Raw genomic sequence first — 230,686 nt, 5'->3', positions numbered from 1 at the left:
GTCGCGGATATGCACGGTCGGCATCAGAAAGCCCAGATCCTGCGAGAGCTTCTTGCGCACACCCTTGATCCGCGCGAGCAATTGCCCACCCTGATTGCGGTCCACCAGCGGAATCAGGCGATAGCCGACTTCCAGGCCGATCATGTCGATCGGCGTCACGTCGTCCCAGCCCAGCTCTTTGGTTTCCATGGCGCGGGCCGGCGACGGCAGCAGTTCCTGCTGACGCTTGACCTCTTCCAGCGCCACGACCTTGGCGACGTTCTGCTTCTTCCAGAACAGGTACGCGCCGCCTGCGGCCAGCGCGGCCATGCTCAGGAAGGAGAAGTGCGGCATGCCCGGCACCAGACCCATCACCGCCATCAAACCAGCGGCCACGGCCAGTGCTTTCGGCGAGGCGAACATCTGGCGGTTGATCTGCTTGCCCATGTCTTCCGAGCCGGAAGCACGGGTCACCATGATCGCCGCCGCTGTAGATAACAACAGTGATGGCAATTGCGCCACTAAACCGTCACCGATAGTCAGCAAGGCGTAAACCTTGCCCGCATCGCCGAAGCTCATGCCGTGCTGGAAGATACCCACGGCCATGCCGCCGATAAGGTTGATGAACAGAATCAGCAGGCCGGCGATGGCGTCACCACGGACGAACTTGCTGGCACCGTCCATCGAACCGTAGAACTCCGCCTCCTGGGCAACTTCCTGACGGCGCGATTTGGCCTGGTTCTGGTCAATCAAACCGGCGTTGAGGTCGGCGTCGATCGCCATTTGTTTGCCGGGCATCGCATCGAGGGTGAAGCGCGCGCTCACCTCGGAAATCCGCCCGGCACCCTTGGTCACCACGACGAAGTTGATGATCATGAGGATCGCGAAGACCACGATACCGACCACGTAGTTACCGCCGATCACCACCTCACCGAACGCCTGAATCACCTTACCAGCCGCGGCATGGCCGTCCTGACCGTGGAGCATTACCACCCGCGTCGAGGCCACGTTCAGCGCCAGTCGCAGCAACGTCGCCACCAGCAGAATCGTCGGGAACACGGCGAAATCCAGCGGCCGCAGCGCGTACACGCAGACCAGCAGGACGACGATCGACAGGGCAATGTTGAAGGTAAAGAAGACGTCGAGCAGGAACGGCGGTACCGGCAACATCATCATCGCCAGCATGACCAGCAGCAACAACGGCACGCCCAGATTGCCTCGACTGAGGTCGGCAACGTTGGTGCGTGCTGTATTGAATAACTGAGTGCGATCCACCGGTTTTCCCCGTTCCTTTAAAGCAAACTTTTGACGCCCCGAACGGGCGCAGGGCGGCTATTGCAAGAAGCTTTCCAACTTTTGCCGGGGAATGAAATAGAGCGGTTTTACTTGGGATTTATCGGCTGATTGGGCTGGCCCCTTCGCGAGCAGGCTCGCTCCCACAGTTTGACATGCATTCCCAATCGGACATTTGGAATACGGCCCCTGTGGGAGCGAGCCTGCTCGCGAAGAGGCCTTCGAATGCGGCGCATTTTTTTCGATTTAAACGAAGCTGTTTACAAGACACCAGCAGACACGGTCTCAAGGCTACAAATCCTTGCGCCATTGCCTACAGCCAAGCCAGAATCCGCCGGCTTGTGCACCTGGGGGTCGGATTCTATTGTGGTCCGGTCGCTGACGAATCAGCGATCGGGTTTAGCGACCCGGATCTTGAATAGGTGCATCAGCGTTCCATGCTTTGTCGCGGGTTCAGTATCTGCGACTGCGCCATGGTGGCTGTATGTGGGAGACCTTCGGGTCTGCCGGGTGCCTATAACCGGTTCGCTAACCTGCGTACAGCCGCCACCTTACTGTTTAGCGACAGTGCCTGACGGCTCCACTTATATAGGAGCTTCACCATGATCAAACCAACACCCAACCCGCCCGAATCCGACCCCACCTCCCCCTACGAATCCCTCGACTCAAAAAACTCCACCAAGCCGCCGACCGCGCCCTCGACCACTACCTCTGCCCACCCGGCTCGACCCCACCGCCGTTCAGCCCCCGCGCCATGTACGCCGTCACCGCCGACACCAAAAACGAAGACCTGCTGGCCAACGCCTGCGAAACCCTCGCCTCGGCCAAAACCATCGCCCAGGAATTCGCCGGGCTGGTCAAACCATCGCAGCGCCGAACGCTGATGGGGATTGCGCAACTGATCATGCTCGGGGAACTGGCGGTAAATCGGGTGCTGGATAATCTGGAGTTGCCTGGATGATGCGGTTCGGCTGAGTGATTCGAGTGAGAGAGCCGGCCTTTTGGCGAGCAAGCGCGCTCCCACATTTTGATCTTCTTGGATGCAAATCTTGCAGCGGCTGAAGATCCTGTCGAGTGCAGCTTGCGCGAGCTAGGCCTCTCGGCGGCGCAGGAGCGCCCACTCCTTCAGCGATACCATTGGTCGGAAAACCGTCCCCACCTGTCAGATCTGACAGGTGACGGGCGCCTCGTTCTGCGTTGTGATGAACCTTGCCTGCCATTGTTCCTGGAGAACAGAATGAGCGTTCAAGTCCATTCAACCGAAGCCAACGCTGCCCTGGCCTTGTATCCCGTGTACCCCCCGCAATGGATAACACCGGTGCTGCCTCCAGGTACTGCCGATGGTGGCCTTCCTCTCTCGGCATTCACTCCATCTGGGGTAGAACTTGTCATCGACCCCATAACCGGCTTGCGGAATTGGGTCATGGCGGCTTATGACGTCGTGACTATTTTTGTCAACGGAGTCAACACCGGCATCAGCAAAACCATCTATCCCGGTGAGGAGCAGGAACGCATTCTTTTGCACGTGCCGGCGAGCTGGTTCACAAACGGTGTCAACGATGTCCGCTACAGAGTGACCCGAGCCAGCGGTAACGACGCTGACTCACCCACACTTAAGCTGCTCTACAACAACCCGGCGCCTACCGTCACCGTCAGCCATCCACCCAGCGTCGCACCGGGGCAGACGGCAGTCATCACGATCACCGTCGGTTACTCACGGCCTCACGACACGGTCACGCTCACCATAGGCACCTGGAGCATCACATTTCCCAACCCCACAAGCCCGATCAACCATACCCTGACGGCTGCCGAATTGCAGTTGATTGGCGACGGCACCCATTCGGTCTTCGCCAGGGTGCGCGATCAATTGACCAACAACAATGAGTCGGCGACGACCCCGATCACTATCACCGCCAATCAGAAGGTGTACAACTCGCCGATAATCGCTGAGGCCGTGGACGGCATGCTCGACGTGGCCGCACTGAGGGGCCAGGACGCCACGCTGCGAGCACGCGACTGGACGGGAATCCAGGTCGGTCAGCAGGTGTGGTTGAAGCTCACCGGCCAGAAACCTGACGGCTCGGCGCACGTCCTGCAATTCTGGAATGGTGACACCCACAAGGTGAATGCGACCTGGGTCAGTCAGGGGTTCTGGGATAAACCGCTGCTCATAGCTTTTCTGAAAGAATTGAAAGAAGGATCGCTGTTGAAACTGGAATTCTGGGTATCGGAGGACAAGAGCAATGACTTCGCTAGCGCCACGCAGTTTCCGTATCAGGTGTATACCGTCATTGGCCTGCAACTTGTCCTGCCACCCCCAACCTTGAACCCGCCCACAGTGCCGATTGACGTTTTGGCTAATCCGGATGGAGTGAAGCTTCAGATAACAGGCTTCGCAGCAGAGAAAGACGATAAGGCTCAATTCGTCCAGGTGAACGCGCCGGCCGGTGCGCCGCCGTTTCCGGTGGTGGATTTTGTTGGTGGGATTGCAGAGATTTCATTGAGCGCTGCGTTTCTGGCGGCTTGGCATGGCAAGGCGATTGAGTTTCGGTGGGATTTGATTCGCGCTGGACAACCGGCCGGGGCATCAGCAATAGCCGGCTTTGATGTCAGGATTATCGCTGATGCAGATCCCCGCTTGCCAACGCCGAACGTGACCCAGGCACAGGATAATAAAACGTTAAACTTAAACAGCTTCACGGGCGATGCGGAAGTGACATTAGATCACTGGACTGGCATTTCGACGGATCAGATTATTAATCTACAGTGCATTGGAGTCGACAACTCTGGCACCCCCCATACAATCGAGCTTCTGACCAACCATCAAATCACTGCGGAAAATATCGAACACGGTTTTATAGAGAGCCTATCAAGAAGCGAGCTCAATAAACTTAAGGACAACGAAGAGATTCAAATTAAAGCATGGGTAGAATTTGCCTCAAGCAACGGCATTCCGACCATAATGCTTCCGACGTTAATCCTCACTCTCATTATAATTCCAAACGAGATAATCATAAACTTTGATAATGAGCCGTCTCGAGCACTGTACACCGGGGAGTCACTCGAAACGCAGTATGTCACTATCACTAATATATCTTCGTCGCACCCCATATCAATATCGCCGGCAAGTGGCAGCGGTGACCCCCCATTACAAAACATTGAGAGGCAAGTAGTTTTTACATCACTGGGAACCTGCCAAATACACTTTAACTTTAAACATGCATTCACATACATCAGCTTTTATCAAGCCTGGGGAAACGTAACAAACAGGGCAAACTATTATGATTCAAAAGGATCTTTCCTAGGATATCAACTTCTGACTCCCACAGTAAAAGATCCCGCGCAACTTATCGAATTTAGAGGCACTGATGTTGCTCGAGTGGAAATAATCACAAATAATGACGCGATCGCCATCGACAATTTTAGATGTGTACGATAAGCCGCCCCGCACCTGAATCAATAAAAAAGGTTAATCCAAGCTCCGGAGTTCGCAAAAAAAACACACACAAAGCGATACCATTGGTCGGAAAACCGTCCCCACCTGTCAGATCTGACAGGTGACGGACGCCTCGTTCTGCGTTGTGATGAACCTTGCCCGCCATTGTTCATCACCAGTGTTCGAGGAGAACAGAATGAGCGTTCAAGTCTATTCAACCGAAGCCAACGCAGCCCTGGCCTTGTATCCCGTGTACCCCCCGCAATGGATAACACCGGTGCTGCCTCCAGGTACTGCCGACGGTGGCCTTCCTCTCTCGGCATTCACTCCATCTGGGGTAGAACTTGTCATCGACCCCATAACCGGCTTGCGGAATTGGGTCATGGCGGCTTATGACGTCGTGACTATTTTTGTCAACGGAGTCAACACCGGCATCAGCAAAACCATCTATCCCGGTGAGGAGCAGGAACGCATTCTTTTGCACGTGCCGGCGAGCTGGTTCACAAACGGTGTCAACGATGTCCGCTACAGAGTGACCCGAGCCAGCGGTAACGACGCTGACTCACCCACACTTAAGCTGCTCTACAACAACCCGGCGCCTACCGTCACCGTCAGCCATCCACCCAGCGTCGCACCGGGGCAGACGGCAGTCATCACGATCACCGTCGGTTACCCACGGCCTCACGACACGGTCACGCTCACCATAGGCACCTGGAGCATCACATTTCCCAACCCCACAAGCCCGATCAACCACACCCTGACGGCTGCAGAATTGCAGTTGATAGGCGACGGCACCCATTCGGTCTTCGCCAGGGTGCGCGATCAATTGACCAACAACAATGAGTCGGCGACGACCCCGATCACTATCACCGCCAATCAGAAGGTGTACAACTCGCCGATAATCGCTGAGGCCGTGGACGGCATGCTCGACGTGGCCGCACTGAGGGGCCAGGACGCCACGCTACGAGCACGCAACTGGACGGGAATCCAGGTCGGTCAGCAGGTGTGGCTGAAGCTCACCGGCCAGAAACCCGACGGCTCGGCGCACGTCCTGCAATTCTGGAATGGTGACACCCACAAGGTGAATGCGACCTGGGTCAGTCAGGGGTTCTGGGATAAACCGCTGCTCATAGCTTTTCTGAAAGAATTGAAAGAAGGATCGCTGTTGAAACTGGAATTCTGGGTATCGGAGGACAAGAGCAATGACTTCGCTAGCGCCACGCGGTTTCCTTATCAGGTGTATACCGTCATTGGCCTGCAATTTGTCCTGCCACCCCCAACCTTGACCCCGCCCACTGTGCCGATTGACGTTTTGGCTAATCTGGATGGAGTGAAGCTTCAGATAACAGGTTTCGCAGCAGAGAAAGACGATAAGGCTCAATTCGTCCAGGTGAACGCGCCGGCCGGTGCGCCGCCGTTTCCGGTGGTGGATTTTGTTGGTGGGATTGCAGAGATTTCATTGAGCGCTGCGTTTCTGGCGGCTTGGCATGGCAAGGCGATTGAGTTTCGGTGGGATTTGATTCGCGCTGGGGTACCAGCCTACGAATCACCATCTGCCAATTTTGATGTTATGAAAATCGCCGATGGAGACCCGCGTTTGCCGACGCCTGACATTGCCGGCAATACCGGCGACTTACTGAACACCACAGAACTCTCACCAGAAGCGCGGATTCTTGCGGCGCGATGGCCGCTGTTCGAACCAAGACAACCGATTTGGGTAACGTGTGCCGGCTTTGACAAGAATGGCAATGCCGTCAGCAAGCATGTGAGGTCGGGGGAGTTCAATGAATCAGCGAACGGCTTGTCAGTGGAAGCGCCAATTGAATGGCTCAAGGCTCTCAAGGACGGGACGAAGCAGACGACAACCGTGAAAGTAAACCTTGATGGGGTCGCCGATGCCGCTAAGGCGGTAGTTCTGCCGTCGCGTATTTATACCGTCAAGGCATTACATCCTTTCACCATAGAAACCGTCCTCATGGAGCTTAATGGTCTGAACATCAATGCTGACTTTCTTGCTCTGACCGGAACTCCAGCACCCGGAACAACCCAAACGCGCTCACCAACCTCTGGCGATGGTGACTATGCCTATTTCTCCAGTTCTACAGATGTAGCGACAGTCGACAGCAACGGACTGGTCAGCGGCTGCAAAAACGGCAGTGCGACTATTACGGTACGAGAAAACAGCACGCAACGAGAAGTTTCGTTCCCCGTCAGAGTGCAGAATGTTACTCGCCTTGTTATGACACCTACCCATACCTACAGCATCGGTGCAGCCATTAATTGGATGAATTCGATAGGTGGATCACCCGTTTCGAATGCAGCCATCGATGTTCTTAAAGTCAAATTCAGGCCACTGGTGTCCAGCGCAGGCGGCTGGTTATGCCGAACTGATGGATGCGGCGCTGGGCACTACCTTTCGGTAGTAACCAATAATCCAAATGCCTGGACAATTTCCTGCTTCACCGGCAACAACTCCCAAGCACATGGTTGGTGCTTGTTACCGGAATGAGTTTGACGCAGGAGCGGCGATCGCCTTGTATGCCGTTACCGCCGACGCCAAAAGTGAAGACCTGCTGGCCAACGGCTGCGACAGCCTTGCCTCGGCCAGAACCATCACCAATGACTTCGCCAACCTCAATCCGCATCACAGCGCAGAACCCTGCTGGGAATCGCGCAACTAATTGTGCTCGGCGAGCTGGCAGTGAGTCGGGCGGTGAGTCATGTGCTGGAGAATCTGGAGTTGCCGCAGTAGCAGGGATTTTTGACGAGCTTGAGTAAAGCGCTGTGGAGGCTGACGTCTTCACGAGCAGGCTCGCTCCCACAGAGATTGGCGTCGATCACAAACCTTTTGTCTAGACGACGGACCTGTGGGAGCGAGCCTGCTCGCGAAAGCGACCCGGTAGCCGATGCATGTCTTCAGGCATAAGAAAACGCCGCATCGTTGAATAAGGGCGGCGTTTTTTCGTTTCGGGGCTTTGCGATCGGTTGCTCAATACCGAAGGATTTTCACTTTCCCATTTTTGGTTCTGGGCAATTCGAACTCGACTTCGCCGCCCACTTTGATCTTCGCCTGCAAGGCCTCAGCCAATGGAACGCTGAATCGGTACTCTTTGGCAGTCAGAAAAAAACCCGTGGCTTCGGCAAAGGAAAGGCATCGTCCCGTCGGCTTCGGCGTGATGGTGCCTTTGCCGGTTTTTTCATCGTAGCTGCTGAAAATACCTTTCATCGTCGTGCTCCCTTGCACTCGCTCGCCTGACCGCGCCAGTACGCAGCTGCATCTTGCATCAAACTGCAAAATCACGGCGACTGCACCTGTCAGAGTTGACAGTAAAGGGGAATCTCAGACAAAAGGCTGCGCAGCAACGTCAGGAATCCCGACGCAAATCCGGCGGAATCGGCAAATCATCCTTCAACGGGTCCGGCCGCTTGCCCTTGCCCGCCTGGTGTTGGCGAATCTGATAGACGTAGGCCAACACCTGCGCCACTGCCAAATACAGCCCGCCAGGAATCTCCTGCTCAAGCTCAGTTGAGTAATAGATCGAGCGCGCCAGCGCAGGCGACTCGAGCAGCATGACGTTGTTGGCCACTGCGATTTCGCGGATTTTCAGGGCGATGAAGTCGCTGCCCTTGGCCAGCAGCACCGGTGCGCCGCCCTTCTCCGAGTCGTACTTGAGCGCGACCGCGTAGTGGGTCGGGTTGGTGATGACCACGTCGGCTTCGGGAATCGCCGCCATCATCCGTCGCTGGGACATTTCGCGCTGGGTCTGGCGAATGCGTTGCTTGACCTCCGGGCGGCCTTCCTGATCCTTGTGTTCGTCGCGCACTTCCTGCTTGGTCATCTTGAGCTTCTTCATGCTCTCCCAGATCTGCACCGGCACGTCGACGGCGGCGATGATGATCAGACCGCAGGCCAGCCACAGCGTGCTCCAGCCCACCAGCAAGACGCTGTGAATGATCGCCATATCCAGTGGTTCGTGGGCGATGCGCAGCAAGTCGTCGACGTCGGCGGACAACACCAACAGCGCCACGCCCAAGGTGATCAGAAACTTCGCCAATGCCTTGAGCAGTTCAACCACAGCCTTGAACGAGAACATCCGTTTGAGGCCGGCGGCCGGGTTCATCCGGCTGAATTTGGGTGCCAGCGAACTTGCCGCGAACAGCCAGCCACCCAGGGAGATTGGCCCGATGATGGCGGCGAGCAACAGGGTTATCATCACCGGCTGAATCGCCAGCAAGGCGATCAACCCTGACTCCAACAGAAAACGGCCCATGGCGCCCTGATCCATGACCACTTCGCGGGACAGGGTGAAGTTCAGGCGCATCACGTCCATCATTTCTTGCGCAAGCATGCCGCCGAAAATCAGCAGCGCAGAGGCACCGGCCATCATCACGGCCAGAGTGTTGAGCTCTTTGGAGCGAGCAATCTCACCCTTCTCACGGGAGTCCTTTTTGCGTTTCTCCGTGGGGTCTTCTGTCTTGTCCTGACCGCTTTCGCTCTCTGCCATGACTCAGCGCGCCCGTGCCAGTTCGCGTAGCAACTGCAAGGCCTCGCTGGCCAGCGGTTGATACTGGTTGAGAATATCCGCAAGGCCGACCCAGACGATGAACAGGCCGAGCACCAGGGTCAGCGGAAAACCGATCGAGAAGATGTTCAGTTGCGGCGCGGCGCGGGTCATCACGCCGAAGGCGATGTTGACCACCAACAGTGCGGTGACGGCCGGCAACACCAGCAGCAATGCGGCGCCGAGGACCCAGCCGAGTTTGCCGGCCAGTTCCCAGTAATGCGCAACCATCAAACCGCCGCCGACCGGCAGCGTGGTGAAACTTTCAGTGAGGACTTCGAACACCACCAGATGGCCGTTCATCGACAGGAACAGCAACGTCACCAGCATGGTGAAGAACTGCCCGATCACCGCCACCGAAACGCCGTTGGTAGGGTCGATCATCGAGGCGAAGCCCATGCCCATCTGGATCGCAACAATCTGCCCGGCGACGGCGAAAGCCTGGAAGAACAGTTGCAGGGAAAAGCCGAGTACGGCGCCCACCAGAATCTGCTCGCCGATCAGCAGCAGGCCGCTGAGATCCAGCGGGCTGACGGCGGGCATCGGCGGCAGCGCCGGGGTGATGACCACGGTGATCGCCACGGCGAAATACAGGCGCACGCGGCGCGGGATCAGGGTGGTGCCGAACACCGGCATGACCATCAGCATCGACGCCACGCGAAACAGCGGCAACATGAACGACGCCACCCAGGTGCTGATCTGGGTGTCGGTCAGCTGAAGCAGCGATTGCATGGCTTAGCCGATGACCATCGGAATGTTTTTGTACAGCTGGATGATGTATTCCATGAACGTCTGCACGATCCACGGACCGCCGATGATCAGGGTCACCAGCATCACCAGAAGACGCGGCAGGAAGCTCAGGGTCTGTTCGTTGATCTGCGTGGCAGCCTGGAACATCGACACCAGCAGGCCGACCAGAAGGCTCGGCACCACCAGGATGGCAACCATCATGGTGGTCAGCCACAGGGCTTCACGAAAGATATCGACCGCGACTTCCGGCGTCATGGCGAAACACCTCCAAAACTGCTGGCCAGAGTACCGATGATCAGCGCCCAGCCATCGACCAGCACGAACAGCATGATCTTGAACGGCAGCGAGATGATCAGCGGCGAGAGCATCATCATACCCATGGCCATCAGCACGCTCGCCACGACGAGGTCGATGATCAGGAACGGAATGAAGATCATGAAGCCGATCTGGAAGGCGGTTTTAAGCTCGGAAGTCACGAACGCCGGCACCAGAATGGTCAACGGCGCCTGATCCGGGCTGGCAATGTCGGTGCGCTTAGACAGGCGCATGAACAGCTCCAGATCGCTGGTGCGGGTCTGCGCGAGCATGAAGTCCTTGATCGGCACCTGAGCCTTTTCCACCGCTTGCTGGGCGGTGAGGGTTTCCGCCAGATACGGTTGCAGCGCGTCGTTGTTCACCCGGTCGAAGACCGGCGCCATGATGAACAGCGTCAGGAACAGCGCCATGCCGGTGAGGATCTGGTTCGACGGCGTCTGTTGCAGGCCGAGGGCCTGACGCAGGATCGAGAAGACGATGATGATCCGCGTGAAGCTGGTCATCAGGATGACCGCCGCTGGAATAAAGCTCAGCGCGGTCATGATCAGCAGGATCTGCAGACTGACCGAATATTCCTGCGCGCCGTCGGCATTAGTGCCCAGCGTGATCGCCGGGATAGACAACGGATCGGCGGCGAACGCCAGCGGCGCGGCCAGCAACAAGACCAGCGTCAAGACGATGCGGAGCGCACCCATTACTTCGTATCCTTTTGGTCCTTGCCAAGAATCTTCAGCAGATGCTGAGCAAATTCCGGCGTCGCTTTTTCACTGGCGGTGGGGACTTCGACCGGCTCTTTGAGCACGTGCAGCGCGGTGATGGTGCCGGGGCTGAGGCCGAGCAGAATCTGCTCGTTGCCGACCTGCACCAGCATCAAGCGGTCACGCGGACCGAGCGCGCGTGAGCCGATCAGCTCGATCACCTGGCCCTTGCCGGCCGGCCCCGCCTGCTGCACGCGGCGCAGCAGCCAGGCGAGGAAGAAAATCAAACCCAGCACCAGCAGCAAACCGAACACCAGTTGTGTCAACTGACCGGCCACGCCGCTATTGACCATTGGCGCGGTGGCGGCAGGCGCGGCAGTGGTTGCGCCCGGCTCGGCAGCCAGCACGCTCAACGGCCATGCCAGCAGCACCCAGAGAAACCTTTTCACTCAGCGCAGCTTCTTGATGCGTTCGCTTGGGCTGATCACGTCGGTCAGGCGGATGCCGAACTTCTCGTTGACCACCACTACTTCGCCGTGGGCGATCAAGGTGCCGTTGACCAGCACGTCGAGCGGCTCACCGGCCAGACGATCAAGCTCGATCACCGAACCCTGGTTGAGTTGCAGCAGGTTGCGGATGTTGATGTCGGTACTGCCGACTTCCATCGAGATCGACACCGGGATGTCGAGGATCACGTCCAGGTTCGGACCGTCGAGGGTCACCGGATCATTGTTCTTCGGCACGCTGCCGAACTCTTCCATCGGCAGACGGTTGGAGCTGGAAGCGCCGGCGTCGGCGGCCAGCAGTGCATCGATGTCAGCCTGGCCGGCGTCACCGGTTTCTTCCAGGGCCGCAGCCCATTCATCGGCCAGTGCCTGGTCGTCCTGCGCGTTCATATCGTCGTTCATCATGTGTCCTCGGCGGGCAACAATTCGGTTAAATACGGGGGTGAAAAGCGCCGCCTCAGCGACGCTCGATCGGCTCGATCACCTGCAACGCGAGGTTGCCTTTGTGCGAGCCCATCTTGACCTTGAAGGCCGGCACGCCGTTGGCGCGCATGATCATGTCTTCCGGCATCTCGACCGGGATCACATCGCCCGGTTGCATGTGCAGGATGTCGCGCAGCTTCAACTGGCGGCGGGCCACGGTGGCGCCGATCGGCACGTCGACATCGAGCACGTCCTGGCGCAGGGCGTTGACCCAGCGCTCGTCCTGATCGTCGAGGTCGGACTGGAAACCGGCGTCGAGCATCTCGCGCACTGGCTCGATCATCGAGTACGGCATGGTCACGTGCAGATCGCCGCCACCGCCATCGAGTTCGATGTGGAAGGTGGAGACCACAATTGCTTCGCTCGGGCCGACGATGTTGGCCATGGCCGGGTTCACTTCCGAGTTGATGTACTCGAAATTGACTTCCATGATCGCCTGCCAGGCTTCTTTCAGATCGACGAAAGCCTGCTCGAGCACCATGCGCACTACGCGCAACTCGGTCGGGGTGAACTCACGCCCTTCGATCTTGGCGTGACGGCCGTCACCACCGAAGAAGTTGTCCACCAGCTTGAACACCAGTTTGGCGTCGAGGATGAACAGCGCGGTGCCGCGCAGCGGTTTGATCTTGACCAGATTGAGGCTGGTCGGCACGTACAGCGAGTGCACGTATTCGCCGAACTTCATCACCTGCACACCACCGACAGCCACGTCCGCCGAGCGGCGCAGCATGTTGAACATGCTGATGCGGGTGTAGCGGGCAAAGCGCTCGTTGATCATTTCCAGCGTCGGCATGCGTCCACGGACGATGCGATCCTGACTGGTCAGGTCGTAGCTTTTGACACTGCCGGGTTCGGCAGCATTATCGGTCTGTACCAGACCATCATCGACGCCATGCAGCAGCGCATCGATTTCATCCTGGGACAGCAGATCCTGCACGGCCATGTCGTGTTCCTACTGCAGTACGAAATTAGTGAAAAGCAACTGTTCGATGACCACTTTGCCCAGTTCTTTCTGCGCCACTTCCTGGACGCTGGCGGTGGCCTTCTGGCGCAACATCTCCTGGCCGACCGGGGTCGCCAGTGTGGCGAAATCCTGACCAGAGAAGAGCATTACCAGGTTGTTGCGGATAACCGGCATGTGCACTTTGAGCGCGTCCAGATCGGCCTGATTACGCGCCAGCATGGTGATGCTCACCTGCATGTAGCGCTGACGGCCGTTCTGGTTGTAGTTGGCCACGAAGGCCGGCGCCATCGGCTCGAAAATCGCCGCCTGCTTGCCGACCGGCGCTGCTTCAGCGGCCTCGGCAGGCTTGCTTTGCGCGCCGTGCATGAAGAACCAGGTCGCCCCGACGGATGCACCAATGGCCACCAGCAACGCCAGCACGATCACGATGATCAGCTTGAGTTTGCCTTTGGTTGCGGGGTCTTTTACTGCTGCAGCTTCGCTCTTCGCCATGCCAATAATCCGTCACTAATCGGGGGTTTCACAGTCGCACGGCAAGGCAAGAGCAAGTGTTATGCCAGAAGTGTCGGAGGTCGAGAACGACGCTAAAGTCAAAAGTACCCTCACCCCAGCCCTCTCCCTGAGGGAGAGGGGGCCGACCGAGATGTAATGGGGCTGGACATCGACCTGCACAACCGAGGTGATTGCAAGTTCAGGGCGGGAATCAACAGGTCGCCGAATGTCGAACGGATTCAGCGATGCTCGTTCAGGTCGGCGTAGTTCTTCAAGATTCCCCAATCGGTCCCCTCTCCCTCTGGGAGAGGGCTAGGGTGAGGGGGCTCTTGATTTGCTCAGGCGTAATAGTCGACCGCGCTGCTGCCAATTACGCTGGTAGTCTGCGCCGCCACTTCAGCGACAGTAGCCGGTGCCAATTCCTCATCCGCCGAATCCAAGCGGCCACCCGCAGCGCTGGTCCGGCCACTCTGCCCCTGCTGCGCCTGTTCCTGACCTTGCTGCCCCTGCCAGCCACGGTTCTGGTCGGCGACATTGACATCCACCTGGCCCATGCCCTGCTGGTTGAACATGTCGCGCAGGCGGTGCATCTGGCTGTCGAGCGCTTCACGCACGCTTGGGTGTGCGCTCATGAAGGTGACCTGGGTCTGCTGATCGGGAACCATGTTCACGCGGATATCCAGACGCCCCAGCTCCGCCGGTTGCAACTGAATGTCGGCGGCCTTCAGGTTGACGCTGGACAGGTACATGACGCGGTTGACCACTTCTTCGGTCCAGCCACTCTGGTGCATGGCGATCGGCTGATTCACCGGCAGCGCATTGGCGGTTTTCGGCGTAGCGGCCTGGGTCAGTGCCGCCAGACGGTTGGCGAAGTCATCGACGCGGGTGTCGCTGGTAGCCGATTTCAGATCCTTCAGACCATCGTCGATCAACCCGCTGAAAGCTTGTTCGCCGCCCTGACTGGTGCTGTCCTTGTCGGCCTGCACGTCGAGCATGCTGGCCATGCCGGCGGCGAAGTTCTGCGCGGCGGTCAACTCGCCATCGGCCTGAGCCTGAGCAGGCGAGGCTTTCAGCTGCGCCTGACTGGCGGCGGAAATATGCCCGCCCTGCTCCATCGCCATGCGCACGGCCGGCATCGAGTCGAGCGGGTCGGCCGATGGATCGAAATCGCTGTCGGTGGCCGCCGGATCTTTGACCATGCCCGATACGACCGCCAATGCAGGCGTTTCGGTTTCCGGCTGGGCTGGCGTGGTGACTGTTGGTGCTTGCACCACAGGCGCTGCCACCAACGGCTGAACGACTTGCGCCAGGGCCGGATCAAGCGCCGGGTCTACAGGCGCGGCATCGGCCACAGGGGTTTGTACCGTTTCAGTGGTGTCATCGGCAGTCGCTGTCGCGTCGTCGCTCGCCGCCGCTTTGTCGGCAGGCAACGCTTTGCCGCTATCGGCAACTGCTGGCTCGGGCGCGGCAGACTGATCTTTGCCGATATCCTTTTTGCCGCTGCTGTCAGCGACCTTGTCGCGTGCCGGCTTGACTGAATTGTCAGCGCTCACGGCAGGCTTGGCCGGCGCCTGATCGGCAAACACTCTGGCGAAGCTGGAAGCCTTGTCCCCGGCGTCTGCGGCCATTGCCGACGATTTGCCAGAGGCGGCTTGCGCCTTGGCCTGGGCGGCGGTCTGAAGAAGAATGTTGGGGGTCGCAGGCATGACACGGTCTCCGCTGCACTGGGATCGTAGGTACAGTTGAGCAAGATGACTGCAAGTGCCGGGCCAGTTTGGCCAGACACTTGCGAAAAGCGCCGGGCGGCAGCTTCAGTGGATGTGGGCGTGGTGCTTTTCGCTTTCGTACACCGGGCGTACTTCGGCGAATTCGGAATGGATATCGGCCACCAGTTGAGCGAGCGCTTCCGGACTTTTGTCCTTGGCATTCGACTCAAGATCCTGGCACAACTCGGCCAGTCGAACCGCGCCCATGTTGCTGGCACTGCCCTTGAAGCTATGGGCTACATCGGAAAGCGCTTTGGCGCTGGTGCTGTCCTGCAACTCGTGCAGGCGGCTTTGCGAATCTGCCAGAAAAGTCTCCAGCAATTCCGTATAGCCGTCCTCCATCACCTCGCGCAAAGTATCGAGGACTTCGCGATCTACATGTGGGTCTGTCACTTGCTCACTCCTTGATCAAGAATGGGCGGATTATGCCTCAATCTCCCAGAAAAACTCCACGCTGGCACTACGACCCTGGTCCGACCAACTGGCGTTGCGCCCCAGTTGCCGGACCAGACCGATGCCGCGTCCCGACAAGCGGACGTTATCCACGGGCCTTTCCATGACCCGCGCCACATCAAACCCCTTGCCACTGTCATCGACACGAATGACCAGCCGCCCACCCTCGCCTTGCGGTTGCACCTGCAGATGCACGCGCACGAAACCGTCTTGCAGCGCCTCCAGCCGCGCCGCGCGCATTTCATAGTAGCGGGCGAAACCTGCCGCATCGCGTTTGAGGCTCGAGTCCAGCCCGAGCACGCCATGCTCCAGCCCATTGGAATACAACTCGGCGAGCACGCTGTACAGCGCCCCGCTTTGCGCGCGCAGGCCATGCACCTCAAGCAGCAACTGCAAGAGGAACGGCAACGGATTGAAGCGCCTGAGCGTGGCGCCGCGAAACTCGAAACTGGCCGACCAGTCCAGCGGGCACGACTGGCCACTGTCGGAATACACCGGCGCTGCGCCGTGGGCCTGCGCCGACTCAAGCAGACTGACTTCGACCATGCTTACGTCATCACGGGCCTGTCCGCGAAAATCGCGCAACGCCTGTTCGATATCCTCGAATAACCGATCCGGCTCACGGTTCGCCGCAAACACCTGCTGCAAGCGTTCGACGCCGAACAACTGGTCATTGGCATCGCAGGTATCGATCACCCCGTCCGATAACAGAAACACTCGATCATCGACGGCCATCGGATACACATCCGTACGGTCATCGAAGGCTTGCGCGCTGAGAATCCCAAGGGGCAAATGCCGCGCCGGCAAGGGCACACGCTCGCCGCTGGCCATGCGGTGCAGGTAACCGTCGGGCATGCCACCATTCCACACCTCCACCGAACGGCTCTGGAAACTCAGACTGAGCAAGGTGGCACAGCAGAACATGTCCACCGGCAGGATGCGCTTGAGCTTGGCGTTCATCTCGCGCAGGGTTTCGGCCAGGCCATAGCCCTTGGCGGTCATCCCATAAAACACTTCGGCCAGCGGCATCGCCCCCACCGCTGCCGGCAAGCCATGCCCGGTGAAATCGCCGAGCATGACGTGCATGTCACCGGCCGGCGTATACGCAGCGAGCAACAGATCGCCATTGAACAGGGCGTAAGGCGATTGCAGGTAACGGATGTTCGGCGCACTCAGGCACCCGGAATGCGCGACCTTGTCGAACACCGCTTTGGCCACGCGTTGTTCGTTGAGCAGATAGTCATGATGTTTCGCGATCAGATCGCGCTGCTGCAGGACCGTGGCCTGAAGGCGACGCAAGCGATCCATCGCCTTGATTTTGGCGGCAAGGATCACCTGGTTGTACGGCTTCGCCAGAAAATCGTCGCCGCCAGCCTCCAGACACCGAGCCAGCGCTTCACTCTCGGTCAGCGACGTGAGGAAAATGATCGGCACCAACGCTTCACCCGCCAGCGCCTTGATCTGCCGCGCCGCTTCGAAGCCGTCCATCACCGGCATCAGCGCGTCCATCAACACCAGATCGGGTTCTTGCTGCTGGAAGCATTCGACCGCCTCCGCACCATTTGCCGCCGTCAGCACCTGATGACCTTGACGGCGGACAATGGTCGACAGCAGCAGCCGGTCGGCGGCACTGTCTTCGGCGATAAGAATAGTCAGCGGCTCTTGCGCCTGCATGGGCGTCAACTGATGTCGAAGAGTTTGTCGAAGTTGGAAATCGCGAGGATTTTCTTCACATCGGAGCTGCTGTTGACGACGCGGATATCCGAATTGTCGCCACCGGCGTGATCACGCAGCAGAAGCAACATGCCCAGCGCGGAGCTGTCGAGGTAAGTGGCCTCTTTGAGATCGACCACGATGGATTCGGGTTTGTGTGGGAGCCGTTCATACGACTCGCGAAATTCCTGATGGCGACCGAAATCGAACCGGCCTTTGACGGCGATCGTGAGCTTTTTCTGGTCTGGAGAGACTTCTGTAACGACTGACATTGACTGGCTTCCTTGTCATTGACGAACCTGTACAAGGTTTAGCACCTGGATAGGCTTGGGGCAAGGCGCAACAGTGGAACAAGTGTGGGAGCGAGCCTGCTCGCGAAGGCATTCTGTCAGTTGACTACAGGATTGACTGACACGGCGCTTTCGCGAGCAGGCTCGCTCCCACAGGGTTTGGCGGTGAGGTTTAGAAGGCATCACGCCTTGGCAACCGCTGCGACAGTTCATCGAGCAGCTTCTGCTCCCGCTTGTCTTCCAGGCGTTGCGCTTCATCACGATAGCGCTGCACCAGTTTGCGCAAGCCCTCGACGCGGGCGAATGCCTGTTGCCATTCCTCCCGCGCCTTGTCGAGCTTGTTCTGGTGCCAGACCAGGCTCTGCCGTTGCTGGTCGACGGCAGTATCGAGTTGCGCCAGGAAACCCTGAAAACCCAGCAGCCATTGCCCGGTGACGCCGGTGCTGCCACGGACGATCCACTGCTGCGAGTAATCCAGACGAAAGGCATTGAGGTCGGCCAGTTTGCTTTCGGCAACTTTGACCTGGCCCTGAAAGTAGGCGAGGCGCTGCACGGCGGCTTTCTCGGCCTTCTCGGCCATGTCCACCACCGGTGCCAGGCGCGCAGCGCGGCTGACGGCCATGGCCGGTTACCCGCCCGCCGCAGGGGCGAACAGGGTTTCCAGATAGGCCTGGCTTTCACCCAGATTGATTTTGTCGTTGAGGCCCTGGCGCTGATACCTGACCAATTGCGGCTGCAGGGAAATCGCCAGATCGGTCTCGCGATCACCACCGGCCACATAGGCACCGACGCTGATCAAATCACGGCTCTGCTGATAGCGCGACCAAAGCTGCTTGAAATACTGCGCGCGCTGCATGTGATCCGGCGAAACCACCGCCGGCATCACCCGGCTGATCGACGCTTCGATGTCGATCGCCGGATAGTGGCCTTCCTCGGCCAGGCGCCGCGACAGGACGATGTGGCCGTCGAGCACGCCACGCGCCGAGTCGGCAATCGGGTCCTGCTGGTCGTCGCCTTCGGACAGTACGGTGTAGAACGCCGTGATCGAGCCACCGCCCTTCTCCGCGTTACCGGCGCGCTCCACCAGTTTCGGCAGCTTGGCGAACACCGAGGGCGGATAGCCCTTGGTTGCTGGCGGTTCGCCGATGGCCAGCGCGATTTCGCGCTGGGCCTGGGCGAAACGGGTCAGCGAGTCCATCAGCAGCAGCACGTTCTTGCCCTTGTCGCGGAAATACTCGGCGATGCGCGTGCAATACATCGCCGCGCGCATACGCATCAGCGGTGCGTCGTCCGCTGGCGAGGCAACCACTACCGAGCGTTTGAGGCCCTCTTCACCGAGGATGTGCTCGATGAATTCCTTAACTTCGCGGCCACGCTCACCGATCAGGCCGACGACGATGATGTCGGCTTCGGTGAAGCGGGTCATCATGCCCAACAGCACCGATTTACCGACACCGGTACCGGCGAACAGACCCAGACGCTGGCCACGGCCGACCGTCAGCAAACCGTTGATGCAACGGATGCCGACATCCAGCGGTACGCTGATCGGATCACGGTTGAGCGGGTTGATGGTCGGGCCGTCCATCGGCACCCAGTCTTCGGCCTTCATGCCACCCTTGCCGTCCAGCGCGCGGCCGGCACCGTCAAGAACACGGCCGAGCATGCTCATGCCCATCGGCAAACGACCGGTGTCGGCCAGCGGCACCACACGAGCGCCCGGGGCAATGCCGGCGACGCTGCCGACCGGCATCAGAAAGACTTTGCTGCCGGAAAAACCCATGACTTCCGCTTCCACCTGAGACGGATGGTAGCTGTCGTCATTGATCACCATGCAGCGGGTGCCCATGGCGGCGCGCAGGCCTTCGGCTTCGAGGGTCAGGCCAACCATGCGCAGCAGCCGACCTTCAAGGATCGGCGCGCCGGCAATCTCGGTGGCCTCGGCGTAGGTGCTCAGGCGCTTGGCGAAACTGGTGCGTTCAAGGCGCATCGCTGGCGTCCGCGCGCGGCTCGTCAGAGTCGACAGCCGCTGGGGTGTCTTCGGGAATGTCCAGACTCAAGTCAGGCGCTGCCGGATGCAGAGCCTGCTCGTGCAACTGGTCGAACAGCTTGGCCATGACCTGGGTCACCCGCGATTCGACGCTGGCGTCGATGCGGCTGTGCTCGGTTTCAACCCGGCAACCGCCCGGCAACAGCGACTCGTCCTCGACGATGCGCCAGCTTTCTTCGTGGCGTTCGCGCAGGGCTTTGACCTGGGCGAAATCCTGCGGATTGACGTACAGGCGCACGTTTTCCACGCCCAGCGGCAGCAGCTTGAGGGCATCGCGCATGACGTGTTCGATCTGCGTCGAGTCGATGGCCAGTTCGCGCTTGATCACTTGTTTGGTGATGTGCTGCACGAGGTCGACCAGCGACTTTTCAATCTGGGTGTCTTGCTCGGCGATCGGTTCGAACAGGTTGGCCATCAGCAGCTCAAGGCTGGCGATTTTCGCCGCGAGCGCTGTTTCAGCCTCCTGACGCACCTTCAGCGAGGTGCTGTGAAAACCTTCTTTTTCGCCGATGGCGAAGCCCTCGTTGTAAGCCTCCTGACGGATACTTTCGAGTTCTTCCAGGGTCAGTGGCTGGACTTCTTCCAGCGGCACTTCTTCCATTTCCGGCGGTTCGGGCTCGGGTTCCGGCTCGGGTTCCGGTTTCGGCGGGTCGAAGCTGGGCAGCGCCCGGGATTCGAAACCACGAACATCGCGGGCGCGGATCAGATCCGTCACAGACTCGTCAGGCTTATCCATGGGCTTAGATCATTTCCTCGCCGCCCTTGCCACCGAGCACGATCTCGCCGGCTTCGGCCATACGACGGGCAATAGTGAGGATCTCCTTCTGCGCGGTTTCGACGTCGCTGACGCGCACCGGGCCTTTCGCCTCGAGGTCGTCGCGCAACAGTTCGGCGGCACGCTTGGACATGTTCTTGAAGATCTTTTCCTTGACGCCCTCGTCCGAGCCTTTGAGGGCCAGCACCAGCACATCGGAAGAGACTTCGCGCAACAGCGCCTGAATGCCACGGTCGTCGACGTCGGCAAGGTTGTTGAACACGAACATGAGGTCTTCGATCTGACCGGACAGGTCTTCGTCGACTTCGCGGATCGAGTCCATGAGCTGGCCTTCGATCGAGCTGTCCAGGAAGTTCATGATGTCGGCCGCACGCTTGATGCCACCCGGGTGGTGCGCGAGGCGTTCGAGTTGCCGGAGAACTGTTTCTCGAGAATCTGGTTGAGTTCTTTCAAGGCGGCCGGTTGCACGGTGTTCAACGACGAGACGCGCAGGATGATGTCCAGACGCACTTTATGGTCGAAGTTGCCGAGCACTTCACCGGCCTGATCCGGGTCGAGGTACGCGACCACGATTGCCTGGATCTGCGGGTGTTCGTAACGGATGACGTCAGCGACTGCGCGCGGCTCCATCCATTTCAGGCTGTCGAGGCCGCTGGTGTTGCCGCCGAGCAGGATGCGGTCGATCAGGCCGTTGGCCTTGTCTTCGCCCAGGGCCTGGGTGAGCATCTTGCGTACGTAGTCGTCGGATCCGACGCCGAGACTGGTCTGATCGCCGACGATGTCGACGAACTCGCTCATCACCTGCTCGACCTGTTCGCGATGGACGTTGCCCATCTGCGCCATGGCCACGCCGACGCGCTGAACCTCCTTGGGCCCCATGTGGCGCAGCACTTGCGCAGCATCGGTCGAACCCAGGGACAGCAGCAGAATCGCGGCTTTGTCGACCTTGGTCAGTTTGACGGTGGCGGCTCGGTTATCACTCATCTGCGTTAATCCACTCTTTCACGACCTGAGCCACGCGACCCGGGTCTTCAGCTACCAGACTCTTGATTGCATTCAGTTGTGCGTCATAACCCTCGCTCGGGCTCGGCAACAGAATGCTCTGCGGACCACCGAGGCTCACGCGGTCGTTGGCCAGTTCGCCGTCCAGGCCGCCCATGCCACCGAGTTCCACGTCGCTGCCCAGACCGGCCAGCTCCTTGCCTTTGCCACCGCCGGTGATGTTGTTGAGCACCGGACGCAGCACACCAAACACCAGTACGAGGATGAACAGCACACCCAGCACTTGTTTGACGATGTCCCAGAACCAAGGCTGGGAGTAGAACGGAATATCGGCAATCACTTCGCCGCGCTCGGCGGAGAACGGCATGTTGATCACGCTGACGCTGTCGCCACGGCTGGCGTCGAAACCGACGGCGTCCTGCACCAGACGGGTGAAGCGCGCCAATTCGTCGGCGCTCCACGGCGCACGGCTGGTTTCGCCGTTGGCCGGGTTGATCTTGACCTGATCGTCGACCACGACCGACACCGACAGGCGATTGAGACGGCCCTGCTGCTGCTTGGTGTGGCTGATCGAACGGTCGAGCTCGAAGTTCTTGGTGGATTGTTGACGCTTGTCCGCCGGGTACGGTGCGAGCATCGGCTGGCCGGTGGCCGGGTCCATGATCTGCTGACCGTTGGCGTCAACCAGTGGCTGACCCGGCTGGATCATCCCGGCCGGTGCGGCGGTGCCACCGGTGGTCTGCGGCGCCGAGGCAGGCGACGGCGGCTGGTTGCTCAGGGCACCCGGCACACCTTGCGGGCCATTGCTGGCGGTACGTTGTTCGTTGACCGACTGCTCGCTGCGCAACGCCGGTTGGTCCGGGTTGAACTGCTCGGCAGTCGATTCGACGGCACTGAAATCGACGTCGGCGGAGACTTCAGCCTTGTAGCGATCGTTGCCCAGTACCGGTTGCAGAATGTTGTGCACGCGCTGGGTGAGCATGCTTTCCATGCGGCGGCTGTAATCGAACTGCTTGCCGGCCATGGTCATTTCCGAGTTCTCCGCCTGATCGGAGAGCAGGTTGCCCTTCTGATCGACGACGGTGATCTGCGATTTGCTCAACTCGGGCACGGAAGTCGCGACCAGGTTGATAATCGCCACCACCTGGCCCGGCTCCAGCGAACGCCCGCTGTACAGCTCGACCAGTACCGAAGCGCTCGGCTTGCGCTCGTCACGGACGAACACCGAACTCTTCGGAATGGCCAGGTGCACGCGAGCACCCTTGACGTTGTTCAGGCTGGAGATGGTCCGCGCCAGTTCGCCTTCGAGGCCGCGACGATAACGGGTCGCTTCCATGAACTGGCTGGTGCCCAGACCCTGTTCCTTGTCGAGGATTTCGAAACCGATGTTGCCGTCGCTGGGAGTGACACCAGCGGCAGCGAGTTTCATCCGCGCACGGGACAGGTCGTCGGCCTTGACCAGCAAGGCGCCGGAATTGGGTTCTACGTTGTAGGGAATGTCAGCGGCGGCCAGGGTTTCCATGACCTGCTTGGCGTCCATGCCGGCAAGGCTGCCGTACAGTGGACGGTAATCCGGCTGCTGCGACCACAGCACCACGGCAAAGCCAATCGCCACGCTCGCCGCCAGACCGACCAACAGGCCGACCTGACGCAGCACGGTCATCTGGGAAAGGTTTTCCAGAAAGGACAGGCCGAACAGCGGCGGTTTGCCGTCGATCGGGGTGGCCTTGGCCGGAACGTTATCAGCGACTGCTTCTGCCATGACTTATTTCGCCCTTAAACCGGCATCTGCATGATGTCTTGGTAAGCCTGGACCAGCTTGTTGCGCACCTGGGTCAGAGCCTGGAACGACACGCTGGCTTTTTGCGACGCAATCATGACGTCAGTCAGGTCGACACCGCTCTTGCCGATCTCGAACGCGTTGGCCAGTTGAGTCGACGCCTGCTGGGTATCGCTGACTTTATTGATCGCCTGACCGAGCATGTCGGAAAAGCTGCTGCCCGCGATTTCAGGGACAGCGGCAGTCGATTTACGCGCAGACATGGCATCCACTTTCATGGCCTGCATGTCCATCATCAACCGATTAAATTCAATACCTTGGCTCATGGTCTACTCTCTTGGGCGGCCCGCAATTTTTTGACACTCACTCGGCGGGTACACAGGTATTAGCAACAAGGGTGCCAGCTAGTGGGCACCCTTCTGAGAAAAGCATCTGGAATGTTTTGCAGCATCGATCAGGTGGCGAACAGATAACCTTCGACATCCATCCCGGCATCGCGCATTTGCGCCAGTTTGTAGCGCAGAGTGCGCGGGCTGATGCCGAGTTTTTCGGCAGCTTCCTTGCGTCGGCCACGCTCGGCGCGCAGGGTGTCGATGATCATCTGAAACTCCCGGCGGCGCAGGTCATCGCCCAGCGCGCCGGAAGAATCCGCTTCGATTTCCACCTCGCGGATCACTGGTGCCGCGACCGGCAACGGCGCAAATGTCACCGCACCGCTCAGGCAAAAATCCTGCGGCTGAATCAAACCGCCCTGCTGCAGAATCAACGCGCGCTGAATGGCGTTGTCCAGCTCCCGCACGTTGCCCGGCCACGGGTACGCGGTCAGACAGGCTTGAGCTTCGGGGGACAGCTTGGCTGCTGCGTGCTTCATTTTATTGACGTGTTTGGCCAACAATTTTTCCGCCAACGGCAGGATATCGGCAGTGCGCTCGCGAAGTGGACGCCAGGCCAAGGGAAAAACCGACAAGCGGTAAAACAGGTCTTCGCGAAAACGCCCCGCCGCCACTTCGCCGGCCAGATCGCGGTTGGTCGTGGCGACCACGCGAATATCCAGACTGATCGGCTTGCGCGCGCCCACTCGCTCCACTTCACGCTCTTGCAGAACGCGCAGCAACTTGGCTTGCAGGGCCAGGGGCATTTCGGAAATTTCGTCGAGCAGAATGGTGCCGCCGTCCGCCTGCTCGAACTTGCCGGCCTGCGAAGCGATGGCGCCGGTGAACGAGCCCTTCTCATGGCCGAACAGTGTTGCTTCGAGCATGTTGTCGGGAATCGCCGCGCAGTTGATCGCAATAAACGGCTGGCTCGCCCGTCGCGATTGCTGGTGAATGTAGCGCGCCAGCACTTCTTTACCGGTGCCGGACTCGCCGGAGATCAACACAGTCGAGTCACTGCGCGCGACCCGTGCCGCCAGCTCAAGCAACTGCGCACTGGCCGGTTCAACGGCGACGGGGCCTTCCGCTTCGCCAGCATCAATGCAGCCCAGCGCATGCCGCGCCACCAGATCGAGCAATGCCTTGGGCTCAAACGGCTTGACCAGATAATCCGCCGCGCCTTGGCGCATCGCATCGACCGCACGCTCGACGGCGCCGTGGGCGGTCATCAATAGCACCGGCAATTGCGGCTGGCGTGCGCGCAGCAACGCAAGCAATTGATGACCGTCCATGCCCGGCATGTTGACGTCGCTGACCACCAGGCTGAAAGCTTGCTGCGCGACGGCCGTCAGCGCTTCTTCGGCGCTACCGACGGCGTGATAGTCGTGGCCGGCGAGCAGCAGCGTATCGGCCAGCGCCTCGCGCAACGAACGGTCATCCTCGACCAGCAACACCTTGATGCCCATGACGTTTATTCAACTCCTTGTGCAGCGGAAAACAGCGGCAGACTGACCTGCGCGCAAGTGCCGCGCCCGACTCGCGAACGCAGGGTCAATTCTCCCTGATGCGCACGGACCACCGCTTTGACCACGGTCAGGCCGAGGCCGGTGCCGGTGACTTTGGTAGTAAAAAAGGCTCGCCGAGGCGCGCCAAAACTGTCGGCTCAATGCCGCCGCCACTGTCGCTGACACACAGACGCAGGGTGTTGCCTCTGGTGTAGCAATGCACCTTCAGGCGCGCTTCGCCGGCGCTGGCCTGAATGGCGTTTTCAATCAGATTCAGTAATGCCCCGACCAGTGTGTCGCGGTTGCACAGCAGCTCACCGGCATGGCTGTCGCACTGCCAGCGGATCGGCAGATCCTGCACATGGGTCAGCGCCGCTGCCTGCAGCGATTGCATCAAGGCATTGGGCGAAATGCGGTCGGTCAGCGGCAATTCACCGCGAGCGAACACCAGCATGTCGCGCACTTGATGTTCGAGTTCGTGCAGACGCTCTTTCAAGCGGCCGGCAAAGCGTTGCTGGGTTTCCACTGGCAGTTGCTGTTCAGTCAAATGACTGGCGTAGAGCAAAGCGGCGGACAGCGGCGTGCGAATCTGGTGGGCCAGCGAGGCAACCATGCGCCCCAGCGATGACAAACGTTCGTGGCGCGCCAACTGGTCTTGCAGATGACGTGTTTCCGTCAAGTCGTTGAGCAGCACCAACTGCCCCGGCTCGGCATCCAGCGAGCGGGTGGAAATCGACAGGCGTCGACCGTTTTTCAAGGAGATTTCATGACCGTCGTCTTCACGGGGAGCGAAGCAGCGCGCGATCACATGGCGCCAGAGTTCGCCCTCGAGTGGCGAGCCGAGCAGATCGATGGCGGCAGGATTGGCTTCGCGCACCAGACCGTGGCCGTCAATGACGATGACGCCGCCGGGCAAAAGGTCGAGAAGGTTTTGCAGGCGATTGGCCAGGCGTTCTTTTTCCGCCAGTTCCTGCATGCGCTGGGCGCTGACCACGGCCAGCTCACCCTTGAGCTCGGTGACCCGCGCTTCGAGCAGGCTGTAGGAGTCGGTCAGCTGGCTCGACATCTGGTTGAACAGCTGGAAGGCCTGCTCAAGTCCCTGACGACTTGCCTGCTCTACGGACGAGGGTTGCCCCACGATATTGGAGGCAGAAGAGATCTGGGCGGCTTGGGGCATTGGGCTCTCTCGCTTGGCTGACCGTCAGTGAAACGGAACGTTGCGAGGGCTATAGCAATACCCGTGCCTAAAAAAAACCGCTTATAAATGAAGCGCTTGAAAAACAGGCGTCAATCATCCGCCTGTTCATCTCCTCCAGCACGGCTCATGCCGTACTTGCGCATCTTCTCGACCAGGGTGGTGCGACGAATACGCAGACGCTCAGCGGCACGGGCGACAATGCCATTGGCATCGTCCAGCGCTTGCTGAATCAGGCCCTGCTCCAGGCCACCGAGGTAGTCTTTGAGGTCGAGACCTTCCGGCGGCAGCAACGCGTTGGCGCTGAAGTCCGGCGTATGGCCGTTGATGGCCACGCGTTCTTCCAGATCGCTGCGCAGGCTGTCGACCATCTGCTCGTCTTCGTCGTCGACGTAGCGGAATTTCTTCGGCAACTCGACCACGCCGATCACCCCGTACGGGTGCATGATCGCCATGCGCTCGACCAGGTTGGCGAGTTCGCGGACGTTGCCCGGCCAGCCGTGACGGCACAGCGACATGATCGCCGCCGAGTTGAAACGGATCGAACCGCGCTTCTCGTGCTCCATGCGCGAGATCAGTTCGTTCATCAGCAGCGGGATGTCTTCGACGCGCTCACGCAGTGGCGCCATTTCGATCGGGAACACGTTCAGGCGATAGTAGAGGTCTTCGCGGAACGAGCCGATCTCGATCATGCTTTCGAGATTCTTGTGCGTTGCGGCAATGATGCGCACGTCGACGCTCTGGGTCTTGTTGCTGCCCACGCGTTCGAAGGTGCGCTCTTGCAATACGCGCAGCAGCTTGACCTGCATCGGCAGCGGCATGTCGCCGATTTCGTCGAGAAACAGCGTGCCGCCATTGGCCAGCTCAAAGCGCCCGGCACGGCTGGTGATCGCGCCCGTGAAGGCGCCCTTCTCGTGGCCGAACAGTTCGCTTTCGAGCAGCTCTGCCGGGATCGCCCCGCAGTTGACCGGCACGAATGGCGCGTCGCGGCGTTTGGAGTGATAGTGCAGGTTGCGCGCGACCACTTCCTTGCCGGTGCCGGACTCGCCGAGGATCAGCACGCTGGCGTCGGTGTCGGCCACTTGCTGCATCATCTGCCGGACGTGCTGAATCGCACGGCTGGTGCCGACAAGACTGCGGAAAAGATTGGGTTCGCGATGACGGCCGCGCTCGCGGGCCTGGTCGTACATTTCGCGATAGACCTGGGCGCGATGCAGCGAATCGAGCAATTTGCTGTAGCTGGGCGGCATTTCCAGGGTTGACAGCACGCGACGACGCTGGTCTTCAGGCAGGTCAACGGAAGAATTATCGCCCATTAACAAAACCGGAAGGAACTCATCCCAGGTTGCGAGTGTCTTTAGCAAGCCCAAAAGCGCGCCAGGAGCATTAACGGTCCCGATCAGTACGCAAATGACTTCACGACTAGACGACAAAGAGCCGACTGCCTGCTGCCAGTCATGGCTGCCGCAGGGTAAATTTTCTTCGCCAAGAAAATTTAGAATCACCGCCAGGTCGCGGCGGCGGACGCTATCGTCATCGATCAGCAGAATTTTGGTTTCACGCCACATGCAATAGCAACTTCCCTAGTCAACTCAATGCCCGAAAAATGGGGCAAGCGAGACGCTTGCAGGACACCTTGTGCCTGTAGACGCCCTAAACCTGATAATAGCCACTAGTTAAGTCAAAAAACCGTGCACAGTCAAATTTATGGCGCACATCTCTGGTTCAACTGACGGTTAATCAACCAAACAGATGGTAAACCTTTGCAGCCTTTTGCGCTTGGGTGATCTGCGACATCTCGTTGGCTATCGCCTGCCGCTCGCCCATTGCCACCTCGAGAAGCTCTTTGTAGACGAATAGCAGCTCTTCAAGGTTATCGCGTAACGCAACTTCGTCCAGCGAAGCTTCCGCCATGACGTCTTCCATGCAGGAACGGCAAGCCAGATCCAGCTCGCCAATGGCTTCCCAGTTTCGCTCGGCCAATGCTCCGACCAACGCTTCACGGGTATCGGCAATTCGCTGCAATACAAGACTCATGGTGATCTCCTTCAGAACTGCGGAGCCGGCACGGGCGCGATGGCGTCCCAACCTTCTTTGACCGTGGTCAGCAGGCCGGCGACTTCGTCGAGTACACGGGGATCGCTGCTGATGTTCGCCTCGGCGAGGCGCTTCATCATGTAGATGTACAGGCCATCCAGATCGGCCAGTGCCTCTGCATTGTTTTCAAGGTCGAGACCTTCACGCAGGCCACTGACAATGCCGATGGCCTTGCTGATCGCCGTGCACTTGCCGGGAATATCCTTGCGCTCAATGGCGCCCTTGGCCTGCGCAATCCGGGCCAGGCCACCTTCCATCAACATTTGCACCAGGCGGTGCGGGCTCGCTTCGGACGTCTGCGCATGGGCGCCGACTTTCTGGTACTGCCGAAGGGCTAACATCGGGTTCATGTTCTACCTCATTGCCACGTTGACTCGTATAACCAGTGTATCGCCAACCGGCCCGAAAACTTTAGATCAAAAGACAAAAACCCGGCGCACGCCGATAAAGCGTAGCCGGGTTTTTGTCGTTACTGACTGTTACTTCGCCGACTGCTGAGCGTTCAGCGAGCTGAAGAACGACGTGATGTTGCTCGCCGTTGCCTTCATCTGCCCTACCAGCAAGTCCATGGCGTTGTACTTGGCGGTCAATGTCGACGTCAGATTGGCAACCCGCAGATCCAGCGCCGCCTGCTGCTTCTGCAAGCCGCTCGTCAGACTCGCCAGGTTGGAGCTGCGCTGATCCAGCAGCCCACCGGTCTTGACGTACGGATCAACCGCCGCAGTCATACGCGCCAACAGACCATTCTTGGCATCGGTGCCGCTGAAGAGCTGCTGAACCTGGCCAGCCATGCCTGGGATTTCCATACGCTTGTTGAACACTGCAGTATCGAGCGTCAGCAAACCGGTTTTACTGTCAGTCAACACACCCATCTGTGAAAGCACGGACAATTGGCCTGCTCCGCCCGCCCCTGGATCTGTCAACTGAGCGCGCACGTCCGCCATCAACGAACGCGGCAGAGCGTCACCAGTGAACGCCGCCGAAACGGTCAGATTGCCATCGGCATCCGGCGTTGCCTTGGACAAGGTGTCGATGGTTTTCTTCAGGGTGTTATAGGAATCGATGAACGATTGCAGCGATGTCTGGATGCCGGCGGTATTGGTCGCAACCGATACAGTAGCCGGCGTTGGCACGCCGCCCACGACGGGACTCGCAGTGACCAGATTCAGCGTCATGCCGCTGATCGCACCGGTGACGGTGTTGGTCTTGCTGGTAACGGCCAGTCCGTCGATGGTCAGGCTCGCGTCCTTGGCCACATCACCGACCGCACCGGATGCCCCTGCCGCAGGACTGTCACCCATCTTCTGGGTGCCATCGATCTCGAGACCGGCGATACCGCTGACCTGCAGGTCCATGCCGGCGCCCGTCTTGTTGGAGCTCAGTACCAGACGCGAGGCGCCGGTACTGTCAGTCACGATGTTCGCGGAAATGCCATTGCTGGACTGCGCGGTGTTGATCGCATCGCGCGTGGACTGCAAGGTGGCATTGGCCGGAATCGCGACATTGTAATCAATGCCATTCTGACTGATTTTCAGAGTACCACTCGGAATGGCACTGGCGGCCCCGCCGGCAAAGGCGGCACTGGCAACTTTGGAGCCGGTGGCCAGGTTTTTCACGACTACGCTGTAAGTACCCGGCACGGCGGTTTTATCCGAAGTGGCACCGACGACAGTTGGCGTATCCGAGGTTGCAGTAAAACCGGCAAACGCCGGGCTTGTTGCCTTGTTCAGATCACCCATCGCTTTCTGATAGGCCGCCAGTGCACTTTTCAGCGAACCAACGCCGGAAATCTTCAGGCTGTTGCTTTTGGTCGCGGTATCGATCTGCGTCTGCTTGGCAGACTTGTCGGCGTTGACCAGCGCGGTCACGATCGCGCCGATGTCCAGGCCGGAACCCAGTCCGGAACCCGGTAAAATTGGACTTGCCATGTGCATCTCCCTTCAGATTGCTGCCATTCTTTTGACCGTTACACGCGTCCTGAGAACGAACAAACACTATTCATGCCATTTATCAGACCTTGGCGTCGAACAATACATGACTTGCATTGGCGAGGCTGTCGGCCAGTTTGAGGGCTTCGGCGGAAGGAATCTGTCGAACGACTTCACCCGTCTCGCTCGCGATCACCTTGACGATGACCTTGCCGGAATGCTCGTCAATCGAGAACTCCAGATTACGCTTGATCGACTGGACGAACTTTTCGATCTCTTGCACCGCCAGCTTCAACTTGGCGCCGTCCGAATCCTGATCCTTGGCAGCGACCGGTGCTTCAGTCTTTTGGACTTTAGGCAGCTCTGACGGTTTGTCAGCAACCGGTGTCACTGGCTTGGGAGCCGGATAAGACACGTTAAGCTTTACGCTCATGTCCATGCCCATCACCTCTTAACGTAAAAAAGCGAGAGAGCACGACAAGCGCACTCCCCCGCCTAAACTTGTTCCGGATTACTGAAGCAGCTTCAGTACAGCGGAAGGCAGTTGGTTGGCTTGAGCCAGTACGGAGGTCGAAGCTTGCTGCAGAGTCTGCTGCTTGGTCAGGTTAGCAGTTTCTGCGGCGAAGTCGGTGTCCTGTACACGACCCTGAGCAGCGGTGGTGTTTTCAGTGATGTTCTGCAGGTTGGAGATGGTGCTGGTCAGACGGTTTTGCGAAGCACCCAGGCTGGCACGGGTTGCACCGATTGCAGCGATAGCGGCGTCGATTGCAGTGATCGCGTTGTCGATGTTCTGCGAAGCAGAACCAGCACCAGTACCCGAAGTACCGGTCAGAACTACAGTACCGCTACCTACCGACAGGCTGACGGCGTCGAACTTGGAGCTCAGTACCAGGTCGATGTGGTTAGCCGAACCGGTGTTTGCGCCAACTTGCAGGGTCACAGTACCAGCCGAACCGTCCAGCAGGTTTTTGCCGTTCAGGTTGGTAGCAGCCGAGATACGGGTGATTTCGTCAGACATCTGAGCGAATTCAGCGTTGGTAGCGGTCTGGTCAGCGGTGCCGTTGGTACCGTTACGAGCTTTAACAGCCAGTTCACGCATACGCTGCAGGATGTCGGTCGAAGCTTGCAGAGCGCCTTCAGCGGTCTGGGCAACGGAGATACCGTCGTTGGCGTTCTGGATGGCCTGGGTGTTACCGCGGATCTGCGAGGACATACGGTTGGAGATCTGCAGGCCAGCGGCGTCGTCTTTGGCGCTGTTGATTTTCAGGCCGGAAGACAGGCGCTGCATCGAGGTGGACAGAGCGTCGGAAGCGCGGTTCAGGTTTTTCTGAACGTTCAACGATGTGGTGTTGGTGTTTACTGTTAAAGCCATGACGAATTCCTCGTTGGTTGGGTACTGCGGCTTCCGGCCCTGGCAACCGCCGGGTATGGCCTAGAGAACCTTCGTAATAGTTATCGTCGGGTTTGCAGGTTGCTTGAGGGCTTTTTGAAAAAATTTTGCCATCACCACGCCACCCCCGAGAAAACAAAGACTTAGCAGCACATCCAGCGCGAAAAAATGACGTCATAAAACCGCCTGTAACGCAAAGCCGCGGGCCAGCGCGGCGCAGCGGTTCAGCGCCTGGCACTTTCCAGCAATTCGACCAGTTCGTATTCCATATAGTCAGCCAGGCCCAACCAGTCCTGGCGCTCCTGACAGTCGAGCATTTGCGTGAGCACCTGTGCCCAGTCCTGCTGCACCTTCTCCGAGGCAGACGCCAGGCATAGTTGAGCCTGTTCGAATACATCGACCATCGTCAACGCCGCCTCGACATCACGCCCCAAGCGAAACAAAGCCGCGCACTGGCGGCACTGATGCTGACTCTGGTTCAGCGCACTCATTGCACGAACTCCGGATTGAAAGCGGTCCCGGCAATCGATGCACCGGCGCGGCTGCTGTTGAGAAACTCGACCTGCGGATGCGCAGCGATATAACGCTCAAGCACACATAGATAGCCGCGAAAATTTAGCTGAGTGCTGACGCGCTGACCATGACCATCGCGCACCCAGTGCCGCGCCTGGGCCAGCGGCGGGCCTAAATCGCCGTCGTCCCAACCGGCGTGGGTCTTGTTCATCGGGAAGGCGAAGTCGGCGCCGAACAGAGTGATTCGACTCGCGCCCATTTTTACCGCGAGATCCACCGCCGGATGGATCACGCTACCGCCGACATGCAGCTCACCGCGTGGATACTGTTCTCGCAGGTCGCTGTAGATCGGGCTGGCCGAATAGCCGCCATAACGCTTGCCCTTCCATGCCTTCAATACCTGCGGATCGCTCATCGGCAAGTACACCAGCGCAATGTTCTCGGACGCCTCGCACGGCAGATGCCGAAAGCCGATGCGCTGATCGATGCTCACCACCAGATCAGGCTCGATGCCGTGCTCACGCAATGGCCGATAGGCCGTATCAACGCAGATGAACAACGGCCGCTCAGCAAGCTGACGGATCGCCGCCAGACGTTCGAAATGCTGCTCCAGTGTCGGCCCGGTGGCGATCACGTAGACTTCGCGCCCGGCGCAGCTACCGAACAACTGCGCCACATCGGCATCGCCAAGCAACACCGGCAGACATTCCTGCAAGCGTTGCTGGATTTCTGGCGACTGCGGATCGAAATCGCGGTTGTTGAACGTCAGGTGCACTTCATTGATCAGCCGATCGCGGATCTTTGCATTGAAGTCATCGGCCAGCAGCATCTCGGCCGGCAAGGCAAAGAATGGCGTGAAGAAGTCAGGATGATCACCGGCGTAAAACAGCTCTACCCGAGGATCCTGCAGCCACTGGCGCTGATCGAGCAGTTGCAGCACCAGCGCGAACAGCGCACCGTTGAGGATGTGTACGTACAGGCGCTCGAGCCCCGCATGTTCAAGAAGCACGGCGGGCAAGTCGCCCAAGCCAGTGCCATAGACGTGAACATGCGGTTTTTCCGGCAGGCTCGCCGCCTGGATTTGCGCCTCATGCAGACGATCATGGCGACTGGTGAGCTGAATGCCATCGACGCTCAGCGTCGAGCCCAGTCCTTGCACGAGTTCGGCCTGCACGGACGCGCTGTCTTCAGCCATCAATCGCTCGAACAGCGCCGGCCAGCGCCGTTGCAATACCTCGGCATTGGCTTGGAAAAACTCGCTCATGGCGCCTCGCGCTCCTTCTCGGGCAAAAAAATAGCGTTCAAGGTTAACCTTGAACGCTATTTTTGTATCAGTGGTTTTTACTGCAGCTTACGGACGATAGATGATCGCCGAGCCCCACGACAGACCGACACCAAAACCGCTCAGCGCAACGCGCTGCCAGTCGGAATCGAGCACATGTTTTTCCAACAGCAGCGGAATGCTCGACGACACGGTGTTGCCGGTCTCGACCATGTCCTTGATGAACTTCTCCGGTTCGCCTTCAAAGCGTCGCGCCACGGCGTCGACAATCGCCGCGCTGCCCTGGTGAATGCAGAATGCGTCGATGTCATCGGCCTTGAGATTGGAATCGTCGAGCAGCTCGTGCAAGTGCGCCGGGACTTTCAGCAGAGCGAAGTTGAAGACCTGACGACCATTCATGAAGAACACGCCGTTGCTGACTTTCAAATGCGGTGCGCCGGAACCGTCGGTGCCGAACTTGGCCTTGCCCAGCGCCCAGGTCGGGTTTTCGCCCATCCAGGTGGCGGTGGCGGCATCGCCAAACAACATGGTGGTGTTGCGGTCTTCCGGGTCAACGATTTTCGAGTACGGGTCAGCGGTGATCAGCAGGCCATTCTTCAGGCCGGCGGCTTCCATGAAGCCCTTGATCGCGTAGATGCCGTAAACATAACCGGAGCAGCCCAAAGAGATATCGAACGCTGCGACATTGGTCGGCAGGCCGAGTTTGTCCTGGACGATTGCTGCTGTGTGCGGCAGGCCTTCTTCATCACCGTTCTGGGTGACGACAATCAACGCGTCGATCGATTCACGCTTCAGTTCAGGGTTGCTGGCAAACAGCGCATTGGCCGCTTCCACGCACAGGTCAGAAGTTTCCTGCTCAGCGTCTTTGCGCGGCAGGAACGCCGAACCGATCTTGCCCAGGATGAATTCTTCATCCTTCTCGAATTTTGCACCTTGTGCGTAATTGTCCACGCCGGCTACAGGAACGTAGCTCGCAATGCTTTTTATGCCAATCATTACGGCTTCCCAATAAAAAACAGCCCAAAACCACCGCTCGCAAGGATTCGAGGGGCGCCGACAAACAGAAAACGGCCGCCACAACGGGCAGCCACGGGAAGCGCAAAGGGCTATCACTGGAACCGCAAAACGGGCCAGGCGCCATCTCCCCGGTCAATACAATACAGTGAAGATGCGCGTTATGACTCGCAGGTCACGCTATTTTGCCGAATCGATGGCAGATTGGCCTATTCGACCAGCGACCAGTCCAGCGGCGTACCGCGCTTGATCGCGGTGCGCGCACGGCGTCCGAGGACGGCTTCGGTGTGCTTGGGCGGTAGACCGAGACCGGGGCGAATGGCGCGCAGATTGTCGCCGGTAAAGGCTTCACCGGCAGCCATGTCAGCGGTGACATACAGCGAGCGGCGATAGACCAGCGACTTGCGCTCGGCCTCGGTCGGACCATACTGAACACGCCCCATGGCCTGCCAGGCACGTTCGGTTTCGACGACCAGACTGGCCAGCTCCGCAGGCTCCAGGGAGAAACTCGCGTCCACGCCACCGGCGGAACGATCAAGGGTGAAGTGTTTCTCCACCACCGTCGCGCCCAGCGCCACCGCCGCCACCGACACGCCAACGCCCATCGAATGATCTGACAGCCCGACCTCGCAACCAAACAACTCACGCAGATGCGGGATCGTGCGCACATTGCTGTTGAGTGGCGTTGCCGGATAAGTGCTGGTGCACTTGAGCAACACCAGATCCTTGCAGCCGGCCTCGCGGGCGGCACGCACGGTTTCATCCAGTTCGGCGATGCTGGCCATGCCGGTGGAGATGATCAGTGGTTTGCCGGTCGCTGCCACTCGACGGATCAACGGCAGATCGGTGTTTTCAAAACTGGCAATCTTGTACGCCGGCACCTCGAGGCCTTCGAGAAAATCCACCGCGCTGTCATCGAACGGCGTCGAGAACGCGAGCATTCCCAACTCTTTGGCCCGAGCAAAAATCGGCGCGTGCCACTCCCACGGTGTATGGGCTTTTTCGTAGAGATCGTAGAGCGACGTGCCGGCCCACAGACTGCCCGGATCCTTGATGAAGAATTCGCCTTCAGCCAAATCCAGGGTCATGGTTTCGGCGGTGTAGGTTTGCAGCTTCAAGGCATGCGCCCCGGCCTTGGCTGCCGCCTCGACGATTTGCAAAGCGACGTCGAGAGACTGGTTATGGTTGCCGCTCATCTCGGCAATGATGAACGGCGGCGCATCGGCACCGATGGTGTGGTGGCCAATCTTGAAACTAGACATGCGGGTGATCCTTCAAAACACGGCTGAACGCGCAGGTTTCCTGGATGAACCCGGCGTCGCGAAAAACTTTCAATGAGGACTGATTGGCGGGCATGACCCGGGCAGTGATGCGTGTCAGTTGCGGCCAGTGCGCAGCGACAAACGCTTCGCCACGGCTGAGCACTGCCCTGCCCCAACCGAGGCCGAAACGCCCTTCCAGCAGATAGATCGACACTTCGGCTTCGAACCCGCGCAAGTCGTAACGCAGCACCCCGACCGGGCCGTCGTCCGCCTCGGCAATCAGTAGCAGTCGCTGCGGATTGCGCAGACTCGCCGTCAGCCAGTGCAGATGCTGCACCCAATCGATAACGCCGGTTTCCAGCGACCAGCGCCGCACTGCTTCGGCATTGCGTCCATCGAACAGCAACTGCGCATCGTCCTGGGTTGCCGGGCGCAGTTTCAGCACCGCACCGGCCAGCGCCGCCGCCACGCGTTCGGCACCGCGTCCGTCGACCAGTTGCCGCGAGCGCTCGGCGAGGCTGCGGCGTAGAAAATGATTGTTTACGACGAAGCCGACCGCATCACGCAACTGCTCGACGCTGACCTGTTCCCGAGCACCCATGAACACATGCGCACCGGCAGCGGCCATGACTTCGCCGTTGGCCTGCTGATTGTTCGCCACGGCGATGCAGATCGTCGGCAAACCCAACGCCGCGCGCTCCCAACTGGTGCCACCGCCGGCGCCGATAAACAGATCGGCCTCAGTCATGCGCTGATGGAAATCGCTGACGAAACTGTGCAGGCGCCAGTTCGGTCGCGTCTCGGCCAACGCTTGCATCTGCGTCCACGCCGGGTTGTCGGCGCCAGCGACGAAGTCCACCTGCAACTCAGTGAAATCAGCCAGCGCCAGCATCGCATGATGAGTCTGCCTCGCCGCGTCGAAACCGCCGAAATTCACCAGCACACGCCGGGCCTTCGGTTTGATCTCGATGGCATCGCAGTTGAATTCTTCGCGCAGCATGGCGTAGCGCGGGCCGAGCAAGGTGCGACAGCCTGGCGGCAGCAGCGCCGCGTAGTTTTCACTCAAGCCCGAGAGGTTCTGATTGAGCAGCAGATCGACGCTGTAACGCCGCGTGGCCAGATCATCCACGGCGGCGATTCGATGCGCCCAGCGCCGGGCAGCGGTTTGCCAGTGATGATCGAGGCCGTAATGGTCGACGATGATCCAGTCGAACGGTGCCTGCCCATCCAGCAGCAGGCCCAGTGCATCAATATCGAACTGCCACGGCAACATCGATTCGATGGCCTGCAGCGGGTCTTCGTCGCGATAGCGCTCGGGCAGTGCAAAGGTCTCGAAGCCTTCGGCATTCAAGGCTTCGAGTCGATGCCCCGGCAAACGCCGACAGGCAAACGCAACATGACTGCCCTGCCCGCGCAGCATCCGCGCCAGAGTCACGCAGCGGGCAATGTGGCCGCTGCCGATGGTTGGCGAGGCGTCGGCGCGGATCAGCACTCTCATTGCAGTTCTCCGCCGGCTCTGAGTGCGGCGTACAGATATTCGGCGCGTTGCCAGTCTTCGGGCGTGTCGATGTCCTGGACCAAATGACGCGGCAGGATCACCGGCAGGCTCGCTGGCGAAAACAGCGTCTCGCCACGCAGCCACGCTTCGCTGCGCCCCCAGTAAAATTGCCCGGCATCCTGAAACGCTTCGGGCAGATCCTGCGAACGGGTGGTACGAAATTCGGGGTACATGGACATCAAAGCGCCCTCCTCGTCGAGGGTCAGTGCGCGCTGCACCGGGAAACCGAAACCGCACACCGAAAAGGCAAACGACTTGTGCGGATGCTGCTTGAGCAAATCCAGACCCTGACGCAGATAACGCGCCTGCAACAACGGCGCGGTCGCGTACACGCAGCAGGCGTAATCGAACGTCGGCAATTGCTGCAAAGCATGCACGATCACCGCAGCGGTACCGGTGAAATCATCGGCCAGATCGGCCGGTCGCATGAACGGCACTTCAGCGCCATGTGCTCGTGCGACGTCGGCGATTTCGTCATCGTCGGTGCTGACCACAACGCTCTCGAACAGCCCTGACTCCAGCGCCGTGCGAATCGTGCGGACGATCATCGGTACGCCGTCGAACGGTTTGAGATTCTTGCGCGGAATGCGCTTGCTGGCACCACGGGCGGGGATGATCGCGACGCAGCTCACGGTGCCTTACTCCTCAAGCAGCAGCCGACGCAGTTGCTCGACCACCTGATCCTGTTGTGCCTCACTGAGCAAAGGGAACAGCGGCAAGCTGAGCGCCTCGGCGTAATAGCGCTCGGCCTCGGGAAAATCGCCCTCGGCAAAGCCCAGCTCTCGATAGTAAGGCTGCAAGTGCACGGGAATGTAGTGCAGATTGACGCCGATGCCAGCGTTGCGCAAACCTTCGAACACTTGGCGATGACTGAGGTTGCAGCGCTCGGTCTGCAAGCGCACCACATACAGGTGCCACGCCGAATCGGCTTCCGGCTGCGCGCTCGGCAAGGTCAGCGGCAGGTAGGCGAGCAACTGATCGTAACGCGCGGCCAGTTCCCGGCGACGTGCGACAAACTCATCAAGTTTGCGTAGTTGCGACAGTCCCAGCGCCGCTTGCAGATCGGTGATCCGGTAATTGAAGCCCAGCTCGACTTGCTGGTAATACCACGCCCCGTGGCTCGGCTCGGTCATGTGCTCGGGATCGCGGGTCATGCCGTGGCTGCGCAGGCGTCGCAGACGTTCGGCCAGCACCGGGCGATTGGTCAGGACCATGCCGCCTTCGGCGCTGGTAATGATTTTCACCGGGTGAAAACTGAACACCGTCATTGCCGCAAACTCGCCACAACCGACCGGGCGGCCGGCGTAGCTCGCGCCCACTGCGTGGGAGGCGTCTTCGATCACGGTGAAGTTGTAGCGCACCGCCAGTTCGGCGATGCGCCGCATATCGCAGCTCTGCCCGGAGAACGCGACGGCGACGAGGACTTTCGGCAACGTGCCGTCGCGCTCGGCCTGTTCCAGCTTCGCTTCAAGGGCAAAGGCATCGAGGTTCCAGGTCAGCGGATCGATGTCGACGAAATCAACATCAGCGCCGCAATAACGCCCGCAATTGGCCGAGGCAAGAAAGGTGTTTGGCGAGGTCCACAAGCGATCGCCCGGCCCCAGGTCAGCAGCCAGACAGGCAATGTGCAGCGCCGCCGTGGCATTGCACACCGCTACGGCGAAATCCGCCTGACAGCGCTCGGCCATCGCCTGCTCGAAACGTTCTATGGTCGGCCCCTGGGTCAGCCAGTCCGATTGCAGGACTTCGACCACCGCGTCGATGTCCGCCTGATCAAGGCTCTGCCGACAGTAAGGGATCATACCGACAGCTTCGCGTGCAGATCGGCGATCTGCCCCACTGAAAGGAAATGCGGGTTGGTGTCCGAGCGATACTCGAAATCCTCGCCCACCGCACGGCCACGTTCACCGAGTTTATCGACGGCGAAATCGACGTCGACGCTGGTAAAACGAATCGACGGCTGAATCGTGTAGTGATCCTCGAACTCCAGGGTCATGCGCGCATCGTCCAGCGGCACCATCAGTTCATGCAGCTTTTCGCCCGGACGAATGCCGACGTTTTTGTGCGGCAGATGTTCAGCCATGCCGCGCGCCAGATCGACGATGCGGATCGACGGGATCTTCGGCACGAACACTTCGCCGCCGTGCATCCGCGCAAAGCTGTCGAGGACGAACTGCACGCCGTGGTCGAGGGTGATCCAGAACCGCGTCATGCGCTCGTCGGTGATCGGCAATTCTTGCGCGCCGTCAGCGATCAGCTTGCTGAAAAACGGCACCACCGAGCCGCGCGAGCCAGCGACGTTGCCGTAGCGCACCACGGCGAAACGGGTCTGCTGCTCGCCGGCAATGTTGTTGGCGGCGACGAACAATTTGTCCGAAAGCAACTTGGTCGCGCCGTACAGATTGATCGGGCTGGCCGCCTTGTCGGTGGACAGCGCGACGACTTTCTTTACGCCGTTATCGATCGCAGCGGCGATGATGTTTTCCGCGCCGTTGACGTTGGTACGGATGCATTCGGTCGGGTTGTATTCCGCCGCCGGCACCTGCTTTAGCGCGGCGGCATGCACCACGTAATCGATACCGCGCATGGCCTGACGCAAGCGGTCGGCGTCACGCACGTCACCGATGAAATAACGCATGCACGGCGCATTGAAGGTCTGCTGCATCTCGTACTGTTTCAGCTCGTCGCGGGAGAACACCACCACGCGCTTGGGCTGGTATTGCTCCAGCAAGCGACGGATGAAGTTGCGCCCGAACGAGCCGGTGCCGCCGGAGATGAAGATCGATTTACCGTTGAACATTTTTTCAATTCCGTCCCTGTCGCCAGGCTTAAGCGAGCAACTGTGCCCAGTCCAGTGAAGCATTGTCATCGAGCACGAAGCCTTTGCCCTTCAGGCTCAGGTTCGCGTTGTAGGCCTGATCCTGAACGAATGCCGCCGGCCATTTTTCGCGCAGGGCCAGCAGCGCTTGCGGGGCGTCAGGCATACCGCCCTGATGGATGACTTGCACCGCCGGAGTCCATACCGTCAGATAACCGGCTTGCCCGGCGCTCAGGCACAGATCGACATCGCTGAAGCCTTCGGCAAATGTGCTTTCGTCCAGACCGCCGAGCGCCTCGTACAACTCTTTGCGGACCATCAGGCACACGCTCGATACCGCCGAGTAGTTCTGTTCCACCGCCAAGCGGTGCAGGTAACCGTCGGCATCGTGATCTTCACCGACGAAGGGCGAATCGACCCCGCCATTCATGCCCAGGATCAATCCCGCCTGGCTGATCTTGCGATCACGGTCGATCAGTTTTGGCCCGACCACGCCGACCTCCGGACGCAGAGCATGGTTGAGCAAAGAGTCGAGCCAGTTCGGATTGACCACTTCCGCATCGGCGGCGAGCAGCACCAGGTACTCGCCACGCGCCTGACGACTGCCCGCGTTGAATAATCCTGCTGCGCTCAACGTCCGATCAGTACGCAGCACCTGCACTCTGGAGTGCTTGTAAGTGCCGAGCCAGTCATTGATCTCAGCCGTCTGATCCGCAGTCGCGGCGATCAGCACTTCATAGTGATGGTAACGGGTACGCAGCAACACACCTTCAAGGCAACGTTGCAGCACCGCCAAATCGCTGCCCGCCGGAATAATGATCGACACCAGCGGACGATCACTGTGGTGGTAGTCGATCTGGTAAACCCCCGGGACCGCTGACGTCACTTTGCCCTTGTAACCGCGATTGCCCAAATGGCGCAGCAGCGCCAGGCGCTCGTCAGCATTCTCGACCAGCTCTGGTGCCTGGCTGATCAATAGCGGCTCGTCGAGGTGAGCCAGGCTGTTGAGGCCGTGTTCTTCGATAAGACGCAGCAGCACATCGAGCTCCAGTGCCTGACTGAAATCAGCGCGATAGCCGCCGATTTCGACCAGCGCATCGCGCCGTACCAGCCAGTGCCGCGCCATCAGCGTTGGCAGGCTCAGCAGCAGATCAAGGTTGAAGCCCGGCCGGAACACGTCGGTCAGGGCACCGTTTTCCTGACGCTGGATTTCGTCGGTGGATACCGCGCGGCAATCGCCGGCGTTCATCAACTCCAGGCTGGCGCGCAACAATCCGCTGGCAGTGAACTCATCACCGGCTTCAGCCAACAGCAGCCAGTCACACGGCGATTGACGAGCGCTTTGATTGAGCTTGTCGATCAGATTGCCCGCGGTCACTCGGACAAAATGCAGGGTGTTCTGCGCCGTGGTCGCGGCGGGCGCTTCGCCGGTGGTGAACACGACAATGCGGAAGGCCTTGCACTGCCCTTCCAGCAAGCTGTCGAGAGACACCTGAAGCTTGTCGATGTCGTCGTCCAGATCCAGCAGAAAAATGCCGAACTGCGGCCCGCCGCCATTCACCGCCAGATGTTGGCCGATTGCCTCGAGGTGAGCGCCGGGCGCACGTGCGGCCAGCCAGTTGAGCAGGCGACCGGACTGCATCTTGTCCATGACCGCATGATGGTCATCGACGGTCAACGCTTCGAGACGCTCGATCCAGGCCTGCATCGCTTGCGCCTCTTCGGCTTGGCCCATCGCAGTCAGCTGAGCCGCCAGCCGCTTGATCACGGTGCGATTGAACGCATTGAGATCGTGAGCCTGCCACAAACGGTCGAGAACGCTTTCCGGCGTGTCGTTGTTGCGTGCTTGCAGCAAGTGCGCCTGACGGGTCCAGACGCCCTCCAGGCCTTCAAGCTGGATGCGCCCCGCCGGCATGGCGTGCAGCATGAATTCGAACTGCGCCAGGCGGTCGAAAAATGCCTCGTTGTAGAACGGCATTTCCACGTACTGCAAAGGCCCGAAACGACGATCCGGGTACTTGAGCTCCTGATTCCAGGTGGACTGGATGATCAGCTCCGCAGTCAGCGCTCGATTCGATTGCAGGCTGTCGACCATTGCCTCGAAGCTTTGCAGGGCAAGCGCTTTGCCCTGCTCGGCGTTCAGCCCTTTGATCTGGGTTGGCAGCGCGGCAAGGAACTCGGCAAAGGCTTCACGCTCGGCGACCGATTTGGCATCGACGTAGGTCAGCGAGTGATACACCTCGGTGCTGTGCTCGGAGGCACCGTAGTTGATCTCCCGAACCACATAAGGGATCGGCAGAATCCGTGCTTTGGCACTGGCCAGCAGGAAATAGACATGGCCGATTTCCTGCCACTGGAAGCTGGTGCCGGGTGGCAATGCCGAGTGCCAGGTCTTCATCAGATCAGTACGGGTCACCGCATAGAACGGCGGGATGTACTGGCTCATGTAATCGATGACCCGCTCCTGAGCCTGTTCAGAGCAGTAGTCTTCCTGGACCTTTTTGTCGCGGCGGTAGTAGCTGACGCCACCGGCCAGCGTCAGGTACATCAGGCAGTAGCCGTGGCACATGCCGTAATCCGGATTGGCCTGCAGGAAACCCACGGATTCGGCCAATGAATCATGCAGGATGAAGTCGTCATCGGCCGCCAGCACCATGTACGGCGTGGTCAGTTGCTCGACACCATAGGCCAGTTTGGCCTGCATCCCCCAGTACGCGAATTGCGGCACATGATGGTAATCGACGGCGGAAAAATCGCCTTCCGGACGTTCCGGCGAGGAGTCGAGCACCATGATCTTGCAGGGCAAGTCGCTGTAATACTTCACAGCCCGACGCAGGAACGCCGGTCGGTTGTGGGTAATGAGCACCACCGTCAACAGCTCATCAAGCGGTAGCGTCAGTTCAGAACTGTACTTGCCTTGCATAACTTCTCTCCACAACCGGCGACTCGCCGAAACAACTCTGGGTAAATGTTGCGAATTAACGAACGCGACGCAGGTAGCCGTCCGGCGCCACGGTGATCAGCAGTTTGTTCTGCAATTGCTGGTCGATTTCGAAGTCCTGGTTCTCTTCCAGGTACTTCCACACGGCGGTTTTCGGGTTGTCGCCCGGGCCCCATGGACGATCCGGGAAGAAATCGGCCGGCATGTCTTCAACCACGGTGTCCATGACCACGCAATAGCTGTCGACCGACACCAGCGGCGCGTAGAGGCGCAGCTCTTCGAGCACGTGATCGTGGGTGTGATTGGAGTCGAGGACCAGAATGACTTTCTTGCCTTTGGCGGCGGCCTGCACCTGAGCGGCAATGGCCGGGTCGATGCTTGAGCCTTCGATCATCTTGATGCGCTTGGCCATCGGGTGGCTTTCGATGGCTTCACGGTTGTGCGGACGAATGTCGAGGTCGATGCCGAGCACTTCGCCGTGGCCTTGCAGCTCGAGCAGCGAGGCGTAGTAGATGATCGAACCGCCGTGGGCAATGCCGCACTCGATAACCAGGTCCGGCTTGACCTGCCAGATGATCTCCTGCATGGCCATCATGTCTTGCGGCAGCTGGATGATCGGGCGGCCCATCCACGAGAAGTGGTAGCTGTATTTGTGCTTGGCCGATTCGTTGAAGAAATCGCGGGCCAGGCCGGTCAGTTTGGGGTCGTCACCTTGCTGGGCGATCTGCTCGCGGCACTCGGCTTCGAAGGCTTGGTTGATGCTGTTGTCGGTCATGTTGGTCATCTCAAGGGTCACTGAAACGAAGCGCTGTCGACGGCGTGATAGACGTAGCGTCCACCGGTCATCCGCTTGATCTCTTCGAGGTAATTGGAATTCATCACAAACAGGTGCGCGCCTTCCGGCAGCGCATCCATGGCCTCTTGCGGCGAGGACACGCGCGCGCCGCTCAGCGGCAGATAACGCCCCTGCTTGGCCGGGTTGATATCGACTACGCGATCGACCGCAACGCCGGCGCGTTGCAGGTACAGCGAATAGATCACGCCTTTGGACGAGGCACCCCAGATCGCCGAACCCTGCGCAGGCGCCGAGCGGATGATCTGCACAGCACGGTCGAGGCTGGCGCTGAAATCTTCAGGCAGAGTCAGGCGCGGCACCGGTTGTTCGGGTATCAGGCGCAACGTCGACAGATCAGCGACGATGTACAGATATTGGCCGCCGAACAGATGCCCGGCCTCGTGCACCGTGCCGAACATCCGGCGCAGGTCATCGAGGCGGAAATAATTGACGTGTTCGTAGAACAGGTCGAACCAGGCCTTGTGCTCGAGGATCCAGTCCAGGCACGGCACTTCGATATAGATCTGCCCGCCCTGATTGGCCTCGGCGATCACGGCCAGAAAGCTCACCGGGTCTTCGATGTGCTCCAGCACATGACGCAGCACAATGGCATCTGCCGCCAGGCCGAGGCCGCGCGTAAACGGCGCCTTGATCACCTCGGGGTTTTCGCCTTCATAAGCCGGGTCGATGCCGGTAATCGAATAGCCGAGGCCTTTGAGCAGCTCGAGAAAGTAGCCCTTGCCGCAGCCGACCTCGATCAGCTCGCGGCCCTTGAAGTGCTTGCCGATGATGCCTTCGACATCGCGCAGGTGTTGCTGGAACTGGCCGGAGTGCGCCTGCTCGTTCTGATAGTCGGCGTCATAACTGAGCTTGTCGGCATCGAACGCGGCGTTGAAGACCAGACCGCTACGCTCGTCCTGAACCAGGACCATGTCGGCGCTGGCCGAGGCCCGCGCCGATTCGGCATCGGCGAAAGTGCGGTTCTGCAACACCGGCAGGCCGGTGGCCCGGTACAACTCGTGCCTCATGGCGACTCTCCCAATAACTGTTGCAAGCGCTCGGTGACGGCCCAGAACGCCAGCGGTTCGTGGGTCGGATACGGGTAATGGCCGAGGTTCAGATCCAGGGTTGCGCCACGCTCACGCAAGCGCTGTTCGACCAGCGCACGCACCGACACCGGATGGCCGCTGGCGCAGTTGATCACGCCACCAAAGTCGCGCTGATGGAGGATCGCGGCGAGATGACTCGCGGCGGTTTCAATCGCGAGGAAATCGCGCAACTGCTCACCGGCCGACATGTTGAACGACGCCTCGCCGCTATCGATTGCCCGGTCCAGCGCGGCCAACAGGCTGTTGGGGTTCTGCCCTTCGCCGTGCAGATAGAACAAGCGCGCCCATTGCAGGGTGAACGGTTGCTCCTGCTGCAGATTCTGCAGAAACAGGTGCAGCGTATGTTTGGCCAGACCGTAGGGATTGCTCGGCCGTGGCTCGGTTGACTCGCTGAGCGGACCGCTCTGCATGCCGTATTCGAAGCAGGTGCCGGTCACCAGCACCTGCGACACGCCCGCCTCTATCGCGTTTTTGATAAAGCGGTAATCGGCCATCAGGTTGTGCTCGAAATGAAACAGCGCCCGATAGTTCGGCAACCCCGGCCAGGCCAGATGCGCCAGCGCGTCGATGCCTTCGGTCAGCGCGACGACATTCAGGTCGGCAGCGTGAATGTCTGCCGCGACGAATTCGACGTGGTTAATCCATGGCATGCCCTGCGCGGTTTCTGCGTTGCGCGCCACCGCGCGGACTTCGCAGCCGCGCTCAAGCAATGCAGCAACCAGATGCCGACCGACAAAGCCTGTGGCGCCAGTGACCAGAACTTTCACAGCACTTTCAACTCAGGCACGGCGATGACGAAGCGCCCGTCCCACTGACGCACCTGCGCCAGTTGCTGACTGACTTCGTGCAGCAGGTTCCAGGGCAGCACCAGCACGTAGTCCGGTTGCTCAATGTCGATCTGCGCTGGCGCAACAATCGGGATGCGACTGCCCGGCAAGAACTTGCCCTGTTTGTGCGGGTTGGCATCGGCCACCCAGGACAGCAGATCAGCTTTGACTCCGGCGTAGTTGAGCAAGGTATTGCCCTTGGCCGCCGCGCCGTAACCGACCACACGTTTGCCGTCGGCTTTGGCCTGCAACAAGAAGCGCAGCAGGTCATGTTTGATGCGTTCGGCAGCAGGCGCGAGGGTCGCGTAGTACTCAGGGGTTTTTACCCCGGCAGCGAGTTCGGCCTGCAGTTGTTGCTGAACTGCCGGGAGAACAGCGCGGCGCCGGCCGTCCTTGCGCTGCACGAATACGCGCAGCGAGCCGCCGTGAGTGCTCAACTGGCTGACGTCGAACACTTCCAGGCCATTGCGCTCGCACAGGGTCTGCACGGCGGTCAGCGACAGGTAGGAATAATGTTCGTGATACAGCGTGTCGAACTGCGCGCCAGCCATCAGCGTCAGCAGTTGCGGAAACTCGAAAGTGGCGACGCCGGTCGGCTTGAGCAGCGTCGCGAAGCCGGCGAGGAAATCGTTGATGTCCGGCACATGGGCGAGCACGTTGTTGGCCGCCATCAGGTCGGCGCTCCAGCCTTCGTTGCGCAATTGCGTGGCGGTGTCGCGGCCGAAGAACAGCTCGCGAATTTCCAGGCCTTTCTCGCGTGCAGCCTGTGCGGTGCTGCGAGTCGGCTCGACGCCCAGGCACGGGATCCCGCGCGCGGCGACGTATTGCAGCAGGTAACCATCGTTGGCGGCGACTTCAACCACGCGGCTGTCAGCGTTCAAACCGAAACGCTCGCTCATCTCGGCGACATAGCGCTCGGCGTGATTGAGCCAAGTGCTGGAGAACGAACTGAAGTAGGCGTACTCGGCATCGAACAGGCTGTCGGCACTGGTGTAATCCTCGGTCTGCACCAGCCAGCATTGCTGGCACACCGCGACTTTGAGCGGGACCCATTGCTCGGCCTGTTCCAGACGATCGGCATGCACGTAGGCGTTGGACGGCGGCGAAGTACCGAGGTCGATCAGCGGCAGATTCAGCGGTGCGGCGCACCCACGGCAATTCATAGACGCACTCCAGCAAAGTGTTGATCGAGCGCAGGATGGCTGGAATCGCGCGCTGACAAATTATTGACAGGCAACGGCCAGGCAATCGCCAGCCGAGGATCGTTCACCGACAAGCCGCCCTCGTGCTCCGGCGCGTAATCGGCGCTGTGCAGATAGAGCAATTCGGCGTCTGCGGTAAGCGTCTGAAAGCCATGAGCGAAACCGGCCGGAATCAACAGGCTGCGGCCATCGCCCGCCTTCAAGTGCTCGGCGTGCCAGTGCAAAAACGTCTCCGAGTCCGGCCGCAGATCCACCGCCACATCCCAGACCTCACCGCGCAGGCACGTGATCAGTTTGGCTTCCGGGGCGTTGGCATTCTGATAATGCAGGCCACGCACACTGCCCTTCTCGCGGGTGCAGGAGTGGTTGATCTGGCGGATATGAAATTCATTGCCGAACGCAATCAGGCTGCCCTCGCAGAACAACCGGGCGAAGTGCCCGCGCTGATCTTCGAAACGTTTGTGCTGAACGCTGAACAGACCGGCCAATGGCAACGCTTTCAGGGAAAACTCGCTCACAGCGCGCCTCGGTACAGATTCAACTGGCCCAGAGTTACGGCGCGCATGTCATCGCCGTTCTGCCACGCCAAGTGCCAGTCGAGGGTCTGGGCCAGGCATTGCTGCAAGGTCCAGCGCGCTTGCCAACCCAGCAATTGCCGCGCACGGCTGCTGTCCAGGCGCAGCAGGCCGGCTTCATGCAGTTCGCTTTTTTCGATACGCAAACCAGGTGCCTGCGGCCAGCGGCTGGCGAGCAATTCGACGACTTCGCCGACGCTGCACATGTCCGCCTCACCGGGGCCGAAGTTCCACGCGCCGGCATACTCCGGACCTCGCGCATAAAGGCCTGCGGCCAATTGCAGGTAACCCGCCAGCGGTTCAAGGGCGTGCTGCCATGGGCGCACGGCTTGCGGGTAACGCAGGGTCACCGGCTCGTCGGCACTCCATGCTTTCAATACGTCGGGAATCAGTCGCTCCGGGGCAAAGTCACCGCCGCCCAGCACATTGCCGGCGCGTGCGGTCGCCAGGGCCAAACCATGCTCGGCATGTTTGTCCGCCGGGAAGAACGACGCGGCATACGACTGCGCGAGCAACTCGCAGCAGGCCTTGCTGCTGCTGTAAGGATCGTGGCCACCGAGGGCTTCGTCTTCGCGGTACGGCCACAGCCATTCCTTGTTGGCGTAGACCTTGTCGGTAGTGACCAGCACGCAGGCGCGCACGCCGCCGACCTGACGAATCGCTTCGAGCAGGTTCAGCGTGCCCATGACATTGCTTGAATAGGTGCCGAGCGGATCGCGATAGCCCTCGCGCACCAAGGGCTGCGCCGCCAGATGCAGGACGATCTCCGGTTCGGTCTCGGCGATGATTTCCAGCAAGGCGCCGAGGTCACGCAAATCGCCGCGCTGGTCGTTGATGCCTTCGTGTACGCGCGCCAGTGCGAACAGGCTTGGCTCAGTCGACGGATCCAGCGAAAAACCGCTGACCTGCGCGCCGAGGCTTTGCAGCCAAAGGGTCAGCCAACTGCCTTTGAAACCAGTGTGTCCGGTGACGAGAACGCGCTTGCCACGCCAGAACTCCGCACTCAAGCCCATTGCTTCCATGGGGCCTCCCCGCTCTGCCACAGCGCTTCGAGATGGTTCTTGTCGCGCAGGGTGTCCATCGGATGCCAGAAACCTTCGTGCTCGAAGGCTTTCAGTTGTTCGTCCTGAGCCAGACGGGCCAACGGCTCGGCTTCCCAGGTGGTGCTGTCATCGCTGATGTAGGGCAGCACTTTTGGCGACAGCACGAAGAAACCGCCATTGATCCAGCCACCGTCACCACGAGGTTTTTCAGTGAAACCCAGCACCTGGTCACCTTGCCGTTCAAGCGCGCCGTAACGACCTGGCGGCTGCACCGCAGTGACGGTCGCCAGGCGGCCGTGAGCCTTGTGATAGTCGACCAGCTCAGCAATATTGATGTCGGAAACGCCATCGCCATAGGTGAAGCAGAACGCCTCTTCATCCTTGAGATAACGCGCGGCACGCAACAGGCGGCCACCGGTCATGGTTTCCTCGCCGGTGTCGATGAGGGTCACACTCCACGGCTCGCTGTAATTCTGATGGACGTCCATGCGGTTGTTGCGCATGTCGAAAGTGACGTCGGATGTATGCAGGAAGTAGTTGGCGAAGAAGTCCTTGATCGCGTAGCCCTTGTAGCCCAGGCAAATGACGAAGTCGTGGATCCCGTGGGCGGAATACTGCTTCATGATGTGCCAGAGAATTGGCTTGCCGCCAATCTCGATCATCGGCTTGGGCTTGAGGTGCGACTCTTCACTGATGCGCGTGCCGAGGCCACCCGCCAAAATTACTGCCTTCATCGTCTCCCCTCTCGTACGTCACCGGGCTGCGCACTGCTTTTTTGAGCGTCGCAGGCCTTCTGGCCAAACCTTCTGCCGCTACGGGCGCAGGAGGAAACACCGCGAGCGCTCGTTTTATGGCGATTTGCGGGGCACTTGCAGGAAACGCGCCAGCTCGTAGCCGGGTTTTGGGAGATAGCTGATAGAGGCTTCGATGGAAGTGGCAACAGAATGACGGACGGGCTGAGGGCGTGGAGGGGCAAGAGATCAAAAGCCAAAGCAAAAGATCGTCCGATCGCAGCCCGAGCCTTCGCCAATTCCAACAGTTGGATCGCGTGCGTCCAGCAAGAAATGGGTCGGCGGTCAGGCCGCCTTCGCGAGCAGGCTCGCTCCCACAGAACAGCAAGAGCAAGAGCAAGAGCAAGAGCAAGAGCAAAAGATCGCAGCCTTCGGCAGCTCCTACAGTTGGATCGTGGGCATTTGGGAGAAATGGGTTGCTCGGCAGGCCGCCTTCGCGAGCAGGCTCGCTCCCACAAAAGCAAAAGCAAAGCAAAGCAAAGCAAAGCAAAGCAAAGCAAAGCAAAGCAAAGCAAAGCAAAGCAAATCAAATCAAAGCAGCGCAGCTGCCCGCGGCAAAGCCGCCCCACTCAACAATGAGCGCAAGCTCGAGTGCTTTTGATCTTGATCCACCGGCGACGTCGGAAGGCTGAGTGGAGGGATTGATCCGGGCGTGGGAGCGCAGCGACCGTCTGGCGCAGCCAGACACAGCGGAAGGAGGTGCAGCGAAGCAAACCGGAGCCGCTGCGCCCGGATCAGTCCCGCAGCGAAGGAACCCGAGCCTGCGAGGGCCGAACGTAGGAGCAAGCCTTTTGGGTTACCTTTTTGGCGTTTGAAAAAGGTGACCCGCCGTAAGGGCGGAACCGTAATCAGCAACACCCGCAGAAACGGATCTACACCCAAAACCCCCAACAGCCTGGTCGGCCCAAAGGCCGCCAAGGCCGCCAAGGCCCCAAAAAAAGGCAACCCCAAAAAGCCGCCTATATAAACGATCAATCCGCCAGCCAGCCATTCTCCCAATACCGCAGATTGTCACCACGCAACACATAATCGCGCATGACCACCTCGTGCAGCTCGTCACCCATGCGATAACTGGCGTCAGGGTCGGCCAGATGCATGCGAATCGCCTGCAGCCACTCATCAGTGCTGTTGGTCTTCACCCGCGTGCACGGCAGATAGCCCTGATAGGCTTCGGTATCAGTGCAGATGACCGGGTAACCGCAGGCGCCGTATTCCAGCAAACGCAGATTGCTCTTGCAGTCATTGAAAATGTGAAACTCCAGCGGTGCCAGAGCCAGGTCGAGGTTCAGACTGGCCAGCTTGGCCGGATAGACGTCCAGAGGAATCACACCGTGGAACTCGTGCATGTACGGACGCAGGTCATCCGGGCACATGCCAAAGAATACCCAGTCGACTTCGTTGGCCAGCTCACGCACGACATCGGCAATCACCGCCAGATCGCCATGGTGGCTGGTGCCTCCGCCCCAACCCACGCGAGGTTTTTCGAGGTGCGGCGCTGACCCCGCAAACCGGTCCAGAGGTTTTGCGCGAGCATGTTGGGGACTACGCGAATGTCGTGGTGCATGTCGGACAGCGCATTGGCCAGTGGTTGAGTCGACACCACCACGCGGTCGCACAGGCTGATCGCCTGGCGCACCATCCGCTCCATTTCCTGCTTGCTGGGCATGTTGCGGATATGCGCATTGCGATGCGGAACATCAATCACATAGTCATCCAGCTCGAAGATGCGCCGGGCATGGCAGAATTTTTTCAGCGGCGGGATTTCATCGATCGCGCCCTGGGAATAGCGCCCTTGCAGGACGATGACATCCGGCGACTGACGCTCGATTTCAATGATCGACGGCAAGCCGTAACGAATACACCCTTCGGCCCGGTTCGCCGCTTCCAGCTCTATCAGCGGCTGACTCATGCGGTAATGGCCAATGGCTGAGGCATTGATCGGCACGGCGAGTACGTTGGGCAATTGCGGCCTGGAGAAAGCAGTCCACCCCGTACGCAGGCCCGGCTCAAGGCTGAAACTCGTCGCGCCGACGCCCTGCAAGGACAGGTTGACATTGAAGGCCGGATCGCGAGCAATGCGCGGCAGCCAGCGCTTGTAGAAGATCTCCTGCTCGTGCAAATGTTGCTGGCCTTGCTGAGCTGTCGACTCGACAGTCGGGCGCACGCCCTGAGCCAGCAAGGCATAAGGCGTCCACACTACCAGGTAGCCTTCCTGGCCGATGCGCAGGCACAGATCCACCACGTTCAGCGCCTGCTTCAAATCCTCTTCATCAAGCCCTGCCACCGCCTCGAAAACCGTCTTGCGTACCATCAGGCAATCACCGCCGACCGCACTCAGATCGTGGGCGGCCTGGAGCCGGAACATATAACCGTCCGACTGCAGCGACTGTCCATAAAATGGCAGCCCGACCGCGCCCTGCATCCCCAGAATCATGCCGGCATGCAGCACATAACCATCCGGGTTGAACAACTTGGCGCCGACCACGCCGACTTCCGGGCGCTGCGCATGATTGAGCAGTTCGTCCAGCCAGTCGGCGTGGGTAATCACCGCAAAGGTATTGAGCAGCAGCACATATTCGCCACGAGCCTTGGTCACGGCAAAATTGTGCAGGGCAGCCATGTTGTCCGGCTGCGGGTACGGCAGCACGCGGATTCGGTCACCACCCAATTGCGCGATGCCGTCCAGCCATGCTCTGGCCTCAGCGGTTTCGCTGCCGTTGTCGACCAGCAGCAGTTCGTATTCGGCGTAGGCGGTTTTTTCCAGCACGGTCTCGACACACCGCTGCAAGGCAGCGGTCTGATCCCGGGTCACGATGATGATCGACACAAGCGGACGGCGCGCGTGCCGATAGTCGACACGATTGAGCAATTGGCAACTGCCACGGCGGATTTCATGGGCGACGCCAATGCGTTGCAGATGCGCTTCGAGCACACGAGGATTCTGTTCGATGACGCCTGGCTCGGCCAACCACCGCGACAGATCGAATGGCGACTCCAGCAGAACTTCGGCGACATGCCCGATCACCTGGGTGCCGTCGCTTTCGACCATGCGCCACAGCATGTCGTGAGGAGCCAGTTCGGTGAACGTCGTGTCAAAACCACCCAGCGCCAGAAAGCGTTCGCGCTTGAACGCCAAGGCGCGCCCGACATACGGGTAGCTGCGCATCAGATCAAGGTTGAAATCGGGTTTGAAGGCGGGTTCCACGGACTCACCATCGCGCAGACCGCCTTCATCGCTGTACACGCAACCGAGCGACGGCGAGTGCGCGATCCGGTCAGCCATGACCAGCAAGGCCGGCACCATCAGCCGGTCACCGGCCTGCAACAGGTAAAACCAGTCGGCGCCCTCCAGTTGGGGCAACAACGCGTTGATCTGACCCAGCCCGTCACCTTCCAGTGGCATGTGGAACGCGCGGCCATCCAGCGTCGCCTCGTTACAGGAAGCGGACAGCACCAGAATCAGTTCAGGGGCATAGTCCTGCCGAGCAAGCGCCTCAAGCGTGCGCTCGACTCCATCGCGACTGCCCTGGGCATCAATGACGATCGGCACTATTCGCGGCTGTTGTGGCCAGGCGGCCAGAGTTTCCGGCAGTAACTTGCGCTGCCCTTCAGTGAGACTGCGGCATTGCAGCCAGTGCGCGTAGAGTTCGGCGAAGCTCCAGCTATCGATGCCGACGCACCACTCCTGGCGACTCTGCTTGGTACCCAGCGTACGACTCAGGGGCAGCTCTTCCCAGACACGCGGCATTGCGTCAGCCTTGGTCAGCGGGACATAGCGCACCCAACCCGGCGCTGGCGCCGACTCGCCGCTGCGCGCCTTGAGCATTTGGAGAATCCACTCGCGCTCGACCTCGACCGCGTCTTTCATCGGCTGCTGAGCACTCAAGCGCTCCGGATACAGCCGCTCGGCACTGAGCACGGTGTTCGACATCGCCAGATTGCCGCGCCGCAGCAGGCATACGTACAAGGCGAAATCCAGGGTGGCGACAAAGCAGTGGCCGTCCTGAGTCAGCGCCGGCAACAAGTCGACGAGGTCCGAACGACGGAACAAGGCGCTGGAGAAACCGCCCAGCACATTGACCGGAAATTTTTCGAAGATGCCCAGCAGGTCGTCACCCTTGAACAGACCGCTGGCCGGTGACAACGAAGTGTTTTCCAGGCGCGCCGGCAGAATGATGTCGTCGGCGTCCCAGAACAGCCGCTGAGCCAGCACCAGGCTGACTTCCTCACGCAACATCTCGTGCGCCTGCTGCTCGATGCAGGCGGCATAGAGATGATCGTCGTCACACATGAACTTGACGAATTCACCCTGCGCCTGATCAAGGCACGCCTTGAGATTGCCGACCATGCCCAATGTGCGCGGGTTGCGCACATAGCGCACGGCAACACCCGAGCGCTCGGCCACAGCGCTGACAATCCCTTCGATCTCATGACCACGACTGTCGTCGCAGACAATGATCTCAAGAGGCGCGTATGTCTGGCTGACGGCGCTGTTCAATGCCCGCTCGAAAAAGCGCGGATTGAACGCAGGGATGGCAATGCTGACGAGGGGGAGTGAATTCACGGCGGGCTCACAGGCGGTACGAGCCCGCTCGCAAAAACGAGCCCTTGATACCGCAAAAAATCATTAACAGAGGGACAACGTTGGCGGGCGTGCACGCGCCCGCCAATCATCAGATCTTGTTGAACAGCCCCAACTGACTGATCTTGCTGAACGCCAGTTGCGCGGCTTGCAGCATGGTCTGTTGCAGCGTCAGACGGGTCATGACTTCAGCCGGATCGGAATCACGGATCGAACCCTGGGTCGTGCTGTTCGCCGTGGTCAGGCTGTCATTGGTGATGGTCTGCATGTCCAGCGCCTGGCCGCGCGCACCAATGGTGGTCACCGCCGTGCCGATCTGGTTGGAAGCTGCATCGATGTTGCCGAGGCCTGCCTCCATCGCGCCCTGCAATTTCTGCTTGGCAACCGGGTCACCGTCGACTGGCGTATTCAGCGCGGTGATCATCTGGCCCAGAGTGTCGAGCACGTTCTGGGTCTGATGATTGTTCGGCTGGATCGAGAACTGATCACCAGCGGCCGGCGCGCTGCCCAGGGCGAAAGTCACACCGGCAGCGGTGGCGTTACCGCCGGCAACCGTGCCCGAGGAAACCGGCTTGCTGTCGGCCGTCACCGGCGCGGCATACAGATCGAAATCGGTGGCGCTGGTGAACTTGAGCACCGCGCCGCCCTGCGGGAACGCTGCGGTGTAGGCTGCCTGATCGGTGATGGTCGAACCGGTGATCACGCTGGTCGACGGGTTACCCGGATTACGCGTGGTGGTGAACGAGTCCGGCGAGGCCGACAGCTGAAAACTGTGCCCTGCGATAACGGCGTCCGGATTGGTATCGCCGGCCTTCAGGTTGACGTTCAGCTTGAGGTCGACGCCACGGAAGCTGACAGTCTGGTTGGCGCCGGTGCTGTTGCTGATCAGGCCATTCTGGCTGGCCTCGGCAGTCACATCGTTACCCAAGGCATCGGTGATTTTCAGCTGGGTGCTGCTGACGAAATCGATGGTATACGGCTGCCCGGCGGTGAACTTGGCGTCGTAGGTGGCGGCAGTGCCGACGGTGCCGTTGGACAGCACGACACGGCCGTCATCCACAGCTGGCGCAGTCATTTTGGTGTTGGTGCGGCCGGTGTTGATGGTCTGCTGGAACGCGTCCCAACCGGTGGTGTTGGTACCCACGGTCATGCCGTCGCCGATGCCCAGATCGATGGTGGTCTGGTCGCCGTTGTAGCTGAACGTGCCGTCAGAATTCTTCGAATACGGCGCGGTATCGGTTTTCGAACCGGAGAACAGGTAGTTGCCGTTGGCATCCTTGGCGTTCATCAGGCCCAGCACTTGCTGTTGGATCTCACCCAGTTCCGAGGCATATGCCTGGCGGTCCTTGTCGGTGATGGTGCCGTTGTTCGCGGCCAGCGCCAGCTCTTTGGCTCGCGCAAGCGCCGTGGTAATCGAATCCAGAGTGGACTCCTGCACGGTCAAGGCGCTTTTGGTGGTGTTGACGTTGGTCTTGTACTGATCGAGCATCGCCGCCTGCTGGCCCAATTGCAGCAAGCGCCCGGCACCGATCGGATCATCGGCGGCGGTGTTGATGCGTTGCAGGCTGCTCGCCTCGCTCGCGGTGGCGACAGCCTTGTTGAAGTTACGCTGATAATCCGAAGCTTGCGTTCCGTAATACTGGGCGGTGGAAATGCGCATGAATTACGACTCCTTAAAGGCTGTTGATCAGCGTGGCGAAAGTTTCCTGCGCAGCTTTGATGATCTGCGAAGACGCTGTGTAGTACTGCTGGTACTTGACCAGGTTGCCGGTTTCTTCGTCCAGGTTGACCCCGGACAACGAATCGCGGGCACCCTTGGCATTCTCCAGAATCGCCGTGGTTGCGGCGCTGTCGGACTTGCCTTGGGCGGTCTTGGTACCGACGTTGGTCACCAGGGTGTTGTAGGCGTCGGTCAGGCTGATGCCCTTGCTCGCCGAACCGGTGTCCACGGTCTGTTTGGTTTGCAATGCGACCAGTGCCTGGGCGTTGCGGTTGTCCGAAGACGCCGCACCGGTCAGGTTCATGGTGAAGGTCTCGCCGGTTTTCGGCGTGCCGCCCACGGTGGTCTGCACGGTGAAGGTCTTCTGTACGTTCGGCGTGACGGTAGTGTCCATCACCGGGTTGCCGCTGGCATCGACGATGCCGACTTTCAGGTTCAGCGTGTTCGACTGGCCAGGCACGATGGTGCCGGTGCCGATGGTCGCGCCCTTGGCGTCGACCAGGTTGTACGACTGGCTGCCACCGCTGGCTGCGCCGAACACCAGTTTGACCGGTGTCGAATTCTTCAGCGCCGCCTGCATGTCAGCCTGGGCGGTCGGGTTGTAGATGTCGATCTTGTCGCTGAGCGTCGGCTGGGTGTACGTGCCCAGACCGTTGGCGCTGGCGACGCCGGTCAGCGGACCTGCCGCAGCGATTTTCTTCGGATCGGTCAGGACCGTCTGAATGCTCGCCGCCGCGTTGCGGGTCGGCGTGATCTTGAACGAGTCACCCGCGCTCAGCGCGCCGCCATTCAAGGCCAGGGTGAAACCGTCGATCACTGGCGGCGGATTGGTCGTGGTGCTGAATGCGCCCAGATCGGTGCCGTCGGAACGTTTGACGGTGTAATCGGTAGCGCTGGTGAAGGTCACCTGATAATCGCTGGTGGTCAGCTTGCCGGTGTCCTTGATGGTCACATCGAGGTTGCCCGAACCGGCGCTGTTGCCATCCTTCGCAATGCTGCGCTGACTGATCAGGGCGGCACTGTTGATGTTGTTGAAAATCGCCGCACCGAAGTCACCGTTCTTGTCGATGCCCTGGGCTTGCTGGCTGTTGATCTGATCGGCAATCACCAGGGCCACGCGACCGAGCTCGTTGAGCGATGGGTCGAGGACTTCCTTGCGATAGGTCAGCAGACCGCCGATTTCGCCACCGCTGATCACCGAAGTGATGTCGATGGTGCTCGAACCGCGATCCATCTGGATCGACATGCGCGACGGGTCGGTCTTGCTCGCGACCATGCTCAGGCTGTTGGTGGTGTTGCCGATGACCAGCGGCTGGCCGCTGCCGACATAAATGTCGAAGCTGGTGCCGCGCTCGACGACTTGCGCACCGGTAAGCTCGGAGAGTTGACGCACGGCTTCGTTACGGCTGTCGAGCAGGTCGTTCGGCGCCCCGCCGCTGGTGGAGATTTCGCCGATCTTCTGATTGAGATTGGCGATCGCCGTGGCGAGCTTGTTCACCTGGGCAGTCATGTCGCCGAGGCTGCCGTTGATCGTGGTGTTCTGATCGTTGAGCTGCTTGGCCAGGGTATTGAAACGGCTGGTCAGCGCCTGCGCGCCGGTCAGCACCGACTGACGCGAAGTGTCATCGGTGGCCGACGTCGATACGCCCTGCATCGAGGTGAAGAATTTCTGCAGCACACCGGTCAGGCCGGTGTTGGTGTCCGACAGCATGGCATCCAGCGGCGTCGCCTGCTTGAGAAACGCAGCCGATTCGCTGTCCAGCGAAGTCGCGGTGTGCAGCTGCGATTCCAGGTACGAGTTGTACACCCGGCGCACGTCAGCCAGGGTCGTGCCCGTGCCGATGAAAACGCTGCCGTACTGCTGCGAGGACTTAGTGCCCTGCACGGTTTGCTGACGTGAATAACCGGCGGTGTCGACGTTGGCAATGTTGTTGCCTGTCGTAGCCAGAGAGGACTGGCTGGCCGACAGTCCCGACATCCCGATATTGAGCAAACTCATGGTTCAGACCTTATTACCTGGTGCCTTATAAAGGCGTGGTGGAGACACCCGCCGCAGCGTAGTTTTCAAAACTGTTCATCTGCTTGGCAATTTGCGAAATCTTCGTCGCGTAGTTCGGGTCGGTGGCGTAACCGGCCTTCTGCAACTCGCGTACAAACTGTTCTGGGTTATCGGCCGACTTCAGCACTTCTTGATAGCGATTGTTGCTCTGCAGCAACGTCACCAGATCGTGGAAGCTGTCCTTGTACGAGGCATAGGAACGGAACTCGGCCGTCTCCTTGACCATCGCGCCATTGCGGAACTCGCTGGTGATCGCGCGGGCCGAATCGCCCTTCCAGTTGCTGCTCGCCTTGATGCCGAACAGGTTGTGGCTGCTGCTGCCATCCTGGGCGCGCATGACCGATTTGCCCCAGCCGGTTTCCAGTGCCGCTTGCGCCACCAGATAACGCGGATCGACGCCGATGCGGTCAGCGGCTTCCTTGGCCATCGGCAACATGGTGTTGACGAATTCGTCGGCGGAACTGAAGGCCTTCTTCGCCGGTGCCAGCGGAATCTGCGCCATGGCGCGGCCGTAGACCTGCATCTGCCCGCCAGCGGCTTTCTGCTCTTCGGCACGGGCCAGCCAGTCGCCGTTGTACAACGCGCCGGAGCCTGTGACGGCGGTAGTCGCAGCCCGTTGCGGCAAGGCGTTGGTCGCTGCCGCCGCAGTGCTGGCAGTGGCCGCGCTCGGCGCCGACGGCACCAGACCGGCGAGCAACCGGTCGGCCAGTTTCGGCGGCAGCGCCAGACGCCGCTGGTTGATCAGCGCCATGTCGTTGCGATGGGAAATATCGGTGTTGTTCGGAGCATGCACCGAGCGCGATGCCCACAACGGACGCTCGCCGTTGACGCGGGACAGCGGACCGGTGGCGACGGTGCCGGCGGCAATCGGCGTCGGCACGGCGGCGGCCTTGGCCAGCGCTTCCTGCTGCTTGGCGGCGGACGCAGCCGCAGCCTCGCCCGGCGCCATCGGTTTGTTCTTCGACATCTGCCGGATCAGCACGTCGGCCAGGCCGATACCACCGCCCTCCCGCGACATGGAAACCGCCAGTTGCTGGTCGTACATTTCCTGATACTGCTTGGCCGCCGGCGTGTTCAGCGGGTTGTCCTGGCCGAGCGCTTCGGTGGCCGAACGCATCGACTTGAGCATTTCGCCGAGGAACAGCGACTCGAATTCCTGCGCAACCTTGCGCATGTTTTCGTCGCTGTTCTTGTCGCCGACCTTGAGCTGGTTCAGACGATTGAGGTCGGAGTAGGAACCCGAATCGCTGCTGCTGACCAGACCGCTTTTGCGCATATCCATGGTGGCCGGCCTCAGATCACGATCAGGTCGGCTTGCAATGCGCCGGCCTGCTTCAGAGCTTCGAGAATTGCCATCAGGTCACCCGGTGCTGCGCCGACCTGGTTTACCGCACGGACGATCTCGTCGAGGGTGGTGCCCGGGCCGAACTTGAACATCGGTTTGGCTTCCTGTTCGGCATTCACCCGCGAGCGCGGCACCACGGCGGTCTGGCCGTTGGACAGCGGGCCAGGCTGGCTGACGATCGGGTCTTCGGTGATGGTCACTGTCAGGCTGCCGTGGGTCACGGCGGCTGGCGACACTTTCACGTTCTGGCCGATGACGATGGTGCCGGTACGCGAGTTGATGATGACTTTTGCCACCGCCTGACCCGGATCGATTTCGAGGTTCTCCAGGATCGACAGGTAGTCGACGCGCTGGCTCGGATCCAGTGGCGCAGTGACCCGCACCGATCCGCCGTCGATGGCTTGGGCGACGCCGGGGCCGAGCATGTCGTTGACCTTGTCGACGATGCGCTTGGCGGTGGTGAAGTCGGAGCGGTTGAGGTTCAGCGTCAGGCTGTTGCCCTGGTTGAAACCGCTCGGCACCGCACGTTCCACCGACGCACCGCCAGGGATGCGACCGGCCGACGGAACGTTGACGGTGATCTTCGAACCATCACGGCCTTCAGCGTCGAAACCGCCAACCACGAGGTTGCCCTGAGCGATCGCATAGACGTTGCCGTCGATACCCTTGAGCGGCGTCAGCAGCAAGGTGCCGCCACGCAGGCTCTTGGAGTTACCGATCGAGGATACGGTGATGTCGACCTGCTGACCCGGTTTGGCAAACGCTGGCAGATCGGCGCTCACCGACACCGCCGCGACGTTCTTCAACTGCACGTTGCCCGATCCCGGCGGCACCTTGATGCCGAACTGCGAGAGCATGTTGTTGAAGGTCTGCAGGGTGAACGGAGTCTGCGTCGTCTGGTCACCGGTGCCGTTAAGCCCGACCACCAGGCCGTAACCGATCAACTGGTTGGAGCGCACGCCGGAAATGCTGGCGATGTCTTTCAGCCGCTCGGCGTGTGCGGTGAACGCCGCAGACATCAACAACGCGGCCACCATAAGGCTCTTGAAATTCAAAGTCGCCACCTAGAAAGGGAACAGCGGGCTGAGGAAGAAACGGTCGAACCAGCCTGGCTGACTCGTATCGGCAAACGCGCCGGTACCCGAGTAGGTGATGCGCGCATCGGCGACACGGGTCGACGACACGGTGTTGTCGGTCGCGATGTCATCGGCGCGGACCATACCGGCGATGCGCACCAGTTCGTCACCGGTGTTGAGCGTCAGCCACTTCTCGCCACGCACGGCGATGATGCCGTTGGGCAGCACGTCGGCCACGGTCACGGTGATCGAACCGGTCAGGCTGTTGCTCTGCCCGGACTTGGCGTCGCCCTTGGTCGAACGGTCGGCGCTGTAGCCGGCGTTGAGGCTCAGGTCACCGCCACCGATCGGGTTGTTGGTGGTCAGGCTGGAACCGAACAACGAGGTCAGACCAATCGAGTTATCGCTGTTCTTGTCCATCTGCGAGTTGGCGTTCTTGCTCGCCTGGGTGCGCTCGTTCAGGGTGATGGTGATGATGTCACCGACCCGGAACGCCTTGCGGTCGCTGTACAGGTTCTGCTCGAAGCCGGCCTGATAGATCGAGCCGTTATTGGCAGCCGCCGGCAACGGTGTGCGCGGCAACACCGGGGCGTAGTAAGGGTCATTGGGCTTGGGCGTCGGGGCGACGCAGCCCGCGAGCGAGACGACCCCACTCAATGCCAGAACAGATACAAAGCGCTTCATGACCCTACCTCACGGTGTTGCTGGCGACCTCAGGCCACCCCAAAGACTGGATTACAGATTCTGCGTTACGAACGAGAGCATCTGGTCGGCGGTGGAGATCACCTTGGAGTTCATCTCGTAGGCGCGTTGAGTGGTGATCATGTTGACCATCTCTTCAACGGTGCTGACGTTCGAGGTTTCCAGGGTGTTCTGCAGCGTGGTACCGAAACCGTTCAGGCCCGGAGTGCCGATCTGCGGCGCGCCGGAAGCAGCGGTTTCCAGGAACAGGTTGTTGCCCACTGCTTGCAGACCGGCCGGGTTGATGAAGTCGGCGGTCTGCAGGTTGCCGATCACTTGCGAGGCCGGGTTGCCGGCGATGGTGATCGACACGGTGCCGTCACGGCCAACAGTGAAGGTCTGCGCATCGTTCGGGATGATGATCGCCGGTTCCAGGGCGAAACCGCTGGCGTTGACGATCTGGCCATTGGAGTCGAGGTGGAAAGTACCGTCACGGGTGTAGGACGTGGTGCCGTCCGGCTGCAGGATCTGGAAGAAACCGCGACCGTCGATGGCCATGTCCAGCGGCTGCTCGGTGGTTTGCAGGCTGCCGGCGGTGAAGTTTTTCTGGGTGCCGACAATGCGCACACCGGTACCCACTTGCAGACCCGACGGCAGTTCGCTGTCCTGGGTCGACTGGGCGCCTGGCTGACGCTTGATCTGATAGAGCAAGTCCTGGAACTCGGCACGGTCACGTTTGAAACCCGTGGTCGAAACGTTCGCCAGGTTGTTGGAAATGGTGGTCAGGTTGGTGTCCTGGGCGGACAGACCGGTTTTGGCAACCCATAGAGCCGGAAGCATTCGATTCTCCTCGTGCGCCTGTTTTACGGCGCGACGTTCTGATAATTAGCTGATCTGCAAGACCCGAGCCATGGCCTGGTCGTCGTCTTTGGCGGTGTTCATCATCTTGACGTGCAACTCGAATTGCTTGGCCAGGGCCAGCACCGAAGTCATTTCTTCCACGGCATTGACGTTGCTCGACTCAAGGAAACCCGAGACCAGTTTGACGTTGGCGTCGGCTTGCGCCGGCTGGCCGTCCTTGGTGTAAATCGAACCGTCGAGGCCTTTGTTCATGTTCTTGATGTCCGGGTTGACCAGCTTGATCCGGTCGACTTCGGCCATGACGCGCGGACCTTCGCCCATTGCGCGAATGCTGATGGTGCCGTCTTCGCCGACTTCGACCTGCTGCTCGGGCGGCACGGCGATCGGGCCGCCATTACCGATCACCGGCATGCCGTTGCCGGCGCGCAGTACGCCGAGGGCGTCGATGTTGAGGCTGCCGGTACGCACGTAGCTTTCACCACCGCTGGGGTTTTGCACGGCGATGAAACCGTTGCCGGATACCGCGACGTCGAGTTCACGACCGGTCTGCACCAGCGAGCCCGGCGTGAAGTCGGTGGCAGGACGTTCGCTCATGGCAAACGCGCGCGCCGGAAAGCTGTCACCGAATACCGGCATCGAACGCGCCTGCTCGAGGTCGCGCTGGAAGCCGTTGGTGGAAATGTTCGCCAGGTTGTTGGCATGCGCCCGCTGCGCCAGTGCGTTCTGGCTGGCGCCGGTCATTGCCACATAAAGGTACTTGTCCACAGTGTTTCCTCTGCATGCCGGACGTTTGCCGCCCACCGCTGTACTGCTCAGCCATAAGCAATTTGCAGACCAACTTTTTATTGGCGGGCGAAGGCCCGGTAAACAGGGGACTTGGGGGGATCGGAGGGGGAATCTGAAATGGGTCGAAGACGAAAAACCGGCGGTGTCATGCCGGTTAGTGGCAATCCTGAGTTCGGCGGGGGATGGAGATCCTGTGGCGAGGGGATTTATCCCCGTTCGGCTGCGCAGCAGTCGCCAAGCCTGCAAATGAGGTCGCTGGGAAGAAAAAGCGGGGCGGCTTCGCCGCCCATCGGGGATAAATCCCCTCGCCACAAAGGCTCTATTTAGCTTTCGGAGGTTTTGCCAACCTCATACTCACGCAACTTGTTGGCAATCGTCGTGTGCGACACACCGAGTCGCTTGCCCAACTGCCGACTGCTTGGATGCTCGGAATACAAGCGTTCCAGCACCGCTTTTTCGAAACGCCCGACGATCTCGTCCAGACTTCCGTCGAGGGAAAAATCGCCAAGCGGCTGACGCACGCCATAATCCGGCAGGCGAATATGTTCGGCCTTGACCGTGCCGCCGTCGCACAGGGAAACCGCCTGGAACAGCACGTTCTCCAGTTGCCGCACATTGCCCGGCCAGTGGTAATGGCTGAGGCGATCCATCGCCGCCGGGGCCAGTTTCGGCAGCGGACAACCGATCTGCCGACTGGCCTGGTCGAGAAAGTGTTCAACCAGCGGCGTCAGACCGTCGAGGCACTCGCGCAGCGGCGGGATGTGCAGCGACAGCACGTTCAAGCGGTGATAGAGATCCTGACGAAACTCACCGCGCGCGCACAATTCGGACAAGTCCACCTGCGTCGCGCAGATCACCCGCACGTCCAGATACACCTCTTCATCACTGCCGACGCGACGGAAGCAACCGTCCTGAAGAAAGCGCAGCAATTTGACCTGCAAACGCGGGCTCATCTCGCCGACGCCATCGAGAAACAGCGTGCCGCCAGCGGTCAATTCGAGCAGGCCAAGCTTGCCCTCAGCGCGAGCGCCTTCGAAGGCGCCGGGGCCGTAGCCGAACAACTCGGTCTCGGCCATCGACTCCGGCAGTCCGGCGCAGTTGAGCGCCATCAACGGTGACTGTCCGCGCGGGCTGGCGAGGTGGCAGGCGCGCGCCAGCAATTCCTTGCCAGTGCCGGTTTCGCCTTCTATTAATAGCGGCGCATCCAGCGGCGCCATGCGCCGCGCTTCGCGGACCACAGCGGCCATGACTTTCGAGCTTTGAAAGATGCTGTCGAACCCGCGCAGTTCCTGCTTGCGCACATTGTAGATTCGCTCGCCGACACGGTCGGCGCGATGCAGAGTCAATACGGCGCCGGCCATGGCCTCGCTGTCGTCGTGTTCCGATTGCAGCGGCGCGATGTCAGCGAGAAAGATGTCGCCCTTGACCTTGACCCGCATGCCGTTGATTCGCGATTTGTTGGCGCGCACCAATTCCGGCAAATCGAAATCCTCGGCGTAGCGCGACAGCGGAATCCCCGGCACCTCATCGACGCGCACCCCGAGCAACTGCGCCGCCGCGCGGTTGGCCGCAACGATCGAACCGCCCATGTCGATCGACAGCACCGGAAATTCCAGCGCGCCGAGCAGTGCGTTCAATTCCATGTGCCGGCGTTCGCTGGGCATCAGCCCGACGCGCTTGACCCCGAACACCCCGCCGATTGCCTCGAACTTGGGGCGCAACGCCTGGAACTGGATGTTGATCAGGTTCGGGCAGTGCAGGTAGATCGCATTGCCATGCTCACCACCCACCTCGCCGCGAGCGACGTTGATCCCGTACGCCACCAGCAGATTGAGGATGTCACGCAGGATGCCGATGCGATTCTGGCAGTGGACTTTGATGCGCATAGAAAAAGGTCCGACAGGTTTGAAAGATAAACACATGTCCTTGTGGGAGCGAGCCTGCTCGCGAAGGCGCCAGCACATCCAGTATCGATGTGTCAGACAGACCGCTTTCGCGAGCAGGCTCGCTCCCACAGGGTTCTGTGGCGCGCCCGGGGCAGATGTTTCTGTCGAGGCACGCAGATAGTTGTCAAGATTATGTGACAGCCCCAACCCTTTTCAAACCCGCCAATCACCGTAAATGCGCATTACCCGACAAAGCGTAACGATAACTTTACGAAATGCGCAGAATTTTCCTACGCACACACCGGTCAACATGCTGCACGCCCTGTCACTCTCGGGTATTCCTTTAGCCATCGCTGGACATAACAAAAACGAATTTCCTAGCAGGAGAGCAGCATGAAGCAGACGCAATACGTGGCTCGCGAGCCCGATGCGCAAGGTTTTATCGACTACCCCGCCGAAGAACATGCGGTGTGGAACACGCTGATCACTCGCCAGTTGAAGGTGATTGAAGGTCGTGCGTGCCAGGAATATCTGGACGGTATCGAAAAACTCGGTCTGCCCCACGACCGCATCCCGCAACTGGCCGAGATCAACAAAGTCCTCGGCGAAACCACCGGCTGGCAGGTTGCAAGGGTGCCGGCGCTGATTCCCTTCCAGACGTTTTTCGAGTTGCTTGCCAGCAAGCAATTCCCCGTCGCCACCTTCATACGTACCCGCGAAGAACTCGACTATCTGCAAGAGCCCGACATCTTTCACGAGATCTTCGGCCACTGCCCGCTACTGACCAACCCCTACTTCGCTGAATTCACCCACACCTATGGCAAGCTCGGCCTGCAGGCGACCAAGGAAGAGCGCGTGTATCTGGCCCGGTTGTACTGGATGACCATCGAATTCGGTCTGGTCGACACCCCGCACGGCAAGCGCATCTACGGCGGCGGGATTCTGTCCTCGCCGAAAGAAACCGTTTACTGCCTGTCGGACGAGCCTGAGCATCAGCTCTTCGATCCGCTGGAAGCCATGCGCACGCCGTATCGCATCGACATTCTGCAACCGCTGTACTTCGTCCTGCCCAATCTCAAGCGCCTGTTCGACGTGGCCCATGAAGACATCATGGCCATGGTTCGTCAGGGCATGCAGCTGGGCTTGCACGCGCCGAAATTTCCGCCGAAACCCAAAGCCGCCTGAACCGCGACTTTTGCTGACAATTGCGTCTGTCCGTCGCCGCCACTTTGCTTTAGCGTGACGGCATTGGCGGCACACGCGCTTTAATAAAAAACACACTCGTTTTCAGGAATCCACCATGTCGACTTTGAACCAAGCCCACTGCGAAGCCTGCCGCGCCGATGCGCCACAAGTCAGCGACGAAGAGCTGCCGATCCTGATCAAGCAGATCCCTGACTGGAACATCGAAGTACGCGACGGCATCATGCAGTTGGAGAAAGTTTTCCTGTTCAAGAACTTCAAACACGCTCTGGCGTTCACCAACGCCGTGGGCGAGATCTCCGAGGCCGAAGGTCACCACCCGGGCCTGCTGACCGAGTGGGGCAAAGTCACCGTGACCTGGTGGAGCCACTCGATCAAAGGCCTGCACCGCAACGACTTCATCATGGCCGCGCGCACTGACGAAGTAGCGAAGACCGCAGGAGGACGCAAGTGATGCACTTCGACGCCATCGGCCGGGTTCCCGGCGACCCGATTCTCGGTTTGATGGAGGCCTATGCGCAGGATGCCAATCCGCGCAAGTTCGACCTCGGCGTTGGCGTCTACAAGGATGCCCAGGGCCTGACGCCGATTCCCGAAGCGGTGAAAATCGCCGAAGCGCGACTGGTCGAAAGCCAGGACACCAAAACCTACATCGGTGGCCACGGCAACCCGCTGTTCGGCAAGGTCATCAATGAGCTGGTGCTCGGTGCCGACTCACAACTGATCATGGAACAACGCGCCGGCGCCACCCAGACCCCGGGCGGCACCGGCGCCCTGCGTCTGGCTGCCGACTTCATCGCGCAATGCCTGCCGGGCAAAGGCGTGTGGTTGAGCAACCCGACCTGGCCGATCCACGAAACCATTTTCGCCGCCGCCAAGGTCAAGGTCAGCCACTACCCCTATGTGGGCAGTGACAATCGCCTCGACGTCGAAGCGATGCTCGCCGTGCTCAAGGAAGTGCCGAAGGGCGACGTGGTGCTGCTGCATGCGTGCTGCCACAACCCGACCGGTTTCGACCTGAGCCATGACGACTGGAAGCGCGTGCTTGAAGTGGTGCGCAGCCGCGATCTGCTGCCGCTGATCGACTTTGCTTATCAGGGTTTTGGCGATGGCCTGGAGCAGGACGCGTGGTCGACCCGGTTGTTCGCGGCGCAAGTGCCGGAGCTGCTGATCACCAGTTCCTGCTCGAAGAACTTCGGCCTGTATCGCGACCGCACCGGGGCACTGATCGTCTGCGCGACCAGCGCCGACAAGCTCATCGACATCCGCAGCCAACTGGCCAACATCGCCCGCAATCTGTGGTCGACGCCGCCGGATCACGGCGCGGCGGTGGTCGCGACCATCCTCGCCGATCCAGAGCTGAAAGCGCGCTGGGCCGATGAAGTGGAAGCGATGCGTCTGCGGATCGCCCAGCTGCGCAGCGGTCTGGTCGAAGCGCTGGAACCCCACGGTTTGCGCGAGCGTTTCGCACACATCGGTGTGCAACGCGGGATGTTCTCCTACACCGGCCTGTCGCCGGAACAGGTGAAAACCCTGCGCGAGCGGCACAGCGTGTACATGGTCAGCTCCGGCCGCGCGAACGTCGCCGGCATCGACGCCACCCGCCTCGCATCGCTCGGCGACGCCATCGCCGACGCCTGTAAATAGCCCACTATGCTCGTTCCCACGCTCCGCGTGGGAATGCCTCTTCGGACGCTCTGCGTCCGCTTTGGGACGCAGAGCGTCCCCGGCTGCATTCCCACGCGGAGCGTGGGAACGATCAAATGCAGGGTCTGGGGCCGCTTCGCAGCCCATCGGGGATAAATCCCCTCGCCACGAAAGCCCACTCCCACATTTGGTTTTTGTGGTCGCCTCCCCTCCCTGCGGCCATCTGTCGCATTAATTTGAATTAAAAGTCTGATTGTCATTTTTCCTGCTGTATCCTGCGCAGGCTTTGTAAAGCGCGGAGCACCTGATCTATCAACAGACTTAGCGAGGAGCGCACCCATGCACGAGATTCCCAATCTCCCCTTCCCAAGCCTGCACGTACCTGAGCAGACGACCCCGCAACACGCCGGCGCTGAAAAGCCCGAGCCGCAAGAAGCCGCTGACAGCCGCAAAGCCGACAGCGAAGAGTAAGACCCGCCGTACAGACCGTGTGGAAAGCGCTAACATGCGCTTTCCACACTGCCTGAAACCCGAGCCCGCCATGACCGACGAATTCTCCGAAAGCCAAGCTGCCGTGCTGATCGGCGCCACCGAGAAAATGATCGAGATCTGGAATCGCCTCTCGCCCGAGAAGCAAGCTGCCCTGCTCGAACGTTTCGGCAGCGAAGAAAACGCCCTCGCCGCCCTCGTCACCACGCAACTGGTCGCCCCGGCGAAATCCTGAAAGCGCCGCCCGGCAAATAGTTTTACTTTTCCCCGCCCCTGAACGGTTCACGCCGGTATCATGAGCAGCCTATCTAATCTGCTGCTCCCGTGGATCGTTACCCATGTCGTCTATATCCGAGCCCCAGCGTCCGCTGGCGGTTACGCTGCAAGTAGTCTCCATCGTCCTCTTCACCTTTATCGGTTACCTGAACATCGGCATCCCGCTCGCCGTGTTGCCGGGCTATGTCCACAGTGACCTTGGTTTCGGCGCCGTGATCGCCGGGCTGGTGATCAGCGTGCAATACCTCGCCACCCTGCTCAGCCGCCCGTATGCCGGCAAGATCATCGACAACCAGGGCAGTAAACGCGCAGTGATGATTGGCCTCGCTGGTTGCGGCTTGAGCGGTGTGTTCATGCTGATTTCCGCGTGGACGCCGAACCTGCCGCTGCTCAGTCTGATCAGCCTCTTAATTGGCCGTCTGGTGCTGGGCAGCGCGGAAAGCCTGGTCGGTTCCGGTTCGATTGGCTGGGGCATCGGCCGGGTCGGCGCGGCGAATACGGCGAAAGTGATTTCCTGGAACGGCATCGCCAGTTACGGCGCCCTGGCGATCGGCGCGCCGTTCGGTGTGTGGCTGGTAAGCAGCTTGGGGCTGTGGAGCATGGGCGTGAGCATCATCCTTCTCGCCCTGCTCGGTCTGGCGCTGGCATGGCCGAAGACTGCCGCGCCGATTGTCGCCGGTGAACGCCTGCCGTTCATGCATGTGCTGGGCAAAGTCTTCCCCCACGGCTGCGGGCTCGCGCTGGGTTCGATCGGCTTCGGCACCATCGCCACTTTCATCACCCTGTACTACGCGACCCAGCACTGGGACAACGCCGTGCTGTGCCTGAGCCTGTTCGGCGCCAGCTTCATCGGCGCGCGGCTGCTGTTCGGCAACCTGATCAACCGCCTCGGCGGCTTCCGCGTGGCGATTGCCTGCCTGTCGGTGGAAACGTTGGGTTTGTTGTTGCTGTGGATCGCGCCGGATGCGCATTGGGCACTGGCGGGCGCGGCGCTGAGCGGTTTCGGCTTCTCGCTGGTGTTCCCGGCGCTGGGCGTGGAGGCGGTGAATCTGGTGCCGGCCTCGAGCCGTGGCGCGGCGGTCGGTGCCTATTCACTGTTCATTGATTTGTCGCTGGGGATCACCGGGCCGCTGGCCGGGGCGATCGCAGCAGGATTCGGTTTTGCTTCGATCTTCCTGTTCGCCGCCTTCGCGGCGTTGAGCGGGCTCGGCTTGAGCGTTTACCTGTACAAACACACGGCAAAATACCGCGAGGCTTAGAAATCCACCTTGCCGCGCCCGGCCTTGATACTGCCGCGCTTGGTTTTCGACTCCAGCCGACGCTTCTTCGAGCCGAGGGTCGGCTTGGTCGGGCGGCGTTTCTTTTCCACTTTGGTGGCGCTGAGAATCAGCTCGACCAGCCGCTCCAGCGCATCGGCGCGGTTAGCTTCCTGGGTTCGGTATTGCTGCGCCTTGATGATCAGCACGCCATCGCTGGTGATACGGCTGTCACGCAGTGCCAGCAGACGTTCCTTGTAGAACTCCGGCAACGACGAGTTGGGAATGTCGAAGCGCAAGTGCATGGCGCTGGAGACCTTGTTGACATTCTGCCCACCGGCGCCTTGCGCGCGGATGGCGGTCAATTCGATCTCGGCATCCGGCAGATGCACGTTGTTGGAAATCACCAGCATGGAAAAACGTCCGTAATCAGAGCGTGCAGGATAACCCGATTCACTCAACCTCTGTGGGAGCGAGCCTGCTCGCGAAGGCGGTGTGTCAGTCGATGCAGATGTTTCTGATGGACCGCTTTCGCGAGCAGGCTCGCTCCACAGGGTTCGGTGTGATGTCAGATTTTTCCATTTCAAAACAACAAACCCGGCACTTGGCCGGGTTTGCTGTTTCTGCTTGAGCGGTTACTTGGCGATCACTGGCAGCGCCTGCTGGGCACTGCGCTTGTTCTTGATCAGGTAGCAGACCCACATGAACACCACCCACACCGGAATCGCGTATACCGATATCTGAATCCCCGGGATCAGCAGCATCACGCCGAGAATGAACACCACGAACGCCAGGCAGACGAAGTTGCCGTACGGGTACCACAGCGCCTTGAACAGCGGCGTCTGTTTAGTCCGATTCATGTGCTGGCGGAACTTGAAGTGCGAGTAGCTGATCATCGCCCAGTTGATCACCAGCGTCGCAACCACCAGCGACATCAGCAGTTCCAGCGCATGTTGCGGGATCAGATAGTTGAGCAACACGGCAACCAGCGTCACTGCCGCCGAAGCCAGAATCGAACGCACCGGCACGCCGCGCTTGTCGATCTTCGCCAGAGCTTTTGGCGCATCGCCCTGCTCGGCCATCCCCAGCAGCATACGGCTGTTGCAGTAGGTGCCGCTGTTGTACACCGACAGCGCGGCGGTCAGCACGACGAAGTTGAGGATGTGCGCGGCGGTGTTGCTGCCGAGCATCGAGAACACTTGTACGAACGGGCTGCCGCTGTAGGAATCGCCCGAGGCGTTGAGCGTTTCCAGCAGGCTGTCCCAAGGAGTCAGCGACAGCAGGATCACCAGCGCGCCGATGTAGAAAATCAGGATGCGGTAGATCACCTGGTTGATCGCTTTCGGGATCACGGTTTTCGGCTTGTCGGCTTCAGCGGCGGTGAAACCGAGCATTTCCAGACCGCCGAAAGAGAACATGATGATCGCCATGGCCATCACCAGACCGCTCACCCCATTGGGGAAGAAACCGCCGTGGGACCACAGGTTGGAGACCGAGGCTTGCGGGCCGCCATGGCCGCTGACCAGCAAGTAGCTGCCCAGGGCGATCATGCCGACGATGGCCACGACCTTGATGATCGCAAACCAGAATTCGGCCTCACCGAAGACTTTGACGTTGGCCAGGTTGATCGCGTTGATCAGCACGAAGAATGCAGCAGCGGAGACCCAGGTCGGGATGTCCGGCGCCCAGTAATGGATGTACTTGCCGACCGCTGTCAGCTCGGACATGCCCACCAGAATGTACAGAATCCAGCAGTTCCAGCCCGAGAGGAAACCGGCGAAACCGCCCCAGTATTTGTGCGCGAAGTGGCTGAAGGAACCGGCCACCGGCTCTTCGACGATCATTTCGCCGAGCTGGCGCATGATCATGAAGGCGATGAAGCCGCAAATGGCGTAGCCGAGGATCATCGACGGGCCGGCGGATTTCAGTACCCCGGCAGAACCGAGGAACAATCCGGTACCGATCGCGCCACCGAGGGCGATCAGTTGAATATGGCGATTTTTCAGGCCGCGCTTAAGCTCGCCTGATTGCGAGGGTTGTCCACTCATGAAAAGGTCTCACGCAAGGTTTGATGATGTTCAGTAGACGTTGCTGCAAGGTTGCGATTTCAGGCAGCCCCGATCAAACCCCAGCGCAGGCACCAGGAGTTCAGCTCATTTACAACGGTCATGCGTCACCTGTTTGTTTTTATCTGTGACGAAATCGAACCCGGCACGCTTGTGGCGCGGCGGAGTGAACAAGGCGGATAGCCTCGAGATTTTTGCGATTACGCAGAGGGTCACAGTTAAAACGCGGCGCATTGTACACCGCTAACCCCCTGCTGCCAGACCCGCCTGATCAGCGTGTCGGTTGCCGGGATTGCACGTGTCCGCCTCGACAGTGCCGAGCGGCTGCAAAATATGAGTCAGGCCTTTGCAGGCCATCGACGGGGACGAGGAAAAAACCGTCCCACGGGGAGAAGTGGAAATCAGTCGCGGCGTTCATTGCGCCTCCTTCTTGTTATTCGCCTGCACGACAGGCATGGGGCGCATCACACCCTGCTTGAAGGCTGGAAACAAGCGCGCCAGAGCCTTGCGCGGCAGCTGTTCTCCCGGCTTACGGAAGCTTTTCCTTACAACCGATGCGGAGGCGGGAAATCACCGCTCCCGCGGGGTCTTTTCGTCACGTTTTGTTTACAACGCGTAACGAATATTTTCCGAATCAGAAATTTCCGAAGGACGTCTGCATATTGACGGTAGCTAGCTTGCTATCAATTTCGCCTGCCTAGTTTTTTGTTTTCAAATAAGAAAACCGATCCTGAAAAACAGAACAAAAAGTCTATTTAAAAATTAAATGGATAAAATTTTGCATTACGAAAAAGCCTCAACTAGGTTTTTCACGTCTCACCGGCCACCTCGACCGGTCAGTCATAAACCGTGAAATTCTCTAGGAGATCGACCATGCAAGCACTGGAAAAAGACTTGGATACCGAACTGCAACTGGACGAATGGTTTGAAGCGCCAACCCATGAGGCTGCTGTGGAAATGATGCAAGCCGACGCGGTGGTTCCGTTCGGCACGGCGATGTGGCCTCTGTAAGACATCCCGGGCAGGCACGGTCCGGCCGGTCGTGCCTGCCGCTTCATTCCCCGGTCAGTCAGGGAGGATTCATGGACAAGCCCCGCGCCATCTCGCATTTCCTTTACTACCTCGAACATCACCCTGCCCTCGCCGGCCTCGACTCGGCGAAGGTCATGCTGGGCCACACCGCCGATTACGAAGCCCTGACCGGCGCCATTGCCGAACAGGCCGGCGAGCATCCGCGCTTTGAGTTCAGCGCCCGGCGCCTGGACCTGGAAAGCACCGCAGCGCTGTCCGAGGCAATTGCCGACAGCGATCTGTACATTTTCTTCTACGACTCTTCCACCCTGCCCAACCCGCGCCCCGACGGCCCGGAGTTCGTCCGCGCACTGCAAGCGGTGATGGCGGAAAACTGGAAGAAGTCGCTGCTGTTCAAGGATTACGGCGACTATTTCTACGACACCTTCAGCATCACCCCGCAACGCATCGCCGGACTCAACAGTCACTTGATCCAGCGCATGTCCCAGGCGACCACGCTGAGTTTCAAGGATGACCACGGCTCATGGTTCGAAACGCCGATGAGCAGCATCAAGAAGTGGACCGACATCAACGGCGTCGGCAACTTTGACCTCGCCCCCGGCGAAATCGCCACCCATAGCGAAGCCATCAATGGCCACGTGAAGTTCAAGGGCACCTTCCTCAGCACCATCCCCTTCGCGCGCAAGTACGGCGTGCTGGAATCGCCGCTGGAGCTGTGGATCGAGAACTCGACCATCAGCCGCATCGCCACCGACGTGCCGGGGCTGGAACATGATTTCAACAAGTACCTGGATGCCAACCCGTCGAACCGGCGGATTGAGGAGTTGGGGATTGGCACCAACGAAGGCGTGAAGGATCTGTATGCGCGCAATGCCGGGTTTGAGGAGCGGCATTGTGGGTTGCATCTTGGATTAGGCGGTGGCGCCAAGGGCAGTCATCACCTGGATCTGATCTTTTCGGGCGGGGTGTTGGCGCTGGATGACAAGCCGGTTTTCGATGGCCGATTTGTGTTTTAGGCGACTGACGCCTTCGCGAGCAGGCTCGCTCCCACAGGGATTTATGTTCGACGCAACTCCAATGTGGGAGCGAGCCTGCTCGCGAAGAGGCCCAATCAGACGCTACATGAGTTTCGCCAGACGAAAAAAAACGCCAACCCTAAGGTTGGCGTTTTTGCTTCAACTTGCAGCTTGCAGCTAGTAACTCACAGCTGCCTTATTCCGGCTTTTTGCGACCGAAACCCGGGCGCTGACCGGAACCAGCCGGTGCGCCGCGACGCTTGCCCGAGGGCTTGTCGCCGTCGACCAGTTTGATTCCCGGACGCTTTGGCGCCGGTTTGGCCGGGCGCTTGTTGGTGGTGTCGGCTGGACGATCCGCCACTGGCGTACCGCGACCGGCAGGAGCGCCGCGTTCGCCACGCTCAGTACGGCCATTGGCCGGACGCGGTGCGCGCTCGCCGTCACGGGCGACTGGCTTGCGACCTGGACGCTCGCCTTCGATCTGCGGCTCACGGCTCGGGCGCGGCGCGGTCGGTGCGCCGGCGGCTGGACGCAGGGTGCGTACGCGCTCGGTCTTGGCCATCGGCCGCGACGATTTGCGCTGCATGCGTTCGAGCTTGTCCTTGCTCTTGGCGTTCAGCTGCGGCATTGCCACCGGCGTCAGGCCGACTTCGGCGCTGAGGACGTCGACTTCGTACTGGCTCATTTCGCGCCAGCGACCCATCGGCAGGTCGGAGTTGAGGAACACCGGACCGAAACGCACGCGCTTCAGACGGCTGACCACCAGACCTTGGGATTCCCACAGACGACGCACTTCACGGTTGCGCCCTTCCATGACCACGCAGTGGTACCAGTGGTTGAAACCTTCACCGCCCGGCGCCTGTTGAATGTCGGTGAAACGCGCCGGACCGTCTTCCAGCACCACGCCGGCCTTCAGGCGTTCGATCATCTCGTCGTCGACTTCACCGCGTACACGCACGGCGTACTCGCGGTCCATCTCGTAGGACGGGTGCATCAGACGGTTGGCCAGCTCACCGTCAGTGGTGAACATCAGCAGACCGGTGGTGTTGATGTCGAGACGGCCGATGTTGATCCAGCGGCCTTCTTTCGGACGCGGCAGCTTGTCGAACACGGTCGGACGGCCTTCCGGGTCGTCACGGGTGCAGATTTCGCCGTCGGGCTTGTTGTACATGATCACGCGGCGCACCGATTCGGCGGCCTCTTCGCGTTTGATCACTTTGCCATCGATGGTGATGGCGTCGTGCATGTCGACGCGCAGGCCGAGGGTGGCGTCTTTGCCATTGACCTTGATCCGGCCCTGGCTGATCCAGGATTCCACGTCACGGCGCGAGCCGACGCCGATACGGGCGAGGACCTTCTGCAGCTTTTCGCCTGCTGGGCCGATTTCCTGGTCGTCTTTCTGATTGATGTCACTCATCTGGGCACCTCCCGGTGTGGTCTGTTCAGGCGGCGCCTGAAGTATTGAAAACTGGGTCCAGGCCGAAGGGATCGGCGAAGGGTCGCGAATCATACGCGGATGTGCGCCGTCGCGCATCAGAGACTAGCTGATCGATTGCCGGTTATTTCTTTTTCCGCCGACCGGCACCACCGAGTTTGATCAGGCGCAGCGCGGCTTCGGCCAGCACCGTGCGTTTGTCGTCCTTGTCGAGCTTCTTCCAGGCCTTGATCTCGCGCTTGCTGCGACCGCAACCCAGGCAGATGTCGTCGGAGAATTTGCAGAGGCTGATGCAGGGGTCTTTGGTTGAGCTCATCGCAATCTCCAGAACGACATTTCACCCTGTGGGAGCGAGCCTGCTCGCGAAGGCCCGTTGTCATTCAGCATTAATGTATCTGACACACCGCCTTCGCGAGCAGGCTCGCTCCCACAGCGTCTTCACTGGTTTCTCGATAGGCGTCAGTCTTCGAACTCGCGCCGTTCGGCTTCGATCGCCTCGGCCAGTGCGCGGGCTTCGGCTTCTTCTTCGCTGAGTTCCGGTTCAGGCTGTTCGAGGGCGGCGACAGCGGCCAGGAGCTTCTCGCGGGCCTCGGCGACACCGAGAATGTCTTCTTCCGGTTCGGCGTCAGGCGCCGCTTCAAGTTCAACTTCAGCTTCAACAACCGGCGCGATGATCTCAGGCTCAGACACCGGCGCTTCGCCATCCACCGCATCACGCAGCAAATCGTCAAAGTCGGTTTTGATGCCTTCTTCCATGCTGTCCAGCTCCAGCAGCAGGGAATGGAAACTGGTTTCTTCTTTTTCCTCCTCCGGCTCGGCGCTGGCGTCGGCCAGTTCCTGCAGACTCTGCGGCACCGGCGCGTCGTCGAAGTCGAGCACCGGTTCGGCTTCCATCTCGCGCAGCTCGGCCAGCGGCGGCAGATCTTCAAGGTTTTTCAGGTTGAAGTGGTCGAGAAACGCCTTGGTCGTGGCGAACATAGCCGGTTTGCCCGGCACGTCGCGATAGCCGACGACGCGGATCCACTCACGCTCGAGCAAGGTCTTGACGATGTTGCTGTTGACCGCCACGCCACGCACGTCTTCGATCTCGCCACGGGTGATCGGCTGGCGATAGGCGATCAGCGCGATGGTCTCCAGCAACGCACGGGAATAGCGCTGCGGGCGTTCTTCCCAGAGACGGCCGACCCACGGTGAAAACTTCTCGCGGATCTGCAAACGATAGCCCGACGAGACTTCCTTTAGTTCAAAGGCGCGACCCTCGCAGGACTTGCCGAGCAGGGTCAGGGCTTTCTTGAAGACCGCCGGCTCGGGCCGCTCGCCTTCTTCAAACAGTTCATACAGGCGCTCAAGGGATTGCGGCTTTCCCGAGGCCAACAGAAAGGCTTCAAGCAGGGACGCCAGCTCGCGGGGTTCAGTCAGGTTCATACAGGGACTCGTTATTCGGCTCGGGCTCGCACGTGGATCGCGGCGAACGGCTCATTCTGCACCAGCTCGACCAAGGACTCCTTGACCAGTTCAAGGATCGCCATGAAGGTCACCACCACACCCAGGCGGCCTTCTTCAGCGGTGAACAGCTCGACAAACGGCACGAAGCCGCCGCCCTTGAGCCGTTCCAGCACATCGCTCATGCGTTCGCGGGTGGACAGCGCTTCGCGACTGACCTGGTGGCTTTCGAACATGTCGCCACGGCGCAGCACCTCGGCCATGCACATCAGAATCTCTTCCAGCGCGACGTCGGGCAACAGCTTGCGCGCCCGCGCTTCCAGGGCGTCGAGCTTGGGCACGATCACATCGCGGCCGACCCGGCTCAACCCATCGATACCTTCGGCAGCAGCCTTGAAACGCTCGTATTCCTGCAAGCGGCGGATCAGTTCGGCGCGTGGATCGTCTTCTTCATCTTCGACGGTTTCAGCGCGCGGCAGAAGCATGCGCGACTTGATCTCGGCGAGCATCGCCGCCATCACCAGATATTCGGCAGCCAGTTCCAAGCGCACCGATTGCATCAACTCGACATAGCCCATGTACTGGCGGGTGATTTCCGCCACCGGGATGTCGAGGATATTGATGTTCTGTTTGCGGATCAGGTACAGCAGCAGGTCGAGCGGGCCTTCGAAGGCTTCAAGAAAAACTTCCAGCGCATCCGGCGGGATGTACAGGTCCAGCGGCATTTCCATGACCGCCTGACCATAGACCATCGCGAACGGCAGTTCCTGCTGGGCGCCGGCCTGGGGATCGACCACGGTTTCCACTGCGGACATTCAGGCCTCGACCATGAACGGCGTCGGATCGCCGCAACCGACGCGGACCACTTCCGGGTCGTCGCCAGTCAGGTCAATCACCGTCGAGGCTTTGATGCCGCCGAAGCCGCCGTCGATGATCAGATCGACCTGGTGCTCGAGCAACTGGCGCACTTCGTAGGGATCGGTAAGTGGGTCTTCATCGCCGGGCATGATCAGCGTCACGCTCATCAGCGGCTCGCCGAGTTCGGCCAGCAGCGCCAGCGCGATCGGATGGCTTGGCACGCGCAGGCCGATGGTGCGTTTTTTCGGATGCAGCAACAGGCGCGGCACTTCGCGGGTGGCGTTGAGAATAAAGGTGTAAGGCCCCGGCAGGTGCGCCTTGAGAATGCGGAAGGTGCCGGTGTCGATCTTGGCGTAATTGCCCAGTTGCGACAGGTCGCTGCAGATCAGCGCGAAGTTGTGCTTTTCATCGAGCTGACGCAGACGTCGCACACGCTCGATGGCGGTCTTGTCGCCGATCTGGCAACCAATGGCGTAGGACGAGTCCGTGGGATAAATCACCACCCCGCCTTTGCGGATGATCTCGACCGCCTGTTTGATCAGGCGCGCTTGCGGGTTTTCCGGATGTATCTGGAAAAATTGACTCACATTCTCTACCTGTTCAGACGGCGGCAATATCTGTGTCATGTTTGAACCGACACCACAGGGGTGGAAGGTCCTCGGGAACCGGCCGGTACTGGCCGATCTCGGACCAGCCGCCAGGGCCATGGAAGTCACTGCCGGCGCTGACCAGCAGACCGAACTCACGGGCAAGGATCGCCAGGCTGCCCACCTGTTCTGCGGGCTGATGGCCATTGACCACCTCGATAGCATGCCCGCCTGCTTGAATATAGTCGGCAATCAGCTTTCGGCGCTTGCTACGGGTGAAATCGTAGTGCCATGGATGCGCCAGGCTGACCCAGGCTCCGGCGGCGCGCAGGGTGCCGACGGTGTCTTCCAGGGTCGGCCAGTGCAGTTTGACGTCGCCGAGTTTGCCGGCGCCGAGCCATTTGCGAAATGCCTCGGCGCGATCCTTTACATAACCTTCACGCACCATCCAGTCGGCGAAATGCGGCCGGGCCGGCGCGTTGCCGCTGTCACCCAGTTCCTGCTGGATCTGCCGGGCGCCGTCGAGGGCACCGGGCATGCCCTTGAGGGCGAGCTTGCGGCTTATTTCTTCCGACCGCAGCCAGCGGCCATCGTGCAATTTGGCGATCGCTTCGACCAACGGCGCAGCGTTGACGTCGAAACCGTAGCCCAGCACATGAATGGTCGCCCCGCCCCAGGTGCAGGACAATTCGACGCCGTTGACCAGTTGCATGCCCAACTCGGTGGCCGCCGTACGCGCTTCGGCGAGGCCTTCGAGGGTGTCGTGGTCGGTCAACGCCAGGACTCGCACGCCGTTTTCGAACGCTCGCGCAACCAGAACCGCAGGCGCCAGGGCGCCGTCGGAGGCCGTGCTGTGGCAGTGCAAATCAACATTCACGGGGAGTTGTAACCTCAAATCAGCTGGCGCTATCGCGCGCCCATATGTTTGTTATTATGCCGCCACATCCAGCTTCTGGCTCTCACTGTGAAACAATTCATCGATTTCATCCCGCTTCTGCTGTTCTTCATCGTTTACAAACTTGATCCACGGGTCGTCGACATTGCCGGCCAGCAAGTGACCGTAGGCGGTATCTACAGCGCCACGGCGATGCTGATCATCAGTTCCCTGGTGGTGTACGGCGCGCTGTTCATCAAGCAGCGCAAGCTGGAAAAGAGCCAGTGGCTGACGCTGATCGCCTGTCTGGTATTCGGCAGCCTGACGCTGGCCTTCCACAGCGAAACCTTCCTGAAATGGAAAGCGCCGGTGGTCAACTGGCTGTTCGCTGCGGCGTTCATCGGTAGCCACTTCATCGGCGATCGCTTGCTGATCAAACGCATCATGGGTCACGCGCTGACCCTGCCGGACCCGGTCTGGACCCGCCTGAACATCGCCTGGATCGCGTTCTTCCTGTTCTGCGGCGCCGCCAACCTGTTCGTCGCTTTCACCTTTCAGAGCATCTGGGTCGACTTCAAGGTGTTCGGCAGCCTGGGCATGACCGTGCTGTTCCTGGTCGCACAGGGCGTCTACCTGTCGCGCCATCTGCATGACACCGATACCACAACGCCAAAAACCGAGGACTGACATGCTCTACGCCATCATTGCCACCGACGTTGCCAACTCGCTCGAAGCTCGCCTGTCCGCGCGCCCGGCGCATCTGGAACGCCTGCAAGCGCTCAAGGGCGAAGGCCGCATCGTGCTGGCCGGCCCGCACCCGGCGGTCGACAGCAATGATCCGGGTGCAGCGGGATTCACCGGCAGCCTGATCGTCGCCGAGTTCGACTCCCTCAGCGCCGCTCAGGCCTGGGCCGATGCCGACCCGTACATCGCCGCTGGCGTTTACGCCAATGTGATCGTCAAGCCGTTCAAGCAAGTCCTGCCTTAAGTCCTTCCACGCGATGAACCTTCTCGGTTCATCGCGCTCTCAATCGCTCATTATTCTCGTTTGCCTGCCGACAACCTGCCCAATATCCATTTGGAAACAGGTGTCGCGATGCGCAAGGGTCCGTTGTGTCTGATGTTGCTCACGTTGTCGATCATGGCCCCCGCCCATGGTGAGGAAACCACCGAAAGCGGCAGCTCCACGCCATTGTCATTGAGCGCCGGCAGCCAGATCACCGAGCTGCAACAGCGGCTCAAGGCCAGTGAGCAGCAGCGCGAAGAACTGAACAAACAACTGCAAAATGCCGACAACACCCGCGAAAGCGCCCAGCTCGCCCGGCTGCGCCAGGAGAACCAGCGTCTGAAGCTGCAACTCAAGGAAGCCCAGGCCAGCCCGCTGCCGCGTTTGCTGACCGATCAACAGCAGTGGTTCGTCACTGGCGCTGGAGTAGCGCTATTGGCGCTGCTCTGCGGTATCTTTGCCAGCGGTGCAAGCCGAAAACGTCGGCAATGGCTAAATTGAGTGAGTCATGAGCGAGCTGTTATTGATTGATGATGACCAGGAGTTGTGCGAACTCCTGAGTAGCTGGTTGAGCCAGGAAGGCTTCCAGGTGCGCGCCTGCCACGATGGCCAGAGCGCCCGCAAGGCGTTGGCCGAAACCGCCCCGGCGGCGGTGGTGCTCGACGTAATGCTGCCCGACGGCAGCGGTCTGGAACTGCTCAAACAACTGCGCAACGACCACGCGGACTTGCCGGTGCTGATGCTGTCAGCGCGTGGCGAACCGCTGGACCGCATCCTCGGCCTCGAGCTGGGTGCCGACGATTATCTGGCCAAACCCTGCGACCCCCGCGAACTGACCGCGCGCCTGCGTGCCGTGTTGCGCCGCAGCCACCCGGCAGCCGTTTCGACGCAGCTCGAGCTGGGCGACCTGAGTTTCAGCCCGGTGCGCGGCGTGGTCAGCATCGACGAAAAAGAACTGACCCTGACCGTCTCCGAAAGCCGCCTGCTCGAAGCCCTGCTCAAACAGCCGGGCGAGCCGCTGGACAAACAGGAACTGGCGCAACTGGCCCTCGGCCGCAAGCTGACCCTGTACGACCGCAGCCTCGACATGCACGTCAGCAACCTGCGCAAAAAAATCGGCCCCCACCCCGACGGCCGCCCACGCATCGTCGCGCTGCGTAGCCGTGGTTACTACTACAGCCTGTAAAACCATCTTGTTCCGTGTACGAGCTGCCCAAGGCGGCGATCTTCAGGCTGCAGGACGCAGAGCGTCCTCGGCTGCATTCCTACGCAGAGCGTGGGAACGATCAGATCGCAGCCTTCAGCACCTCCTGCACTGGATATGTGTAAGGCCGGGCACGAAACGTCTTTACCGAAGCTTTACGCTGCGCTGACCGCCGTTGACCTTGATCTGCGTAATCTGCACTCATCCGGAACGTACCGGGAACGAGACAAGGAGATACACCATGCGCAAGACTCTTATCGCTCTGATGTTCGCTGCCGCTCTGCCAACCGTGGCCATGGCCATGCCGCAGGATGGCGGTCCGCTGGGTGGTCCGCTGGATGGCCCGCGCCACGGCGGTCAGATGCACGGCGGCATGCACGGCAAAGGTCCGTACAGCCAGCTCGACCTGACCCGCGAACAACGCGAGCAGATTCGCAAGATCATGGGCGAGCAGATGCACGAGCGTAAGCAGGTGGTCGACAAGTACCTGGAAAAACTCTCGCCGGCCGACCAGAAAGCCATGAAGGACGAGATCGCGGCCAACCACAAGAAAGCCGAGTCCGATGTCCGCGCACTGCTTAAGCCCGAGCAACAGAAGCAGTTCGACGAAATCCAGAAGAAACGCGCCGAACGCCGCGCCGAGTGGGCCGAGTTCAAGGCCTGGAAAGCGCAGCAGGCACCAAAGGCGCAATAATGGCTTGACCCTGGGCCCGACGACTTACCTCGTCGGGCCTGTTCCATTCAAATCAAATGTGGGAGCGAGCCTGCTCGCGAAGGCGGTGTATCAGCCAGCGATGGATTGACTGACACTACGCCTTCGCGAGCAGGCTCGCTCCCACATTTGAACGGTGTAATTTTCGAGGATTTTCTGTGCGTTCACTGTTCTGGCGGATTCTTGCGAGCTTCTGGCTGGCCATCGCTCTGGTAGCCGGGCTGTCGATCCTGCTCGGGCACATGCTCAATCAGGACGCGTGGATTCTCAGCCGCCATCCCGGCCTCAACACGCTGGCCGCAGAATGGACGCAGACTTACGAAGCCCAAGGCGAGGAAGCCGCCCAGGACATCCTCGAACAACGTAAACGCCAGTATCACATCGACGTTCAAGTGCTCAACGAAACCGGCGATCCGGTGGTGCGTGGCACCTTCCCGCGCCGGGCCGCAGCATTCGAGGCGCGGCAGAACAACGACGATCGCCGCCTGCCGTGGCGGCGCCTGACCGACGAAATCACCAGCGAAAAAACCGGTGACACCTACCTGTTCATCTACCGCATCCCGCACCCGGAACTCGACGCCTGGCACCGCGAAAGTCTGCTCTGGCCACTGAGTGCGCTGGGTATTGCGCTGGTGGTGCTGACCCTGTTCAGTTTGCTCGTGACTTTCTCCATCACCCGCCCGCTCAGTCGCTTGCGCGGCGCGGTGCATGATCTGGGGCAGACGACTTATCAGCAGAACAGTCTGGCGAAACTGGCCAACCGCCGTGACGAATTCGGCGTGCTGGCCACCGATTTCAACCGCATGGGCGCGCGCCTGCAAAGCCTCATCGGCAGTCAGCGCCAGTTGCTGCGCGATGTCTCCCACGAACTGCGCTCACCACTGGCGCGCCTGCGCATCGCGTTGGCTTTGGCCGAGCGTGCCAACCCGCAAGAGCGCGAGAAATTGTGGCCACGCCTGACCCGCGAATGCGATCGGCTGGAGGCGTTGATCAGTGAAATTCTGGTGCTGGCGCGAGTCGATGCCGACAACGCCAGCGCTGAAGAAGTGGACCTGAATGCGTTGCTCGCCACGCTGCAAAAGGATGCGCAGCTCAGCTCCCCCGAGCAGACCGTGCGCCTGCAAGCTGAGTCACAACTGAATCTCAAAGGCTGGCCGACGATGATCGAGCGCGCCGTGGATAATCTGCTGCGCAACGCCCAGCGCTTCAACCCGAGCGATCAGCCGATCGAATTGCAGGCTGCGCGGCAGGGAGAGCGGATTGTCATCAGCGTGCGCGACCATGGGCCGGGGGTACAGGCGGAACATCTGAGCCAGTTGGCTGAACCGTTTTATCGCGCGCCGGGGCAGACCGCTGCCGGGCATGGCCTGGGGCTGGCGATCGCCAAACGCGCGGCAGAACGGCATGGCGGCACGCTGACGCTGGCCAATCATCCGCAGGGCGGCTTTGTGGCGAGTCTGGAATTGCCGCTGGTACCGGGAGTCGTGGTCCAGCCCTGAAAAAGCCCCTCACCCCAACCCTCTCCCGGAGGGAGAGGGGGCCGAGCGAGTTGTCTGCCGTTGTGCATCGACCTTATGGATTCGCAGAAACCAGACGTCCGGTATCCCGACGCTGGATTCAGCGAAGGACGCTCAGGTCGGTGTAATTCCAAAGCATCCCCCAATCAGTCCCCTCTTCCTCTGGGAGAGGGTTAGGGTGAGGGGCTTTTTGATCTTCAGACCTTACCTGGCCAGGCGCTGACGAACTCAGCCAGATCAACCTTCTCCGCCACGCGCGGCTCTTTCTGCGGCGTGCCGAGATAGAGGAACGCGATCACCTCCTCGCCTTCCACCAGCCCCAGGCCTTCGGCCACATGCTTGGAGTACGCCAGATCCCCGGTGCGCCACACCGCGCCAATCCCCTGCGCATACGCCGCGAGCAAAATCCCGTGGGCCGCACAGCCGGCCGTGAGCAGTTGCTCGGCCTTCGGGTATTTCACGTGTTCCTGCAATTTCGCGATGACCACAACCACCAGCGGCGCGCGCAGTGGGCCGTTGCGCGCCTTGTCGATCATCGCGTCGGTGACTTCACCGCCCTGCTGGCGGGCCGCCTCGGCCAGCAACTCGCCCATTTGCTCACGCGCTGCGCCTTCGACGGTCAAAAAGCGGTACGGCTGCAAGTGCCCGTGATCCGGGGCACGCAAGGCCGCGCCGAACAGGGCTTCGCGCTGCTCGGCAGTAGGGGCCGGTTCGACCAGGCGGGGAACGGAAACACGGTTGAGCAACGCGTCGAGAGCCTGCATCGGCCACCTCCTTTGAAAAATGTGCAGCTATTCTAGCTGCAACTGCGCAACGCCTGCCGGTTTACATGCCTTGCCCCACAGGTAGAATGGCGCCCTTGTTCAATCAGCCCGAGCGGATTTCATGGCGTTGCCGACCTTACGGATCATTGGTTTTATCATCGGCATCTTCCTGATAACCCTGGCTGTGGCCATGGTCGTGCCGATGGCCACGCTGGTGATTTTCGAGCGCACCAGCGATCTGCCGTCGTTCCTCTGGGCGAGCATGATCACCTTTGTCGCCGGCCTCGCTCTGGTGATACCCGGCAGACCGGAACACATTCACCTGCGCCCGCGCGACATGTATCTGCTGACGGTCAGCAGCTGGCTGGTAGTGTGCATTTTCGCCGCGCTGCCGTTTCTGCTGACCCAGCACATCAGCTACACCGACTCGTTCTTCGAAAGCATGTCCGGCATCACCGCCACCGGTTCCACGGTGCTCAACGGCCTGGACAACATGTCGCCGGGGATTCTGATGTGGCGGTCGCTGCTGCACTGGATCGGCGGCATCGGCTTCATCGGCATGGCGGTGGCGATTCTGCCGCTGCTGCGCATCGGTGGCATGCGCCTGTTCCAGACCGAATCCTCGGACCGCTCGGAGAAGGTCATGCCGCGTTCGCACATGGTGGCGCGGTTGATTGTGGCGGCCTACGTCGGCATCACCATTCTCGGCAGCCTGGCGTTCTGGTGGGCCGGGATGAGCCCGTTCGATGCGATCAACCACGCGATGTCGGCGATTTCCACCGGTGGTTTCTCGACCTCTGACCAGTCGCTGGCCAAGTGGACGCAACCGGCAGTTCATTGGGTGGCGATTGTCATCATGATCCTCGGCAGCCTGCCGTTCACCCTGTACGTGGCGACGCTGCGCGGTAACCGCCGTGCGTTGATCAGGGATCAACAGGTGCAGGGTTTGCTGGCGATGTTGCTGGTGACCTGGCTGGTGCTCGGCACCTGGTATTGGTGGACCACCAAGCTGCATTGGCTGGAAGCGCTGCGGCATGTGGCGCTGAACGTGACCTCGGTAGTCACTACCACCGGCTTCGCCCTCGGTGACTACAGCCTGTGGGGCAACTTCTCGCTGATGCTGTTTTTCTATCTGGGCTTTGTCGGCGGCTGCTCAGGTTCGACGGCGGGCGGGATCAAGATTTTCCGTTTCCAGGTCGCCTACATCCTGCTCAAGGCCAACCTCAATCAGCTCATCCACCCGCGCGCGGTGATCAAACAGAAGTACAACGGTCACCGTCTCGACGAAGAAATTGTCCGTTCGATCCTGACTTTCTCGTTCTTCTTCGCCATCACCATCTGCGTGATCGCGCTGCTGCTGTCGCTGCTCGGAGTCGACTGGATGACCGCACTGACCGGTGCCGCCAGCACCGTGTCCGGCGTCGGCCCGGGTCTGGGCGAAACCATCGGCCCGGCCGGCAACTTCGCGACGTTGCCGGATGCGGCGAAGTGGATTCTGTCGTTCGGCATGCTGCTCGGCCGACTGGAGATCATTACGGTGTTTGTGCTGTGTATTCCGGCGTTCTGGCGTCATTGACTGCGTCCGGCACCTGCGTCAGGCGCAAGCGGTATTCGCCGGGTGTGGTGTCGAACCAGCGGCGAAAAGCGCGGAAGAAGTTGCTCGGGTCGGCAAAGCCCAGCAGGTAGGCGATTTCCAGCAAGGTCATGCTCGGTTGCGCCAGATATTGCTCAGCCAGCTCGCGCCGGGTGTCGTCGAGCAACTGCTGAAAACTGGTGCCCTCCTCCTGCAAGCGCCGCTGCAAAGTGCGCTGCGACAGGTGCAGCGTCTGCGCCACGGTGTCGCGCTTGGGTTCGCCCTGGGGCAACAAACGGCACAGCACCTGGCGTGCCCGGTGCGTCACGCGGCTCTCGGAGAACCGCGCCAGATATTCCCCGGCAAAGCGATCATGCAACAGCGCCATGGCTTCATTGGCGGTCGGCAGCGGCGCCTCCATATCGGCCCGTTCGAAGATCAACGCGTCGTATGGCGCGTTGAACACCAGCGGTGCGTGAAACGCTTCTTTATAAGGTTGCAGATTTGTCGGCTGATCGCCCTGAACCAACACTTTGACCGGGTGCAGCGGACGCCCGGTCAGCCAGCCGCACAGCGCCAACGCGCAGGCCAGTGACGCTTCGGCACTCTGCCGGGTCGGCGGCAGATGATCGCCGTGCACGGTGAGAATCAGCGCGTAACCTTCGTCGAGCAGGCGAAAGCTCAGGTCAGCGCTTTCGGCAATGATGCGTTGATAGCGCACCAGACGCTGGAAGCCTTCAGCCAGGGTATTGCTCGACATCAGCGCATAGCCGGCGACATGAAACGAGGCCGGGCGCACCACTTTGCCCATGTTCAGGCCGATCGCCGGGTTGCCGGACACCTCGACCGCGCGCTGCCAGAGCCGGGTCATGGAGTCTTGCGGGAAGCGTGCATCCGGATCTTCAAGGGCGCTGAAATCCAGCCCCAGTTGCCTGAACAGAACCCGGCAATCCAGGCCGTCCATCTCCAGTGCTTTGACAATCCCCATCGCCCAGCTTGCAGAAGTCGTTCGTTCGCTCATGGTTGTTATTCTTTTACATGACGGGCTGCAGATAACCGCCCTATTTGCGAAGGATACTAAAGTGGCGCCGATTGTCACTGGCCCACGCCAATGATCACTCTAGACTCAAATAAGCTCCCCGCCGAACAACTTGTCGCCAGAACAATCACCACAGAGAGCGCGGTCGTGGAAAACATCAAGCGGTTCAACAGCTTCGCCGAGTTCTACCCCTATTACCTCGCCGAGCACAGCAACAGCACCTGCCGTCGTCTGCATTTCATCGGCACTTCTCTGGTCATCTTCATTCTCGCCCTGAGCATCGCCAAGAGCGCCTGGTTGTTGTTGCTGGCATTGCCTGTGGCCGGTTACAGCTTTGCCTGGATCGGCCATTTCTTTTTCGAGAAAAACCGCCCGGCGACGTTCCAGCATCCGCTGTACAGCCTGCTCGGCGATTTCGTCATGTACCGCGACATGATTCTCGGTCGCGTGGCGTTCTGAATGAGGGTCTGCCCATGAATGCCCATGCTCGCTTCACCCATATGAAGGATGGCACCGAGGAAGACTGGGCGATCATCGCCGCCGACTTCAGTGCCTATGCCAGACAACTGCCGTCGAGGATCCTTGCGCACCTGAAACTGCTTGAGGGCGACTTTGGCGGTTTCCCCGTGGATCGCCTGACCCACTCGTTGCAAACCGCGACCCGCGCCTTTCGCGACGGGCGTGACGAGGAGTACGTGGTTTGCGCGCTGTTGCACGACATTGGCGACACCCTCGGTTCCTACAATCATCCGGACATCGCCGCAGCGATTCTCAAGCCGTTCGTGAATGCGGAAAACCTGTGGATGGTGGAAAAGCACGGCATTTTTCAGGGCTATTACTTCTTTCATCACCTGGGCATGGATCGGCACTTGCGCGAGCAGTTCAAGGACCATCCGCAGTTCCAGGCCACGGCCGAATTCTGCGCCAAATACGACGCCGCGGCTTTTGACCCGGCGTATGACACGCTGCCGCTGAGTTTCTTCGAGCCGATGATGGAAAGGCTGTTTGCGCAGCCGAAGAACTCGATCTACCAGGCTGCGATGCAAGAACACAGCCCGGCCTGAGAACACATGTGGGAGCGAGCCTGCTCGCGAAAGCGCTGTATCAGGCACATAAGCTTTGTCTGACACTACGCCTTCGCGAGCAGGCTCGCTCCCACAGGGTGATCTTTGGCTCAGGCGATCTCGGCAACTTTGGCAGCTTTCAACTCCGCCTCTCGCGCCTGCGCATCCGCCAGTCGATACAACTCGATCGTGCCGTCCCAATGCTCGATCAACGCCGTGCACGACTCGACCCAATCGCCGCAGTTGAGATAGTCCACCCCACCGACCTTGCGAATTTCGGCATGGTGGATATGCCCGCAAACCACGCCATGCAGTTCGCGCTTCACACACTCGTGGGCGATGGCTTCTTCAAAGTCGCTGATGAAACTCACCGCTGTCTTGACCTTGTGTTTCAGGTACGCCGACAGCGACCAGTAACCGTAGCCATACCGGGCGCGCCAGTGATTGAGCCAGCGGTTGAGCGTCAGGGTGAATTCGTAGGCCGAGTCGCCGAGAAACGCCAGCCAGCGGTGATAGCGAGTGATCACATCGAACTGATCGCCGTGGATCACCAGCAAATGCCGGCCATCCGCGGTAACGTGCACCGCCTCGTCGACCAACTGGATATTGCCCAGAATCAGCTTCGAATAGCGCCGCAGGAATTCGTCATGGTTGCCGGTGACGTAGATCACCTCGGTGCCGCGCTTGCTCATGGTCAGCAATCGGCGGATGACGTTGGTGTGCGCTTGCGGCCAGTACATGCCGCTGCGCAGTTTCCAGCCGTCGATGATGTCACCGACCAGATAGACCTTGTCGGCGTGGTAGCCCTTGAGAAATTGCGACAAGTGCCCGGCCTGGCAATCCCGGGTGCCCAGGTGCACATCGGAGATCCACAGGGTTCGCACCCGTTGTTTGCGACTGGGTCTGGCGAGCTCGGCGCTGGTCATGGGCAACCCTCTGCGATGTTTTCGCCAGCTTGCGCGCGCCGGGTTAATTGACCGTGACAAGCGTGAGTCAGTCGTGTGACAGCGCATCCGGCGTACGGCGGTGTAGACTGAGGGCCACTTCGGAGACAACCTGCCATGCGACCGATCCTCACCCTGCGTCAGTACACCCATGACCTGATTGTGCACAGCCACGAGCACGCGCAGTTGGTGTTCGGGCTGTCCGGTGCGCTGGATTTCGAGGTCGAGGGCTGTGGCAGCCAAGTGCGTCAGCAGAGTGTTGTGGTGGTTCCGTCCGGCGCTCATCATGCCTGCGACAGTCCCCAAGGCAGCAGCTGCCTGGTGCTCGACATCCCTGAAGGGCAATGGGTGCAGGAGTCGCTGGGCGCGCATGCCGAGGCCAGTCGGCGCTTGCTCGATCATCCGGGGCGGCTGTCGCTGGACTCGGGGCAGAGCCAATTGGTCAACTGGCTGGCGAACAGTCCGGTCAGCGATCCGTTGATAGCGCAGCAAGGCGCAGTGTTGCTGCTGGCCAGTCTCAATCACGCGCAACCTGCCGAACTCGGCGCGCGTCGCCTGCCCTACGCCGCGCTGGATGCGCACATCGAGCAATACGCCGGCTATCCGCTGCAAGTGGCCGACCTGGCGCGCGTGGCCGGGTTGTCCAGCGCGCGCCTGCACGCTCGGTTCATGGCCGAATGCGGACAGACGCCGATGGATTACATCCGCAGTCGACGCCTGCATCTCGCGGTGCAACTGCTGCGCGACACTGCATTACCGATTGGTGAAGTAGCCAGTCGCGTCGGTTACAGCTCGCAAAGTGCGTTCTCGGCCGCAGTCCTACGTGAGTTCGGCTCGTCGCCCGGACATCTCCGGCGCGATTCCTGCGACAAAAGACGATAGCCTGCCGACAGACTTGTAGGCCGAGACGCGGTTCAATGGCCCCATGAAGTTGAACCTGAAAAAAGGAATGCAATGACTCCGCGTACCGCCCTCGGCGCTCTGCATATCGGCGCTTTGATGTTTGGCCTGACCGGTGTGTTCGGCAAACTCGCTGCCGCATCCCCTGCTGTGATCGTATTTGGACGTGCAGCTTTCGCCGTGCTCGCCCTGGCATTTTTTGCCCGTTTCGCCAGCCAGCATGGTTGGCAGAAACTTCAGGCCGTGGACTGGCGGCGCCTCGCCCTCAGCGGCGTGTTGCTGGCCGGGCACTGGGTGAGTTTCTTCATATCCGTGAAGATCGCCGGGGTGGCCATCGCCACGTTGGGCTTTGCCAGTTTCCCGGCGTTCACGGTGATTCTCGAAGGACTGATCTTCCGCGAACGTATTCGTGCCAATGAAATCGTCCTGGTGGTATTGGTCAGCATCGGTCTGGTGCTGGTGACGCCCGCATTTGATCTGGGCAGCGGCGCCACCGTCGGCTTGCTTTGGGCAGTGTTGTCCGGCCTGCTGTTTTCCCTGCTGTCGCTGACCAACCGCGCCAGTTCCGGGCGCATCCCGGCGGTGCAGGCAGCGTTGTGCCAGAACGTCGTCGTGGCGTTGTGTCTGTTGCCGGTCGCGGCGCCGCAGTTGAGTCAGGTCCGAGCGCTGGACTGGTTGTGGATCGCCCTGCTCGGAGTGTTCTGCACGGGCGTGGCGCACAGCCTGTTCGTCGCCAGTCTGGCGGTGATCAAGGCACGCACGGCGGCAGTGGTGTTCGCCATGGAGCCGGTCTACGGCATCACCCTCGCCTGGCTGCTGTTCAGTGAAACCCCGACCCTGCGGATGCTCATCGGTGGCGCGTTGATCATCGTCGCGATTGTGGTGTCGGCGCGGATGTCAGGCGGCAGCGACAAGACAACCGTCGCCGCCGAGGCCGCCTCTCACTGAGTGCGGTCGTTGTGGCCGAGGTCGCGGTCAGGATCGATCTGATCGCGCACTCGCTGCTTCAATACCTTGGCCTCAGGGAAACCACCGTCGGTCTTGCGCTCCCAGATCTGCACACCCGCACAAGTGATATGAAACACCCCACCGGTGCCCGGCACCAACGACACTTTGCCCAAGTCGTCAGCGAAGGTGCTGAGCAGTTCCTGAGCCAGCCACGCCGCGCGCAGCAGCCACTGGCATTGAGTGCAATAAGTGATGACAACTTCGGCTTTGGCGACGGTCATGATCGCTGAAACTCCTGAGGCAGAGGGCGCCGCTATAATAGCCGGCTTTACCGCTTGCCCCGAGACTCACAATGCGCCGTTTGCTGTTCTGCCTGCTGCTTGGTTTCCTTCCCCTGCTGGTTCACGCCAGTGAAGCGCCACGACCGAAAGTCGGCCTGGTGCTGTCCGGCGGCGCTGCGCGCGGGCTGGCGCACATCGGCGTGCTCAAGGCGCTGGAAGAACAAGGCATCAGGATCGACGCGATTGCTGGCACCAGCATGGGCGCGGTAGTCGGCGGCCTGTACGCCTCGGGCTACAAGGTCGACGAACTGGAAAAACTCGCCCTGAGTATCGACTGGCAAGCGGCGCTGTCCGATGCGCCGCCGCGTGAGGACGTGCCATTTCGACGCAAGCAGGACGACCGCGATTTTCTGGTGAAGCAGAAACTCAGCTTCCGCGACGACGGCAGTCTCGGCCTGCCATTGGGGGTGATTCAGGGCCAGAACCTCGCACTGTTGCTGGAAAGCCTGTTGGCGCACACCAGCGACACCCGCGACTTCGACAAACTGCCGATCCCGTTTCGCGCCGTGACCACTGACATCGCCAATGGCGAAAAAGTGGTGTTTCGCAAAGGTCACCTGCCGCAAGTGATCCGTGCGAGCATGTCGATCCCGGCGGTGTTCGCCCCGGTCGAGCTCGATGGGCGCCTGCTGGTGGACGGCGGCATGACCGACAACATCCCGCTGGATGTCGCGCGGGAGATGGGCGTCGACATCGCCATCGTCGTCGATATCGGCACACCTCTGCGCAATCGCAAGCAACTGACCACAGTAGTCGATGTGCTCAATCAGTCGATCACCTTGATGACCCGGCGCAACTCCGAAGAACAACTGGCGACTCTGCATGCCAATGACGTGTTGATCCAGCCTGCGCTGGCCGCGTTCGGCGTGACCGATTTCGGCAAGGCTCAGGAGATGATCGACGCCGGTTACCGCGCCACGCGGATCCTCGATGCGCGGCTGGCGCAACTCAAGCCGACTCAAACCCAGGACGCGGAACTGAACGCCGCCCGTCAGCCGGGCCAGCGCACGCCGATCATCACCGCGATCCGCGTCGAAAATGACTCGAAGGTCGACGATGACGTGATTCGCTATTACATCCGCCAACCGATCGGCGCGCCGCTGGACCTGGGCCGCCTGCATTCGGACATGGGCACGCTGTACGGCCTCGATTACTTCGATCAAGTGCGTTACCGCGTGGTGCACAAAGGCCAGGATCACACCTTGGTCATCAGTGCCAGCGGCAAGCGCAGCGGCACCGATTACTTGCGGGTAGGCCTCAATCTGTCGGACGACATGCGCGGCGACAGTGCTTTCAACCTTGGTGCCAGTTATCGCGTCAACGGCATCAACCGCCTCGGTGCGGAATGGCTGACCCGCGCGCAGATCGGCGACAAGCAGGAGCTGTACAGCGAGTTCTATCAGCCGCTGGACGTCGGCTCGCGTTACTTCGTCGCGCCCTACGGGTCGTTCGAGGCGCAGAACGTTGACTCGGTGCTGGATAACGATCCGATCGCGCAGTATCGGGTCGAGCGTTACGGCTTCGGCCTCAACCTCGGCCGGCAGATCGGCAACAACGGTGAAGTGCGACTCGGCGTCGGCCAGGCCTGGGGCAAGGCTGACGTACGCATCGGCGATCAGGATCTGCCGAGCGAGAGTTTCAACGAAGGCTTCTATACCGTGAAGTATTCCTACGACTCGCTGGACAACGTCTACTTTCCGCACGAGGGCAAGGACGTCAGCCTGACGTTTGCCCAGTTCGAACCGGGCCTGGGTTCAGACAATCGCTATCGCCAGTGGGAATTGAATTTCGACAAGGCCATGAGCCACGGGCCGGATACGCTGATACTCGGCGGGCGCTACGGCCGGACGCTGGACGATGCCAATGTGGTGACCTCAAGCTTCCTGCTCGGCGGCGCGCGGCAGTTGTCAGGATTCCGTGAGGATGCGTTGTCCGGGCAGAATGTCAGCCTGATGCGCGCCGTGTACTACCGCCGCCTGACGCCGCGCTCGTACCTGCCGCTGGACTTCCCGCTGTACGCCGGCGCCTCGCTGGAGCGCGGTCGGGCGTGGAACAATGACAATGAGTTCGACAGCGGCTACATCAACGCCGCGAGTGTGTTTATCGGCTTCGACACGCCGCTGGGGCCGTTGAACTTCACGTATGGGTTGAATGATGCGGATGAGCAGGCGGTTTATCTGAATCTGGGGCAGACGTTCTGACCTGAGACGGTGTTGGCCGATCTGACGCCTTCGCGAGCAGGCTCGCTCCCACAGGGAGAGCGCATTCCATTGTGGGAGCGAGCCTGCTCGCGAAAGCGGTCTCGGATGAACGCGAAATCCGTTGGCGCTCAGCGAATCCCCGCCAACAACGTCCTTGCCGTCTGCTTCAACGGCTCATCCCCTTCCCTGAGCAATTCATTGAGCAGCGCGATCGCGCTGTCGATGTCGCCATCGTCGATGCAGGTTTGTGCCTGTTCGAGCTTGCCGGCGGCCTCGGTGTCGGTCTCGGTGGACTCGGGTGGTTGCAGATCCAAAGGTTCCAGCACCAGCGACGGCTCGGGATCGCCGAACTCATTGAGAAAGTCATCGTCGAGCGGCTGGGCGTCGGGTTCGGGTATCCATTCAAGTTCGGCTTCTTCAGCAGATGCAGCCTGTGGCAGGTCAAAATCGACAGGCAGCACTGACAAGCTAGTGCCCAGCTCTGGATCATCGATTGGCGGTGCGGCGGAATCGGTGCGGCTGTCGTTCAGATCCCAATTTGAATCCATCGACAGCTCGCCCAGATTCAATTCGAAATCATCCTCGAGAGCGCCGGGCGACGATGCAAGCGGCGCGGCTGCGGTCGCTGCCGTGGCCACGGACAGCTCAGGCGCGATTGGCGTTGCTGCAAATGCCGCCGGTGCGGCGCCTGCCAGTTTGGGATGGCGAGCGCGGGTTTCAATCAGTTCGCGCTCATCGACGCCAAGCGCACGCAGGCGGTTTTCCTGCTGTTCGTAAGCGGCGCTGTCACCCTGGCGCCCAAGAACCTCCAGCAACTGCAAACCGAGATCGGTGCGTTCAGGCTCCTTGTGCAAGGCATCGCGCAGCAGCCCGGCGGCTTCGCTGAGCCGGCCGTAGGCCAGATAGATGCCCACAGCCTCCAGCACGTCGCCGGCACCGGGTTCGTCGCGATGATCGGCGGCCGCGTGCGCACCGACAGATTGTTGAAGTTCAGGCTCATCAACGTTGTCTTCGGCGCTCACAGGCAATAGCGGCATCGGCGTGCCATCTGCGGTCGAACCTTGCTGACGGCGACGTATGAGCAACGCAGCCAGCACGCCCAGCAGCAATAGAAGTCCGCCGAGCAGCGGCCAGTTCACGCCATCGTCTGCCGCCTCGACCGGGGCTGAAACAGCGGCCGGAACCGGAGCGACCACGGGCGGTGGCGGTGCTTTCTGCACTTCGGCCAAGCGGGTTTGCAAATCTTCAATCTGCTTCTTGCCGTCGGCTATTTGCACTTGCTGCTCTTGCAGCCTGAGGTTCTGTTCGTCGAGGGTCTTTTGCAGTTGCTGGGTGAGCAGCACGCTGGCGGCCAGTTGCTCGGCCTGCGCATCATTGGCAGGCGGCGCCGGCGTTGGCGGCACAGGCGTCGCAGGGCGTTTGCCTTGGGCAGCCTGGGGCGGTGCGGTAACCGGTTCGACGGTTGGAAACTCAGAAGATTGCGGGCGCGGATCCGGCTCGTCGGTGGCGGGCACGATGCCCGGCGAACCCGGCGGATCGATCAACACCGTGTACTCGCGCAGCAGACGGCCGTTGGGTTGATCGAGCTGCACGAGGAAATTCAGGAAAGGTTCGTTGACCGGTTTGCCGGACGTCACCCGGATCATCTGGCGGCTGCCGCGCAGGATCGGAGTGAACTTGAGGTCATTAAGAAAGAACACCCGCTCGACGCCCGCCCGGCCGAACTCATCCGCCGAAGCCAGGCTGGCCGAGAGATCGTTTTGCGTCAACGTACCGACATCGACCAGCGCGATGTCGGCCTTGAACGGCTGATTGAGGGCTGAGTGAACAGTGATTTCGCCCAACCCCAACGCCATCGACCAGGTCGAATAGCTGAATACGCCAGCGAGCAGCAGCCATTTGGCGCCCCCGCGCAGCACGTGCCGACTTGCGAGCATGAGCATCCCTTAAATAAGCAAAACCGGTTTCTATGCGTTCGCACATCCGGTACGAACACGATATTGCCCAGTAGTTCTTATAGTCCGCTCAGCGCGATCTCTCAAAAAATCGCTGTCGGGATGTGCCTCAAGATTTTTCCAGGTTGGCCAGAATGTGCCCGTGCACGCGCATGCACACCTTCAGATCCGCCTCGTCGACACCTTCGAACAGTTCGTGACGCAGTTGCGTGGCAATGGTTTCGATTTGTTCGATCAGGGGCAAGGCAGGTGCACAGAGCACGATTTTTTTCGCCCGGCGGTCTTCCATCACGGACTGGCGTTGCACCAGTCCCTGGTTCTCCAGACTATCGAGCAAGCGTGCCAGGGTCGGGCCTTCGACGCCGACACTCTGGGCCAGTTCGCGTTGGGTCGGCGCCTCTTCAAAACGCGCCAGATGCAGCAGCACCAGCCAGCGCGCCTGCGACAGGCCCAGCCCGGCGAGGCGACGATCCAGTTCGGCACGCCAGCCACGGGACATCTGGGCCAGTTGCATACCAAAGCGATGTTGATCGGTTAACGGCATAAAACACTCACGGTTAGACTGAAAATACGGAAAATCTAATTATTAGTCAGCTAAGCATGGGCGGCAGTTATAGGCAAGAGTGGCTCTGTACTGAATCGTTACAACTGCACGGGGCTTGGCGCATACGTCGTTTCACATCTCGAATTCAGACTGCAACGCCGCCCGCACACAATAAAGCACGCCTTCAGGAACACGCCCGGCGAACAATTCGGCGACTTCGGCGACGGACGGCAACTCGCCCTCGCCATCGAGAAACGCGTCCTGCACTTCACCCATCAGCTCTTCTGGCAAATCCAGCGCCTGCTCCAGCGACAACTGCTGCTTGCCGATGGCTTCGGCGAGCATGGCGTAGACGTTCTTCTCCGAGCACTGCAACTGCCCGGCGATCTGCAGCGGGGTCATGCCGGCGCGGGCCAGGGTGATCAGCTCGTGACGGACATCGGCGACCACCTTCGGCGCCTCCGCCTCGCCGCCGAGGACTTCAAGGAAGGCTTCGCCATAACGCTCCAGCTTGCGTGCGCCGACGCCGCTGACCCGGGCCATTTCCGCCAGCGAGGTCGGCTGGCTGCGGAGCATTTCCAACAACGTCGAGTCGGGGAAGATGACGTACGGCGGCACGCCGTGTTCTTCGGCCAATTTGCGCCGCAGTGCGCGCAAGGCTTCCCACTGTTCGCGTTCCTCGCCGCGCACCAGTTGGCTGGCCTGGCTCTTGCTGCCCGTTTTCGCGGTGACTTGCGGTTTCAGGTCGCGGCGCAGTTCCAGCTTCACTTCGCCTTTGAGCAGCGGCCGGCAACTGTCATTAAGACGCAGACCGCCATAACCCTCGTGATCGACATCGGCCAACCCACGCGCCACCAACTGGCGGAACAGCGAGCGCCACTCGCTCTCGCTCAACGCTTTGCCAACGCCAAACACCGACAAATGCTGGTGGCCGAAGCTGCGCACCTTTTCGTTGTCCTTGCCCAGCAACACGTCGACCAGATGACCGACGCCATAGCGCTGGCCGGTGCGGAAAATCGCCGACAAGGCCTGACGAGCAGGCTCGGTGGCGTCCCAGGTCTGCACGCCGTCGACACAGTTGTCGCAGTGCCCGCACGGTTCTGGCATGTCTTCATCGAAATAGGCCAGCAACGCCTGCCGGCGGCAGCGGGTTTCTTCGCACAGCGAGAGCATGGCGTCGAGCTTGTGCTGCTCCAGACGCTTGTGCCGCTCGTCGCCTTCGGAGTTCTGCAGCATCTGCTTGAGCATCACCACGTCTTGCAGACCGTAGGCCATCCACGCATCCGCTGGCAGCCCGTCACGGCCGCCGCGTCCGGTTTCCTGGTAATACGCCTCAAGGGATTTCGGCAGATCGAGGTGCGCGACAAAGCGTACGTTGGGCTTGTCGATGCCCATGCCGAACGCCACGGTGGCGACCATGATCAGGCCTTCCTCGTTGAGGAAGCGCTTCTGGTGATAAGCGCGCAGATCGTTGGGCAGACCGGCGTGATACGGGAGCGCCGGGAAGCCCTGCTCGCTGAGGAACGCCGCAACTTCTTCGACCTTCTTGCGCGACAGGCAGTAAACGATGCCGGCGTCGCTGCGCCGTTCGGCGAGGAACGCCAGCAACTGTTTGCGCGGCTGCTCCTTGGGCACGATGCGATAGAAGATGTTCGGGCGGTCGAAACTCGACAGAAAGCGCTCGGCGTTCTGCAGGTGCAGGCGATCGACAATTTCTTCGCGGGTGCGCTTGTCGGCGGTCGCGGTGAGGGCAATGCGCGGAACGTTGGGGAACAGCTCGGCCAATTGACCCAGTTGCAGGTATTCGCGGCGGAAATCGTGACCCCATTGCGACACGCAATGCGCTTCGTCGATGGCGAACAGGGCGATTTCCGGGCTTTGCAGGAACGCCAGCATGCGTGGCTGCACCAGACGCTCGGGCGCGAGATAGAGCATTTTCACTTCGCCGCGCTTGATCCGCAGGGCGAGATCACGCTGCTGCTCGGCACTCAGCGTGGAGTTCAGCGCAGCGGCGGCGACGCCCAGTTCTTCAAGGGTGGCGACCTGATCGTCCATCAGCGCGATCAACGGCGAAACGACCACCGCCAGGCCCTCGCGCAACAGTGCCGGCACCTGGAAGCACAACGACTTGCCGCCACCGGTAGGCATCAGCACCAGCGCATCACCGCCGCTGGCCACGCGCTCAATGATCGCACCCTGACGGCCACGGAAACTGTCGTAGCCGAAGATGTCCTTGAGGACGCGTTGAGCCTGTTCGAGCATAAAAACTCCAAAAATCTACCGATACATCCCTGCTCAGGCTGGTTCAGAGCAGCCTCGGCTGCTTAAACAAAACGTAAGAACACATTGCATGACCAGCGCAGCGCCGGCAGGGATCGCAAAACGCGGCAGTATACCCGAGGCCTTCGCCGCACAGGGTGCCGCTGAGAAGACACCGCCCGACCGACACACAAAAAGCCCTTGTGGGAGCGAGCCTGTTCGCGAAAGCAATCGGTCAGTCAATGCAACAGTGCCTGACATGCCGCCTTCGCGAGCAGGCTCGCTCCCACATGGCTTTGTATACCGTCCGGCATTTACGGCAAATCTGCCAAGCGGCTGGCTAGAGCGCGCAAGAAAGCCTAGAATTCCCGCATTGTTTATTCCCCAAGGTAGCCCCGTAATGTCCTTCGCTGAGCAACTGACCCGCCTGCAAGTCTTCCTCGATGCCGACGAGCTGCACGACGAGGCGCTGGATTACGTCGCCGCCCACGGTTACCTGACCGCGCTGTCTATCTGCTCCGAAGACGTTCCGGAGCGCGAGTGGATCGACGCGCTGTTCGCCGAAGAGCCGCATTACGCCGACGAAGCCCAGCGTGCCGAAATCGAAGCCACACTGATCGGCCTCAAAGCACACATCGCTCGCCAACTGGCCTCGGATGAAGAATTCGAATTGCCGTGCGAACTGGATCTGGGCGAAGAGCCGGACGATTCCGAACTGCGTGGCTGGTGCATCGGTTTCATGGAAGGCGTGTTCCTGCGTGAAGCGGCCTGGTTCGAAACCGCCGAAGAAGAAGTCAGCGAAATGCTCCTGCCGATCATGGTCGGTTCCGGCCTGTTCGACGAGCAGCCTGAGTTCGAAGACATCGCCAAGGACGCCAACCTGATGGACGACATGATCGTTCAGATCCCGGAAGCCCTGACCGCGCTGTATCTGCTGTGCCAGGCCCCCGACGAAAAACCGGCGATCCTCAAGCCTCGTCATCACTAAGAACCGGCCTATGGACAACCCCATAGGCAACCGCCCCCTGATGTTGCGCTACGTCCTGCTGGCCATCGGCTGGCTCAGCGTCGCATTGGGGGTGATCGGCATCTTCCTGCCGGTCCTGCCCACCACCCCCTTCCTCCTGCTCGCCGCGGCCTGCTTCGCGCGCAGCTCTCCGCGCTTCTATCGCTGGCTGGTCGAACATCCACGGCTGGGGCCATGGATTCGCGACTACCTCGAAGGCAACGGCATCCCGCTCAAAGGCAAGGTCTACGCGATCGGCCTGATGTGGGTGAGCATTCTGTTCTCGTGTTATCTGGTGCCGTTGGTTTGGGCGCGTGGGTTCATGCTGACCAGTGCGGTGTTGGTGACGGTTTATATTGTGCGGCAGAAGACCTTGAAAAAACGCTGATTGCTCCACCGTCGGCGGCACAACCGTTCATCCGATATCAGTCCGCACCTGTCAGAGTTGACAGGTGCGCGCTTTAACGTCGCATGCTTAATTCTTCCGTATCGGCGCTGACAGCCCAGGTAAGCGCCCCGTATGGAAGGCGAAAATTCATGACCAGCTCACAATACCTGATATTCCCTCCTGCGCCGCGTTCCGGTATCGGTGTGCTGGCCCTCTATCCGCCGCAACCACTCCTGTACAAGCTGCAAACTGACCAGAGCTACGGTATCAACATCGCCATGATTGCTCAGAACATTAACGGATTGGGCTTCAGTCTCCCGACATATCTGTCTCAAGCCCTCGGTGACCGTATCGAAGTCTTCCTCGATAGACCCGATGTCACCACCCCTTCGTCCGTGATTGATTTCGCCCTTACAGAGGACGATTTTGAGGCCGATGGAAAGACCCCTAAAACCGTACTTTTTGACATTACAGCTGAAACCCTCGAGGAGAAATTCCTGCCGTTTACCGACGTCAGGCTGGATTGCTGGATTAAAGTCACGAGACTGAGCGGCAACCCGGGGGAATCGCCACACTCACAACTCTGGTTCAAACATCCCGCTCCGGGCGAAGCGGACATTGACGGCGGCAAGCCTTCCAATCAGGGCCTCAAGCTGCCAATCGCATCGGAAAGTATCGTCGATCAGAACGTCATCAAAGAGGGCATGGAAGTCACGGTCAAGCATTACTTCAATCAGCAGATCGGCGATACGGTCGTGCTGACATTTGGTTCGCTGCGGCTGGACTTCGTCGTGACCGACGACTCGGCCGACATCGTTTTCAAGCTGACGCCTGACTTGCTCGGCAAATTGCAACAAACCAGCAATCTGGTGGTGCGCTGGAGCGTTTATGACATTGTCGAGAACTCCAGTGGTTTTTCGGAACCGCTCATTCTGCCGTTCAAGCCCGTAATAACTCTGCTGACCGCGCCGATTTTCGAGCAGTCCGATGCCGACGACGTAATACACCATGACTGGCTTGCAGGCGGCCCGACGAACATTCTCCTGACGGGCAGTTTTGCGATCAACGATGTGATCGCCCTGACACTGGAAGGATTCACCCGAAACAACGTGCCAGTCACTCATACCTATTCTTTAACGGTGACCGTAGACAGCAAGACACTGAACTTTCCCGTGGAAAATTTCCGCATTCAAAATGTGATAGGTGGAAGTTTACGGGCAACTTATATTCTGACCAGAGCAGGTCAGTCCAAACTTTCCAAACCTGCTGACGTCACCGTTGCGGGTAAATCCTTGCCACTGGGAGCACCGGAGGTCACCCCACTGGTGGAAGGTGAGCTGGCAGTCGACACTGCCAAAGCCTTTATAAATGTCGCCAGTTTCTGGCCCTTGAAACAAGGGGCAGAGGTCAAGCTGCATTGGCAGACCACAGACATCAACGGCAAGTTGGTACGGTTTACTTGGGGACAGCTTGTAACGGATCCTTCAAAGCCCATCGTTTTCGAGGCCGAGAACGAGTACATCAAGCCCTACGCCAGCGCGAGACTGGCCGTGCAGGCCACCATCACCAATCCCGGCGAAAGTGAAGTCTTTTCCGATATCGCGCAGTTGAAGATCGGCGATCCCAAGGAGCTTGTCCTCACGCCGCCCTCACTGGTATCGCCTTTCACTAATCCGCTTGATCCCTTGGCAGCGCTGCCGAGCATGCTGGTGGAATATCTCGATGCCAAGACCGAGAAGGTCCGTCTGGTGTGCACACCACTGCCCTTGGGATTTGATCGCTTCCCGCTGGTAGATCTGGATTCGGCCAAACAAGCCCGCTTTCCGTTCGACAGGCGCCTGATCGTGGCGCTTCACGGTGAAACCGTGCGATTCAAATTCAACCTGAATCAGGACGGCAAGAAAATCGGATCTTCTCCGGAAACTGAGGTTTCTTTCAAACTGATCGCTGATCAGGATCCCAGGTTTCCGAGACCGCGAATCATTGGCATTGATAACGCAATCCTGGACGTAAAAAAACTGACCAGCGCAGACAAATTGGCGGTCAACCTCTGGCACGGACAACGGCCGGGCCAGAGCATGACGCTGGTGCTGATCGGCATCGACAGCAAAGACAACCCTGTTCGCCACGTCATCATGAACGCGGAGGCGAGCGTCACCAGCGCCGGGCTGATACGGGAACTGTCAACGCCGACGCTGGAAGTGTTGAAAAATCTCAAAAGCGGCAGTACGGCGACATTGATATTTTCCGTGCGCCTGGGGTTGCGCGGCAATCCAGTGGAATTTCCCCACCAGACCTATCAGATCGAATCTCTGGTTGAGTTGCAGCCGGTCATCACACTGATTAAGGACTCGCAGAACAGGGAGATTCCGCATAGCGACCTGACGGTTGATCCGAATGTCACGATCGAGGGAACTGCGAGCGTAGAACAGCAGGTTGAAGTTCTGGTGAATGGCAAGTCGATAGAGACATTGACCACAGACAAGGACGGGAAATTTTCAACGCTATTGAAGGGGCTCGTTGTCGATGTACTGACAGTCGTGCAGATTCGAGCACTCTATGGCGACGGTCTTCTCTCTCCTTTACGCTCGTTCACGCTGCGCAAAGCGCTGCAAGTCAACAACAGCGCCATGGCCCTGTCAGGACTGAGAGTTTATGCATGGCGCCACACTCACAGTGCAGATTTTCCAAACAATACCCAAATCCGCGCCGCCGTCCCGTCTACAGGCGTCCACCCGATCACCTACAGAAGCAGTAATCCGAACGTGGCTTATGTCGACGGCAACGGGAAAGTCACGGGCATACGTAACGGCAATACGTACATTACCGTACAGGACCGATTCAGCTCATTTTCTTATTACGTCAGTGTGACGAATGTTTATCAGTTGGCTATCGGCGGCTACGGCATGACACACCAAGAGGCGCTCAACTGGCGATACAGCATTCCGGGCGCAGAAGCCATGGGTGGTGCACTGCACACAATGCAAGTGGTATATGGACCCGATCCTTATTGGCCAATAGCCGCTGGGGGCATATACCGGATGTGCGATGAAGGCGGTTGCCCGAGCAACTCGCGGTCGATATATGCGCATGCCAATGGCGGAATTGTTTGCCATCCGGACCTGAATGCCCGATGGGCTCCATGGTGTATCTATCCCATTTACGGATAAACCGGCCTCTTCGCGAGCAGGCTCGCTCCCACAGTTTCACCGCTCTCCCCTGTGGGAGCGAGCCTGCTCGCGAAGGCTGACTTAAAGACAACACGTCTCTACAGACAGACAAAACCCACCGTCCCGAATCAACCGGGGCGGCGGGTTTTGTTGTTTCAGACCTCAGATCAGACCGTATCCACCTTCAACGAATGATCATTTAGCATGCCGCTGATGATCGTCGCTGTGTCGTGACCGCTGGCAATCATGCCGCCTGCGCCCGGGGTCACGCCGTAGTGGCTGGCGAGGTTGACGCCGGCCAGGTCGATGGTCTGGCTCGGCGCGGCGCCGGCCATGGCGCTGACGTCGATGCTGGTCATCACCGAGGCGCCGCTGCCGCTGACGGTGAAGTGCAGATAGTCGTCCAGCGACGCGGTACTGGCGTTTTCGCCTTGCAGCAGTTGCGACAGATCGAGCCTGTCGGTACCGGGGGTGAAATCGGTAATCAGGTCATGGCCGCTGTTGCCCTTGAGCCACTGGAAGGTGTCCGCCCCTGCCCCGCCCGTCAGCGTATTGTTGCCCATGCCACCGATCAGCAAGTCATCGCCAGCGCCGCCATTGAGGAAGTCGTTGCCGAGGCCACCGTTGATCACGTTGTTGTTGCCGTCGCCGGTGAGGCTGTCGTTGAAGTTGGAGCCGAGCAGGTTTTCGATGCCGGTCAACGTGTCAGTACCGGCGCCGAGGGTGTTCTGCGCACCGAGCAGGCCGAGATTGACGGTGACGGCGGCCGTGGCGTGGGCGTAGCTGGCGGTGTCGCTGCCAGTGCCGCCGTCGAGCAGATCGTTGCCCGCGCCGCTGTAGAGCAAGTCGTTGCCAGCGTCGCCGTGCATTTCGTTATTGCCGGAGCCTGCCGTGAGTACGTCGTTGCCGTCGCCGGCATTGATCACGTTGTTGCCGCTGCCCGCCACCAACACATCGTCGCCAGCAGTGCCGGTCAGGGTGTGGCCGTCCTGATAGCTGATGCTGACGTTAGCCGTGTCGCTGCCGCCGTGGTTGTCGTTGGCGGCGTAAGTGCCGTGGTAGTCCGGCGTGATGTCGTGGGCCGCGGCGTAGTTGAGGGTCATGGTCATCTGGTAGTTCTCCGCCGCATTCGGGTTGCCGCCACCATTACCAATGTTGGTGATGTGAATCTGATAGACGCCGTCCGCCGAGGCGCTGAGGGTCTGGCCGTCCGCCAGCGCCATCCAGGCACCGCCATTGAGCGAATACTCCATGCTGATCTTACCGGCACCCAGATTGTGATCCAGATTGAGGGTTTCGCCCTGACGCAGATTGACGGTAATGCGGTCTTCATCGTTGGCATTGCTGTTGCTCACCATGCCCAGATAACCGCTGACCACCAGCACGGCGGTCATGGTCGCGGCATTGGCGCTGAAGGCGCTGCGCACATTGGCCAGATTCTGGTTGGCTGCGTTATTGGTCTGCCCAGTGAAGCCGATCAGGCCGCTGCCGGTGAAGTCCGCCGCTTTCGACACCCAACCGGTATTGAAACTGGTGGGTGTGGCGTTGAGGGTGTCGCCGTTCGGATCGGTGTCATTGGCCAGCAACAGCTCGCCCGGCACCACGATATTGCCCGACAGCACGTTGGTGATGACGTGATCGTCCATCGCCACCGGTGGCGCGTTGGGGATCACTTTCACCGTCAGGGTGGAGCTGGCCAGATCGCCGTCGTTGTCGCTGACGGTGAAGCCGATGTTTTCGGTGATCACCACTGCGGTGGTTTTCTGCGAGGTGTAGCTGTATTCGCCGGTATCAAGATTGACCACCAGCGTGCCGCTGTTGTTGGTGGCAATGCTGACGCTGTTGTTGGCGGTATTGAAGGTGCCGTGATTGGCGCCGCCGCTCGCGGTCAACGAACCCTGGCCACTGAGGGCTTTCGGATCGTAGGTGTAGGTGGTGCCGTCGACCACGATCGACTTGATGAAACCGCCATCGGCGCCGAACGAACCGCCTTCGCCCAGCAGCGAACCGGTGACCGGCGCGCCCTGCACGGTGCCGGACAATACCGAGTTGAGCTGATTGAGATCGGTGACCACCACCGCATTGGTATTGGTGTGGTTGATGCCATCGTAGGCCAGCGGATCGAGGTTGGCGTTGCTCACGCCACTGCCCAGACCAATGGCGTAGTTCTTGATGTTGTTGGCGTCGAGGAAGTTTTTCAGCGCGGCTTCGTCAGCCGTGCCGATGTCGCCCTCGTTGGGCTTGCCGTCAGAGAAGAAGTAGCCGACGTTCTGTGCCCCGGTGAGTTTGCCGGAGGTGTTGAACGCGGTCTGCATCACTGCTACGGCAGCATCGTAGTTGGTGCCGCCGCCGGCATTGAGACCGGCGAGGAGTGTCTTGGCGGTGGCGACATCCACCCACACGGTGGTGCGGTCGGCGGCATTGCTGCTGAACGTCACCAGCTGCACTTTCACATCGCCCAGATCATCGTACTTGTCGAGCAAGGCACCAATGGCCTGCTTGGCCAGTGCCAGCCGCGACAGGCCCGGCACGCCAGAGGCATCAGCCATACTGCCGGAGATGTCGAGGACGATGAGAATGTTCGAATCGATCTCCACTGCGGTTACCGAGCGATCCGAGGCAACGGCTTTCGGTATGTCGTCGACGATGTTGACCACGAGGGTGCTGGTGGTGCTGTTGCCCAGTGCATCGGTGGCTTTGTAGGTGAACGTTTCGCTGAGGGTGTTCGGCCCGTCGTTGGCGTTCGGCGCGGTTTTCGGCGCCGAGGTCAGCGTGTAGGTGTAGGTGCCGTCAGCGTTGAGCAGCAGTTGCCCGTAGCTACCGGTGGCGTTGCCGACCAGGGTGTAAGTGATCGCGCCGCTGCCGCCACTGACCGAACCGACCAGCGTGCCGCTGGCGGTTTCACCGGTATTGCCCGGTTCGCTGCCGGTGACTGTGCCGGGGGCGAGATCCTGGCCATCCTTGTTCAGGTCGAGGGCTTTTTCATAGACCGTCACATCCTGATCGACCGAGGCGACCAGTTTGCTGTCGGCGACGTTGATGGTCAGCGTCGTGGTGCTTTCATCGCCATCGCTGTCACGGATGGTGTAGGTGAACGTGTCGGTCGCGCCCGGCGGGCTCACCGAGTTCGGGTTGCTGTGGTAAACCGCATTGCCCGCCGCGTCGAGGGTCAGGTAGCCGTAGTTGCCGTTGATGTTGCTGTTGAGCCCGCCGCTGGCTGATGTCGCGGTGTTGCTGCCGGCGCGCACGCCGACCACCGTTGCGGCACCATCGGCGCCGCTGAGGTCATTGCCGAGCACACTGACATTGACCGTGCCGCCCTCCGCTACCGAGCCGGTATCGGCGTTGGCAGTCGGCAAATCGTCGACGATATTGACGTTGATCTGACCGCTGGCGGTACTGCCATCGGTATCAGTGGCGACCACGTCGAAGCTCTCGCTGAGGCTGTTGGCACCGTTGGCGTTCGGATGAGCTTCGTTGTCGACCAGGGTGTAGCTGTAACTGACCACGCCGGTGGCCGGATCGTAACCGGTGATGGTGAAGGTGCTGCCCAGCGGCGAAACCACCGATTGCGGCAAACCGGCGGCGACGCCATTGCTGATTACGGCGATGCCGCCGACCGTGAGGGTTTGCAGGCCATCGAGGGCGGTCACGGTGAAGCTGCCGCTCCGGGTCAGCGCCGAGGTGTCGGGGTTGCTGCCGTCGCTGAGGTTTTTCTCGTAAACAGTGATTTCGCCGCCCTTCACATCGAGGCCGTCGAGGCACACCGGATCGTCATTGTTGTGGATGTTCAGCACCAGGTTGGCGGTGCTGGTGTCGCCGTCGGCATCGGTGATGGTGTAGGCGAAGTTTTCCGTGCCGTTGCCGCCGCCATGGAGGTTTTTGAAGTCGGCGTCGTTGGCGTCAAGCGTGTAGGTATAAGTGCCGTTGGCATTGAGCACCAGGGTGCCGTAAGTGCCGGTGAAAGTACCGGCGGTTACCGGGCCGCTGGCGACGCGGTCGGCGCCCTGCACGTCGTTGTCGAGGACGTTGCCGGTCAGGGTCAACTGGGCTTCGGTCGCGTTGTCGGCATTGCTGTCATTCAGCGCCTTCGGCACGTCATCGACGATGCTCACAACGATCGTGCTGGTGACGACATTGCCCAGCGAATCGGTGGCCTGATAGGTGAATGTTTCGCTCAGGCTGTTGGCGCCATCGTCGGCGTGCGGCGTGGTGGTCGCAGGCGAAGTCAGGGTGTAGGTGTAAGTGCCATTGGCATTGAGGACGATCTGCCCGTAATTACCGGTGGCGCTGCCGACCAGTGCATAGCTGATCGCGCCGACCGCACCAGTGACCGAGCCGACCAGGGTGCCGGAAGCGGTTTCGCCAGTGCTGTTCGGATCGCTGCCGACCACACTGCCCGCCGCCAGATCCTGGCCATCCTTGTTCAGGTCGAGGGATTTTTCGTAGACGGTGACGTCAGTGTCGCTGACCGCTTTCAGGCAGCTGTTATAGACGTCGATGGTGATCGTCGTGGTGCTTTCATCACCATCGGAATCGCGCACGGTGTAGGTGAACACATCCACCGCACCCGGACCGTTCACCGCGTTGGGATTGCTGTGATAAACGGCGTTGCCGTTGGCATCAAGCGTGAGGTAACCGTAGGTGCCGTTGATCTGCGAATTGAGCCCGCCGATGGCCGAAGTCGAGGTGTCGGCACCGGCACGCACGCCGACCACTGCGCCGGTAATCGCCGGGCCATCCGCGCCGCCGATATCGTTATCCAGCACATTGCCGCTGACGGTGCCGCCCTCCGCCACCGAAGCCGCGTCCGCATGCGCGGTCGGCAAATCATCGACGATATTGACGTTGATCTGGCCGCTGGCGGTACTGCCATCGGTGTCAGTCGCCACCACGTCGAAGTTCTCGGTGAGGCTGTTGGCGCCGTTAGCGGTTGGATGAGCTTCGTTGTCGGCCAGGCTGTAGCTGTAACTGACTACACCGGTTGCCGGGTCATAACCGGTGATAGTCAACGTGCTGCCCAGGGGTGTGATCACCGATTGCGGGAAACCTGCGGCCACGCCGTTGGTGATCACCGCGATGCCGCCAACCGTGAGGGTCTGCAGACCATCGAGAGCACTGACGGTGAAAGTGCCGTTCTGGGTCAGCGCCGGGGTGTTGGGGCTGGTGCCGTCGCTGAGGTTTTTTTCGTAGACGGTGAGTTCGCCACCGTTGACGTCGAGGCCGTTGAGCAGCACCGGGTCGTCGTTGTTGTGAATCTGCAGAACGAGGTTGGCAGTGCTGGTATCGCCGTCGGCATCGGTGATGGTGTAGGCGAAGGTTTCCGTGCCGTTACCGCCGCCGGTCAAGGCTTTGAAGTCGGCGTCGCTGGTGTTCAGCGTGTAGGTGTAGGTGCCGTCGGCGTTCAGCATCAACGTGCCGTAAGTACCGGTGAAAGTACCCGGCGTGACTGGGCCGGTCGGTACGCGATCGGCGCCTTGTATGTCGTTGGTGAGGACATTGCCAGTCAGCGTCAGTTGGCTTTCTGAGGCAGTGCCATTGCTGTCATCGTTGGCTTTCGGCAGGTCGTCGACGATGTTCACATCCAGCGTGCCGTTGGCTGTCGTGCCGTTGTCATCGACTACCGTAACCGCGAACTGCTCAGACAAATTATTCGCGCCGTTGGCGTTCGGATGCGCTTCGTTGTCGGCCAGGGTGTAGCTGTAACTGACCACGCCGGTTGCAGCGTTGAAACCGGTGATGGTCAGCGTGCTGCCCAGTGGCGTGGTGATCGATTGCGGGAAGCCTGCGGCGACGCCGTTGGTCACCACGGCGATGCCGCCGACGGTCAGCGTGGTGACGCCGTCCAGTGCAGTGATGGTGAACGTGCCGTTCTGCGTCAGCGCGCCAGTGTCCGGGGCGCTGCCGTCGCCGAGATTTTTCTCGTAAACCGTCAACTCGCCACCGGCGACGTTCAGGCCGTCGATGATGACTGGATCGTCGTTGTTGTGGATCTGCAGAACCAGATTGGCAGTGCTGGAATCGCCGTCGGCATCAGTGATGGTGTAGGCGAAGGTCTCTGTGCCGTTACCGCCGCCGGTCAAGGCTTTGAAATCGGCATCGCTGGTGTTCAGGGTGTAGGTGTAAGTGCCGTCGGCGTTTAGAACCAAGGTGCCGTAAGTACCAGTAAATGTACCGGCCGTGACTGGACCGGTGGGTACGCGGTCGGCGCCTTGTATGTCGTTGGTGAGGACATTGCCAGTCAGCGTCAGTTGGCTTTCTGAGGCAGTGCCATTGCTGTCATCGTTGGCTTTCGGCAGGTCGTCGACGATGTTCACATCCAGCGTGCCGTTGGCTGTCGTGCCGTTGTCATCGACTACCGTAACCGCGAACTGCTCAGGCAGATTGTTCGCGCCGTTGGCGTTCGGATGCGTTTCGTTATCAGCCAGGGTGTAGCTGTAACTGACCACGCCGGTTGCAGCGTTGAAACCAGTGATGGTCAGCGTGCTGCCCACTGGTGTGGTGATCGATTGCGGGAAGCCTGCGACGACGCCGTTGGTCACCACGGCGATGCCGCCGACGGTCAGCGTGGTGACGCCGTCCAGTGCAGTGATGGTGAACGTGCCGTTTTGCGTCAGTGCGCCAGCGTCAGGGGCGCTGCCGTCGCTGAGGTTTTTTTCGTAGATCGTCAGCTCGCCACCGGCGACGTTCAGGCCGTCGATGGTGACTGGATCGTCGTTGTTGTGGATCTGCAGAACCAGATTGGCAGTGCTGGAATCGCCGTCGGCATCAGTGATGGTGTAGGCGAAGGTCTCTGTGCCGTTGCCGCCACCGGTCAAGGCTTTGAAATCGGCATCGCTGGTATTGAGCGTGTAGGTGTAGGTGCCGTCGGCGTTCAGAACCAAGGTGCCGTAGGTACCGGTGAATGTACCGGGCGTGACTGGACCGGTGGGTACGCGGTCGGCGCCTTGTATGTCATTGGTGAGGACATTGCCGGTCAGGGTCAGCAAGGTTTCCGAGGCAATGCCGTTGGCGTCGTCAAACGCTTTGGGCACGTCGTCGGTGATGTTCACGTCGAGGGTGCCGGTGGCGCTGTCGCCATTGCTGTCGGTGGCGATTACGGTGAACTGTTCGCTGAGATTGTTCACGCCGTCGCCGGCCGCGTGGGTTTCGTTGCCGTTGAGGGTGTAGCTGTAGCTGACCGTGCCAGTGGCCGCGTTATAACCGGTGATGGTCAGGGTATTGCCCAGTTGCGTGGTGATCGACTGGGGAAAGCCGATCGGCACGCCGCCAACGATCACGTTGATGCCGCCGATGCTCAGGCTGTTCAAACCATCCGCTGCCGAGACCGTGAAGCTGCCACTTTGCGTCAGCGCGCCTGGATTGGCCGCTGTACCGTCAGGCAGATTGGCTTCATTGAGGTTGAGTTCACCATCCGCCCCATTGAGGCCGTTGAGGATGACCGGGTTGTTCACTGGTGGCGGTGGCACCACGACCGGCGCCGGCGTGTCGTCACCATTGTCGATGTCCGCGTCGCGACGATACTCGGGAAATTCGGGAATGCCATTGAAACCGGCAGTGGGGAAACCGATGATCGGATCGACCCGGCCGCCGACTTCGGTCAGCAGAACGAAACTGTGCCCGCCGCCCAGTTCACCGGTGTTGCCGGTGGGCGCGTTGGGGCCGGCCGCGGTGGCTTCGGCGGTTTTGCTTGGGTCTTCACCGGCGGCGATGGCTTGCTGGATCTGCTCGACATCGGTCAGTTGCGCCTGGCTCGGGGTCTGGGCTTCGTCGACGTTCACCGGCACAGCCTGGTCGGCCAGTAGTTGCCCGGTCATGGTGATGCTGCTGCCCCGGCCGAGGGTCAATTCCTCGCCGTTTTGCAGTTTCACTGCCACCGCGCCTTCCGCGCCGGTGATCAGTTGATCGCCAGCGTACAAACGATCGCCTTCGAACAACGGACGCTTGATGCCGTCGCTCGCCTGAGCGAACACCTGACCAATGACTTTTGTGACCGTACCGATGAGCGCTGCCATGTGAAATCCTCCGCTGCCGACCACCGTCGGCACTGGTTCGCGAAGCAGCCCATGGCTCAATCGGGTTGCCGGGGGCGACGCTCGCACCCTCGACAGTTCGTTTCGCAGGCCCGGTTTGAGGTGAATTGTCAGCGCTATCAAGCACTTGCCAACCCTGTTCAATCCGCCGACCCACTAGCGCTACGTAACGGTGGTGAATCACCCGAGTGACAAAAATCTGTCGCTCATTCGCCGTTACGCGTCCCTCCCCTTCAGCAGTACTTCGCAGTGTCTCGCAAAGTGAATGGAACTTTCCTCAAGCCTTTTCGAGCTCCCTAAAGCGCATAAAACAAAGGCTTTCGAGCTGAACAATGTGCTGCTTTTGAAAAACCGCATAAGTTTTTTTTGGAATAAACCTTATGAAAATTTTTTCTTAGCTACGCTCTAGGATGTTCTTAGCTCTGTTGTTACAAGAGTGAAACGCTTATACCCAAAATTTACGTCAAATATTTGGCGACGGTAACACAACATTGAGATCCAGGGAGATGCACCCATGCGCGTTTTAACCCCCCTCTGCAGCGCGGTTTTGCTGGCCATGGCTTGCACTTCCCAAGCCCAGGCGATGAACCTCACCGAGGCGATTCAAAGCACCATCGCCACTCACCCGGAACTGGCGTCGCGCGTGGACGCCCGCCTGTCAGCGGATGAACAGGTGAAAGTGGCCAAGGGCGGGTTTTATCCGTCGGTCGATCTGAACGCCGCCTACGGGCGCGGCTACAGCGACAACACCAATACCCGCGCTTTCGGTAACCACAACACCGAAATCCTCAATTACACCCAGTCCGAGCTGCGCTTGCGGCAGATGATCTTTGACGGTTTCAATACCGCCAACGAGGTCGAGCGCACCAAGGGCGTGTCCAACTCGCGCGCCTACTACGCGCAAGGCACCGCGCAGGATCTGGCCCTGCGCACGATCGAGGTCTACCTCGAAGTGCTCAAGCGGCGTGAACTGGTGACGCTGGCGAAGAACAATTTGCAGGCGCACTTGCGCGTCAACGATCAGATCGGCCTGCGCACCGAGCGCGGCATCGGCAGCACTGCAGACTCCGATCAATCGGTTGCCCGTCGTGCACTGGCGCAGAACAACCTCGACACCGCCGAAGTCGATCTGGCTGACGCCGAATCGAATTTCTACAGCGTGGTCGGACGCATGCCCGACGAACTGGAAACCCCGGCCTCGACTCGCGGTGAGCTGCCGCCGGACCTGCGTGAAGCGCAGCAAAGCATGGTCGACAACAACCCGTACCTGAAATCGGCCCAGGCTGACGTGCAGTCCGCCGAGAGCCAGTACGAAGTGGCCAAGTCGCCGTTCTACCCGCGCTTCGACGCGGAAGCGGCAGTGGGCGCGAACAACAACGTGCAGGGCGACGAAGGCCACGACAACGAATGGCGTGTCGGTGTGGTGATGAACTACAACCTGTTCCGTGGCGGCAGCGACAAGGCACGTCTGGCCGCGAATGCCCACGACATCAACCAGGCGATGGACATCCGCAACAACGCCCTGCGTCAGCTCAACGAGAACATTCGCCTGGCCTGGAACGCCATGGAGAACGCCAAGAAGCAGACGCCGACGGCCCGCGAATACGCCGAAACCACCAAACGCGTGCGCGCCGCTTATCAGGACCAGTTCGGCCTCGGCCAACGCACCCTGCTCGACCTGCTCGACAGCGAAAACGAGCTGTACAACGCCAACCGTCGCTACACCGAAATCCGCTACACCGAGGAATACTCGATGTATCGCGTGCTGGCGAACATGGGCCAGTTGCTGAGCAAGCAACGCGTGGTGCTGCCGGCTGATGCGATTGCCACGACCGAAGTGAAAAACCAGGCGCGCCTGCCGGAACTGAAATAAACGGTGCAGGAACTGACTTTGCCCTGATCGTTCCCACGCTCTGCGTGGGAATGCCTCAAGGGACGCTCCGCGTCCAGTGACGCGGAGCGTCACGGGCTGCATTCCCACGCAGAGCGTGGGAACGATCCGATAACCGAGCCCGTTCAACAGAGGCAATCACTATGACCAGCATGGAACCCGGCGCCACCGGGGTCGATCCGCGCCTGAGCTTCGACGATCCGTTACTCGACGGTCTGCTGATCCTCTGCAAACTGCATGGCGCCACGGTCAGTCGTGCCAGCCTGAGCGCCGGGCTGCCCCTGAACAAACAACGCCTGAGCCTCGATCTGCTGCCCCGCGCAGCAGTGCGGGCCGGATTACAGGCGCGGTTGTTGCGCCGTGACCTGAAAGACATTTCACCGCTGAACCTGCCGATCCTGCTGCTGCTCAACGACGGCCGCACCGCTGTGCTGCGGCGGTTTGGCGAGGATGGCAAAGCCCTGCTGCTGCCCAGCGAAGCCGACGGCGGCGAGCAATGGGTGAGCCGCGAAGAGCTTGGCGAACACTACAGCGGCCAGGCCTTGTTCGCCCGTCCGCGTCACGAACTCGAAGACCTGCGCGCGCCGCTGGTGCCACGGGTAAATGCGTGGTTTCGCGACACTCTCAAACTGTCGAAATGGCTGTACAGCGATGCGATCCTCGCCAGTTTCCTGATCAATTTGCTCGGCCTGATGGTGCCGCTGTTCGTCATGCAGACCTATGATCGCGTCGTGCCGAATCAGGCGACCTCGACGCTGTGGGTGCTGTCGATCGGCCTGTTGATCGGCACCGGTTTTGAACTGGTGCTGCGCGTGGTCCGTGCGCACCTGCTCGACACCGCCGGCAAGAAAACCGATGTGATCCTCTCGGCGACGTTGTTCGAGCGCATCACCGGGATGTCGATGAAAGCGCGGCCGGCGACCATTGGCGGCTTTGCCCAGAGCATTCACGACTTCCAGGGCCTGCGTGAATTTCTCACTGCCGTGACCCTGACCAGCCTGATCGACTTGCCCTTTGTGGTGTTGATGCTGGTGGTGATCGGTCTGCTCGGCGGCTGGCTGGTGGTGATTCCACTGTTGGCGTTTCCGATCACGATCATTTTCGCCATGGTGATTCAGGTGCGCCTGCGTGACACCGTGCAGAAAAGCCTGAGCCTCGGCGCCGAGCGTCAGGCGGTGCTGATCGAAACCCTCGGTGGCCTGGAAACCCTCAAGGCCTGCGGCGCCGAAAGCGAGCGTCAGCACAAATGGGAAAGCACCCACGGCGCCCTCACCCGCCTCGACAGCCATGCGCGCAACCTGTCGGCGCTGGCCACCAACGGCACGCTGTTCATCCAGCAGTTTTCCGGGATGGCGACGATTGTTGCCGGGGTCTACAGCATCATTGCCGGCAACCTCAGCGTCGGCGCGCTGGTTGCCACTTACATGCTCGGCAGCCGCGTGCTCGCCCCGCTCGGCCAGATCGCCGGGCTGATCACCCGCTACCAGCAAGCGCAACTGACGATGAAAAGCACCGATGCGCTGATGGCCCTGCCGCAGGAACGCGACGGCAAACAACGGCCACTGGAACGCACGCAGCTGCAAGGCGCACTGGACGTCAGCGGCGTGACGTTTCACTACAACGGCCAGAATGCGCCGGCGCTGAGCGAAGTCAGCTTCAGCCTGAAAGCCGGCGAGCGGGTCGGCATCATCGGCCGCAGCGGTTCGGGCAAAAGCACGTTGGCGCGGCTGGTCATGGGCTTTTATGAAGCGGAGGAAGGCCAACTGCTGCTCGACGGCCTCGACCTGCGCCAACTGGACGTGGCTGACCTGCGCCAGCAGATAGGTTATGTCGCCCACGACCTGCCGCTGCTGGCTGGCAGCCTGCGCGACAACCTGACCCTGGGCGCGCGTTACATCAGCGACTCACGCATGCTCGAAGTCGCCGAACTCACCGGCGTCACTGAACTGGCCCGGCAACACCCGCAAGGTTTCGACCGACCGGTGGGCGAACGCGGGCAATTGCTTTCCGGCGGCCAGCGCCAGGCGGTGTTGCTGGCGCGCGCGTTACTGCTCGATCCACCGATCATGCTGCTCGACGAACCCACCAGCGCCATGGACAACAGCAGCGAAGATGCGCTGCGGCAGAAACTGCATGGCTGGGTGCAAGGCAAAACCCTGCTGCTGGTCACCCACCGCACCTCAATGCTGAGCCTGGTGGACCGGTTGCTGGTGCTGGACAACGGCCGGGTCGTCGCTGACGGCCCGAAAGAAGCAGTCATCGAAGCGCTGCGCAAGGGCCGTGTCGGCTCGGCGGCGGTCTAGGAGTTACGCCATGCCTGCTTCTTCCGATAGCAACAAGCGCGGCTACTTCGACAGCTTCGGCAAAAGCGCCGAAGCCGAGTTCATGCCGGAAACCGCCGGCGCGGCGTTGCAGGATTCGCCGCGCAAATCGCGGATCACCGTGTGGCTGGCGGCAGCGCTGCTGATCGCCGCCTTGGTCTGGGCCAAATTTGCCGTGCTCGAAGAAGTGACCATGGGCGAAGGCAAAGCGATTCCGTCGAGCAAGGTCCAGGTGATCCAGAACCTTGAGGGCGGTATCGTCACCGAGATTTTCGTTCGCGAAGGCCAGATGGTCGGCAAGGGCGACACCCTGCTGCGTCTGGATGACACGCGCTTTCGCTCGAACAAGGGCGAAAGCGAGGCCGACCGTTACGCGCTGACCGCACAGGTTGAACGGCTGTCAGCGGAGGCCGAGGGACGCCCCTTCAAACTCTCCGCTGAAGTCATCGCCAAGGCGCCGCAAGTCGCCGAGGACGAGCGCTCGCTGTACGAACAGCGTCAGCGCCGCTTGGCCAGTGAACAGCGCACCCTCAGCGAACAACTGCGGCAGAAAACCCAGGAACTGGCGGAGTTTCGCTCCAAGCAAGGCCAGTTCAGCTCGAGCCTGGCGCTGCTGCAACAAGAGATGAACATGTCCGAACCGCTGGTGAAAACCGGTGCGGTGTCACCAGTGGAAATCCTCAGGCTCAGGCGCAGCGCCGTGGAGATCCGTGGTTCGCTGAACGCCACCAAGCTGGCGATTCCCCGCGCCGAATCGGCCATCGCCGAGATCCGCAGCAAGATCGACGAATCCGAGCAAACCTTCCGTTCCGAGGCCGCCAAAGAGCTGAATGAGAAACGCACCGACCTGTCGAAAATCACCGCTTCGAGCATCGCCATCGACGATCGCGTCAGCCGTACCACGGTGACGTCGCCGGTGCGTGGCGTGATCAAGCAGATGAAGGTCAACACCATCGGCGGCGTGGTCCAGCCGGGCAGCGACATGGTCGAAATCGTGCCGCTGGAAGACAACCTGCTGATCGAAGCCAAGGTCCGCCCGCAGGACGTCGCGTTCCTGCATCCAGGCCAGAAAGCCATGGTCAAGTTCAGTGCCTACGACTACACGATTTACGGCGGGCTGAGCGCCAAGCTCGAGCTGATCGGCGCCGATACGATCACCGATGACAAGGGCAACAGCTTCTATCTGATTCAGGTGCGCACCGACAGGAATCACCTGGGCGGCGATGTCAAACCGCTGCTGATCATCCCGGGGATGGTGGCGACGGTGGACATCATTACCGGCGAGAAAAGCGTTTTGGATTATCTGCTCAAACCGGTGCTGAAAGCGCGGACCGAGGCGATGCGCGAGCGCTAGTGATCTTTGAATTGCGGTGATTGATCTGGCGCTTTCGCGAGCAGGCTCGCTCCCACAATTGGAATGCGTTCCCCTGTGGGAGCGAGCCTGCTCGCGAAGAGGCCCGCACAGACAATGATCATCTGTCGCCATGGTTACGCTGAAAAACCTCCTCCCCCATCGCCGCAATCTGCCCTTCGATCAGCGCTTCAAACGGTTTCAGTAACGGCGCAAACGTCGTCGGTGCTTCGAGGGTTTCCAGCGCCTGGACGATCGCCTCGATCGTCGATAGCGCTCCCGGCCCCGGCGCCTTGCGCAGGCGATAGCGCGACACGCCGCCCTCGGTCAGGGTCACCCGTGGCAGTGCTGCCAGCAGCGGATTGAGGTGCAACATCTTGCGCGCCTTGCGCCATGTTCCATCCGGGACGACCAGCAACATTGGCTGATCATTTGGCGCGTAGACCTGCAGCGGCTGCGCATCCTCAGCCGGGAACAGCAAGCGCGCCTGATAACCCGGCCGGTTCAACAGTTTCGGCAAATCTTCGAATACCTCGCCGACAATCAGCTCGGCATTGCTCAGTCCCAGCGCCGCCAGCCGCGCGGTATTCAGGGCGTGACTGACCTCGCTCGGATGCTGCAGCAGCAACACCCGGGTGCGGCTATCGAGGTGCGGAATCAATGGGCACAGGCAATGGGTCTGGGGGCGAAGGCAGCGCGGGCATTGTGGTCGGGACATTTTTTTCTCAAGCCTGATTGAGCTGCGCTTTGAGCAAATCGCGGAAGGTCTGGATCAGCGGCTCGCGGCTGCGGCCCCTGCGCATGATCATCGAAAACGGCGCCTGATAACCGAAGGTCGCTGGCAGCAGAACGCGCAGATCGCCCTTGTCGGCCCAGGCCTGCGCGTAGTGCTCCGGCAGATAACCGATGTAGGCGCCGGAGAGCACCAGAATCAGCTGCGCTTCCATACTTTCCACGGTCGCGGCACTGTGTTTGAAACCGTGGCGGGCCAGTTCCGCCTGACTCCAGTAACCGCGCCCGACCATTCGTTGCTGAGTGATGACCTGCTCGGGGATGCGCCGCTCGTTGAACAACGGGTGACGACTGCTGCAATACAGCCAGTGCTGCTCGCGGTACAGCGGCATGTAGACCAGACCGCTCATGCGCGTGGAAAACGCACCGATGGCCAGATCGAGGCGATTGTCCTGCACGCCGAGTTGCAATTCATAAGGGCTCATCACCGACAGGTGCAGATGCACCGCCGGGTGTTCCTGACTGTAGGCACCAATGGCTTCGGCAAACGGTAAGGCCTTGTCGCTGACCGTGGAATCGATCACCCCGAGGTTGAGCGTGCCGCGCAGTTCGCCCTTCAGCGCGGCGGCGTATTGCTCGAAGCCTTCGAGCTCGGCGAGCAGGCGCAGGGTTTCCTGATGGAACAGCTCGCCCTTGCTGGTCAGGCTGAAGCCACCGCGCCCGCGATGGCACAGCACCAGACCGAGCGCGGTTTCGAGCTGGCTCATGTAAGTGCTGATCGCCGAGGTCGACAGGTTGAGTTCCTGCTGCGCGTTGGCAAAACCCTGATGGCGCACGACGCTGACGAAGATGCGCAGGAGTTTCAGGTCGGGTAAAGCGTTGGCCATGTCTACTCCGGGCTTTGCAACTGTGTGTATGTGGGAAAAGCCCCTCACCCCAGCCCTCTCCCCGAGGGAGAGGGAGCCGATCTCCATGGCTTTCAAATCCTGAGTTCGACTCGATTTTTCAGGTCGATGCAGATTCCGCCAACAACTCGGTCGGCCCCCTCTCCCTCTGGGAGAGGGATGGGGTGAGGGCAACAATCTTCAGCCCTACACTTCATTCGAACCCACCAAAGTCTAATCCCACCTCTCCCATTAGTTTAGAAAAATCTGAACTAAGTTTTTGCCCGTAGCGATTCTTCCCCGTCACTACATTTCGCATGATCGGCCCCACAGCGGCGTCCGAACCTGTGCTCAACGGCGCGCCGGCATAAATAAAACAAAGACGATGAGGCCCTACCCGTGGACAAGATTCTTCACCAACCACTGGGCGGCAATGAAATGCCGCGCTTCGGCGGCATCGCCACCATGCTCCGACTTCCCCATGTACCGACCGCTGCCGGCCTCGACGCTGCCTTCGTTGGCGTGCCGCTGGACATCGGCACTTCGCTGCGCCCCGGCACCCGCTTCGGGCCGCGCGACATCCGCACCGAATCGGTGATGATCCGCCCGTACAACATGGCCACCGGCGCCGCGCCGTTCGACTCGCTGTCGGTTGCCGACATCGGTGACGTGGCGATCAACACCTTCAACCTGCTCGACGCCGTGCGCATCATCGAAGAAGCCTACGACAACATCCTCGAGCACAACGTCATCCCGATGACCCTGGGTGGCGACCACACCATCACCCTGCCGATCCTGCGTGCGATTCATAAGAAGCACGGCAAGGTTGGCCTGGTGCACATCGATGCCCACGCTGACGTCAACGATCACATGTTCGGCGAGAAGATCGCCCATGGCACCACGTTCCGTCGCGCTGTCGAAGAAGGTCTGCTCGATTGCGATCGCGTGGTGCAGATCGGTTTGCGTGCCCAGGGTTACACCGCCGACGACTTCAACTGGAGCCGCGATCAGGGCTTCCGCGTCGTTCAAGCCGAAGAGTGCTGGCACAAGTCGCTGGCGCCGCTGATGGCGGAAGTACGCGAGAAAGTCGGTGGCGGTCCGGTGTACCTGAGTTTCGACATCGACGGCATCGACCCGGCCTGGGCGCCCGGCACCGGCACCCCGGAAATCGGCGGCCTGACCACCATTCAGGCGATTGAAATCGTCCGTGGCTGCCAGGGCCTCGACCTGATCGGTTGCGATCTGGTAGAAGTCTCGCCCGCTTACGACACCACCGGCAACACCTCGCTGCTGGCCGCCAACCTGCTGTACGAAATGCTCTGCGTACTGCCTGGCGTGGTTCATCGCTGAGGGTCGGTCATGCACGCACGTGATCAGGTTTTGCACGCGGCCGCCGAGTTGGTCGCCGCGTTTGCGCGTAACGATCGCGAAGCTTACTTCGGGGCGTTCAGCGCCGATGCCACCTTCGTCTTCTACACCCTCGACCAGCCATTGCTGTCGCGCGATGCCTATCAGGCGTTGTGGGACCGCTGGCGTGCCGAGGATGGTTTCGAGGTGCTGTCGTGCACCTCGAGCAACGCCTTTGTCAGCCTGCAGGGTGACGTGGCGGTGTTCATCCATGACGTGGCCACCGAGCTGCGCATGCAAGGGGAGCAACATTTCAGCCAGGAGCGCGAGACGATTGTTTTCAGAAGACAAGCGTCGAGCCTAGAACAACAAGGCCTATGGCTGGCCTGTCACGAACATTTGTCCGCAATGCCGGAAGGGCTGCCACCCCCTTAGCCAATGGTGACGCTCACGCACGATGAGCGCGCCTGATGATCGGAGCAGATCATGAATAACAACAACAACGAAAAAAGCCTTAGCAGCATCGAAACAAACGGGGTCGAACAGATCCCGGATCATGAGCGCGACGCCCGGCCCAGCGACCTGTTTCGCTTGATCTTCGGCGGCGCCAATACGTTTGCCACCGCTGTGCTCGGCAGTTTCCCGGTGCTCTTCGGCCTGTCGTTTCAGGCCGGTGTCTGGGCGATTGTCCTGGGTGTGGTGGTCGGTGCGCTGATCCTCGCGCCGATGGGCCTGTTCGGCCCGCTCAACGGTACCAACAACGCCGTGTCTTCCGGTGCGCACTTCGGCGTGCACGGGCGGATTGTCGGGTCGTTCCTGTCGTTGCTGACGGCGATCGCGTTCTTCTCGCTGTCAGTGTGGAGCTCGGGTGATGCGCTGGTCGGCGGCGCCAAACGCCTCGTCGATTTGCCGGAAACCGACCTGACCCTGGGCCTGGCCTACGGTCTGTTCGCGCTGCTGGTGCTGACCGTGTGCATCTACGGTTTCCGCATCATGCTGTGGGTCAACCGCATCGCCGTGTGGGCCGCGAGCCTGTTGTTCCTGCTCGGCATCTTCGCCTTCGCCCCCGCTTTCGACAGCCAGTACGCCGGCAGCGTGGCGCTGGGTCAGGCCGGGTTCTGGGCGGCATTCATCGGCGCGGCGCTGGTGGCCATGAGCAACCCGATTTCCTTCGGTGCGTTCCTCGGCGACTGGTCGCGCTACATCCCGCGTGAGACGCCGAAGGGCCGGATCATGCTGGCGGTGATCGCCGCGCAACTGGCGACGTTGATCCCATTCCTGTTCGGCCTTGCCACCGCCACCATCGTCGCGATCAAGGCGCCGGACTACATCGCCGCGAACAACTATGTCGGCGGCTTGCTGGCCGTGTCGCCGAGCTGGTTCTTCCTGCCGGTGTGCCTGATTGCGGTGATCGGCGGCATGTCCACCGGCACCACATCGCTGTATGGCACCGGGCTGGACATGTCCAGCGTGTTCCCGCGCGTGCTCTCCCGGGTCAAGGCGACCTTGCTGATCGGCGTGCTGTCGATCGCCTTTATCTTCATCGGCCGTTTTGCGGCGAACCTGGTGCAGAGCGTGTCGACCTTCGCCGTGCTGATCATTACCTGCACCACCCCATGGATGGTGATCATGATCATCGGCCTGCTGGTACGGCGCGGCTTCTACTGCCCGGATGACCTGCAAGTGTTCACCCGCGGCGAACAGGGCGGACGCTACTGGTTCAACCACGGCTGGAACTGGCGCGGTCTCGGTGCATGGATTCCGAGTGCGCTGGTCGGCCTGTGCTTCGTCAACCTGCCGGGGCAGTTCGTCGGCCCGCTGGGCGAATTGGCCGGTGGCATCGACATCAGTTTGCCGGTGACGTTGGGCCTGGCGTCGGTGGTGTATCTGACGCTGCTGCGCCTGTTCCCGGAACCGCGCGAAGTGTTTGGGCCGAGCGATGTGCGCAGCGAAGCCGCCATAAAACCCGAACTACGTCACGCCGCCTGACACGAATCCCCTGTGGGAGCGAGCCTGCTCGCGAAGACTTCAGCACATCCAACAATGGTGTGACTGACAGACCGCCTTCGCGAGCAGGCTCGCTCCCACAGGAAGCATTGCAGACCCCATTTGCTTGACCATAAAAAAGACAATCGGAGACACGCCATCATGGCTTTGGATTTATTCGTCGTACTCATTTATGCCGCTGCGATGCTGATTCTCGGCTACTACGGCATGCGCAAGGCCAAGACCCACGAAGACTATCTGGTTGCCGGGCGTAATCTGGGGCCGTCGCTGTACATGGGCACCATGGCAGCAACCGTCCTCGGCGGCGCGTCCACCGTCGGCACGGTCCGTTTGGGCTACGTGCATGGCATTTCCGGTTTCTGGCTGTGCGCGGCATTGGGCTGCGGCATCGTCGCGCTGAACCTGTTCCTCGCCAAACCCTTGCTGAAACTCAAGGTATTCACCGTCACCCAGGTCCTGGAGAAGCGCTACAACCCGATGGCGCGCACCGCCAGTGCGACGATCATGCTCGCTTACGCGCTGATGATCGGCGTGACCTCGATTCTGGCGATCGGCACCGTGCTGCAAGTGTTGTTCGGCCTGCCCTTCTGGATTTCCGTACTGCTGGGCGGCGGTATCGTGGTGACTTATTCAACGATCGGCGGCATGTGGTCGCTGACCCTGACGGACATCGTCCAGTTCGGCATCCAGACGGTGGGCCTGATGTTCCTGCTGCTGCCGATCTGCCTGTACCGCGTCGGCGGCTGGGATCAACTGGTCGCGCAACTGCCGGCGGCCAGCTTCAACTTCACCAGCATCGGCTGGGACACGATCATTACCTACTTCATGATCTACTTCTTCGGCATCCTGATCGGCCAGGACATCTGGCAGCGGGTGTTCACCGCCAAAAGCGAAAAGGTCGCCAAGTACGCCGGCACCTCGGCCGGGATCTACTGCATCATTTACGGCCTGGTCTGCGCCTTGATCGGCATGGCTGCGCATGTGCTGATTCCGGATCTGGACAACGTCAACAACGCGTTCGCCGCCATCGTCAAAGTCTCGCTGCCCGACGGCATCCGTGGCCTGGTGATCGCTGCCGCACTGGCGGCGATGATGTCCACCGCCAGCGCCGGCCTGCTCGCCGCGTCCACCACCCTGACCGAAGACCTGCTGCCGAAACTGCGCGGTGGCAAACAGTCCAATGTCGCGGTCAGCCGTCTGTTTACTCTGCTGACGGGGATCGCGGTGTTGGGCATTGCTCTGGTCGTCAATGACGTGATCAGCGCGTTGACCCTGGCTTACAACCTTTTGGTCGGCGGCATGCTGATTCCGCTGATGGGGGCGATTTTCTGGAAGCGTGCGACTACTGCCGGGGCGATCAGCGCCATGACGCTGGGCTTTATCACTGCGCTGGTGTTCATGGTCAAGGACGGCATGGACGCGAACACGCCGATCTATTACAGCCTGGGTGTCAGCCTGGTTAGCTTTGTACTGGTCAGCCTGTTCTCGCCGCGCCCGGCGACCGTGGCCACTGCGGTGTGAATCGACTGTAACGAGGTGATGTTTTCTTCAGCGGGTGTGGCGTCGGTAGCCACACCCGTTTTTTTCGCTTGGCGAAAAGCAAAAGATCGCAGCCTTCGGCAGCTCCTACCATTTATAGAAACTGCCGACGGCTGCGATCTTGAAATCTCTGATCGGAGGTATTAACGGCGACGTGGCTGGCGCCGACGCTGTTCGTCGTCCGTGCGAATCGGTACCGGTTGCAGAGGCGGTTCGATCAAACCGAGGGCAACTCCCAAATCGTGCAGCCAGTTCTGGATTTTCTCTTTCATCGTCATGCCCCCTTCAGGGTGGTGCTGAGCGGCCGGAATTCTGAGGCCGCTTCGCACTGATAATAGTCCGAAGTCCTACGCAATGCTCGGCCAAATCCGCAATGATCTGTTACTGAATTGAACAGAATCTGTTGCGATTGGTTCACGCGGTTTCCCGCACTTCATGCAAAGCCACGGGATAGACCGCTTGCTGCACGTCAATCCAGGCATTCAGGTTGGCCCCGGCCATACCCTTGCGCCACATGAGCCACGTTGTCGCACCCGCGAACGGCTCGGCCAACGGATGCACGGCGACGCTTTCGCGACCCGGCAGGCTGGCCAACATCGACTCGGCCATCAACGCCACACCACTGCCGGCAATCACACAGGCGAGCATGCCCTGATACGACTCGATCTCCATCGGCCGACCCATTGCTGCATGGTAGTGAGAGAACCATGCCTCCAGGCGCATGCGATAGGAACAGCCCTGACGGAAGGTGAATACCGAACGCCCTTCCACGTCGCGCGCGCTGTGCACCGGTGGATGGTCGATTTCAGTGATCAGCACCAGCCGTTCCTCGCACAACGGCACGCCATCAAGCCCGGCCAGTTGCAGCGGTCCGTCGACCAATGCCGCGTCGAGGCGGCCGGTGAGCAAACCTTCGAGCAATTCGCCGGTCGGTGCCGATTGCACCTGCAAATTCACTGTCGGGTATTGCTTGTGATAACGCGCCAGCAGCGCCGGCAGATGGATCGCCGCCGTGCTGTACATGGTGCCCAGCACGAAATCCCCGGCCGGTTGCCCGCCCATCACCGCCGCACTGGCCTGATCGCGCAGGGCAAACAGTTTGCCGGTGTAGTCGAGCAGCACCTTGCCCGCCGGCGACAACTGCAAACGCTGCCGTTCGCGGACGAACAGCTCAACGCCCAGTTGCTCCTCAAGCTGTTTCAGCCGCGTTGACAGATTTGATGGCACCCGATGCAGGCGCTCGGCGGCGCGGGTGATCGAGCCTTCCTCGGCGACCGCCTGAAATATCCGCAGCTGGCTGAATTCCACAATCTTCTCCTGAACAGAACAAGTTACTCACTATTATTCAATTTTAAAGAAAGTCAATCGATCCTAGCCTGACGGTCATTGCTGCTTTGAAGGAAGCCCGACCATGTCGCCGCTGATACGTTTATCCGCCTGTTTCGTTGCCCTGATGATGGCCATGGGCATCGGCCGTTTCGCCCTGACGCCACAGATGCCGCACCTGCTCAGCGAAGGGCAGATCGACCTCACCGCCGCCGGGCTGATCGCGGCGGCCAACTACCTCGGCTATCTGCTTGGTGCTGTGGATGCGATGTTCGCGCAGCGGCCGCAGCAGGTGCAGCGACGGCTGCATGGCGGGCTGTGGCTGTGCGTGCTGCTGACACTGGCGTCGTTCTGGGCCAGCGGTTTCTGGTCGCACCTGCTGTTGCGCTTTGGCACCGGGGTGGCGAGTGCCTGGGTGCTGGTGATGATTACTTCGCTCAGCCAGCCGCTGGCGGCGGCAGCGGGTCGCCCGCGCTGGGGTGCTCTGGTTTTTGCCGGGCCGGGTCTGGGGATTTTTCTCACAGGCTTGCTGGCGCTGGTCTCACATCGATTGCAGCAGACATCGGCAACCCTGTGGCTGATTTACGCGGCGGCTGCGCTGCTGATGATGCTCGGCGTCTGGCGGTTGTTACCGCAGCCCACGGCGGCAGCGAGGCCAGCGACAATGCATGTGAAAACAGCGAATCGAGGCATTGGCCGACTGGCGCTGGTGTATGCGCTGTACGGCATCGGCTACATCATTCCGGCGACGTTTCTGGCGCAAATGGCCAACGCGCAGTTTCATGGCCAGTGGCAGGCAGATCTGTTCTGGCCGTGTTTTGGCCTCGGCGCGGCGATCGGTGTGTGGCTGGTGAGCTTGCGTCGGCATGATCCCGAGACCACGCGGCACTGGCTGATGGCGACGCTGTGGCTGCAAGCGGCCGGAGTGTTCGCCTGTCTGCTGGGCAGCGGCCTCGGCCTGGCGTTGGGGGTGATCCTCTGCGGCACGCCGTTTCTGGCGTGCATGCAACTGGTCATGCAGCGTTCGCGAGAGCTGGCGCCCCACGACACTCAGCGCAACGCCGGGATGCTCACGGCGTGCTTCGCTGTCGGCCAGCTGAGCGGCCCGCTGCTGGCGGCGCTGAGCAGCCATTTCAGCGGCGGTTTGCAGCCGGCGCTGCTGATCGCCGGCGCCGGCCTGTTGCTGGCCGGCGCGCTGGCGATGCAGGCCAAGGCTACTGGCCCAGCGCCTTGCGCAAACGCCGACGCAGCCACTGCTCGGCGCTGACGAAGGTGATGCCGAGCAGCACCAGCACGGCGCCGATGACGAAGTTCAGGCTCAACTGTTCGCCGAGCAGCAGCACGCCGAAGGTCACGCCGAACAACGGCGTCATGAACGAAAACACCGCAAGGTTGGCCGCCAGATAACGGCGCAGCAGCCAGAACCACACCAGGTAGCTGAAGAACGACACCACCAGGCCCTGGAACAGCACACTGGCCACCGCCACGGTGGTCAGGCTGACGTGGGTGATCTGGCCGCTGAACAGCGCGATCAACAGCAGGCCGATGAAACCGACCAGCAACTGATAAAACAGGGTCAATGTCACCGGCGCTTCCGACAGTCGCGAGGCCCGCACCACCACGGTGGTCGCGCCCCAACAAGCGCCGGCCAATACGCCGAAGGCATCGCCCAGCAGCATGCGCCGATCAAGGTTGTCCCACGACACACCGCCGGCGAAGGCAATCGCAATGCCGATGAACGCCAGCAGAATCCCCAGCCATTGCAACGGGCGCAACCGCTCGCTGGCGAGCAGGAAATGCACGCCCAGTGCGGTGAAGATCGGCGCGGTATACAAGAACACCGACATGTGCGCGGCGGTGGTCAATTGCAGGCCTTCGGCGATGAACAGGAATTCCAGACCAAACAGCGCACCGGCCAGCAAACCGCCGCGCCAGGTGCTGCCGACCTGATCCCAACCGCCCTTCCAGCAGATCAGCAAACCGACCAGCAAAGCCGAGATTCCTGAACGCCCTGCCGCTTGCATCACCGGCGCGATGTCAGTCGCCGCCCATTTGATCAGGACTTGCTGCACACCCCAGATCAGGCACAGGCCGATCATCACTTGCAGGGCAAAACCGTCGGCATTGCGCCGCTCGGCACTCACCGCAACACCTCGAACACACACAACATGGCAGGCCATCCATTGGTCAGGAAACAGTGTCGGGGATTATCAATCAGATGCGCGGAAAAAGCCGTCTGGAAAAGACCTTTATTTGGTCAGTGGCGTCAGCGCTGAATGGTTGACGGCTGCGCCGTCATTCGCGGGCAAGCCCGCTCCCACAGAGGGTTCGGTGAACATGTGGGAGCGAGCCTGCTCGCGAAGAGGCAGCATTGCCAACACAACTGCCGGAGCAGCTCAGGCAAACCGCTTCGCAACCAAATAACCCACCGTGCAAGCAACCGCCGTCGCCACTGTCCCCCACGCCCAATCCATCAAACTCACCTGCACCGACCAGTCGCGCAATGTCGCCCAATTGGTCAGGTCATAAGTGCCGTACGCCACCAGCCCCAACAGCGCACCCAGCTTCGCCGCTCGCTGCCAGCTCAGCGCCGGCAAGACCACGAATACCACGCAGCCAATAACGTACAGGCAATAAAAAACCGCTGCGGGCAACAGCAGCGGTTTATCCAGCATCAGCGAACCGAGCAGTTCGCGATAGGTCGGCGCCATCAGCAGCCCGAGCCAGATGCCATCGAGCAGCAGAAACGTCAGTAGCGTCGAGACGTATGCGATCAGCGCCTTTTTCATTGGCTCACCCCTTTTAGATGTGGGAGCCGCCGATTTTCAAGATCAAGATCAAAAGATCGCAGCCTTCGGCAGCTCCTACCATGGGCCTGCGGTGAGTCAGGTTAGTTCAATACGATCGGCGTGGATCACGATCTTGCCTTCCTTGTACAGCGAGCCGATGGCTTTCTTGAAGTTGCCCTTGCTGACGCCGAACAGGCTGCTGATCAACGCCGGATCACTCTTGTCACTGACCGCCAGGGTGCCGTCGTTTTCGCGCAACTTGCCGAGGATCTTCGAACTCAGGCTGCTGGCCGCTTCCTGGCCAACCGGTTGCAGGCTCAGGCTGATCTTGCCGTCGGCGCGCACTTCCTTGATGAAGCCTTTCTCGCGCATGCCCGAACGCATGAACTTGAAGATTTCGTTCTTGTGGATCAAGCCCCAGTGCTTGTTGTTGATGATCGCCTTGAAGCCCATGTCGGTGGCTTCGGCAACCAGCAGATCAACTTCCTGGCCCGGGCTGTAGGTGGCCGGGGTCTTGTCCAGGTAACGATCGAGGCGCGCGGTGGCGGTGATGCGGCGCGTGTGTTTGTCGAGGTAGACGTGCACCACGCAGTATTCGCCAGCGGTCATCTGGCGCTTTTCTTCCGAGTACGGCAGCAACAGATCTTTCGGCAGGCCCCAGTCGAGGAACACGCCGATGCTGTTGACTTCAACCACTTTCAGGCTGGCAAACTCGCCGACCTGAACTTTGGGTTTTTCCGTAGTGGCGAGAAGTTTGTCTTCGCTGTCCAGATAGATGAATACGTTGAGCCAGTCTTCATCTTCGCTGGGAATATCTTTGGGGATATAACGGTTGGGCAAAAGAATTTCGCCGTCGGCACCGCCGTCCAGATATAAACCGAAGTTAGTGTGTTTAACCACTTGCAAACTGTTGTAACGCCCGACTAAAGCCATTTCCGAAACCCTCAATACGTGGGCGGCATTCTACCCGTTTTTGCCGCAGACGTCGGGCGACAGATCCTCGCAGCGGAAAATCTGCGTCAACCTGTTGATTTTGCTTGATCACTGCCCGGTGAGGTGCCGCTCGTCAGTCCGGCCGGGCGGCTTACGGCTGCGCACAATTGCCTCACGCCGATTCGATGTTCTTATTTAAAACAGGGAGTTAGCTAAAAATTAACAGTGTCGATCAGGCAATAATACAGCGCTGGGCTTGGTTATTCCGGGGGATATTTACCAAGCTATTGTCAAGTTATTCCTGTACGATGCCTGGCCGAGTTACTTTTCTAAAGGTTAATGGCCGCCATGCGTGTAAAAGCATCCACCAGCAAAGCAAAGCCAGCTCCAGCCGTTGAAACCAGCGAATCGATCAACGATCAGATCGCAGCATTCCTCAAGTCCGGCGGCGAGATCCAGCAAATTGCCAAAGGCGTCAGTGGCCAGACATTCGGCCCGTCCAAGCAGATCAGCCTGGGCAAGAAGTAACACCGGTTTTACCCCGTCCAGAGGCGCTTTGAGCTTCGAAGCGCCTGGACTGGCACCGCGCAATACCCCTTCGCTTTAAACAATAATCCTCAAAAATCGACGAACGGCCATCAATGCCGGTTATTCGCCGGTATCCTTGCACGCGTCTAGATCAAGCGTTTCAGCAGGCCTTCGCCCTGCGCTCGCGGTTCATGGAGTGACGCATGCGCCCATTTTCCTGTTTATTGTTCGTCAGCCTGCTGTCAGGCGCGACCGCGCACGCGCAGGTTTTTCAGGGTGAACTGGGCGACTTCGATCTCAAGCTCGGCACCACGCCCAGCCGCAGCATGGCCCAGGGTCTGGTGAAACCGGCGGCGGTCGGCTCGTTTCACGGCGGCCTCGACCTGAGCCACGACAGCGGCGTGTATTTCGGTCAGTACGCGCCGAGCATGGGCATCACCCCCGGCAAAAACCTCGAGATCGATTCCTACGTCGGCTTCAAGCAGCCTTTCGATCAGGTGCTCGGCTATGAAGTCGGGATGATCCATTACAGCTATCCCCGCGTGGACACCCTCGACAGCCAGGAGCTGTTCGGCGGTCTGACTCTGCTCGGCAGTCGCTTCGGCATCGCATTGAGCAACGACCCGGATAAACAGAACAACACCTTGTTTGCCGACCTCACTGGCAATCAGCCGTTCGGCATCGGCGTGAGCATGAAATACACCACCCATCAACTGAACACACCGGTGGCGGTGGACGGTGGTTATGTCAGCAGTTTCACCGATTGGTCGGTGAAGCTGTCGCGACCATTCATGGGTGTCGATCTCGATCTGATCTACAGCAATTCCAGCCTCAGCGGCAGCGATTGCTCGGCCTATTCCGGGCACAACAGCGAGTGCGACGGCCTCGTCACCCTCAAGGCTGTACGCACGTTCTATTGATCGGCTGAACTGCCGCGCGCATCCTGCATCACATAAGAATCAGATTTCCGACGCCAGGCTCTCGCAAGGATTTGCCCATGTCTCGCTGGTTCAAACAGATTGCCGCCCTGCTCATCTTCACTCTCGCCCTCGGCGCTTGCAGCCGCGTGGGCCTTGCCTACCGCAACCTCGACGTGATTATTCCATGGTCGCTAAGTGACTACGTGGACATGAACGGCGAGCAGAAAGACTGGTTCAACGACCGGCTCAAAGAACACCTGAGCTGGCATTGCACCACGCAGTTACCCGATTACCTCGACTGGCTGGACCGTTTGCAGGCCATGGTTGAAAGCAATCAGGTCACCGACGTCGCCCTGCAGGAGCGCACCGCCGAAGCCAAGCAGGCCATTGCCGAAACCGCCCGGGAAATCACCCCTTCGGCCATTGAGTTGCTGCAGGGCCTGGACGATAAACAGGTCGCAGAAATGAACGACGCGTTTGCCAAGGATTTGCGCAAACGTCAGCAGGAATACGTCAAACCGCCGCTGGCCCAGCAGATACAGGAACGCGGCGAGCGCATGGAAAAACGCCTGAACGACTGGCTGGGTCCGCTCAGCGACACACAGAAACAACGCGTCGCGGCCTGGACCAACGCCTTGGGCGACCAGAACACTCAATGGATCGCCAACCGCGCGCACTGGCAGCAACAGTTCAGTGCCGCCGTTGCGCAACGCCAAAGCCCGGAATTCCCACAACGCATCGAGACACTTCTAGTCAACCGCGAGCGGTTGTGGACAGCGGACTACCGCGAGGCCTACGCCAACACTGAAGCCCAGGCACGCTCGCTGTTTGTCGATCTGATGGCGCAGAGCACGCCGCAACAGCGTGAGCGGTTGTTGAAGAAAATCGAGAAAGTGCGTAAGGACTTCAATGACCTGAAATGCCTGAAGGCCGCGCAGAAACCTTGAGATTACTGGAATCCAATGTGGGAGCGAGCCTGCTCGCGAAAGCGGTGTATCAGACAGTTCAATGTCACTGACAAACCGTATTCGCGAGCAGGCTCGCTCCCACAGGGGGATTTCGCTGGCTCAGGCGATTTGAGCCTTTGAAGCGACTTCATCAAATGTCACCTCATCCAGCGCATCCTCCTGCTCATCCAGCACCTGACGCGGGTGGTCGTTGCCGGGGATGCTGCTGTCGATCAGGCTCAGCAGGCTGGAACCGCGCTGCGTCAGAATGAAATTGTTGCCGGTACTGCCTTCATGATCCGGACGCGGCTCGATATAACCACGGTCAAGCAGCAGACTTTCATACTCACAGGCCAACGTTTTCAAATGGTCGAGATTCTCGATCGGCTCGCCAGCGCTGGCTTTCTCGGCCGCGTAGGCTTCGGCATAAGCGCGGGGAGCGAAGCTCTGTCCAGCGCTGTTCTGCACTTCATGCAGCAAACGTTCAATCAAATCCCAGTTATAAGTTGTCATCCTGGTTCAACCTCCGGTGCGGGTGATTTGTGCCGCTTTCAAAGGTTGTGACCCAAGCGCTGCGCAGCCGTTCAGCCGCATATCTTCGCGGCGACCGACCGGCGGTCTGTCGATTCTCTCCCTGGTTAAACGACTAGTCTGAAACAGCCGGTTCAACCCGCAGGAGACATGGTCATGAGCGTTACAAACCATCCGGTGGTATCACGCGAAGAATGGCTCGCCGCCCGCCAGCAGCATCTGGCCCACGAAAAAGCCTTCACCCGGGAACGCGATCGCCTCAGCGCCGAGCGCCGCGCCCTGCCGTGGGTAAAAGTCGACAAGGACTATCACTTCCAAGGTCCGAACGGCGAACTGAAGCTCAACGATTTGTTTGGCAACAACAGCCAGTTGATCATCTACCACTTCATGTTTGCTGAAGGCTGGGAAGAAGGCTGCCGGGGCTGCTCGTTCCTCAGTGACCACATTGACGGCGCCAACCAGCACCTGGCCCACCACGACGTCGCAGTTGTCGCCGTTTCCCACGCGCCGTTCAACGAGTTTCAGGCGTTCAAACAACGCATGGGCTGGAAATTCGACTGGGTTTCGTCAGAAGGTTGCGATTTCAATTACGACTTCGGCGTCTGCGCCCGGGCTGAAGATGTCGCCGAGGGCAAGGCTACCTACAATTACGAAAAAACCGACAGCGCCGAGGAAGAAATGCCGGGGCTGAGCGTGTTTTATCGCAATGACGAAGGCGAGATTTTTCACACCTATTCAACGTACGCACGCGGTCTGGACATGCTGGTCGGCGCTTACCACTACCTTGATCTGACGCCCAAGGGCAGGAATGAAGACGAGATCATGGAATGGGTGCGACATCATGATCGGTATGACGGTGCGACGATGTCAGGCTGCTGCCATGCCGATTGAGCGCAACCGTGTCTCCACAGTTTCTGAACTTTTGCCAGGCTTCAGCCCTCAACCGCTTGTCTGCCTTAACCGGAACTGAGGCCTGCCCATGAAAATCCTGATCAAGCTCTCCCTCGCCGCCACTCTCGCCTGCGCCCTGCCCGTCTGGGCTTGCACGCCGGAAGAGGCGACGATCAAACGCGAACAACTGGCCAAGGAAGTCTCAAAGCTCACCGAGCAGAATCCGGAAAAAGCCAAGGAGATTAACGCCGAGTTGCAGAAAATGGATCTGGGCACGGCCAGCGCCGATCTGCCGGACAAGTGCCAGTTGATCGATCAGCGTTTGAAGGAACTGGGATCGGCGGAGAAAAAAGCCGACAGTTGAGGACGAAAAAAAACCGGACATTGTCCGGTTTTTTTATGCGCGTTCTAAAGCTTACTCGGCCGCAGGTTCTGCTGGCTTGCGACGCTTGAGCGGGGCCATGCCGTCGCTGCTCACCAGAGAATCCGGCTTTGGACGGTTGACGCTCTTGCGCTTGGTCGGCGTCTTGGCGGCGGTTTTCTTCTTGTCGCCCTTGGCGTCGGTCTTTTTCTTCTTCACGCCGACGGCTTTGCCCGAGGCCTTGACCTTTTTCGGTCCGCCGTAGGTGCCTTTGACTTCCTTGATGGTGCGGCGCTCGAAGCTTTGCTTCAGGTAGCGCTCGATGCTCGACATCAGGTTCCAGTCGCCGTGGCAGATCAGCGAGATCGCCAGGCCATCGTTGCCGGCGCGGCCGGTACGACCGATGCGGTGCACGTACTCGTCGCCGCTGCGTGGCATGTCGAAGTTGATCACCAGATCCAGACCGTCGACGTCCAGACCACGGGCCGCAACGTCAGTCGCGACGAGGATCTTTACGCCGCCCTGTTTCAGTCGATCGATCGCCAGTTTGCGATCCTTCTGGTCTTTCTCGCCGTGCAGCACAAACGCCTTGTATTCTTGGGCCACGAGGCGGCCGTAGATGCGGTCGGCCATGGCGCGAGTGTTGGTGAAGACGATGGCCTTCTGGTAGGTCTCGTTGGCCAACAGCCAGTTCACAATCTGCTCTTTGTGCTGATTGTGGTCGGCGGTGATGATTTGCTGACGAGTCGTCGAGTTGAGCTGGCTGACCGCGTTGAGCTGCAGGTGCTCCGGGTTGTTCAGGACCTTGGCGATCATTTCGCGCAAACCGGAACCGCCGGTGGTCGCGGAGAACAGCATGGTCTGCTGACGGTTCGGGCACTCATCGACCAGACGCTGCACGTCTTCGGCGAAACCCATGTCGAGCATGCGGTCGGCTTCGTCGAGCACCAGCACTTCGACTTCTTTCAGGTCGAGGTTGCCGGCGTTGAGCTGCTCGATCATCCGCCCCGGGGTGCCGATGAGGATGTCCGGCACTTTGCGCAGCATGGCGGCCTGGACTTTGAAGTCTTCGCCGCCAGTGATCAGGCCGGACTTGATGAAGGTGAACTGCGAGAAGCGTTCGACTTCCTTCAAAGTCTGCTGGGCCAGCTCACGGGTTGGCAGCAGGATCAGCGTCTTGATGCTGACGCGGATCTTCGCCGGGCCGATCAGGCGATTGAGGATCGGCAAGACGAAAGCGGCGGTTTTGCCGCTACCGGTTTGCGCCGTCACCCGCAGATCACGCCCCTGGAGCGCCAGCGGGATGGCCGCGGCTTGCACTGGCGTTGGCTCGACAAATTTCAGCTCGGCCACGGCTTTGAGCAGGCGTTCGTGCAGGGCGAATTGGGAAAACACGGGTGCTACCTCGAAGATATGCAAAAAAACAGCTGCATAGGTTACCGGTTTCGAGCGCTCAGGCCGAGTTTCTTTGTGCAAACGCCGACAATCAGTGTTTTTTTTGTTGCCCGATTTGTCACTCGCTGCAATACACAGCGTCTTAAATGCTCTAATCGGCCCTCGCGTCTTACAGAAGAAACGTTTCGCTCATGGATATCAAACAGCTCTGGCTCAAAGCCCAAGGCCTCTGGGGCACGCTCGAAGAGCACCCACTTCTGCAATCGGGACTGGCGCTGCTGGTGCTGCTGGTCATCGCGCTGGTGCTCGGGCGAGTGGCGCGTTACCTGATCCTGCACGCCAGTCGCATGCTCGGCCGCCAACCGGCGCTGCACTGGATCAACGACTTTCGCCACAACAAGGTGTTTCAACGACTGGCGCAGATGACGCCGTCGCTGGTGATCCAGTTCGGCCTGCACCTGGTGCCGGAGCTGAGCAAAACCGCGATGAATTTCCTCGGCAACGTCGCGCTGGCCTTCACCATTCTGTTCCTGCTGCTGGCGGTCAGCGCCCTGCTCAACGCCCTGCTCGACATCTACGCGCGCACCGAGCATGCGCGTACACGCTCGATCAAAGGCTACGTGCAACTGGCGAAAATGGTTTTGTACGTGTTCGGCGCGATCATCATCGTCGCCACCCTGATCGACCGCTCGCCGCTGTTGCTGTTGTCGGGCCTGGGTGCGATGTCGGCGGTGATTCTGTTGGTCTACAAGGACACGCTGCTGTCGTTCGTCGCCAGCGTGCAGCTGACCAGCAACGACATGCTGCGCGTCGGCGACTGGATCGAGATGCCGCAAGTCGGCGCCGATGGCGACGTGGTCGACATCACGTTGCACACGGTCAAAGTGCAGAACTTCGACAAGACGATCGTCTCGATCCCGACCTGGCGGCTGATGTCCGAGTCATTCAAGAACTGGCGCGGCATGCAGCAGTCCGGCGGTCGGCGGATCAAACGCAGCCTGTTCATCGATGCCAGCGGCGTGCGCTTCATCCGCGACGACGAGGAAGAAAAGCTTTCGCAGGTGCACCTGCTGACCGACTACATGGGCCGCAAGAAAGCCGAGCTCAAGGCTTGGAACGAAGCGCAGGGCAATGTCGCAGCCATGTCAGCCAACCGCCGCCGCATGACCAATATCGGCACCTTCCGCGCGTATGCGCTGGCGTATCTGAAGAGTCATCCGGAGATTCAGCCGAACATGACCTGCATGGTCCGGCAGATGCAAACCACCGCGCAGGGCATTCCGCTGGAAATCTACTGCTTCACCCGCACCACGGTGTGGGCCGATTACGAGCGGATTCAGGGGGATATTTTCGATTACCTGCTGGCGGTGTTGCCGGAGTTCGGGTTGAGCCTGTATCAACAGCCGAGTGGCGGGGATTTGCGCGCCGGGTTGCTGCCGGCGGTCTTGGGCTCGGCGAGTATTCCCGAGCCGGAAAAACACCTGATGTAACCCAAAGATCAAATGTAGGAGCGAGCCTGCTCGCGAATGCAATGTGTCAGTCGACCCATACTTATCTGACCCAACGCCTTCGCGAGCAGGCTCGCTCCCACAGGGGTTATGCGGCGGCCGGGGATTTGCGGATGCCCACCCGACTGATCCACACCGCTGCCAGAATCACACCCCCGCCAAGGAACAACCGCCCCAGTTCCTCATGCTGATTCCAGATCAGCAGATTCAACAACAATCCCACCGGCACATGCAGGTTGTTCATCACCGCCAGGGTACCGCCGTTGACCATGCACGCGCCCTTGTTCCACCAGTACAGACCCAGCGCCGTCGACACCAGTCCGAGAAACAGCAACACCGCCCATTGCAGCGGCGCTTCCGGCAGGAAGTTCGACTTGCCGAACAACAGGAACGCTGGCAGCACAACCGCCAATGCGCCCAAGTAGAAATAACCGAAGCGGCGGTAATGCGGCAGGTCACTCGGATGCTTCGCCACCAGATGCTTGTACAGGACCTGCCCGGCGGCATAAGTGAAGTTGGCCAGTTGCAGCAGCAGGAAGCCCATGAAGAAGTCGGGACTGATGCTGTCGAAGCGAATCACCGCCGCACCCCCGACTGCTACCAGCGCAGCAATCAACGCCCACGGGTTGAAGCGGCGGTTCAGCGCGTCTTCGATCAACGTCACGTGCAGCGGCGTGAGAATGGTGAACAGCAACACCTCCGGCACCGTCAGCACGCGGAAGCTCAGGTACAGGCAGACGTAAGTCACCCCGAACTGCAACGCGCCGATGAGCAACATGCCACGCATGAACGCCGGCTCCACCGAACGCCAGCGCGTCAACGGAATAAACACCAGCCCGGCCAACACCACACGGACCAGCACCGCAAAGTAACTGTCGACATGCCCAGCCAGGTATTCGCCGATCAGACTGAAGGAAAACGCCTGGATCAGCGTGACAAAAAGTAGATAGCCCATGCTCGCCTCGAAAATCGAATGGCGGCGACGATAGCGGTTTTTCGGATGGGCTCCAACAGCAAACGGCGCCGGAATCAAAAGCCCCTCACCCTAGCCCTCTCCCGGAGGGAGAGGGGACTGACCGAGGTGGTTGGGCAAGCTACGCCGACATGAAATACCGCATCGAATCCAAAGAAGCCAAAAACCGGCCCTCCACCGCTCAACACAATGAGCGCAAGCTCGAGTACCGCTCTTGATCTTGATCCACCCGCCCCGTCGGCAGGCTGAGCGGAGGGATTGATCCGGGCGTGGGAGCGCAGCGACCGTCTGGCGCAGCCAGACACAGCGGAAGGAGGTGCAGCGAAGCAAACCGGAGCCGCTGCGCCCGGATCGATCCCGCAGCGAAGGAACCCCGAGCCCCAGCGAGCGGGCCGAACGTTGGGGCACAGACCTTTGGTTACTTTGGGGCGTTTGCCAAAGTGACCCGCTGTAAGAGCGGAACCGCCAGCCGCAACACCGCAGTAACGGATATTCACCCAAAACCCCAAGAGCCTGGTCGGCCCAAAGGCCGCCAAGAAAACCCAGACAAAAAAAAGCCCGATCTCGCTAAAGCGTTCAATCGGGCTACAGCACTCAGGAGCAAAAGTGCAAAGGGAGGTTCGATGCGCGTGGAACCTTGAAGGGGTTGCGCCAGGTCACTTAAACAATCGGCGATTATCTGGCGATTAACCGATCAAGCGACCTGAGACAATTTGGCGTTGGCCTGATTCAGGCCCTTCTCCTGGAAGTCACCGCCCAGGTTCATGCCCTCAGCATGGATAAAAGTCACGTCGTTGATCCCGATGAAACCCATCACCTGACGCAGGTACGGTTCCTGATGATCCGCCGGGCCACCGGCATACACGCCACCGCGAGCGGTCAGGACAAAGGCGCGCTTGCCGCTGAGCAGACCTTGCGGGCCAGTTTCGGTGTACTTGAAGGTCACCCCGGCACGCAGCACATGGTCAAGCCAGGCCTTGAGCGTGCTCGGGATCGCAAAGTTGTACATCGGTGCAGCCATCACCAGCACGTCGGCGGCAAGCAGCTCATCAGTCAATTGGTTGGAGCGGTCCAGCGACGCCTGTTCGCTGTCGTTGCGCTGTTCGGCGGGTTTCATCCAGCCACCCAGCAAATTGGCGTCCAGATGCGGCACCGGGTTCGCGGCGAGGTCACGCACGGTGATCTGATCGGCAGGGTGCGCGGCTTTCCACTGAGCGATGAAGGTCTGGGTCAGTTGACGGGAAACCGAATCTTGCTGGCGGGCACTGCTTTCGATGATCAGAACGCGGGACATGGTGTGTAGCCTCCATCCGAGAATGTTGTAAGTCGATGGAGTGAAGGTTAAACAGAGTCGAATCGATGAAAAAGCGCAAATATCCGCTGTAATCCATCGATAAATTCGTTTATAAGCTAGACCCATATCCCCTGTGGAAGCGAGCCTGCTCGCGAAAGCGGAATGTCAGTCACATCATCTCTGGATGACACTCCGTCTTCGCGAGCAGGCTCGCTCCCACAGGGAAATAGCGTTATTTCGGGGTGCAGGTCAGTTTGATGCGCAGCTTGATGATCTCGCGGGTGAACTTGGCCGTGGCGTTTTTATGCTTGCCCGCCGGCACATCGATGCTGCGCGTGCGCGGTGCTTCCGGGCCGTTGCTGAACACCGCACGGCAGGTCGCATCGACGTCACCGTAATTGGCCACGCGGATCGAGCCTATGTCGTTGTCCGTGTCGTAAGTCTCGTAGTCGATCTTCATGCCGTTGAGATCCTTTTGCACATCGATCGGATAGGCAAACGCGGTCAACGGCAGCAGCGCCAGCACCACACAACAGAATTTTTTCATTCGGCAGTCTCCATGAGGGACGGCCAGCTTAGGACAAGAGGAGCTATTGATGAAAGCGCCCCGCGTGACCCTTGATCAATGGCGAACGTTGCAGGCCGTGGTCGACCACGGCGGATTCGCCCAGGCCGCCGAGGCCCTGCACCGTTCGCAATCGTCGGTGAGCTACACCGTCGCCCGCATGCAGGATCAGCTCGGCGTGCCGTTGCTGCGCATCGACGGGCGCAAAGCTGTGCTCACCGAGGCCGGCGGCGTGTTGTTGCGCCGTTCGCGGCAATTGGTCAAACAGGCCAGCCAACTCGAAGACCTCGCCCATCACATGGAGCAAGGCTGGGAAGCGGAAGTGCGGCTGGTGGTGGATGCGGCCTACCCGAGCGCGCGGATCGTCCGCGCGCTGACCGCGTTCATGCCGCAGAGTCGCGGCTGCCGCGTGCGTTTGCGCGAGGAAGTGTTGTCGGGGGTCGAGGAAGTGCTGCTCGAAGGCGTGGCGGACCTGGCGATCACCGGCCTGAGCATTCCGGGCTACCTGGGTGCGGAGTTGAGCGATGTCGAGTTCGTCGCCGTTGCCCACCCTGATCATCCGCTGCATCGGCTCAACCGCGAGCTGAGCTTTCAGGATCTGGAAACCCAGATGCAAGTGGTGATCCGCGACTCCGGCCGCCAGCAGCCGCGCGATGTCGGCTGGCTCGGCGCCGAGCAGCGCTGGACCGTCGGCAGCCTCGCCACCGCCGCGACCTTTGTCAGCAGCGGCCTGGGTTTTGCCTGGCTACCGCGGCACATGATCGACCGCGAATTGAAGGATGGTTCGCTCAAGCTGCTACCGTTGGATCGAGGCGGCAGCCGCAATTCGAGCTTCTATCTGTATTCGAACAAGGACAAACCCCTGGGCCCGGCCACGCAGATCCTCATCGAACTGCTGCGCACCTTCGACACCTTGCCGCTGGACGCACCGTTCGCCGCACCTGAACAAGCCTGACACGGAGTTCACCGATGGCGTATTTCGAGCACGAAGGTTGCAACCTGCACTACGAGGAATATGGCCACGGTGCGCCGTTGCTGCTGGTCCACGGGCTCGGCTCGAGCACACTGGACTGGGAAATGCAGATCCCGGCGCTGGCCGCGCACTACCGGGTAATCGTCCCGGACATTCGCGGCCACGGGCGCTCGGACAAACCCCGCGAGCGCTACAGCATTGCCGGGTTCAGCGCCGACCTGCTGGCCTTGATCGAGCACCTGCGCCTCGGCCCGGTGCACTACGTCGGGCTGTCGATGGGCGGGATGATCGGTTTTCAGCTGGCCGTCGATCAGCCGCAGGTGCTCAAGAGCCTGACCATCGTCAACAGCGCGCCACAAGTCAAATTGCGCAGCCGCGACGATTATTGGCAGTGGTTCAAACGCTGGAGCCTGATGCGCCTGCTCAGCCTGGAAACCATCGGCAAAGCCCTCGGCAGCAAACTTTTCCCCAAGCCGGAACAGGCCGATCTACGACAGAAAATGGCCGAACGCTGGGCAAAAAACGACAAACGTGCTTATCTCGCCAGCTTCGATGCGATCGTGGGCTGGGGCGTTCAGGAACGACTTTCCCGGGTGTCCTGTCCAACGCTCGTCATCAGCGCCGACCGTGATTACACACCGGTGGCGTTAAAAGAAACCTATGTAAAACTGCTGCCGGATGCGCGGCTGGTGGTCATTGACGACTCGCGCCATGCCACCCCGCTCGATCAACCCGAACGCTTCAATCACACGCTGCTGGATTTTCTCGCCACAGCCGACCTTCACTCTCAGGATCACTGACCCATGCTGAAAAAACTCGCCCTCGCCGCCGGCTCCGTACTGTTTGCCGCCAACCTGATGGCTGCTACCCCGGCCAAGGCGCCCCACGTGCTGCTGGACACCACCAACGGCCAGATCGAAATCGAACTGGACCCGGTCAAGGCACCGATCAGCACGAAGAACTTCCTTGAATACGTCGACAGCGGTTTCTACAACAACACCATTTTCCACCGCGTGATCCCGGGCTTCATGGCTCAGGGCGGCGGCTTCACCCAGCAGATGCAACAGAAAGACACCAAGGCGCCGATCAAGAACGAAGCCAGCAATGGCCTGCACAACGTTCGCGGCACCCTGTCGATGGCGCGTACTTCCAACCCTGATTCGGCGACCAGCCAGTTCTTCATCAACGTTGCCGACAACGCATTCCTCGATCCGGGCCGTGACGCCGGTTACGCGGTGTTCGCCAAAGTGGTCAAGGGCATGGACGTCGTAGACGTCATCGTCAACTCGCAGACCACCACCAAACAAGGCATGCAAAACGTGCCTGTCGACCCTGTGATCATCAAGTCGGCCAAGCGCATCGACTGAGTTTCGCCGGGCATATCGAGCGGCGCCGGGCTGAGCCTGCGCCGCTCGCACTGATAAAAGGAGAGCCCGGATTCCGGGCGGTTATCTGATGCTCTATCGCCGTTTCGAACAACTTATCGATATCTTCCGCGACGCCCCGACGGCGTCCCCGCCGGACCGCGTCTGGCCCTTCTACGTCTATTACCTGAAGCAGGTCTGGCCGAGTTTCGCTGCCCTGCTTGTTATCGGCCTGTTTGCCTCATTGATTGAGGTTGCGCTGTTCAGTTACCTGAGCCGCATCATCGATCTGGCGCAAGGCACGCCCAACCCGAATTTCTTCAGCGACCACGCCCTCGAATTGACCTGGATGCTGGTGGTCGCTCTGGTGCTGCGACCGATCTTCTTTGCTCTGCACGACCTGCTGGTGCATCAGACCCTTAGCCCCGGCATGACCAGCATGATCCGCTGGCAGAACCACAGTTACGTGCTCAAGCAGAGCCTGAATTTCTTCCAGAACGACTTCGCCGGGCGCATCGCCCAGCGCATCATGCAGACCGGCAACTCGCTGCGCGATTCCGCCGTGCAAGCGGTGGACGCGCTGTGGCACGTGGTGATCTATGCGATCAGCTCGCTGGTGCTGTTCGCCGAGGCCGACTGGCGCCTGATGATCCCGTTGCTGACCTGGATCGTCGCCTACATCGGCGCGCTGTATTACTTCGTGCCGCGCGTGAAAGAGCGTTCGGTGGAAGCCTCTGACGCGCGCTCGAAATTGATGGGCCGTATCGTCGACGGCTACACCAACATCGCCACGCTGAAACTGTTCGCTCACACCAACTTCGAACAGCACTACGCCAAGGAAGCGATCGAGGAACAGACCGTCAAAGCGCAGATGGCCGGTCGCGTGGTGACCAGCATGGACGTGGCGATTACCACCATGAACGGCCTGCTGATCGTCGGCACCACGGCGCTGGCATTGTGGCTGTGGACGCAGTCGCTGATCACCGTCGGCGCGATTGCCCTGGCCACCGGCCTGGTGATTCGCATCGTCAACATGTCCGGCTGGATCATGTGGGTGGTCACCGGCATTTTCGAAAACATCGGCATGGTCCAGGACGGTCTGCGCACCATTTCGCAACCGGTCAGCGTCACCGACCGCGAGCAGGCCAAACCGCTGGCCGTGGCCTCGGGCGAAGTGCGTTTCGAGCACGTGGATTTTCACTACGGCAAGAAGAAAGGCATCATCGGCGACCTCAATCTGACGATAAAACCGGGGGAGAAAATCGGCTTGATCGGCCCGTCCGGCGCCGGCAAATCAACCTTGGTCAACCTGTTGCTGCGCCTGTACGACGTCGAGGGCGGGCGCATCCTGATCGATGGGCAGAACATTGCCGAAGTCGGCCAGGAAAGCCTGCGTGCGCGGATCGGCATGATCACTCAGGACACCTCGCTGTTGCACCGCTCGATCCGCGACAACTTGCTTTACGGCAAACCCGACGCCACCGACGCTGAACTGTGGGAGGCGGTGCACAAGGCTCGCGCCGATGAGTTCATTCCACTGCTGTCCGACGCTGAAGGCCGCACCGGTTTCGATGCCCATGTCGGCGAGCGCGGGGTGAAACTCTCGGGCGGTCAGCGCCAGCGCATCGCGATTGCGCGGGTACTGCTCAAGGACGCGCCGATCCTGATCATGGACGAAGCCACCTCGGCACTGGATTCGGAAGTCGAAGCGGCGATTCAGGAAAGCCTCGAGACCTTGATGCAGGGCAAAACCGTAATCGCCATCGCCCACCGTCTCTCCACCATCGCGCGCATGGACCGCCTGGTGGTGCTGGAAAACGGCAAGATCGCCGAGAGCGGCACCCACGCCGAACTGCTCGCCCATCGCGGCTTGTATGCGCGCTTGTGGGCGCACCAGACCGGAGGCTTTGTCGGCATCGATTGATCGCGCGATATGATCGTTCCCACGCTCCGCGTGGGAACGCCTCAAGGGACGCTCCGCGTCCAGTGATGCGGAGCGTCACGGCCTGCATTCCCACGCAGAGCGTGGGAGCGATCATGGTCAGGTTTGGCGATAGGGCAACGCCGTTCTCGCCTCTTCGGCATACGCCAGAACCCCGGCGCGCTCCTGTTGAAGAAAATCCTTCACCGCCGCTTTCAGCCCCGGATGGCGCAGGTAGTGCCAGGAATGGGTGATCACCGGTTCGAAGCCGCGAATCAACTTGTGCTCGCCCTGCGCCCCGGCATCGAAACGCTGGATGCCATGGGCAATCGCGTAATCCATGCCCTGATAAAAACACGTCTCGAAATGCAGCCGATCAAACTCGGCCAGGCAGCCCCAATAACGCCCGTAGAAACTGTCGCCACCGACCAGGCTGAACGCCATCGCCACCGGCCGTGAGCCCTGTTTGGCAAGAACCACCCGAATCGCTTCGGGCATACGTTCGGCCAGCAGGCTGAAGAACTCGCGCGTCAGGTACGGCGCCTGACGCCGCACCGCATAAGTGTTGGCATAGCAGGCGTACACGAAATCCCACTGCGCCTCGCCCAGCTCTCGCCCCTCCAACCACTCGAACTCGAAGCCCTGCCCCGCCACCTGCTCGCGTTCCTTGCGCATCTGCTTGCGCTTGCGCGAACTGAGGGCGTCGAGGAAGTCCTGAAAGTCGCGGTAACCACGGTTCTGCCAGTGATATTGACAGCCGATGCGCTGCAGCCAGCCCGGCTGCTCGGCCATCGCCGCATCGGTAAACGGATCGGTGAAATTGATGTGCGCGCTGGACAGTTCTTCGATCTGCAGATAGCCCGGCAGGCTTTTCAGCAGTTCGAAACCGTCCTCGACCTTCGCCGCCAGCAAGCGCGGACCGCTGACCGGGCTGAAGGGCACAGCAGTCAGGAGTTTGGGGTAGTAATCGATGCCGGCACGCGCGCAGGCATCGGCCCAGCCGTGATCGAAAACGTACTCGCCGTAGGAATGCCACTTGCGATAACTGGGCAGTGCGGCGATCAGTCGATCATCTTCGATGTGCAGTAAATGTTCGGGCTGCCAGCCCGAATGCGGGCCGACACTGCCGCTGTCTTCCAGCGCACTGAGAAAGGCGTGGCGCAGGAACGGCTGGTTGTCCGGCACCAGCGCATCCCAGCTTGCCGGGGCGATTTCTGACAGGTCTTGCAGGCGTTGCAACGGCATTCACTGGCACTCCACAGCTTGGCGACAAAGCCCGGCGAGTATCGCTGATCGCGGCCCGGTTGCACACGCTCAATCGGCCGACAGCGCTCTAACTCGATAGTTCACGCCTGATACGCATCGTCATCAACCTGCCATCACTGTGCCACCGCTCTGTCATAAACCATCGCGATACTGGCGCCTGTTTTTAGAGCGCCGGGTTCTAACCCGGACACAGTTTTCCGGCCTTCAGCCGGTTGTGCCCAGGATGGTTCAGCCATCCCCTTCATCTTCGGAGATTGCTATGCGTCTTGCTTCCACGAAAACTGCAGCGGCCCTGTGCGGCGGCTTGTTGCTGGCCATGAGCGTTCCGGCCAGTGCTGCAGTCGACGCCAAACTGCTCGACATGCTCAAGGCCAACGGGTCGATTTCCCGTGCGCAGTACATCGAGCTGCAAACAGAACTGGCCAAGGATCAGAAGGCTCAGCAAATCGCCCAACAGGCGCAGCAGGAAACCAACGAACAAGTGGCGGCGGTCGCGAAGAAGACCAACGAACAGAGCCTGTTCGACCAGAAACTGGCTTGGGCGGCGAAGACCCAGTTCAAGGGCGACGTACGTATCCGCCAGGAAACCATCAAGATCGACGGCGAGCCGAACAACGGCGGCCGCGACAAGGATCGCCAGCGCATCCGTGCGCGTCTGGGCGCCTACACCGAGATCAACCCGCAAGTCGACACCGGCATCCGCATCGCCACCGGCGGCGGTGACGACGCGCGTTCGACCAACCAGGATCAGGACAACTACTTCGACAAGAAGCAGATCTGGCTCGACCTCGGCTACATCGACTATCACCCTGATCAGATCAAGAACCTGCACGTGATCGGCGGCAAGATGCTGCAACCGTGGGTGAGCATGGGCGACGTGATCTGGGACAGCGATATCAACCCGGAAGGTCTGGCCGTTACCTACAAGTATCCATTGGGCGGCAGCGCCGAACTGTTCGGCAGCCTGGGTAACTACAACCTCAAGGACAACGTTGACGGCGACGGCGTGCAGTTCCGCCACGACCTGCGTCTGACCGCTGGCCAGTTGGGCAGCCGCTTCAACATCACCGACAACCTGAAAATGACCGTCGGCGGCAGTGTCTACGCCTACCAGAACGACGAAGACAGCCGCTGCACCGGCACCTCGACGCCGTGCGCGCTGGCAGTCAACGGCAACTCGGCGAACAACGAATTCCGTCTGTATGAAGGGTTCAGCCAGATCGACATCGGCGGCCTGCCAATGCCGCTGTCGTTCTACGGCCAGTACGTGAAGAACAACGATGCCGTGACCGATCAGGACACCGCATGGTTGCTCGGCGCCAAGTCGAAAGTCTTCGGCTTCAACCTCGACTACAACTATCGCGACGTGCAGCGCAATGCCGTGGTCGGCGCCTTCACCGACTCCGACTTCGCCAACGGCACCACCGGTTCGCGCGGGCACAAGTTCAAGGTCGGTTACGACATCGACAAGAACTTCGCCGTCGGCGCCACGTACTTCCTGACCAAGGCCGACTTCGCCAGCCGCAGCCAGCGCGATGCAGATGCCAACACCCTGCAGCTGGATGCTGAAGCGAAGTTCTAAAACGGCAGCTACAAGCTACAAGCTACAAGCCAAGAGCTGCGAGTGAATGCCTTTACTTGCAGCTTGAGGCTTGAGGCTTGAGGCTTGAGGCTTGAGGCTTGAGGCTTGAAGCTGCCTCACTCCGGTGCGGGCGGGACGATCCCCATCATCCGTTCGTTTCACCCGCACCGGGTTATTTCTGCAGGATGCAAAAACCCCTGTAGGAGCTGCCGAAGGCTGCGATCTTTTGATCTTGATCCTGAAAACAAGATCAAAAGATCGCAGCCTCGTTTCACTCGACAGCTCCTACAGGGGGTTGTCTTTTCGTCGTTGCTCGGCCAGGCGTTCGGCCAAGGCATCGACGTTCTCGTCCGGTTTGTCCGGCAGCGCCTTCAGGGTTGCCTGCATCACGCGCATCTGCCGCATGAAGCGCCGGCAGTTCGGGCAGAACAACAGGTGATGACGCACCATCAGCGTCTCGCGAAAGCTCAGTTGGCCGTCGAGATAATCGCTGGATCGTGCCACTTGCTCCTTGCAGGTCAACATTCTCCTGTCTCCTCAAAATGTTCCACGGTCGCAAAGACCTTCAAGCGTGCCCGGTGCAGCAGCACGCGGACATTGGAGAGCGAGATCTCCAGAAGATTACAGATCTCTTCCAGCTCCAGGCCCTGGCGTTCGCGCAACAGCAGGACACTGCTCTGCAACTCGGACAGACTCAGCAAGGTGTGCTCGAGGCATTCGCGCAGTTCGTTTTCGGTGAGTAGCGCTTCGGGGGTGTCCTGATGCCAGGCAAATGGCGCGACCAGCCAATGACCGTCGCTCGAGGAAAATCGATCATCACCGATGGTGCCGTGGGGCGATGGCAGGTCGTCGAGCAGGACCTCCCGGCGATTGAGCTTGTAGCGACTCTTGGCCGAATTGGCGGTGATGGTCAGCAACCAGGTCTTGAGGCTGGAGCGGCCTTCGAAGCTGGCCAGATGACGCACCACCGACAGCCAGGCATCCTGCACCACTTCCTCGACATGACGCTGGCCGACAATCGCGTAAGCCACAGCGCGCATGGCGCTCTGATACGTGGTGACCAGTTCCTTGAAAGCCTTTTGCTCCCCCGCCAGCAGGCGCGTGAGCAGTTGGGTGTCGTCAGCCGCCATCCATCAATCCCCTTGTCCGGACTTCGAAAATGAACGCGGCAGGTGTGCACCTGCCGCGACGTCCGAAAAATTACAGCGTTTCAATCGCTTCGGATGTAGGAAAGATCGACGCGATTAAGGGGAAATTAACCTGTTTCAGCGCTTGCGCAGCAACACGCTACCGATCGAATAACCGGCACCGAAGGAGCTGAGCACCGCCAGCGAACCCGAGGCCAGATCATCCTGATATTTATGGAAAGCAATGACAGAACCGGCCGAGCTGGTGTTGGCGTAGCTGTCGAGAATCACCGGGGCTTCTTCTTCGGTAGCTTCGCGGCCGAGCAGCTTGCGCACGATCAAGTGGTTCATACTCAGGTTGGCCTGGTGCAGCCAGAAACGCTTCACGTCGCCAACGTTGAGCTGGTTCTCTTCCAGGTGCTCGCCAATCAGCTCGGCGACCATCGGGCAGACATCCTTGAACACCTTGCGGCCTTCCTGCACGAACAGCTTGTCGCGGGCACCGATGCCCTCTTCCGCCGCGCGGTTGAGGAAGCCGAAGTTATTGCGGATGTTGTTGGAGAACTTGGTCAGCAATTTGGTGCTGACCACGTCGAACTGGTACGCGGAGGTCGCCAGATCCGCGCGTTCGATGATCACCGCAGTCGCGGCATCGCCGAAGATGAAATGGCTGTCGCGATCACGGAAGTTCAGGTGCCCGGTGCAGACCTCCGGGTTGACCATCAGGATCGCCCGCGCCTGGCCCAGTTGCACGCTGTTGGCGGCGGCCTGGATGCCGAAGGTGGCGGAAGAACACGCCACGTTCATGTCGAAACCAAAACCTTCGATGCCCAACGCTTCCTGGACTTCGATGGCGATGGCCGGGTAAGCGCGTTGCAGGTTGGAGCAGGCGACGATCACGCCGTCGATGTCGGCTGCGGTTTTGCCGGCTCGCTGCAAGGCTTGCTCGGCTGCGCCAACGGCCATCTGGCAGAGCACCGACCATTCGTCGTTGGAGCGCTCGGGCAAGCGCGGGGCCATGCGTTGCGGATCGAGGATGCCGTCCTTGTCCATGACAAAGCGGCTCTTGATGCCAGAGGCTTTTTCGATGAACGCAGCGCTGGATTCTGTCAGGGCCTGGACTTCACCGCTGGCAATGGCCTCGGCGTTATCGGCGTTGAACTGGGCGACGTAGGTATTGAAAGACTGCACCAGCTCTTCGTTGGAGATGCTGTTGGCCGGTGTGTACAGGCCGGTGCCGCTGATGACGACGTTATGCATGGTCGTTTCTCTAATCTGTTCAGGCAGAAAGTGCTGGAACCGTCGTACCAACACGCAAAGGGTCTATTCCCATCCGGGGGACGCAAACCTGGCATCGTTTTATTCCGCAGCGCGACACGGCCGAAGGCTCTGGGTCGCGAAACGGCGGGTTATGGTGGCGAAGTTTGCCATAAACCCGAGGTTTTGGCGCCGTTCTCAAGCACAACTGCCATTCACCATATGAACTCAACTCTGTGGCGAGGGGATTTATCCCCGTTCGACTGCGAAGCAGTCGCCAACCCACCACGCTCGGTATAGCTGATGAACCGAGGTTGCAGTTTTTGGGGCGGCTTCGCCACCCAACGGGGATAAATCCCCTCGCCACAAAGCCCGCTTTCACAGGGGGATTGTGTATGGCTGCAGGTCAGGGCTCGACCTGACTCCACTGTTTGCTCAGGCGCTTGTCGGAGATCGGCACTTTCGTCCCCAACTGCTGAGCAAACAACGACACGCGGTATTCCTCCAGCCACCAGCGGTACAACTCCAGCTGCGGATCACGCTTGCCTTCCTGCGCATGCTTGGCCGCGCGGGTCTGGTATTGCGCCCACAGGCCAGCGAGTTCGCCACTCCAGACGCGGTCCTTCTGCACCTGTGCACCGAGCTTCTCGAAACGCTGCTCGACCGCTTTCAGGTAACGCGGTAACTCTTTGAGCCACTGCATCGGCGTTTCGCGGACGAAACCCGGATAGACCAGATTGCCGATCTGCTGCTTGATGTCGTTCAACGCCACCGCTTGCGCCAGATCAATCTTGCCCTTGAAGCGTTTTTGCAGACCGTGCCAGATCTTGAGGATTTCCAGCGTCAGCCGCGCGACACGCTCGGCGTGCTCGGTCCAGTTGCCGCGTTTGCGTTCGGCCAATGTCGCCAATCCGGCGCCATCGCGGGGCAACGGGTCTTCACCTTCGAGAATGCAGCTGTCAAGGCTGGCCAGCAGAATGTCTTCGACCAGCGCATCGACGCGGCCCAGTTCGCGATACAGCAGGCCCAGTTCAGTCTGCCCGGGCAACTTGCCCCGGAGAAATTTCGCCGGCTCGGCCAGTTGCTGCATGAGCAAGCGCTGCAAGGCCCGACGATGCTGGAACTCGGCTTCGGCCGGGGTCGAGAAGCGCCCTTCCTTGACCGCGCCGCCCTCTTCCACCAGCGCCGGGTACACCGTCATCGACAGCCCGGCGATCTTCTGCTGGGTCTTTTCTGCTACCGGGGCAAAGACTTTTGCCTCGACCGGCTGCTGACTTTTCGCACTCTGCGGCACCGCCAGCGCGGCCTGGCTGGCTTCGGCGAAGCGTGCGGTCAGCTCAGCCAGATCGCGGCCTTCGCCAAGGAACTTGCCCTCGCCGTCGACAATTTCCAGGTTCATGCGCAGGTGGCTTTCAACCTGCTGCGCCGCTTCCGCCCACGCTTCATCGCTGACCCGCGCGCCGGTCATGCGCAGCAGCTCGCGACCGAGCGCTTGCGGCAGCGAACCTTCGGCGAAAGTCATGCGCTGCAACGCGGCCTTGATGAAGTCCGGCACCGGCACGAAGTTCTTGCGCAGGGCTTTCGGCAGGTTGCGCACCAGGGCAATGCACTTGGCCTCGATCAGGCCCGGTACCAGCCATTCCAGACGCTCCGGCGGCAGCATCGGCAGCAGCGGCGCCGGCACGCGCAAGGTCACGCCGTCGCGCGGGTGATTGGGTTCGAAATGGTAGGTCAGCGCCAGCTCCAGATCGCCGATGTGCAGGGTGTCCGGGTAATCACGGGCGGTGACTTCACTGGCCTCGCGGGCCAGCACGTCTTCTTCGCGCATGATCAGCAGCTGCGGGTCTTTCTGGCTGTTGACCTTGTACCAACTGTCGAAGGTCGCGGTCTGGTGGATCTCCGCCGGCAGACGCGCATCGTAGAAGGCGTACAAGGTTTCTTCGTCGGCGAGAATGTCGCGACGGCGAGCCTTGGCTTCCAGTTCGTCGAGCTGCTCGAGCAGTTTCTGATTGGCGCTCAGGCATTTGGCCCGCGACTGAATCTCGCCGCGCACCAGGCCTTCGCGGATAAACAGCTCACGCGACACCACCGGATCGACCGGGCCGTAATGCACCGGGCGGCGACCGACCACGATCAGGCCGAACAGGGTGATCTGCTCATAGGCTACGACCTGGCCGCGCTTCTTCTCCCAATGCGGCTCGAAATGGTTTTTCTTGATCAGGTGCCCGGCCAGCGGCTCGATCCAGTCGGCATCGATCTTGGCGACCATGCGCGCGTACAGCTTGGTGGTTTCCACCAGTTCGGCGGTCATCAGCCACTGCGGACGCTTCTTGCCGATGCCCGACGACGGATGAATCCAGAAGCGCCGTTGCCGCGCGCCGAGGTAATCGCCGTCTTCGGTTTTCTGGCCAATCTGGCTGAGCAAGCCGACCAGTACCGCTTTGTGCAGCTTCGGATAATCCGCCGGCTCTTTGTTCAGACTCAGCTGCATGTCGCGGCAGATCAGGCTCAACTGACGGTGAGAATCACGCCACTCGCGCAAGCGCAGGTAATTGAGGAAATTCTTCCGGCACCAGTTGCGCAGCGGGTTGGCGGTCAGCGCCTGACGTTGCTCTTCGAAACCACGCCACAGATTGACCAGCCCGGCGAAGTCCGAATCCGGGTCCTTCCATTGTGCATGGGCCTGATCCGCCGCTTGCTGACGCTCCGGTGGACGCTCGCGCGGGTCCTGAATCGACATGGCGCTGGCGACGATCAGCACTTCCTGCAAGCTGCCGAGCCTGGCCGCTTCCAGGAGCATGCGGCCCATGCGCGGGTCGACCGGCAAGCGCGCCAACTGGCGACCGAGCGGGGTCAGCTGACTGTTGCGATCCACTGCCGAAAGCTCTTGCAGCAGGTTGAAACCGTCGCTGATCGCCTTGCCGTCCGGCGGTTCGATAAAGGGGAACGCGGTGATTTCGCCGAGGCGCAGATGGAGCATCTGCAAAATAACGGCGGCGAGGTTGGTGCGCAGAATTTCCGGATCGGTAAATTCCGGGCGGCCGAGGAAATCCTCTTCGCTGTACAAACGCACGCAGATACCCGGTTCGACCCGCCCGCAGCGACCTTTACGCTGATTGGCGCTGGCCTGGGAAATCGCTTCGATCGGCAAGCGCTGCACCTTGGCCCGATAGCTGTAGCGACTGATGCGCGCGGTGCCGCTGTCGATCACATAGCGAATGCCCGGTACGGTCAACGAGGTTTCGGCGACGTTGGTCGCCAGCACCACACGACGGCCCGGGTGCGACTGGAAGATGCGCTGCTGTTCAGCCGGCGACAGGCGCGCGTACAGCGGCAGGATTTCAGTGTGCTTGAGCTGGGCCTTGCGCAGCATGTCGGCAGCATCGCGAATCTCGCGCTCGCCGGGCAGGAACACCAGCACATCGCCGGGGCTGCGCCGTTCGCTGCGCTCGTAGGCGGCGATTTCGTCGAGGGTGGCGAGAATCGCCTGATCGACGGTCAGGTCATCCTCGACCCGGTTGCCCTCCTCGTCCTGCTCAAGCGTCAGCGGCCGGTACCAGGTTTCCACCGGGAAAGTACGCCCCGACACTTCGACGATCGGCGCGTCATCGAAGTGCTTGGAGAAGCGCTCCAGATCGATGGTCGCCGACGTGATGATGACCTTCAGGTCGGGACGGCGTGGCAGCAGGGTTTTCAGGTAACCGAGGAGGAAATCGATGTTGAGGCTGCGTTCGTGGGCTTCGTCGACGATGATCGTGTCGTAGCGTTCCAGATAACGGTCGTTCTGGGTTTCCGCCAGCAGAATACCGTCGGTCATTAGCTTGATCAGGGTGTTGGCATCGCTCTGATCCTCGAAGCGCACCTGATAGCCGACCAGCGCTCCAAGCGGCGTGCCGAGTTCTTCGGCGACGCGACTGGCCACACTGCGCGCGGCGATCCGACGCGGCTGGGTATGGCCGATCAGACCGTGCTGGCCACGACCGATTTCAAGGCAGATTTTCGGCAACTGGGTGGTTTTACCCGAACCGGTTTCGCCAGCGATGATCAGCACCTGATGTTGCTCCAGGGCCTTTTTGATTTCGTCGCGCTTGGCCGCGATCGGCAAACTGTCGTCGTAACGAATCACCGGCAGGCTCGCGCGACGCGCCAGTACCTGATCACAGGACGCCTGCATGCGCGTCACCCACTGGGCCAGTTTGGCCTCGTCGGGTTTCTTGCGCAGTTCAAGCAACTGCCGCCGCAGCCGGTGACGGTCGGCGAGCATGGCGTGATCGAGGTTTTTCAGCAGTTTGTCGATGGAGGGCGATTCGTCGGTCATCGGGTAGGCAATTCGGTCGTCTATTTATGCAGGGGGCGGATTGTCGCAGATTTGGGGGGGTTGTGGCGTGTCAGGGGGATTGCGACCCTCACCCTAGCCCTCTCCCAAAGGGAGAGGGGACCGATTGGGGGATGCTTCAAAGGTACATCGACCTGAAAGAGCTTTGCCGAATCCATAATCGCCGAGCTCTTTCAGGTCGGCGTTTGACCCAAGACACCTCGGTCAGCTCCCTCTCCCCTCTGGGAGAGGGCTTGGGGTGAGGGGCTTTTAAAAGAGCTACTCGTTGTCGAGGCCCTTGCGCCGATATGGGAAGACGTCTATCACCTTCCCCGCCCGAATCGCCTCCTGCAAGCCCTTCCAGTAATCGGCGTTATACAACTCGCCATGCAACTGATCGAACAGCTTGCGCTGTCCGGCATCGGCAAACAGGAACGGTGGAAACTCTTCGGGAAACACGTCCAGCGGGCCGATCGAGTACCACGGCTCAGAGGCCATTTCGTCCTCCGGCGTGCGCGGTTGCGGGATGTGGCGGAAGTTGGCTTCGGTCAGGAAACAGATTTCGTCGTAATCGTAAAACACCACGCGCCCGTGACGGGTGACGCCGAAGTTTTTCAGCAGCATATCCCCGGGAAAAATATTCGCCGCCGCCAGCTGCTTGATTGCCAGGCCATAATCTTCAAGCGCTTCACGTACCTGGGCGTCGTTGGCATTTTCCAGATACAGGTTGAGCGGCGTCATCCGGCGTTCGGTCCAGCAGTGGCGGATCAGCACGGTTTCGCCTTCGACCGAAACCGTGGATGGCGCGACCTCTAGCAGTTCCTCCAGACACGCCGGATCGAACTTGCTCAGCGGAAAGCGAAAATCGGCGAATTCCTGGGTATCGGCCATACGCCCGACCCGATCGACGCTTTTCACCAGCCGATACTTTTCGATCACCGTGGCGCGGTCGACGTTCTTCGACGGTGAGAAACGGTCCTTGATGATTTTGAACACGGTGTTGAAACCCGGCAAAGTGAACACGCTCATGACCATGCCGCGCACGCCCGGGGCCATGATGAACTGGTCGTCAGTGTTGGCCAGGTGATTGATCAGCGCGCGGTAAAACTCCGACTTGCCGTGCTTGTAGAAGCCGATCGAGGTGTACAGCTCGGCGATGTGCTTGCCCGGCAGGATGCGCCGCAGAAATCCGATGAACTCCGCCGGCACCGGGACATCGACCATGAAATACGAACGGGTAAAAGAAAAGATGATCGACACATCGGCTTCGTCGGTGATCAATGCATCGATCTGAATGCCCCGGCCTTCGCGGTGCAACAGCGGAATCACCAGCGGCCATTGCTCGTCGCGGGTGTAGATGCGTCCGACCAGATACGCGCCCTTGTTGCGGTAGAGCACCGAGGAAAACAGCTCGACACTCAGTTCCGGGTCCTTGCACACCCAGTCCGGCAGGTTCTCGCGCAATTGCGCTTCGAGCCGCAGCAAGTCGCCGGGCAAATCAGCGTAATCCTCGCTGAAGCGGTAATCGGCGAAGATGCTGGCGAGCATCCCGGACAACTGGCCCTGCGGCTTGTACGTACGGGTTTGCGCGGCGCGGGCACGGCGCAGGCTAGGACGCGTGGTGTGGATGAACATGCAGCCGTCGCTGATCAGGTCGTGGCTGAACAGCCCGCAGAAAATCGAGTTGTACCAGGTTTCGGACAGCTCATCGTCGAAGCGCAGGTCGATGACACTGATATAGGCGCTTTTCACCAGCGGCCAGCAGCTGACGTTCATCAGGGTCTCTTCGTCGAAATACTCGCGCAGGCGAGCGACGGTTTCGCCGACCTTTTCCTCATACAGACTGATCCGCGCCGCCGACGCGGCCTGCGCCTCCTGCCAGCGCGCCTGTTCGAAGCGCTCCCGCGCGCCATCGGTGATGCGGCGGAAATGCTCGCGGTAATCGTCGAAGCCGGCGAGGATCATCCGGGCGATCTCGGTGGCTGGCCATTGCTGCGACATAAATGAAACCTCGGCGGGAATTCGGTTGGTCTGAGCTTAGTCACGGAAGCGCTCGCAGGAAAAGCGCAATTTCTGCCAAAACCGATACAGCGCTGACCGTTGACGGTGTTTCTCGCGCAGGTTAATCCCAAGACAGAATTAAAAGCCCGAATAGCGGTTGCCATGATCCGGACGCTCGGCAACACTCTCGTCCCGATCAAGGAAGGAGCCCGCCGTGAGCCCTGTCGATATTTTCCGCATGTTGTCGCTGGCCGCTATCTGGGGCGCGAGTTTTCTGTTCATGCGCATCATTGCCCCGGTGATCGGCACGATCCCGACCGGGTTCTTTCGCGTGTCGATCGCGGCTGCCGGGCTGCTGGTGATCCTTGGGCTGATGCGCATCAGTTGGGACTTCAAGGGCAAGCTGAAGACCGTGATGCTACTGGGCGTGATCAACTCGGGGATTCCGGCGACGCTGTATTCGGTTGCCGCCCAGGTATTGCCGGCCGGCTATTCGGCGATCTTCAACGCCACGACGCCGCTGATGGGCGTGTTGATTGGCGGTTTGTTCTTCAGCGAGAAACTGACGATTGCCAAGCTGGGCGGTGTGTTCCTCGGCCTGTTCGGCGTCGGCGTGCTGACACGCGCCGGTCCCGTGGCCTTCGACCTGCAACTGCTGATGGGCGCGGTCGCCTGCCTGCTGGCGACCACTTGTTATGGCTTTGCCGGTTTCCTCGCGCGGCGCTGGCTGGATCAGGCCGGTGGGCTGGACAGCCGTTTGTCGGCACTGGGCAGCATGCTCGGAGCGACGTTGTTTCTGCTGCCGCTGTTCGCCTACAGCGTGATCACTGCGCCGCCGGTCAGCTGGGGTGGCTGGCATGTCTGGCTGTCGCTGCTCGGCCTGGGCCTGGGTTGCACGGCGTTTGCCTACATCATCTATTTCCGCCTGCTCAGCTCGATCGGCCCGGTAAAATCGATGACCGTGACCTTCATGATCCCGCCGTTCGGCGTGTTGTGGGGGGCGTTGTTGCTGGATGAGCCGTTGTCGATGGCGCACATTTATGGCGGGGTGCTGATTGCGGCAGCGTTGTGGCTGGTGTTGAAGCCGGCGGTGGTGAGGCCTGCAAAGGTGTCAGTCCGTTAGATTTTCTGCCGCAGATATTCGCGAGCAGGCTCGCTCCCACAGAAAAATACATTCCAATGTGGGAGCGAGCCTGCTCGCGAAAGGCGGCGCAACAAGCGCCACCTGCCTATCGGCTATCCGGTTTTACGGAACACAAATACCAATCCAACAATAATCAGCAGCATTCCCAACACGCTCAACGCCGCCAGACGATTACCGAAAATCAGGTAATCCATCACTGCCGTCACCGCCGGCACCAGATAGAACAGGCTGGTGACATTCACCAGATTGCCCCGCGCGATCAGTCGATACAGCAACAGCGTCGCCAGCACCGACACCACCAGGCCCATCCATAACACCGGGACAATAAAGCCTGCGCTGTGCTCGAAGTGAAACGGCTGGAACGGTACGAACACCGCGCACAGCAACAGGCCGGCCAGGTACTGCACTGGCAGCGTACCGAGCGGATTGTCGGTGATGCGTTTTTGCATGATCGAGCCGAGCGTCATGCTCGCCAGCGCCAGCAAACCGAACAACATGCCAGCCCAGGACATTCCGGCCAGACCGATGCCCTGATAAACCACCATGATCAGCCCTGTCAGCCCCAGCGTCAGGCCGAACAGGCGGCTCGCCGAACGCTGGCGCTCCATCAGCACCACGGTGAGAATCGGCTGAACGCCCATCAGAGTGGCCATCACCCCCGGCGTGACTTTGCAGTCCAGCGCCAGCAGATAAAAGATCTGATAGGCGCCCAACAGCACCACGCCGGTGGCGATCGCAAACAGCATCGGTTTGCCGCCCTTGGGCAACTTGAGTTTGAGCAGCGGCGCCAGCAACACCAGCCCGCACAGGGCGATGGCGAAGCGAATCAGCAGAAAGGCAAAGGGCGAAGCATGGGCCAGGCCCCATTTAGAGAAAATCGCCCCGCTGCTCCACAGCAGAACGAACAGGCTCGTGGACGTCGCCGCGAGCGCGGATTGTTTCGAAAGGACAAACATGAATACCACCTGTAGTCAGGCAAGAAGCCAACTCAGCCGAAGCTGAAATTCAGTAGGTTTTTCTGGCGGGCGCGGGGTTCAGCAGAAACTGCCGATCAGCCCCGAACACCAACGCCCGGCGGCGAAACGACTGCGCACACCGGCGTGCTACTGACAGGTGGAGGGTAATGACTGATCTGCACAGGCTGCCGATTCCCGCACGGCACGACGCCAGCGTTGGCCGCTGAATCGACTACCGCGTTGATGAGGGATGCAGGCATGGATGCTGATCTTTATTGAGGAAATGAAGGCGTGAGCATGGCGCTCAAGCGGGCTGACTATAACCAGCCCGGGACACAGATTGCAATGACTTGGGCAATGGGCCGGTAGCGACAGTGCGGCGCCGGGTGGTTAGGGTTATTGGCGTGGCAACGGATTGTCAGGAGACATGGAATGCAAGAGATCATATGCCAAGGAAACGGACGTATTTGCGGTATCAGGTTTATCGGTCGGAGGCGAGGAAGCGGGCGGCAGTTACATTTGCGAAGCTACACAGCGAACTCGAGGCGCGCGCAATTGTTGACGTTGATTATTCCAAGGTTCGCTTCGAGGCTATTGATGCGTCCGCCATGAAAGCTTATGAGCAATGGCTCGATCCGCATTTCTGCTGGGAGGAAATTGTCCGATGGAAAGCCAAAGAACCAATGAGCTTCGATCTGGCAATCTGGTTTGATCGTGAACTGTGCGGACTTTGTTTCGCCAATCCGAACCAAAGCCGACTGAGAGTCAAAATTGTGCGTCTTGAGGGGCACCCAAACGAACACCCGCTCAAGGGCCGCATAGCGACCTTCGCCCTGACTGCCGTCACTCATTTCGCACGTATCATCGGCAGCCAGCAAATCGAAATTCAGGAGCCTCTTTCGGGAGCTATACCTCTATACCGTCAACTGGGTTTCGAATTCGACTCTGAGGGCCGTCTTGTGAAGCGTATTGACCAAGTCTAGTATCTGAGCACCTGCTCATTTAGTGATCAACGTGGGAGATCCCATGAAAGCTGTCGTTGAAAAGAAAGCATCAAACTTCAAATCCAGAAAGATGGAGAAAAAGCAGCCATCTGTTGAATTATCTGAAACCGAGATGCATCGCATCAGGAATGCACTGGTCAATCCAGCCGTTGAAGAGCCAAGCGGCGCATTAGCCGGGTCGTCCTTTTCCTTCCGCTAATGAAAAACCGCTCCCAAAGAGCGGTTTTCTATTGTCTGATCCAGCCTCAGCCAAACAACCAGTACCCCAGCATCGTCAGCACCAGCACCGCCAGCACCGGGCGCATTACCCTGTAGGCCTTGGGATGGCGGCGCTTCCACTGCTTGACCACGCCGCTGAAACGGTCGCTGAAGTTCTTGCTCCAGGCATAAGCCTGGTTGATGCCGCCAACGCGTTCGTCATCAAGATTCTGCGGCGCGGTGGCGCGGCCGAGCCAGCCGCTGATGAAGCGGTTGATCCGGGTCATCAAGCGGTTGCTCAGCGGACGTTCGATGTCACAGAACAGAATCACTCGAGTCTGAGCGGTTTCATTCTTGACCCAGTGCACGTAGGTCTCGTCGAACATCACGTCATCGCCGTCGCGCCAGGCATAGACCTGACCGTCGACGAAGATCCGGCAATCATCGGAGTTGGGCGTCGACAAACCGAGGTGATAGCGCAGCGAGCCGGCGAACGGATCGCGGTGCGGGTTGAGGTGACTGCCGCCCGGCAGCAGCGCAAACATCGCGCCCTTGACGTTGGGAATGGCGCTGACCAGCGCCACGGTTTTCGGGCACAGGGCTTCGGCCGATGGCAACGGTTTGTCGTACCACTTCAGATAGAAACGCTTCCAGCCTTTCTTGAAAAACGAACCGAAACCGGCATCGTTATTCTTTTCGGCAGCGCGAATGTAGCCTTCGTCGAACAGGTGCATGGCTTCGTCGCGGATGGTTTCCCAGTTGTCGCGCAGAACATCCAGTTCCGGAAACTTGCTGCGATCCAGATACGGTCTGGATGGCACTGCGGAAAACAGGTACATCAACGCGTTGTAGGGCGCGAACAGCGCGGAGTGGTTGACGAACTGGCGCAATACCGGCAAACGCGCCTTGCCGCGCAAATGCACATAGAGCGTGCTGCCCAGAAACAGCAACAGCACAAACGCCTTGGCGGCAAACGAAACGGTCATCAACAACTCCTTGAATAAAGACAACGCTGCGCAATGCCCTTTACCCGGCATGGCAGCCGGCCATGATAAACACTACCGGCCTGCGGAAAAACCCGCCTGACGCAAGATTCAGTGTTAAGCATTACGCAACAAAGCCTTTATTAACATGCAGCACCTGAACCTCGGCTGACCTGAATCAACAGGCTTACTGCTGGTTCTCCTGCTCGGTAAACAGGTCACTGAACAGCATGCTCGACAGGTAACGCTCACCCGAATCCGGCAGCACCACGACGATGGTTTTACCCTGCATCTCTGGTTTCTCCGCCAGACGCACCGCCACCGCCATGGCAGCACCGCAGGAAATTCCGCACAAAATCCCCTCTTCCTGCATCAGGCGCAAAGCCATGGCCTTGGATTCTTCATCGGTCACCTGCTCGACGCGATCGACCATCGACAGATCAAGATTCTTCGGCACAAAACCGGCGCCAATGCCCTGTATCTTGTGCGGGCTCGGCTTGATTTCGGCACCGGCCAGAGCCTGGGTGATGACGGGCGAAGATGCCGGCTCGACAGCCACCGACAGAATCGGTTTACCGGCGGTGTTCTTGATATACCGCGAGACACCAGTAATGGTTCCGCCGGTGCCGACGCCTGCCACCAGCACATCCACGGCGCCGTCGGTGTCGTTCCAGATTTCCGGGCCGGTGGTCTTTTCGTGAATCGCCGGGTTGGCCGGGTTATCGAATTGCGCCGGCATGAAATATTTATCGGTATCGCTGGCGACGATTTCCACGGCTTTCTCGATGGCGCCCTTCATGCCCTTGGCCGGCTCGGTCAACACCAGTTCCGCGCCCAAGGCTTTAAGAACCTTGCGGCGCTCGATGCTCATCGATGCCGGCATGGTCAGCATCAACTTGTAGCCCCGCGCAGCGGCAACGAAGGCCAGACCGATACCGGTGTTACCGGAAGTCGGCTCGACAATGGTCATGCCCGGCTTGAGTCTGCCGCTGCCTTCGGCGTCCCAGATCATGTTGGCGCCGATTCGGCATTTGACCGAGTAACCGGGATTGCGCCCCTCGATCTTGGCCAGAATCGTAACCCCGCGCGGCGCGATGCGGTTGATCTGGACCAGCGGCGTATTACCGATGGAGTGGGCGTTGTCAGCGTAAATACGGCTCATGGCTGGGTCCTTATGCAGCGTTGAATTCAGCCTTCCAAGGTAAGCCCGTTGCCGATCACAGTCCAGTCGGGTCGAACGTCTGCAAACGCGCGGAGTCAATCGCTTTGAATCGTCAAGCCACACTCTTGAAGGAACAATGGCATGAAACGTCGTTACAGCTGGCCGCTCTGGACCCTGGCGGGTGTCGTGGTGCTGCTGGTCGCCCTGCATTTCGCCCTGCCCTATCTGGTACGCGACTACCTCAATGACAAGCTCGCGGACATGGGCGATTACCGTGGACAGATCACCGATGTCGATCTCGCGCTATGGCGCGGCGCCTACAAAATCAACGGCCTGAAGATCGTCAAGGTCGATGGCAAGGTCCCGGTGCCGTTCGTCGATGCGCCGTTGATCGATCTGTCGGTGAGCTGGCATTCGTTGTGGTACGACCATGCCGTGGTCGCGCAGGTGCAATTCCTCAATCCCGAAATCAACTTCGTCGACGGTGGCCCCAACAAGCAGAACTCGCAAACCGGTCAGGGCACCGACTGGCGTGAACAATTGGGCAAGCTGCTGCCGATCACCCTCGATGAAGTGCAGATCAACGACGGCCGTATCACCTTCCGCAACTTCAATTCCAAGCCGCCGGTGAACATGAACGCCAGCAACGTCAACGCCAGCATCTACAACCTGACCAATGTGGTCGACAAGGAAGGCAAACGCGACGCCCGCTTTGAAGGCAAGGCCTTGCTGCTGGGCCACGCGCCATTGGAAACCACCGCCACCTTCGATCCGCTGAGCAACTTCGAAGACTTTGAATTCCGTCTGCGCGCTCGCGACATCGAGCTCAAACGCATGAACGACTTCGCCGCCGCCTACGGCAAGTTCGACTTCAACGCCGGCCACGGCGACGTGGTTATCGAAGCGAAGGCAGAGAAAGCCCGACTCACCGGCTACATCAAACCCCTGCTGCGCGACGTCGACGTTTTCAACTGGCAGCAAGACGTCGAGAACAAGAACAAAGGCCTGTTCCGCTCAATCTGGGAAGCGCTGGTCGGCGGCACCGAGACCGTGCTGAAAAACCAGAACAAAAACCAGTTCGCCACGCGAGTCGAACTCAGCGGCAATGTTCACCAGCAGAACGTCAACGCCTTCGAAGCGTTTTTGCAGATTTTGCGCAATGGCTTCATCCAGGCATTCAATGCGCGATATGAGCGGCCGAAGCCGGATGAGGGTTAATTTTTGCGGTTGACGACATATCGACCTGTGTCTTCGGCCGCTATCGATGAACGCTGTTGCAGCGAATCCCAGCCCAGGCAGGCCAAGGCCAAAGAACGTGGCACTGCTTCACGCCCATTGCTGTAACGGCTGATGCTGCGAGCGCTCACACCGAGCGCTTCGGCCGCATCATTGAGAGAAAGTCCGGTACGGGCGCGCCAATCGATAAAAATGCGCGTGTTCTCATCCTGGGCATTTTGCGCTAGCGCATCCATATACAAGGTGTCTGCACCGATCTGTACGTCGGGTTCAACCCATTCAACGATCCAACCCTCGTCCCCGACTACGGCAGTCGCAAAGACTTCGCGATCAAGCAGTGGCCGCAGACCTGGATAAGTATGAATATCCATCCCCAAACCAACTGTCAGTTCCTGACCATTGATAAATGTCAGCGCCAACCTGAAATCCGACAGGACGTGCGCAGATCGCAGACGCGGCCGTTTCATGGGTAACATCGTTTCCACTCCTTCAGTAGTTGCGCCTGATGTGCGCCCACCCAAGCCAACGCTTCTTTGACGATCAGCGGCGGGGCCTTACCCATCATGACTTCGATCGTTTCCAGGCTGAGTATCACGTCAACGCCGCCACCGGTCAGGTGGACATGGGGCGGTGGGTGATCTTTCTCACGCAGTTGTATGCGGTATTTATCGCGAAATCGGTATTTAGTAGACATGGATCACAAGCTATCGCCAAATCGGCGATACCGAAATACTGGCCATCCGCCGAGACTGAGTCAACATGTGACGCTCCATTCAGAGACTGAATAAGCCGTCTGCGTTCACAGTCGACCGGCGTGCGCGTTATAGTCGGGCATCCGATTATTCGCCCCGCCCTGCCCGCAAGGTCAGCGTTACCGTTCGAGGATTTGCAGATGAAGTTCGAAGGCACCCAGGCCTACGTCGCCACCGATGACCTGAAGCTGGCGGTCAACGCCGCCATCACCCTGGAACGGCCGCTGCTGGTCAAGGGTGAGCCGGGCACCGGCAAGACCATGCTCGCCGAGCAACTGGCCGAGTCGTTCGGGGCCAAGCTGATCACCTGGCACATCAAGTCCACCACCAAGGCCCATCAGGGTCTGTACGAGTACGACGCGGTCAGCCGTTTGCGCGACTCGCAGCTGGGCAATGAAAAAGTCCATGACGTGCGCAATTACCTGAAGAAGGGCAAGCTCTGGGAAGCCTTTGAGTCCGAGGAGCGGGTGATTCTGCTGATCGACGAAATCGACAAGGCCGACATCGAGTTCCCCAACGACCTGTTGCAAGAACTCGACAAGATGGAGTTCTACGTTTACGAAATCGACGAGACCATCAAGGCCAAGAAGCGCCCGATCATCATCATTACTTCCAACAACGAGAAAGAACTGCCGGACGCCTTCCTGCGCCGCTGCTTCTTCCACTACATCGCCTTCCCCGACCGCACTATCCTGCAGAAAATCGTCGACGTGCACTACCCGGACATCAAAAAGGACCTGGTCAGCGAAGCGCTCGACGTGTTCTTCGACGTGCGCAAGGTACCGGGCCTGAAGAAAAAGCCTTCGACGTCCGAGCTGGTCGACTGGCTGAAACTGCTGATGGCCGACAACATCGGCGAAGCGGTGCTGCGCGAGCGCGATCCGACCAAAGCCATTCCGCCGCTGGCAGGCGCACTGGTGAAGAACGAACAGGACGTGCAACTGCTTGAGCGCCTGGCGTTCATGAGCCGGCGCGGCACCCGCTAAGAGGCTGCTGCCATGTTGCTCAACCTGTTCAACGAAATGCGTGCAGCCAAGGTGCCGGTGTCGGTACGCGAGCTGCTCGACCTGATCAACGCGCTGAAACAGCGCGTGACCTTCGCCGACATGGACGAGTTCTACTACTTGTCGCGGGCGATTCTGGTGAAGGACGAGCGCCATTTCGACAAGTTCGACCGCGCGTTCGGTGCCTACTTCAATGGCCTGGAGAAACTCGACGATCACTTGCAGGCGCTGATTCCCGAAGACTGGCTGCGCAAGGAATTCGAGCGTTCGCTGAGCGACGAAGAACGCGCGCAGATCCAGTCCCTTGGCGGGCTGGACAAGCTCATCGAGGAATTCAAGAAGCGTCTGGAAGAACAGAAGGAACGTCACGCCGGCGGCAACAAATGGATCGGCACCGGCGGCACCAGCCCGTTCGGTTCCGGCGGTTTCAACCCGGAAGGCATCCGCGTTGGCGATGCCGGCAAGCGTCAGGGCAAAGCGGTCAAGGTCTGGGATCAGCGCGAGTACAAGAACCTCGACGATTCGGTGGAACTGGGCACGCGCAACATCAAGGTCGCCCTGCGTCGTCTGCGCAAGTTCGCCCGTCAGGGTGCGGCGGAAGAACTCGACATTGACGGCACCATCGACCACACCGCCAAGGACGCCGGCCTGCTGAATATCCAGATGCGCCCGGAACGGCGCAACACGGTGAAGCTGCTGCTGTTGTTCGACATCGGCGGTTCGATGGATGCGCACGTGAAGATCTGCGAGGAATTGTTCTCGGCCTGCAAGACCGAGTTCAAGCATCTTGAGTATTTCTACTTCCACAACTTCATTTATGAATCAGTGTGGAAGAACAACATGCGCCGCACTTCCGAACGCACCTCGACCCAGGATCTGCTGCATAAATACGGCGCCGACTACAAAGTGATCTTCATCGGTGACGCCGCCATGGCGCCTTACGAAATCACCCAGGCCGGTGGCAGCGTCGAGCACTGGAACGAAGAGCCGGGTTACGTGTGGATGCAGCGCTTCATGGAGAAATACAAGAAGCTCATCTGGATCAACCCGTATCCGAAAGATACCTGGGGCTATACCTCGTCGACCAACATCGTCCGCGATCTGATCGAGGATCAGATGTATCCGCTGACGCTGCGCGGGCTTGAAGAAGGGATGCGGTTCTTGTCCAAATGACCGCCTGATCATTCCCACGCTGAGCGCGGGAATGATCAAAGAATTACCAGCCCGATTTGATGTAGGCCACGCAAAGTCTGTCCATGAAGGCTCGGTCATCCGTTTCGCAAACAGGCGGAGGAGACACGCCGCGTTGTTTCGCCTGCCGCACGATTTCATTGCGCTGCTGAGCTTCGCGCTGTAAACGGTTGGCCTTTTCCTGCCGGGTTTCCGGCCTTGTCAGCAGTTCCTCTTTCATCTGACCTTGCGCATCAAAGAAGCGAAACCGCACACCGGTAGCCGGACCTTGCGCAACCCTGCCCTCGGCAATCAGCTCCATACAGGCGCCGTTCTGTCCGGTTTGAAGGTGCCTGACAAACATGCGCCGGATATCGGAATTGGCGGTAGACAGAAATTTTTCGATCGGGTCTGTCATTGCTTCGCTATCGGCGTCACCGGCGTCTACCCGTTGCAGACTACCAAAACGATCGACTCTGGCCTTGTAGACCACATCAGCTCTGGCGCGATCATGGAACTCGACGACGCTCACGGCACCTTCCGCGCTGGTTTGGGCACTGACTTTCATATAACGCATCTGTAACTTCCTTGTGAGAGATGAAGCGCAATCGTTTCATATGCTCACAGTCACGACTGTAAGGCGACGTACTTAGCTGCCAGGAAGCGTCTCGGTTTTGTGTACGAAACCATGCACGTTACGCGTAGGACCTCAGGTAGTTCTGATGCGTTTTCCAGGCTTGCTCCTGCATTACCGGAATGAATCGCACCGTTGCCCCTGGCAGACATTGCGCCAGCCCGGCCAGCGCCAGCGGCGTCAACGCGCCCAGGCGCGGGTATCCGCCAATGGTCTGGCGATCGTTGAGCAACACGATCGGTTGGCCATCGGGCGGCACCTGCACCGCGCCCAACGGAATCCCCTCGGAGATCATCGGCGCGCCCTGATATTGCAACGCCGAGCCGAGCAGGCGGATGCCCATGCGGTCGGCGCGACTGTCGAGTGTCCAGGTGCTGTTGAACACATCGAACAGGCTCTGCCCGCTGAACTGGCCGATCTGTGCGCCGAGCACCAAATCCAAAGGCGCGTGCATTTTGAAATCCGGCCGCAGCGCCGAAGGCATTTCCCGTACTGCCAACGCTTCGCCGCTGTAACCGAGCACCGCCCCTTTGGCGAGCGGAAGGCCCATGCCATCAAGCCCGCCCAATTCTTCGCGCACCACCGTGGCACTGCTGCCCAGTACCTTGGGCGCAGTAAACCCAAAGGGCGCGGCCAGATACGCCCGGGCGCCGAGCAAAGGCTGCGTGAACCGCAATGTCTGGCCTTTCGCCAATTTGAAACTGCGCCACGGCGCCAGCGGCTGGCCGTCGATCTGCGCGCCGAGATCCGCTCCCGCCAGCGCCAGCAGGCAATCCTCTTCAGCCACAACAGCAAACCCGCCGAGGGTGATTTCAACCACTGCTGCATCCAGCTCATTGCCGAGCAGCCAATTGGCCCAGCTCATCGAACACCAATCCGCCGCGCCGCCTTGGGTCACGCCCAGATGCCGCACGCCAAACCGCCCGGCGTCCTGCAACAGGCACAGCGGCGTGCTGGCCTCGATCATCAATCGACTCATGCCAGCGCCTCCAGTGGGGTGTCATCGCCGCCCAAGCGTATGAATTCGGCGTGATCGACGGCTTCGAAGCGCACCGTGTCGCCCGGTTGCATCAGGCTGTAGCCGTCGCGATGGCGATCAAACAGTTGCGCCGGGGTGCGCCCGATCAGGTTCCAGCCACCAGGTGAAACTACCGGATAAGCCGCCGTCTGCCGCTCAGCGATGCCCACGCTGCCGGCGGCAACTTTCTTGCGCGGCGTGCTCAAGCGCGGCGCGGCGAGCATTTCTTCGACCAGACCCATGAAGGCAAAACCCGGCGCAAAGCCCAGCGCGAACACCTGATATTCCCGTGCGCTGTGGCGACGAATCACCTCCTCCACCGCGAGACCGCTGCGTTCAGCCAGCAGGCTCAGTTCCGGGCCGACACTCAAGTCGTACCAGACCGGCAAGACGTGACACTGCCCGGCACGGCGCGCATTCGGCGCCAGATCGATCAGCGCTTCGGCGATCAAGTCACGCGCCTGAGCAGGACTCAACAGCGTCAGGTCGTAATGCACCATCAACGTCGTATAGGACGGCACCAGATCGATCAACTGTGCACCAAACACCGTGCGCAAACGCTCGCTGGCGGCGAGCAGCCACGGCATGTTGGCTTCGGCGATTTCATCGAACAGACGCAGCATCAGGCAGTCGAGCGCCACCACTTCAATCCGTGGGTTCATGACGCACTCGACTGTTGCAAGGCTTGGCGAATGCGCTGCACGGCGGCCACGGAACTGGCGTTGTCGCCGTGTACACACAAGGTATTGGCGCGCAGGATCAAGGCGCTGCCATCACTGGCGGTGAGCGCGCCGCCATCGGCGATGGTCAGCGCTTGCTCGATGATTTTTTCGGGATCGTGATGCACGGCGCCCGGCAGTTGCCGGGAGACCAGCCGGCCGGCGCTGTCGTAGGCACGGTCGGCGAATGCTTCAAACCACAGCGTTACGCCGTATTCATCGCCAATTTGCTGCGCCGCAGCGTTGTCTCGGGTCGCCATCAACATCAGCGGCAAGCTACGGTCATACGCGGCCACGGCCTGCACCACCGCGCGCAACTGCGCCGGGTTGGCCATCATGTCGTTGTACATCGCGCCGTGGGGTTTGACGTAGCTCACGCGCCCGCCCTGCGCCTTGCAGATGCCGTCGAGGGCACCGATCTGGTAATGCAGGATGTCTTGCAGCTCTTGCGCGGAATAGGCCATGGAACGCCGGCCGAATCCGACCAGATCCTGATAGGCCGGGTGCGCGCCAATCTGCACGCCATGCTCGAGCGCCAGCGCCACTGTTTTGCGCATGATGCTCGGGTCGCCGGCATGGAAACCACAGGCAACGTTGGCGCAATCGATGAAGGGCATGACTTCGGCGTCCAGACCCATGGTCCAGCTGCCGAAGCTCTCGCCAATGTCGCAATTCAATAGCAGGCGGCTCACGGTGAACACTCCTGTAGCTGCTGGTCTTTTTTATCTGTAGGAGACTTCTGCGCAGGGTATCAGTTACTGCGCGTCGAGTTGCTTGCCACGGGTTTCCGGCAGGCTCAGCGCCGCCAGAATCACCACACCATAGGAGACCGCCGCGAAGGCGCCGATGCCCATGCTCAATGGCACTTTCTGGCTGAGCAGGCCGATCAACAGCGGGAACAAAGCCGCCAGCGCGCGGCCGATGTTGTAGCAGAACCCCGGCCCGAGCCGCGTATCCGCGTAGGGAACAATTCGGTGAGAAACGCGCCCATGCCGCTGAAAATCCCCGAGGCGAAGAAGCCCAGCGGAAAGCCCAGCCACAGCATCACGCCATTGCTGACCGGCATCTGCGTGTAGAGCAGAACGATGGTGAACGAGCCGACGGCAAACAAAATGAAGTTCTTTTTCCGCCCCAGCAGGTCGGTCAGATAAGCGCTGATCACATAGCCGACGTAAGAACCGACGATCACCATCGCCAGATAACCACCGGTGCCAAGCACGCTCAAACCGCGCTCGTTCTTGAGGAAAGTCGGCAGCCAGGAGGTGATCGCGTAGTAGCCGCCCAGCGCACCGGTGGTCAGCAAGGAAGCGCGAAACGTGGTGAAGAGCATGCCCGGTGCGAAGATCTCGTAGAACTTCGCCGGGTTTTCCGGAGTTTGCGCGGCTTTGGCTTCGCGATATATCTCCGGATCTTTCACCAGGCGACGGACAAAAATCACGAATATCGCCGGCACGATGCCAAGGATGAACAGCGCGCGCCAGGCATCTTCCGCAGGCAACACCGAAAACAGCAGCGCGTACAGAATCGCCGTCAGGCCCCAACCCAGCGCCCAGCCGGATTGCACCATGCCCACCGCTTTGCCGCGATCCTTGGCGCGGATCACTTCACCGATCAACACTGCGCCAGCGGTCCATTCACCGCCGAAACCGAAGCCCATCAGGGTGCGGGCGATCAACAATTGTTCGTAGTTTTGCGCGAAGCCGCAGAGGAAGGTGAAGAAGGCGAACCACAGCACCGTCAGTTGCAGGGTGCGCACACGGCCGATGCGGTCGGAGAGAATCCCGGCGACCCAACCGCCGATGGCCGAGGCGATCAGGGTGCTGGTGTGAATCAGTCCCGCTTCGCCCGTGGTGATGCCCCACATCGCGATCAGCGTCGGCACGACGAAGCTGAGCATCTGTGTGTCCATACCGTCCAGACCGTAGCCGATCTTGCAGCTCCAGAACGTGCGACGCTCCTGCTGGTTGATGTTGCGGTACCAGTCGAAAGGTCCGGGGCGAGCCGCAGGCTGGATAAAGGGAGGGTATCGGGAGCACTCATGGCAAATCTCCGCAGGGCTTTTATTGGTCTTGTTCGAAGCTCCGACGACGCCTATCGTGGGAACCGGATGCGTCGATTTTTCGTCGCCCTGCCCTGCGCCGTCCAACGAATAAAAACCCGCCTTAGGCATAAGAAAAATTTGTCACTCGAGCCTTGTCCATGAATCTGAAGTTTCTCGAGACCTTTGTCTGGGTCGCGCGCCTGAAGAGTTTTCGCCTGACCGCTGACAATCTGTTCACCACCCAGGCATCGATTTCCAGCCGCATTGCGGTGCTCGAAGGCGAGCTGGGCGTAAAGCTGTTTTTGCGCGACTCACGCGGCGTCAGCCTGACCCCGGAAGGCCTGAAAGTGCTCGACTATGCCGAGCAGATGCTCGACACCATGGCGGCGCTGAAGCAGTCGATCGAGACCCGTTCGAGCAAGGTCGGCCGGGTGCGTATCGGCGTGATGGACACAGTGATCCATACCTGGCTGAGCCCGCTGGTGGCGCAGATGACCGATCTGTACCCACGGGTGGAAATCGAATTGGTCGCGGATACCGCGCTGAACCTCTGCGATCAACTGCAAAAAGGCTTCCTTGATCTGGTTCTGCAAACCGATCTGGTCCGTCACGAAAGCGTGCGCAGCCTCGAGCTGGCGAGCCATCCGCTGGGCTGGATCGTCGCCAGCAATTCGATCTACAACCGCGACTACGCCGACCTCGCCGAACTGGCGCAGGAGCGGATCATCACCTACTCGAAAAACTCACGACCGCATCAGGATATCGTCGCGCTGATGCAGGCCAGCGGCGTCATGGCGCCACGCTTGAATTGCGTGAACTCGGTGTCGGCGATCACCCGGTTGTTGCGCGATGGCTTCGGTATCGGCGCGCTGCCGCCGGTGCTGGTGACCGAGGAGCTGGCACGGGGCGAATTGATCTTGCTCGACATCGAGCAGCGGCCGGCGAATCTGCCGGTGGTGGTGTCGTGGCGGGTCGGGGTTGAGTGGGTCGAAGAGATCGTGACGTTGTGTCAGCAGGTCCTGGCGGGGTATGCGCACAAGGTCGGCAAGGACTGCATCACCCTCACTGAATGATTAGTGGCGAGGGGATTTATCCCCGCTCGGCTGCGCAGCAGTCGTGATTGCGGCCAACGCGGTCTTTCAGTGCAGGTTTTGGGGCTGCTGCGCAGCCCAACGGGGATAAATCCCCTCGCCACAGAACTCATTCATCACAGAACCCACTCGCCACGGAACTCATTCGCCACAGAACCCACTCCCCCCATGCCATAAGGCCTCTCTTGCCAGAGGGGATTGTGCAAGTCTTACAAACCGCGCACATCGCGATCTTCGATCGGTCGGCTCTGGCGCAGGCGGCGGCCGCCGAGGACGACCCAGTCGATCAGGCGGAACAGGCATTCGACGCCGAACGACAGCAGCAACGCGCCGCTCATGCCCCAGATCATCGCCTCTGGCGTCAGCAGGATCTGGTAGCTGTAGCCGTTCCAGGTTTCCTTGCGAATATCCGGATCGGCGGCCAGCACCACTTGCAGGAAGCGCACATACCACGGGCCTTGCATCGCCTGGAATTGCTTGTCCAGCGCGACCTGGCGAGTGAGCAAAGTGTTCAGGCTGTCGGCATCGCTGCGAAAAATCGGGTCTTCGCTGGCACGGTAATGTGCGACCAGCGCCTGCATATCGCCTTTGAAAAACTGATCCGCCGTGCCCTGGAAACCACGCAGACCGGTCTGCGCTTCGATCAGGTGCGCTTCGACACGTTGCGCGTAATCGTTGATGAACCCCGGCACCTGGACACCGATCAACAGGCCCGCCGCAAACAACACCAGCCGTAGATAACTGAGCAACATGGGTGCAAATCCTTATTCGGTCTTGCCCTGGCTGACGCATTCGCCGCGTCGCCACAGGCTCCATTGGCCCGGTTCGTAACGGGTCCAGGTTTCGTTTTCGGTCAAAGGCTCGGTGGCAATCACCGTGACCACGTCGTTGGGCGTGGTTTCGGCCTGGAAGTCGACGATCACATCGACATCCTTGAGCCGCGCCGGGCCGAACGGGGCGCGGCGGGTGATCTGGGCGAGTTTGGTCGAGCAGTAACAGAACAGCCAGTCACCGTCGCTGAGCAGGCAATTGAACACGCCTTTGCTGCGATATTCAGCGCAAGCGGCGACCAGATCCGGCAGCAGCACTTCGATATCGACCGGCTCGGGGAAGGCTGCGCGTACCCGGTTGAGCAAATCGCAGAACGCCGCTTCGCTGTCGGTATCGCCGACCGGTCGGTAGAAACTCTTGATCGCAGTGAAGTCGGCGAGCTGGCCGTTGTGCGCGAAACACCAGTTGCGCCCCCACAGTTCGCGGACGAACGGGTGGGTGTTGGACAGGCAGACCTTGCCGACGTTGGCCTGGCGAATATGGCCGATGACCACTTCGCTCTTGATCGGATAACGCTGCACCAGGTTGGCAACTTCCGACTCGCTGCTCGCTGCCGGGTCCTGAAACAGCCGCAGGCCCCGCCCTTCGTAGAAGGCAATGCCCCAGCCGTCGCGGTGCGGGCCGGTACGGCCGCCGCGTTGCATCAGGCCGGTGAAGCTGAACACGATGTCGGTCGGCACGTTGGCACTCATGCCCAGTAATTCACACATGTGCGGACTCTCGGGTTACAGACGCGGCTCGACCCGCATGCGCTGCGGATTGTTCGGCACTGGCGGGCGACCGTAGCGGTCGTCACCGGCGCCGCCGAACGGTTGATCATCGTCGCGCTCTTCGGCACGGGCCGCAGCCTTGGCTGCCTCGGCGCGTTCACGCCGTGCTGCCGAGGCACGCTCGATCGGCAGGCGGATCAAAACGAAAACCAGATACACCCCGAAGGCGATCATGCCGTACATGAACAGATCGGAAACCGCGCGCCAGGCGTTGTTGCCGACCTTGAACAGCATGTCCAGGGCGGTGATGGCGATGGCCGGTGCAACTTTGGCTTTCACCGGATCGACGATGGTCGGGCTGAACAGCAACACCGCCATCAGCACACGCAGCGGCTCGCGCAGCCAGCGCCACATCCAGGTGGTCAGGCGCATCCATACCAGCAGGCAGCCCACGGCGGCAAAGGCGTAAAGGCCCCAGGCGATCAGATAGTCGTTCTCGGTCATGGTGTCCATGGCAAGGCAGGCAAATAGGCGCTTATAGTAACGACTTTTCGCCCATGCGGCTTGTCCCAATACCAGACGGCCAGCAGCCGCCCCTGTGGGAGCGAGCCTGCTCGCGAATACGGACTGTCAGTTGCAACAGCGGCGCCTGACACACCGCTTTCGCGAGCAGGCTCGCTCCCACACGGGCTGCGGCGCTTTCAAGACCTGCGAACAACCCAATTCCGAATATTGTCCGAGAGCCTTCCATGCCCCAATCCGCCAATGTCATGACTGCCCCGATTGCCCACCGGGCGCCCGGTGCCGACCCGTATGCCTGGCTGCAGGAACGCGATACCGACGCGGTGCTCGACTACCTCAAGGCTGAAAACGCTTATCAGGAAGCGCAAATCGCCGATCAGGCCGAGCTGCGCGAAAACCTGTTCTATGAGATCAAGGGCAGGATTCTGGAAACCGACCTGTCCCTGCCCTCGCCCTGGGGCCCGTATCTGTATTACACGCGCACCACCGCCGGTGACGAATATGCCCGGCACTACCGCTGCCCGCGCCCGGCGGACGACAGCCTGACCCTCGATGAAAGCCGCGAGCAACTGTTGCTCGACCCGAATGCGCTGGCCAACGGCGGTTTCTTCTCGCTCGGTGCTTTCAGCATCAGCCCCGATCACCAGCGCCTGGCCTACAGCGTCGATACCTCGGGCGACGAGATCTACACGCTGTTCGTCAAGGAGCTGTCCAACGACAAGGTCAGCGAACTGGAATTCGAGGACTGCGACGGCAGCATGACCTGGGCCAACGACAGCCTGACCCTGTTTTTCGGTGTGCTCGACGACACCCATCGCCCGCATAAACTGTTCCGCTATCGTCTCGATGGCACCGCCGCTGAAGAAGTCTTCCACGAGCCGGATGGGCGTTTCTTCCTGCATTGCTACCGCGCCAGCTCCGAACAGCAATTGCTGCTGTCGCTGGGCAGCAAGACCACCAGTGAAGTTTGGGCGCTGGACGCCAACCAACCGCACCTGCCGTTCAACTGCCTGGCGCCACGGGTCGAAGATCACGAATACGACGTCGACCACGGCCTGCTCGATGGCGTCTGGACATGGTTTATCCGTACCAACCGCGACGGCATCAACTTCGCCCTGTATCAGGCCCCGGACACTGGCGTGCCGCCGAGCGAGGCCGACTGGCAGAACCTGATCCCGCACAACGAAGAAGTGATGCTCGACGGTGTCAGCCTCAACACCGAGGCGATGACTTTGAGTCTGCGCGGAGGTGGCCTGCCGATCATCGAGGTTCACCCACAGGGCTCGGCGCCGTATCGCGTGCAATTGCCCGATGCGGCCTACAGCCTCCACGTGCAAAACAGCCTGGAATTCGAGAGCGACCGCATTCGCTTGCGCTACGAAGCATTGAATCGCCCGGCCCAGGTGCGCCAGTTGATTCTTGCCAGCGGCGAGCAAACGGTGCTCAAGGAAACCCCGGTACTCGGCCAATTTGATGCCGACGCCTATGTCAGCCAACGCCTGTGGGCGACCGCCCCGGACGGTACGCAGGTGCCGATCAGTCTGGTGATGAAGCGCGAGATGGTCGGTAAACCGGTGCCGCTGTATCTGTATGGTTATGGCGCTTACGGCTCCAGCCTCGATCCGTGGTTTTCTCACGCACGCCTGAGTCTGCTCGATCGCGGCATGGCCTTCGCCATTGCCCACGTACGCGGCGGCGGCGAGCTGGGCGAAGCCTGGTATCGCGCCGGCAAGCAGGAACACAAACACAACACCTTCAGCGACTTCATCGCCTGCGCTGAGTTTCTGATCCTCAACGGCATCACCACGGCGGAAAAACTGGCGATCAGCGGCGGCAGCGCCGGTGGCCTGCTGATCGGCGCGGTGCTCAACCAGCGCCCGGACCTGTTCGGCGTGGCGATTGCCGAAGTGCCGTTCGTCGACGTGCTCAACACCATGCTCGACCCCGAGCTGCCGCTGACCGTCACCGAATACGACGAATGGGGCAACCCGGAAGAACCGGACGTCTATGATCGGATCAAGGCTTACGCACCGTACGAAAACGTCACCGCGCAAGCTTATCCGCCACTGCTGGTGATCGCCGGCTACAACGACAGCCGCGTGCAGTACTGGGAAGCGGCCAAGTGGGTAGCAAAATTGCGCGCAACCAAGACCGACGACAATGTGCTGCTGCTCAAGACCGAACTGGGCGCCGGGCATGGCGGTATGAGCGGGCGCTATCAGGGATTACGTGACGTAGCGCTCGAATATGCATTTGTGTTCAAGGTTTTGCAGATTGCCTGAGGAACTCTGTGGGTGGCTTGGGTCTTACAGCAGACCCTTGTGGCGAGAGGATTTATCCCCGTTGGGCTGCGAAGCGGCCCCAAAACCTGCAAACTCAGTATTCCTGAAGCACCGAGTTGGCAGGATTTGCGACTGCTGCGCAGCCGAGCGGGGATAAATCCCCTCGCCACAAAAGCCCATTCCTACGGGATCCGTGTATAGCCTTGAAATGTGATAACAAAAAGACCGCATCGACATGTCTGAACCGACCTTTCTGAACAACGAGATCCGCGACTGGCTGATGGACTGTGGCCTGTTCGATCAATTGCAGCTGGCCGACTTCGCGGCCGCCTCCGGCTATTTCAGCATTAGCACCGTGGCTGAAGGCGAGGCGATTTTTCGCGAGGGTGATGCCGGCAGTTTCATGTGCATCATCCACACCGGCCAGGTCGCCGTGCAGAAAACCGGCGCTGACGGCCAGGTCATCACCATGGCCACCCTGCGCAGCGGCCGGGCCTTCGGTGAAATGGCCGTGCTTGATGGCGAACGTCGTTCGGCCACGTGTATCGCGGCGAGCAACTGTCAGTTGCTCAACCTGGGCAAGGATTCGCTGGAAAAAATGCTCAACGACGCACCGAAAATCGCCGCAAAAATCATCCGCGCCCTCGCCGTCTCGCTGTCCAAACGCCTGCGCATGGCCGATGGCCAGCTCGCCGCACAACAGGTTTAGCCGCCCGGGGATTTGACCTTGTTGCCGTTCGGCTCGATGCCCGGCACCGGTTGATCCTTGCTCGGCGGGCTGGGCATTTCAATCGGCACCAGTGGCGGGCTGCCGCTACCGGCGCCCGACTTGGGCAGGGTGATCGGGGTGATCTGCGGATACGGTGTCGGCGTCGCGGTGCCGGGCGAGCCGGGTTGCGGCGTCGGGCTGACCGGAACGCTCTGCTGGGCCTGCACTGCAGTAATCGCGAGCGCGGCCAGGGTAATGACCGTTAGAATGGTGCGCTTCATCAAGGGCTCCGTTTGGCCTTTAGTCTGTGCTCAGGCTACTCCCAACGCGCCTGCTTGCCTTCCCCCCTTTAGAGATTCCCATGAAACGTTTCGTTCTGCTCGACACCACCCCGATCCCTGAAAACGGCGGTGCCCTGTGCCTGTTCGAGTATGGCGAGGATTTCGTCATCAAGATCCGGGGCGGCGACGGCGGACAGTTGATGAACACGCGCATGCACGGTTCCGAGGACGCACTGGCAGAAATTCCCTGCCGCAAGGTCGCCGGCCGGTCGAATTCGCGGGTGTTGATCGGTGGCCTGGGCATGGGTTTCACCCTCGCCTCGGCACTCAAGCATCTGGGCAAGTCCGCCGAAGTGGTGGTCGCTGAGCTGGTGCCCGGCGTGGTCGAGTGGAATCGCGGCCCGCTCGGGGAGAAATCCGGTCGGCCATTGCTTGACCCGCGCACGGTGATCCGTCAGGAAGATGTGGCCAATGTGCTGCAAAGCGAGCCGAACGGTTTCGATGCGATCATGCTTGACGTCGACAACGGCCCCGAAGGCCTGACTCAAAAGGCCAACAGCTGGCTGTATTCCGCCGCAGGTCTGAATGCCTGCGCCAAGGCGCTGCGCCCCAAAGGTGTGCTCGCGGTATGGTCGGCCAGCGCCGACCGACAGTTTTCCGACAAATTGAAGAAGGCCGGTTTCAAGGCCGAAGAAGTCCAGGTCTTCGCCCACGGCAACAAGGGCACCCGTCACACGATCTGGATTGCCGAGAAGCTCAAGGGCTGAGCTAAACTGCGCATAACCGTCATCAGTCTTTCTGCAAAGGTGAACCCATGAGTTCGTCCACCCCCACCAACACGTCGAAGCTGGACCGCATCCTCGCCGACAACCAGCGCGACAAGGAAATGGGCTACCGCGACAAAGCCCTGAAGATGTACCCACACGTCTGCGGCCGCTGCGCCCGTGAGTTTTCCGGCAAGCGCCTGAGCGAACTGACTGTGCATCACCGCGACCACAACCACGACAACAACCCGCAGGACGGCTCGAACTGGGAGCTGTTGTGCCTGTATTGCCACGACAACGAGCACTCGCGTTACACCGATCAGCAGTATTTCGGCGACGGCTCGCTGAGCACACCGAAGATCGCCAAGGCCACGCATAACCCGTTTGCGGCCCTGGCTGGGCTGATGAAAAAGAAGATTGAAGATCTTCATCGCCTGAGCTGGCCCTTTCGCGAGCAGGCTCGCTCCCACAGTTGAAATGCGTTCCCCTGTGGGAGCGAGCCTGCTCGCGAAGGCGGCCGGCCAGGCACCACAAATCTCGAATCTGCCCGCCCTCCCCCAATCCCCGTATAATCGCCCTCTTTTTCCCGAAGGCACCCCGCTCGTGGCAGACAAACGGTACAGCTGCATTGGTTTGTATAACCCCAAATCACCGGAGAACGTCGGCTCGGTGATGCGCGCCGCAGGCTGTTACGGCGTGGCGTCGGTGTTCTACACCGGCAAGCGTTATGAACGCGCGGCCGATTTCGTCACCGACACCAAGCGCGTGCACTACGACATCCCGTTGATCGGCATCGACGACCTGAAAAAAATCCTTCCGCTCAACTGCGTGCCCGTCGCGGTAGAGCTGGTCGAAGGCGCACGGCCGCTGCCGGAATACACCCACCCCGACCGCGCCCTGTACATCTTCGGCCCGGAAGACGGCTCGCTGGATAAAGAGATTCGCGACTGGTGCGAAGACGTCGTGTACATCCCCACCACCGGCTGCATGAATCTCGCCGCCACGGTCAACGTCGTGCTCTACGACCGCATGGCCAAGGGCCTGAACACCCGCTCCGGGCCGAAATTCCGCTGAAGCGTCGCACATTCGATGGAACAAGCTGACCGCCCTGGCAGTCAGCTTATCTATCAATCGCACCCTGCCTGGAGATAGATCATGAGCGAGCTCAAACGCGTAGAACGCATCGAATCCACCCCGTTCCAGTCGCCTTCGCACAAGAATGTGCATGGCTGGGAGCGCGTCGGCTCGTTGACCGGCGGCGTGCTGATGGTCGGCAAGGGCCTGCGCCGTGGCGGCGTGTTCGGCCTGATTCAAGTGGCGCTCGGCGGCATGGCCGTGGCCCGTGGCATTACCGGGCACTGCTCGGCGAAAAGCCTGTTGGAAAAAGGCCGTCAGGACATGAGCAACGTGCGGGCGAAGATCGAACGCGCCGGGGAAGAACTGAGCAAGTTGAAGACCAATGCCGAAGTGGCCACGGAAACGGCGACCGTCACCGGCAATGATTCGCTGACCTCGCCGAAGGCCGGCGTCTGAGGCTTTAAAGCAAAAGATCGCAGCCTGCGGCAGCTCCTACACGGAATCACGTTTTCCATTGTAGGAGCTGCCGAAGGCTGCGATCTTTTGATCTTTACGGGTTCAACAACTCACCACCTCATCAGCCCGCGCGAAAAATCAGATGATCTTCCCAGTCATCCTCCGGCACGCTGCCTTCGGCGAGCATGCGCCCGGACTGGGAAATCCGCTCATGGTGCACCGCGTCGCGGTCGCCACACACCAGGTGGTGCCATAACGGCAGATCCTTGCCCTCGCTGACCAGACGATAACCGCAGGTCGGCGGCAGCCATTTGAATTCTTCCGCCTGACCCGGCGTGAGCTGGATGCAGTCAGGGACAAACTTGATCCGGTTCGGATAATCGCTGCACTGGCAGGTTTTCAGATCCAGCAGTTTGCAGGCGATGCGCGTGTAATAGACGCTGTTGTCTTCTTCGTCCTCGAGCTTTTGCAGGCAGCACAGACCGCAGCCATCGCACAGCGATTCCCATTCCTCATGATCGAGTTGATCGAGGGTTTTGCGTTTCCAGAACGGTTCGACTATGGCGGCCATGGCTCAAGCATCAACATCAAGGTGGTGAAAAGGCCGCCAGTCTAGTGCCAGCGGGCGCGGGGGCCAAGCGCTGGCGACTGCCGGTAAATCCGCTTGTCAGCGCCAGCGCCGCCCACTGAGCAAACTGGTGGCTACCCTTTGAAACCAATGTGGGAGCGAGCCTGCTCGCGAAAGCGCTGTGTCAGACACGCTGTTGTCGACTGACACGCCCTCTTCGCGAGCAGGCTCGCTCCCACAGCGAAATCGGGTGAGTCAGTAACCGCGGGTGAAATCCACCTCGCCGCGCAAAGCCTCACCCGCCTCGTACGCTTTCAGGTTCTGCACAAACAAATCCACCATCAGCGCCGGCGAGGTCGGCGCCGAGCTGTGCCCGGTCAGCAACAAGCCCCACGCGGTCCAGAACGGGTGACGTTGCGGCAATGGCTCCTGACGGCAAACGTCGATCACCGCGCCGGCCAGATGCCCTTCCTTCAAGGCTTCTACCAGATCGGCATCGACCACTGCGACGCCACGCCCGGCGTTGATGAACAATCCGGTCGGCTTGAATTGCTTGAACAGCGCCGCGTCGTAGATATCGTGGGTGTGTTCGGTGTTCGGCAGCAGATTGACCACGTAATCCACTTCGCCCACCAATCGCGGAAGATCGGCCAGCGCGCCGACTTCGACAAATGGCGCCTGTTCGCGGGCACTGCTGGCGATACCGTACAGCTCGACGCCGAACGGCCGCAGAAACTGCGCAACGCTCTGGCCGATGTCACCGGTGCCGACGATCAGCACCTTGCGCCCTACCAGACTCTGGCCGCTGCGGTTGTCCCACTTGCGCTCGACCTGGCTGACCAGCCGCGCCAGCACTTCGCGTTCGTGGCCGAGGATGTAGGTCAGCACGTATTCAGCCATGACCTGACCGAAAATCCCCACGGCGCGGGTCAGGCGATAGTCGCGGCGCAGGCCGTCGGCGAGCAGCGGCGTGATGCCGGCCCAGGTCGATTGCAGCCATTGCGGTTGATGGCCCTGGCGCAGCAAGGTCGCCAGCAGATCCGGCTGGCCCAGCCACACCGGGCAATCGGCGGCCTGACGCGCCAGTTCGGCGGAGTCGCCGCTGGTCAGGATTTCAAGCTCGGGCAGCGCCTGACGCAGCAGGCGGGCGTATATCGCGTAGTCGTGTTCGGCAATCAGAACGCGCATCTTCAAACCTTTCGCAAACCGTGCAGACAGCCGCCGGGGTCGGGCCGGCCATCGCGGTAAAAACAGTTCCAGGGTTAACCGAGGCCCAGAACAGGGCCTCGCGGGTCAGACCGGGTCGTTGCGTCGCAGCAACTCTTCGGGCAAGTGCTCGATGTACTCGTCCTCGGCCGGTGGCATTTGCAGGTGATAGCCCTGCTTGTCGAGGTTTTCCAGAACCACGGTGATGTCTTCGCTGGCCAGCTTGCGCTCGGGCGACAGCACCAGATCGAAGGAGTGCTTCGCTTTGCCAAAAGCCGTCATCAGCGCTTCCGGCACGCGCTCGAGCGCATCGCTCTTGAGCACGTAGAGATACATGCCGCTGCGCTTGGAGCTTTGGTAGATGGAGCAAATACGTTTCAAGGCTGTTCTCCGGCGGTGGCCAGGCTGTCGAGCAGCTTCTGGCCGAGCAATTCGCGGCGCCAGCCACGCAGCGAATCGGGCAATTGGTAAGGCCCCTCGGGGAAGCCGCTTTTGACCAGGGCTTCGAGGGTTTTCTTGCGCAGCATCAGTTCCGGGGCAATACCCAGGCGTTCGGCCTCGGCCTGACCCAGCGCGCGCAGTTGCTTGATCAGCGCAGCGGCTTCGATCGGCAACGGCTCCGGCACTGCCGGCGGCCATTGATCTGGCCCCACACTGCCAGAGCGCTTGATCAGATCAAGCAGAAACTGACCGTCCTGACGTACGGTACGCGGGTGCATGTCTTCAATCTTGCCCAGCGCCGCGAGGTTATCCGGCTGCGTGCGGGCCAAGGGCCACAGCGAGTGTTCACGGACGATGCGGTTGCGCGGCAGGTCGCGGGCGCGGGCTTCTTTTTCGCGCCAGGCGCACAGCTCACGCAGCACGGCGAGTTGTGCACGGGACAACTTCCATGCCAGTTTCGCCTCGCGATACACCTCGTAAGGATCGGTTTCGCGGCGCAGGTTGGCGACCAGTTCGGCGCCATCCTCCAGCACCCAGGCGAACTTGTCGTCGGACAGCTTGGGCCGCAACTCGACGAACACCTCGGCCAGATGCACGGCGTCTTCGGCGGCGTAGCTGATCTGGGTTTCGGACAGCGGGCGCTGCAACCAGTCGGAACGGGTTTCGCCCTTTGGCAGGTCGATGCCGAGCACCTCCTGCACCAGACGCGAGTAGCCCATCGAAAAGCCGAGGTTCAGGTAAGCGGCGGCCAGTTGCGTGTCGAACAGAGGCGCCGGCAGGCTGCCGGTCAGGCGCAACAGTACTTCGAGGTCTTCGCTGCAGGCGTGCAGGACTTTCAGCACCGCCGGGTTTTCCAGCAACGCTGCCAGAGGTTGCCAGGCGTTGATGGTCAGCGGATCGATCAGGTAGGCGCGTTTGCCGTCGCCGATCTGCAACAGGCCGGCAATCGGGTAGAAGGTGTCGACCCGCATGAATTCGGTGTCGAGGGCAACGAACGGCAGCTGCTGCCACTCGGCGCAAAACTGCGCGAGGCTTTCGTTGTCGCGAATCCAGTGAATATCGATAGCCACACGGCTCTCCCTTGAAGAATGGCGCGCAGTATATATCGCCACCGACGATTTACGCGCCTTTGAAGGGCAAGAGCTGTAAGGAAATGTCTTGCCTGTCAGCAAGAATAGTCTGACAGCAGAAACAGAAAGGCCCGTCGCATTGGCGCGACGGGCAGGAAACGCTTCACTGCTTTGCCAACACGCCGTCGATCACCGCGCCACGACAGCCGGCAAACATGTCCAAGGCAGGTTGATAGACGCTGCTGCGCACTTCCAGCAGGCCGAGCATCGAGTGGAACAGATTGTCCTGGCTAAGCGGCTTGTCCCGGCTCAGTTGCAGGCAATGGGTGTCGACCGAATAGGCCTTCTGATAGCTGTCAGAGAACCACGCCAGCATCGCTACATGCTTCTGTTGCTCGGGCGCCAGCATATAAGGCGTGCCGTGCAGAAACAGGTTGTACTCGCCCAGCGATTCGCCGTGGTCCGACAGATAGAGCATGGCGGTGTCGACTTTGTCCTGATTGCTGCGCAGCACATCGATCAGGCTCGCCAGCACATGGTCGGTGTAGACCAAGGTGTTGTCGTAACCGTTTACGATACTTTCGCGGCTGCAATTGTTCAGCGCGTTACTTTCACAGACCGGAGTGAAGTGTTCGTACTCCTTGGGATACCGCTTGAAGTAGTCCGGGCCGTGACTGCCCATCTGGTGCAGAACCAGGACGGTGTCCTTGTCCAAGTGATCGATAAAACTTTGCAGCCCTTGCAGGAGGATTTCATCGCGACATTCGCTGTTGGCGCACAACGCCGGGTCTTGCAACTTGCTGACATCCTGCACCGTGACGCGGTCGCATGTGCCTTTGCAGCCGGACTGGTTATCGCGCCAGATCACATCGATGCCGGCACGCTTGAGCACATCGAGCAAGCCCTCTTCATTCCTGGCCTTGCTGGCGTTGTAATCCTTGCGACCCATGTTGGAGAACATGCACGGTACCGAAACGGCGGTTTCCGTGCCGCAGGAATGCACGTCAGTGAAAGCGATCAGCCCGGCCTCTTTGTCCAGTTGCGGGGTGGTGTCTCGGTCGTAACCGAGAATGCCGAAGTTCTGCGCTCGCGCACTTTCCCCTACCACCAGCACGGTGAGGGATTTGCGTGGCTGTAGCTGCAAGTCGGGGTTGCGCTGGGCATCTTCGCCGATCTTGATGAACGGCTGCTGCGCCGAGACAACTTGCTCTTGCAGATAACCAATGGATGCGCCGATGTAATTGCTCGGCACCAGCATCAGGCGAATTTCGTGGTGATTGCGAAACAGCGACGACAAACCTTGATAGTTGGCCAATGCCACAACACCGATTACCGCCGCCGAGGCAACACTGACAATAACTTTGCTGAACAACTCGCGATGCCAGCGCCGATAATTGACCGGTACTTTCCACAACAACAAACACGGCAAAACACCCAGCAAGAGAATATAAGCGAACAACTTCAACGAGAGCAGATCACGCACTTCCGTCGCGTTGGTCTCGGCAAAGTTGCGCAACATGCCCGCATCAATCATGACGCCATATTGGCTCATGAAATAAGCCACGCCGGCGCTGACTAAAAACAAAAGAGTCAAAAGTGGTTTAAGCAGTGGCCGGAACGCGAATATCGTCAGCACGATATTGAACGCGGCAAGGATCATCACGCCGAACGCCACGCGCATGGCGATGCCCTTGCCATCGGCGGCGGTGATCTCGAACAGGTGTTGCCAAAGCACCAGATTGAAACCGAGCAACAAAAAGGCGCTGGCAAACAACGTCACCCATTCCGGGCGCACGGCTTTTAACTTCAACATGATGAGTGACTGTTCCTGAAAGAAGAGCCTCGTCGATTGTGAAAAATTCATTCACCGAGGCATGCCAAACTTTAGGCAGGCATGGATCAATTTTTCGTGAAAAAGATGCTAATGATTAGTTGCCTCGGAGTACGAACGTGAAAGTTTGCGAGTATTTGAGAATGGTTCAGGGTTTATTCAGTTTCAGGCACTTCACAATGTCCTCTGTGGGAGCGAGCCTGCTCGCGAAAGCGCAGTGTCAGCAAATGATTGTTGGTCTGGAGTAACGCATTCGCGAGCAGGCTCGCTCCCACATCGGGACAGCGGTGTTATCGAGTTTTTAGGTCTGGCCCGGCATTTTCTGATTTGCCGATGCGCGCGACGCCACGCCTAATCATCAGCCTCTGCACTCAAAGGCCCGCTGATGAATCACTCCCGCCCCGCCGCTTGGCTGATACTCGCGATCATTCTTGTCGCACTTAATCTGCGCCCCTCAATGGCAGCCATCGGGCCGCTGCTGTCGGCGATCCGTGGCGATATACCGTTGAGCTTCACGCTTGCCTCTTTGCTGACGATGCTGCCGGTCATGGCCATGGGGCTGGCGATGTTCTTCGGCCTGCGCATCAGCCAGCGTCTGGGCGAACAACGCACGGTGCTGCTGTCGCTGCTTGTCATCGGGCTGGCGAGCCTGTCACGGCTGTTTATCGATTCTGCGGGCGAGCTGATCGTCAGCGCGATACTGGCCGGTATTGGCATAGCCCTGATTCAGGCATTGATGCCGGCGCTGATCAAGACGCGCTTTGCTGACAACGTGGCGTTGTGCATGGGCATCTACGTGACTTCGATCATGGGCGGCGCCGCGATTGCCGCATCGTTCGCGCCGCTGGTGATGGTGCAGACCGGCAGTTGGCGCGTGGGGCTGGCCATCTGGGCGGCGTTGGCATTGGTCGCATTGCTGGTCTGGTGCTTGCAGCCAGCGCAAGCCCTATCAAGGGTGACCCAGCGGGAGCCTTTCATCACGCGCCGTCGCGCCTGGTTGCTGGCGATTTTCTTTGGCCTCGGTACGGCGTCCTACACCTGCGTCCTCGCCTGGCTGGCCCCGTACTACGTAGAAAAAGGCTGGAGTGAACAAACCGCCGGGTTGATGTTGGGTTTTCTTACAGCGATGGAGGTCATTTCCGGGCTGGTAGTGCCGGCGATCGCCAATCGCAGCCGTGACCGGCGTGGGATATTGGCGGTTCTGCTGTTGCTGATCATCGGCGGTTTCTGCGGGCTGATTCTCGCCCCGCCATCTCTGGCCCTGTTATGGCCCTGTCTGTTGGGGCTGGGGATTGGCGGTCTGTTTCCGATGAGCCTGATCGTCGCTCTGGATCACTGCGACGAGCCGCAGCGCGCCGGTGGCCTGACCGCGTTTGTACAGGGGATCGGTTATCTGATCGCAGGACTGTCGCCGCTGTTGGCAGGGATCATTCGTGATCGGCTGGGCAGTTTCGAAGGCGCGTGGTGGGCGCTGACTGCAGTAGTGGTGCTCATGCTGCTGATGGTCGTGCGCTTCAACCCTCGCGACTACACACGTCACTTGCCCTGCCCGGCCTAGAGGCCTCTGGCCATCTTTTGCGCACGAGATTGGCAACGTCGTGTTGCTAAAAGTTTCTGTCCCACATGTGTCCGTGAAATGTCCTACGAGGGTTTCTCCTGGCACCATCGTTCCGTTAGGATCGTACGCACACGTTTGCGCGAATTCTGCGCAAGGGGCACAGCGAGACGGAACTCATGCTGAACAGTAATTTGCTTCGCAAGCTCGATATGCAGGACTTGATGGTATTCGTCGCCGTGTACGAGCAGAGCAGTGTCACCGATGTCTCGGAAACCCTGTTCGTCAGCCAGTCCACCGTCAGTTATTGCCTGAAGAAACTGCGCACCAGTTTCGAAGACGAGTTATTCGTTAACACCCGCACTGGCATGCGTCCGACCTATAAGGCCTGCAGCATGTACGGCCATGTGCAGAAGATTCTCGAAAGCATCAACCTCTGTCATGCCGGCGCCCCGGCCTTCGACCCGAGCCGGCAGGCGGTGACTTTCAACATCTGCGCCCCGGAATACTTCGAGCAATTGATTCTGCCGCGTCTGTTGAAGCGCTTCGACTTCGATGACTTACCGGTGATGGTCAACATGCACAAATTCGAAACCGACGTTCCGGCCGAAGAGTTGCGCGACGGCAGCCTCGATCTGGTGATCAGTTTCGGCCCGCACTTTCACCGCCAGCATGCGGATCTGAAATCACGGATGTTGCTGGAAGATGACCTGGTCTGCGTCTTCGACAAACGCGCCACGCCACTGGAACCGCGCCTGAGCCTGCAAGCATTCACCGAACGTCGGCATGTGTTTCCAACGCCGTGGACTTCAAGCACCAACATGGTCGACGGCTGGCTGGCGCGGCAAGCGCAAAAGCGCCAGATAGTGGCCCGATCGAACAGCTACAGCGCCGCGTTGAAGATGATCACCGGCACCGATTTCATCCTCACCCTGCCCCGGCGTATCCAGCGTCTGCTGACCAACGACGCGGTGTTCAACCACTGCGAAGCGCCCAACGGCCTGCCGGGTTTCACCCTCGACATGCAGTGGAGCCAGAACGCCGATCAGGACAGCGCCAACGTCTGGCTGCGCGAGCAGGTGATTCAGGTGTGCAGCGAGCTGGAAAACGCCTGAACGTCAGATGCCGATGGCGGCTTTGCTGTAGGACTCGCGATCGATGTCGAGCAGTTCCACGCACAGTTGCACTTCGAGCCCGGCCGGCCATTCGCACAGTTCCTGCAACACTGCCAGCAGACTTTGCGAGAGCTGCTTCTTGATCTCCGCCGAGCGCCCGCTGAGCAAGGCCAGTTTCACATGGACGAAGGCACGCTCGCCCTGCGCCGTGCCGACCTTGAAGTTGTCGATCTTGATCGCGCGGCTCTTGATATCGAACTCCGCGCCGAACTGACCGGAACCGACCAGCGTGTTGTTGAGCCGGATCAGGGCGATGTCAGCGTTCAACTGCGTCAGGTTGGCGGTGTATTCCATGTGCAGGTGTGGCATTGCGGATCTCCAGTCGGCGGATGCGGGGGGCGTACATATACCACAATCACACAGCGTCATTTGTGGGAGCGAGCCTGCTCGCGAAAGCGTCCTTTCAGGTTGCACATCTGCGCCTGCCGAACGGCTTCGCGAGCAGGCTCGCTCCCACAGGGTTGTGTGGTGCTTGTCAGGACGAAATAAGCGGCCGTTCACTCATGAATGCTTCCAGCCGCGAGCGCAGCCAGCGTTCGGCAGGGTCGCTGTCGACGTGGCTGAGCCAGACCATCGACAGGTCCAGTGTCGGCGTCTTGAACGGGAACGGTTCCTGGAACAGCGCCCCGGACGCCGCCATCGCCGCTGCGGTGTAATCCGGCAGGCTGGCGATCAGGTCGGTGCCGGCCAGCAAAGCCGGCAGTGCGCTGTACTGCGGCACCGACAACACCACCTGCCGCGTGCGGCCCAGTTCCGCCAGCCACTCATCGGCGTAACCGCTGATATTGGCCGTGTGCGACACCAGCACATGCGGACGCGCGCAATATTCATCGAGAGTCAGCGGCGTATCAGAGGCATCGGCGCGCAGGATGCTTGGCTGGATATGCCGCAGCAGTTTGCGTTTGGCGTTGGCCGGCAGGCCACGGGTCTGGCTGATGCCGACGGTGATATCGCCGGCGGCGAGCAGGTCGGGAATGCGCCAGTAATCGACATGCTGCACCACGAACACCACACTCGGCGCCTCTTGGCGCAGCGCGCGCAACAGCGGCGGCAGCAGGCCGAATTCGACGTCGTCGGAGAGGCCGATGCGAAAGGTCATGGTGCTCGTCGCGGGATCGAAATCGCGGGTCAGGCTCAGCGCCGCCGAGAGTGAATCCAGTGCCGGTTTGAGATGGCGGTAAATATCTTCAGCGCGGGCCGTCGGCTCCATGCGATGGCCGACGCGGATGAACAGCGGATCGTTGAGCATCGTGCGCAAACGGTTGAGCGCCGAGCTGATGGTCGGCTGGCCGAGGAACAGTTTCTCCGCCGCGCGGGTCACGTTGCGTTCGAGCATCAGGGTCTCGAACACCACCATCAGGTTGATGTCGGCCTTGCGTAGTTCATTGCGGTTCATCCTTTGCCCCTGCTCCCCGGAATAGCGGCAGTGTAGAAAGGCCCAAGAACCGCGTCTATGGGCCGCTGCGCCGAACAGTCACTGAAGGGTCAATGAAGCGTCAACGCCAGAATGCCAATGGCCAGTTTGCGCGGATCGAGTCCCATGCCCAGCGCTCTCGGGCTGACGGCATCGGCGTGCTGGAAACGAATCACCAGCACGCCTTCACGCTCAATGCGCTGCTGGACTTCCGCTGGCAGATCAACGCTGACAACGTTCGCTTCGGCCTTGAGCAAGCGGGTGGAGAGCACCGGCACATCGTTGACGCTAATCTCCAGCCCCTGTTCGGTATGCGACGGCGCAATCAAAGCATTGGCTTCCAGCACAAATGATCTCACCGGGGCCTCGGGCCGCAGAATGATTTGCGACTCACTGCCCTCGGACCACGTGCCCCACGGTTCGCTTTTCGACCATCCGCTGCCGAGGAAAAACGTCGCCAGGCTGGTAACGTTGAAGGTCACGCGCTCGTTCGTCTTGAGTGGCGAGATCAGCGTAAGGGGATCGGCGGCCACGATGGGCGGGCAATCGGCGCAACGCTTCCAGCCGGGCGCCAGCACGTTCAAACCGTCGATTCTGGCGAGTACGTCAGTCTCGCGATTGAGCGTCAGCGCGGCCGGCAGCACAGTGCGGCTATCGAGTACATACAACGTATCGGCGGCGTATTGACCAGAGCTGACCATCTGGTCGGCCACAGCCTGGGCCGCCTCGGTGGCCTTGGTACTCATGCGGCCGAGGTAGACCGCATTGGTCGGCAGATGATGGCGTCCCGCATACTCGGCCAGCGTTCGCCACTGCTCCGGATAATTCTCCGGGCGCAGCCAGCGCACCGCCTGATAATGGCGGGCTGCCTGATCCCAGAACGGATCAACCAGTGGCGTCGGCCATTGTGGCGCCGGCGTGGCCATGAACAGGTTGCGCGACTCTCCCCAACCGGAACGCGTATCCGCCACTTGCAGCAACAGGGCAATGCTCAGCAGAATCCGTGCCGTGCGCGAAGTATGGCCGCGAATCACCACGTACAGAATGGCGAAAATCGCCATGTACATGACAGGCCAGATCATCCGCCCCGAACCGCGAAAAATCGTCGCCACCGCCACCACCGCATCCGGCAGCGGGATGTGCAACTCGAATGGGCCGACCCCGATGTTGTTGGAAAACGCAAACAGCGCCAGGCCGGCGAGCGCGAGCAACAGCAACGGGTAGCGACGTGGCTTGAGGTGAACAGCCGTGCCGCGTTGCAGCCATGCCGCGAAGGCGCAGATGAACAGGAACACCACACCCAAACCAAGGAAAGCAAAACCGTCACCATCGCCCAACACACCGGGCATGTCGCGCAGGGCAAACGACCAGGTTCCCGGGTCGAAAAAGCTCAGCACATTGGCGCGGAACAGACCGTAACCCATCAGTGCCAGACCGTCATCGCCGACGCTGAAGTAGCCCGCCTGCCAGCAACACAGACTCACCAGCAAAAACAGACCGATCAGTTCGGCCACAGCTTTGCGCGGCGCCAGATGTCGCCGCAGGGTGTGCGCTGCGAGATCGGCGAGCCAGATCAGCGCAATCATCGCCAGCAAATAGGCGTGAATCAGCGCGGCCGCCGCCAGCAACGTTCCCCAGGCCAGAGAGCGTTTTGGCGTGAATGGCCGCAGCGCCAGGTACAGCGCGGCCAGCAACATGAAATGCCCGCCCAGGGACAGGTGCACGCTCATGCGGATCAGCATGGCCGGAACGAATAAAAACAGCCCGGTGCCGAGCAACCGCAGAACCGCGTCGCGGGTCACCAGGCCGAGCAGTTTCCAGGCAAACCAGCTCTGCAGAATGAAGCAGGTCAGCAACCACAGTCCGAAATACTGAAACGGCTCTGGCAACAACGCCGAGAACGGCTTGAACAAAAAGGCGAACAGGGGATTGGAATCGGAAAAGATCAAGCCATTGCCCAATTCAAGTCCATAAGACGGATTAAGCCCCAGCGGAAAGCTCCATGGCGAGTGCCGGAAAAACACCCAACCCTGGTAATGGGTGGCCGGGTCGCCGTCGCCCAGCCAGGCAATGTTCATCGGGTTCAACGCCCGTGGGCCGACCACGATAAAAAAGGCCAGAATGCCTAGCAGCACAGGCAACAGCGCAGCGGCCCGAGAGGTTGAGCAAAGCTTCATCGATACGTCCAGAAATTATGCAAAACGAAAGTGAACGCTGGCACCGTCAGGGCCACGGCGCCGATCCCGAGCAGATAATGCAACCCAGCCATTTGCGCCGCCCAGGCAACCAGCATCGCCAATAGAAAACCGCCCGCCGAGACCGACACAAAGCGCAGTAACGTGCGCCCGTGCAGGCGAGCTGAAAAGCTCCAGGTGGTATTGATCACATACGACACAACGGTCGCCACGGCAAAGGCGAAACCATTGGCCAGCGGCGGTTCGGGCGCGATGAAGCGGATGAACATCACGGCCACCAGCGCATGCAGCGCAGTGACGAACAGCCCGGTCAGGGCAAAGCGCAGACCACGGCGAACCAACGCTGAACGATCACTGTCGATCACGGTTTCTGCGCCAGCACGAAGACGCTCAAACCGGCCAGCCGGTTGCTGCCCATCAACGGCAACTCCATTCGGCAAAGAGTCTTGAGCACGCTGTTGACCCACGGGTGATGACGCTTGAGTTGCGACTGCGGCCGTGCGGTTTGCGAACCTTGAGGTATCAGGCGCAACGCTGCGGCGATAGGAAACACCGCACCGAAATAGTAGGCGCCGCGCTGCACGGTCAAACCGGCATCGCCCGCCAGGGTTTCGAATTGCGCGAGGGTGTAGCGGCGCTTGTGCTCAAGAAAATCATCATGACCGCTCCAGAGAAACTGAAACGCCGGCACCGTCATCAGAAAACGACTGCCCGAAGGCACTTTATCGACATAGTTTTTGAGCAGGCCGAGGTCGTCGTCGACATGCTCGAGCACGTCCATCAGTAACACCAGATCGGCATCGATGCTGTCGATGCCGCGGCGGTAATGCACCGGTTTGCCCGCGGTGGTGGCGCTTGAATCGGCGGGGTAACTGATGTCGACGCACCACGCCTCATGCGCGTCGGTGTGGGTCAGCAGATGATGCGAGAAAAACCCCGAGCCGGCACCGACATCGAGTATTCGTCGGATCGGCATGTTACCCAGCAATCGCCGGGTCGCCGCCGCTTTGCAGCAGTAATACCAATGCTCATCGATGCTGTCGCCGAGGATGTCGGTTTCCTTGAGATCCATCTGTCAGTCCTTGGGGTCGTAAACGCGACGCACCAGAAAAACCGGCCGGCGTTTGGATTCGATATAGGTGCGGCCAAGGTATTCGCCGAGTACGCCAATGCCGATCAATTGCAGACCGCCAAGGAACGTGACTGCGACCATCAGCGAGGCATAACCAGGCAAGTCGACACCGTGGATCAGTGTGCGCAGGACAATGAACATGGCGAACGCAAACGACACCAGCGAAACCGTTGCCCCCAGGTAAGTCCAGACCCGCAGCGGCTCGGTGCTGAAACTGGTGATGCCTTCGAGGGCGAAGTTCCACAGCCGCCAGCCATTGAATTTGCTTTGCCCGGCCACGCGCTCGGGGCGCTCGTAGTCGACATGAGTGGTGCGGAAACCGACCCAGGCGAACAGACCTTTCATGAAGCGTCGCGACTCAGGCAGGGTCAGCAAGGCATCGACCACGCAGCGGTCCATCAAGCGGAAGTCGCCAACGTTCTCCGGCAACGGCTGTTCGGCGATGCGGTTGTGCAGGCGATAGAACCAGTGGGCCGAGGTCGATTTGGCCCACGTGTCGCTGCGGCGGCTGACACGATGCCCCAGCACCACTTCGTAACCTTCGCGCCAGCGCTCGATCATCTGCAAAATGACTTCCGGCGGGTCCTGCAGATCGGCGTCGATCGGAACCACGATCTGCCCGGTGGCCATTTGCAGACCGGCCGACAACGCCGCTTCCTTGCCGAAGTTGCGGCTTAGATCGACGATGCGCAGACGCGAGTCTTGCCGCTGCCGCTCAAGCAAGCGCTCAAGGGTGGTGTCGGTGCTGCCATCGTTGATGAAGACCAGTTCAAGATCGATCAGTGCCTGCGTCTGAAAGACGTCGTCGATGCGCGAAAGAAAGCTGTCGAGGCTGTCGGCCTCGTTGAAAACGGGGATCACCAGCGACAACGTCACCTGCCCGGCCTGTTGCGTTCCGTGCTCAGTCAAAGGAGTGCTCTTTTTATAGTTTGTCGGTCATCGAAAGTCTTTCGAGGCCATGAGCCGTGCCGTATTAAGCAGCAGCCGGCACGCACGTGCAAGCAGGACACGGCGTCATATCGGCCAATTCGCCGGGCAGTCGCGGCGCTCTGGCCAGCGTCTTTCAGAAACATCCGCGAACGATTGGAAACAAATCCGCGATAGCCAAAAAAACCCGCTGCGCTAGGCTTGCGTCGATGCGCCACACAGGTTGGCGCGCCTTTCTATCGCAGGGAGCGAACCCCATGTATTTCGAAATCTACCGACAAACCCGAGGCACCCCCAGCACTGGCAAAGGCCAGTGGCGCTGGCGTCTGCGTGCGCGCAACCACGAGACGGTGGCCAGTGGTGAGTCATATGTGAACAAGGCTGATTGCCTGCACGTGATCAATCTGATCAAAGCCGTTCAAGGCGAGACGCCGATCAAGGAGATTTGAGCGAAACCACATTCATCAAAGGTGCATGTGCTGCATTTGTTGCTTCCATGCACCCCAGCGCCTCTAGCAGCGCGCGCAGAGATGCGTCGACAGTGGAGCGAACCGGGAAAGCATCAGAGCTGTAATAGAACCACGCCGACCAATATGGCAATCACTGCCGATATCGCCAGCACTTGCGTCGAGGTCAAGGCCAGCGCTGCATCCCTGGAACGGCCGACGAAGCGGCCGCGAATCTGATGCCGATCCGGCTGCGCTTCGAACAGGTTGTCCGGGTGCTCGTTGTCTTCAGGCTCATTGGTCTGCTGACCGGACCATGCACTTCGCGCCATCAAACGGTCGAGCAGACCGGGCATGACCGACTGCCCAATAATCGCTTTGATCGTCGACCACCCTAGCCACAACTCTCGCGGAGGATGCTTTACCACACTGAAAATCGCCCGTGCCGCTACGTCGGGGTCGTGAATCGGTGGCACCGGTTGGGGACGCTTGGGCAATTTGTTGCGCGCCCAGTCGAACTGCGGGGTATTGATCGCGGGCAATTGCACCATGCACACGCGAATATGGCTGCGCTCATGCAGCAACTCACAGCGCAACGAATCGGTAAAACCGCGCACGGCAAATTTTGCCCCGCAGTAAGCGGCCTGCAACGGAATGGCCCGATAGGCCAGCGCCGAGCCGACCTGAATGATCAATCCTTTGTTACGCGGACGCATCAACGACAGCGCTGCCAACGTGCCATGAACCGTGCCGAGATAGGTTACCTGGGTGACGCGCTCGATCTCGGCGGCGGACAATTGTTCTATCGGCGAGAGCACCGTGACCATCGCTGCATTGACCCACACCGCCAGCGGCCCGAGCGAGGCTTCCAGTTGCTGCGCGGCCTCTTGCACGGCGAGCGCATCGGCGACATCGACGCTAACGGTTTCAACCTGAACGCCATACGCTTGCAGTTCCTCTTGCGTGGCGGCCAGGCCCGCCGGATCACGCGCCAACAGTCCGATGCGGTAGCCGCCAGCGGCAAACCGATGGGCCACCGCGCGCCCTACGCCAGCACTGGCGCCGCTAATCACCACCAAAGATTGCTCCTGCATGAACCGTCCTCGTCGACGCTCAGTCGATCGGCCCGTTATTGATCATCAAGTCATCGCTCACTGCCAATATCTCCTCGGGGATCGGGTCCCTCACTGGTTGTTCAATGCAGTCTTTAGGATGGACGCCGAACGTGCGCCGTCAGTTCGTTTTTTCAGCCGAGCATCGAGCGCAGCTTGCGCAAAAGGTCCACCGGCGCGTAGGGCTTGGCGATCAATTCGAACTCATTGTCAGCCAGCTCATTGGGCGTCGACTCGTCCGCGCAGTACCCGGTCGTCAGCAGGATCTTCATGGCCGGATAGCGTTGGCTGATTTCCCGCGCCAGTGCCAGCCCGTTCATGTCGCCCGGCATGACCAAATCGGTGAATACCAGGTCGTATTCGCTACTCTGCAGCACGGCCAGTGCCTCGCTCGCATCTGCAGCGAGGTCGGTGTGGTAACCCTGTTCGGCCAATACAAAGCGCGCCAGTTCAGCGACTTCGGCGCGATCCTCGACGATCAGGATGCGCTCCGTGCCCTTGAGATTTTCTGCGGCTTCAGCGGAGCCAGATGCCGATAGCTGACTGTCATCCGCCGGGAAGAACAGGCGCACCGTGGTGCCGAGTCCCGGCGTCGATTCGATTTTGACCACACCGCCGGATTGCTTGACGAAGCCGTAAACCATCGACAAACCGAGGCCGGCACCATTGCCTTCCTCTTTGGTGGTGAAAAACGGTTCCATCACTTTGTCGAGATCGTCAGCGGCAATGCCCACGCCGTTATCGGCAACCGCGATGCAGACGTAACGCCCCGCCGCCAGTCCGCCCTGGTGCGGATCCGTCGAGTCCGGTACATCGACGTTGCGGGTCTGCACGGTGATCGCAGGTTGCTGCTGGTCAACCAGCGCATCGCAGGCGTTGGAGAGCAAATGGTTCAGCGCCATCTCGGCCTGCGCCGGGTCGAGCCGGCAGTTCCACAAGTCCTCGGCCAGTTCGAATCGCGGTTCCAGATCGGCGGATTCATGCGTCGGCAGCGTAGAGCGCTCAAGCAAGGCATTGAGATTGATCACCCGGCCTTCGAGCCGTTGTCGGCGGGAGAATGCCAGCAGATGCTGAGTCAGCAGACGGGCTTTTTCCGCCGCCGCACGGGCGTGACCGGCGCCGACCACGATGCGTTGCGGATCGATGCTCGGCCGCTTGGCGGTGTGCTGGATCAGCTCGATGTAGCCGATCATCACTTGCAGCAGGTTGTTGAAATCGTGGGCGATGCCACCGGTCAACTGCCCGAGTGCTTCCATGTTTTCGCTGTAACGCAAACCGTCCTCGGCGTCACGGCGGCGGCTGACGTCCATTTGCGAAGCGAAGAAATACACCAGTTGTCCGCGCTCGTTGAATAGCGGCGCGATGAACAGCTCGTTCCAGAACGACGAGCCGTCCTTGCGATAGTTGAGCACCTCCACGCAGGTTTCGTGTTGATGTTTCAGCGCTTGCTTGACCCGTTGCAACACCGCGCGATCAGTCTGCTCGCCTTGCAGAAACCTGCAGTTACGCCCGAGCACTTCTTCCAGCTCGTAGCCGCTGAGTTCAAGAAACGCATTGTTGGCAAAAATGATGGGATCGTCGGGCTGCGCTGGATCGGTGACAATCATGGCCATGCGGCTGACCTGCACCGCCGCGAAAAACACATCTTTGCGTTCTTGCGAAAGGGTCGCCGCATCGGCGCGGTCGACGATCGGCCTGGATTTTCTGGGCAAGTTGACCTCCGCTAAGTGACTCCGTTTCGCTGTGACCATCATCAGCGAGCGAAGTGCCGAGGCCAGCCGCCGACAGCGCGGGTGTCCGATGAATTGTCGCAGTCCATCGATGGATCCGAATCGCCTCGCTGATTGTCGAAAGCTCACCGAGAACTGCACGCAATATCTGAAATCCGATCCGCCAGGGAGAACCACCGTGGATTTGTTGTTTCTGGGCACGTCTGCCGGCGTGCCGACCCGCCAGCGCAACGTCAGTGCGACGGCACTGATCGCGTCTGCCGGCAAGGGCTGGTACCTGATCGATTGCGGTGAAGGCACCCAGCATCAGGTGCTGCGCACGCCGCTGTCGCTGAGCGAGTTGCGGGCGATTTTCATCACTCATGTGCATGCCGATCACTGCCTGGGCTTGCCGGGTCTGCTGGCGAGCACCGGCATGTCCGGACGCACGCGACCACTGGACATTATCCTGCCGACAGCGCTGCATCCCTGGCTGAAAATGAGTCTGGAGGTGACGCAATCGTATCTGCCGTTCGAGATCAACCTGCATGCTGTGGAAACGCTTACAGAGTGGCGCAGCGTCAACGTTCAGGTGCAAACCGTTGAGTTGTCGCACCGCGTGCCGTGTCATGGTTATGTGTTCACCGAGTCCGACCCGGAACCGCGTCTGGACGTGCAGCGCCTGGATGCCGAGGGTATCGAACGCGGCCCGCTCTGGGGTCAGTTGGCCCACGGTCAGGACGTGGAGGTTGACGGACGGATGCTGCACGCTCGCGACTATCTGCTGAGTTCACGACCTGATCGACGCATCATTGTCTGCGGCGATAACGATCGGCCGGCACTGCTGGCCGAAGTGGCGCAATCGGCAGATGTGCTCGTGCATGAAGCGACATTCGTGCAGGCAGCAATCGACCGCGCTCGTGCCAGTTACGGCCACAGCAGCGCCGCCGCTGTCGCTGGATTTGCCGAATCAGCCGGGGTGCGCAATCTGGTGTTGACGCATTTCAGCGCGCGCTATCAGGCCAATCCGGCGGTGAGCCCGTCGATCGAGGATGTGCGCAACGAAGCGGCAGCGCTGTATCACGGCCAACTGATTCTGGCGCGGGATCTGCAGCGCTATCACCTCGACCGTTTGGGGCATTTGCAGCCCGTAGCGATCGAGCGCAAATCTTTGCAAGTCACCAAGATTTCACAGTGATTAACCGGGGCGCGCCGCCTGATGTCAGGCGCGCGCCCCATCAAGCGCTCATAGACGATCTTCGCCCGTGCTTCAGCTGCGATGTTGGAGCGCATGTCGGCGCCCTTGTTGAGCATGACGATGATCGAGCCAATGATCTCCAGGTGACTGAGTTCTTCAGGCCTTCAGCGCGCGATTCGATTTCCGGCGCCGCGACCACTAACGCAGCAAATGCACCACCAACCCAACCAACGCACAGCCCAGCAACACCTGAATCACTCCGCGTTTGAAGCGAAACAGCGCAACGGCTGCCGCAATGGCGATCAATGCCGAGGGCCAATCCAGGCTGCCGCTGAAACCCTGCGGCCAGAGCACGTGATAGCCGAAGAAACACGCCAGATTGAGAATCACGCCGACCACCGCAGCGGTGATCGCGGTAAGCGGGGCGGTGAATTTGAGTTCGTCGTGCGTCGACTCCACCAGCGGGCCGCCGGCGAGGATGAACAAGAATGAGGGTAGAAAGGTAAACCACGTCACCAGCGCGGCGGCGACCGCTCCGGCGAGGAACACCTGATCGGCGCCGAACACCTGCGTCACATAAGCGCCGACAAAACCGACGAACGCCACCACCATGATCAGCGGCCCCGGCGTGGTTTCGCCCAGCGCCAAGCCGTCGATCATCTGCGTCGGGGTCAGCCAGCCGTAGTGACCGACCGCACCTTGATAGACGTAGGGCAACACTGCGTAAGCTCCACCGAAGGTGAGCAGCGCTGCCTTGGTGAAGAACCAGCTCATCTGCGTCAGCGTGCCCTGCCAGCCAAACAGCGCAGTCAACACGCCCATCGGCAATGCCCACAGCGCGGCGCCAATCACGGCGAGCATGGCCAGTTTCGTCCAGCTGAAACGGGCATGGGCCGGTGTTGGCGTGTCGTCGTCGATCAACGCCGCGCCGAAAGACTTCTTCGCCGCGCTATGCCCGCCGGCTCTGAACCTCTCAGGCGCCAAGCGTCCGCCGCAATAGCCGATTACCGCCGCACCCAAAACGATCAGCGGAAACGGCACATTGAACGCAAAGATCGCCGTAAACGACGCCGCCGCAATCGCCCACAGCCAATTGTTCTTCAGCGCCCGCGAACCGATCCGATGGGCCGCCTGCACGACGATGGCCGTCACCGCAGGCTTGATCCCGTAAAACAGCCCGGCCACTACCGGCACCTCACCGAAGGCGATATAGAGCCACGACAGGAAAATCAGGATGAACAGCGAAGGCAACACGAACAACGCCCCGGCCACAATCCCGCCCCAGCTTCGATGCATCAGCCAGCCAATGTAGGTCGCCAATTGCTGCGCCTCCGGCCCGGGCAGCAACATGCAATAGTTCAAGGCATGCAGAAAACGCCGCTCGGAAATCCAGCGCCGGCGCTCGACCAGTTCCTGGTGCATGATCGAAATCTGCCCGGCCGGCCCGCCGAAACTGATAAAGCCCAGCTTCAACCAGAACCAGAACGCCTCGCGCAAACTCACGACTTGCGGCTTCACGTCGTCATCATCCGCCAACGGCTGAACTTCACTCATCGAGCTGTTCCTTTATGCAGTCGGCAGGTTGTACCCGAAAAGCATTGCGAACAAAACGCCAGAAACGAAAAAGCCCCCGTAATCAGCAATGATTACGGGGGCTTCGTCTTGTTCAATAATGGCGGAGAGATAGGGATTCGAACCCTAGGTACCGGTGAAGGTACAACGGATTTCGAATCCGTCCCATTCGGCCACTCTGGCATCTCTCCAACGGCGCGCATCATAACAACACTTTCGTCGGTTGCGAACCCCCCAAACGAAATTTTTTCCGTGCTATCAGATGCTTGCGTCGATTAAAGCGGTACGCCCAGACGAGCGGCGACTTCTTCGTAGGCTTCGATGACGTCACCGAGGCCCTGGCGGAAGCGGTCCTTGTCCATCTTCTTCTTGGTGTCCTTGTCCCACAGACGGCAGCCGTCCGGGCTGAACTCGTCGCCGAGGACTATGGAGCCGTCGCTGAACACGCCGAATTCAAGCTTGAAGTCGACCAGCAGCAGGCCGGCGTCGTCGAACAGTTTGCTCAGGACTTCGTTGACCTTGAGCGACAGTTCCTTCATGCGCGCCAGTTGCTCGGCGGTGCCCCAGCCGAATGCAACAACGTGGGATTCGTTGATGAACGGGTCGCCCTTGGCGTCGTCCTTCAAGAACAGTTCGAAGGTGTACGGGTTGAGCTTCATGCCCTCCTCGACGCCCAGACGCTTGACCAGGCTGCCGGCGGCGTAGTTACGCACGACGCATTCGACCGGGATCATGTCGAGCTTCTTCACCAGGCACTCGTTGTCGCCCAGCAGTTTGTCGAACTGGGTCGGCACGCCGGCAGCTTCGAGTTTCTGCATGATGAAGGCGTTGAACTTGTTGTTCACCATACCTTTGCGATCGAGCTGTTCGATGCGCTTGCCGTCGAACGCCGAAGTGTCGTTGCGAAACAGCAGGATCAAGCGGTCAGCGTCGTCGGTCTTGTAAACCGATTTGGCTTTGCCGCGGTAGAGTTCTTCACGTTTTTCCATGATGGGCTCCGCTTGCTAAGTAGGTGGGCTAGGCGCTGTGGCGCCAGTCGAGCCCTGAATCTTGATCGGCCAGTTGCAGCCAGTCCGGGTCGCACCCGAGAGTGTCGACAAAACATTGCCGGGCCAGCTGCGGCAGGTTGTTCTTGCTGCTCAGATGGGCCAGGACCAGGTGTTGCAAGCCCTGCCAGCCCAACTCGGCCACCAGGAATGCCGCCTGATGGTTGTTCAGATGTCCGCGTTCGCCGCCCACCCGCTGCTTGAGAAAGTACGGGTAGTGACCACGAGCCAGCATGTCGCGGCAATGGTTGGACTCGATCATCAATGCGTCGAGGTCCCGATAGCCATCCAGCACCCGCTCGCAGAACGACCCCAGATCGGTCAGCAGGCCGAAGCGCCGCTGTTCCTGATCGCTGAAGACGTACTGGGTCGGCTCCTGCGCGTCATGGGCCACGGCAATGACCCCGACGTTCAGTGCGCCGATCTGCAGTTGCTCGCCGCCGGCGAGAAAGCCTGCCGGTTCCAGCGGTTTGCGCATCCCGCGCAGTGTGCCGCGACTGAGGTAGACCGGCAGATTGTAGCGCCGAGACAGCAAACCCACGCCATGCACGTGGTCGGCATGTTCGTGGGTCACGAGTATCGCGCTCAGTTGCGCCGGGTGCACACCCAGGCGCAACAGACGTCTTTCGGTTTCCCGCAGGGAAAAACCACAATCCACCAGCACGTACGTATCAGCACTGGCGATCAGCGTGCCGTTCCCTTGGCTACCGCTGCCGAGAACGGCAAAACGCATATCGGATCAGCCCAGGTTGTCCTGAATCACGCTCAACACTTTACGCGCGACATCGGCCGGCGCGACGGTGTTGATGTTCTTTTCGACGGTGACCTGGATGTTCTCGCCCACCTTGCTCAGGCGAACCTGATAACGCTCGGCGCGGGCTTCGACTTCTTCCTTGCTCGGCGCACTGCCGAACAGGCTGCTGAAGAAGCCAGGCTTGTCGTCTTTCTTCTCGGCTTTTTCGGCCAGGTTGATGTAGTAAAGGCCCAGGCTGCGGTTGATGTCTTCAACGCGCCATTCGCCCTGTTCCAGCGCACGGCCGACGCTCGACCAGGCGCGGTCCAGATCGGTACCGACGTTCAACACCGGGTTGCCGCTGCCGTCTTCGTTCAGGCTGACACGGCTCGGCGCGTCGAAATCACGCGAGGCCAGCATCGACACCGAGCCGCCCTTCTCGGAGGTGCGACTCATGCTCGCGAGCATGTCGTCGACCAGCGCAGCGTCCAGGCCAGTGTTGACCGAACGGTTGGTGAAGGCCACGTCGGCCGTGCTGCCGGCAGGACGCTCGGCGCTGACCACGTAGATTTCACTGGTGTTGCGCTGCACGCCCGGCTCGATGCGCACACGCACGCGGGTTTCGCTGTCGCTGGCAATACCGGCCGCGCTCAGGCGCTTGGCCATCGACGCGGACAGCTCGTCGGAGTGCTGCCAGGTGGTGGTGAACTCGCCGGTCTGCGGACGCTGTTCATCCAGACGGAAACCGTTGTCCTGGAAGAACTGCAGCGCCACTGGCCAGACTTCGGCCGGTGGGTGCTGGGCCACGACCCAACGCGTATCACCGCTCTTCTGCAGCGAGTAATCCGTGGCATCGGCAACCGCCGACAGCGGCTGAGGACGCGGCACGACGTATTCGCCCGTCGCGGTGTCATCGGCCACATTGCGCGGGATCGGCAACAGCGGATCGAGACGCTTGGCAGTGCTCACATCCGGTGGCAATTGCATCGGTGCAGTCTGTTGCGCTTGCAGGTAATCGCTTCCACGGTCGCGGAAATAACCTTCCGGCCCCCAGACCCATCCGCAGCCACTGGTGCTGGAGATAATCAAGGCAAGTGCGGAAAGTCCGGCCATTCGCTTCATGCGTTGTACTTCCTCAATTAAACCAGGACGTTGCACTGGCGCAGGGCCGAGCGCAGCGTTTCATGACAAGGGGTGCTCAGCCAGGTCAGTGGCAGGCGGATGCCTTCGTGCATCAGGCCCATTTCGACCAAAGCCCACTTCACCGGAATCGGGTTGGCTTCGATGAACAGGTCCTTGTGCAGCGGCATCAGTTTTTCGTTGATTGCGCGTGCGGTATCGGCGTCGCCCTTCAGCGCGGCCTCGCACAGGTCAGCCATTTCGCGCGGGGCGACGTTGGCGGTGACCGAGATGTTGCCTTTGCCGCCCAGCAGGATCAGCTCGACAGCGGTCGGATCATCGCCGGACAGCACGATGAAATCCTTGCTCACGCCATCGATGATCGCTTTGGCGCGCTTGAGGTCGCCGGTGGCTTCCTTGATGCCGATGATGTTCGGCACGGTGGACAGGCGAATCACCGTCTCGGCCTGCATGTCGCAGGAGGTGCGGCCGGGAACGTTGTAGAGAATCTGCGGAATGTCGACCGCTTCAGCGATGTGCTTGAAGTGCTGGTACAGGCCTTCCGGGTCGGCTTGTTGTAATAAGGAACCACCAGCAGGCAGGCATCGGCGCCGGCAGCCTTGGCGTTGCGGGTCAGCTCGACGGCTTCGCGGGTCGAATTTGCGCCGGTGCCGGCGATGACCGGAATGCGCCCGGCAACCTGTTTGACCACGGCTTTGATGACGGCGATGTGCTCTTCTACATCAAGGGTGGCCGACTCGCCGGTAGTACCGACGGCGACGATGGCATGGGTGCCGTTCTTGAGGTGGAAGTCCACGAGTTTGCTGAGGCTGTCCCAGTCAAGACGCCCTTGTGCATCCATGGGAGTGACCAGTGCCACCATACTGCCCGCAATCATGAAACCGCTCCTGCCGGAAAAAGAGAGCGGTAATGGTACTGGCGCCAAGATGCTTGCACAAGCGAAGTACTGCGCCGCTGCCATTCCCCTTGGCGCCGCTTTTCGCTACCCTTCAGACTTTGATCGGTACAGATCAGCTTGTACGCCGGGTTTCAGCCTCCCCTTTCGGCCTCCCGGGCCCCGTTCCTGCGTCGCATCGACGCGCTCCCGCACAGTGGAGCGAGCCGCGAACGCTGGCCGGGGCTCTTTATACGGACCGCCAGAACAGGCACGCCCGGCCACCAATGCCCGTCAACCTACCGACCGCTCATCGCTTTAGGAATGCTGCATGTCCACCCCCACAGTTCGCGAACAATTCCTTGTCATCAGTGCCCTCGGCGCCAACCCCATGGAGCTGACCAACGTCCTGTGCCGCGCCAGCCATGAAAACCGCTGCGCTGTCGTCACCTCTCGCCTGACCCGCCACGGCGAGTGCAGCGCTCTGGTGCTGGAAGTTTCCGGTAGCTGGGACGCCCTCGCGCGCCTCGAAGGCAGCCTGCCATTGCTGGCCAAGCGTCACGCTTTCACCGTCAACGTGGTGCGCAGCGCCGCTCTGGAAAATCGTCCGCAAGCGCTGCCTTACGTGGCTTACGTCAGCTCGGCGTATCGCCCGGACATCATCAATGAGCTGTGCCAGTTCTTCATGGACCATAACGTCGAACTGGAAAACCTCACCTGCGACACTTACCAGGCTCCGCAGACCGGCGGCACCATGCTCAACGCCACGTTCACCGTGACCCTGCCGGCCAACACGCAGATCAGCTGGCTGCGCGATCAGTTCCTCGATTTCGCCGACGCGATGAACCTGGATGCCCTGATCGAGCCTTGGCGCCCACAAAACCCAATGTAAGGAAGCTTTCATGGCCGTTGTTATCGACCAACCGGTTGCGGATTTCACCGCGCCTGCGACCAGCGGGCAGACCGTCAGCCTGTCCGAACTCAAGGGCAAGCAAGTGGTGATCTATTTCTACCCGAAGGACAGCACCCCGGGCTGCACCACTCAAGGCCAGGGCTTTCGCGATCAATATGCGGCATTCAAGGCTGCCAACACCGAAGTCTTCGGCATTTCCCGCGACAGCTTGAAGTCGCACGAAAACTTCAAAGGCAAACAGGAATTTCCGTTTGAGCTGATCAGCGACAAGGACGAGGCGGTTTGTCAGCTGTTCGACGTGATCAAGCTGAAAAAGCTGTATGGCAAGGAATACCTGGGCGTTGATCGCAGCACTTTCCTGATTGATAAGGACGGTGTGCTGCGTCAGGAATGGCGTGGTGTGAAGGTGCCGGGGCATGTTGATGCCGTGCTGGCGGCGGCTGAGGCTCTGAATAAAGCCTGATGTTTTTGCTGCGTCGTCACCGACGCCATCGCTGGCAAGCCAGCTCCCACAGGGTTCAGCACATACAAAACCTGTGGGAGCTGGCTTGCCAGCGATGAGGCCAAAAGCCTCACCCCGATTTAAAGCAACGGCGCCACCACCGGCTCCTTGCGCGGCCACGCATCGAGCACAGCCTTGAACAGCGTCGCCAGCGGGATCGCAAAGAACACACCCCAGAATCCCCACAGCCCGCCAAACAGCAGCACCGCGCAGATGATCGCGACCGGATGCAGATTCACTGCTTCCGAAAACAGCAATGGCACCAGCACGTTGCCGTCCAGCGTCTGAATGATTCCGTAGACCGCCATCAGGTAGATGAACTGATCGCTCCAGCCCCACTGGAACAGCGCAATCAGCAGCACCGGCACGGTCACCACTACTGCACCGACATACGGCACCACCACCGACAACCCCACCAGCAACGCCAGCAGCGCCGCGTAGTTCAGGCCCAGCGCGATGAAGGCGATGTAAGTCACGCCGCCGCAAATCACGATCTCGATGCCTTTGCCTCGTATGTAGTTGGCGATCTGCCGGTTCATTTCCTGCGCGACGCGGGTGATCAGCGCGCGCTCGCGAGGCAGATAGCCACGCACCCACTCGCCAATCATCGCCCGATCCTTGAGGAAGAAAAACACCAGAATCGGCACCAGCACAAGGTAGATCATGATGTTCACCAGCAGCGGCAAACTCGACAACGAGAAAGTCAGTGCCCACTGGCCAAACTTGCCAATCTCGCCTCGCGCCGCTTCGATCGCTTGCAAGACTTGCTCGTCAGACACCAGATGCGGATAGCGCTCTGGCAATAGAAGCAGCAGCGACTGCCACTTGGCGAGCATGCCCGGCAACTCGTTGAACAGCGTGATCAACTGATGCCACAGCAGCGGCAGCACCACGACAATAAACAGCATCAGCGCGCCCATGAACAGCGCAAAGACCAGTCCCACCGCCACGCCGCCCGGCACGCGCAGTCGCTCGAGCGTCACCACCAGGCCTTGCATCAGATACGCCAGCACCATGCCCGCCAATACGGGCGCGAGCATGCCGCCGAGGGTAAGCACGGCGGTGAAGGCGAGAACCAGCAGCACCGCCAGCACCACGGCTTCTTCATCGGAGAAGTAGCGCTGAATCCAGTCGCGTAACACTTTGAACATCAATAATCCCTTCGATCGTTAACGCGCTCGCGTCAGGCTTTTTTCAACCAGTAACGGTAGACGCCAGCCTCGTCTTCTTCGCGCAACAGCGCATGACCGGCCAGTTTGGCAAAGGTACGGAAGTCGCGTTGCGAGCCGGCATCGGTGGCGATCACCTTGAGCACAGCGCCGCTGTGCAGTTTGTTGAGTTCCATTTTTGCCTTGAGCAACGGCAACGGACAGTTCAGGCCACTGGCGTCCAGTTCCACGTCATGGGCTACAGCGTCAGTCATTGCGTCACTCCGGTTCGTTGTCGAGCTGCCTAGAATATCTGGTCGCGGCTTCGGTGTCCGGCTACAGTAAGGTCTTTGTCCTCCAAGGCTTTGTGCATGACTTTTCTGCGCCCTACCCTGCTGACGCTCGCTTGCCTGCTCGCCTCACCAGGCTTTGCCGACGATCTGCCGTCACTCGGCGACGCCAGCTCTGCCATTGTCTCGCCGCAACAGGAATACCAGCTCGGCCGCGCTTGGCTGGCCATGCTGCGCAGTCAGGTTTCCCAGCTCAACGATCCGCAGCTCAAGGACTACGTCGAATCCAGCGTGTACAAGCTGGTCGAGACCAGTCAGGTTTCCGACCGACGCCTGGAATTCATCCTGATCAACAGCCCACAACTCAACGCCTTTGCAGCGCCGGGCGGAGTGGTCGGGGTCAACGGCGGTCTTTTCCTCAACGCCCAGACCGAGGGTGAGTACGCCTCGGTGCTCGCTCACGAATTGGCGCACTTGTCGCAACGCCACTTTGCTCGCGGGGTGGAAGCCTCACAAAGAATGCAGGTGCCGATGATGGCCGCGTTGCTGGCCGGCATTGTCATTGCGGCGGCCGGCGGCGGTGATGCCGGCATCGCCACCATCGCTGGCACCCAGGCTGCGGCGTTGCAGGAACAACGGCGCTTCTCGCGACAAAACGAACAGGAGGCGGATCGCATCGGCATCCTCAACCTGGAAAAGGCCGGTTACGATCCGCGGTCGATGCCGACCATGTTCGAACGCCTGATGCGCCAGTACCGCTTTGACGCCAAACCGCCGGAATTCCTCCTGACTCACCCGGTCACCGAATCGCGTATCGCCGATACCCGCAACCGCGCCGAGCAGGCGAAACCGGGCGGCATCGAAGACAGCATGCGCTACCAGTTGATCCGCGCGCGGGTCCAGTTGATCTATGAAGAAACCCCGGGGCTGGGCGCCAAGCGTTTCCGCGCCCTGCTCGATGAGAACCCGAAAAACGATGTCGCGCGTTACGGCCTCGCCATCGCCCAGATCAAGGGCGGCCAGCTCAACGAAGCCCGCGAGAACCTCAAGCAATTGTTGGCCAAGTCGCCGAACGAGATCATCTACAACCTCGCTCAGGTCGATCTGGACATCACCAACAATCGCCTGCCCGATGCACAATCACGGGTCGACCGCATGCTCACGCAGTTCCCGGGCAACTATCCGCTGAATCAGGTGCGTGTCGATCTGCTGTTGAAACAGAATCGCGCCGCCGATGCCGAGAAGGCGCTGGACAGCTTGCTCAAGTCCCGCCCGGATGATCCGGACGTCTGGTATCAGGTTGCTGAAACCCGTGGCTTGTCGGGCAACATCATCGGCCTGCATCAGGCGCGAGCCGAGTATTTTGCGCTGGTCGGCGATTACCGCCAGGCCATTCAGCAGTTGGACTTCGCCAAGCGCAAGGCTGGCAACAACTTCCCGCTGTCCTCGCGCATCGATGCCCGCCAGCGTGAGCTGATGGAACAGGAGCGTATGGTCAAGGACATGATGGGCTGAGTCTTTCCAGACAAGACAAAAACTTCAGACACAAAAAAACCGCCTCTTTCGAGGCGGTTTCTTTTTTACCTTGTTGCAGGCTTATTCAGCCAGTTTGAAGGTGATGAAGCTGGCACGGCCCTGACGCAGCACGCGCATCGACACCGAACGGTTCTTCGGCAACGCCTTGGCGATGTCGGTGAACTCCTTGGCCGAGCCGATGGCCTGGTTGTTCAGGTGAGTAATCACATCACCCGGCTGCAGACCGATCAGGGCCGCAGGACCGTCCTGCACTTCCTTGATCACCACACCACCTTTGAGGTCGTAGGCTTTCTTCTGCTCGGCGGTCAATTCGCCGACCGCAACACCCAAGCGGTTGCTGCTGCTTTCCGCGCCGGATTTCGGCAGTGCGTCCAGCTCTTTGTCTTCGTCCGGAATCGCGCCGACAGTCAACTCGACATTCTTGCGCTTGCCTTCACGAATCACTTCCAGATTGGCTTTTGCGCCAGCCTTCAGCGCGCCGACCAGATGCGGCAGATCGGCAGACATGACGATCGGCTGACCGTTCATGCTCAGGATCACGTCGCCAACCTGCAGGCCGCCCTTGGCCGCAGGGCCGTCATCCTGGATCTGTGCAACGAGAGCGCCGGCCGGCTTGTCCAGACCGAACGACTCGGCCAGATCCTTGTTCACTTCCTGGATGACTACGCCCAGCCAGCCGCGGCTGACTTTGCCACCGCTTTTGAGCTGATTGGAAACGTCCATCGCCACGTCGATCGGGATGGCAAACGACACGCCCATGAAGCCACCGGAGCGGGTGTAGATCTGCGAGTTGATGCCGACCACTTCACCATTCAGGTTGAACAGCGGGCCACCGGAGTTGCCCGGGTTGATCGGCACGTCGGTCTGAATGAACGGCACATAGTTTTCGTTTGGCAGGCTACGACCGACGGCGCTGACGATGCCTTGGGTCACGGTGTGGTCAAAGCCGAATGGCGAACCGATCGCGACGACCCACTGGCCAGCCTTCAGATCCTGGGATTTGCCGAGCTTGAGCACCGGCAGATCCTTGCCTTCGATTTTCAGCAACGCCACGTCGGAACGTGGATCGGTGCCGACCAGCTTGGCTTTCATCTCACTGCGGTCAGCCAGACGGACGAGGATTTCGTCAGCATCGGCGATCACGTGGTTGTTGGTGAGGATGTAGCCGTCCGGCGAAATGATGAACCCCGAACCCAGCGATTGCGCTTCACGCTGACGCCCGTCGCCACGCGGTGAGCGCTGCTGAGGCGGCATGCCGCGCTCGAAGAATTCGCGCAGCATCGGTGGCAGGCCTTCCAGATCCGGCATCTGCTGATTCACGCGACGGTCCGGCAGTTTCTGCGTGGTACTGATATTCACTACCGCTGGCGACGCTTGTTCGACCAACTGGGTGAAATCAGGCAGATCGGCCGCTTGCGCAGCAGGGACCGCCTGACCGAGCAACAGCACGGTGGCGAAGATGGAAAGATAAGATTTCAAACTAGGTATCGACATACAGCTCCCGTTACGACGAGCAGGGTTAAGCGATATGGAGCAAAGGAACACCGGAAACCACAGACCGGTATTTTTGTTCCGGGAACAACAAACAAGGCCAGAGCCGTGAGGCTCTGACCTATAAAAAATTTTCAGGGGTTTTGCAAATGAAAATGCTCAGCAAACATTTCGACGTCTCGACGACGAGGTGGAAATGACTGAAATCAGCTCACTGCTTGCTGGTCGCAGCGCCATCGTTGTTACGCATCGATAGAGCAATTCGTTCGGCGGTGCCAATCGGGATTTCGCCAACCACCGTGACCATCATTTCACCTTGCGGTGTAGTCAAACGACGGGATACCGCGACGGTAGGGCCCAACTGGGTACGAGTATCGGTGACGGTTGCACCGTTCAACGGTTCAAGGAACACGGAGAAACGCGCCAGGCCATCGTCATACATCAGGCTGCTGACCTGGGTCTTGGTCTGCGCATCCTTGTGTGAACTGCTGCTGGTCAACTCGAAGCCTGGCGGCAGCCAGTCCGAACGCCAGTTTTGCACGGTCTTCGCCGCAGAAGCCTTGTCATTACCGATGTTGATCGGCTTGCAATCGGCGTCTGCCATCAAGTCTTTGTCCGACGGGACTTCATCAGTGTCGAGGCTAGTGAACTGAAAGCGCTCGAGCAATTGCCCTTTATCGTTCAACAGCAACGATTTGAGCGGCAGGCCGGTTTTCTTGTCCAGATGCAGCTCGAAACCGTAACGGTGCTGATCACGAGGGGTCAGCGACACGATCACTGCGTCTCGCCCGGCCACGCGCGACTTGCCAATAACGGCAAGGTCATACCAATTCTTCAGCTTTTTGGGGTCCAGCGCACGGGCGGCAGCGTTGGGCGAGTCACCCAATCCCGCAATCAGTGTGCCGCTGACGCATTGAGTTCGTCCATCAATGCGCACGACTTCCTGAGCCGAACCGTCGAGCTGCAATAACCGCTCGCGGACCTGACCATTCTGGACACGATGCCAGATGTTGTGCGTGGAAAAACTGCCGTTGCGCTCGTAAACGAAAGTACCGTGAAAGCTTTGCTGCTGCTCGGCCTGGCCCAGACGGGTCAACCAGTCCTGGGCCTCGTCAGCGTGGGCTGGAACGATGAACCAGCCACTGAGCAGAAGCGAAAGTAGAGGGATGGCGCGCATGATCCTCCTTAACGGTTTTCCAGGCTTGCGGCACGTGCGTATGGCAGCGCGCTTTCAGTTCCTTTGAGTGCAGCCTGCTGAGCGTGCTGACGCAGATAGCCTGGCAGACGCTGATCATGCCAGCCTGGCTGTCCTTGCAGAACGCCGTTAGCCATAGGACCAGTCGCTTCCGAGCTTTCGCTGTAACCAGCCAGAACTGCCGGACCTTTGACCTGTGGAGTGGCCAGAGTAGGCTGATTCGACTGCTGGGCCAGTTCAACACCAGCGATTTCGTCCTGGTTGTACAGGCGAACACCGGCCAGAACGGCTACGGTTACCGAAGCGGCAACAGCGAGGCGACCCAGGTTACGCCATGGGCTGCGGGATACTTTGGCCGGAGCCGTTTCGTCTTCCAGCGCAGCGGACACTGCCGCAGCGATATCCAGACGCGGAAGCAGCAGATCCTTGTGCATGGCTGCCCGAGCGATCTGGTAACGAGCCCAGGTCTCACGGGTATCAACATCATCCAGTGCGCTAAGCACTCGACGCAATTCCAGTTCGTCCGCTTCGTTATCCATCACTGCGGACAGCGATTCCTGCAGGGCTTCACGACTCATGGCGTTCCTCTCTTGGCTGTCGCCGCTGTCTCAGTTTTCCTGCAACAACGGTTGCAGGGCTTTGTCGATGGCCTCCCGAGCGCGGAAAATCCGGGAGCGCACGGTACCCACCGGACACTGCATGACGCTCGCAATGTCCTCGTAACTCAGACCATCGAATTCACGTAAAGTTAAAGCCGTACGCAAATCCTCTGGCAGTTGCTGGATGGTCCGATGGACGGTGCCTTCGATCTCATCCCGCAGCAATGCACGTTCTGGTGATTCGAGATCCTTGAGGCCGTGATCGCCATCGTAGAACTCCGCATCCTCCGAACTTACATCGCTATCCGGCGGCCGACGGCCGCGGGAAACCAGGTAGTTCTTTGCCGTGTTAATGGCAATACGGTACAGCCACGTATAAAACGCACTGTCACCGCGGAAATTTCCAAGTGCCCGATACGCCTTGATAAAGGCTTCCTGAGCAACGTCCTGGGCTTCATGGGTGTCGTGCACAAAACGCACGATCAACCCGAGAATTTTGTGCTGATATTTCAGCACCAGCAGATCGAAAGCTCGCTTGTCGCCACGCTGTACGCGTTCGACCAGCTGCTGATCCTCTTCCTGGGTTAGCATGAACACTCCTCGATAAGCCCGGAGGAGACTTGCATTACTAAACGACCAGACTTGCAAACATAGACTCGGGCTTTTCGCAAAAGTTCTCCCCCTCCAAGCAAGTTTCCTGCGAGCTCTGATTTGGCACGCACGAAAAACGCAGCGCGGGATAAACCGGCTGCGCGAATAATCTTGTTATCGGTTTCGCCGGCAGGAATCCAAACGCAGATTCCGCACTGAAGCCGACACTGTCCCTGGTTTCTGGCACCGTCTATTGATCTTGGGCCTTTGGCAAAAGTTCCAATTATTTATAGCCGTACCCACCTGACATTGCGCAACCCTGCTCGGAAAAGTCTGTTTCAGCGCCGATACAGGTGTCCTTTTCCCAAACCGGCAAAAAAACTTCCGACGAAGCACAGCGCTTTTTACCGCGCAGTAGTCTCACAATGCCATCTGGGCCTGGCTATTGTGCCGCCCAACCCCTCTATATACTAGTGGGCTGTGTGGCTGTCTTGACTCGCCGATCCAGCTGTCTTGCGCCAACCCCGACCCGGGTCGCTTTGAGCGGAATCCTGAAATGAGCCAACAGTTCCAACACGATGTTCTGGTGATTGGCAGCGGTGCTGCCGGTTTGACTCTCGCTTTGACCTTGCCCGGTCATCTGCGCATTGCCGTATTGAGCAAAGGCGATCTCGCCAACGGTTCGACCTTCTGGGCCCAAGGCGGCGTGGCCGCGGTGCTCGACGATACCGATACTGTCGAATCCCACGTCGACGACACCCTCAACGCTGGCGGCGGCTTGTGTCACGAAGACGCGGTGCGTTTCACCGTCGAGCACAGCCGCGAAGCCATCCAATGGCTGATTGACCAGGGTGTGCCGTTCACCCGCGACGAACAGTCCGGCACTGAAGATGGTGGTTTCGAATTTCACCTGACACGCGAAGGCGGCCACAGTCATCGGCGCATCATCCATGCTGCAGACGCCACCGGTGCCGCGATCTTCAAAACCTTGCTGGCCCAGGCCAAAGAGCGCGAGAACATCGAACTGCTGGAACAGCGGGTGGCCGTTGATCTCATCACCGAGCGCCGCTTGGGCATGGAAGGCGATCGCTGCCTCGGCGCCTACGTGCTGAACCGCGCCACGGGCGAAGTCGACACCTACGGCGCACGTTTCGTGATTCTGGCTTCGGGCGGCGCGGCCAAGGTCTACCTTTATACCAGCAACCCCGACGGCGCCTGCGGTGACGGCATCGCCATGGCCTGGCGCTCCGGTTGCCGGGTGGCGAACCTGGAATTCAACCAGTTCCATCCGACCTGTCTGTATCACCCGCAAGCCAAAAGCTTCCTCATCACCGAGGCCCTGCGTGGCGAGGGCGCGCATTTGAAGCTGCCCAACGGCGAGCGCTTCATGTATCGCTTCGATAAACGCGCGGAGCTGGCGCCTCGTGACATTGTCGCGCGGGCCATCGACCATGAAATGAAGCGTCTGGGTGTCGACTGCGTATATCTCGACATCAGCCACAAGCCTGAATCGTTCGTAAAAACTCACTTTCCGACTGTTTATGAACGCTGCCTGGGCTTCGGCATCGACATCACCAAACAACCGATCCCGGTGGTTCCCGCCGCGCACTACACCTGTGGCGGAGTGATGGTCGATCAGCACGGTCGCACCGACGTGCCTGGCCTCTACGCCATCGGCGAAACCAGCTTCACCGGCCTGCACGGCGCTAACCGCATGGCCAGCAATTCGCTTCTGGAATGCTTCGTTTATGCCCGTTCGGCAGCAGCGGACATTCTTGCGCAACTCGATGACGTCGCGGCACCAAGTGCCCTGCCCGTCTGGGATGCCAGCCAGGTCACCGACTCGGACGAAGACGTGATCATCGCGCACAACTGGGACGAATTACGCCGATTCATGTGGGACTACGTCGGCATCGTGCGCACCAACAAGCGCCTGCAACGGGCGCAGCATCGGGTGCGTCTGCTGCTGGATGAGATCGATGAGTTCTACAGCAACTACAAAGTCAGCCGCGACCTGATCGAGTTGCGCAACCTGGCACAGGTTGCCGAATTGATGATCAGCTCAGCCATGGAACGCAAGGAAAGTCGCGGGCTGCACTACACCCTCGACTATCCGGATCTGCTGCCCGAAGCGCTCGACACTATTCTGGTGCCACCCACCTACGCCGGCTGAACTTGAGCCGCACTCGCAGGCGTCGGTGCAGATCCGCCGCCTGCGAGTCACGTGGTACGCAGATCGACCTGACCCGCCACTCTCCGCGAAGGCGAAAGCGCAGCACCACGATCAACGGCAGCGCCAGACTGTCCGGGCGCAGTTGCACCGCTTGCCAGCCATCAGCCTGATTCCAGACCTGCCAGCCATCGCCATCGCGGCGCAAGCCGCAAAATGCTTGCGGATGACTCAGCAGAATCTGCCGTGGCAGCACCCAAAGACCGTGCAGCGCACAGACGCAAGTGCCGAGCAGACTGGCCCAGAGCGGAATCGACAGCAGACACAGCGAACCCATGGCGAACGCCTGGGCCAACAGATACGCCGCCAGCAACTGCCGTGAGGCATGCCAGCGGCATTCGAACGTATTACTTGGGCTGGACACGATCCAGAATCATCCGGACCATGCGTTGCAGCTCGGGATCTTCCGACTCGCTGCGCTCCATGAACCAGCCGAACATGTCCTGATCCTCACAGGTCAGCAAACGCACGTACAGATCGCGATCCACTTGATTCAACGTCGCGTAAACCTCCTGCACGAACGGCACCAGCAGCACGTCAAGCTCAAGCATGCCGCGACGGCTGTGCCAAAAGAGGCGATTCAGTTCAACTTGTTCGACCATGGAGCCCTCCTCGAATTTGCCGGGCAGTATACAGCCCCGGCGCGGGCCGCACAGTCGGCTTTGGTCGGGCACCCCTGATCCTTTATCAACTACCCATTTCAACCCTGCCCCCTTATGATGTGCCCCAGTCTATTTACCCTGCGATGACCCATGGCCGATTCTGCTTTTTTCTGCACCCTGTCTCATGAAGGCGTACTCGCGGTTCGCGGTGCGGACGCCGGAAAATTCCTGCAAGGCCAGTTGACCTGCAACATCAATTACCTGAGCGACACCCGCGCCAGCCTCGGCGCCCGCTGCACACAGAAAGGCCGGATGCAGTCGAGCTTCCGCATCCTGCTTGAAGGTGACGGCGTGGTGATGGCGATGGCCAGCGAGCTGCTCGAACCGCAACTGGCCGACCTGAAAAAGTACGCGGTGTTCTCCAAATCGAAACTGACCGACGAAAGCGCCGCCTGGGTGCGCTTCGGTCTGGCGCATGGCGACGTAGCCCTGACCAGCCTCGGTCTGGCACTGCCCGCCGAAACCGACAGCGTTGTGCGCCATGAAGGCCTGATCGCAATTCGCGTTTCGCCCGAGCGCGCCGAACTCTGGGTGCCTGCCGCTCAGGCGCAAAGGGTGCAAAGCCAACTGTCGACCGCGCTGCCTGAGGCCGAACTGAATCAATGGCTGCTGGGCCAGATCCGCGCCGGTATCGGCCAGGTCATGCCTTCCACCCGCGAGCTGTTTATCCCGCAGATGCTCAATTTGCAGGCGGTCGGCGGCGTGAGCTTCAAGAAAGGCTGCTACACCGGCCAGGAAATCGTCGCGCGCATGCAGTATCTGGGCAAGCTCAAGCGGCGCCTGTACCGACTGCGCCTGGACGCGGCCGAGTTGCCGGAGCCCGGCACTCAGTTGTTCGCGCCCAGCCACAACAGCTCGATCGGCGAAGTGGTGCTGGCGGCCAATGCCGAGGGAAACATTGAACTCCTGGCCGTGTTGCAGGCCGAAGCTGCCGAAGCCGGTGATTTGCGTCTGGGCGCCCTCGAAGGCCCCGCGTTGCACGTGCTCGACCTGCCTTACGAACTGGATCGCGACCGCGAAATCCAGCGTTGATCGCAGCATTGTTGCAACACCCTAGAGAGTCCAAATGAGCGAACTGGCGGAAAAGGTCCAACAGGATTTGGTTGCGGCCATCGATAACGATGACCTGGTTCTGCCAACGTTGCCGGAAGTGGCCCTGCAAATTCGCAAGGCCGCCGAGGATCCGGAAATCAGCGTCAGCGATCTGAGCAAAGTCATCGGCCGCGACACCGCGCTGTCGGCGCGCCTGATCAAAGTGGTCAACAGTCCGCTGCTGCGCGCTGCGCAGGAAGTCACCGACCTGCACACCGCCATTACCCGTTTGGGCATCAACTACAGCAGCAACCTGGCGATCGGTCTAGTGATGGAGCAGATCTTCAATGCCCGCTCCGAAGTGGTCGAACAGAAGATGCGCGAAGTCTGGCGCAGCAGTCTGGAAATCGCTGGCGTCAGCTATGCGCTGTGTCGTCGCCACACCCAGCTCAAACCCGATCAGGCGGCACTCGGCGGGCTGGTGCATCAGATTGGCGTGTTGCCGATTCTGACTTACGCCGAAGACCACAATGAACTGCTCTCCGATGCGGTCAGCCTGACCCATGTGATCGAGCAGATTCACCCATTGCTGGGCGAGAAATTGCTGCGGGTCTGGGAGTTTCCCGAGCGCCTGGTGCATTTGCCGTTGCTGTATCAAGACTTCAGCCGCGACTCGACGCGCATCGATTACGTCGATGTCGTGCAAGTGGCCAATTTGTATTGCCGCAAGGACACCGATCATCCGTTTGCGCGGATTGACCCGTTTAGCGTGCCGGCGTTCAGGAAGCTGGGGATTGACCCGGAGAACAAGCAGTTCTGCGCGGATCTGGAAGAATCGCGGTCGATGTTCTACTGACCTGTAGTGAGGGGATTTATCCCCGTTGGGTTGCGAAGCGACCCTGAACTCTGCGACCCGGTTTTTTCCAGATAGATTGTGATCGCTGAACTGCGACTGCTGCGCAGCCGAGCGGGGATAAATCCCCTCACCACAAAAACTCCTCGCCACAAAAGTATCACCCGGCAATAAAACTGACCCGCACCTTCAACCCTGCCTGCTCGCCATCATGCAAGGTGATCTGCGCCAGATGCGCGCGACAGATCTCGCCGACAATCGCCAAGCCCAGACCTGAACCGGCAACCTGCTGATTGCGCCGATAAAACCGTTCGAACACTCGATCACGCTCGTGCAGCGGGATGCCTGGCCCGTCGTCCTCAACCTCAAGCACCGCCGGGGCCGTGACCCGCAGAATCACATTGCCGCCCGATGGCGTATGCGCCAGCGCGTTGTCGACCAGATTGCTCAGCAGCTCATTGAGCAGCGTCGGCTCACCGCGCAGCCACACCGGTTCATCCGCTTCAAGCGCCAGCGCCACGCCGCGCTTGTGCGCCAAAGGCGCCATGGCCATGCCCAGTTCACGAGCCAATTGACTCAGATCGAGCAACTGCGCGCCGCCCTCGGCAATCGCCCGCGCACCGTTTTCGACCCGGGCCAGCGACAACAGCTGATTGGCCAGATGGGTCAGGCGATCGGTGCTTTGTGCGGATGACTCAAGGGTGGTGCGCCAGGTTTCCGGTTCGTTTGAGCGCAGGCCCAATTCCAGGCGTGCCTTGAGTGCCGCCAGCGGCGTGCGCAACTCGTGAGCGGCATCGGCGATGAACTGCGCCTGCCGCTCGAACTGGCCGCGTAGCCTTTCGGTGAAATGATTGAGCGCGCGTACCAGGGGTCCCAGTTCATGCTGCACTTCCACCAGCGGCAGCGGCCGCAAGTCGTCGGGCTGGCGTTCCTCAACAGCGGTTCTTAACCGCTCCAGCGGGCGCAACGCCGCACTCACCGCGAACCACACCAGCAGCAATGCACCCACAGCCAGCATGCCCAGGCGCAGCAACGTATCGGCCGCCAGACTGCGCGCCATACTGACTCGCGCTTCGTCGGTTTCAGCCACGCGGATCTCCGCCATGCCGTTCATGTTCGGCTCGCTTACGGCCTTGAGCAGGCTGACCACGCGCACGTTCTGGCCGTTGTACTTCGCATTGTAAAAGCGCGCCAGCGCCGGATAGCTGTCGGTGCGCGGCGTGCCGGGCGGTGGCCCGGGAAGATTTTCGTAGCCGGAAATCAGCTTCTGGTGAATGTCGTTGACCTGGTAATAGATGCGCCCGGCGCTGTCGTAGGCGAAGGTGTCCAGCGCCACGTAAGGCACATCGGCGCTGAGGCTGCCATCGCGCTGCGACAACCCGGCAGCGATGGTGCGTGCCGAGGCCAGCAGCGTGCGGTCATACGCGGTGTCGGCGGCTTCGCGACCGTTCCAGTAAGCGCTCAAGCCGCTGGCGAGCATCAGCACCACCAGCAACCATCCAAGGTTCCACAGCAACCGCCAGCGCAGGCTGCTGGGCTTATGCATCGCGGCTTTCCAGCAGATAGCCGAGGCCACGGAAGGTGACGATGGCCACGGGCTGGCCATCGAGTTTCTTGCGCAAGCGGTGCACGTAGATTTCGATGGCGTCGGGGCTGGCTTCTTCATCGAGGCCGAACACCTGCGCGGCCAGTTGCTCCTTGCTCATCACTCGCCCCGGCCGCGCGATCAACGCTTCGAGAACGGCTTGCTCGCGCGAGGTGAGGGTCAGCAGTTCGTCGCCGAGGGTGAAGCGCCGCGTATCGAGGTCGTAAGCCAGCACACCACAGCGCTGCTGACGCTCGCCGCCCAGCACACTGCGGCGCAGCAAGGCTTTGACCCGCGCTTCCAGTTCCGTCAGTTCGAACGGCTTGGCCAGGTAGTCGTCAGCACCGAGATTGAGGCCATGCACGCGATCCTTGACGTCGCTGCGCGCGGTCAGCATCAACACCGGCAGGTTTTTGCCGCGTGCACGCAGCCGCGCCAGCACCTCGAAACCGTCCATGCGCGGCAGGCCTACGTCGAGGATCGCTACGGCGTATTCCTCGCTGCCCAACGCCAGGTCGGCAGCTACGCCATCGTGCAACACATCCACCGTCAGACCGGTGCTCTTGAGCGCCTGAGCCACGCTTTCGGCCAGTTGCAAATGGTCTTCGACGAGCAGGACACGCATGGATTTTTACCTCGTTCAGGGTTGGCCGACGCCACGCTTTGTCGCGGAGTTTACAGCCGCAACCGCCGCTGTGAAGCCCGAAAAACCGTGAAAGACAATTGAAAGGTTGTTGAAAGGTTAGCCGGTTAGAGTCGGCCCACGGACAGTTTCGACTGTCGCCGCTGCCGCCACACAGCGCAACGAAAAACGCCATGAAGCGTTTTCGACTCATAAGAACAATAACGGAGTACCCCAGCATGCCCTCCATGCGCACCAAGGCTGTAATGCCTGCTCGCCTTGCTCGATTCCACCGTTGCACCGTCGGCTTCTCGCCGCAGTCCTGTTTCCCCTCCGTTGTTTCAGTCGTTGCGCGCGCGCCGCGAGAAAACTGCGCCTGCCGCTAGGTTTTCGCGTTGCCCTTTGGTCATTCGGTCCATCCATAACAACAACTCCTCTGGAGACTCAAATGAACGTATCACTGCGTAAAGTTGCTCTCGCCGCTGGCGCGATGCTGTTTGCCGGCCAACTCATGGCCGAGCCGAAACGTCCGGAATGCATCGCCCCCGCCTCCCCCGGCGGTGGTTTCGACCTGACCTGCAAACTGGTGCAGAGCGCACTGGTCAACCAGAAGTTGCTGAGCAAGCCGATGCGCGTCACCTACATGCCCGGCGGTGTCGGCGCGGTGGCGTACAACGCGGTGGTCGCGCAACGTCCGGCGGATGCCGGCACGCTGGTGGCGTGGTCGAGCGGTTCGCTGTTGAACCTGGCCCAGGGCAAGTTCGGCCGCTTCGATGAAACCAACGTGCGCTGGCTCGCGGCCGTCGGCACCAGCTACGGTGCCATCGCAGTGAAAAGCGATTCGCCCTACAAGACCCTCGACGATCTCGTTCAGGCGTTGAAGAAAGATCCAGGCTCGGTGGTTATCGGCTCCGGCGGCACCGTCGGCAGCCAGGACTGGATGCAGACCGCACTGATCGCCAAGGCCGCCGGCATCAACCCGCGCGAGCTGCGTTATGTGGCACTCGAAGGCGGCGGTGAGATCGCCACGGCCCTGCTCGGCGGCCACATCCAGGTCGGCAGTACCGACATCTCCGACTCCATGCCGCACATCCAGAGCGGTGACATGCGCCTGCTCGCGGTGTTCTCGGACAAGCGTCTCGACGAACCGGAAATGAAGGACATCCCGACCGCTCGCGAGCAAGGCTACGACATCGTCTGGCCGGTGGTGCGCGGCTTCTACCTCGGGCCAAAAGTCAGCGACGAAGACTACGCCTGGTGGAAAGACTCGTTCGACAAACTGCTGGCTTCCGACGAGTTCGCCAAGCTGCGCGATCAGCGTGAGCTGTTCCCGTTCGCCATGACCGGCCCGGAACTGGACACCTACGTGAAGAAGCAGGTCGCCGACTACAAAGTGCTGGCCAAAGAGTTCGGCCTGATCCAGTGATCGTCTCTGTCTAGTGGCTGCGTCTCCTACGCGGGGACGCAGCACAGGAGCTCCCATGCTTATTCAACGCATTTTCGCCTCGGTGTTGCTGCTGGTGTGTGCCGGCCTGGCACTGATGGCGTGGCCGTACCAAGCGGCTTTTTCCTATGAACCGGTCGGCCCACGCGCCTTTCCGCTGCTGATGCTCGGCCTGATGGGGCTGGCGCTGCTGTACATGGTGGTTCGCCCGGCACCCATCAAACACAACCCGGATGAGCCGCCGCTGGATCGCGAAACCCTGACCAAGATCGGTCTGTGCGTGGTGTTGCTGCTGGTGTTTGCCGGCACCTTCGAACCCCTTGGCTTCATCGTGGCCAGCATCATTACCGGCGTACCGATGGCCCGTCTCTATGGCGGCCGCTGGCTGCCTAGCGTGGTGATCATCAGCCTGATGGCGGTTGGTCTCTATCTGCTGTTCGATCGCTTGATGGATGTTCCGCTGCCCCTCGGCCTGCTCAGCGTCCTGGAGAACTGATATGGATACCCTTGGCTATTTGGGTCAGGGCTTCGGCGTCGCGCTGAGCCCGTACAACCTGGTGACCGCACTGTGCGGCACCCTGATCGGCACCGTCGTCGGTCTGCTGCCGGGCCTTGGTCCGATCAATGGCGTGGCGTTGCTGATTCCGATCGCGTTCGCACTCGGCCTGCCGCCGGAGTCGGCGCTGATCCTGCTCGCGGCGGTGTATCTGGGCTGCGAATACGGCGGCCGGATCAGCTCGATCCTGCTGAACATTCCCGGTGAAGCTTCCACCGTCATGACCACCCTCGACGGCTATCCGATGGCCCGTAAAGGTATGGCCGGTGTCGCGCTGTCGCTGTCGGCGTGGAGTTCGTTCATCGGCGCGTTCATCGCCACCTGCGGCATGGTCCTGTTTGCGCCGCTGCTGGCGAAATGGGCGATTGCCTTCGGACCGGCGGAATACTTCGTGTTGATGGTGTTCGCGATTGTCTGTCTCGGCGGCATGGCCGGTGATCGACCGTTGAAGACCTTTATTGCGGCGCTGATCGGTCTGTTCCTTTCCACCGTCGGCATCGACGCCAACAGTGGCGTGTACCGCTTCACCGGCGACAACATTCACCTGACCGACGGCATCCAGTTCGTCGTGCTGGTGCTGGGTCTGTTCTCGATCAGCGAAATCCTTCTGCTGCTGGAAAAAACCCACCACGGCCAGGAAGCGGTGAAAGCCACCGGCCGGATGATGTTCAACTTCAAGGAAGCGGCGTCGGTTTTCGTCGTCAACGTGCGCTGCGGCGTGCTCGGTTTCATCATGGGCGTGCTGCCCGGTGCCGGCGCAACGCTCGCCAGTGCCGTGGCCTACATGACCGAGAAACGCATCGCTGGCTCCAGCGGCAAATTCGGTGAAGGCGACCCCCGTGGTCTGGCCGCTCCGGAAACCGCGATCGGCGGCGCGGCGTGCGGCGCTCTCGTTCCGATGCTGACCCTCGGCGTTCCGGGTTCGGGCACCACTGCGGTGATGATCGGCGCGCTGTCGCTGTACAACATCACCCCGGGTCCACTGCTGTTCCAACAGCAACCGGACATCGTCTGGGGTCTGATCGCGTCGTTGTTCATCGCCAACGTGATGCTGGTGATCCTCAACATCCCGATGATCCGCGTATTCACCCGCATCCTCGCCGTGCCGAACTGGGCGCTGGTGCCGATCATCGCGATCATCACCGGGATCGGCGTTTACGCGGTGCACGCGACCACCTTCGATCTGTTCCTGATGATCGGTATCGGCATCTTCGGTTACATCCTGCGCAAGCTGGATTTCCCGCTGTCGCCACTGCTGCTGGGCTTCATCCTCGGAGGCCTGATGGAGCAGAACCTGCGTCGCGCGCTGTCGATCTCCAATGGCGCGCTGGAGATTCTCTGGTCGAGTCCGATCACCTTCGGTTGCTGGATCCTCACCGCGATCATGCTGCTGATGCCGCTGATTCGCATCTGGCGTAAACGTTCGGCGGCACGGCGCGTCATTGCCGATGTTTGATCGCTTGTCCCTGAAAGCCTGGTGGGGCACCCCGCTGGTCGGTCTGCTTGGCGGTTTCATCGCCAGCCAGATCGGCTGGCCGCTTCCGTGGATGGTCGGCTCGTTGCTGGCGATCATCCTGGTGCGCTGCCTGACGCCGTGGCAACTGGCGGAAATCCCTGGCGGGCGCAAGTGCGGTCAGTGGATCGTCGGCATCGGTATCGGCCTGCACTTCACCCCGTTGGTGATGGAACAGGTGCTCAGTCATTTCGGTTTGATCTTCTTCGGTGCGCTGGTCACCAGCCTGTCGGCGGTGGTCGGCGTATGGCTGATGCGCCGCACCGGCGAGGATCGCGCCACGGCGTTTTTCTCAAGTATGCCCGGTGGTTCCGGGGAGATGGTCAACCTCGGGGCGCGCAACGGTGCACTGCTCAGCCATGTCGCGGCCGGGCAGAGTCTGCGGGTGTTGGTGGTGGTGTTGTGCGTGCCGGCGGCGTTCAAGTATCTGCTCGGTGACGGCACGCCGATTTCTCATGCAGGCAGCGTCGATTGGCGCTGGCTGGCGATTCTGTTCCCGGCGGGCGCCCTGCTCGCCTGGCTCTGGCAGCGTCTGCGCCAACCCAATCCATGGCTGTTCGGGCCGTTGCTGGTCAGTGCGGCGGTGAGCATTACGTGGGATCTGCACATCGGTTTGCCCAACGGCGGCAGTCAGATCGGCCAATGGCTGATTGGCAGCGGCCTGGGCTGTCACTTCAATCGGCAGTTCTTCCGCCGCGCGCCGTCGTTCATGGGCCGGACGTTGATCGGCACGGCGCTGACCATGTTGATCGCGTCGCTGGCGGCGCTGGGCTTGAGTGCATTGACCCATCTGGATCTGCGTTCACTGACCCTGGGCATGATGCCCGGCGGGATCGCCGAGATGAGCCTGACGGCGGAGACCCTGCAACTGTCGGTGCCGCTGGTGACGGCGATGCAGGTGATGCGGCTGTTGTTTGTGCTGTTTCTGGCGGAGCCGTTGTTCAAGTACTGGAATCGTCATCCCGCCTAAGTCTGCGAGATCGGGTCGCTCTTTTCGCGAGCAGGCTCGCTCCCACAGGGGGTTTGTGGCTTGCACACAATTCCTGTGGGAGCGAGCCTGCTCGCGAAGGGGCCAACCCGGTCGACACATCAAATCGGTGGCAAGCGCCAGTCGATCGGCGTTTCGCCATTCTGTTCGAGAAACTTGTTGGTCCGGCTGAAATGCCCACAGCCCAAAAACCCGCGATAGGCCGACAACGGCGACGGATGCACCGAGGTCAGCACCAGGTGCTTGGTCGCGTCGATCAGCTTCTGCTTGCTCTGCGCATGGGCGCCCCAGAGCATGAACACCAGATGCGGCTGCCGCTCGCTGACCACCTCAATGATGCGGTCGGTGAAGTGTTGCCAGCCCTTGTCCTTGTGCGCGTTGGCGTTGGCGCGCTCAACCGTCATGGTGGTGTTGAGCAGCAGCACGCCCTGTTCGGCCCAGCTCTGCAGGTAGCCGTGGTTGGGAATGTCGATATTGAGGTCGCGTTTCAGCTCTTTATAGATGTTGACCAGCGACGGCGGTGCCGGCACGCCCGGCTGCACCGAGAAGCACAGACCGTGGGCCTGGCCCGGGCCGTGGTACGGGTCCTGGCCGAGGATCACCACTTTCACCTTGTCCAGCGGCGTTGAGTTCAGTGCGTTGAAAATCAGCGGTCCCGGCGGATAGATCTCCTTGCCGGCCGCCCGCTCCTGCTGCAGAAAGCTGCGCAACTCTGCCATGTAAGGCTGGTCGAACTCAGCACGCAGTGCCTCCTTCCAGCTCGGTTCGAGTTTGATACGGTCGTCAGCAGTCATGGTCATTTCCGGCAAAAACAATGGGGCGAACCCTAGGAAAGCCGACCACGCTTGTCAATTGATCTGACGCAGATCCGGCACTTTCCCCCATAGCGATCATACTGATCGCTCAAATTCCCGATCGAGGTCACGATGAATCTGCACTTCGAAGAACTTACCGGCACCGACGGCGCCCGCATCGGCATCGCCAGCCTGGATGCCGAAAAATCGCTGAACGCACTGTCCCTGCCGATGATCAACGCGCTCAGCGACAAATTGAACGCCTGGGCCAATGACCCGCAAATCGTCTGCGTGCTGCTGCGCGGCAACGGCGCCAAAGCCTTCTGCGCCGGCGGTGAGGTGCGCAGCCTGGTCGAAGCCTGCCGCGCTCACCCCGGCGAAGTCCCGCCGTTGGCCGCGCAGTTTTTCAGCGCGGAATACCGCCTCGATTACAGCCTGCATACCTATCCGAAACCGCTGATCTGCTGGGGTCACGGTTATGTGCTCGGTGGCGGCATGGGCCTGTTGCAGGGCGCGAGCACGCGGATCGTCACGCCGAGCAGCCGTCTGGCGATGCCGGAAATCACTATTGGACTGTATCCGGACGTCGGCGCCAGTTGGTTTCTCGCCCGATTGCCGGGCAAGCTCGGCTTGTTTCTCGGCCTGACCGGCGCGCACATCAACGGCCGTGATGCGCTGGATCTGGCCCTGGCCGATCGCTTCCTGCTCGACGAACAGCAACCGCAATTGATCGAAGGCCTGCTGCAATTGAACTGGCAGGAACAGACCGCCATGCAGCTCAACAGCCTGCTCAAGGCTCTGCAGCAGGAGGCACTTGAGCAAATGCCCGAAGCGCAGTGGCTGCCGCGTCGCCAGCTGATCGACGAACTGCTCGACGTCAGCGACGTTGCCTGTGCGTGGAAAGCCATCAGTCTGCACCGCGACAGCAGCGATCCATTGATCGCCCGAGCGGCGAAAACCATGACCGAGGGCTCGCCGCTGACCGCGCATCTGGTCTGGGAACAGATCAGCCGCGCGCGGCACATGTCGCTGGCCGAAGTATTCCAGATGGAATACACCCTGAGCCTCAATTGCTGCCGTCATCCGGAATTCAGCGAAGGCGTGCGCGCGCGGTTGATCGACAAGGATCAGAAGCCGCACTGGCACTGGCCGGATATCAGTAGCGTGCCGGATGCGGTGGTCGAGGCGCACTTTCATAAAGTCTGGGAGGGACGGCATCCATTGGCGGATCTGACCCAGTATTGAAGTGGCGCGAGGCCCGCTATGGCGACTGGATTTCCATCGCGGGCCGGCTCAATCGGTCGTCCTGTCAGACATTCAGTTCGTAGAACTCAATGATTTCCTTGATTGCCCGCTGCGCTTCATCGTCGCCCTTTATCAAAATATCCTCGACATCCCTTAATGGCGGAAGCGGGTGCAGGCGCTCGGCAATCTGCGTCGCGCTGTAGTCTTGAGTCGCTGTTCCTTCGCTGACTCTTATGAAGCCAATAGCGTTTTCACCTTCGGCAAAATGACTGGAAACCCGGATTTTCGGTGCCATGCCGTAGTCGACCACGATCACCAGATCATCACGCTCACGGTGAAACTTCAGGTTGTCGATCGTCAGCCTGCGCTCGGAAAAATCGATCCCGTCCAGGCCGCCTCCGTTGTTGATGATCACGTCTCTGCCGAGGCCATCGTATCGGTAGATATCATTTCCCGCGCCGCCGCTTAGCGTGTCATTGCCCGGCCCACCCAGCAGCAGATCATCACCGGGGCTGCCCGTGAGCACGTCATCCCCGTGCATGCCTCGGATCTCTCCCGCGCCGCTTATCGTGTCATTGCCGCGACCGCCCACGAGTGGCAGCGCTCGTCCGTCTCGCAAGGAAGTTGAACGGGTGGGATGGTTGACGATGACACCCGTATGAAAAGTCTCGGGCGCAGGTCCCGGCTGACTTGATTCCAGGAGCTGCTTCAAACTTGCGACCGACCCATCGGCGAACTTGACGAGCTCAATACCGGCGCCCTCAAGTTCACCGCTGTGGGGCCAGACGATGCGGACTTTCTGTGTCCCGCCCCATTGGATATCGAGTGTCGGATGAAGCATTTTCGCTCTCGGCGGGTTGCGGTAAGCCGCGCGATCCGGGTTGGGCTCCAGCTCGACATGGGTGGTCTCTATCAGCGCAGCACTCCAGCTCAATTGCAGTGCATCGCGCTGCGCATCTGCTGGAAGAACGACCGTGTCCTGATCGATCAATCCGTACTCATCTTTCCACCCCGCTACGCCGACTTCTGCACGATGGAAAACAGGGTTGAGCACGTCCGCAATCGTGGTTGTCGCTCCGGCATGCGCTTGCACGATGTAGGTGTCGGCGCCGTCTTCGCCGTAGAGCCAGTCATCACCCGATCCGCTGAGCAGATAGTCGGCGCCCTCGGCGCCCAGCAAGGTATCGTCACCTGCACCTGCGGATAAAAACGCGCCCGGTGTTCTGTCGCCGACAGTGCCGTAGTCAAGTGGGGAGCCTGCATAAGCGACGATCAGATCATCACCCGCGCCGCCGTGGAAAACGTTTTCCACTTCGACGTTGACTCGCCCGCCGGCATCGTCGCCATGGACGATTTTGCGTTTGATCGTTTCAGTTGTGACATCCCAGCGAAACGCCTTGGGCACTGTTGCGCCCGAACTGAAGCTTGCCGCCGGATAGACGTACCAGCCTTCAAGCGCGCCGGATTCCTTTCGGTCCTCAACCAATACGTCGCCCGAATTGAATGAAAACCCGTTGGCCGAGCCGGATCGATAATAGCGAAGCGCCTGACTTGAAGAGGCTGTCGCTCCCTCGGATTTCACCTGTTTATTTTCGACACGGGTTGTGGTTGTCGACTGCCTTTCACTGACCACGGCGTGCCCTGCATCAACCTTCATCCATGGCGGCGTTTCAGACAGTGTCCCCGCTTCGACGCTGCCATCGATCAGCTCCGTGTGAGTGGTGTAACCGGTGTCGCTGGTAGTGATATGGCTGCGAACCCAGACGCCTTGCTCATTCAAGGTAAAACCTGTGGCGTGTCTGCGGGCGGAGCGTTTTGACTGGATTTGCGCGAGGAACTCATCGGTCCAGTTGACCGCTTGAACAGACGCCACCGGGCCTTGCGCCGCAGCGGTGACATCGTCTGGCTTAACCAGATCCGCAACTTTGCTTTCAGTGGTTGCCGGGGCGGTGACAGGTTCCGGTACGGGTGGCTCGGACATCTCTATCGGTGGCAATGTTTTGCGCAGGACATCTGCGTAATCAAGTACCACGCCGTCGCTGAAACTGAATGTGGAATCCTTCCACCGCTCGTGATTCTTGATGAGTATCGCGTCGCCCGTGCCATTGGCCAGTCGCAAAACCGTGCCGACGGTAACTTCGATAACGTCGGCCTTCAGGCTTTGCGCGCAAAACCCTGCACCGAACCTGATGATGTTGCGGCCGCCGGCATCGGTGACGATATCCAGACCGTCGCCAGCGCCGAAATAGTAGATGTCAGCGCCATCCATGCCATCCAGCACGTCAGCACCGGGACCGCCATCAAACACGTTGTCGCCAGAATCGCCGCGAAGGTAGTCCGTTCCTTCCCCGCCCAGCAAGGTGTCGTTGCCAGCGCCACCGAGCAACGTGTCGTTACCTGAGCCACCGTGTAGATAATCGGCATTCTGCTCGGCCTCAGCGCTGTTTTCGTAATCGCCGGCAAGAATGTCGTCACCCGCGCCGCCGTACAGCGTGTCCGCACCGAAACCACCCTGTAACGTATCGTTTCCTTCGCCGCCCTGAAGCACGTCGTTGTTGCTTCCGCCCGGTTGCAGGTCAGATACGTCGCCATCGAGGAAATCAGCCCCTGCGCCACCCGCCAGCGTATCTGCGCCGCCCATGCCGCGCAGGGTGTCATCCCCCGCGCCGCCATCGAGAAAGTCGTTGCCGTGATAACGAACCGGATGGTCAGGGCTGTCGCCGATCAGATCGTCATGGCCTTCGCCGCCGAAGAGCAAATCATCGCCACCGCCGCCCCAGAGCGTGTCATCGCCGAGGCCACCGTCCAGCAGATCATCGCCAAAAAAATGCGCGGCATCGCCTTCGACGCCGTCCAGTACGCCGTCATCACCCTGCAAAATGTCGTTGCCAGGGCCGCCATACAAAGCGTCGCTGCCACCGTTACCGCCGAGTGAATCATCACCACTGCCGCCGTCCAGCACATCGTTGCCATGGTGTCTGCTGGGCAGGCCACCGCCCCAATCGAGGTTGTCACCAAGCATCACGTCGTTGCCGCTGCCACCGGCCAGGGTGTCGTTACCTTGATCGCCTTTGAGAAAATCGTCGTCAGCTCCGCCGTCAAGCAGGTCCTCCCCCCAGCCGCCGTCGATAAAGTCCTTGCCACCCTGCCCGTACAGCACGTCGTCACCGCCCTCGGACGCACTGTTTATCGAGGCCTTTGAAAAGACCGTTCGGTGACTGGTCACACCGCCAGCAATAGTGACGGTAGCGTGTTTGACCGCCCAACCCTGCTCCAGCGCACCGGTGGTTTCGTCTCCGGATAACACATCGTCGCCAGCACCACCGATCAAGGTATCCCGGTCATTGCCACCGAGCAGAACATCTCGGGATGCCGTACCGATAAGCAAATCGTCACCTTGCCCGCCGTCGAGCCAGTCTCCGCGATTCGCCTTGCCCTTGGCGTCACCGTCGGCCATAGCTTTTTCGAGCGTCGTCTGCTTGTCGCCGAATAACCGATCGTCTCCAGCCTTGCCAAACAATCGATCAGAACCGCCCAGGCCGAGAATGACATCGTCTGCGGCGGAACCGTAAAGTACGTCGGCCTTGTTGCGCTGTTTGACCTTGGGCAGCAGCACCACGTTGCCCAGCTCATCAAAGGAGGGCTGATCGCCGGGGACAGTGGGATCGGCGTCTTTGGCTTTCAAGTCGCCCTGAAGCGTCAAATCCGCAGCAGTGAGCGGCTGCCCCTCGTATTCAGGGAGGCGGATGCCAAGCATCCCGGGCTGGAAGTTTTTGATCACCACCAGATCGCCCTGGCCGTATTTGATGTTGAGGGTGTTTTCAACAAGCGCCAGGGTGATGGACCGATCCTCGGTAGACCAGATGTTGCTCAGAGGCGCGCGGCGTTTGAGTGCGGGAATCGGTGCGCCGTTGATCCACAGCTGCCCATCGGCGTTGGCATCAAGAATCTCGTCGAGGCCATCGCCGCTGGCGAATTCATAACGGTCGTTGCCTTCGCCCCCGATCAAGGAGTCGTTACCCTTTCCTCCGATCAGAACATCGTCACCGGCCATCCCGTACAACTCATCATTGCCGTCACCTCCGGTTAGCGAGTCATTGCCGTGACCACCTTCAATTACATCGTGACCGGCCATCCCATCGATTGAGTCATTGCCCTCGCCGCCATACAGATGATCGGCATTGGCGCCACCGGCGAAAGATCGCCCGCCGTCATCACCGAACATGGCCAACGAGTTCAGCACTCCGGTGGTCATCGGCGCCTGTTTGCCGGAGGCGAGATCGGAGTAGGAAAACTGCTGCAGCGAGTGTTCGCCAAACGAGCCTTGGGTTCGGGCAATCAAACGGGCGAGCATCTGCGCACGGTCCGCCAGCCACTGCGCGGTGATAAAGCCTTCGCCAGTGTGCGGATCGTAAAGCTCGAGGTTGCGGTCGGGATAACCGTCGGCTCGCTCTATGACGACTTCACTGAGTTGCTGCAAAGAGTTGCGCAACGCCAGACCGAGCGGCGTCGCCTCGCCTGCCAGTTTTGCCCATGCATTGGCATTGCCGAACTCGCCTATTGTCCGGGTGACGATGCTTTGCGACTGCTCTGGGGAGAATGCCGAGAAGAAGGCGTAAGCATTGCTGGCGAAGGTGTCGTTGGTGGTGGGTGTGGCAGCAGAATCGCCGTCGTGAGTGCGCTTGAACATGTCGAGAAATTCGTTCTGGCCGTAGCGCAAGATCAGCTCGACCACGGCGGCAACAGGCGTGCCTTTGACTACATGCTGAATCAGCGGATTCACACTGCCACTGGCCAGCGCGATGTTGATTTGCTCGGGTACGACCGATAGCAGACTTTGCAGTGGATTGACGCCGAAATTACTGATCGCCGCTCGCAGGCCGACGCTGTAGGCGTCGATGGCGAAGAGAATGTTTTTATAGTCGTCGAGCCGGTTGGGTTTTGCCTGAGTGGGTGGGCCGCCATCTTCCGCATCCGGGTCGCCCGCAGAGATCAGTCTCCACGTTTCATAGGGAGGTTTACCGCCCAACAGGCTGAATCCGACTGTTCCAGACCAACCGGAGTTACGTTTCACGGCGGTGTCGTCCTCCCCGCAAACCTCCTTGAACAGGGCCTCGCCAATCGCGCTGGCGTCGATTTCTGCGATCTGGCTGATTGACGGAACGGTCCAGGGTGCCAGTTGACCGGCAAGGGATCCGTTGATCAGGGTATTGATGAAGTTGACGGCAACCTGGTTGGATGAAAGCTGCATCAGGTCTTCACTGAAAATTGTATTCAGTCTCAGTTCACCCTGGCGGGAGGTGTAACCACGAATCAGGGCAGAGTAGGCACCGCTTCCACCGTTGGCATCAATGGCCACGGCAAGCCAGAGTCTGGCGCTTTTCAGCACTTCTCCGGCCTCTTTATCGGCAGTTACAACGTCAGAAACTTTTTCACCAATAATGTCGAATAGCTTTTGGTACAGGGGGGCGCAGCTTGCCCCTGCTATTTTCAGCGCATCGTACTGAATTTGTTTTGAGCTCAGCCTCATTCCTTTGCAAATATTAGCCGCGTTGAAAATCTCTGATTTTTCCATGTCGCTAAAAACATAACTCATTGTTACTTCCTTGTAATAACAGCCCGTGAAAGATAACCACTGAGATACTTGAGCATCTCAGGTGCTTCGCGTAATGACGCTAATCCGAGTTTTACGCCACCGTGCCCACCAGCGAAGTCGAAGTTATCCAGATTGATAGCGCAGAAGAAATTCAGTTTGCCGAAATCAAGATTTTCCAATTCAGTTCTGCTGAACCTTGCCAGTTTCTCGTCAGTCAGCTTTTCCTCCGAAGCCGGGCGAATCAAGCCGTCACAGTTGATCAACCGAGGGGTTCCATCTCGCCGCGGCCAGCCAGTAATGACGAACGTTCTAACCGAATCTTCATTCTTGAAATGCGGCGGAGGTGCATCGAGCCAAATCTCCAGCCCCGGATAATTCTTTAGTTTCACAATCAACTCATCCGGCCAGTTGACGTGCCGATAACCCCGCTCATGGGGTTCGGTGGTTTCTTTCCTGGTAAAAAGTCCGGCGTTCAATTTATAGAGCCGCCAACTTTTGGGGATCGACTCTGGGCGCTGATCCTGGTACCGGTGCAGCCCCGTCCCGGTCCACCAGAAAAGCCCCTTCAGAGCAATCGCCAGACACGCTTTCTTGTTGACCATTTCAGGCATGCCTACATAAAACTCAGGGACTAGCGTCTTATCTATATAGGCGCCGCCTAATATCGGCACTTGCTGCATGCTCGCCAGCTTGTTCTGGCAAGCTTTCTCATTTGCCTGGTGAATAGCCGCCGACTCGGCAGTTTGTTCTTTGCGAATATAGAATTCCGCTACGCAGTAACAGACATAAAAGAACAATCCATACTTCAACAACCTTTTAAACCACTTGATCGCCTGCTTACGCGACTTCCTGGACATTTCAAACCTCCCGCTCAAACTGCGGAACGGTTGGTATGTCGCTATGCCCGGATATCGCGCTTGCAAAAACCTCAAAATATTGGCTCACGCCCGATTCCACACTGAACCGACCTGCCGTCAACTTCGCGGCGCTGGCAAGACCACCGTACTCACCTGCCGACTTCAAAACCTTGCTTACACTTCTGGCAATTTCTTGATGGTCAAAGAAATCCACCAATATTCCATTAGCCCCCTCGACAATGACTTCCCTTACCGGAGCCGTATCCGACGCAACAACCACACAACCGGACGCCATCGCCTCCAGTAACGACCACGACAAGACAAACGGATACGTCAAATAGACATGGACTTTGGAACATGCGAGAACCGCACGGTAAGTCTGGTAAGGAAGTTTCCCTGTGAAATGCACTCTGGAGTGATCGAAACTGACCTCCGCCTCCATCCTGCTGCGCCAATCCGGGTACCCGACCGGCCTACTCCCATAACTGACGCCATCACCGCCAACCACGATGATCTGCGCATCGGGGCACTCGGCCTGAATAAGCGGAATAGCTCGCATGAAACTGTGAAAGCCGCGATAAGGCTCAAGGTTTCTGGCGACATAGGTAACGATCGGCTGTCCGGCTTTGAGCTCGATTCCATTGGGCAGTCTGACTGCCCCGACTTTCGCCAGGTCAGAATTTTGAATCACACCTTCGTGAATGACCCGAATCGCCGACCGGTAAGCGGCCGGAAACAGGCTGCGCTGCCACTGCGTAGGCGCGATTGCGATATCGCATTGTTGAAGATTCAACAGATGCAGCGAGTTGAGCACCCGCAGCCGTGACGACTCCCTTGCGGCTCGGCGGAATTCAGGGTCGAACCCGCAATCGGCGCCCTGCGCTCGATAGTAATACTCGCAATAGTGAATCAGCGGCGTATCGGCATAGACGTCCTTGGCAAACAGCGTCTCTCCCCACCCGGGATGAGCAAGAATCACGTCTGGCAGATAGCCCGAACGTTTCAGCCTGCCCAGGATTTCAAAAACTTTCTGCCCGTCGATCACCGCTTGTTCGTAGCGGATCAGATACGGGTGAATATTGCCGGGCGCTCGGCTGGTCGCTCGATATCGATGGATTTCCACACCGGCGACGCCCGGTGCAGTGTCCCGACCTATCGCCACAACCTCATCACCGCGCTCCAGCGCCGCCAGCACCACATGACGGAACTGACCGGGAAAATTTTGATGAATAACCAGTAGCTTCATAGCGCTGAACGTCCATTTTTCGCCGCTATCGAGCTGAGGATTGCTCGCCTCGTTCGGCGTCCACGAACGCTAACAAACACCACGAAATGAAACTGTAGGACGCTTCCGGGATTGCCTTGGGAGATGGCCCACGGAACGCTTTCTCGCCGGGCAAAAAAAGCGGCGCTTGATGCGCCGCTTGTTCGTTGCGGTGATTTACCAGCGGTTGCCACGGCCGTTGTAGTCACGGCGACCGCTGTGACGATCATAGTTGCCGCGACCCCGGTGGTCATTGTCCCAACCGCCCCGACGGTGGCCGTCCCAGCGTCCGCGATCGTTGCCGTGCCAGCGACGGCTTTCGTAATAACGCGGGGCCGGTTGATAGTGCCTGGGTGCCTGGTAATAACGCGGTTGCTGGTAGTAACGCGGCGCTGGCTGGTAGTAGCGCGGCTGAGTGTAATAAGTGCCGCCGCTGCGGTAATAGGAGCCGCCACCGCTGTAATAGGCCGGTGCGGGTGATGTGTAGACCTCTGACCTGTAGTAGCTGTCTCCATAGGAATAAGGAACGCATCCGCCAAGGGAAAAAAAGCATCACGGCAAGCAGTACGATTCGGCGATACATGGCGGCCTCCTGGACCGCGGGTTGGCCACACCAGCGACGCTGGCAGGCGACCGTCAGCAATTGCGTGACTGTCGAAGAATCAGACAGCGGTTTCGGAATCTGGTGCGTTTCTGCAACAAGTTGAAACAAGTGATCATGAAATCTTGTTAATCCGCAAATCAACCCCCCGTGAACCCTGAACACGCTGCATGACGGTGCAACCACGCACCACCACGATGCGCTATCGATCGCCCCGCTCACCTCGGCAATCCAGCAGATCCCCGCCGCAGAGGCCTCGGCGCGACTTGGCACGCCTCTCGCTTTAGCAAACCCGTGCAGGAGTCATCACAGGTTCGCGGCACCACAATTTGCAATGGCTGACTAGGGTTCCGGCTCGCAAGCGCGAGTGGCTGGTCCGAGAGTTGGCGACCTCCAGTTGAGGTTACACGGCGGGACAAAAGCCCGGGAGACAAGCCACCGTTCGCGGTGCCGCGTTGCCTTCCTGTCCGCCCTCGATCAACTGGAGAATCCGCAATGATCCGACTACGTTTCCCCGCCCTGCTCGCCGCCGCCTTCGCCGCGCTCATCAGCACGCAATCTTCCGCCGCCCAGAAAGACCACTTCAGCGTGTGCTGGACGATCTACGCCGGCTGGATGCCATGGGAATACGCCGGCAGCCAGGGCATCGTCGACAAATGGGCGAAGAAATACGGGATCAAGATCGACGTCGTGCAACTCAACGACTACGTCGAATCGATCAACCAGTACACCGCCGGCCAGTTCGACGGCTGCACCATGACCAACATGGATGCGCTGACCATTCCCGCTGCCGGCGGCGTTGACAGCACCGCGCTGATCGTCAGCGATTTCTCCAACGGCAACGACGGCATCGTGCTCAAGGGTGAAGGCAAGAAAGTCGCCGACCTCAAGGGCATGGACGTCAATCTGGTCGAGCTGTCGGTCTCCCATTACCTGCTGGCTCGCGCGCTGGACTCGGTGGACCTGACCGAGAAAGACCTGAAAGTGGTCAACACCTCCGACGCCGACATTGCCGCCGCATTCAACACCGACGACGTCAACGCCGTGACCACCTGGAACCCGATGCTCTCGGATATCAAGGCCAAACCCGGCGTCACCGAAGTGTTCAATTCCAGCCAGATCCCCGGCGAGATCATGGACATGATGGTGGTCAACAGCGCCACCCTCAAAGACAACCCGGCACTGGGCAAAGCGCTGACTGGCGCGTGGTTCGAAGTGGTCGCTTTGATGAACGCAAAAAATGCCGCGAGCAAAGCTGCGCTGGAACACATGGCCAAGGCCTCGGGTACTGATCTCGCCGGCTTCCAGGCGCAACTGGACACCACAAAACTGTTCGCCACGCCGAG

202 protein-coding genes, 1 tRNA gene, 9 pseudogenes and 1 riboswitch (2 of these 213 only partly in view) are annotated in these 230,686 nt (G+C 60.2%); of the genes and pseudogenes, 76 read left to right on the top strand and 136 right to left on the bottom strand.

Annotated elements, in window-relative coordinates; translation table 11 throughout:
• Positions 1 to 1,254: the 5' portion of a flagellar biosynthesis protein FlhA gene (flhA, locus tag AB4O12_RS02155; protein WP_016771062.1), read on the bottom strand. The gene continues 876 nt to the left of window position 1, outside the view; 1,254 of the gene's 2,130 nt are visible here — the first part of the coding sequence; the start codon lies at positions 1,252 to 1,254; its stop codon lies beyond the left edge, outside the window.
• 620 nt (positions 1,255 to 1,874) lie between these two features.
• Between flhA and AB4O12_RS02150 the strand changes: the two are divergent.
• From AB4O12_RS02150 to AB4O12_RS02135, 4 genes and pseudogenes are all read left to right on the top strand, one after another.
• Positions 1,875 to 2,233: pseudogene (locus AB4O12_RS02150) on the top strand (DUF6124 family protein).
• 276 nt (positions 2,234 to 2,509) lie between these two features.
• Positions 2,510 to 4,711: an Ig-like domain-containing protein gene (locus AB4O12_RS02145; protein ID WP_460060245.1), complete on the top strand. Its 2,202-nt coding sequence runs from the start codon at positions 2,510 to 2,512 to the stop codon at positions 4,709 to 4,711.
• Between the two features lie 193 nt (positions 4,712 to 4,904).
• Positions 4,905 to 7,217: an Ig-like domain-containing protein gene (locus tag AB4O12_RS02140; protein WP_305382449.1), complete on the top strand. Its 2,313-nt coding sequence runs from the start codon at positions 4,905 to 4,907 to the stop codon at positions 7,215 to 7,217.
• A gap of 25 nt (positions 7,218 to 7,242) precedes the next feature.
• Positions 7,243 to 7,460 (top strand): annotated as a pseudogene (locus tag AB4O12_RS02135) (DUF6124 family protein); the annotation flags it as partial.
• A gap of 237 nt (positions 7,461 to 7,697) precedes the next feature.
• Here the strand turns inward: AB4O12_RS02135 and AB4O12_RS02130 are convergent.
• The 52 genes and pseudogenes from AB4O12_RS02130 to AB4O12_RS01875 form a co-directional block, all read right to left on the bottom strand.
• On the bottom strand, positions 7,698 to 7,934 hold the full coding sequence (locus tag AB4O12_RS02130) for a hypothetical protein (protein ID WP_150636666.1): 237 nt from the start codon (positions 7,932 to 7,934) through the stop codon (positions 7,698 to 7,700).
• Between the two features lie 139 nt (positions 7,935 to 8,073).
• Positions 8,074 to 9,213, bottom strand: a complete 1,140-nt coding sequence (flhB, locus tag AB4O12_RS02125) for a flagellar biosynthesis protein FlhB (protein ID WP_016771065.1) — start codon at positions 9,211 to 9,213, stop codon at positions 8,074 to 8,076.
• Positions 9,214 to 9,216: 3 nt separating this feature from the next.
• Entirely contained in the window at positions 9,217 to 10,002 is a 786-nt protein-coding gene (gene fliR / locus AB4O12_RS02120; RefSeq protein ID WP_016771066.1) for a flagellar biosynthetic protein FliR, read from the bottom strand.
• 3 nt (positions 10,003 to 10,005) lie between these two features.
• The gene (fliQ, locus tag AB4O12_RS02115; RefSeq protein WP_016771067.1) at positions 10,006 to 10,275 is read right to left on the bottom strand and encodes a flagellar biosynthesis protein FliQ; all 270 of its coding nucleotides are present in this window, start codon (positions 10,273 to 10,275) and stop codon (positions 10,006 to 10,008) included.
• Positions 10,272 to 11,030: a flagellar type III secretion system pore protein FliP gene (fliP, locus tag AB4O12_RS02110; protein ID WP_016771068.1), complete on the bottom strand. Its 759-nt coding sequence runs from the start codon at positions 11,028 to 11,030 to the stop codon at positions 10,272 to 10,274. Before fliP ends, fliQ begins: the two co-directional genes overlap by 4 nt.
• Positions 11,030 to 11,482: a flagellar biosynthetic protein FliO gene (fliO, locus tag AB4O12_RS02105; protein ID WP_016771069.1), complete on the bottom strand. Its 453-nt coding sequence runs from the start codon at positions 11,480 to 11,482 to the stop codon at positions 11,030 to 11,032. The genes fliP and fliO overlap by 1 nt, the downstream gene beginning before the upstream one ends.
• On the bottom strand, positions 11,483 to 11,941 hold the full coding sequence (fliN, locus tag AB4O12_RS02100; protein WP_460060243.1) for a flagellar motor switch protein FliN: 459 nt from the start codon (positions 11,939 to 11,941) through the stop codon (positions 11,483 to 11,485).
• A 55-nt stretch (positions 11,942 to 11,996) separates the two neighbouring features.
• Positions 11,997 to 12,965 carry a flagellar motor switch protein FliM gene (gene fliM, locus AB4O12_RS02095; protein ID WP_003222890.1) on the bottom strand — a complete coding sequence of 323 codons (969 nt, stop codon included), beginning with the start codon at positions 12,963 to 12,965 and terminating at the stop codon, positions 11,997 to 11,999.
• Between the two features lie 9 nt (positions 12,966 to 12,974).
• A complete protein-coding gene (gene fliL, locus AB4O12_RS02090) occupies positions 12,975 to 13,478 on the bottom strand; it encodes a flagellar basal body-associated protein FliL (protein WP_016771071.1) in 504 nt (167 codons plus the stop codon).
• A 338-nt stretch (positions 13,479 to 13,816) separates the two neighbouring features.
• Positions 13,817 to 15,184, bottom strand: a complete 1,368-nt coding sequence (locus AB4O12_RS02085; RefSeq protein ID WP_460060242.1) for a flagellar hook-length control protein FliK — start codon at positions 15,182 to 15,184, stop codon at positions 13,817 to 13,819.
• 105 nt (positions 15,185 to 15,289) lie between these two features.
• Complete coding sequence (locus AB4O12_RS02080; RefSeq protein WP_016771073.1) at positions 15,290 to 15,637, bottom strand: Hpt domain-containing protein; 348 nt, start codon at positions 15,635 to 15,637, stop codon at positions 15,290 to 15,292.
• 30 nt (positions 15,638 to 15,667) lie between these two features.
• Positions 15,668 to 17,371, bottom strand: coding sequence for an ATP-binding SpoIIE family protein phosphatase (locus AB4O12_RS02075; protein ID WP_258707784.1), 1,704 nt, complete (start codon positions 17,369 to 17,371; stop codon positions 15,668 to 15,670).
• Between the two features lie 5 nt (positions 17,372 to 17,376).
• Positions 17,377 to 17,682: an STAS domain-containing protein gene (locus AB4O12_RS02070; RefSeq protein WP_056783805.1), complete on the bottom strand. Its 306-nt coding sequence runs from the start codon at positions 17,680 to 17,682 to the stop codon at positions 17,377 to 17,379.
• 190 nt (positions 17,683 to 17,872) lie between these two features.
• Positions 17,873 to 18,322 carry a flagellar export protein FliJ gene (gene fliJ / locus AB4O12_RS02065; RefSeq protein ID WP_016771076.1) on the bottom strand — a complete coding sequence of 150 codons (450 nt, stop codon included), beginning with the start codon at positions 18,320 to 18,322 and terminating at the stop codon, positions 17,873 to 17,875.
• Between the two features lie 6 nt (positions 18,323 to 18,328).
• Positions 18,329 to 19,687 carry a flagellar protein export ATPase FliI gene (fliI, locus tag AB4O12_RS02060; RefSeq protein WP_016771077.1) on the bottom strand — a complete coding sequence of 453 codons (1,359 nt, stop codon included), beginning with the start codon at positions 19,685 to 19,687 and terminating at the stop codon, positions 18,329 to 18,331.
• A complete protein-coding gene (gene fliH / locus AB4O12_RS02055) occupies positions 19,677 to 20,483 on the bottom strand; it encodes a flagellar assembly protein FliH (protein ID WP_460060240.1) in 807 nt (268 codons plus the stop codon). Before fliH ends, fliI begins: the two co-directional genes overlap by 11 nt.
• A gap of 4 nt (positions 20,484 to 20,487) precedes the next feature.
• Positions 20,488 to 21,506: pseudogene (gene fliG / locus AB4O12_RS02050) on the bottom strand (flagellar motor switch protein FliG).
• The gene (gene fliF, locus AB4O12_RS02045; protein ID WP_041479017.1) at positions 21,499 to 23,286 is read right to left on the bottom strand and encodes a flagellar basal-body MS-ring/collar protein FliF; all 1,788 of its coding nucleotides are present in this window, start codon (positions 23,284 to 23,286) and stop codon (positions 21,499 to 21,501) included. The pseudogene fliG and the gene fliF overlap by 8 nt, the downstream one beginning before the upstream one ends.
• Before the next feature lie 14 nt (positions 23,287 to 23,300).
• The gene (gene fliE / locus AB4O12_RS02040) at positions 23,301 to 23,630 is read right to left on the bottom strand and encodes a flagellar hook-basal body complex protein FliE (RefSeq protein ID WP_016771081.1); all 330 of its coding nucleotides are present in this window, start codon (positions 23,628 to 23,630) and stop codon (positions 23,301 to 23,303) included.
• 128 nt (positions 23,631 to 23,758) lie between these two features.
• Positions 23,759 to 25,141, bottom strand: coding sequence for a sigma-54-dependent transcriptional regulator (locus tag AB4O12_RS02035; RefSeq protein ID WP_315435245.1), 1,383 nt, complete (start codon positions 25,139 to 25,141; stop codon positions 23,759 to 23,761).
• A gap of 5 nt (positions 25,142 to 25,146) precedes the next feature.
• Positions 25,147 to 26,357, bottom strand: a pseudogene (locus AB4O12_RS02030) (sensor histidine kinase).
• Between the two features lie 110 nt (positions 26,358 to 26,467).
• The gene (locus AB4O12_RS02025) at positions 26,468 to 27,943 is read right to left on the bottom strand and encodes a sigma-54 dependent transcriptional regulator (RefSeq protein WP_041479014.1); all 1,476 of its coding nucleotides are present in this window, start codon (positions 27,941 to 27,943) and stop codon (positions 26,468 to 26,470) included.
• Positions 27,944 to 28,115: 172 nt separating this feature from the next.
• On the bottom strand, positions 28,116 to 28,412 hold the full coding sequence (locus AB4O12_RS02020) for a hypothetical protein (RefSeq protein WP_016771085.1): 297 nt from the start codon (positions 28,410 to 28,412) through the stop codon (positions 28,116 to 28,118).
• 11 nt (positions 28,413 to 28,423) lie between these two features.
• Positions 28,424 to 28,822, bottom strand: coding sequence for a flagellar export chaperone FliS (gene fliS, locus AB4O12_RS02015; protein ID WP_041479013.1), 399 nt, complete (start codon positions 28,820 to 28,822; stop codon positions 28,424 to 28,426).
• A 129-nt stretch (positions 28,823 to 28,951) separates the two neighbouring features.
• Positions 28,952 to 30,400 (bottom strand): flagellar filament capping protein FliD, encoded by a 1,449-nt coding sequence (fliD, locus tag AB4O12_RS02010; RefSeq protein ID WP_095180716.1) that lies wholly within the window; start codon positions 30,398 to 30,400, stop codon positions 28,952 to 28,954.
• Between the two features lie 82 nt (positions 30,401 to 30,482).
• On the bottom strand, positions 30,483 to 30,839 hold the full coding sequence (locus AB4O12_RS02005) for a flagellar protein FlaG (protein WP_041479011.1): 357 nt from the start codon (positions 30,837 to 30,839) through the stop codon (positions 30,483 to 30,485).
• Between the two features lie 72 nt (positions 30,840 to 30,911).
• Entirely contained in the window at positions 30,912 to 31,772 is an 861-nt protein-coding gene (locus AB4O12_RS02000; RefSeq protein ID WP_016771090.1) for a flagellin domain-containing protein, read from the bottom strand.
• A gap of 242 nt (positions 31,773 to 32,014) precedes the next feature.
• Positions 32,015 to 32,281, bottom strand: coding sequence for a hypothetical protein (locus tag AB4O12_RS01995; RefSeq protein WP_252877687.1), 267 nt, complete (start codon positions 32,279 to 32,281; stop codon positions 32,015 to 32,017).
• The gene (locus tag AB4O12_RS01990; protein WP_305382442.1) at positions 32,278 to 33,567 is read right to left on the bottom strand and encodes a motility associated factor glycosyltransferase family protein; all 1,290 of its coding nucleotides are present in this window, start codon (positions 33,565 to 33,567) and stop codon (positions 32,278 to 32,280) included. The genes AB4O12_RS01995 and AB4O12_RS01990 overlap by 4 nt, the downstream gene beginning before the upstream one ends.
• Before the next feature lie 87 nt (positions 33,568 to 33,654).
• Positions 33,655 to 34,581 (bottom strand): ketoacyl-ACP synthase III, encoded by a 927-nt coding sequence (locus AB4O12_RS01985; protein ID WP_016771093.1) that lies wholly within the window; start codon positions 34,579 to 34,581, stop codon positions 33,655 to 33,657.
• Positions 34,582 to 34,808: 227 nt separating this feature from the next.
• The gene (gene pseI / locus AB4O12_RS01980; RefSeq protein WP_236167929.1) at positions 34,809 to 35,861 is read right to left on the bottom strand and encodes a pseudaminic acid synthase; all 1,053 of its coding nucleotides are present in this window, start codon (positions 35,859 to 35,861) and stop codon (positions 34,809 to 34,811) included.
• On the bottom strand, positions 35,854 to 37,359 hold the full coding sequence (pseG, locus tag AB4O12_RS01975) for a UDP-2,4-diacetamido-2,4,6-trideoxy-beta-L-altropyranose hydrolase (RefSeq protein WP_460060237.1): 1,506 nt from the start codon (positions 37,357 to 37,359) through the stop codon (positions 35,854 to 35,856). Before pseG ends, pseI begins: the two co-directional genes overlap by 8 nt.
• Complete coding sequence (gene pseF / locus AB4O12_RS01970; RefSeq protein WP_150636646.1) at positions 37,356 to 38,051, bottom strand: pseudaminic acid cytidylyltransferase; 696 nt, start codon at positions 38,049 to 38,051, stop codon at positions 37,356 to 37,358. The genes pseG and pseF overlap by 4 nt, the downstream gene beginning before the upstream one ends.
• A gap of 6 nt (positions 38,052 to 38,057) precedes the next feature.
• Positions 38,058 to 39,221, bottom strand: coding sequence for a UDP-4-amino-4,6-dideoxy-N-acetyl-beta-L-altrosamine transaminase (gene pseC, locus AB4O12_RS01965; protein WP_150636644.1), 1,164 nt, complete (start codon positions 39,219 to 39,221; stop codon positions 38,058 to 38,060).
• Positions 39,218 to 40,219, bottom strand: coding sequence for a UDP-N-acetylglucosamine 4,6-dehydratase (inverting) (pseB, locus tag AB4O12_RS01960; RefSeq protein ID WP_041479004.1), 1,002 nt, complete (start codon positions 40,217 to 40,219; stop codon positions 39,218 to 39,220). Before pseB ends, pseC begins: the two co-directional genes overlap by 4 nt.
• A gap of 28 nt (positions 40,220 to 40,247) precedes the next feature.
• On the bottom strand, positions 40,248 to 43,160 hold the full coding sequence (locus tag AB4O12_RS01955) for a glycosyltransferase family 2 protein (protein WP_095180709.1): 2,913 nt from the start codon (positions 43,158 to 43,160) through the stop codon (positions 40,248 to 40,250).
• 55 nt (positions 43,161 to 43,215) lie between these two features.
• Complete coding sequence (locus AB4O12_RS01950) at positions 43,216 to 43,953, bottom strand: cephalosporin hydroxylase family protein (RefSeq protein ID WP_038860482.1); 738 nt, start codon at positions 43,951 to 43,953, stop codon at positions 43,216 to 43,218.
• 17 nt (positions 43,954 to 43,970) lie between these two features.
• Positions 43,971 to 45,041, bottom strand: coding sequence for a class I SAM-dependent methyltransferase (locus tag AB4O12_RS01945; protein WP_056783774.1), 1,071 nt, complete (start codon positions 45,039 to 45,041; stop codon positions 43,971 to 43,973).
• A complete protein-coding gene (locus tag AB4O12_RS01940) occupies positions 45,038 to 45,889 on the bottom strand; it encodes an NAD-dependent epimerase/dehydratase family protein (protein WP_460060235.1) in 852 nt (283 codons plus the stop codon). Before AB4O12_RS01940 ends, AB4O12_RS01945 begins: the two co-directional genes overlap by 4 nt.
• Positions 45,886 to 47,112 carry a methyltransferase domain-containing protein gene (locus AB4O12_RS01935; RefSeq protein ID WP_460060233.1) on the bottom strand — a complete coding sequence of 409 codons (1,227 nt, stop codon included), beginning with the start codon at positions 47,110 to 47,112 and terminating at the stop codon, positions 45,886 to 45,888. Before AB4O12_RS01935 ends, AB4O12_RS01940 begins: the two co-directional genes overlap by 4 nt.
• Positions 47,109 to 47,669 carry a dTDP-4-dehydrorhamnose 3,5-epimerase family protein gene (locus AB4O12_RS01930; RefSeq protein WP_095180705.1) on the bottom strand — a complete coding sequence of 187 codons (561 nt, stop codon included), beginning with the start codon at positions 47,667 to 47,669 and terminating at the stop codon, positions 47,109 to 47,111. The genes AB4O12_RS01935 and AB4O12_RS01930 overlap by 4 nt, the downstream gene beginning before the upstream one ends.
• A complete protein-coding gene (gene rfbG / locus AB4O12_RS01925) occupies positions 47,666 to 48,748 on the bottom strand; it encodes a CDP-glucose 4,6-dehydratase (protein WP_460060231.1) in 1,083 nt (360 codons plus the stop codon). Before rfbG ends, AB4O12_RS01930 begins: the two co-directional genes overlap by 4 nt.
• On the bottom strand, positions 48,730 to 49,503 hold the full coding sequence (gene rfbF / locus AB4O12_RS01920; protein WP_041478997.1) for a glucose-1-phosphate cytidylyltransferase: 774 nt from the start codon (positions 49,501 to 49,503) through the stop codon (positions 48,730 to 48,732). Before rfbF ends, rfbG begins: the two co-directional genes overlap by 19 nt.
• A gap of 1,028 nt (positions 49,504 to 50,531) precedes the next feature.
• Positions 50,532 to 54,124, bottom strand: a pseudogene (locus AB4O12_RS01915) (glycosyltransferase).
• A gap of 109 nt (positions 54,125 to 54,233) precedes the next feature.
• Positions 54,234 to 55,802, bottom strand: a complete 1,569-nt coding sequence (locus AB4O12_RS01910; RefSeq protein WP_150636629.1) for a flagellar hook-associated protein 3 — start codon at positions 55,800 to 55,802, stop codon at positions 54,234 to 54,236.
• A 13-nt stretch (positions 55,803 to 55,815) separates the two neighbouring features.
• Complete coding sequence (gene flgK, locus AB4O12_RS01905; RefSeq protein ID WP_071171415.1) at positions 55,816 to 57,861, bottom strand: flagellar hook-associated protein FlgK; 2,046 nt, start codon at positions 57,859 to 57,861, stop codon at positions 55,816 to 55,818.
• Between the two features lie 25 nt (positions 57,862 to 57,886).
• Positions 57,887 to 59,203 carry a flagellar assembly peptidoglycan hydrolase FlgJ gene (gene flgJ, locus AB4O12_RS01900; RefSeq protein WP_056783752.1) on the bottom strand — a complete coding sequence of 439 codons (1,317 nt, stop codon included), beginning with the start codon at positions 59,201 to 59,203 and terminating at the stop codon, positions 57,887 to 57,889.
• 11 nt (positions 59,204 to 59,214) lie between these two features.
• Positions 59,215 to 60,303 carry a flagellar basal body P-ring protein FlgI gene (locus tag AB4O12_RS01895; RefSeq protein ID WP_024012083.1) on the bottom strand — a complete coding sequence of 363 codons (1,089 nt, stop codon included), beginning with the start codon at positions 60,301 to 60,303 and terminating at the stop codon, positions 59,215 to 59,217.
• Between the two features lie 27 nt (positions 60,304 to 60,330).
• Positions 60,331 to 61,026 (bottom strand): flagellar basal body L-ring protein FlgH, encoded by a 696-nt coding sequence (flgH, locus tag AB4O12_RS01890; protein ID WP_016771110.1) that lies wholly within the window; start codon positions 61,024 to 61,026, stop codon positions 60,331 to 60,333.
• 51 nt (positions 61,027 to 61,077) lie between these two features.
• On the bottom strand, positions 61,078 to 61,863 hold the full coding sequence (flgG, locus tag AB4O12_RS01885) for a flagellar basal-body rod protein FlgG (RefSeq protein WP_016771111.1): 786 nt from the start codon (positions 61,861 to 61,863) through the stop codon (positions 61,078 to 61,080).
• A 45-nt stretch (positions 61,864 to 61,908) separates the two neighbouring features.
• A complete protein-coding gene (locus AB4O12_RS01880; RefSeq protein WP_016771112.1) occupies positions 61,909 to 62,649 on the bottom strand; it encodes a flagellar basal body rod protein FlgF in 741 nt (246 codons plus the stop codon).
• Between the two features lie 344 nt (positions 62,650 to 62,993).
• The gene (locus tag AB4O12_RS01875) at positions 62,994 to 64,556 is read right to left on the bottom strand and encodes a sigma-54-dependent phenylalanine hydroxylase transcriptional regulator PhhR (RefSeq protein WP_016771113.1); all 1,563 of its coding nucleotides are present in this window, start codon (positions 64,554 to 64,556) and stop codon (positions 62,994 to 62,996) included.
• A gap of 393 nt (positions 64,557 to 64,949) precedes the next feature.
• Here AB4O12_RS01875 and phhA point away from each other — a divergent pair, with 393 nt between their 5' ends.
• The 6 genes from phhA to AB4O12_RS01845 all read left to right on the top strand — a co-directional run bounded on the left by phhA (position 64,950) and on the right by AB4O12_RS01845 (position 69,430).
• Positions 64,950 to 65,741 (top strand): phenylalanine 4-monooxygenase, encoded by a 792-nt coding sequence (gene phhA, locus AB4O12_RS01870; RefSeq protein WP_041478990.1) that lies wholly within the window; start codon positions 64,950 to 64,952, stop codon positions 65,739 to 65,741.
• A 115-nt stretch (positions 65,742 to 65,856) separates the two neighbouring features.
• Entirely contained in the window at positions 65,857 to 66,213 is a 357-nt protein-coding gene (locus tag AB4O12_RS01865; protein WP_460060228.1) for a 4a-hydroxytetrahydrobiopterin dehydratase, read from the top strand.
• Positions 66,213 to 67,406 carry an amino acid aminotransferase gene (locus AB4O12_RS01860; protein ID WP_460062368.1) on the top strand — a complete coding sequence of 398 codons (1,194 nt, stop codon included), beginning with the start codon at positions 66,213 to 66,215 and terminating at the stop codon, positions 67,404 to 67,406. Before AB4O12_RS01865 ends, AB4O12_RS01860 begins: the two co-directional genes overlap by 1 nt.
• Before the next feature lie 339 nt (positions 67,407 to 67,745).
• A complete protein-coding gene (locus tag AB4O12_RS01855; RefSeq protein WP_016771117.1) occupies positions 67,746 to 67,877 on the top strand; it encodes a hypothetical protein in 132 nt (43 codons plus the stop codon).
• A gap of 70 nt (positions 67,878 to 67,947) precedes the next feature.
• Positions 67,948 to 68,130: a hypothetical protein gene (locus AB4O12_RS01850; protein WP_039761215.1), complete on the top strand. Its 183-nt coding sequence runs from the start codon at positions 67,948 to 67,950 to the stop codon at positions 68,128 to 68,130.
• A 112-nt stretch (positions 68,131 to 68,242) separates the two neighbouring features.
• Entirely contained in the window at positions 68,243 to 69,430 is a 1,188-nt protein-coding gene (locus AB4O12_RS01845) for an MFS transporter (protein WP_460062365.1), read from the top strand.
• Here the strand turns inward: AB4O12_RS01845 and arfB are convergent.
• On the bottom strand, positions 69,427 to 69,840 hold the full coding sequence (gene arfB, locus AB4O12_RS01840) for an alternative ribosome rescue aminoacyl-tRNA hydrolase ArfB (protein WP_016771119.1): 414 nt from the start codon (positions 69,838 to 69,840) through the stop codon (positions 69,427 to 69,429). The two genes, AB4O12_RS01845 and arfB, sit on opposite strands and share 4 nt — an antisense overlap.
• 92 nt (positions 69,841 to 69,932) lie before the next feature.
• Here arfB and AB4O12_RS01835 point away from each other — a divergent pair, with 92 nt between their 5' ends.
• Positions 69,933 to 70,058, top strand: a complete 126-nt coding sequence (locus AB4O12_RS01835) for a hypothetical protein (RefSeq protein WP_460060226.1) — start codon at positions 69,933 to 69,935, stop codon at positions 70,056 to 70,058.
• Positions 70,059 to 70,062: 4 nt separating this feature from the next.
• Here the strand turns inward: AB4O12_RS01835 and AB4O12_RS01830 are convergent, their stop codons facing one another.
• On the bottom strand, positions 70,063 to 71,475 hold the full coding sequence (locus AB4O12_RS01830; RefSeq protein WP_076566544.1) for an amino acid permease: 1,413 nt from the start codon (positions 71,473 to 71,475) through the stop codon (positions 70,063 to 70,065).
• An 891-nt stretch (positions 71,476 to 72,366) separates the two neighbouring features.
• Between AB4O12_RS01830 and AB4O12_RS01825 the strand changes: the two genes are divergently transcribed.
• Positions 72,367 to 72,504, top strand: a complete 138-nt coding sequence (locus AB4O12_RS01825) for a hypothetical protein (protein WP_003222780.1) — start codon at positions 72,367 to 72,369, stop codon at positions 72,502 to 72,504.
• Positions 72,505 to 72,575: 71 nt separating this feature from the next.
• Positions 72,576 to 73,541: a M29 family metallopeptidase gene (locus AB4O12_RS01820; protein WP_056783740.1), complete on the top strand. Its 966-nt coding sequence runs from the start codon at positions 72,576 to 72,578 to the stop codon at positions 73,539 to 73,541.
• A gap of 196 nt (positions 73,542 to 73,737) precedes the next feature.
• On the opposite strand, the gene rluB is transcribed toward AB4O12_RS01820, so the two are convergent.
• From rluB to AB4O12_RS01790, 6 genes are all read right to left on the bottom strand, one after another.
• Entirely contained in the window at positions 73,738 to 74,958 is a 1,221-nt protein-coding gene (rluB, locus tag AB4O12_RS01815) for a 23S rRNA pseudouridine(2605) synthase RluB (protein ID WP_041478987.1), read from the bottom strand.
• Between the two features lie 142 nt (positions 74,959 to 75,100).
• Entirely contained in the window at positions 75,101 to 75,292 is a 192-nt protein-coding gene (locus AB4O12_RS01810; protein ID WP_016771121.1) for a DUF1289 domain-containing protein, read from the bottom strand.
• 143 nt (positions 75,293 to 75,435) lie between these two features.
• Complete coding sequence (gene scpB, locus AB4O12_RS01805) at positions 75,436 to 76,401, bottom strand: SMC-Scp complex subunit ScpB (protein ID WP_056783735.1); 966 nt, start codon at positions 76,399 to 76,401, stop codon at positions 75,436 to 75,438.
• 11 nt (positions 76,402 to 76,412) lie between these two features.
• A complete protein-coding gene (locus tag AB4O12_RS01800; protein WP_460062363.1) occupies positions 76,413 to 77,111 on the bottom strand; it encodes a segregation and condensation protein A in 699 nt (232 codons plus the stop codon).
• 123 nt (positions 77,112 to 77,234) lie between these two features.
• A complete protein-coding gene (locus AB4O12_RS01795; RefSeq protein ID WP_460060223.1) occupies positions 77,235 to 77,864 on the bottom strand; it encodes an L-threonylcarbamoyladenylate synthase in 630 nt (209 codons plus the stop codon).
• Positions 77,865 to 77,877: 13 nt separating this feature from the next.
• On the bottom strand, positions 77,878 to 78,741 hold the full coding sequence (locus AB4O12_RS01790) for a PHP domain-containing protein (RefSeq protein ID WP_039761090.1): 864 nt from the start codon (positions 78,739 to 78,741) through the stop codon (positions 77,878 to 77,880).
• A gap of 87 nt (positions 78,742 to 78,828) precedes the next feature.
• Between AB4O12_RS01790 and AB4O12_RS01785 the strand changes: the two genes are divergently transcribed.
• From AB4O12_RS01785 to AB4O12_RS01760, 6 genes are all read left to right on the top strand, one after another.
• Positions 78,829 to 79,425, top strand: a complete 597-nt coding sequence (locus AB4O12_RS01785) for a septation protein A (RefSeq protein ID WP_024012071.1) — start codon at positions 78,829 to 78,831, stop codon at positions 79,423 to 79,425.
• Between the two features lies 1 nt (position 79,426).
• Positions 79,427 to 79,726, top strand: coding sequence for a YciI family protein (locus AB4O12_RS01780; protein ID WP_016771127.1), 300 nt, complete (start codon positions 79,427 to 79,429; stop codon positions 79,724 to 79,726).
• A gap of 108 nt (positions 79,727 to 79,834) precedes the next feature.
• Positions 79,835 to 80,245 (top strand): translation initiation factor 2, encoded by a 411-nt coding sequence (locus AB4O12_RS01775; RefSeq protein WP_016771128.1) that lies wholly within the window; start codon positions 79,835 to 79,837, stop codon positions 80,243 to 80,245.
• Between the two features lie 7 nt (positions 80,246 to 80,252).
• Positions 80,253 to 80,930 (top strand): response regulator transcription factor, encoded by a 678-nt coding sequence (locus AB4O12_RS01770; protein ID WP_016771129.1) that lies wholly within the window; start codon positions 80,253 to 80,255, stop codon positions 80,928 to 80,930.
• Between the two features lie 259 nt (positions 80,931 to 81,189).
• Positions 81,190 to 81,642 carry a Spy/CpxP family protein refolding chaperone gene (locus AB4O12_RS01765; RefSeq protein ID WP_310214903.1) on the top strand — a complete coding sequence of 151 codons (453 nt, stop codon included), beginning with the start codon at positions 81,190 to 81,192 and terminating at the stop codon, positions 81,640 to 81,642.
• Positions 81,643 to 81,818: 176 nt separating this feature from the next.
• Positions 81,819 to 83,159 (top strand): sensor histidine kinase, encoded by a 1,341-nt coding sequence (locus tag AB4O12_RS01760; RefSeq protein ID WP_460060222.1) that lies wholly within the window; start codon positions 81,819 to 81,821, stop codon positions 83,157 to 83,159.
• Between the two features lie 215 nt (positions 83,160 to 83,374).
• Here AB4O12_RS01760 and AB4O12_RS01755 read toward each other — a convergent pair whose 3' ends face one another.
• Positions 83,375 to 83,941 carry a nitroreductase family protein gene (locus AB4O12_RS01755; RefSeq protein WP_056783730.1) on the bottom strand — a complete coding sequence of 189 codons (567 nt, stop codon included), beginning with the start codon at positions 83,939 to 83,941 and terminating at the stop codon, positions 83,375 to 83,377.
• Positions 83,942 to 84,062: 121 nt separating this feature from the next.
• Between AB4O12_RS01755 and AB4O12_RS01750 the strand changes: the two genes are divergently transcribed.
• Positions 84,063 to 85,517, top strand: coding sequence for a TrkH family potassium uptake protein (locus AB4O12_RS01750; protein ID WP_024012066.1), 1,455 nt, complete (start codon positions 84,063 to 84,065; stop codon positions 85,515 to 85,517).
• On the opposite strand, the gene AB4O12_RS01745 is transcribed toward AB4O12_RS01750, so the two are convergent.
• A complete protein-coding gene (locus AB4O12_RS01745) occupies positions 85,474 to 86,535 on the bottom strand; it encodes an AraC family transcriptional regulator (protein WP_202947690.1) in 1,062 nt (353 codons plus the stop codon). The genes AB4O12_RS01750 and AB4O12_RS01745 overlap by 44 nt on opposite strands.
• Before the next feature lie 165 nt (positions 86,536 to 86,700).
• Here AB4O12_RS01745 and AB4O12_RS01740 point away from each other — a divergent pair, with 165 nt between their 5' ends.
• Together AB4O12_RS01740 and AB4O12_RS01735 are read left to right on the top strand one after the other, a co-directional pair.
• Positions 86,701 to 87,012, top strand: coding sequence for an Mpo1-like protein (locus AB4O12_RS01740; RefSeq protein WP_056783725.1), 312 nt, complete (start codon positions 86,701 to 86,703; stop codon positions 87,010 to 87,012).
• A 14-nt stretch (positions 87,013 to 87,026) separates the two neighbouring features.
• Positions 87,027 to 87,617: an HD domain-containing protein gene (locus AB4O12_RS01735; RefSeq protein WP_252887487.1), complete on the top strand. Its 591-nt coding sequence runs from the start codon at positions 87,027 to 87,029 to the stop codon at positions 87,615 to 87,617.
• Positions 87,618 to 87,727: 110 nt separating this feature from the next.
• On the opposite strand, the gene AB4O12_RS01730 is transcribed toward AB4O12_RS01735, so the two are convergent.
• Positions 87,728 to 88,543, bottom strand: a complete 816-nt coding sequence (locus AB4O12_RS01730) for a UDP-2,3-diacylglucosamine diphosphatase (RefSeq protein ID WP_460060221.1) — start codon at positions 88,541 to 88,543, stop codon at positions 87,728 to 87,730.
• Between the two features lie 135 nt (positions 88,544 to 88,678).
• On the opposite strand from AB4O12_RS01730, the gene AB4O12_RS01725 reads away from it, so the two are divergent.
• Positions 88,679 to 89,443, top strand: coding sequence for an AraC family transcriptional regulator (locus AB4O12_RS01725; protein WP_258707765.1), 765 nt, complete (start codon positions 88,679 to 88,681; stop codon positions 89,441 to 89,443).
• A gap of 72 nt (positions 89,444 to 89,515) precedes the next feature.
• Positions 89,516 to 90,409, top strand: a complete 894-nt coding sequence (locus AB4O12_RS01720; protein WP_095180689.1) for a DMT family transporter — start codon at positions 89,516 to 89,518, stop codon at positions 90,407 to 90,409.
• On the opposite strand, the gene AB4O12_RS01715 is transcribed toward AB4O12_RS01720, so the two are convergent.
• Positions 90,403 to 90,690, bottom strand: coding sequence for an Rdx family protein (locus AB4O12_RS01715; protein WP_076566525.1), 288 nt, complete (start codon positions 90,688 to 90,690; stop codon positions 90,403 to 90,405). The two genes, AB4O12_RS01720 and AB4O12_RS01715, sit on opposite strands and share 7 nt — an antisense overlap.
• A gap of 71 nt (positions 90,691 to 90,761) precedes the next feature.
• On the opposite strand from AB4O12_RS01715, the gene AB4O12_RS01710 reads away from it, so the two are divergent.
• A complete protein-coding gene (locus AB4O12_RS01710) occupies positions 90,762 to 92,951 on the top strand; it encodes a patatin-like phospholipase family protein (RefSeq protein ID WP_150636611.1) in 2,190 nt (729 codons plus the stop codon).
• A gap of 128 nt (positions 92,952 to 93,079) precedes the next feature.
• Here the strand turns inward: AB4O12_RS01710 and AB4O12_RS01705 are convergent, their stop codons facing one another.
• From AB4O12_RS01705 to recQ, 3 genes are all read right to left on the bottom strand, one after another.
• A complete protein-coding gene (locus AB4O12_RS01705) occupies positions 93,080 to 94,888 on the bottom strand; it encodes a FimV/HubP family polar landmark protein (RefSeq protein ID WP_460060219.1) in 1,809 nt (602 codons plus the stop codon).
• Between the two features lie 127 nt (positions 94,889 to 95,015).
• On the bottom strand, positions 95,016 to 95,450 hold the full coding sequence (locus AB4O12_RS01700) for a MarR family transcriptional regulator (protein ID WP_016771142.1): 435 nt from the start codon (positions 95,448 to 95,450) through the stop codon (positions 95,016 to 95,018).
• A 132-nt stretch (positions 95,451 to 95,582) separates the two neighbouring features.
• Positions 95,583 to 97,712, bottom strand: a complete 2,130-nt coding sequence (recQ, locus tag AB4O12_RS01695; RefSeq protein WP_460060218.1) for a DNA helicase RecQ — start codon at positions 97,710 to 97,712, stop codon at positions 95,583 to 95,585.
• A 397-nt stretch (positions 97,713 to 98,109) separates the two neighbouring features.
• On the opposite strand from recQ, the gene AB4O12_RS01690 reads away from it, so the two are divergent.
• The 3 genes from AB4O12_RS01690 to AB4O12_RS01680 all read left to right on the top strand — a co-directional run bounded on the left by AB4O12_RS01690 (position 98,110) and on the right by AB4O12_RS01680 (position 102,273).
• Complete coding sequence (locus tag AB4O12_RS01690; RefSeq protein ID WP_101158594.1) at positions 98,110 to 98,697, top strand: UPF0149 family protein; 588 nt, start codon at positions 98,110 to 98,112, stop codon at positions 98,695 to 98,697.
• Between the two features lie 10 nt (positions 98,698 to 98,707).
• The gene (locus tag AB4O12_RS01685; RefSeq protein ID WP_056783699.1) at positions 98,708 to 99,103 is read left to right on the top strand and encodes a YbaN family protein; all 396 of its coding nucleotides are present in this window, start codon (positions 98,708 to 98,710) and stop codon (positions 99,101 to 99,103) included.
• Between the two features lie 149 nt (positions 99,104 to 99,252).
• Positions 99,253 to 102,273 (top strand): Ig-like domain-containing protein, encoded by a 3,021-nt coding sequence (locus AB4O12_RS01680; protein ID WP_460060216.1) that lies wholly within the window; start codon positions 99,253 to 99,255, stop codon positions 102,271 to 102,273.
• A gap of 167 nt (positions 102,274 to 102,440) precedes the next feature.
• Here the strand turns inward: AB4O12_RS01680 and AB4O12_RS01675 are convergent, their stop codons facing one another.
• A complete protein-coding gene (locus AB4O12_RS01675) occupies positions 102,441 to 110,288 on the bottom strand; it encodes a retention module-containing protein (protein ID WP_460060215.1) in 7,848 nt (2,615 codons plus the stop codon).
• A gap of 532 nt (positions 110,289 to 110,820) precedes the next feature.
• Between AB4O12_RS01675 and AB4O12_RS01670 the strand changes: the two genes are divergently transcribed.
• From AB4O12_RS01670 to AB4O12_RS01660, 3 genes are all read left to right on the top strand, one after another.
• Positions 110,821 to 112,179, top strand: coding sequence for a TolC family outer membrane protein (locus AB4O12_RS01670; RefSeq protein ID WP_039761048.1), 1,359 nt, complete (start codon positions 110,821 to 110,823; stop codon positions 112,177 to 112,179).
• A gap of 161 nt (positions 112,180 to 112,340) precedes the next feature.
• A complete protein-coding gene (locus AB4O12_RS01665) occupies positions 112,341 to 114,500 on the top strand; it encodes a type I secretion system permease/ATPase (RefSeq protein WP_236167946.1) in 2,160 nt (719 codons plus the stop codon).
• A gap of 10 nt (positions 114,501 to 114,510) precedes the next feature.
• Positions 114,511 to 115,872: an HlyD family type I secretion periplasmic adaptor subunit gene (locus AB4O12_RS01660; RefSeq protein ID WP_460060213.1), complete on the top strand. Its 1,362-nt coding sequence runs from the start codon at positions 114,511 to 114,513 to the stop codon at positions 115,870 to 115,872.
• A gap of 118 nt (positions 115,873 to 115,990) precedes the next feature.
• Here the strand turns inward: AB4O12_RS01660 and AB4O12_RS01655 are convergent, their stop codons facing one another.
• Positions 115,991 to 116,587 carry a tRNA-uridine aminocarboxypropyltransferase gene (locus tag AB4O12_RS01655; RefSeq protein WP_056783686.1) on the bottom strand — a complete coding sequence of 199 codons (597 nt, stop codon included), beginning with the start codon at positions 116,585 to 116,587 and terminating at the stop codon, positions 115,991 to 115,993.
• A 7-nt stretch (positions 116,588 to 116,594) separates the two neighbouring features.
• On the bottom strand, positions 116,595 to 117,488 hold the full coding sequence (locus AB4O12_RS01650; RefSeq protein WP_095180681.1) for a LysR family transcriptional regulator: 894 nt from the start codon (positions 117,486 to 117,488) through the stop codon (positions 116,595 to 116,597).
• Positions 117,489 to 117,884: 396 nt separating this feature from the next.
• On the opposite strand from AB4O12_RS01650, the gene speB reads away from it, so the two are divergent.
• The 4 genes from speB to AB4O12_RS01630 all read left to right on the top strand — a co-directional run bounded on the left by speB (position 117,885) and on the right by AB4O12_RS01630 (position 122,360).
• Positions 117,885 to 118,835: an agmatinase gene (gene speB / locus AB4O12_RS01645; protein ID WP_003222717.1), complete on the top strand. Its 951-nt coding sequence runs from the start codon at positions 117,885 to 117,887 to the stop codon at positions 118,833 to 118,835.
• A gap of 9 nt (positions 118,836 to 118,844) precedes the next feature.
• Positions 118,845 to 119,267, top strand: a complete 423-nt coding sequence (locus AB4O12_RS01640) for a YybH family protein (protein WP_460060211.1) — start codon at positions 118,845 to 118,847, stop codon at positions 119,265 to 119,267.
• A 51-nt stretch (positions 119,268 to 119,318) separates the two neighbouring features.
• Complete coding sequence (locus AB4O12_RS01635; protein WP_460060209.1) at positions 119,319 to 120,821, top strand: purine-cytosine permease family protein; 1,503 nt, start codon at positions 119,319 to 119,321, stop codon at positions 120,819 to 120,821.
• A gap of 159 nt (positions 120,822 to 120,980) precedes the next feature.
• Positions 120,981 to 122,360, top strand: a complete 1,380-nt coding sequence (locus AB4O12_RS01630; protein ID WP_130899928.1) for a sodium:solute symporter family protein — start codon at positions 120,981 to 120,983, stop codon at positions 122,358 to 122,360.
• A 161-nt stretch (positions 122,361 to 122,521) separates the two neighbouring features.
• Here AB4O12_RS01630 and AB4O12_RS01625 read toward each other — a convergent pair whose 3' ends face one another.
• Positions 122,522 to 122,650, bottom strand: coding sequence for a PA1414 family protein (locus AB4O12_RS01625; RefSeq protein WP_003184145.1), 129 nt, complete (start codon positions 122,648 to 122,650; stop codon positions 122,522 to 122,524).
• A gap of 142 nt (positions 122,651 to 122,792) precedes the next feature.
• Entirely contained in the window at positions 122,793 to 123,686 is an 894-nt protein-coding gene (gene ptrR, locus AB4O12_RS01620) for a putrescine utilization regulator PtrR (protein ID WP_041478964.1), read from the bottom strand.
• Positions 123,687 to 123,789: 103 nt separating this feature from the next.
• On the opposite strand from ptrR, the gene AB4O12_RS01615 reads away from it, so the two are divergent.
• Positions 123,790 to 124,971, top strand: coding sequence for an MFS transporter (locus AB4O12_RS01615; RefSeq protein ID WP_252868977.1), 1,182 nt, complete (start codon positions 123,790 to 123,792; stop codon positions 124,969 to 124,971).
• On the opposite strand, the gene AB4O12_RS01610 is transcribed toward AB4O12_RS01615, so the two are convergent.
• The 3 genes from AB4O12_RS01610 to AB4O12_RS01600 form a co-directional block, all read right to left on the bottom strand.
• The gene (locus AB4O12_RS01610; protein WP_041478962.1) at positions 124,919 to 125,848 is read right to left on the bottom strand and encodes a DMT family transporter; all 930 of its coding nucleotides are present in this window, start codon (positions 125,846 to 125,848) and stop codon (positions 124,919 to 124,921) included. The genes AB4O12_RS01615 and AB4O12_RS01610 overlap by 53 nt on opposite strands.
• A 252-nt stretch (positions 125,849 to 126,100) precedes the next feature.
• The gene (locus AB4O12_RS01605) at positions 126,101 to 126,493 is read right to left on the bottom strand and encodes a DUF2177 family protein (protein ID WP_150636587.1); all 393 of its coding nucleotides are present in this window, start codon (positions 126,491 to 126,493) and stop codon (positions 126,101 to 126,103) included.
• Between the two features lie 96 nt (positions 126,494 to 126,589).
• Positions 126,590 to 127,426 (bottom strand): CvfB family protein, encoded by an 837-nt coding sequence (locus AB4O12_RS01600; protein ID WP_016771157.1) that lies wholly within the window; start codon positions 127,424 to 127,426, stop codon positions 126,590 to 126,592.
• A gap of 339 nt (positions 127,427 to 127,765) precedes the next feature.
• Here AB4O12_RS01600 and AB4O12_RS01595 point away from each other — a divergent pair, with 339 nt between their 5' ends.
• The 3 genes from AB4O12_RS01595 to AB4O12_RS01585 all read left to right on the top strand — a co-directional run bounded on the left by AB4O12_RS01595 (position 127,766) and on the right by AB4O12_RS01585 (position 129,821).
• Positions 127,766 to 127,954, top strand: coding sequence for a hypothetical protein (locus AB4O12_RS01595; protein WP_016985943.1), 189 nt, complete (start codon positions 127,766 to 127,768; stop codon positions 127,952 to 127,954).
• Between the two features lie 203 nt (positions 127,955 to 128,157).
• Entirely contained in the window at positions 128,158 to 128,874 is a 717-nt protein-coding gene (locus AB4O12_RS01590; protein WP_236167948.1) for a TorF family putative porin, read from the top strand.
• A gap of 77 nt (positions 128,875 to 128,951) precedes the next feature.
• The gene (locus tag AB4O12_RS01585) at positions 128,952 to 129,821 is read left to right on the top strand and encodes a DUF6279 family lipoprotein (RefSeq protein WP_460060207.1); all 870 of its coding nucleotides are present in this window, start codon (positions 128,952 to 128,954) and stop codon (positions 129,819 to 129,821) included.
• Between the two features lie 120 nt (positions 129,822 to 129,941).
• Here the strand turns inward: AB4O12_RS01585 and AB4O12_RS01580 are convergent, their stop codons facing one another.
• Entirely contained in the window at positions 129,942 to 130,334 is a 393-nt protein-coding gene (locus AB4O12_RS01580; RefSeq protein WP_095180673.1) for a transcriptional regulator, read from the bottom strand.
• A gap of 174 nt (positions 130,335 to 130,508) precedes the next feature.
• On the opposite strand from AB4O12_RS01580, the gene AB4O12_RS01575 reads away from it, so the two are divergent.
• Positions 130,509 to 131,243 carry a DUF899 domain-containing protein gene (locus AB4O12_RS01575; RefSeq protein WP_460060206.1) on the top strand — a complete coding sequence of 245 codons (735 nt, stop codon included), beginning with the start codon at positions 130,509 to 130,511 and terminating at the stop codon, positions 131,241 to 131,243.
• Between the two features lie 88 nt (positions 131,244 to 131,331).
• Complete coding sequence (locus AB4O12_RS01570) at positions 131,332 to 131,607, top strand: hypothetical protein (RefSeq protein ID WP_041478956.1); 276 nt, start codon at positions 131,332 to 131,334, stop codon at positions 131,605 to 131,607.
• A 51-nt stretch (positions 131,608 to 131,658) separates the two neighbouring features.
• Here AB4O12_RS01570 and AB4O12_RS01565 read toward each other — a convergent pair whose 3' ends face one another.
• On the bottom strand, positions 131,659 to 132,999 hold the full coding sequence (locus tag AB4O12_RS01565) for a DEAD/DEAH box helicase (RefSeq protein ID WP_024012040.1): 1,341 nt from the start codon (positions 132,997 to 132,999) through the stop codon (positions 131,659 to 131,661).
• 191 nt (positions 133,000 to 133,190) lie between these two features.
• Here AB4O12_RS01565 and AB4O12_RS01560 point away from each other — a divergent pair, with 191 nt between their 5' ends.
• Positions 133,191 to 134,489, top strand: a complete 1,299-nt coding sequence (locus AB4O12_RS01560; RefSeq protein ID WP_056783642.1) for a mechanosensitive ion channel family protein — start codon at positions 133,191 to 133,193, stop codon at positions 134,487 to 134,489.
• A gap of 106 nt (positions 134,490 to 134,595) precedes the next feature.
• On the opposite strand, the gene AB4O12_RS01555 is transcribed toward AB4O12_RS01560, so the two are convergent.
• The 3 genes from AB4O12_RS01555 to AB4O12_RS01545 form a co-directional block, all read right to left on the bottom strand.
• Entirely contained in the window at positions 134,596 to 135,462 is an 867-nt protein-coding gene (locus AB4O12_RS01555; RefSeq protein WP_460060203.1) for a carboxylate/amino acid/amine transporter, read from the bottom strand.
• Between the two features lie 712 nt (positions 135,463 to 136,174).
• The gene (locus AB4O12_RS01550; RefSeq protein WP_041478822.1) at positions 136,175 to 136,774 is read right to left on the bottom strand and encodes an FMN-dependent NADH-azoreductase; all 600 of its coding nucleotides are present in this window, start codon (positions 136,772 to 136,774) and stop codon (positions 136,175 to 136,177) included.
• 232 nt (positions 136,775 to 137,006) lie between these two features.
• Entirely contained in the window at positions 137,007 to 137,321 is a 315-nt protein-coding gene (locus tag AB4O12_RS01545) for a hypothetical protein (protein ID WP_016771198.1), read from the bottom strand.
• A gap of 49 nt (positions 137,322 to 137,370) precedes the next feature.
• On the opposite strand from AB4O12_RS01545, the gene AB4O12_RS01540 reads away from it, so the two are divergent.
• From AB4O12_RS01540 to AB4O12_RS01525, 4 genes are all read left to right on the top strand, one after another.
• Positions 137,371 to 138,294, top strand: coding sequence for a LysR family transcriptional regulator (locus AB4O12_RS01540; protein ID WP_016771199.1), 924 nt, complete (start codon positions 137,371 to 137,373; stop codon positions 138,292 to 138,294).
• 14 nt (positions 138,295 to 138,308) lie between these two features.
• Positions 138,309 to 139,112: an alpha/beta fold hydrolase gene (locus AB4O12_RS01535; RefSeq protein ID WP_236167953.1), complete on the top strand. Its 804-nt coding sequence runs from the start codon at positions 138,309 to 138,311 to the stop codon at positions 139,110 to 139,112.
• Positions 139,113 to 139,115: 3 nt separating this feature from the next.
• Positions 139,116 to 139,679, top strand: a complete 564-nt coding sequence (locus tag AB4O12_RS01530) for a peptidylprolyl isomerase (RefSeq protein WP_150742416.1) — start codon at positions 139,116 to 139,118, stop codon at positions 139,677 to 139,679.
• Positions 139,680 to 139,767: 88 nt separating this feature from the next.
• A complete protein-coding gene (locus tag AB4O12_RS01525; RefSeq protein WP_056783633.1) occupies positions 139,768 to 141,600 on the top strand; it encodes an ABC transporter ATP-binding protein in 1,833 nt (610 codons plus the stop codon).
• 117 nt (positions 141,601 to 141,717) lie between these two features.
• Here the strand turns inward: AB4O12_RS01525 and AB4O12_RS01520 are convergent, their stop codons facing one another.
• Positions 141,718 to 142,842: a GNAT family N-acetyltransferase gene (locus tag AB4O12_RS01520; RefSeq protein ID WP_056783630.1), complete on the bottom strand. Its 1,125-nt coding sequence runs from the start codon at positions 142,840 to 142,842 to the stop codon at positions 141,718 to 141,720.
• 280 nt (positions 142,843 to 143,122) lie between these two features.
• Here AB4O12_RS01520 and AB4O12_RS01515 point away from each other — a divergent pair, with 280 nt between their 5' ends.
• Positions 143,123 to 144,445 (top strand): putative porin, encoded by a 1,323-nt coding sequence (locus AB4O12_RS01515; RefSeq protein WP_460060200.1) that lies wholly within the window; start codon positions 143,123 to 143,125, stop codon positions 144,443 to 144,445.
• A gap of 285 nt (positions 144,446 to 144,730) precedes the next feature.
• Here the strand turns inward: AB4O12_RS01515 and AB4O12_RS01510 are convergent, their stop codons facing one another.
• The 5 genes from AB4O12_RS01510 to aceK form a co-directional block, all read right to left on the bottom strand.
• Entirely contained in the window at positions 144,731 to 144,970 is a 240-nt protein-coding gene (locus AB4O12_RS01510; protein ID WP_056783624.1) for an anti-sigma factor family protein, read from the bottom strand.
• On the bottom strand, positions 144,964 to 145,575 hold the full coding sequence (locus tag AB4O12_RS01505) for an RNA polymerase sigma factor (RefSeq protein ID WP_041478829.1): 612 nt from the start codon (positions 145,573 to 145,575) through the stop codon (positions 144,964 to 144,966). Before AB4O12_RS01505 ends, AB4O12_RS01510 begins: the two co-directional genes overlap by 7 nt.
• Positions 145,576 to 145,710: 135 nt before the next feature.
• Complete coding sequence (locus AB4O12_RS01500) at positions 145,711 to 146,832, bottom strand: beta-ketoacyl-ACP synthase III (RefSeq protein ID WP_056783622.1); 1,122 nt, start codon at positions 146,830 to 146,832, stop codon at positions 145,711 to 145,713.
• A gap of 403 nt (positions 146,833 to 147,235) precedes the next feature.
• Complete coding sequence (gene hrpA, locus AB4O12_RS01495) at positions 147,236 to 151,147, bottom strand: ATP-dependent RNA helicase HrpA (protein ID WP_423662481.1); 3,912 nt, start codon at positions 151,145 to 151,147, stop codon at positions 147,236 to 147,238.
• A 276-nt stretch (positions 151,148 to 151,423) separates the two neighbouring features.
• A complete protein-coding gene (gene aceK / locus AB4O12_RS01490; RefSeq protein WP_071174703.1) occupies positions 151,424 to 153,145 on the bottom strand; it encodes a bifunctional isocitrate dehydrogenase kinase/phosphatase in 1,722 nt (573 codons plus the stop codon).
• Positions 153,146 to 153,359: 214 nt separating this feature from the next.
• Between aceK and AB4O12_RS01485 the strand changes: the two genes are divergently transcribed.
• A complete protein-coding gene (locus tag AB4O12_RS01485; protein ID WP_056783615.1) occupies positions 153,360 to 154,268 on the top strand; it encodes a DMT family transporter in 909 nt (302 codons plus the stop codon).
• 113 nt (positions 154,269 to 154,381) lie between these two features.
• Here the strand turns inward: AB4O12_RS01485 and AB4O12_RS01480 are convergent, their stop codons facing one another.
• Entirely contained in the window at positions 154,382 to 155,245 is an 864-nt protein-coding gene (locus AB4O12_RS01480) for a DMT family transporter (protein ID WP_095180660.1), read from the bottom strand.
• 446 nt (positions 155,246 to 155,691) lie between these two features.
• Here AB4O12_RS01480 and AB4O12_RS01475 point away from each other — a divergent pair, with 446 nt between their 5' ends.
• Both AB4O12_RS01475 and AB4O12_RS01470 read left to right on the top strand, forming a co-directional pair.
• The gene (locus tag AB4O12_RS01475) at positions 155,692 to 156,228 is read left to right on the top strand and encodes a hypothetical protein (RefSeq protein WP_056783608.1); all 537 of its coding nucleotides are present in this window, start codon (positions 155,692 to 155,694) and stop codon (positions 156,226 to 156,228) included.
• 43 nt (positions 156,229 to 156,271) lie between these two features.
• On the top strand, positions 156,272 to 156,448 hold the full coding sequence (locus tag AB4O12_RS01470) for a hypothetical protein (RefSeq protein WP_191622380.1): 177 nt from the start codon (positions 156,272 to 156,274) through the stop codon (positions 156,446 to 156,448).
• 46 nt (positions 156,449 to 156,494) lie between these two features.
• Here the strand turns inward: AB4O12_RS01470 and AB4O12_RS01465 are convergent, their stop codons facing one another.
• Together AB4O12_RS01465 and cysK are read right to left on the bottom strand one after the other, a co-directional pair.
• Positions 156,495 to 157,433: an aspartyl/asparaginyl beta-hydroxylase domain-containing protein gene (locus AB4O12_RS01465; RefSeq protein ID WP_252868967.1), complete on the bottom strand. Its 939-nt coding sequence runs from the start codon at positions 157,431 to 157,433 to the stop codon at positions 156,495 to 156,497.
• A 184-nt stretch (positions 157,434 to 157,617) separates the two neighbouring features.
• Positions 157,618 to 158,592, bottom strand: a complete 975-nt coding sequence (cysK, locus tag AB4O12_RS01460) for a cysteine synthase A (protein WP_310214820.1) — start codon at positions 158,590 to 158,592, stop codon at positions 157,618 to 157,620.
• Positions 158,593 to 158,733: 141 nt separating this feature from the next.
• Here cysK and AB4O12_RS01455 point away from each other — a divergent pair, with 141 nt between their 5' ends.
• Complete coding sequence (locus tag AB4O12_RS01455; RefSeq protein ID WP_056783605.1) at positions 158,734 to 159,810, top strand: DUF748 domain-containing protein; 1,077 nt, start codon at positions 158,734 to 158,736, stop codon at positions 159,808 to 159,810.
• Here AB4O12_RS01455 and AB4O12_RS01450 read toward each other — a convergent pair.
• Positions 159,807 to 160,304 (bottom strand): helix-turn-helix domain-containing protein, encoded by a 498-nt coding sequence (locus AB4O12_RS01450; RefSeq protein WP_305382409.1) that lies wholly within the window; start codon positions 160,302 to 160,304, stop codon positions 159,807 to 159,809. The genes AB4O12_RS01455 and AB4O12_RS01450 overlap by 4 nt on opposite strands.
• The gene (locus tag AB4O12_RS01445) at positions 160,292 to 160,522 is read right to left on the bottom strand and encodes a DUF4160 domain-containing protein (protein ID WP_305382407.1); all 231 of its coding nucleotides are present in this window, start codon (positions 160,520 to 160,522) and stop codon (positions 160,292 to 160,294) included. The genes AB4O12_RS01450 and AB4O12_RS01445 overlap by 13 nt, the downstream gene beginning before the upstream one ends.
• Positions 160,523 to 160,720: 198 nt before the next feature.
• On the opposite strand from AB4O12_RS01445, the gene AB4O12_RS01440 reads away from it, so the two are divergent.
• Both AB4O12_RS01440 and AB4O12_RS01435 read left to right on the top strand, forming a co-directional pair.
• A complete protein-coding gene (locus AB4O12_RS01440) occupies positions 160,721 to 161,566 on the top strand; it encodes an AAA family ATPase (RefSeq protein ID WP_460060195.1) in 846 nt (281 codons plus the stop codon).
• Between the two features lie 12 nt (positions 161,567 to 161,578).
• Positions 161,579 to 162,757 (top strand): vWA domain-containing protein, encoded by a 1,179-nt coding sequence (locus tag AB4O12_RS01435; RefSeq protein WP_016771218.1) that lies wholly within the window; start codon positions 161,579 to 161,581, stop codon positions 162,755 to 162,757.
• A 43-nt stretch (positions 162,758 to 162,800) separates the two neighbouring features.
• On the opposite strand, the gene AB4O12_RS01430 is transcribed toward AB4O12_RS01435, so the two are convergent.
• From AB4O12_RS01430 to AB4O12_RS01410, 5 genes and pseudogenes are all read right to left on the bottom strand, one after another.
• On the bottom strand, positions 162,801 to 163,331 hold the full coding sequence (locus AB4O12_RS01430; protein ID WP_460060194.1) for a hypothetical protein: 531 nt from the start codon (positions 163,329 to 163,331) through the stop codon (positions 162,801 to 162,803).
• Positions 163,332 to 163,449: 118 nt separating this feature from the next.
• On the bottom strand, positions 163,450 to 164,367 hold the full coding sequence (locus tag AB4O12_RS01425) for a 5-oxoprolinase subunit C family protein (protein ID WP_460060193.1): 918 nt from the start codon (positions 164,365 to 164,367) through the stop codon (positions 163,450 to 163,452).
• The gene (pxpB, locus tag AB4O12_RS01420) at positions 164,364 to 165,068 is read right to left on the bottom strand and encodes a 5-oxoprolinase subunit PxpB (RefSeq protein WP_460060191.1); all 705 of its coding nucleotides are present in this window, start codon (positions 165,066 to 165,068) and stop codon (positions 164,364 to 164,366) included. The genes AB4O12_RS01425 and pxpB overlap by 4 nt, the downstream gene beginning before the upstream one ends.
• On the bottom strand, positions 165,065 to 165,817 hold the full coding sequence (locus tag AB4O12_RS01415) for a 5-oxoprolinase subunit PxpA (protein ID WP_460060189.1): 753 nt from the start codon (positions 165,815 to 165,817) through the stop codon (positions 165,065 to 165,067). Before AB4O12_RS01415 ends, pxpB begins: the two co-directional genes overlap by 4 nt.
• A 63-nt stretch (positions 165,818 to 165,880) precedes the next feature.
• Positions 165,881 to 167,165: pseudogene (locus tag AB4O12_RS01410) on the bottom strand (MFS transporter).
• Positions 167,166 to 167,324: 159 nt separating this feature from the next.
• Here AB4O12_RS01410 and AB4O12_RS01405 point away from each other — a divergent pair.
• Complete coding sequence (locus AB4O12_RS01405; protein ID WP_460060187.1) at positions 167,325 to 168,239, top strand: LysR family transcriptional regulator; 915 nt, start codon at positions 167,325 to 167,327, stop codon at positions 168,237 to 168,239.
• 227 nt (positions 168,240 to 168,466) lie between these two features.
• Here the strand turns inward: AB4O12_RS01405 and AB4O12_RS01400 are convergent, their stop codons facing one another.
• Genes AB4O12_RS01400 through AB4O12_RS01390 form a run of 3 tightly spaced genes read right to left on the bottom strand, consistent with a single transcriptional unit; the run spans position 168,467 to position 170,311 of the window.
• Positions 168,467 to 169,009: a DUF2937 family protein gene (locus AB4O12_RS01400; RefSeq protein WP_024012023.1), complete on the bottom strand. Its 543-nt coding sequence runs from the start codon at positions 169,007 to 169,009 to the stop codon at positions 168,467 to 168,469.
• 12 nt (positions 169,010 to 169,021) lie between these two features.
• On the bottom strand, positions 169,022 to 169,798 hold the full coding sequence (locus AB4O12_RS01395; RefSeq protein WP_041478844.1) for a class II glutamine amidotransferase: 777 nt from the start codon (positions 169,796 to 169,798) through the stop codon (positions 169,022 to 169,024).
• A 15-nt stretch (positions 169,799 to 169,813) separates the two neighbouring features.
• The gene (locus tag AB4O12_RS01390) at positions 169,814 to 170,311 is read right to left on the bottom strand and encodes a hypothetical protein (RefSeq protein WP_041478845.1); all 498 of its coding nucleotides are present in this window, start codon (positions 170,309 to 170,311) and stop codon (positions 169,814 to 169,816) included.
• A 236-nt stretch (positions 170,312 to 170,547) separates the two neighbouring features.
• Between AB4O12_RS01390 and AB4O12_RS01385 the strand changes: the two genes are divergently transcribed.
• Both AB4O12_RS01385 and AB4O12_RS01380 read left to right on the top strand, forming a co-directional pair.
• Positions 170,548 to 172,602 (top strand): S9 family peptidase, encoded by a 2,055-nt coding sequence (locus AB4O12_RS01385; RefSeq protein ID WP_460060186.1) that lies wholly within the window; start codon positions 170,548 to 170,550, stop codon positions 172,600 to 172,602.
• 235 nt (positions 172,603 to 172,837) lie between these two features.
• Complete coding sequence (locus tag AB4O12_RS01380; RefSeq protein ID WP_016771227.1) at positions 172,838 to 173,311, top strand: cyclic nucleotide-binding domain-containing protein; 474 nt, start codon at positions 172,838 to 172,840, stop codon at positions 173,309 to 173,311.
• Here the strand turns inward: AB4O12_RS01380 and AB4O12_RS01375 are convergent.
• On the bottom strand, positions 173,308 to 173,592 hold the full coding sequence (locus AB4O12_RS01375; RefSeq protein ID WP_016771228.1) for a hypothetical protein: 285 nt from the start codon (positions 173,590 to 173,592) through the stop codon (positions 173,308 to 173,310). The genes AB4O12_RS01380 and AB4O12_RS01375 overlap by 4 nt on opposite strands.
• A gap of 80 nt (positions 173,593 to 173,672) precedes the next feature.
• On the opposite strand from AB4O12_RS01375, the gene AB4O12_RS01370 reads away from it, so the two are divergent.
• From AB4O12_RS01370 to AB4O12_RS01355, 4 genes are all read left to right on the top strand, one after another.
• Positions 173,673 to 174,359, top strand: a complete 687-nt coding sequence (locus tag AB4O12_RS01370; RefSeq protein WP_460060185.1) for a spermidine synthase — start codon at positions 173,673 to 173,675, stop codon at positions 174,357 to 174,359.
• A gap of 47 nt (positions 174,360 to 174,406) precedes the next feature.
• The gene (locus AB4O12_RS01365; RefSeq protein ID WP_460060184.1) at positions 174,407 to 174,832 is read left to right on the top strand and encodes a YajD family HNH nuclease; all 426 of its coding nucleotides are present in this window, start codon (positions 174,407 to 174,409) and stop codon (positions 174,830 to 174,832) included.
• A 127-nt stretch (positions 174,833 to 174,959) separates the two neighbouring features.
• Entirely contained in the window at positions 174,960 to 175,430 is a 471-nt protein-coding gene (locus tag AB4O12_RS01360) for an RNA methyltransferase (protein WP_007911337.1), read from the top strand.
• Positions 175,431 to 175,511: 81 nt separating this feature from the next.
• Positions 175,512 to 175,889 (top strand): YgaP family membrane protein, encoded by a 378-nt coding sequence (locus tag AB4O12_RS01355; protein WP_110645006.1) that lies wholly within the window; start codon positions 175,512 to 175,514, stop codon positions 175,887 to 175,889.
• A 121-nt stretch (positions 175,890 to 176,010) separates the two neighbouring features.
• Here the strand turns inward: AB4O12_RS01355 and AB4O12_RS01350 are convergent, their stop codons facing one another.
• The 5 genes from AB4O12_RS01350 to AB4O12_RS01330 form a co-directional block, all read right to left on the bottom strand.
• Positions 176,011 to 176,460 carry a YcgN family cysteine cluster protein gene (locus tag AB4O12_RS01350; protein WP_016771232.1) on the bottom strand — a complete coding sequence of 150 codons (450 nt, stop codon included), beginning with the start codon at positions 176,458 to 176,460 and terminating at the stop codon, positions 176,011 to 176,013.
• A gap of 252 nt (positions 176,461 to 176,712) precedes the next feature.
• Positions 176,713 to 177,645: a D-2-hydroxyacid dehydrogenase gene (locus AB4O12_RS01345; RefSeq protein WP_041478849.1), complete on the bottom strand. Its 933-nt coding sequence runs from the start codon at positions 177,643 to 177,645 to the stop codon at positions 176,713 to 176,715.
• A 105-nt stretch (positions 177,646 to 177,750) separates the two neighbouring features.
• Entirely contained in the window at positions 177,751 to 178,044 is a 294-nt protein-coding gene (locus tag AB4O12_RS01340; protein ID WP_041478850.1) for a YcgL domain-containing protein, read from the bottom strand.
• On the bottom strand, positions 178,041 to 179,174 hold the full coding sequence (gene rnd, locus AB4O12_RS01335) for a ribonuclease D (RefSeq protein WP_024012017.1): 1,134 nt from the start codon (positions 179,172 to 179,174) through the stop codon (positions 178,041 to 178,043). The genes AB4O12_RS01340 and rnd overlap by 4 nt, the downstream gene beginning before the upstream one ends.
• Before the next feature lie 163 nt (positions 179,175 to 179,337).
• Complete coding sequence (locus AB4O12_RS01330) at positions 179,338 to 180,987, bottom strand: phosphoethanolamine transferase (protein WP_041478852.1); 1,650 nt, start codon at positions 180,985 to 180,987, stop codon at positions 179,338 to 179,340.
• A 403-nt stretch (positions 180,988 to 181,390) separates the two neighbouring features.
• Between AB4O12_RS01330 and AB4O12_RS01325 the strand changes: the two genes are divergently transcribed.
• Both AB4O12_RS01325 and AB4O12_RS01320 read left to right on the top strand, forming a co-directional pair.
• Positions 181,391 to 182,563: a cyanate transporter gene (locus AB4O12_RS01325; RefSeq protein WP_252868958.1), complete on the top strand. Its 1,173-nt coding sequence runs from the start codon at positions 181,391 to 181,393 to the stop codon at positions 182,561 to 182,563.
• 176 nt (positions 182,564 to 182,739) lie between these two features.
• Positions 182,740 to 183,675: a LysR family transcriptional regulator gene (locus AB4O12_RS01320; RefSeq protein WP_150742405.1), complete on the top strand. Its 936-nt coding sequence runs from the start codon at positions 182,740 to 182,742 to the stop codon at positions 183,673 to 183,675.
• Positions 183,676 to 183,678: 3 nt separating this feature from the next.
• Here AB4O12_RS01320 and AB4O12_RS01315 read toward each other — a convergent pair whose 3' ends face one another.
• The 6 genes from AB4O12_RS01315 to AB4O12_RS01290 form a co-directional block, all read right to left on the bottom strand.
• Entirely contained in the window at positions 183,679 to 184,044 is a 366-nt protein-coding gene (locus AB4O12_RS01315; RefSeq protein WP_041478855.1) for a 5-carboxymethyl-2-hydroxymuconate Delta-isomerase, read from the bottom strand.
• Between the two features lie 166 nt (positions 184,045 to 184,210).
• Positions 184,211 to 185,131: a LysR substrate-binding domain-containing protein gene (locus AB4O12_RS01310; RefSeq protein WP_460060183.1), complete on the bottom strand. Its 921-nt coding sequence runs from the start codon at positions 185,129 to 185,131 to the stop codon at positions 184,211 to 184,213.
• 89 nt (positions 185,132 to 185,220) lie between these two features.
• Complete coding sequence (locus AB4O12_RS01305; protein ID WP_460060182.1) at positions 185,221 to 187,326, bottom strand: DUF6311 domain-containing protein; 2,106 nt, start codon at positions 187,324 to 187,326, stop codon at positions 185,221 to 185,223.
• The gene (locus AB4O12_RS01300; protein ID WP_056783558.1) at positions 187,323 to 187,709 is read right to left on the bottom strand and encodes a GtrA family protein; all 387 of its coding nucleotides are present in this window, start codon (positions 187,707 to 187,709) and stop codon (positions 187,323 to 187,325) included. Before AB4O12_RS01300 ends, AB4O12_RS01305 begins: the two co-directional genes overlap by 4 nt.
• Complete coding sequence (locus AB4O12_RS01295; protein WP_095180646.1) at positions 187,706 to 188,416, bottom strand: class I SAM-dependent methyltransferase; 711 nt, start codon at positions 188,414 to 188,416, stop codon at positions 187,706 to 187,708. The genes AB4O12_RS01300 and AB4O12_RS01295 overlap by 4 nt, the downstream gene beginning before the upstream one ends.
• Before the next feature lie 3 nt (positions 188,417 to 188,419).
• Entirely contained in the window at positions 188,420 to 189,385 is a 966-nt protein-coding gene (locus AB4O12_RS01290; protein ID WP_150636528.1) for a glycosyltransferase family 2 protein, read from the bottom strand.
• A gap of 275 nt (positions 189,386 to 189,660) precedes the next feature.
• On the opposite strand from AB4O12_RS01290, the gene AB4O12_RS01285 reads away from it, so the two are divergent.
• A complete protein-coding gene (locus AB4O12_RS01285; protein WP_016771242.1) occupies positions 189,661 to 189,852 on the top strand; it encodes a YegP family protein in 192 nt (63 codons plus the stop codon).
• A gap of 113 nt (positions 189,853 to 189,965) precedes the next feature.
• Here AB4O12_RS01285 and AB4O12_RS01280 read toward each other — a convergent pair whose 3' ends face one another.
• Together AB4O12_RS01280 and AB4O12_RS01275 are read right to left on the bottom strand one after the other, a co-directional pair.
• Entirely contained in the window at positions 189,966 to 190,943 is a 978-nt protein-coding gene (locus tag AB4O12_RS01280; RefSeq protein ID WP_460060180.1) for an SDR family oxidoreductase, read from the bottom strand.
• Between the two features lie 152 nt (positions 190,944 to 191,095).
• Positions 191,096 to 192,673, bottom strand: a complete 1,578-nt coding sequence (locus AB4O12_RS01275; RefSeq protein ID WP_423662459.1) for a histidine kinase famiy protein — start codon at positions 192,671 to 192,673, stop codon at positions 191,096 to 191,098.
• 196 nt (positions 192,674 to 192,869) lie between these two features.
• Here AB4O12_RS01275 and AB4O12_RS01270 point away from each other — a divergent pair, with 196 nt between their 5' ends.
• Positions 192,870 to 193,868, top strand: a complete 999-nt coding sequence (locus AB4O12_RS01270) for a ribonuclease Z (RefSeq protein ID WP_056783549.1) — start codon at positions 192,870 to 192,872, stop codon at positions 193,866 to 193,868.
• Between the two features lie 23 nt (positions 193,869 to 193,891).
• Here AB4O12_RS01270 and AB4O12_RS01265 read toward each other — a convergent pair.
• The 7 genes and pseudogenes from AB4O12_RS01265 to dapA form a co-directional block, all read right to left on the bottom strand.
• Positions 193,892 to 194,026: pseudogene (locus AB4O12_RS01265) on the bottom strand (manganese catalase family protein); the annotation flags it as partial.
• Positions 194,027 to 194,066: 40 nt separating this feature from the next.
• Positions 194,067 to 195,422, bottom strand: coding sequence for a chromate efflux transporter (chrA, locus tag AB4O12_RS01260; RefSeq protein ID WP_423662457.1), 1,356 nt, complete (start codon positions 195,420 to 195,422; stop codon positions 194,067 to 194,069).
• A 119-nt stretch (positions 195,423 to 195,541) separates the two neighbouring features.
• Positions 195,542 to 195,631, bottom strand: a tRNA-Ser gene (locus AB4O12_RS01255).
• Between the two features lie 84 nt (positions 195,632 to 195,715).
• Entirely contained in the window at positions 195,716 to 196,429 is a 714-nt protein-coding gene (gene purC / locus AB4O12_RS01250; RefSeq protein WP_016771262.1) for a phosphoribosylaminoimidazolesuccinocarboxamide synthase, read from the bottom strand.
• 28 nt (positions 196,430 to 196,457) lie between these two features.
• Positions 196,458 to 197,219, bottom strand: coding sequence for an MBL fold metallo-hydrolase (locus AB4O12_RS01245; protein ID WP_460060178.1), 762 nt, complete (start codon positions 197,217 to 197,219; stop codon positions 196,458 to 196,460).
• A 6-nt stretch (positions 197,220 to 197,225) separates the two neighbouring features.
• Entirely contained in the window at positions 197,226 to 198,341 is a 1,116-nt protein-coding gene (bamC, locus tag AB4O12_RS01240) for an outer membrane protein assembly factor BamC (protein WP_076566403.1), read from the bottom strand.
• A gap of 17 nt (positions 198,342 to 198,358) precedes the next feature.
• Positions 198,359 to 199,236, bottom strand: a pseudogene (gene dapA, locus AB4O12_RS01235) (4-hydroxy-tetrahydrodipicolinate synthase).
• A 328-nt stretch (positions 199,237 to 199,564) separates the two neighbouring features.
• On the opposite strand from dapA, the gene AB4O12_RS01230 reads away from it, so the two are divergent.
• Together AB4O12_RS01230 and AB4O12_RS01225 are read left to right on the top strand one after the other, a co-directional pair.
• Positions 199,565 to 200,125, top strand: a complete 561-nt coding sequence (locus AB4O12_RS01230; RefSeq protein ID WP_024012001.1) for a glycine cleavage system transcriptional repressor — start codon at positions 199,565 to 199,567, stop codon at positions 200,123 to 200,125.
• Positions 200,126 to 200,135: 10 nt separating this feature from the next.
• Complete coding sequence (locus AB4O12_RS01225; RefSeq protein ID WP_041478861.1) at positions 200,136 to 200,609, top strand: peroxiredoxin; 474 nt, start codon at positions 200,136 to 200,138, stop codon at positions 200,607 to 200,609.
• A 119-nt stretch (positions 200,610 to 200,728) separates the two neighbouring features.
• On the opposite strand, the gene AB4O12_RS01220 is transcribed toward AB4O12_RS01225, so the two are convergent.
• Together AB4O12_RS01220 and AB4O12_RS01215 are read right to left on the bottom strand one after the other, a co-directional pair.
• Entirely contained in the window at positions 200,729 to 201,799 is a 1,071-nt protein-coding gene (locus AB4O12_RS01220) for an AI-2E family transporter (RefSeq protein ID WP_041478862.1), read from the bottom strand.
• Positions 201,800 to 201,831: 32 nt separating this feature from the next.
• Positions 201,832 to 202,071, bottom strand: coding sequence for a sulfurtransferase TusA family protein (locus AB4O12_RS01215; RefSeq protein ID WP_041478863.1), 240 nt, complete (start codon positions 202,069 to 202,071; stop codon positions 201,832 to 201,834).
• Positions 202,072 to 202,167: 96 nt separating this feature from the next.
• Between AB4O12_RS01215 and AB4O12_RS01210 the strand changes: the two genes are divergently transcribed.
• Positions 202,168 to 203,601, top strand: coding sequence for a M48 family metalloprotease (locus tag AB4O12_RS01210; protein ID WP_024011999.1), 1,434 nt, complete (start codon positions 202,168 to 202,170; stop codon positions 203,599 to 203,601).
• 81 nt (positions 203,602 to 203,682) lie between these two features.
• Here the strand turns inward: AB4O12_RS01210 and AB4O12_RS01205 are convergent, their stop codons facing one another.
• From AB4O12_RS01205 to rpoE, 4 genes are all read right to left on the bottom strand, one after another.
• On the bottom strand, positions 203,683 to 205,116 hold the full coding sequence (locus AB4O12_RS01205) for a DegQ family serine endoprotease (RefSeq protein WP_150742398.1): 1,434 nt from the start codon (positions 205,114 to 205,116) through the stop codon (positions 203,683 to 203,685).
• 208 nt (positions 205,117 to 205,324) lie between these two features.
• Positions 205,325 to 206,290: a MucB/RseB C-terminal domain-containing protein gene (locus tag AB4O12_RS01200; RefSeq protein WP_150742397.1), complete on the bottom strand. Its 966-nt coding sequence runs from the start codon at positions 206,288 to 206,290 to the stop codon at positions 205,325 to 205,327.
• A gap of 8 nt (positions 206,291 to 206,298) precedes the next feature.
• Positions 206,299 to 206,886 carry a sigma-E factor negative regulatory protein gene (locus AB4O12_RS01195; protein ID WP_008077804.1) on the bottom strand — a complete coding sequence of 196 codons (588 nt, stop codon included), beginning with the start codon at positions 206,884 to 206,886 and terminating at the stop codon, positions 206,299 to 206,301.
• Positions 206,887 to 206,916: 30 nt separating this feature from the next.
• Entirely contained in the window at positions 206,917 to 207,498 is a 582-nt protein-coding gene (gene rpoE / locus AB4O12_RS01190) for an RNA polymerase sigma factor RpoE (protein WP_003172477.1), read from the bottom strand.
• A gap of 556 nt (positions 207,499 to 208,054) precedes the next feature.
• On the opposite strand from rpoE, the gene nadB reads away from it, so the two are divergent.
• Entirely contained in the window at positions 208,055 to 209,671 is a 1,617-nt protein-coding gene (gene nadB, locus AB4O12_RS01185; protein WP_423520432.1) for an L-aspartate oxidase, read from the top strand.
• Here nadB and AB4O12_RS01180 read toward each other — a convergent pair.
• Together AB4O12_RS01180 and AB4O12_RS01175 are read right to left on the bottom strand one after the other, a co-directional pair.
• On the bottom strand, positions 209,640 to 210,092 hold the full coding sequence (locus tag AB4O12_RS01180) for a protein YgfX (protein WP_460060173.1): 453 nt from the start codon (positions 210,090 to 210,092) through the stop codon (positions 209,640 to 209,642). The two genes, nadB and AB4O12_RS01180, sit on opposite strands and share 32 nt — an antisense overlap.
• A complete protein-coding gene (locus AB4O12_RS01175) occupies positions 210,076 to 210,330 on the bottom strand; it encodes an FAD assembly factor SdhE (protein WP_007911418.1) in 255 nt (84 codons plus the stop codon). Before AB4O12_RS01175 ends, AB4O12_RS01180 begins: the two co-directional genes overlap by 17 nt.
• Before the next feature lie 150 nt (positions 210,331 to 210,480).
• Between AB4O12_RS01175 and ygfZ the strand changes: the two genes are divergently transcribed.
• Positions 210,481 to 211,422, top strand: coding sequence for a CAF17-like 4Fe-4S cluster assembly/insertion protein YgfZ (gene ygfZ / locus AB4O12_RS01170; RefSeq protein WP_323621127.1), 942 nt, complete (start codon positions 210,481 to 210,483; stop codon positions 211,420 to 211,422).
• 34 nt (positions 211,423 to 211,456) lie between these two features.
• Entirely contained in the window at positions 211,457 to 212,278 is an 822-nt protein-coding gene (locus AB4O12_RS01165; RefSeq protein WP_016770675.1) for an HDOD domain-containing protein, read from the top strand.
• Between the two features lie 157 nt (positions 212,279 to 212,435).
• Here AB4O12_RS01165 and AB4O12_RS01160 read toward each other — a convergent pair whose 3' ends face one another.
• Both AB4O12_RS01160 and AB4O12_RS01155 read right to left on the bottom strand, forming a co-directional pair.
• Complete coding sequence (locus tag AB4O12_RS01160; protein ID WP_024011993.1) at positions 212,436 to 213,821, bottom strand: sensor histidine kinase; 1,386 nt, start codon at positions 213,819 to 213,821, stop codon at positions 212,436 to 212,438.
• Positions 213,814 to 214,485 carry a response regulator gene (locus tag AB4O12_RS01155; protein ID WP_024011992.1) on the bottom strand — a complete coding sequence of 224 codons (672 nt, stop codon included), beginning with the start codon at positions 214,483 to 214,485 and terminating at the stop codon, positions 213,814 to 213,816. The genes AB4O12_RS01160 and AB4O12_RS01155 overlap by 8 nt, the downstream gene beginning before the upstream one ends.
• Positions 214,486 to 214,930: 445 nt before the next feature.
• Here AB4O12_RS01155 and AB4O12_RS01150 point away from each other — a divergent pair, with 445 nt between their 5' ends.
• The 4 genes from AB4O12_RS01150 to AB4O12_RS01135 are packed head-to-tail and all read left to right on the top strand — an operon-like array spanning position 214,931 to position 218,965.
• Positions 214,931 to 215,908 (top strand): Bug family tripartite tricarboxylate transporter substrate binding protein, encoded by a 978-nt coding sequence (locus tag AB4O12_RS01150; protein ID WP_024011991.1) that lies wholly within the window; start codon positions 214,931 to 214,933, stop codon positions 215,906 to 215,908.
• A 55-nt stretch (positions 215,909 to 215,963) separates the two neighbouring features.
• Positions 215,964 to 216,422 carry a tripartite tricarboxylate transporter TctB family protein gene (locus AB4O12_RS01145; protein WP_095180598.1) on the top strand — a complete coding sequence of 153 codons (459 nt, stop codon included), beginning with the start codon at positions 215,964 to 215,966 and terminating at the stop codon, positions 216,420 to 216,422.
• A 1-nt stretch (position 216,423) separates the two neighbouring features.
• Complete coding sequence (locus AB4O12_RS01140; RefSeq protein WP_056783519.1) at positions 216,424 to 217,938, top strand: tripartite tricarboxylate transporter permease; 1,515 nt, start codon at positions 216,424 to 216,426, stop codon at positions 217,936 to 217,938.
• Positions 217,931 to 218,965 (top strand): AbrB family transcriptional regulator, encoded by a 1,035-nt coding sequence (locus tag AB4O12_RS01135; protein WP_056783516.1) that lies wholly within the window; start codon positions 217,931 to 217,933, stop codon positions 218,963 to 218,965. Before AB4O12_RS01140 ends, AB4O12_RS01135 begins: the two co-directional genes overlap by 8 nt.
• Positions 218,966 to 219,084: 119 nt before the next feature.
• Here the strand turns inward: AB4O12_RS01135 and ung are convergent, their stop codons facing one another.
• A complete protein-coding gene (ung, locus tag AB4O12_RS01130) occupies positions 219,085 to 219,777 on the bottom strand; it encodes a uracil-DNA glycosylase (RefSeq protein ID WP_252877641.1) in 693 nt (230 codons plus the stop codon).
• Between the two features lie 132 nt (positions 219,778 to 219,909).
• Between ung and AB4O12_RS01125 the strand changes: the two genes are divergently transcribed.
• Positions 219,910 to 221,022 carry an enoyl-CoA hydratase/isomerase family protein gene (locus tag AB4O12_RS01125; RefSeq protein WP_460060167.1) on the top strand — a complete coding sequence of 371 codons (1,113 nt, stop codon included), beginning with the start codon at positions 219,910 to 219,912 and terminating at the stop codon, positions 221,020 to 221,022.
• Between the two features lie 64 nt (positions 221,023 to 221,086).
• Here the strand turns inward: AB4O12_RS01125 and AB4O12_RS01120 are convergent, their stop codons facing one another.
• From AB4O12_RS01120 to AB4O12_RS01105, 4 genes and pseudogenes are all read right to left on the bottom strand, one after another.
• Positions 221,087 to 226,618, bottom strand: coding sequence for a calcium-binding protein (locus AB4O12_RS01120; RefSeq protein ID WP_460060166.1), 5,532 nt, complete (start codon positions 226,616 to 226,618; stop codon positions 221,087 to 221,089).
• Between the two features lie 2 nt (positions 226,619 to 226,620).
• Entirely contained in the window at positions 226,621 to 227,475 is an 855-nt protein-coding gene (locus AB4O12_RS01115) for a hypothetical protein (protein ID WP_460060165.1), read from the bottom strand.
• Between the two features lies 1 nt (position 227,476).
• A complete protein-coding gene (locus AB4O12_RS01110) occupies positions 227,477 to 228,721 on the bottom strand; it encodes a glycosyltransferase family 4 protein (protein ID WP_460060163.1) in 1,245 nt (414 codons plus the stop codon).
• Positions 228,722 to 228,916: 195 nt separating this feature from the next.
• A pseudogene (locus AB4O12_RS01105) lies at positions 228,917 to 229,322 on the bottom strand (hypothetical protein).
• A 349-nt stretch (positions 229,323 to 229,671) separates the two neighbouring features.
• A riboswitch (guanidine-I (ykkC/yxkD leader) is annotated at positions 229,672 to 229,772 on the top strand.
• A gap of 63 nt (positions 229,773 to 229,835) precedes the next feature.
• On the opposite strand from AB4O12_RS01105, the gene AB4O12_RS01100 reads away from it, so the two are divergent.
• On the top strand, positions 229,836 to 230,686 hold the 5' portion of the coding sequence (locus tag AB4O12_RS01100; protein WP_016771287.1) for a putative urea ABC transporter substrate-binding protein. Its footprint extends 217 nt past the window's final position; 851 of the gene's 1,068 nt are visible here — the first part of the coding sequence; it begins with the start codon at positions 229,836 to 229,838; its stop codon lies off the right edge, out of view.

The organism is Pseudomonas sp. S2_A05 (genome assembly GCF_054668485.1).
This window is presented reverse-complemented; position numbering and strand designations above follow the sequence as displayed.

Bases quoted from the DNA above. Each gene is read 5' to 3' on its own strand.
- ung (WP_252877641.1), bottom strand. From the start codon at position 219,777: ATGACTGCTGACGACCGTATCAAACTCGAACCGAGCTGGAAGGAGGCA.
- AB4O12_RS01595 (WP_016985943.1), top strand. From the start codon at position 127,766: ATGGCCGCCATGCGTGTAAAAGCATCCACCAGCAAAGCAAAGCCAGCT.
- AB4O12_RS01230 (WP_024012001.1), top strand. From the start codon at position 199,565: ATGTCCACCCCCACAGTTCGCGAACAATTCCTTGTCATCAGTGCCCTC.
- AB4O12_RS01430 (WP_460060194.1), bottom strand. From the start codon at position 163,331: ATGCGTTATATGAAAGTCAGTGCCCAAACCAGCGCGGAAGGTGCCGTG.
- AB4O12_RS01500 (WP_056783622.1), bottom strand. From the start codon at position 146,832: ATGCATAACGTCGTCATCAGCGGCACCGGCCTGTACACACCGGCCAAC.
- AB4O12_RS01550 (WP_041478822.1), bottom strand. From the start codon at position 136,774: ATGTCCCGCGTTCTGATCATCGAAAGCAGTGCCCGCCAGCAAGATTCG.
- AB4O12_RS01630 (WP_130899928.1), top strand. From the start codon at position 120,981: ATGGCTTTGGATTTATTCGTCGTACTCATTTATGCCGCTGCGATGCTG.
- AB4O12_RS01950 (WP_038860482.1), bottom strand. From the start codon at position 43,953: ATGACCGACAACAGCATCAACCAAGCCTTCGAAGCCGAGTGCCGCGAG.
- AB4O12_RS01600 (WP_016771157.1), bottom strand. From the start codon at position 127,426: ATGGCTTTAGTCGGGCGTTACAACAGTTTGCAAGTGGTTAAACACACT.
- AB4O12_RS01670 (WP_039761048.1), top strand. From the start codon at position 110,821: ATGCGCGTTTTAACCCCCCTCTGCAGCGCGGTTTTGCTGGCCATGGCT.
- AB4O12_RS01510 (WP_056783624.1), bottom strand. From the start codon at position 144,970: ATGTTGACCTGCAAGGAGCAAGTGGCACGATCCAGCGATTATCTCGAC.
- AB4O12_RS01285 (WP_016771242.1), top strand. From the start codon at position 189,661: ATGTATTTCGAAATCTACCGACAAACCCGAGGCACCCCCAGCACTGGC.
- AB4O12_RS01985 (WP_016771093.1), bottom strand. From the start codon at position 34,581: ATGATTGGCATAAAAAGCATTGCGAGCTACGTTCCTGTAGCCGGCGTG.
- AB4O12_RS01735 (WP_252887487.1), top strand. From the start codon at position 87,027: ATGAATGCCCATGCTCGCTTCACCCATATGAAGGATGGCACCGAGGAA.
- AB4O12_RS01715 (WP_076566525.1), bottom strand. From the start codon at position 90,690: ATGACCGTCGCCAAAGCCGAAGTTGTCATCACTTATTGCACTCAATGC.
- AB4O12_RS01545 (WP_016771198.1), bottom strand. From the start codon at position 137,321: ATGAAAAAATTCTGTTGTGTGGTGCTGGCGCTGCTGCCGTTGACCGCG.
- AB4O12_RS01165 (WP_016770675.1), top strand. From the start codon at position 211,457: ATGAGCGAACTGGCGGAAAAGGTCCAACAGGATTTGGTTGCGGCCATC.
- AB4O12_RS01475 (WP_056783608.1), top strand. From the start codon at position 155,692: ATGCCAAGGAAACGGACGTATTTGCGGTATCAGGTTTATCGGTCGGAG.
- AB4O12_RS01910 (WP_150636629.1), bottom strand. From the start codon at position 55,802: ATGCGCATTTCCACCGCCCAGTATTACGGAACGCAAGCTTCGGATTAT.
- AB4O12_RS01145 (WP_095180598.1), top strand. From the start codon at position 215,964: ATGCTTATTCAACGCATTTTCGCCTCGGTGTTGCTGCTGGTGTGTGCC.
- AB4O12_RS01175 (WP_007911418.1), bottom strand. From the start codon at position 210,330: ATGGTCGAACAAGTTGAACTGAATCGCCTCTTTTGGCACAGCCGTCGC.
- AB4O12_RS01780 (WP_016771127.1), top strand. From the start codon at position 79,427: ATGCTCTACGCCATCATTGCCACCGACGTTGCCAACTCGCTCGAAGCT.
- AB4O12_RS01820 (WP_056783740.1), top strand. From the start codon at position 72,576: ATGGACAAGCCCCGCGCCATCTCGCATTTCCTTTACTACCTCGAACAT.
- AB4O12_RS01635 (WP_460060209.1), top strand. From the start codon at position 119,319: ATGAATAACAACAACAACGAAAAAAGCCTTAGCAGCATCGAAACAAAC.
- AB4O12_RS01200 (WP_150742397.1), bottom strand. From the start codon at position 206,290: ATGCGCGCCATCCCTCTACTTTCGCTTCTGCTCAGTGGCTGGTTCATC.
- AB4O12_RS01325 (WP_252868958.1), top strand. From the start codon at position 181,391: ATGAATCACTCCCGCCCCGCCGCTTGGCTGATACTCGCGATCATTCTT.
- AB4O12_RS01580 (WP_095180673.1), bottom strand. From the start codon at position 130,334: ATGACAACTTATAACTGGGATTTGATTGAACGTTTGCTGCATGAAGTG.
- AB4O12_RS02000 (WP_016771090.1), bottom strand. From the start codon at position 31,772: ATGGCTTTAACAGTAAACACCAACACCACATCGTTGAACGTTCAGAAA.
- AB4O12_RS01480 (WP_095180660.1), bottom strand. From the start codon at position 155,245: ATGTTTGTCCTTTCGAAACAATCCGCGCTCGCGGCGACGTCCACGAGC.
- AB4O12_RS01540 (WP_016771199.1), top strand. From the start codon at position 137,371: ATGAAAGCGCCCCGCGTGACCCTTGATCAATGGCGAACGTTGCAGGCC.
- flgG (WP_016771111.1), bottom strand. From the start codon at position 61,863: ATGCTTCCGGCTCTATGGGTTGCCAAAACCGGTCTGTCCGCCCAGGAC.
- AB4O12_RS01125 (WP_460060167.1), top strand. From the start codon at position 219,910: ATGAATCTGCACTTCGAAGAACTTACCGGCACCGACGGCGCCCGCATC.
- AB4O12_RS01935 (WP_460060233.1), bottom strand. From the start codon at position 47,112: ATGAATTGCCGTGGGTGCGCCGCACCGCTGAATCTGCCGCTGATCGAC.
- AB4O12_RS01225 (WP_041478861.1), top strand. From the start codon at position 200,136: ATGGCCGTTGTTATCGACCAACCGGTTGCGGATTTCACCGCGCCTGCG.
- AB4O12_RS01520 (WP_056783630.1), bottom strand. From the start codon at position 142,842: ATGCCGTTGCAACGCCTGCAAGACCTGTCAGAAATCGCCCCGGCAAGC.
- cysK (WP_310214820.1), bottom strand. From the start codon at position 158,592: ATGAGCCGTATTTACGCTGACAACGCCCACTCCATCGGTAATACGCCG.
- aceK (WP_071174703.1), bottom strand. From the start codon at position 153,145: ATGTCGCAGCAATGGCCAGCCACCGAGATCGCCCGGATGATCCTCGCC.
- AB4O12_RS01505 (WP_041478829.1), bottom strand. From the start codon at position 145,575: ATGGCGGCTGACGACACCCAACTGCTCACGCGCCTGCTGGCGGGGGAG.
- AB4O12_RS01405 (WP_460060187.1), top strand. From the start codon at position 167,325: ATGAATCTGAAGTTTCTCGAGACCTTTGTCTGGGTCGCGCGCCTGAAG.
- fliH (WP_460060240.1), bottom strand. From the start codon at position 20,483: ATGGATAAGCCTGACGAGTCTGTGACGGATCTGATCCGCGCCCGCGAT.
- AB4O12_RS01945 (WP_056783774.1), bottom strand. From the start codon at position 45,041: ATGAGGCACGAGTTGTACCGGGCCACCGGCCTGCCGGTGTTGCAGAAC.
- AB4O12_RS01385 (WP_460060186.1), top strand. From the start codon at position 170,548: ATGCCCCAATCCGCCAATGTCATGACTGCCCCGATTGCCCACCGGGCG.
- AB4O12_RS02075 (WP_258707784.1), bottom strand. From the start codon at position 17,371: ATGCAGGCGCAAGAGCCGCTGACTATTCTTATCGCCGAAGACAGTGCC.
- hrpA (WP_423662481.1), bottom strand. From the start codon at position 151,147: ATGACCGACGAATCGCCCTCCATCGACAAACTGCTGAAAAACCTCGAT.
- AB4O12_RS02130 (WP_150636666.1), bottom strand. From the start codon at position 7,934: ATGAAAGGTATTTTCAGCAGCTACGATGAAAAAACCGGCAAAGGCACC.
- AB4O12_RS01245 (WP_460060178.1), bottom strand. From the start codon at position 197,219: ATGCGTTTTGCCGTTCTCGGCAGCGGTAGCCAAGGGAACGGCACGCTG.
- AB4O12_RS01725 (WP_258707765.1), top strand. From the start codon at position 88,679: ATGCGACCGATCCTCACCCTGCGTCAGTACACCCATGACCTGATTGTG.
- rluB (WP_041478987.1), bottom strand. From the start codon at position 74,958: ATGAGTGACATCAATCAGAAAGACGACCAGGAAATCGGCCCAGCAGGC.
- AB4O12_RS02085 (WP_460060242.1), bottom strand. From the start codon at position 15,184: ATGCCTGCGACCCCCAACATTCTTCTTCAGACCGCCGCCCAGGCCAAG.
- AB4O12_RS02020 (WP_016771085.1), bottom strand. From the start codon at position 28,412: ATGAGTCTTGTATTGCAGCGAATTGCCGATACCCGTGAAGCGTTGGTC.
- AB4O12_RS01810 (WP_016771121.1), bottom strand. From the start codon at position 75,292: ATGAGCTCAACCAAAGACCCCTGCATCAGCCTCTGCAAATTCTCCGAC.
- pseC (WP_150636644.1), bottom strand. From the start codon at position 39,221: ATGATCCCTTACTGTCGGCAGAGCCTTGATCAGGCGGACATCGACGCG.
- AB4O12_RS01220 (WP_041478862.1), bottom strand. From the start codon at position 201,799: ATGTTCAAAGTGTTACGCGACTGGATTCAGCGCTACTTCTCCGATGAA.
- AB4O12_RS01655 (WP_056783686.1), bottom strand. From the start codon at position 116,587: ATGTCCCGACCACAATGCCCGCGCTGCCTTCGCCCCCAGACCCATTGC.
- AB4O12_RS01425 (WP_460060193.1), bottom strand. From the start codon at position 164,367: ATGAGTCGATTGATGATCGAGGCCAGCACGCCGCTGTGCCTGTTGCAG.
- AB4O12_RS01375 (WP_016771228.1), bottom strand. From the start codon at position 173,592: ATGAAGCGCACCATTCTAACGGTCATTACCCTGGCCGCGCTCGCGATT.
- AB4O12_RS01865 (WP_460060228.1), top strand. From the start codon at position 65,857: ATGTCGACTTTGAACCAAGCCCACTGCGAAGCCTGCCGCGCCGATGCG.
- AB4O12_RS01855 (WP_016771117.1), top strand. From the start codon at position 67,746: ATGCACGAGATTCCCAATCTCCCCTTCCCAAGCCTGCACGTACCTGAG.
- fliI (WP_016771077.1), bottom strand. From the start codon at position 19,687: ATGCGCCTTGAACGCACCAGTTTCGCCAAGCGCCTGAGCACCTACGCC.
- AB4O12_RS01665 (WP_236167946.1), top strand. From the start codon at position 112,341: ATGACCAGCATGGAACCCGGCGCCACCGGGGTCGATCCGCGCCTGAGC.
- AB4O12_RS01720 (WP_095180689.1), top strand. From the start codon at position 89,516: ATGACTCCGCGTACCGCCCTCGGCGCTCTGCATATCGGCGCTTTGATG.
- AB4O12_RS01330 (WP_041478852.1), bottom strand. From the start codon at position 180,987: ATGTTGAAGTTAAAAGCCGTGCGCCCGGAATGGGTGACGTTGTTTGCC.
- purC (WP_016771262.1), bottom strand. From the start codon at position 196,429: ATGGAAAAACGTGAAGAACTCTACCGCGGCAAAGCCAAATCGGTTTAC.
- fliE (WP_016771081.1), bottom strand. From the start codon at position 23,630: ATGAGCCAAGGTATTGAATTTAATCGGTTGATGATGGACATGCAGGCC.
- AB4O12_RS01710 (WP_150636611.1), top strand. From the start codon at position 90,762: ATGCGCCGTTTGCTGTTCTGCCTGCTGCTTGGTTTCCTTCCCCTGCTG.
- AB4O12_RS01115 (WP_460060165.1), bottom strand. From the start codon at position 227,475: ATGTCCAGGAAGTCGCGTAAGCAGGCGATCAAGTGGTTTAAAAGGTTG.
- nadB (WP_423520432.1), top strand. From the start codon at position 208,055: ATGAGCCAACAGTTCCAACACGATGTTCTGGTGATTGGCAGCGGTGCT.
- phhA (WP_041478990.1), top strand. From the start codon at position 64,950: ATGAAGCAGACGCAATACGTGGCTCGCGAGCCCGATGCGCAAGGTTTT.
- fliJ (WP_016771076.1), bottom strand. From the start codon at position 18,322: ATGGCCGTCAGCCGCGCTGCGCGCCTGGCACCGGTGGTGGACATGGCC.
- AB4O12_RS01135 (WP_056783516.1), top strand. From the start codon at position 217,931: ATGTTTGATCGCTTGTCCCTGAAAGCCTGGTGGGGCACCCCGCTGGTC.
- AB4O12_RS01155 (WP_024011992.1), bottom strand. From the start codon at position 214,485: ATGCGTGTCCTGCTCGTCGAAGACCATTTGCAACTGGCCGAAAGCGTG.
- AB4O12_RS01530 (WP_150742416.1), top strand. From the start codon at position 139,116: ATGCTGAAAAAACTCGCCCTCGCCGCCGGCTCCGTACTGTTTGCCGCC.
- fliR (WP_016771066.1), bottom strand. From the start codon at position 10,002: ATGCAATCGCTGCTTCAGCTGACCGACACCCAGATCAGCACCTGGGTG.
- AB4O12_RS01745 (WP_202947690.1), bottom strand. From the start codon at position 86,535: ATGAGCGAACGAACGACTTCTGCAAGCTGGGCGATGGGGATTGTCAAA.
- AB4O12_RS01315 (WP_041478855.1), bottom strand. From the start codon at position 184,044: ATGCCACACCTGCACATGGAATACACCGCCAACCTGACGCAGTTGAAC.
- fliP (WP_016771068.1), bottom strand. From the start codon at position 11,030: ATGGGTGCGCTCCGCATCGTCTTGACGCTGGTCTTGTTGCTGGCCGCG.
- fliQ (WP_016771067.1), bottom strand. From the start codon at position 10,275: ATGACGCCGGAAGTCGCGGTCGATATCTTTCGTGAAGCCCTGTGGCTG.
- AB4O12_RS01560 (WP_056783642.1), top strand. From the start codon at position 133,191: ATGGATATCAAACAGCTCTGGCTCAAAGCCCAAGGCCTCTGGGGCACG.
- AB4O12_RS02025 (WP_041479014.1), bottom strand. From the start codon at position 27,943: ATGTGGCGTGAAACCAAAATTCTGCTGATCGATGACGATAGCGTCCGC.
- AB4O12_RS01380 (WP_016771227.1), top strand. From the start codon at position 172,838: ATGTCTGAACCGACCTTTCTGAACAACGAGATCCGCGACTGGCTGATG.
- AB4O12_RS01195 (WP_008077804.1), bottom strand. From the start codon at position 206,886: ATGAGTCGTGAAGCCCTGCAGGAATCGCTGTCCGCAGTGATGGATAAC.
- pseB (WP_041479004.1), bottom strand. From the start codon at position 40,219: ATGTTCAACGGTAAATCGATCTTCATCTCCGGCGGCACCGGCTCGTTC.
- AB4O12_RS01765 (WP_310214903.1), top strand. From the start codon at position 81,190: ATGCGCAAGACTCTTATCGCTCTGATGTTCGCTGCCGCTCTGCCAACC.
- bamC (WP_076566403.1), bottom strand. From the start codon at position 198,341: ATGAAGCGAATGGCCGGACTTTCCGCACTTGCCTTGATTATCTCCAGC.
- AB4O12_RS01690 (WP_101158594.1), top strand. From the start codon at position 98,110: ATGTCCTTCGCTGAGCAACTGACCCGCCTGCAAGTCTTCCTCGATGCC.
- AB4O12_RS02145 (WP_460060245.1), top strand. From the start codon at position 2,510: ATGAGCGTTCAAGTCCATTCAACCGAAGCCAACGCTGCCCTGGCCTTG.
- AB4O12_RS01465 (WP_252868967.1), bottom strand. From the start codon at position 157,433: ATGACCGTTTCGTTTGCCGCCAAGGCGTTTGTGCTGTTGCTGTTTCTG.
- flgH (WP_016771110.1), bottom strand. From the start codon at position 61,026: ATGAAGCGCTTTGTATCTGTTCTGGCATTGAGTGGGGTCGTCTCGCTC.
- AB4O12_RS01685 (WP_056783699.1), top strand. From the start codon at position 98,708: ATGGACAACCCCATAGGCAACCGCCCCCTGATGTTGCGCTACGTCCTG.
- AB4O12_RS01650 (WP_095180681.1), bottom strand. From the start codon at position 117,488: ATGGCCAACGCTTTACCCGACCTGAAACTCCTGCGCATCTTCGTCAGC.
- AB4O12_RS01390 (WP_041478845.1), bottom strand. From the start codon at position 170,311: ATGGACACCATGACCGAGAACGACTATCTGATCGCCTGGGGCCTTTAC.
- AB4O12_RS01705 (WP_460060219.1), bottom strand. From the start codon at position 94,888: ATGCTCGCAAGTCGGCACGTGCTGCGCGGGGGCGCCAAATGGCTGCTG.
- AB4O12_RS01310 (WP_460060183.1), bottom strand. From the start codon at position 185,131: ATGAACCGCAATGAACTACGCAAGGCCGACATCAACCTGATGGTGGTG.
- AB4O12_RS01825 (WP_003222780.1), top strand. From the start codon at position 72,367: ATGCAAGCACTGGAAAAAGACTTGGATACCGAACTGCAACTGGACGAA.
- AB4O12_RS01345 (WP_041478849.1), bottom strand. From the start codon at position 177,645: ATGCGCGTTCTGATTGCCGAACACGACTACGCGATATACGCCCGCCTG.
- AB4O12_RS01850 (WP_039761215.1), top strand. From the start codon at position 67,948: ATGACCGACGAATTCTCCGAAAGCCAAGCTGCCGTGCTGATCGGCGCC.
- AB4O12_RS01895 (WP_024012083.1), bottom strand. From the start codon at position 60,303: ATGGTGGCCGCGTTGTTGATGTCTGCGGCGTTCACCGCACACGCCGAG.
- AB4O12_RS01995 (WP_252877687.1), bottom strand. From the start codon at position 32,281: ATGAGTGCGCTGAACCAGAGTCAGCATCAGTGCCGCCAGTGCGCGGCT.
- fliF (WP_041479017.1), bottom strand. From the start codon at position 23,286: ATGGCAGAAGCAGTCGCTGATAACGTTCCGGCCAAGGCCACCCCGATC.
- AB4O12_RS01660 (WP_460060213.1), top strand. From the start codon at position 114,511: ATGCCTGCTTCTTCCGATAGCAACAAGCGCGGCTACTTCGACAGCTTC.
- AB4O12_RS01875 (WP_016771113.1), bottom strand. From the start codon at position 64,556: ATGCGCATCAAAGTCCACTGCCAGAATCGCATCGGCATCCTGCGTGAC.
- rfbG (WP_460060231.1), bottom strand. From the start codon at position 48,748: ATGGAAGCAATGGGCTTGAGTGCGGAGTTCTGGCGTGGCAAGCGCGTT.
- AB4O12_RS01370 (WP_460060185.1), top strand. From the start codon at position 173,673: ATGAAACGTTTCGTTCTGCTCGACACCACCCCGATCCCTGAAAACGGC.
- AB4O12_RS01435 (WP_016771218.1), top strand. From the start codon at position 161,579: ATGTTGCTCAACCTGTTCAACGAAATGCGTGCAGCCAAGGTGCCGGTG.
- scpB (WP_056783735.1), bottom strand. From the start codon at position 76,401: ATGAACCTGACTGAACCCCGCGAGCTGGCGTCCCTGCTTGAAGCCTTT.
- AB4O12_RS01615 (WP_252868977.1), top strand. From the start codon at position 123,790: ATGTCGCCGCTGATACGTTTATCCGCCTGTTTCGTTGCCCTGATGATG.
- AB4O12_RS01395 (WP_041478844.1), bottom strand. From the start codon at position 169,798: ATGTGTGAATTACTGGGCATGAGTGCCAACGTGCCGACCGACATCGTG.
- AB4O12_RS01320 (WP_150742405.1), top strand. From the start codon at position 182,740: ATGCTGAACAGTAATTTGCTTCGCAAGCTCGATATGCAGGACTTGATG.
- chrA (WP_423662457.1), bottom strand. From the start codon at position 195,422: ATGAGTGAAGTTCAGCCGTTGGCGGATGATGACGACGTGAAGCCGCAA.
- AB4O12_RS01605 (WP_150636587.1), bottom strand. From the start codon at position 126,493: ATGAAAAAGGCGCTGATCGCATACGTCTCGACGCTACTGACGTTTCTG.
- pxpB (WP_460060191.1), bottom strand. From the start codon at position 165,068: ATGAACCCACGGATTGAAGTGGTGGCGCTCGACTGCCTGATGCTGCGT.
- pseG (WP_460060237.1), bottom strand. From the start codon at position 37,359: ATGAGAGTGCTGATCCGCGCCGACGCCTCGCCAACCATCGGCAGCGGC.
- rfbF (WP_041478997.1), bottom strand. From the start codon at position 49,503: ATGAAGGCAGTAATTTTGGCGGGTGGCCTCGGCACGCGCATCAGTGAA.
- AB4O12_RS02070 (WP_056783805.1), bottom strand. From the start codon at position 17,682: ATGTCAGTCGTTACAGAAGTCTCTCCAGACCAGAAAAAGCTCACGATC.
- AB4O12_RS01515 (WP_460060200.1), top strand. From the start codon at position 143,123: ATGCGTCTTGCTTCCACGAAAACTGCAGCGGCCCTGTGCGGCGGCTTG.
- AB4O12_RS02005 (WP_041479011.1), bottom strand. From the start codon at position 30,839: ATGGACATGAGCGTAAAGCTTAACGTGTCTTATCCGGCTCCCAAGCCA.
- AB4O12_RS01830 (WP_076566544.1), bottom strand. From the start codon at position 71,475: ATGAGTGGACAACCCTCGCAATCAGGCGAGCTTAAGCGCGGCCTGAAA.
- flhB (WP_016771065.1), bottom strand. From the start codon at position 9,213: ATGGCAGAGAGCGAAAGCGGTCAGGACAAGACAGAAGACCCCACGGAG.
- AB4O12_RS01555 (WP_460060203.1), bottom strand. From the start codon at position 135,462: ATGGGCTATCTACTTTTTGTCACGCTGATCCAGGCGTTTTCCTTCAGT.
- AB4O12_RS01775 (WP_016771128.1), top strand. From the start codon at position 79,835: ATGCGCAAGGGTCCGTTGTGTCTGATGTTGCTCACGTTGTCGATCATG.
- AB4O12_RS01365 (WP_460060184.1), top strand. From the start codon at position 174,407: ATGAGTTCGTCCACCCCCACCAACACGTCGAAGCTGGACCGCATCCTC.
- AB4O12_RS01450 (WP_305382409.1), bottom strand. From the start codon at position 160,304: ATGTTACCCATGAAACGGCCGCGTCTGCGATCTGCGCACGTCCTGTCG.
- AB4O12_RS01355 (WP_110645006.1), top strand. From the start codon at position 175,512: ATGAGCGAGCTCAAACGCGTAGAACGCATCGAATCCACCCCGTTCCAG.
- AB4O12_RS01570 (WP_041478956.1), top strand. From the start codon at position 131,332: ATGAAAATCCTGATCAAGCTCTCCCTCGCCGCCACTCTCGCCTGCGCC.
- AB4O12_RS01860 (WP_460062368.1), top strand. From the start codon at position 66,213: ATGCACTTCGACGCCATCGGCCGGGTTCCCGGCGACCCGATTCTCGGT.
- AB4O12_RS01445 (WP_305382407.1), bottom strand. From the start codon at position 160,522: ATGTCTACTAAATACCGATTTCGCGATAAATACCGCATACAACTGCGT.
- AB4O12_RS01835 (WP_460060226.1), top strand. From the start codon at position 69,933: ATGCAGATGTTTCTGATGGACCGCTTTCGCGAGCAGGCTCGCTCCACA.
- AB4O12_RS01210 (WP_024011999.1), top strand. From the start codon at position 202,168: ATGACTTTTCTGCGCCCTACCCTGCTGACGCTCGCTTGCCTGCTCGCC.
- arfB (WP_016771119.1), bottom strand. From the start codon at position 69,840: ATGCTGGTGATTTCCAACAACGTGCATCTGCCGGATGCCGAGATCGAA.
- pseI (WP_236167929.1), bottom strand. From the start codon at position 35,861: ATGTCTAGTTTCAAGATTGGCCACCACACCATCGGTGCCGATGCGCCG.
- flgJ (WP_056783752.1), bottom strand. From the start codon at position 59,203: ATGGATATGCGCAAAAGCGGTCTGGTCAGCAGCAGCGATTCGGGTTCC.
- AB4O12_RS01525 (WP_056783633.1), top strand. From the start codon at position 139,768: ATGCTCTATCGCCGTTTCGAACAACTTATCGATATCTTCCGCGACGCC.
- AB4O12_RS01120 (WP_460060166.1), bottom strand. From the start codon at position 226,618: ATGAGTTATGTTTTTAGCGACATGGAAAAATCAGAGATTTTCAACGCG.
- recQ (WP_460060218.1), bottom strand. From the start codon at position 97,712: ATGCTCGAACAGGCTCAACGCGTCCTCAAGGACATCTTCGGCTACGAC.
- AB4O12_RS02035 (WP_315435245.1), bottom strand. From the start codon at position 25,141: ATGGGCATCAAGGTGTTGCTGGTCGAGGATGACCGTTCGTTGCGCGAG.
- AB4O12_RS01770 (WP_016771129.1), top strand. From the start codon at position 80,253: ATGAGCGAGCTGTTATTGATTGATGATGACCAGGAGTTGTGCGAACTC.
- fliS (WP_041479013.1), bottom strand. From the start codon at position 28,822: ATGAACCCGATGTTAGCCCTTCGGCAGTACCAGAAAGTCGGCGCCCAT.
- AB4O12_RS01575 (WP_460060206.1), top strand. From the start codon at position 130,509: ATGAGCGTTACAAACCATCCGGTGGTATCACGCGAAGAATGGCTCGCC.
- AB4O12_RS01470 (WP_191622380.1), top strand. From the start codon at position 156,272: ATGAAAGCTGTCGTTGAAAAGAAAGCATCAAACTTCAAATCCAGAAAG.
- rpoE (WP_003172477.1), bottom strand. From the start codon at position 207,498: ATGCTAACCCAGGAAGAGGATCAGCAGCTGGTCGAACGCGTACAGCGT.
- fliD (WP_095180716.1), bottom strand. From the start codon at position 30,400: ATGGCAAGTCCAATTTTACCGGGTTCCGGACTGGGTTCCGGCCTGGAC.
- AB4O12_RS01305 (WP_460060182.1), bottom strand. From the start codon at position 187,326: ATGAAGCTTTGCTCAACCTCTCGGGCCGCTGCGCTGTTGCCTGTGCTG.
- AB4O12_RS01350 (WP_016771232.1), bottom strand. From the start codon at position 176,460: ATGGCCGCCATAGTCGAACCGTTCTGGAAACGCAAAACCCTCGATCAA.
- flgK (WP_071171415.1), bottom strand. From the start codon at position 57,861: ATGAGTTTGCTCAATATCGGGATGTCGGGACTGTCGGCCAGCCAGTCC.
- AB4O12_RS01140 (WP_056783519.1), top strand. From the start codon at position 216,424: ATGGATACCCTTGGCTATTTGGGTCAGGGCTTCGGCGTCGCGCTGAGC.
- AB4O12_RS01150 (WP_024011991.1), top strand. From the start codon at position 214,931: ATGAACGTATCACTGCGTAAAGTTGCTCTCGCCGCTGGCGCGATGCTG.
- AB4O12_RS01955 (WP_095180709.1), bottom strand. From the start codon at position 43,160: ATGCAAGGCAAGTACAGTTCTGAACTGACGCTACCGCTTGATGAGCTG.
- AB4O12_RS01455 (WP_056783605.1), top strand. From the start codon at position 158,734: ATGAAACGTCGTTACAGCTGGCCGCTCTGGACCCTGGCGGGTGTCGTG.
- AB4O12_RS01295 (WP_095180646.1), bottom strand. From the start codon at position 188,416: ATGGATCTCAAGGAAACCGACATCCTCGGCGACAGCATCGATGAGCAT.
- AB4O12_RS01990 (WP_305382442.1), bottom strand. From the start codon at position 33,567: ATGAGCGAGTTTTTCCAAGCCAATGCCGAGGTATTGCAACGGCGCTGG.
- AB4O12_RS02140 (WP_305382449.1), top strand. From the start codon at position 4,905: ATGAGCGTTCAAGTCTATTCAACCGAAGCCAACGCAGCCCTGGCCTTG.
- AB4O12_RS01675 (WP_460060215.1), bottom strand. From the start codon at position 110,288: ATGGCAGCGCTCATCGGTACGGTCACAAAAGTCATTGGTCAGGTGTTC.
- AB4O12_RS01205 (WP_150742398.1), bottom strand. From the start codon at position 205,116: ATGTCGATACCTAGTTTGAAATCTTATCTTTCCATCTTCGCCACCGTG.
- AB4O12_RS01590 (WP_236167948.1), top strand. From the start codon at position 128,158: ATGCGCCCATTTTCCTGTTTATTGTTCGTCAGCCTGCTGTCAGGCGCG.
- AB4O12_RS01730 (WP_460060221.1), bottom strand. From the start codon at position 88,543: ATGACCAGCGCCGAGCTCGCCAGACCCAGTCGCAAACAACGGGTGCGA.
- AB4O12_RS01280 (WP_460060180.1), bottom strand. From the start codon at position 190,943: ATGCAGGAGCAATCTTTGGTGGTGATTAGCGGCGCCAGTGCTGGCGTA.
- AB4O12_RS01680 (WP_460060216.1), top strand. From the start codon at position 99,253: ATGACCAGCTCACAATACCTGATATTCCCTCCTGCGCCGCGTTCCGGT.
- AB4O12_RS01535 (WP_236167953.1), top strand. From the start codon at position 138,309: ATGGCGTATTTCGAGCACGAAGGTTGCAACCTGCACTACGAGGAATAT.
- ygfZ (WP_323621127.1), top strand. From the start codon at position 210,481: ATGGCCGATTCTGCTTTTTTCTGCACCCTGTCTCATGAAGGCGTACTC.
- AB4O12_RS01585 (WP_460060207.1), top strand. From the start codon at position 128,952: ATGTCTCGCTGGTTCAAACAGATTGCCGCCCTGCTCATCTTCACTCTC.
- AB4O12_RS01750 (WP_024012066.1), top strand. From the start codon at position 84,063: ATGGCGTTGCCGACCTTACGGATCATTGGTTTTATCATCGGCATCTTC.
- AB4O12_RS01160 (WP_024011993.1), bottom strand. From the start codon at position 213,821: ATGCATAAGCCCAGCAGCCTGCGCTGGCGGTTGCTGTGGAACCTTGGA.
- AB4O12_RS01400 (WP_024012023.1), bottom strand. From the start codon at position 169,009: ATGTTGCTCAGTTATCTACGGCTGGTGTTGTTTGCGGCGGGCCTGTTG.
- fliM (WP_003222890.1), bottom strand. From the start codon at position 12,965: ATGGCCGTGCAGGATCTGCTGTCCCAGGATGAAATCGATGCGCTGCTG.
- fliL (WP_016771071.1), bottom strand. From the start codon at position 13,478: ATGGCGAAGAGCGAAGCTGCAGCAGTAAAAGACCCCGCAACCAAAGGC.
- AB4O12_RS01215 (WP_041478863.1), bottom strand. From the start codon at position 202,071: ATGACTGACGCTGTAGCCCATGACGTGGAACTGGACGCCAGTGGCCTG.
- AB4O12_RS01625 (WP_003184145.1), bottom strand. From the start codon at position 122,650: ATGAAAGAGAAAATCCAGAACTGGCTGCACGATTTGGGAGTTGCCCTC.
- AB4O12_RS01640 (WP_460060211.1), top strand. From the start codon at position 118,845: ATGCACGCACGTGATCAGGTTTTGCACGCGGCCGCCGAGTTGGTCGCC.
- AB4O12_RS01110 (WP_460060163.1), bottom strand. From the start codon at position 228,721: ATGAAGCTACTGGTTATTCATCAAAATTTTCCCGGTCAGTTCCGTCAT.
- AB4O12_RS01700 (WP_016771142.1), bottom strand. From the start codon at position 95,450: ATGCCGTTAACCGATCAACATCGCTTTGGTATGCAACTGGCCCAGATG.
- AB4O12_RS01440 (WP_460060195.1), top strand. From the start codon at position 160,721: ATGAAGTTCGAAGGCACCCAGGCCTACGTCGCCACCGATGACCTGAAG.
- fliN (WP_460060243.1), bottom strand. From the start codon at position 11,941: ATGAACGACGATATGAACGCGCAGGACGACCAGGCACTGGCCGATGAA.
- AB4O12_RS01755 (WP_056783730.1), bottom strand. From the start codon at position 83,941: ATGCAGGCTCTCGACGCGTTGCTCAACCGTGTTTCCGTTCCCCGCCTG.